The sequence below is a fragment of the Priestia sp. FSL W8-0524 genome, from assembly GCF_038005965.1.
GTDB lineage: Bacteria > Bacillota > Bacilli > Bacillales > Bacillaceae_H > Priestia > Priestia zanthoxyli.
In genome coordinates, this window is record NZ_JBBOUG010000001.1 from 519,042 (window position 1) to 749,727 (window position 230,686).

The window sequence follows — 230,686 nt, forward strand, 5'->3', positions numbered from 1 at the left end:
TCGCAGTTTCAGATAATCTTCTTGATTCTATTAATCAAGAAATATCGCTGCTGCCTGAGAAAAAGCGATGGAGAATCAAACACGAAGTATATCGCTGCAAGCTTACGATTATGCTTCATAAATTAAATTTAGTTGGAGAGTCGGAAGCAGGTTATCAAAGGTCGGAAGAACTTTTACAAGATTTGTTTCTCATCAAAGATAGCTTGCAAAAGCATCAGCCTCAAGATTATCAGCTGAAAAGCTTGTGTAAATTAATTCGCCAAGTTGAGCTGTTTGGATTTCATTTAGCAACGCTTGATATCCGTAATCACAGCGGAGAACACGAAGCGGCAATCAAAGAAATTTTCCATGCTGTTTCTTTAGCTGAAGATTATTCAGCGTTAACAGAAGAGAAAAAAGTTGAGCTGCTAGGGAAAGTTCTTCAAGACCCAAGACCTGTGCTATCGTTTGTAGAGAATTACTCTAAAGAAACGCAGCAAGTAATTGAAGTATTTAACATGATACATCGAGCACATAAAGAATTTGGAGAAAGATCCATTGAAGTCTACTTAATCAGTATGACGCAGTCTGCAAGTGATTTGTTAGAAGTCATGGTACTTGCCAAAGAAGCGGGTATTTACCGCCTTCATGCAGATGGCCGCATTGAAAGCAAGTTAAATATAGCTCCGCTGCTTGAAACGATCGATGATCTCACAGCAGGTCCTAAGATTATGGAACAGCTATTTCAATTAGATTTTTATCGAGAGCACTTAAGAAAACAGAAGGATTTGCAGGAAATCATGCTTGGCTACTCAGATGGAAGCAAAGATGGCGGAACGCTTACCGCTAATTGGAAGCTCTACAAAGCGCAGCAGGAAATTCACGATATGGCGAGGAAGTATCAAGTTCGTCTGAAGTTTTTCCATGGCCGAGGCGGCTCACTAGGCCGAGGAGGAGGCCCGTTAAACCGAAGCATTTTATCTCAGCCTGTTGAGACGCTAGGAGACGGTGTTAAAATTACAGAGCAAGGAGAAGTTCTTTCTTCTAGATACTCTTTATATGACATTGCTTACCGAAGCCTTGAACAAGCGGTCTCAGCTCTTCTTACAGCGGCAGCAAATGTTTCTCAAGAAGCTGAACAATGTGATATTCGTACACATGAATGGGAAGAAACAATGGACGAGATTTCAACTGCTTCGTTACGTAAGTATCAAGAGCTTGTTTTCAACGATCCAGACTTTTTAACCTACTTTAAACAAGCTACACCTCTTCCTGAGCTCGGGGCTTTAAATATTGGGTCACGTCCAATGAGTCGAAAAGGAAGTGATCGCTTTGAAGACTTGCGAGCAATTCCATGGGTATTTGCATGGACGCAAAGCAGACAGCTGCTTCCAGCCTGGTACGCTGCAGGTACGGGCTTACAGCATTTAGTAGAGAAATCCGGAGATATACAGCTTCTTCAGCAAATGTATAAAGAATGGCCATTTTTCCGCTCGACCGTCGATAACCTGCAAATGGCTTTAACAAAAGCAGATTTAATGGCAGCAAAAGAATACACAGAAATGGTACAAGATCCGGTTATTTCAGAGAGGATTTTTGCCGCCATTAAAAAAGAGTATAATGTTACGAAAGAAATGATTCTTCAAATCACGGGGCAAAAAGAATTAATGGATCATCTTCCTACGATTAAAGAATCTATTAAATTACGAAATCCGTATGTGGACCCTCTAACCTTCTTGCAAGTTAAGGTTATTTCCAAGCTGCGTGAAGATGAGGCTGAAACGTTAAATGAAGAACTTTTAAAAGAAGCATTATTAACGATTAACGGCATTGCAGCAGGATTGCGTAACACAGGCTGATGATACCAAAAGACACCTCAATAAAACAAAAGAGGTGTCTTTTGTTCATTCTTCTCACATAAAGAACTGCCTGTCAGTTCCTTCTCTTTTAAAGAGAACTTCCGTCTGTTAAATAGGCACTGAGAAAAATCAGTGATAAAATAGAGAAGAACTGGTAATATTCTACAAACAAGTGCTAGTGGTGGGGTAACTAGATTGAATATGGAGGACGAGGACAATGGTAAAAAATTCGCAAATCTTCATTGAAGCTGACTCCGAGAATTCTGTATTTATTGGACTGGAATTTTGTGAGTATACACAAAAAATGAATCCTACTTGTTTGTCCAAACAGCATATAAATGTGTTTATTCATCCGGAAGAACTCACTGTGGAATTTAAGAAAACAAAAAGTGATAGAACTATTGATGATTTCCATCTGATGCATATCGTTCCGGTTCATTGCTTTAATTATTTATTATGTTCGATTTCGCAAGGTATTGTTACAGATGTTCAGCTAAAAGCGGTCGGTCATCAAGGAGAAACGTTGTTTGAAGAAAATCTTACATTGAAGTTTCATGAAAAAGCGACGGATTATGAAGAAACGCTCTCATTTTTCAAACATTTAAATCAAGAAATACAAAAACAGACGAAAAAATATACAGCCAGTTATATGAGCTCATGATAAAGAAAGCTGCGGTTTTAAAAACCGCAGCTTTTATTCGTTTAACCGAAAAAATTATGTGAGAGATGCTTACAAAGCAAGAGATTTTTCAGTGGGAAATTGATAAAGTAAAAATAAGAGAAATCAGTGGACAGAAAAGCTTTTAGCGGCTGGCCGCTTTTTATTCAATATGCAAGGGTTAGGTAGTGAGATTAAAAAAATAGCGATGAATACGTATTGTTATTGTAGATGAAGTGCTAAGGTCGCTCTATCTGCAATTATGTAGAATCTTCGCGCGCTTATAGTCTGTTTTACGGAACGAAAAAGCTGCGGAATTAGAAGAACTCCTTCTATTTCTGCGGTTTTTTTTATAAACAAGAAATAAATTCACTTATCGTACGGAGGCGATGCAGATGATTAAAGATTTAGTATTGGCTAAGGAATGGCTGCCTGCAGCTTATTCACATGATTTAACAGATCAGCCCTTGCAAGTAACGATTTTAGAAGAGCGAGTTGCGCTGTTTCGCACAACTAATGCCATTAAAGCATTTAAAGATTTGTGCATCCATCGCGGTGCAGCGTTATCTCTTGGGAAAGTAGTAGATGATTGCATTGTGTGCCCTTATCACGGATGGAAATACGATGGTGCCGGGGCTTGTGTGAAAATTCCTCAACAGCCGCCGGGAAGAGCGATTCCTTCAAAAGCAAAAGCACAGGTATATGATTGCGTTGAAAAGCATGGGATTATATGGGTGAAGATGAACAGCGAGGCAAGTGATATTCCTCTTCCTCAGTATGACGAATACCTTAACTCCGGATTTAAAACGGTTTGCGCCAACCCTCATACTCTGCAGGCAGCAGCTCCTCGTGTCGTAGAAAACTTTCTAGATGTAAGCCATTTGGCTTTTGTTCACGAAGGAAGCCTTGGACACTCGGATTACGCCGAAATTCCTGATTATAAGGTACATTGGAAAGATAACCGATACATTTCTGACGAAATCGCTGTGTACGCAGATGCAGATGGTACGGGTAACTTTGCGACTATTTATTATACTTTTGAAATTCTTCGTCCTGCCGTTGCAAGGTTGAAAAAAGTGAACTATGAAACGGGTGAAATCTTTTCGATGCTGTTTGCGGTTTTACCTGAAGAGGAAAGAAAGTCGACTGTGTTTGCATTGGTTTCTAGAAACTATTCGTTTGATGCACCTGATCAATATTTCCGTGATTTTCAACAGCTTATTATTGAACAAGATACGAGCATTGTAGAAAGTCAAAAGCCCGAAGAGCTGCCGCTTGACTTACAAGCAGAGCTTCATTTGAATCCGGACCGACTGAGTATTGCCTATAGAAGATGGCTCGGTGATTTAGGAGTGACCTTTGGAAGTGACGTAGGAACAAGATTAAAAAAAGCTGCTCAATAAAAAAGAAGAAAGGAGTCTCCTTTCTTCTTTTTTATGTATGTTCACGGATAAGCTGATGATAGCTATTAAAAAGGGTAGGATATGTTAAGCGGCTTAAGATGACGCAGGAAAGCGTAGCAGAGGCTAGGATAGTAAAAACGATGAGCAGCTGGAATTTGACTGCTTGTATCGGATCTGCCCCTCCAATAATCTGGCCTGTCATCATGCCGGGAAGCTGAACGAGTCCAATTGTTTTTTGGCTTTCTACAGTAGGAATCATGCTAGCTTTGATTGCGGCATTTAAAATACTATGAATAGCTTGTTTAGGAGTTCCGCCAAGCGCCAGAATCAATTGAATTTCGTCTCGCCTTCTATTTACTTCAGCGTCTAACCGATTTAAAAATAAATTGGCCAAAATCATCGAATTTCCAATAATCATACCGCTGACAGGAATGACATATCGCGGAGTAGCAGGGATAATATGTAGGCCCAGCATAACGCTTTGGGTCAGGATTTCTACAATAAAAAGAGTGACAAATACACGAAAGAAAGCTTTAAATCCCTGCTTTTTTTTCTTTACAACATTTTGGGAAGCGACCGTCAGCATCACGAATAAAATGAGAATCATAAAAGCTGGGTGATTCGCGTCAAAAATAAAAGATAAAACATATCCGATCACTAACAGCTGAACGGCTGCTCGAATACTGGCAATGATTATATCTTTCTCGAGTCCTATACGAAAAGATTTTGATAAAAAAAGAGCAATAAAAACAAAAACGATGGTAAAAATCAGTGAAAGTGAACTCATAGAAAGGCTCCTTCAATAAATTGTTTTGTTTCAGCTTTTACAGGAGCATGAAAAAAGGTCTCCGTCTTCGCTTTTTCTACAATCACTCCGTTCATTAAAAGCCAGACTTCCTCTCCTAAACGTTTGGCTTGTTCTAAATTATGGGTAACCCAAATAATCGTTTTATTCTGCTCTTTATGTAAATGAGAAATCAGCTGTTCAATTTCATGAGCAGAAGTGGCATCCAAAGCGGAAGTGATTTCGTCTAACAGTAAAAGATCCGATCCGTTCGACAGCGTGCGCGCTAATGATAACCTTTGTCTTTGACCACCGGATAAATCTCTTGCATCCTGCTCTAACAAGTCAGGGGAAAGACCGGTTAAGGCACAGAGTTCTTCAGGCATAATATCCTGTTTGCCGTGCAGCTTTTGAACAAGCATCATATTATCTCGCACTGTTCCATCAATAACAGGAGCTGATTGAAAAGCGATGCCCACTTTTTTTCGCAAATCAGAAATATTCCATTTGCTAATGTCTTTTCCATATACTTCAATACTTCCTTCATCAGGTGCAGAAAGTAAATTGCACATGGAAAGAAGGGTGCTTTTTCCGGATCCTGATGGTCCTACCATCATGACGAGCGAGCCTTGCATCACTGTACCCGATATGCCTTTTAAAACACTATGTTCTTTATCTTTAAATGTTTTATGAACGTCTGTAAATGTAATGGCAGGTATTGAATTGAACGTGTTCATAGTAACTCCTTTTTCATTCGTTTTGTTTATTGTAGCATAAGCGAAAGTATAAAAAGTTATTGGGCGATATAAAAAAAAGCTGTGAAAAACCACAGCTTTTAAACAGTTGTATTCACTTTTTGGCTGACTTTTAAGGCATAATCTAAATCTTCAAGAAGGTCGTCGATTGCTTCTGTTCCAACCGACAGACGAATGAGTTCTGGCGTCACACCCGAAGCTTTTTGTTCGTCTTCAGATAGCTGTTGATGAGTGGTGCTTGCCGGGTGAATAATGAGTGATTTAGAGTCGCCAATATTGGCTAAATGAGAAAATAACTGAACCGAATCAATTAACTTAGCCGCAGCGTTTTTTCCTCCCCTGACACCAAAGGTTAAAATGGCTCCTTGTCCTTTAGGCAAATATTTTTGTGCCAAAGAATAGGAAGGGTGGGAAGGAAGCCCCGCATAATTTACCCATTCTACTAATTCATGCTGCTCTAAAAATTTCGCTACCTTTAATGCGTTTTCGCTGTGACGCTCTAATCGCAGATGGAGTGTTTCTACTCCTTGAAGAAGTAAAAAGGAATTAAAAGGTGATAAAGCAGCTCCAATATCTCGTAAAAGCTGAACGCGCGCTTTTGTAATATAAGCAGCTTCACCGGCAGCTTCTGTGTATACGAGGCCATGATAACTTGGATCTGGAGTTGTTAAGTCTGGAAATTTTCCGCTCGCTTCCCAATTGAATTTTCCACTGTCTACGATAACACCGCCAATTGCTGTTCCATGCCCTCCAAGAAACTTAGTAGCAGAATGAACGACAATATCTGCTCCAAAATCGATGGGGCGAAGAAGGTAAGGGCTTGGAACAGTATTATCAATAATAAGAGGAATTCCATGTTCATGGGCAATGTCTGCAACTGCCTCGATGTCTAGCACATTTCCCTGTGGATTTCCAACAGATTCAGCATAAATTGCCTTTGTTTTGGAAGTGATTGCACTTCTAAAATTTTCTGGATTATCGGCGTTTACAAATTTGACGGTAATGCCCAGTTTAGGAAGCGTAGACGAAAAGAGGTTATACGTTCCCCCATATAAACTGCTTGCTGATACAATTTCATCTCCTGCGGAAGCGATATTCAAAATGGAAAAGGTAGTAGCTGACTGACCTGAAGCTACTCCTAGAGCACCAACTCCGCCTTCTAACTCAGCAATTCGCTGTTCAAAAACGTCCGTAGTAGGGTTTACAATTCGAGTGTAGATATAGCCTTGTTCACTTAAATTAAATAAAGACGCAGCATGCTCCGTATCTTTAAATCCAAATGAGCTTGTTTGATAAATAGGTACGGCACGCGAAAAAGTAGCTGGGTCAAGCTGTTGACCAGAATGGATCGCTTGTGTTTCAGGACGAAATGGTTTCTTAGCAGACATTGAAACTCCTCCTTGGATATAAAACTTATAAAAAACATAGGAATAATAAACTTTAATCATAATATACGAATTCTATTGAATGATGTCAAATGATAATTAGAATATTTAGAAAATATAAAAAGATTAATAATGTAATTTAGCATTAAGACATATCTTTAATTGTTAAAAATACCATAAAAAATATTAAATGTAAGAAAAATGTAAATTAATTTGTATAATTATGTTAGAATATTAGGTGTTTGAGAGTTTCTTAAAGAGCCAATTTTGCTAGAAGACTTTAAAAAATAGTAAAAGGTGGGTCTTAAGAGCTACTAACGAAACAAAATAAAAGGAGTTTGATTATGAGCACAGAAGTCAATGTATCTTCGGAAGTTCAAGAGAAAGGAAAGCCTTCTATTTTTGGTTTTATTACGAGTCCGGTTGTACAGTTTGAGAAAATGAAAAGCACTCCGGTCATCTGGGGACCTCTTTTACTTGTTATTGTTTTAACACTTGCAACAACGCTTCTAGCTGTTTATACCCCTCAAGCGCAAGAGACATTACAGCAGCAAAAAGAAGCTGGGATTGAAGTGAATCCTATATTCAGTATGATTGGCGGAACGGTTGGAGGAGTGATTGCAATAGTTGCTACACTGGCATTCACGAGTTTAATTTTGTTTTTAATTGCAAAGTTAGGGACTGGAAAAACAACATATCGCCAAATGTTTAGCATGAATTTGTTTGTTACGTTCATCACAGCAATTGGTCAGTTAATTAATACGGGAGTCGCTGCATTAGCGCATACTTCAGCGAATGTGACGTCGTTAAATGGGCTAGTTGGTGCTAAAGGTGCTATTGGAGGCGTATTTACTTCAATCGAAATTTTCTCTATATGGGGACTTATTTTGACAGCAGTCGGGCTGCAAAAAGTAGCCAATTTATCAAAAGCTGCTTCAATTATTACCGTAATTGTTTTATTTATCTTAGGAGCGGCTATTTCAGGAGTTGGAGGAGCTGCTTCAGAAGCGCTTAAAGGAGCAGGGTTGTAAATGAAAAAAGGAATAATTATTACAGCCGTAACAGTTGTTATTGTTGCGGTTATTGGGATTAATGTATATCGTGCACAAAGTGTAGGTGGTAAAGCAGTTGATGTTCAAGTAACAACTGTAAAAGAAAAAAAGTTAAGAAATACAGTGATGGTTCCGGGTACGTTAAAGCTTGCTGATGAGCAATACGTTTACTTTGACGCTGAAAAAGGCGAGGTTGAACGATTTCATGTAACGGAAGGATCGCGCGTACAGCAGGGAACTTCTCTTGTAACGTACGAAAGCGATACGCTTGATTTAGAGCAAGAACAAAACAAGCTAGAAAAAAAATCGAGTCAGCTGCAAATTGATTCAGTAAGCAAACAAATCTCAAATTTAAATAAAAAACAAAAAGAATTAGAAAAAGAAATGAGTAAGCAAGAAGCGAAAGATCAAATTGAAACAGAGCGGACGCAGCTCAACCTCGACTTAGAAACGGCTAAAATTGACTTAGAACGAAACAAACTAGAAGCCAAATCAATTGCTAAAAAAGAGCGTAATTTAGACGTAACGAGTGATATTAGCGGGACTGTGCTAGAAGTAGATAAAGAAGCGGTTAATAACACGAGTGAAGTTCAAAAGCCGCTTATACATATTGGTAATACCGATGAATACTTAGCTACTGGCGTGCTTTCTGAGTACGACGCTTTAAAAATTAAAACCGGTCAAGCTGTTAAAATTACATCAGATGTACTGCCTGATAAAGAATGGTCAGGGAGCGTAAAACAAATTGACTATCTACCTCAGCAGCAGGCATCAGCGGAGGCAGGCAATGATGCAGCGAATCAATATCCAGTTGAAGTAAAAGTAGATGACCAAGATATCACGATGATTAAGCCAGGATTTAAGCTGCTGCTTGAAATTGAAACAAGCAGTAAGAAAGCTTCATCACTGCCAATAAAAGCAGTTGTAAATGAAGACGGAGAAAAATTTGTATACGTCGTGAAAGATAAAAAGGCGGTTCGTCAGGAAGTAAAGGTAGGAGAAACAACCAACAAATTTATTGAAATTAAAAGCGGCGTTTCTTCTAAAGATAAAGTTATTGCCAATCCTTCAAAGGACTTAACTGACGGTGCGGAAGTGACTGTTCAATGATTGAGCTTGTAAATATTCATAAAAGCTATCATCTTGGCAAAGAGGAAGTACCGATTTTAAAAGATATTAATTTGAAGATTTATGACGGTGAGTTTGTTGCGATTATGGGTCCTTCAGGCTCCGGAAAATCAACGCTCATGAACATTATCGGATGCTTAGACCGCGCTTCTTCAGGCTCCTATTTATTAAATGAACAAGAAATCTCTACTTACAGCGATGAGCAGCTGGCAAAAGTAAGAAATATTCATATCGGCTTTGTTTTTCAGCAGTTTCAGCTGCTGCCGCGTTTAACAGCGGTAGAAAACGTAGAGCTTCCAATGGTATATGCCGGCGTATCGCGTAAGGAAAGACGAGCCAGAGCAGAAGCTGCGCTTGCAAAAGTAGGGCTGAGTGAGCGAATGAAACACTTGCCGAGCGAGTTATCAGGAGGGCAAAAGCAGCGTGTTGCTATTGCTCGCTCTATTGTTAACAATCCGACGCTTATTTTAGCCGATGAACCTACAGGAGCCTTAGATACAAAAACGAGTGCTGATATTATGGAGCAATTTTCTAAGCTAAATGCAGATGGGACAACAGTTGTAGTTATTACTCATGAACCTGAAGTGGCAGAGTACACATCGCGTACAGTTATCGTTCGTGACGGTAAGGTGCTAAGTCATAGCGACAAGGAGAACGATAGCTTATGAGTTTAATAGAAAATATTCGTATGGCTTTTTCCTCGGTTCTTGCTCATAAAATGCGCTCTATTTTGACAATGCTTGGTATTATCATTGGCGTAGGGGCGGTTATTATCGTTGTTGCTATCGGCCAAGGCGGAGAACAGATGATTAAGTCAGAAATAACAGGAGCAAGCAATACAGTTGATGTCTACTACGAGCCTCCTGAAGACGAGATGCAAGCTGATGACCTTTCCATGACGGGGGAGCCGATCTTTACAGAGGATGATATTAAAGCTCTTTCGACTATTCCTGGAGCGAAGAATGTGGTAGCTTCTAGCTCAATGGGAATGGGAATAAGATATAGAGACAAAGAATCCGATACAACTGTTAACGCAATTAATGAAGGGTATATTGAGGTTAATCAGCTTGAAGTTTCAAAAGGAAGAATGTTGGACAGCGCTGATTTTTTGTCAGGTAATCGAGTAGGTGTTATTACGAGCGATATGAAAAAAGAGCTGTTTGATAAAAAAGAAGCTCTTGGACAAGTAGTATGGGTTCAAGGACAGCCTATCAAAATTATTGGTGTGACAAAAAAACCAAAAGGCTTTTTAGCATATGAAATACCGACTATTTACATTCCAGATAATACGTACAAATCAAGCTTCGGTAAGCTCGACTATACAAACCTTAGCGTTCAAGCACAAAGTTCTGATCAATTAAAAAAAGTAGGTAATGACGCAACGGATTTGTTAAATAATTTGCATGATGCTGAAGATGCTTACAAAGTGCAGAACTTAGAAGAAATAGCAGATAGCATTGGAAATGTAACGCGCATTATGACAACGATTATTGGATCGATTGCAGGCATTTCCCTGCTTGTTGGCGGGATTGGCGTTATGAACATTATGCTGGTTTCTGTAACGGAACGTACAAGAGAAATTGGTATTCGTAAAGCACTGGGAGCATCTAAAAGACAAATTCTAACTCAGTTTTTGATTGAATCCATTACGCTCACGCTTATTGGTGGTTTGCTTGGCATTGGCCTCGGCGCAGGCGGGGCAGCTCTTGTTTCGTTATTTGCCGGCTGGCCGTCATTAATTTCGTGGCAAGTAGTACTTGGAGGAGTGTTGTTTTCCATGACGATTGGCATTGTATTCGGCATGCTTCCTGCAAACAAAGCGGCGAAGCTAGATCCAATCGAAGCATTAAGATATGAATAAAGACATGCGTTCGCATGTCTTTATTTCAATTTAACAAGAACCAAGAAGATTTCTCGTTTTTCTTATTTATTACTTACTAGGGTTGATACGGGCTACGTTAATAATATCATGTATTTTCTCTACCAAATCGAGCATGAGAAATCCGTTTCCTTCAGAGCTTTTTCGATATCCAAGAGGAAGCGTCCTTCTTACAAGTTGAGCATAGATTTCGGCTTCGATTAGAGAGCGGCCAAATTCCTTCTCACATAAGTTAATTAATAAAGCTAAAGCTCCTGCCACGTGAGGAGTTGCCATTGAAGTTCCTGAAAGAGTCGCATATTTACCTTCTAAAAAAGTAGAGATGATGTTAACTCCCGGTGCCACTAAATCCACTTCTTCATTGACGTTGGTAAAAGGAGCCAAGCTTAAGCTGTTGTCCACTGCTCCTACTTGAATGACTTCGTTGTAACTTCCTGGATATGAATATTCAAAAGTTTCTTCGCGATCATCACCTTCATTTCCAGCCGCAACAACGACAGAAACATCTTTATTCACAGCATTTTGAACAGCTTCGTGCAGTTCTGGAACGTCTTGTGGTCCCCCGAGTGACATGGAAATAACTCGTGCTCGCTCATTGTTAGGACCTCGCCATTCGACGGCGTAGTTAATAGCGTCAATAATCCATTCGTAATTTCCCGATCCTTCACCGGTAAGTACTTTTAAGCTTAGGATTTTTGCTTTGGGTGCCACCCCTACTACCCCTTCATTATTGAGCGCAGCAGCAATGGTACCAGACACGTGAGTGCCGTGCCCATTATTATCTTCAAATACAGAAGAATCTCCGTCATAATCCGAAGTGAAGTTTCTTCCTCCGATAATACAATCTTTTAAGTCAGGATGATTTGTGTCAACACCAGTGTCGATAACTGCAATTACAATGCCTTCTCCTTGATTGCTTTGTTCCCAAATAGCAGGTGCTTGAATTAAGCTTACTCCTTTAGGCGTTTCGTTTGTTGAGTCGATAATCGACTCAATTGTATAAGGAATTAATTTGACTTGTAACGGTTGTTGAGTCATAGTCATCCTCCTTAAAATGAATTCCATAAAAAATGGAAGTTACTTAATTATAAATTCCCAACTATTGCTATAAATTAAACGCTTTTAATGCGAATCCTTTCTTTTTGAATAAAAAGACTCACAAAAGATGTGAGAAGAGGAAAAAAGACCCTGAAGACAAGCCCGATAGAGATTTTTAATGTTATCTGTGTATTCACTTTTAATGTTTATCTCACACTATAGAAGAAAGAAACTCCAAGAAAAATCACATAGGACTGGTGACTTTTGATATAATTACGAACGGTATGACATTCTCAAAATACATGATATTTATAAATATATATTAATTTGCAAATTACGAAGGGGCTGAGGATAGTGTCAACTTTAACGTCTCAATCCGTCATTAAATGCGGAAAGTATGAGCTGAATTATGCGGATCGTACGCTTATTATGGGGATTTTAAACGTAAACCCGGATTCATTTTCAGACGGCGGAAAATACTACGATGTAGATAAAGCAGTTGCTCATGCTGAGGAAATGGTAAAGCAAGGAGCAGATATCATTGATATCGGAGGAGAATCAACTCGTCCTGGTTATACAAGAATTAGCGATGAAGAAGAGATTAAACGGATTGTGCCCGTTATTTCTGAAGTGGCTAAGCGCGTAGAGGTGCCGATTTCCGTAGATACATACAAATCGGAAGTGGCCAAACATGCGCTAGAAGCAGGAGCACATATTATTAATGATATATGGGGTGCAAAAGCCGATCCTAAAATGGCTCAAGTTGCAGCTGATTATAATGTGCCCATTATTTTAATGCACAACCGTCATGAGCCCAACTATACAAATCTGATTACAGATATGATAAGTGATTTAAAAGAAAGCATCTCCATTGCAAAAGCTGCCGGAGTTCGCGACGATCAAATTATTTTAGATCCAGGCGTTGGCTTTGGAAAAACGGCTGCCGATAATGTAGAAGCAATTCAGCATTTAGATCAGCTGACGAATATGGGTTATCCGGTGCTGCTTGCTACTTCTCGTAAAGGATTTATTGGACAAATAGTGGATGCTCCTCCTACGGAAAGAATGGAAGGAACCGCAGCTACTGTATATGCTGGGATTGCACAAGGCGTTCAAATAGTTCGTGTTCATGATGTATTAGAAATCAAGCGCTTTGTAAAGATGGCAGATGTACTGGTAGGAAAACATGTCTTTCAGTTTTAATGATCATCAAGATAACTGCATTAAAGTCATTTTAAAACCTTAAAATGTCATGTCTATTAGGCAAAGATTCCTGAGCAGTAAAGCTCGGGAATTTTTTATGTATGTAAAGTGGTGGAGGAAAATAATGCACGATTGGATGGTTGATTTTACATAATTTAGCTTTATGATAGAAAGAGAAGATATAGCGCTTTCATATTCTAATTAAATTGTGCTGCTTAAAATGAAATAAATAACATCTTGGTATTTAGTCTTATTCAATCACCGAAATATGGAGGAGAGAAGAATGAAATTAGCATTGCTTCTTGTCATTATTATCGGCGTTGCTGCCCTTGCAGGTACGATCAGTGCTGCAAAGAAAGTAGATGAAGATTACGGGAAATCGAAAAAGAAAAGTATAGTGAATTTATCTATTATTTACGGAGTTGTATTCATAGGATCAATCGTAGGAGTAGCATGGTATATTGCAGTGAGACCATAAATAAAGAGGTTGAGATATAACTAAATGAACCGAATCTAAAGACGAACAAATGAGATACATGAGTTGGACTGCTTATTACACCGCAGTTGATTTCCGTGCAAGGCTTCGCTTTCCGCGGGCGGACGCTGAGCCTCCTCGTCGCTTGCCCTCCAATCAACTACTAGAAAAAACGAAACAGATAAAACGATGTTCACCACAACAAAAAACGAACCATTAATCAAATATGTTGATTAATGGTTCGTTTTGCAATTGAGTTAAAATACTTTTGTCCTAGCCTCTTTATTTTGATTCCAAGGTTAATTCTCCGCTTGAAACAGCTATATCGATAGGGTATTTTCCATTTCCGTATTTTCCTTTTAATACATTCTCTGTTATCGTTGCATTGTTTAACTTAAAATTGTTGTTAATGTCACCGCTGCTTACTTTTCCATTCACTTTAAAACCAACGCTTTTCGGAAGAACCAGCACGGCATCTCCGGATCCTACATCTACAGAAACGGCCTCTTCTAGCTTTTTAAAATCCATATAGAGATCACCAGATCCAATGCGCGCCTGAAGTTTTCCTTGATAGTTTGTTCCTTTAATTTCCCCAGAGCCTACAGCAAATTTAGCCGTTTGGCTTTCAACATTACTCAGCTGTAAATCTCCAGAATTAACATCCGTACGAAGAGAGGTGCTCATCAAGTTTGAAATGCTTGCATTTCCAGAACCTACTTTAATCGAAACATCTTTCAGCTGAAGCGCTTGTTCAGGGTGTGTAGCAATTTGAAGGTCCCCCGAACCTACGTTAAGCGCAAGGTTATGGTGATAATCTTTAGGAATGTAGATTGTTACTTTTGTGTTTGAAAAAATAGAAAGCCATTGAAAGGGACTTTTTTGATACGCGACAACTAGGGTGTCTCCATTTTGCTTTACATCTACTTGTCCTTTACCTTCTACTTTTGTTTTAATATCTTGACGATCTTGCGGAACGACCGTTGTACTAATGCTTGGAGAGTCGATTTGAATACGCTGAATATCACTTGATAATGCCGCTTCAGACTTGGACGTCTTGAATGAACTTAACGACCAGGAGGAAGGCGCAAACGCAGTAGAAAAGAGGACTGCCGTACCACCTATCACTAAAATAAAAGCCAATATTTTTTTCACGTTATAACCCGCTTTCTACCTATAATTAAATTTGTTTTCTTCTACCATAAAGTGTAAAATGAAAACCGGTTAATTTCAACGAACAGCAGGATTATTTTTTTCTACGTCTCAAGTCGTAAAAATGAAATGTTTTTTGTGAGGAGTTAAATGAAAAGCGAAGTAGAGATTTAAACATACTCATCAAAGAATTAATTTCTTTATTTCAAAAACAGGAAAATAATTGAGTTAAAAGAATGATTAAATTCACTTTTTTTGTGTGATTTTCCGATGAGTAGTTCAAAAGAAGTGATAAATAAATAGAATTTTCATACCAATTTTATTATTCCGAAAAACTTTTAAAGTGTTGATTATTGAAAAAATAAAGGGTAGAATTTGTTCATATCAATTGAATACAGCTAAGATTACGATCTTGTATATTATCAGTAATATGGTCTGATAGTCTCTACCTAGTAACCGTAAAAAACTAGACTACAAGAAAGTTTGGATATAAGCAGCAAAAAGAAGGGCGTATTATCATAGATACAGCCTTCTTTCAAAGCTCTTACTTTTCATACTTTCTGTTATTGTCAGAATTTATGAAAAGTAAGAGCTTTTTTTGTTTTTCAAATACACACCTGGGAGTGGCTTGCATGTACTTTTTATTAAATTTATTAGGCGTTTTTGTAGTAATGGGCGTCGTCTTCTTATGTTCTCCTAAAAAGAAAGAAATAAAGTGGCGTCCGATTGCTTCACTATTAGTCGTTGAAGTTCTCATTACTTGGTTTATGTTAGGAACTTCAATCGGAACATGGATCATTAATAAGATTGCTTCGTTCTTTACTTGGCTGATTTCCTGTGCCAACGATGGAATTGCCTTTGCGTTTCCATCCGTAATGGGAAATCAAACGGTTGACTTTTTCTTCAGTGCATTACTGCCTATCATCTTTGTCGTGACTTTCTTTGATATTTTATCTTACTTTGGTATTTTAACGTGGATTATTGATAAAGTAGGCTGGGTCATTTCGAAAGTTTCTCGCTTGCCTAAATTAGAAAGCTTTTTCGCTATCCAAATGATGTTCTTAGGAAATACGGAAGCATTAGCCGTTATTCGTAATCAGCTTTCTGTGTTAAAGGACAACCGTTTGCTTACGTTTGGAATTATGAGTATGAGCAGTATTAGCGGATCTATTATCGGTGCTTATTTAACGATGGTTCCCGCTACGTACGTGTTTACCGCAATTCCACTAAACTGTTTAAACGCGCTTATTTTAGTGAGCTTATTGAATCCAGTTCATGTTACAAAAGAAGAAGATATGATTTACGTACCGCCAAAGTCAGAGAAAAAAGACTTTTTCTCTACCATTTCAAACAGTATGTTAGTCGGAATGAACATGGTAATTGTTATTTTAGCGATGGTTATTGGATATGTAGCTCTTACATCTGCGCTTAACGGTATTTTAGGCGTTATTGTAGACGGCTTGACTGTACAAAAGATTTTCTCTTACATCTTTAGTCCATTTGCATTCTTACTAGGGCTAACGGGACATGATGCCATGTACGTAGCTCAGCTGATGGGTATCAAGCTAGCAACAAATGAATTCGTGGCGATGATGGATTTGAAGAAAAATCTAGATACACTTCCACCGCATACGATTGCAGTTGCTACAACATTCTTAACATCTTTTGCTAACTTCAGTACGGTGGGTATGATTTATGGTACGTATAATTCTACGTTATCAGAAGGTAAATCAACGATTATTGGAAAAAACGTATGGAAACTGCTTGTGAGCGGTATCGCTGTTTCTTTATTAAGTGCTATGATTGTTGGATTGTTTGTTTGGTAAAAAGTGAAAAAGCTGTGCTTTCGTCTTCGAAAGCACAGCTTTTTTCTTGTTGTATCATCTATTCATTTGAAGAAAAACGCTTATGAATATCAACAGTAAAAGGAAATCACACTATTCAAGAAAAATTCATTTTACTTTTGCAGAAAAACATTTTAAATCTAGTGAGCATTATGTTAAGATTACAAAAGGCTGTTTCATTTAAATTGAGAACACCGCATAAATATGTAAGTAAATATGCATAGAAAACAAAGGTTTATTAATTTTTTTCTAGGTAATATCTCGTAATAAATAGGTTGAAAGGAAATGTCGTTAATATGATAGAAGGACAACAGCAAACAAATGAATTAAAAAAGACGATGAAAAGCAGACATTTGTTTATGATTTCGCTCGGCGGGGTTATCGGTACAGGTTTCTTTTTAGGAACAGGATACACGATTAGCCAAGCAGGGGCGATTGGAGCTATCCTTTCGTTTATCGTAGGTGGCTTCATTATGTACTTAACAATGCTTTGCTTAGGGGAACTTGCAGTAGCAATGCCAGTTTCTGGTTCGTTTCAGACATATACAACAAAATTTATTGGCCCTGGCGTTGGTTTTGCTTTTGGATGGTTATATTGGTTGGGCTGGGCTGTAACGGTTGCATTAGAATTTTTGTCAGCAGGTCAGCTTATGCAAAGATGGTTTCCTGATTCTCCTGTATGGATCTGGTGTGCTATATTTGCGCTTTTATTATTTTCATTAAATGCACTGTCAGCTAAAGCGTTTGGTGAAGCGGAGTTTTGGTTCGCCAGCATTAAAGTGTTAGCTATTATTTTATTTATCGTACTTGGTGGAGCTGCTATGTTTGGTTTTCTTCCATTAAGCAATGGAGACAGCGCGCCGCTTTTCTCTAACTATACGGCTCACGGCGTGTTCCCTCACGGAATTAGTGCCGTGCTGATTACGATGATTACAGTTAACTTCTCATTTCAAGGTACGGAGCTTATCGGTGTAGCTGCTGGGGAAAGTGAAAACCCAGACAAGACTGTACCAAGAGCCATTAAACAAACGGTATGGAGAACGCTTGTATTTTTTGTACTAGCTGTAGCTGTCTTAGCGGGGATGATTCCGCTTGAAAAAGCAGGCGTAGTTGAAAGTCCATTTGTTGTTGTATTTGACCAAATTGGTATCCCATACGCAGCGGACATTATGAACTTTGTTATCCTAACGGCACTGTTATCTGTAGCTAACTCAGGTCTTTATGCAGCAACGCGTATGCTGTATTCATTGTCAAAAGATAACATGGCAAGTTCAGCTTTCATGAAAGTAAATAAACGCGGTGTGCCGATGAACGCCTTGCTTTTAACATTAGGCATTGCACTTTTATCTTTGCTTTCAGGATTCTTTGCTCAAGAAACAGTATTTGTATGGCTTATTTCTGCAGCGGGTTTAGGTGCACAAATTGGCTGGATTACAATCGCTGCATCACTGCTTGCATTTAGAAAAAGATATATAAATCAAGGAGGGCAAATCGAGGATTTAAAATTCAAAGTCCCTCTTTACCCGGTATTACCTTTAATCGCATTAGTATTAAATACGATTGTACTTGGAAGCATGGCATTTGATGCAGAGCAGCGAATGGCACTGTATGTCGGTATTCCACTAGCGCTGCTGTTTTATGCTTATTATCATGCACGTGTAAAAAAGAAAGTTGATTTATCTATCAGTCGTCAAGAAGTGCAGCTTAAAGACGACAAAAAGGTAATTTTATAAAAATCAAAAAGACGCAAAAGCCCAGGTTTTTGCGTCTTTTTTTATATTTTATTTGTAAACTTAAATTAAAATTAAGTTGACAAATAAAAAGAGATTATTGCAAACTTAAAGCAGCGAACAGAGAAAGGAGGGTGAACATGAAAACGAGAACAATGGCGTATGTTTCTTTATTTGCTGCTTTAACGGCGATTGGTGCATTTATAAAAATTCCTATTCCCTACATACCGTTTACTCTTCAAATTGTTCCTGTCTATTTAGCCGGGGCGCTGTTAGGACCGCGTTTAGGTTTGTATAGTCAGCTATGCTACATAGGTATTGGGTTAATCGGTGTTCCGGTTTTTGCAGAAGGAGGAGGTTTAGGGTATATCTTCAAACCAACGTTTGGCTATTTAATTGGCTATGCTGCAGGGTCATTTATGAACGGCTACCTTATTCAAAAATATGACTTAAAGAAACCTTTTTCTATCTTTTTAGCCAACTTATCTACATTGGTTATTGTGTACGTATTCGGGTGCGTTTGGCTTTACGGAGCAATGAAATGGATAATTGAAAAGCCACTTTCACTGAGTGATACACTTCTTTTTGGAGCTGTTTTGCCAATGCCTGGAGATCTTTTATTGTGCATTTTATGTTCAGTGCTGATTCACCGAATGAAGCCTCAATTTAGCCGTTTATCATCAAAGCGGGCTAAAGCGGGGTAATGAAGACATAGAAAAAAGAGGAGGAAAGAAAGTGGGCAAAGCGTATTTTATTACGGGAACTGGAACAGATATTGGTAAAACGCTGGTGACAAGCATTTTGTATAAAGTACTTAGCCGTCTAGGAATAAAAACGACAATTTGCAAACCGTTTCAAACCGGCTACCAAGATGAAATCGGAGGTTATCCAGATATTCACTGGTTTGAAACAAGGCTCGGAGTAGCAAATACAGGTATTTATCAGTTAAAGCCAGAGACGTCTCCTCACTTGGCTATTAAACTGAGCAATAGGCAAGTAGAGCCTTCAATCGTCTTAAAGCGCATTAATGAATTAAAAAAGGCATTTGACGTAGTACTCGTGGAAGGAGCGGGAGGACTTGCCGTACCTTTAATTGAAGAGGAAACAACGTTTTATATGACAAAAGATTTGATCCTAGATGCACAAATGCCGGTTATTGCTGTTGGAACAACGGAATTAGGAGCTATTCACGATGCGCTTTCTACCTTTTCATATGCAAGTGAGCATCATCTTAAAATCAACGGACTCATTTTTAATCGTTTTAATCACAGCAGTATCATTCATAAAGACAATGTTCGAACGATTGAAAAGCTGCTTCAAGTCTCTTCTTTAATGACTGTACCTGTATTTACTCATATCGATGAAGAGTTAGAAGCATATATTGAGAAATTGGTGAGGCAAAAAAGTGTGATTCAACATATTCAGGAGGTGTTTGACTGTGTCGTATCAAAAAGCTGAGCTGGAAAAATGGGATAAAGAATATGTATGGCATCCCTTTACACAAATGAAAGCTTACCGTGAATCGAATCCCCTTATCATTGAAAGAGGAGAGGGAAGCTATTTGTATGACGTAGCGGGAAACAAATATTTAGATGGATACGCTTCTCTATGGGTGAACGTGCATGGACATAATGATCCGGAATTAAATACAGCTTTACATATACAAGTGGAGAAATTAGCGCATTCTACACTGCTTGGATCGGCAAACGTTCCATCCATTTTGTTAGCTAAAAAGCTAGCGGAAATTACTCCTGGCAGCTTATCGAAAGTATTCTATTCTGATACAGGCTCTGCCGCTGTTGAAATTGCGTTGAAAATTGCCTATCAATATTGGCAAAATCTCGACTCTGCAAAGTACAAAAACAAAAGTAAATTTATCTCATTGAATGAGGCATATCACGGAGATACAATCGGGGCAGTCAGTGTAGGAGGCATGGATTTATTTCATCGCATCTTTAAGCCTTTACTGTTTGAACGCATTCCCACACCTTCTCCTTACATCTACCGTATGGACGGGTTCGAAACCGAAGAGCAAGCTTCAGCTTACTGTATTCACCAGCTGGAGAAGCTCTTGCAGAACAACGGAGAAGAAGTAGCCGGCTTGATTATTGAACCGCTTGTGCAAGGAGCAGCGGGTATTATTACTCATCCTCCCGGTTTTTTAAAACAAGTAGAGCGTCTGTGCAAAGCGTACGGGGTATTGCTCATTTGTGATGAAGTAGCTGTCGGATTCGGGCGAACAGGAACGATGTTTGCATGTGAACAAGAAGACGTAGTACCAGACATTATGTGTGTAGGAAAAGGGATCACAGGAGGATATATGCCGCTTGCTGCTACGTTAACAAGCGAACAGATATTTAATGCTTTTTTAGCTCATCCAGATGAAAATAAAACGTTCTTTCATGGACATACGTATACGGGAAATCAATTGGCCTGTACAGTAGCGCTTAGAAATATTGAACTGATAGAAGAAAGAGAGTTAATCCGTAGTGTAAAAGAAAGGTCGAAAGTTTTTAAACGTTATCTATTAAAGCTTTATGAACTGCCTAACGTGGGAGACATTAGACAAAGAGGATTAATGGCAGGAATCGAGGTTGTCAAAGACCGCCAAACAAAGTCTATTTTTGAAGATAAAAAAGTGATGGGAGATATTATTTTAGCGGCTCGCCAAAAAGGTTTAATTATCAGAGAGCTAGGTCCTGTAATTACGATGATGCCTATTCTTTCAATGACGGACGAAGAATTAAAAACAATGGTTGAAATTGTATATGAATCAATTAAAGAAGTAATCGCACGCTATACAGTGAGTTAAATAAAAAGAGACTATGACAGAAATATTTTATTTAATTGAAAAAAGATCCGAACGATTCATTGTTCGGATCTTTTTTCAATTAATAAATGTTTTTAATACTTGATAGTCGCAGTGATCGCACATGCTGATTTTCATCTTTTAATAGAAGAGTTTGTTCGAGCAAGTTTAAGTTTTGAATATAACCTTTGACCGTTTGAACAAAACCGTTGTTTTGATAGTTAATAGTTAGTAATTTATTCGTTTTTAATGCTTTTAAAATCATACCTGTTTTCTCCCTTCTTATATCGCAGTTGACGAAAAACTACAAAATAATGAAGAAGCATTGGAGGCTTGTATTATTTATAAAAATTACTCTATTTTTTATAAATGCTCTCCTGCTACTAATAGTAGAGAATGATGGTGAAAAACAGATGAAAGATAAAGAATAAGGTTTGATTTATTGTAATGAACTGACTTTTCCTTTACAAATACCTATTTCAAATTTCTTTTTAGTGATAAAATACTGTTAGTGAAATAACTACTTCTTTTCATTAAAGGGTAAGAACGGGTTATATTGATAGAGTTTTAGTTCTCTATTTCTAGTAATGAAATAAGAGATAGAGAAATAGACTAATAAAAATCAATCAAGGAGTTTTTGTATGGATCAGAGTTTTATTTTAAATCTTTTAGAAATTTTACTCATTAACATTGTACTAAGTGGCGATAACGCAGTCGTGATTGCTTTAGCTTGTCGGAATCTTCCGGACGAGCATCGAAACAAAGCGGTTGTTTTCGGTACATTAGGAGCGGTTGTATTACGTGTAGGGCTAACGTTTGTCGCTGTATATTTATTAACAATCCCATTTTTAAATTTCATCGGAGGCCTGCTGCTTCTATGGATTGCGATTAGTCTTTTAAAAGGGGAAGATGACGGAGATATTAAAGCGAATTCAACTCTAGCAGGTGCTATTAAAACAATTATTATAGCGGATCTTGTTATGAGTTTAGATAACGTAGTAGCGGTTGCGGGTGCGGCCAACGGCAGTATTCTACTCATTATCCTTGGTCTTGTTATCAGCATTCCGTTAATCATTTGGGGAAGTCAGCTTTTAATGAAAATCATGGAAAAATTCCCGATTATCATCATTGCCGGAGCAGCGCTTCTTGGCTATACTGCTGGTGAAATGATCTTTAAAGACAAAGCGGTAGGACATGTATTAGAAGGGTTAAATCCGCATTTGCATACAATTGTTCCTATTTTGTTAGCTATTTTAGTTGTTGTTGTTGGGAAACTTAGCGGACGTTCTAAAAAAGAAACGCATTAATCCTAAAAAAGAGGCTGGGACAAAAGTATTTAAGATGAAATGAAAAACGAACCACTAATCAATTTTGATTGGTGGTTCGTTTTTTTGTTGTGGTGAACGTAGGCTTCATTTGTTTAGATCCTTCTAGCAGTTGATTGGAGGACAAGGCGAAGACTCCTGCGGGAAAAGCGGAACAGATGAGACCCCGCAGGAGCGTACGCGACGAGGAGGCTCATCGGCCGCCCGCGGAAAGCGAAGTCTTGTACGGAAATCAACTGCGGTGTCATAAGCGGTTCAGCTCATGTATCCCATTTATTCGTCTTTAGATTGGATTCATTTGGCTATGTCTCAACTTCTTTTTTATTATTTAGCTAATGGAGGTGCGGAATTAACGTCTTGTATCGTCTCTACAGGAGGATGAAATTCATTTTCCATTTTCGATACAACTACAGTTGCTACACCATTTCCAATTAAGTTTGTAATGGCACGAGCTTCCGACATGAAGCGGTCTACCCCGATTAACAGCGCGATTCCTTCAACTGGAATCATTGGGAATGCAGCAAGCGTAGCTGCTAGTGTAATAAATCCAGAGCCAGTGACTCCGGCCGCTCCTTTAGACGTTAGCATTAAAATACCAAGTAGCGTAATCTCTTGCATTAACGACAGGTCGACTCCATACGCTTGAGCGATAAAGATAGCAGCCATGGATAAGTAGATTGCTGTTCCATCTAGGTTAAATGAGTAACCAGTTGGAATGACAAGTCCTACTACAGATTTTGAACATCCGTACTTCTCCATTTTGTCCATCATTTTTGGCAGTGCAGATTCCGAAGAAGACGTACCTAATACAAGTAGAATTTCTTCTTTAATAAAAGCAATGAATTTAAAAATATTAAATCCATAAATCTTAGCAATGGTTCCAAGTACAAATACAATAAATAAGAACATAGTAATGTAAACAGATCCCATTAAGAAACCGAGTTTTTGAAGAGAGCCTATTCCAAAGTTACCGATCGTATAAGCCATCGCTCCGAACGCCGCAATAGGTGAAAGTTTCATAATCATATTAACAATGCCAAAGAAAATATCTGTACAGCGTTCAAAGAATGTAATGACAGGAGCCGCTTTTTCGCCGAGTGTAGCTGTAGCCATTCCAAATAGTACGGCAAAGAATAAGATTGGCAATAATTCACCATTTGCCATTGCGCCAAATACGCTGTCTGGAATAATTCCCATGATAAACTCCATAAAGCCATGCTCCGCTTCAGCTGCTTGCTGCGTATATTGAGTAACATCAGCTCCGCTTGCGCCATTGATATTAAAGCCAGCCCCAGGCTTGATAAAGTTTACAACGATAATTCCAATTGCTAAGGCAAAAGTAGTGACAATCTCAAAGTATAAAAGAGCTTTACCTCCAATTCGTCCCACTTTCTTTAAATCTCCCATGCTTCCGATACCGATGACCACTGTTAAGAAAATAATTGGGGCAATCACCATCTTAATTAATTTAATGAAGATATCAGCCAATACTTTTAATTTAGCTCCAAATTCAGGAAACATAAAGCCAATTGCAATACCAAGAAGGATACCAATGACAACTTGAACAGTTAGGTTTTTAAAACTTAATTTCATATGTAATGCTCCTTTCGAGAATTTTTTTGTTAACGCTTACATTATTCTTATCCTTATATTAACTGATAATTTTAACTATTTATATTTCTGGTGATAATGTTCTTTTTGGTCATTTTGGTCAAAAAAAGTGATGAACATATAGTCATCACTTTTTGCTTTCGATATTTTTTATTTGCTGAATGATATCAAGCGTTTGTTTTGTTGCATTGGCTTCAAACGATTGATAAAGAGAGTTAAACTGCTTTTTCCATTCGGCTTTCTGTGTATCATTTAAGTAATAAACGCGCATGCCAGATTTATTTTTTATTTGCTGCAGCTGTTCATCGTTCATCATTTTTGATTGAGTCCAAATCCAGTTCGTTGTTTCTACCATGGCATCACTTAATAGTTGTTTTACATCTTCAGGGAGGCTGTCCCAATATTTTTGATCCATTAAAACAGCATAGCCCAAGTATCCATGGTTGCTGATGGTCATATATTTTTGCAGCTCGTACAAACGTTTTGAATAAATATTAGAAATCGTATTTTCCTGTCCATCAAATTCCTGTCGTTCAAGGGATTGATATACTTTATTAAACGAGACAGCCTGAGGCTTAGCGCCAAGAAGTTCGAATTGTTTTTTGATTACTTCACTTGGCATAATGCGAAATGTTTGACCTTGAAAATCTGCTGGATGGAGCAAAGGTTTTGTATTGCTGGTCATTTGTTTAAAGCCGTTGCTCCATAAAGCAAGCCCTTTAATGTTTTTCTCTTGCAGCGTACTCAACAAATCCTGTCCGATTTTCCCGGTAAACACTTGTTTTGCCTCGCTGTAATCATCGAAAATGAAGGGGAGATCAAAAAGTTGCCACGTAGGGGAAAGGTCGGTTAGCTTTGAAATAGAAGGCGCAATCATTTGTACATCGTTTCGGCGCAGAGCGGCAAGTTCTTCGTCGTCTGAATACAACACACCGTTTGAATATACTTCAATTTTAACTTTACCATCCGATTTTTGATTAACGATTTCAGCGAATTTTTGAGCGGCTAAGCCTTTTGGAGTGTTCTCAGCTACAACGTGGCTAAAATTAATCACAATTTGCTTATTTAATCCTTTTTGCTCATCGTCATGATACACATTATCCTGATTTATAACCGTATACTGCAAAAAAACATAGATCATCAAGAAAACGCTAACAATGATACTTGCCCCTATAAACATCTTCAAAATGTCCAACCCCGCGATTCAATAATTTTTCTCTACAAATATTCTAACACGCAATTTCTCAACGTGGTAAAATTAAAATAAACTTCAATCAGCAGTAGGTGTTCCGCTATGATGCGCTTATCGATGCAAACGAAAATGACGGGGTTAATCTTTTTTATCGTGGTCTTTTCGTTGTTTTTAGCAAGTATTGTCGTGATTAATAATTTTGTGCAGTCAAAAGAAAATGATTTAGAGCAAAGGGCTTTGATCACTTCGAGAACAGTTGCTGAAATGCCTGAAATTCGAGAAAAAATTGAAAAAGATAGCAAGAACATTAATCAAATTGTAGAGCCGATTCGCATTATTCACGGTGCTTATTATGTAGTGGTGATGAATATGAATCACGAACGTTTGTCTCATCCTTTGCAAAGCATGATTGGGAAAATTTCTAAAGGAGAGGACGAGGGCCAGGCGTTTGCAGAACATACTTATACTGATAAAGCAAAAGGAGAAGGCGGGATGGTCATTCGTTCTTTTGTTCCCGTTGTAAACGATCAGCATGAACAAGTAGGAGTCGTTGTCTCAGGCTACCTTCTTCCGAAATTTACAGAGGTTATTTTAAGTTTGAAAAAAGAAATTTTTCTCATCTCAGGTCTCGCTCTTTTTTTTGGAGGATGGGGAGCGTGGGCGCTTGCATCTCGTATTAAAAAAGAGATGTTTGAGCTTGAGCCTCATGAAATTGCTCGTTTGTTTGTAGAACGAACGGAGACTTTTAATGCCATGCATGAAGGAGTCATTGCCATTGATAAAGAGGAGAACATCACTATTTTTAATCATAAAGCGAAAATTATGATGGATGTACCTGATGAGGTAATTGGGAAAAAGATCTATGATGTGATTCCAGATACAAGACTGCCAGAAATTCTGCAGCTTAATCAGCCTGTTTATAATCGAGAGCTTCAAGTTCGCAATTTAAATATTTTAAGCAATCGTGTGCCGATTAAGGTTAATAATCACACAGTCGGTGCGGTCGCTATTTTTCAAGACAGAACAGAAGTTAAAAAATTAGCTGAAGAGTTAACAGGGGTTAAATCATTTGTAAGCGCTCTTAGAGTTCAAAACCATGAATACATGAATAAACTTCATACCATTGCAGGGCTTATCCAACTTGGAAATAAAGACAAGGCTCTTCAGTACGTTTTTCAAGTGTCTGAACAGCAAGAAGAGCTCACCCAATTTCTTCATAAACATATTAAAGATGAAAGTATATCGGGATTGCTGTTAAGCAAAGTCAGCCGTGCCAAAGAACTTGGAATTGAGTTAGCTATCGATCGCCACAGCGAGCTTCACTCATTTCCTCCTTACTTAGATCATCATGATTTTGTAATTATTATTGGTAACTTAATTGAGAATGCTTTTGATTCGTATCAGCATATGGAGCGTCGTGAACGGAAGATCTATATAAGTATGGAACAAAGTGACGGCATTCTTTCTATATTAGTTGAAGATAACGGATGCGGCATGAATAAGAATCAAATAGAGAGAATCTTTGATGAAGGTTTTTCAACTAAAGCAAAGGAAAATAGAGGAATTGGTTTGCATTTAGTAAAACAAATTGTTGAAAAAGGAAACGGTCAGATCGAAGTAGAGTCAGAATTAGATGTTGGAACCACTTTTATCATTACATTCTTTTTATAGGGGGAGTGGGAAATGAATAAAAAAGAATGGACAGTGCTTCTCATAGAAGATGATCCTATGGTACAAGAAGTGAACCGCCAATTTATTGAACAAGTTGAAGGGTTCATCGTTATCGGGGCAGCTTCGAATGGTTTAGAGGGTATACAGCTCATTAAACAGCATCAGCCTGATTTAACAATCATTGATATGTATATGCCTAGTCAAGATGGCTTAACCACCTTACAGCAAATTCGAGCAAATGGCTATAAAACAGACGTGATAGCAGTTACGGCTGCAAGTGATATTGAAACGGTACGGAAAGTTCTTCAATACGGCGCGGTGGATTATATTATGAAGCCGTTCAAGTTTGAGCGAATGAAGCAAGCGCTTGAACAGTATCGTTCTTTTCAAGTTAAAATAAGTAAAAAAGAACATATTACTCAGTCTGAATTAGATTCTATGCTGTTTCAACAATTCGAAGAAAAACCCGATTTGCTTCCAAAAGGGCTAAATGCGGTTACGTTAAGGAGGATACAACAATATCTTGCCGAACAAAATCATCCGATTTCTGCTGAAGAAGTGGCGGACGGCGTAGGAATTGCGCGTGTTACAGCAAGAAGGTATTTAGAGTTTTTAGAACAGGAAAACGAGCTGAAATTATCAGTTGAATACGGCAGAGTGGGGAGACCTATTAATCGCTATATGTTAAAAATAAATTAAATCATACAGAACAGCTTTTATTTGGAAAAGCTGTTTTTTTGCGTTAGAAAGTATATCTTTTTCTCTCCTAGAACAAATTAAGGTATACAGTTTTCGCTATCCAAAGAATATTTCGTGCGGTCATTAATTCATAAAATGTCCCTGAAAAAGGATTAATGGCGGAAAAATTGGGGAATATGCACTTTGACATTTAATTTTAGCACAGGAAGGTTTTGAAACATGGACATATTTTTAGCCGTCTTACCAGCCATATTTTGGGGAAGCATTGTGCTTTTCAATGTGAAATTAGGCGGAGGACCTTATAGTCAAACGCTTGGAACCACATTGGGAGCTTTGATTTTCTCCATCGGTATTTATATTTTTGTACACCCTACGCTTACACCTTTAATCTTTGGTGTTGGAGTTGTATCCGGGTTATTTTGGGCAGTTGGACAAAGTAATCAGCTGAAAAGTATTGATTTAATTGGAGTTTCTAAAACGATGCCTATTTCAACGGGGCTTCAGTTAGTTTCCACTTCATTATTTGGAGTAATTGTGTTTCACGAGTGGTCTACAAAAACTTCAATCATTCTTGGTGTGCTCGCTCTTATCTTTATTATTGTAGGGATTGTTTTAGCATCACTTCAAAGCAAAGAAGAGAAAGAGGCTGAAGAAGGAAAAGGAAACTTCAAAAAAGGAATTGTTATTTTATTAATTTCAACCGTTGGTTATTTAGTTTATGTTGTAGTAGCCCGTCTATTTAATGTAGACGGATGGTCGGCTTTATTACCTCAAGCAATTGGTATGGTTATTGGAGGAGTATTGCTGACGTTTAAGCATAAGCCATTTAATAAATATGCAATTCGCAACATTATCCCAGGTCTTATTTGGGCCGCTGGTAATATGTTTTTATTCATCTCACAACCTAAAGTAGGCGTAGCGACAAGCTTTTCGCTTTCCCAAATGGGAATCGTCATTTCAACATTAGGCGGGATCATTATTTTAGGTGAGAAGAAAACGAAGCGTCAGCTGATTGGGATTATTATTGGAATTATACTGATCATCATAGCAGGAGTCATGTTAGGGCTCGCCAAAAGCTAACTAGGAGGGTATTAACAATGTATAAAGATTTAGAAGGAAAAGTAGTGGTCATAACAGGTTCATCTACAGGTTTGGGAAAATCAATGGCGATTCGTTTTGCGACAGAAAAAGCTAAAGTAGTTGTGAATTATCGTTCTAAGGAAGACGAAGCTAACAGCGTTTTAGAAGAAATTAAAAAAGTTGGCGGAGAGGCTATTGCCGTTAAAGGTGACGTAACAGTTGAGTCTGATGTAATCAATTTAGTTCAATCTGCAATTAAAGAATTTGGAAAGTTAGACGTTATGATTAATAACGCAGGACTAGAAAATCCGGTTTCATCTCATGAAATGTCTTTAAGCGATTGGAATAAAGTAATTGATACGAACTTAACGGGAGCTTTCTTAGGTAGCCGTGAAGCGATTAAATATTTTGTTGAAAATGATATTAAGGGAACAGTTATTAACATGTCGAGTGTTCACGAGAAAATTCCTTGGCCATTATTTGTTCATTATGCAGCAAGTAAAGGCGGTATGAAGCTTATGACTGAAACACTGGCATTAGAATACGCTCCAAAAGGTATTCGTGTAAATAACATTGGACCGGGAGCGATTAATACACCGATTAACGCTGAGAAATTTGCTGATCCTGAGCAGCGTGCAGATGTAGAAAGCATGATTCCAATGGGATACATCGGAGAGCCGGAAGAAATTGCAGCAGTTGCTGCATGGCTAGCTTCTTCAGAGGCGAGTTATGTAACAGGAATTACGCTCTTTGCTGACGGCGGTATGACACAGTACCCATCATTCCAAGCAGGACGCGGATAAGAAAAAACGCACTCTATGATAGAGTGCGTTTTTTAGTTTTCCTGAGCTTTTTTTTGGTTCTTAGGAGCTGACTGGTGTTGAATGCGCAAGAAAAGCAAGATTAAAACGATAACGCCAGTGATGCTGTACATCCCAAGAATAAGGGGCTGCTGTGTATCTGTTCCGGAAGTAATGCCGTGATACAGTGCTAGCAAATAGCCTGGAAAAGCAAGAAAATGAATGGCTTTCCAGGCTTTTCTCCCAAGCTGTTTTATAAAGTCGGATGTAATAATTAGTACCAATAAAATGTAGAGTGAAATAGTACCAAGACCTGTGCTAATCGGTTTGTAATCGGAAGTGAACGGAATTAAAATGTCAGAAAGTGAAAAATGAACAGATTGATCAAATGATAAAACAAGTCCGTGAATCATGCCAAACAATAACCCAAACCACCCTGATGATTGATGGACCAGCAAAAGCTGTTTTTTTCGTTTTGGTTTAAAAAACGAAAAGCTGTGAGAAATGCCAGCGGCAACCGATACAAACATTAGTAAATAAGAAGTTAAGCCGGCTGCCCGAATGGTGTTCCATACGGGAAAATGAGCACTAAATTGCGCGAGGAGAGTAGCCATAATGGTATACCTGACCTTTCACATGTTTTTCGATTAGTACGTTGCCTTCTTTTGTAACCGCAATTACTTCTAAAGAAGGGTGATGCATTTTAGCTAACCTTAATCCAGCGTCCCAGCCGAGAATAAGTATGCACTTTGCATAGACTTCAGAAATGGTTAAGTCTTCTGAAACGACCGTTACTTGCAGAAGCTCTGATGAACTAGGCTTGCTGATTCTGCCGTCAATAATATGATGGTGAGTGTGTCCGTTCACTTTCCACGAACGCTTGCCTACACTGCTTGTGGCAATACCGCTGTTGCTTTTTACTTTAATGGTCGTGAGATTTTTTGATGCATCAAATGGATGAGAGAGAGAAATGGACCAGTGCTTGCTAGCGGGCCCCCACGTTACAATATCTCCGCCTCCATCGATTGCTCCAAGTGAAGTTCCTTTTTTCTTTAATTGATTCGCCATTTGCTGAATGCTCCAACCTTTTGCGATTCCTCCTAAATCCAGACCGATATTAGAAGCAAGCTGAATACTTCTCATTCCTTTATGAATCATAATAGGGTTAACAGCATCAAAAGCTGCTACTTCTTGAGGTAGCTGATTGTTAGGCAGTTGTTCAAAGCTTTGGTCATATCCTAGAGTTTGAATAGAATGATACAGAAATGGGTTGAAAATTCCGTTTGTCTCATTGTAATAGTAATAGGCTGCTTTTACAGCTTCATACAGCATTTTTGACGGTAGAAATAATCTTCCGTTCAGCGAATTAAGCTGTGAAAGCTCGCTTGTTGGAAGAAAGCGGCTTAGGGTTTCTTCTACAAGATAACACCAGCTCTCTACTTTTTGGCTGACAGGTGTTTCAAGCTGATATACATTAAATGTGGTATTCATCGCTTTAAATGAGTAGTTCATTTCATCACATCCTTAAGAAGGTCTTGTTTGCATAGAAGAATCATTATTGTTGCCCCAATTATCCTGACCACTTGTGGAATCATCATTTGACCACTGATCTTGCTGATTACTCGAATCATCGTCTGACCACTGATCATCTTCACTGCTTGAATTATCGTCTGACCATTGATCACTTTGTTTGCTAGAACTGTCATTTGACCATTGATCTTGCCCGTTAGTTCCATTGTCCGTATTGGATTCAGATCCTGAATCTGGAAATAGATCCGTCTCATCTTCCGTTTGAGTTTGCGATGAATTATTGGTGGATGTATCGTTATTTAGTGCTGTAGATGTTGAATTTGTTTGATCATATTTTTGAGAAAGCCCTACAAATGTTGTAAATGCAGCAACGCTCGATAAACCAACCATCCATTTTGTCCATTTATTAGCTGCCATTGATATGCTCCTTTTATCTTTCCTATTTTGCAACTGAACACTGAAGAAAAACTGAAGTGGAAGGTAACATACATCGTTCAATTGTTATAGTTCAATATAGACAGAAAAAATGAAAAAATAGTGAAATAGGCTGGTGGAATTTAAATTGACGAATTTTTTTATGAGAGGAATAGAAAGAAGCCTTATTCCATGCAGAATAAGGCTTCTAACTAATTAATAAATGGTAGAAAGTTCACATGTGTTAACAATGGTATGTAAAAACTGCTGAAATGTTTTTAACGATCGTTCGATTAAAGCTGTGTCTATATCTCGCACAATAAAAATTAAGTAAGATTCTCGATTGTGTGATGGCCATTGCTTCAAATGCTGCGGAGGATGAATAATATGTTGAACGCCATTTAACACAACGGGTCCTTCTTCTCCAACGTCCAGCATGCCTTTTACCCTCATTACCTTTTCACCGTTCGCGTGAAGTAACATGCTCAGCCATAGCCCGAATGCTGTCCAGTCCAGAGGCTGTGAAAACGAAAACGAAATAGAAGATACATTTGAATTGGGATGTGTAACAGGTGAAGGTAAAGAATGAATAACTTTTAAGCGATCTACATTAGATGCTTCTTGGATAATAAAAGGATCTACCTTTCCATGTACAGCAGGTATGATTACACACGATGGATTTAGAGACTGAATATGTGTCAATATAGCATCGTGCTCTTCGGGTGAACAAATGTCTGTTTTGGTTAAAATAATTTTATCAGCAACGGTAATTTGTTTAATTATTTCTGGATTGTTCTGAAGCTGCAGCATACCATTTTTTGCATCTACTGTAGTGATCACACAATCAACTATGTACCGATGCTGTAAAAGAGGGTTGGTTAAAATCGTAAATAAAATAGGAGAAGGATCTGCCATTCCCGTGGTTTCGATCACGACACGCTCAAAATGAGATTCTCCGCTTTCGTCTGCATATAACAGCTCTTTCAGCTCTTCTTCTAGGTCTGCTCGCGAATTGCAGCATATGCAGCCTCCTTTAAGTAAAATCGTTCGTTCCTCAGCCTGACGCAAGAGGTGATGGTCGAGACCAATTTTTCCGTATTCGTTAACAATAACTGCTGTATTGTTATTAATAGAGGGTTCTTTTAAAATATGCTGTAACAAGGTTGTTTTACCGGATCCTAAGCATCCTGTTACAATTGTTATCGCTTTTTTTCCATGAGCTTTCATTGAGCGGAACTCCTTTCTGCTATTTTATCCAATAAACTTCCATCTAGTGGATCAATAGGGTATCCGATCATTGCTTCTACATGATGCCAAATTGTTCCGAGGTCATGAACAATTTCAGCATTGCCTTTTGCATCTCGTAAAATAAACTTGCTGCCGTTCCATTCCTCTAACGTCAGGCGATAATGGCTCAGAAGTTGATTACAAAGGTTGGCGCGGTGAAGGCGGCTACGCTGTCTAATCCGCTGTTGATTTCCAACTGTTATTTCTGTATCTGTGGAATCTGTGCAATCGGTCCAATGGACTTGCATAATAAATTCGCCGCATAAGATGCACATGTTTATTCCTCCCTGTAAAGTAGGGGATCCGTTCAATATGAACGGATCCGGCTTTTTATAATTGTTTAGCTTCAACCGCTTTTTTGCGAGGGTTTCGTTTTGCGAAATCATCTGCAATTTCATCGAATGTCACCCATCTAACACCTTCATGAGAACTGATATGTTGAATTAAACGTTCATGCATTTTTAGTACCTGAGGACGTCCGCTCACATCAGGGTGAATAGTCATCGTGAAGACTCCATAGTCCATATTCTCATATACCCAATCAAACTGATCTCTCCACATTTCCTCTAAATCGCGCGGATTTACAAAGCCATGGCTGTTAGGTGACTTTTTAATAAACATCATTGGAGGAAGATCGTCTAAATACCAGTTAGCAGGAATCTCTATTAAATCCGTTTCTTCTCCTCTTATGAGCGGTTTCATCCATTCATTTGCTTTTTTTGCATAATCAATTTTTGTCCAGCTGTCACCAATCCTTACATAATAAGGAGAAAAGTCATTATGCATTAAGCTGTGGTCGTACTTAATGCCATGTTTGTGCAGCAGTTCATTTGTTACATTAGAAAATTCCCACCAAGGTGCTACATAGCCTGTCGGTTTTTTACCCGAAAGTTCTTCAATTAATTTAATCGATTTTAATAAGACTTCTTCCTCTTGTTGAGGAGTCATTGCAATAGGATTTTCATGAGAATAGCCATGTGCTCCTACTTCATGTCCTCGTTTGACAACTTCTTTCATTTGTTCGGGAAACGTTTCGATAGAGTGACCCGGAATGAACCAAGTGGTTTTTAGCTGATACTTATCAAATAAATCCAATAATCGAGGTGCTCCCACTTCTCCTGCAAATAACCCCCGAGATATATCATCTGGAGAATCTTCGCCTCCGTATGATCCCAACCAACCAGCGACAGCATCTACATCTACTCCATAAGCTACTAAAATTTCTTTTTTGCCCACAGTGAACCACTCCTTCTTCTTTATGATTTCTTATTAAGAGTTGTTGCAAAAAGTGTGCCAAGTATAAAAAAGGAACAATCAGCGTTTTAATAAGAAGCTATGGTAGAAAAACAGGAGGAAATATGCGTAAAAGCATAAAAAATATGTTTTTTTGCATAGATTTCAGAAGATTCTTAATGATATGATATTATTTTTAAGAGTAATTGAAAAATCTGATGGTTGGGGTGAGTGTAATTTGTCGAATTCAAATCTTCATATGGTACAGCATACATCTATACGAGCAATAGAAGAGTTAATTGAGGAATTTCCCTTTTCTATTGTTATTTATCAAAAGGATTTACAAATTAGAATTGCAAATAAAAGTGCAGAGTCACTTCCAAATGTTTTCTATCAGAGTGAAGAGATAAAGCAACAAGTCCGAAGGTGCTTCAATCAAGAGAACAACGCCGAAGAGCATATTCAAGTAATAGAAGGTCACAAATATATACAATTTTTCTATATGAGCGAACTAGAGTTAGTTTCGGTCTTAATAATGGATGACTACATAACTGAATATGAAAAGTACAAATCGGAAAGTATGGACTTAAAAGCTATTTTTGAAACTTCTTATGACGTAATGTACGTGTCAGATGGCGAGGGAAATACGATTAGAGCAAGTTCAGCTTGTTTGGAACTATGGGGAAAAAAAGAGAACGAATTAATAGGAAGAAACGTTATTGATCTGGAGAAAGAAGGAATCTATACACCGTCTATTACACGATTAGTATTAGAACAAAAGAAAAAAGTTTCTGCTATTCAGACTACTAAAGAAGGCAGAAGACTTATGGTTGTAGGAACGCCTATAAAGAATGAACAAGGAGAAGTTATCCGGGTTATTAATGCCTCAAGAGATATCACTGAAGTGAGTCAAATGCAGTCAGAAATCAGTGAGATGAAGCGGTTAATTGCAGGTTACAAACAAGAACTTATGGAACTGAAAAAAGATAAAACAGAAAAGGTAAAACTGATTTCTTACAGCAAAAAAATGGAGAAGACTCTAGAATTAGCTAGACGAGTTGCCAATGTAGATTCTACTGTGCTTATTCTAGGTGAATCAGGGGTTGGAAAAGAAATGGTCGCCAACCTCATTCATGAAACGAGTGATCGAAAAAACAGTCCATTTATAAAAGTCAACTGTGGAGCTATTCCTGAGAACTTGTTAGAATCAGAGCTTTTTGGCTACGAAGGAGGAGCTTTTACAGGAGCAAAAAAGGAAGGGAAAATGGGACTTTTTGAGTTAGCTAACAAAGGAACGTTATTTTTAGATGAAATTGCGGAGATGCCTCTAGCCCTTCAAGTGAAATTACTAAGAGTTCTTCAAGAACGAGAAGTGATGAGGGTGGGAGGAGTGAAGCCAGTTGCAGTTAATGTGCGAATCATTGCAGCCACCAATCGAAACTTGCATGAAGACGTTCAAAAAGGGAATTTTCGTGAAGATTTATACTACCGACTAAACGTTATACCACTGTCGATTTTACCGCTTCGCGAGCGCAGAGAAGATATTTTGCCTTTAGCTTCTTATTTTATTGAACAGTTTAATCAAAAATATTTAACGAAAAAGACGCTGTCAGCTGAAACGGCCGAAGCGTTTGAACTATATAACTGGCCAGGAAATGTAAGGGAGCTTCAAAATATTGTGGAAAGACTCATTGTGATGTCAGATGGAGATGAAATTCAGCATTTGCATTTGCCAGAAGAAATTACAAACTTATCATCTAATAGAGATAAGGTACAGGTGCTAGACATCCTTCCTCTGAAAGAATGCATGGAAATGGCTGAAAAACAGCTCTTGCGTCTAGCTAAACAAAAATATTCCTCTACAGTAAAAATTGCCGATGCACTGCAAGTAAATCAATCAACCATTAGTCGAAAGCTTCAAAAGTTAAACGAATAGTAAGGGTTCAAAAGAAGTCTATCTTTTCCTTTTAAGGAGGTAGACTTCTTTTTTATTATGCAACGCCGCATATATTGCAGAATTTTATATGTTCCTCTGCATACAAAACAAGTTCTTAACGAATATAAAACAGCTACGCCGCTCTTTTTCTAAATTGGCATGCATCTTGCAATTAGGAAAATAAGCTAGCTAATTGATAAAGGAGAGGATAGGATATGGTTGCTATTAAAAAAGAAGTTGAAAAAGGTAAACAAGCTCCTGCTGGTTTTATGAAGGCAGTTGTTTATCAAGGTCATAAACAGGTTGGGCTTCAATACAAAGAAATTCCAAAGGCAGAAGCGGGAGAAGTAGTCATTAAAACAACGTCTACTACTATTTGCGGAACAGATATTCATATTTTACACGACGAACATAAAGTAGAAAAAAATCGAACGTTAGGACATGAGCATGTAGGAGTTGTTCATGAGGTAGGGGAAGGAGTAACAGGAATAAAAGTAGGAGAACGCGTTATGTGCGGATCTTGTACACCTTGTGGTTCGTGTTATTATTGTCAAAAAAATTTATCTTCTCAGTGCATAGGGCCAGAAGGGGATTTTAAAACTCCAGGAGGATGGCGCTTAGGAAATACGATAGATGGAACGCATGCAGAGTATTTTAAGATGCCTTTTCCACAGTACAACTTAACTAAAATTCCGGATGAATTATCCGATGAAGATGTACTGCTGTTAACGGATATCGCTTCAACTGGAATTGCTGCAGCTGAAAACGCACAAATTCAAATAGGAGATATAGTGGCAGTCTTTGCGTGTGGCCCTGTAGGGCTTTGTTCTATTGCAGGGGCCAGATTAAAAGGAGCTAGCCTCATTATTGGAATAGATGGGAATTACCAGCGCCTAGGCTTGGCTAAAAAGATGGGAGCAGACGTGACGTTAAACTTTAACGAAGTGAACGTAGTGGAAGAAATAATGAAGCTATCAGGAAATAAAGGAATAGAAGTTGCTATTGAAGCTCTAGGAAAAGAAGAAACGTTTCAACAGTGTTTAAAAGTAATTAGACGCGGAGGCTGTATTTCAAGCGTAGGCGTATATTCGGGGCATGTTGAGATTCCAATTGAACATTTTGCAAGCGGAATGGGAGATCACCGAATTGTAACGACTTTGTGTCCCGGCGGAAGAGAACGTATGCAGCAGCTTATGAGCCTAGTTATTCAAGAGCGTATGGATTTAAAGCCGATGATTACACATCGATTTACTATTGATGAAGCAATTGAAGCTTATAGATTATTTGAACATGCGGAAGACCAAATTATTAAACCGATTATTACGTTTTGAATGTAGGAGGAGTAATAAAATGAAACATCAAACATTTATCGCAGCTGCTGTTCAAATGAATTGTGAGCTTGGAAATCCAGGCAGTAATTTGGAAAAAGCATATCATTTAATTGAACAAGCAGTTTTAAAAGGTGCTTCATTTATTGTATTGCCAGAACTATTTAATACAGGATATCGAGTAGAGGAAAAAGACTGGCAATATGCTGAGTATATTCCGGGTTATACGAGTGAATGGCTTGTTCAGACTGCACAGAAGTTCAATGTGACAATAGCCGGGTGCATTTTAGAAAAAAAGAATGATCGTATATACGATACATGTCTAGTAGTAGACAGAGACGGAATTCAAGGAACATATAGAAAAATTTACTTATGGGATCAAGAAAAGCAAAGGTTTCAAAAAGGGGACAGATACGAGGTCACTCAATTAGGTGAAGTAACATTGGGCATGCAAATATGCTATGAAGTAGGATTTCCAGAAGGTGCGCGCGTGCTCACGTTAAAAGGAGCAAACGTGTTGATTTATTCTTCTGCATTTGGCTCCTTAAGAAGGTATGCGTGGGATATAGCGACTAAAGCAAGGGCTTTAGAGAACGGCTGCTTTGTTATTGCATCAAACCGTACGGGCACAGAAAAGAATGAAACAGTGTTTGGAGGAGGAAGTCGAATTATAAACCCTCAAGGAAAAGTATTAACAGAAGCTACAAAAGAAGATGAAGTCATTGTGGCAGAAATTGATTTAGTACAAGTAGAAGAACAGAGGAAAGCAATTCCCTATCTTTTAGATTTACAGAATGACATGTATAAAGAACCGTCAAAGTAATGTCTGTAGAAAACTAACTATTTTGTTAATAGGAGGAGTGCTAGTTGAAAAACTCATTGATTTCGAAAGATATTGTACCAACATTAGCAAAACAGCGTGTCATTTCAGGGTTTGGTTTCTTTAATATTTGGGTGGGGATGGCTGTTATTATTGCAACGTTTCAAATTGGTGCAAATGGAATTGACTCTATGTCTTTATGGAAGTTAGCAGGAGCAATCTTACTTGCTAATATTATCATTGCCATTATTGGAAGCTTAAGTGGGGATATTGGAGTAGAGCACGGTCTTTCATTTGCTGCTTATTTACGCGCTCCTTTTGGAATTAAAGGTGTTCATATTCCGGCAGTTAGTAAAGGGATTATCGCGTCAATCTGGTTTGGCATTCAAACCTATTTAGGAGCTACAGCAATCAATTACATTTTTCATAGTTTAACAGGATTTGATTCTTGGTTCTTTTGGTATGTAGCATTTGCTGTTGTACAAATTATTAACACAGCAATGGGAATCAAAGCAATTGATCGTTTTGCAGTTGTTGCTGCACCTTCTATTATTTTAATTTCAGTGTGGATTTTCTTTAAAGTGGCAGGAATGGCAGACGATAAAGGAATTGATGTGTACAGCTATGTTGGGACAAAAGATACCACCACTTGGTTTTTAGTGATTGCTGCTAATATGGGATTTTGGTCAGCACTCGCGGTAGATATTCCCAATATTACAAGGTATGTAAAAGCACCTAAAAATGAACGAAGCTGGCTGAAGCGAAATAAAAATAATTATATTCCGCATCTTACAGCTCTTCCTATCGTACAAACTTTTATGGGTGTAATTGGAGCCGTTAGTTTTCTCGGGACGGGTCTTTGGAATCCGATTGAAGTTATTCAACAAACTTCTACAGGATGGGTAATGGCTGTTGTGCTTATTATGGTGGTGTTAGCTCAGTGGTCTACTAACTCTGCTGCTAATCTTATCCCAGCTTCTTTAACATTTGTTAATGCAGGTTCTCGCTTTAAGGTGTCATACACAGTGGGCATTATTCTAGCTGGAGTGGTAGGAACACTGTTTCAGCCTTGGGCAATTTTAGATCAATTATTTATCTTTTTAGGGTATTACGGGGCTGTTTTATCTGCGCTTGCAGGAATTATGTTATGTGATTATTACATTATCAGAAGGCGCCGTTTGAATGTAGAAGAACTATATGCAGAGGAAGGTCAATATAAATTTGATGGTGGCGTAAACTGGGCAGGTATGATTTCATGGATCATAGCTGGAGGAGCGGCCATCTACTTTTTAGATTATATGTATATTGTTGGTTTTCCACTAGGAATAGCTTGTTACTTTGTATTAATGAAAGCATGGTATTTAAAACGTCACCCTCAAAAAGAAATTGATAGTCGTTTCTCTGACGACTATTTAGGTACAACAGTAGGAAGAGATTGGCATATTGAAGTGCTGGAAGAAGCGATCCAGCCTTCTTTAAATGAAGTTGGAGTAAAGAAAGGGGATTTAGCATGAAGCTGCAAGGGAAAACAGCAATCATTACGGGAAGCGCAAGAGGAATTGGAAAAGGTATTGCCCTTGCTTATGCCAAAGAAGGAGCAAACTTAGTGTTAAACGTCTATGGCGTAGATCAACAAGAAATCGAAGAGCTCAGTAGGGACGTAAGTTCTTATGGCGGACAAGTTGTCATTATTGAAGGAGATATTACAAAGAAAGAGATCGTTGAAGAAATGGTTCAAACAGCCCTTTCACGTTTTCAGACCATTGATGTTTTAGTAAATAATGCAGGGATTTTAACTCAAAGTCTATTGAAAGATATGGAAGAGGCTCAGTGGGACCAAATGATAAATATTGATTTAAAATCAGTATTTCTAACCACAAGAGCAGCTGTTCCGTATATGATAGCGCAAAAATCAGGAAGAATTATTAATATCGCGTCTCAAATTGGTCAAAAAGGCGGCGTAGAATTAAGCCACTATGCTGCTGCAAAAGCAGGAGTGATTGCTTTTACAAAATCCATTGCGCTCGAACTTGGAAAATATAATATTACAGCTAATTGTATAGCGCCTGGACCAATACAAACACAGCTCGTAGACGATATTAATGAAGAGTGGAAATTGCAAAAGCAAAAGGAATTAGCTGTTCCTCGATTTGGCACAGTGGAAGAAGTGGCGCCAACAGCTGTTTTGTTAGCGAGTTCTCCAGATGGAAATATCTATACAGGGCAAACGTTGGGACCAAATAGTGGAGATGTTATGCTGTAATAAAAAAATGGTGCTGTCGCTACAGCACCATTTTTTAAATTAGCGATAAATCTTACTAATCGATACGTAATAAACCGTTAACTGTACAAGAGAAAGAAGCAAAAGAACGGCAATGGGATAGAAGCTAAAAGAATTAGGTAACAGCGGATAAAAAGCGATTAAGATAGCGCCTATAGGAATAGAAAATAGAAGAAAAACAAAGGCTTTTTTACAAGCTTCTGCTGTTATCATCTTTTCACGTTCATCTTCCTCTGCAAATTCAAAAGGAAATAATAAAGGCGAAACGTTCTTCGTCTTTTTACGCGCTCGGTAGTAAAAAAAGGACACGATTAAAAGCACAATTAAAGAAGCGAAAGAGCCTATAGACATGGTAATTTCCCACGGGGGTTCAGGGTGGTTCATAACTTCACTAAATTGAATATTTAGGCTTAAAAAATCATATAAAAACCAACCTACGCATAGCAGAGACACTACATTCAACAAATAAGATTTAATAACATTACTCAACATTTTTCTCCTCCTTTTGAAGTGTAAAAACATCTTCCATTTTTAATTGAAAGACATCACAAATTGTTAAACCAAGTAGTAGGGAAGGAACGTAATTTCCCTTTTCAATAGCTGCAATGGTTTGGCGAGTGGCTCCAACTTTTTCAGCTAAATCTCCTTGCGTATATCCATGTTTAGCTCTAAGCTCTTTTACGTGATTAATAAGAGTCAATATGATCACCCGCTGCCTTTTTAATAAATTTGTTAAGTTGATTTAACATTATGTAAAGTTAATTTAACATCAATTGGATGATTTTTCAATATATAATGGATAAAAAATACAAAAAAGATCCTAGAAGAATTCTTCAGGATCTTTTTTGTTAATAAATTTCTTTAATGCCAGACAAACGAATGGAAAAAATGTTTTGTTTTTCATCTCGTAGGGAGAGGGTTTGGTCGGTTAGGTTTAAATTTTGGATTTTTCCTTTGAAGGTTTGAAGCAGGCCATTTTCGTAATAATTCACGGTTACATGTTTGTTTTTCTTTAACGCTTTTAAAATCATTTATTCATCTCCTTTCATGTGTGCATCTGTTATGAAAAGAAAGCTGTGGCTTAAGCATAAGAATTTGGAGAATGCTCAAGGCAGAATTATTATTATACAGCAAGATGAGAATAGTTTGTAGATAAATTGTGAAAAAATGCACAAGTTTGCAGTGCGGGTGTTGCAACAGAATACAGTATATGAGGAGAGGAGGGGTTTTATGATAAAAAAGGTGATTTTAGTTTATTTATTTGTGGGTATTAGGTAAACTAGTAGATGAATTTAAAGAATCTATCTATAGTTGTGAAGGCTAGGATTTCATTTAATTTTCATTTTCTATGAGTATAATGATAAAGGTTTTCTATATGTTCTTTGTGAATCTACTCATAAACTAATCGAGAAAGGAAAATCAAAATGAAGCGAATCGTTTCTAAGCCGCTGCACTATTTCATATTAGCCGCTGTTTTAATGTGGATAAAGTCGTATGTGGCTTATAAAACTGAATTTAACTTAGGCGTAAGCGGCGTAATGCAGCAAATGCTGCTGTTTATAAACCCTGTAAGTTCAGTGCTGATTTTTTTAGGAATCGGCTTATTTTTTAAAGGAAAGAAAGCAGGAGCTTGGATTCTTGCAGGCAGTTTCATCATGACGCTGCTGTTGTACAGCAACATTCTCTATTATCGTTTTTTTAACGATTTTGTAACTCTTCCCACACTGTTGCAGACAAGTAATGCAGGAAGTATGGGCGGAAGCATTATGGATTTATTAAAAGCACATGATGTTTTTTATTTTGTTGATTTTATTATTTATCTTTTCTTCTTTTTTAGTAAAAAAATTGACTGGCATAATGAAAAAGTATCGGTTAAGAATGCTGTAACCATTCTTTCTTTAGGATTCATGGTTTTTTCTGTCAACTTAACATTAGCAGAAATTGATCGCCCGCAGCTTCTATCTCGAACTTTTGACCGCAATTATCTAGTAAAGTATTTAGGCGCCTATAATTATACGATGTATGACGGTGTTCAGACTGCTCAAAACTCTAAACAGCGAGCTTTTGCAAGCAGCAATGACTTAACGAACGTCGTTAATTTTAAAAACAGTCACTATGCGGAGCCTAATTCCGTTTACTTCGGAAAAGCTAAAGGGAAAAATATTATTAAAATTCATTTGGAATCATTTCAGTCTTTTTTAATTGATTACAAATTAAATGGCCAGGAAGTGACACCGTTCTTAAATTCGTTGGCCCATGGAAATGACTTTACGTATTTTGATAACTTCTTTCATCAAACAGGACAAGGAAAAACATCAGATGCTGAGCTGATGATGGACAACTCTCTATACGGCCTTCCTCAAGGTTCTGCCTTTGTACTAAAAGGAAGCAATACGTATCAGGCAGCACCAGCTATTTTAGATCAAAAAGCTGGCTATACGAGCGCTGTACTGCACGGAGACTATAAGACGTTTTGGAACCGTAACGAAATTTACAAGCAGTTCGGTGTGGATAAGTTTTTTGATGCAAGTTATTACAATATGACGGGTGAAAATAAAATTAATTATGGCTTAAAAGACAAACCGTTCTTTAAAGAATCTGTTCCAATGCTGCAGTCTTTACCACAGCCGTTTTATGCGCATTTAATTACGTTAACAAACCATTTTCCATTTTTACTTGGAAACAATGAGGCAAGCATACAGCCAGCTAACACGGGCGATGCGACAGTTGACCGCTATTTCCAAACGGCTCGTTATTTAGACGAATCATTGCAATCTTTCTTCCAAGAACTGAAAGCTTCTGGGCTTTATGATAATTCTGTGATTATGATTTATGGAGATCACTACGGTATTTCTGAAAATCATAATGCGGCAATGGAAAAAGTAATGGGAAAAGAAATTACACCTTATGAAAATGCTCAGCTGCAGCGTGTACCTCTATTCATTCACGTTCCTGGAGTAAAAGGCGGAGTTAATCATACGTACGGTGGAGAAATTGATGTTGTGCCAACTCTTCTTCATTTAGTAGGGATTGACAGCAAAGAGTTTATCCAATTTGGTACAGATTTATTTTCTAAAGGTCATGATGATGTAGTAGCGTTCCGCAATGGCAACTACGTATCTCCGAAATATACACTAGTGGATGGAACGTATTATGATTCTAAGACAGGCCAAGCGCTTAAAGAAAATAATCAAATGAAAGCTTATAAACAGAAGGTAGCGAAAGAACTGGAGTTATCTGATCAAGTGCTTTATGGAGACTTACTTCGTTTCCACAAGTTGAAGGATTTCCAAACAGTCGACCCTTCGAAATATATGTACGGGAAAGAAGAAACATCAGCTAAATAAAGCTAAAATCAAAAGAACATGATGACTTCTGCAAAGCAGAATGAGCATCATGTTCTTTTTTACTGTAAACTATTCATCAATAAATTTCTTTAATTCCCGATAAGCGAATAGAGAAAGTATTTTGCTGTTCATCTTTTAATGAAAGCGTTTGGTCTGTTAAATCTAGGCGCTGTACTTTTCCTTTAAACGTTTGAAGCAAACCGTTTTTATAATAGTTAATTGTAACGGCCCCGTTTTTTCTTAATGCTTTTAAAATCATTTTCAAAACTCCTTCCATATTTAAAATGTGTATGATTAACGAGCTGTAACATTCATTTTCATTTGCATATTTTTATTATACACAAAAATAGAAAGCGTTTTCACCAAAAGTTTGAACACTTTGTGAAAACTTTAACAGAGAATGTGACAAATACATACAGAAACTGATTTATTTGTCGTATTCATCATAAAACACATTTATGAAAGGAGTGTTAAGAACGTGTTAAAACTTTATGGATGGAAAAATATTATAAGATGTCGTTTGAAATGTCGTAGTGAATCCATTCACCGTTCGTTACATTTCCTCCCATTTTTCTGTAAAGCGTTTGAGCTCTTGTATTATCATAAGCCGTTTCCCAAGACATGGCTGCATACTGATGTTCTTTTGTATACTGGTGACTAATCGAAAATAACTTTTCCCCAATTTTTTGACCTCTTGCTTTTTCAGTAACGTACAAGTCATTTAAAATCGCTACAGGCTTTACACGCGTGGTGCTAAATGTAAAATAAAGCGTTGAAAAACCTACTGCCTCGTCATTTTGAGTCGCGATAAACTGAACGCCAGTATCGGGACGTTGAAACAAGTGATCAATTAAATTTCTCAGCTGTTTTTTGGCAGGCTGAGGGCGCTTGTAAAAATCAACAATGTATTCGTTCATTAATGAAATAAGTGCTTCCATGTCAGCAGCATTAGCTTGACGAATTGTAATAGTAGTCATTAAATCTTCTCCTTTTTAATCAGATGATCTACACTTATAGTAAAAGAAATGTATCCCCTCTAAAAGAGCCAGATTTAAAAAATAAGATAGGGACAGATGAAAGGAGCTAGCGTGAAGTTCACACCATTATTAAACCGAAGGAATGATATGCCTTTATATCACCAGCTATATGAATATATAAAAAAAGAAATTGTATCCGGCAGGGTGAAAGTAAATGACAAACTGCCTTCTATCCGGTCTCTTGCTGATTACTTAAACGTAAGTCGAAATACTGTAGATATGGCCTATCAGCAGCTTTTAGCTGAAGGATATGTAGAAAGCAAGCCCAAAAGTGGACTGTACGTAACGAATACACAGTTTGATTTACTGCAAACAGATAGAAAGCCGACTGTATTTTTACAACCTCACTCAGACACAAAGTCGTGTACCTATGATTTTCGTTATGGAAAAGTTGATAGCCGTTTGTTTCCCTTGAATGAGTGGAAAAAACGATACAATGAAAGTCTTCAAACTTATAAAGAAGCGCTGTTCACGTACCAAGAAACTCAAGGAGAAGAATCACTGCGAGAAGAAATTGCGACGTACCTTTATCAGTCAAGAGGAGTGGTTTGTTCGAAACATCAAATTATTATCGGAACAGGTACTCAGCAATCACTCAGTTTGCTAGCGCAGATGTTAAAGCCAAGCATCAGAGATATTGCCTTTGAAAATCCTTGCTATGACGGGGCTAGCTTTGTATTTAAGCAGCATGGATTCTCCTTAAAACCTGTGTCACTTAATAACAGAGGCATAAACATCCAAGAGCTTTATGATAGCCAAGCACGCGCTGTTTATGTCACACCATCTCATCAGTTTCCATACGGAATGATCATGCCTGTTTCAAGAAGAATAGAGCTTCTTACATGGGCGAATGACTGCAATGGCTTTGTTATTGAAGATGATTATGACGGAGAATTTCGTTATAAAGGAAGTCCCATTCCTTCATTGCAAAGCTTGGATACTAAAGGGCGCGTCATTTATACAGGGACATTTTCAAAATCTTTTATGCCTTCTTTAAGAATCAGCTACCTTGTATTACCGGAAGTGCTTCTAAAGGAATATCATGAACGTTTTTCTTTATACGAGCAAGCTGTTCCAGCCCTTCATCAGTGGACGCTCGGACTGATGATGAAAAACGGAGAGTGGAGTAAGCATTTAAGAAGAGTGAGAACTGCTTATCAACTCAAACACGGTACTCTTTTAGCAGCTTTACAGAAGGAGTTTAACAAAAACATCACGGTGTCAGGAGAATATGCAGGTTTGCATATCCTTGTCCGCGTGCACAACGATATGAATGAACAGCAGTTAATTAACGCAGCTCAAAAGCAAGATGTCTCTGTCTACGGCACTTCTCGTTATTGGCTTACGGAATCACCTCAACAAAAGACTCATCTATTATTAGGTTTTGGAAGTTTGGAGAGAGAAGAAATAGAAGAAGGAATAAGGAGGTTGAAAAATGCTTGGTTATAAGCCTCTCCTCATTTCTTCGATTTCTTGACAAAAGCTGCCTAGTCCTTTAGACTTTTTTGCATATATTTTAAATTATCTGAAAGGAGGATAGGGTAATCGAAGCTAACTGCTAGTGGACAACCCTAGATCAAACAATGAATCCTATCCAACAAATTTTACATACATTTCCTGTGATTGTACTAGATGGTGCAATGGCAACTGAACTGGAGAGATATGGCTGTGATTTGAACGACAGCTTATGGTCTGCAAAAGTGCTTATGGAGCAGCCGGAATTGATTAAGAGAGTGCATCAAGATTACTTTGCAGCAGGAGCTGACTGTGCAATTACTGCAAGCTATCAAAGCACGTTTGAAGGTTTTGCAAAACGTGGTTTAAGTGAAGCAGAGGCGCGCGAGTTAATTCAAGCATCTGTAAAAATTGCGGCTGAAGCAAGAGATGAATTTTGGCAGCAAGAAGAGAATTGTCTTAATCGCCCAAAACCAATTGTCGCCGCTTCGGTAGGTCCTTACGGAGCATTTTTAGCAAACGGATCGGAATATACTGGACAGTATGACGTAACAGAAGAAGAGTTAATGGAATTTCATCGTCCTCGTATGAAAGCATTAATTGAAGCAGGAGCAGATGTGTTAGCTTGTGAAACCATTCCTAATCTAATGGAAGCAAGAGCCATTGCGAGGCTACTAGAAGAATTTGAAGGAGCGTACGCATGGATTACGTTCAGCGCAAAAGATGACCTGCACATTAGCAGCGGAACATTAATCTCGGAGTGTGCACGCTATCTGGATTCCTATAAGCAAGTAGCAGCTATTGGAGTTAACTGTACGCCGCCTCAATATATTTCTTCACTTATTAAAGAAATTAAATCTCAAACGGATAAGCCAGTCATTGTGTATCCAAATTCAGGAGAGCATTATGATGCTGAATCTAAAACATGGAACGGGACATCTGCAGGCGAAACGTATGGCTGCAGCGCTCACAGCTGGTATGAAGCAGGTGCTCAGTTAATCGGAGGGTGCTGTCGCACAACTCCAGATGATATCAAAGGCATTACAAAATGGGCTAGAAAATAACGGATTGAAAAAAAGAGAATGTGAGAAAAGCTGTTTCGCTAACCTTAAACACGAACGATCTATCAAAAATAGATAGTTCGTGTTTTTTTATGGTCATGGTGAACGTAGGTTTCGTGTGCGCAGTTCCTTCTAGCTGTTGGCTGGAGGGCAAGGCGAAGACTCTCGCGGAAAGCGGAGCCTTGCACGGAAATCCACAGAGGTGTCATAAGCAGTCCAGCTCATTTATTCCCTTTTTCCATCTTTAGATTGAATTCATTTTGTTATGTCTCAATTTCTTTTTTCTTGTAAAATAAAAGAATACAAGTTGAAAAATCTTTATTTGAACGAAAGAAGGGATGATGAAAGTGAAAGATATTAAAAATATTTATTGTGTGGGCCGAAACTACGCACTGCATGCAAAAGAATTACATAATGATATTCCAACATCACCTTTTTTATTTTCCAAACCTACTCACGCTCTTGTTGAAGCAGCTGGACAATCAATCACTCTTCCTCGCGACCAAGGAGAGGTGCACTTTGAAACCGAACTGATTCTTCATATTGGACAACTTTACAAAGAAGGCATAACAGTGGATGAACTTGTTGACGAGATGACGATTGGATTAGATTTGACGCTTCGGGATGTGCAGAGCGAATTAAAACAAAAAAAGCACCCTTGGCTGCTTGCAAAAGGATTCAAACATTCAGCGGTCGTGGGAAACTTTATTCCGTTTGAAGGAGTAGAAGCATCTAAGCAGAAAGACTTTTCGTTAGTGAAAAACAATGAACGCGTTCAGCTGGGAAATATCAAAGATTTGATTTTTGACTTACAAACGATTATTGATTTTACAGGAAAACATTTTGGTCTTGATAAAGGAGATCTTATTTTTACAGGTACACCTGAAGGAGTAGGTCCGCTTTCACATCAGGATCATCTTTCACTTAAATGGGGGCAGCAAGAGCTTGGTTCTTGCATCGTTTCCCTTCGTTAACAAAAAGAGCTTGAAACAAAGGTAGTTTAGTTGAAGGAAGATCCGAACGGTGAATCGAGATTCTTGATAGAGAATCCAACTCGTTCGGATTTTTTATTGTGATGGTGAATGTAGGATTCACGTATTTCGTTGTTTCTAGAGGTTGATTGGAGGGCGAGACGAAGACTCCTGCGGGAAAAGCGGAACAGGTGAGACCCCGCAGGAGCGGAAGCGACGAGGAGGCTCACCGGCCGCCCGCGGAAAGCGAAGTCTTGCACGGAAATCAACACAGGTGTAACAGGCGGTTCACCTTATTTATCTCATTTGTTCGTATTTAGATTGGCTTGACTTCGTTATGTCTCCATCTCTTTTTTTATGAAGTCTTAGTTTTTTAGCCTTCAGAATGAATTTAATATCCAATGGGAAAGCTGTTTCTATCTCCTTTAGAAAACGAGGTCCTCAGCATGGTGCTCTTAATCTTTACAACGGTGATTTCTATTTTGAGTGTACTAGTCATGCCAAAACGTATCAGCTGGATAGAAATGTACACAACTTCTTTGTTTGTTATGTTTTTAGGATCAGTAGCAGATATATATCTTGATGTTAAATATGATCTTTATGGCTTTTTTAAAACAGGAGTAGATTTTGAATATCTTTTAGTCTTTATTTTTATTTATCCTGCGACGAATAGTGTATTTTTAAATTTTTATCCTGGGAGCAAGAGTTTGGCTAAAAAAGCTTTATACATTACAGTGTGGGTAATTCTTACAACACTGTTTGAATACATTTCTGCCCAAACAGAAGTGTTTTATTATAACGAATGGAAGACGCTATACTCGTTTTTTTGCTATCCTTTTCTTTATATAGCAATGGCTTTAAATTTAAAAATGATACGCAGGCTCCAGGTTATCGATAAGCAAAAATAGAAATAAAAAAAAGTAATGATAAATCATAAAAAAATGATATTTTATTAATGGCTACATATGTAATATAGTAAAAATAGAAAATAAACGAGGCAGCATATAAGCAGGGTTAAAAAACATCAAAACGGGAATCTTGACATTAACTTCATGTTTTTAACCATGTATTGTGAATGAATATACTTAATGCTAAATAATATGTTGTAGAAGGAATTTAGTAAAGGAGGCAAGAAGATGTTTAAGCGTAGTGAAAAAATCCAAATTCATGGCGTAACGTTTCATGGAGTCATGAGTGCGAAGCAAAAAGCGGCCCTGCACGAAATTGCTAATGTAACAGACGAAAAAGACTGGGATGGGCTAAAAGGTGTGTACTGCTTAGGCAGTGTAAAGGTGCAAGGAAAAGATGTGTTAGGTGTGTACTATGGCCAATTTAACGATAACCTTCCAAAAGAGAAGCGCAAACTTCAGTTTGAAATTGACTATATTAAATATACAGTAACGGAATGTCCCATTGTCTTTATCGATACAACAAAAAACAAAAAGCCTCATCAATTTGCTTTTATCATTCTGCATGAATTAGGCCATCATGTGGATCGTATGACAAATGGAACGCTTTTAAAAGAAGGAAATAGAACGCAAGAAATGTTTGCTAATACGTATGCCTTAGAAAAATATTCAAAAATAGAAAAGTTCCAAACAAAGAAGTTAAAAAAGATTCCATTTTTAGAGGAATCTCTTACTCAGTGGAATAAAACTCCTCATCCTGGAGCGTATTCTCTTAGAGTTCAAATTGAATAATTCACGAGAATAGTTCCTCTCTCTCCGTTTTTTATTTTCCTACCTTTTTCCTCTTCCTGTCTTTTATCCTCCCAATGAACAAAAAGGATTTAATTACCCATAAAGTTTTAAAAGTTTTTATAGTACGAATTATTTACACTATACCCTCCTGTAAATTATGATTATTTTAAGAAAAAACAGAAAATTTTAAAGTTTTAAGGTACAACTTAATAGTGAACAAGCGATGTTGTAATCGTATAGACGAACTGGCATACATATGCGAGTCATACATACAAACGAATCGCTTCCACTGTTATGAAAGCGGATTCAAAAATAGGAGGGGTAATAATGTTAGCTATTCTTGGGTTTTTGATGGTTTGTACATTTATGTTTCTGATTATGACAAAACGATTAACGCCGCTTATTGCTTTAATGGTTATTCCAGTATTGTTTGCAATCATAGGGGGATTCACAAGCGGTATTGGAGAAATGGCTTTAAATGGTGTAAAAGAATTAGCACCTACAGGCGTTATGTTAATGTTTGCTATTTTATATTTTGGGATTATGATTGATGCTGGTTTGTTTGATCCAGTTGTAGGAAGAATTTTGAAAATCGTAAAAGGTGATCCACTAAAAATCACAATTGGTACAGCTATTTTAGTTCTTATTATCTCATTAGACGGAGACGGAACAACAACATATATGATTACGCTTTCAGCGATGCTTCCGCTTTATAAAAAGCTAAACATGAAGCCAATGATTTTAGCCTGTATCGCCATTATGGGTAGTGGAGTTATGAACTTAACACCTTGGGGTGGACCTACTGCTCGTGTGATGAGTGCATTGAAGTTAGATGCTTCACAGGTGTTTACACCACTGATTCCAGCCATGATTGGCGGAGCTGTTTGGTTGTTATTCACGGCTTACTATTTCGGGAAAAAAGAGCGCCAGCGCTTAGGTGTTATTGATATTCAAGACGTTACAAATGCTCAAGTAGCTTTTGCAGAAGCAGCAGCCGCTGAAGGAATCGAGTACAAGCGTCCGAAGCTTTTATGGGTAAACTTTGCTTTAACAGCTCTATTATTAGTAGGACTTATCACAGCAGTTATGCCGCTTCAAATTCTATTTATGATTGGATTTGCAATCGCTATCATGATTAACTATCCAAATTTAGAAGTTCAAAAAGAGCGTATTACTGCACATGCTGGTAATGTACTTGCTGTTGTGTCTCTTGTATTCGCAGCAGGCGTATTCACGGGTATTTTATCAGGTACCAAAATGGTAGATGCAATGGGTAATAGCTTAGTAGGATTAATTCCAGATGCGTTAGGGCCTTACATGTCTGTGATTACTGCCATCACAAGTATGCCATTTACATTCTTTATGTCAAATGATGCTTACTACTATGGGATTTTACCAATTATTGCTCAAGCAGCTTCAGCATACGGTATTGATGCTGCAGAAATTGGCCGTGCTTCATTGATTGGTCAACCTGTTCACTTACTAAGTCCTTTAGTTGCTTCTACGTATCTATTGGTCGGTATGGCAAAAGTCGAGCTTGGTGAATTTCAGCGCTTTACTTTAAAGTGGACGATTGGAACAGCTATGGTGATGCTTTTAGTAGCTATTATTACAGGAGTTATTACGCTGTAAAGATCAGGAAACTAAAAACTTATCAATTCCGCTTTTGGGATTGATAAGTTTTTTTGTCTAAAAAGCTTTTGGAATAAGGAGCGGATATACAAAAAATTTTGATAAAATAAAAGAAGAATAGAACTATAAGGTAAAGGCTAAAGGTGCGATGAAATGAAAAAATGGTTTCAAGTATCACTGCAAACAAAAATCGTAGGTTTATCCGCAGCATTAATCATAACTGTTATTGTTCTTTTAGCGAGTATTTTCTCTTACATGCAGTTTGTAGAATCTAAAAGGCAAGCCGAGCAGCTGGCTCTTCAAGCAGCCAAATCAATATCATTTATGCCGGAAGTCAAAGCTGCTTTTCAAAAAAAACAGCCGAGTCGATATATTCAGCCGCTTGCCGAGCAAGTGAGGGAACAAATCGGAGCAGCAAGTATTGTGGTTCAAAACCGTGAGCAAATCATCTATTCTCATTCTAATCAAAAATGGATAGGAAAGAAAAACAAAGAGGCGGTTAACGATAGAGCACTATTATTCGGCGGATATTATACGCTGGACGGAGAGGGAACCACAGGTCTTGCTATTATGGGGAAAGCGCCTATTGTCATCAGTCACGGAAAGTATACGGAAGTCGTGGGAGTGGTGACGGTTGAGTTTTTAAAATCTCATGTTCATGCTCAGCTCATTACGCGTATTCAGCAAATTATCCTATTTTCACTAGCTGTTTTATTGCTTGGTATGATCGGGGGTATTTTTTTAGCTAAAAGTATTAAAAAAGATACTCTTGGTCTTGAACCCCATGAAATCGCTTCTTTGTACCGTGAACGAAATGCAATTTTACTTTCGATAAAAGAAGGAATTATTGCTATTGATCATCAAGGCTTTATTACGATGATGAATACATCAGCTAAAAATATGCTGGGGTTACAGACGGAATATTTACATCATCATATCGTTGAAGTATTTCCTTATACGAATATGATTGAAGTGCTAGATACGGGAATAGCCCGAAGCGACCAAGAAATTTTTTTGAATGAAAAAACGTTTATCTTAAACTTAACACCCATTATTGAACATCAGCGAATTGTAGGAGTGGTCGCTAGTTTTCGTGATAAGACAGAATTAAAAAGCTTAATCAATACGATTTCAGAAGTACGAAAGTATTCAGAGGATTTACGAGCTCAAACGCATGAGTTTACGAATAAGCTGTATGTTTTGTCGGGTTTGCTGCAGTTAGGGCAGTACAAAGATGCATTGGAGTTTATTCAAAAAGAATCAGCCGTACACCAAACGCAAAATCGTATTCTATTTGATCAGATATTAGATTCCAAAGTTCAAGCAATATTGCTTGGGAAGATTGGAAAAGCATCTGAAAAGAAAATTCATTTTTCGGTTGATTCGGAGAGTACACTCGATACGCTCCCAGAACATATTGAAATTTCTCATCTCATTATCATTATTGGGAACTTAATTGATAATGCATTTGAAGCCGTGAGTCAGCGGTCTAAAAAAGAAGTGTCGTTTTTTATTACCGATATTGGTCATGATTTAATTATTGAAGTGATGGATAACGGACCCGGTATATCAGAAGAAGTACTAAATCAAATTTTCACAAAAGGGTTTTCAACGAAAGGTACAGACAGAGGGTACGGACTGGCAAATATAAAGAAAATGGTAGATGAACTTGGAGGATCTATTGAAGTGTATAATCAGCCAGAAGGAGGAGCCATTTTTTCAGTTTACCTTCCAAAAAACTGAATCATGAGAAGTAAGGGGAGAGTCGAAATGTTACGAGTCGCAATTGCAGAAGACGATTTTCGAATTGCTCAAGTTCAAGAGCGATTTTTATTAGAAGTAGATGGTGTAGAAGTCGTAGGCAAAGCGTTGAATGCAAAAGAGACGCTTGAAATGCTAAAGGAGAAGAAAGTTGATTTACTTCTTTTAGACATCTATATGCCAGATGAAATGGGAACAGATTTACTCCCAAAAATCAGAGCCCAGTTTCCACAAGTTGACGTTATCGTGGTAACGGCTGCAACAGAAAAAAACATTGTAGAAATCTGTTTGAGAAACGGCGTCGTTAATTATTTGATTAAGCCGGTTATGATGGAATCCTTCATTAATGCTATTAAACAGTATCAAGAGAAAAAGGAACTGTTTAGTACGCATGAAGAAGTTGATCAATCATTTATTGATGCGTACTTTGGACATGTCAGAACAAAGCCAAAAGCGGATAAATCTCTTCCTTCAGGTATTGATGGTATCACATTACAAAAGTCAAAAGACATTTTAAAAAGCATCAAAGGAATTACGATCGAAGAGATGGGGCAACACATGGGAGTATCTAGAACGACAGCTAGACGATATTTAGAGTATCTAGTATCAACCGGTGAATGTCACGTTGAATATGATTATGGGATTATTGGAAGACCGGAGCGCAAGTACTATTTAGCGTAGCATTAGCCTTGAAGGATGGTATATATGATCAAAAAGCTCATGATAGTGTTTATAAGTGCATTGCTTGTTAGCTGTTCTACTCCCTCTAAAAAAGACCGCATTAGTATGGAAAAAATTGAAATTGTGGCAGCCGGTGCAAAAGGCGGAGGAGCAGATGCAACAGTAAGAGCCATTCAACAAGTGCTAACGGAAAAGAAGATTGTGAAGGTACCCGTTTCTGTTAGTAATAAAATAGGTGGGCAAGGTGAAGAAGGATGGAAATATATTAAACAGAGAAAAGAAGGAAATATTGTTTCCGGGAATTCCAGTTTGCTGATTACAAATAATTTGCTAGGGCAAAGTCAATTAACCTATAAAGACTTTACTCCGCTCGCTATTTTAACATCTGAATGGGAGGTCATCGTAGTTCCTGTTAACTCTCCTATATACAATTTAAAACAGCTCATACGCACGTTAAATCAAAGTGAATCCAGTATGAAAGTGGGAATATCACCTCGATTAGGAAACGACGATCATTTATCGTTCATGCAGCTAAATAAAAAAGCAGGCGTAGACTCTTCCAAGCTTGAGTTTTTCGTTTATAACAGCAGTCATAAAGTAATTGATGCGCTCGTTCATCATCAGCTAGATGTAGCACCCATGTCATTATCAGAAGTAAAAAAGCAGTATGAACAAGGGCAGGTAAGGATACTCGCCGTTTCTTCTCCTAAAAGGCTAGAAGAGCTAAAAGAGATACCGACGTGGAAAGAAGCGGGAATTGACGTAACGTTTAGCCATTGGAGAGGTCTAATGGGACCGCCTAATATGACCAAAGAACAGGTAGCATATTGGAATAAGGCCGTGTATGAAATGGTTCATACAAAAGAATGGGAACAGCTTCTTAAAGATAATGATTTAACCTCTTTTTATAAAAATAGCAGCGGTGCTAAAGTCTTTCTTGAGCAGCAAAGCAAGCTGTATTCTGACTTAATGGGCGGAGCAAATGATGAATAAATACAATAGAAAAAGGTTGGGACAAAAGGATTTTAGATGGAGTGAAAAACGAACCATTGATTAAAGTTTTTAATTCTTGGTTCGTTTTTTTGTTGTGGTAAGTGTAGTTTCATCTGTTTCGTTCCTTCTAGCAGTTGATTGGAGAGCAAGACGAAGACTCCTGCGGGAAAAGCGGAACAGGCGAGACCCCACAGGAGCGTGAGCGACGAGGAGGCTCACCGGCCGCCCGCGGAAAGCGAAGTCTTGCACGGAAATCAACTGCGGTGTCTTAAGCAGTTCCGCTCATATATCCCATTTGTTCGTCTTTAGAATTAGATTCATTTCGGTATGTCTCAACCTTTTTCTGTCAGTGTACATCTTTTAAATCCAAGTTTTGAATGAACTCAATAAAAGCTTTTACAATGTTAATTTTTAAGGAGTCCTCATGATAAAACATCCATGTGCTGCGCGTTAAAGGTACTTGATCTTTAGTTTTTAACGTGTATCTGTAAATCTCTGCAGCATCGTCAAGCAGCATACTCGGCAAAATCGCATAGCCCAGTCCGTTTACAACCATCTTTTTACATGTTTCTGCTTTATCTACTTCAATGCTGACAAGGGGAGGCTGAGAGTAATTTTCAGCCCACCAGTTATCAACGGATGTTTTTAAAAAACGATCTTGATGATAATCAATTCGAGGTAGATTGGGAAGATTGTTTATGTCGACAGGCTGTGCAGACGCAATGCAAATTGTTTCTTTAAAAAGCAGCTCTTTTTGATCTTGCCAGTTATAATCACCTTTTACAAACGCAATATGAACATCGTGCTTATAAAGCAGATGAGCCATGTCGCTGCTCCATCCGGTTGTGACTTTGAATTCAACATCAGGAAATCGCTCTTTAAATAAACGCAATAGCCCAGGGAGCTTGTAGTCAGTGAAAAAGTTAGACACGCCTAGACGTAAAGTTCCGGTTAATTGATCATCCATGTTTAACACATTTTCTTTTATTTTTTGAACCGTAAGCAGCATTTCTTCTGCGCATTTCACTAAATATTCTCCCTGCGGTGTAAACTGAACTCCGCGGCGCCCTCTATTTACAATCTGAACATGAAATTCCTTCTCCATCTGCTGCAGTCTATGCGTAAGCGCAGGCTGAGATATAAATAGCTCCTTGGCTGCTTTTGTAATGTTTTTCTCACGGTACAATACTTGTAGAATAAGCCAATCTCGATCGTCCATACTACCCCTCCAGGAATAAAAAAAATGAATGGTTTATAATAAAATTTCGATATTTTAATTATTTCTAAAATTATACTATAGTTAAGAAGAGAAATGTTCGGTGTAAGAAAGAAAAGCCTTGTAGAAGGAAGGAAGTAGGTATGAACGCAAGAGTTGTTTTTTTACAATCTATATTTTTTATTCTATTAACAAGCGTGGGAGGATTTCTTTTATCGTTAACAGGCTTATCCATTGGCTGGATGCTTGGGACTCTCATTTTAGCTGCTATTCTAGCTTTTCGAAAGCCGCGTTTTTTATCTCAAACAAGCAAAAAAGGCATTCCAAAATATTGGCTGTACGCTGGACAGTGCATTTTAGGGATTGAATTAGGTCAAAAGATTAACTTATCTGTGGTGACTACGTTTCAATCTCACTGGTCCACCATTACGATTATGCTTTTGCTGTCCGTTGTTTTTTCTCTTTTATCCGGTTATTTGCTATGGAAGTTCAGTTCCACAGACTTATTAACAAGCTTTTTCGGTACGACTCCGGGTGGAATGAGCGCCATGCCAGGCATGGCTGAAGAAGTAGGAGCCAATACGGCAGTTGTAAGCATCATTCAAACGATGCGCGTGTTTTTAGTTGTGCTTGCTGTTCCTTTATTTGTAGTCTATTGGGGAAGTAATACAGGACGGCATGCAGTGTCCGTTACCCCGAGTGTTTTTGAGTGGGGATCACTGTTGTGGACAGGCGTTTTAATTGTTACAGCAGTAGTCGGCTATTATATAGGGAAAAAACTAAAATTTCCTGCTCCTTGGTTAGTAGGAGGAATGCTTACTGTTGCAATTGTTCAAACAGCTGCCTCATCGTACGTGGGGTATAATCTTCAAGCATACTGGCCTCATTCTGTGATGATTTTATCGCAAATTTTTATTGCTTCAAGCATTGGTTCTCGCTTTCATAAGGAAATGTTCATTGGAGTAAAAAAAATTATGGTTGTGGCGCTTATTAATACAATTGGTTTAATCGCCGCCATGTTTGTATGTGCACTATTCGTTTCCAAAATAACTGGAATTGAGCTTATCACGTCTATTTTAGCGTTTGCTCCTGGAGGCATTGCAGAAATGGCGACTACATCCATTGTACTGCAGGCTGATTCGACGTTAGTAGTAGCGGTCCAAGTGCTTCGTATTTTAACAATTTGGCTGCTTCTGCCTCCGCTGTTTCGCATGTTTCATCAGTGGGGAGAAAGAAAAAGAATACATTCACACGTTTCATAATAAATATGTGAATGCACTAGGTAGAGTAAGAGAGAGTTTTAAAGAGGGAAATGGGGGGAGAATAGATGAGTAATAAAGAAATGGTGGTCAGTCAGTTCGGGGGGAATGCCGGAAAGTATGTCAAAAGTAAAGGTCATGCAAAAGGCAAAGATTTAGCGGTTTTAGCGGAAATTGCTGAAGAAAATAGAGGAGGAAAGCTGCTTGATGTAGCGACAGGAGGAGGACACGTGGCAAATAAGCTAGCACCTGTCTTTCAAGAAGTAACGGCTTTTGACTTAACTCCTCAAATGTTGCAAAGTGCTGAAGGCTTCATTAAAGAAAATGGTCATGAAAATGTATCGTTTGTTCAAGGAGATGCTGAGGATATGCCATTTCAAGATGACAAGTTTGATACGGTAACGTGCAGAATTGCACCGCACCATTTTCCTAATATTAAACAGTTCATCAAAGAGGTATACCGAGTGTTAAAGCCAGGAGGACAGTTCTTGCTCATTGATAATGTAGCACCGGAAGTGAATGCGTATGACGAGTTTTATAATCGAGTTGAAAAGACAAGAGATCCAAGCCATTATCGTGCTTATAAAAAAACAGAGTGGCTTTCTATGCTTGAAATGCAAGGATTCCGTACAGAAGTGCTGACAACTTTTCCAAAGCGCTTTTTATTTGATGACTGGTGTGCGATGATGAATGTTCCCCAAGAGACAAAGCGTGAGCTTACTCAATATATGCTGAATGTACCAAGCGGATTTAAACAGTTTTTCGAAATCAAAACGAATCAACAGGGAATTGAATCGTTTCAAGGAGAAGCAATCTTTGTAGCGTGCTACAAACATAAATAAAAAGAAGCCAACTCCGGTGAGTTGGCTTCTTTTTTTACTTATGCTCGTTGGTTTGAACGATTTCCAAAATATTGCGTAATACGGTCTAAAATAATTGCTAAAATAACGATTGAAATTCCAGCTTCAAAGCCCGTGCCGACTTCAAGTCGAGAAACTGCACGATATACTTCTGCACCAAGTCCCGGAGCACCTACAAGAGAGGCAATAACGACCATTGAAAGAGATAGCATGATGCTTTGGTTAATTCCTGCCATAATTGTTTTTGTAGCTAATGGAAGCTGTACTTTAAATAATTTTTGTTTTGTTGTTGAACCGTAGGCATTTGCTGCTTCTACTAAGTCAGCGGGTACTTCACGAATACCTAGGTTCGTTAAGCGAATCGTTGGAGGCATTGCAAAGATAACAGATGAGATAACACCTGGCACCACACCAATTCCAAAGAAGAAAAGTGCTGGAATCAAATACACAAATGCCGGCATCGTTTGCATAAAGTCTAAGATTGGCGTAATAATCCGAGCTGTCTTTTCGCTTTGAGATGCCCAAATGCCTAGCGGGATTCCTACTATAATTGAAATTAATACGCTTGTTAAAACAAGGGCTAGTGTGTCCATTGTTTCTTGCCAGTAGCCAAGATTAAGAATAAATAATAGACCAATCATCGATAAAATAGTAAATGACCATTTTTTACTTGAAAACCAAGCAATGATTCCGACAATTAAGATTAAAATTAATGCTGGTGGAAAGGTTAGCACTAGTACAATAAAACTTACAATACCATCGACAATAGCTGAAATAACATCAAAAAACCCTTTGATATTATCATTTAAAAACGTGACAAAATGGTCAATCCAATTGCCAACGGGAATTTTAGGAATACTATTCATTTACGTTCACCTCATTACTATCAGTACCGGCAAGTGCTTCAATCACTCGCTCTTTTTTAATGATGCCGCGCAGACGATGGTTTTCATCTACAACCGGTAGCGGGAAACGGCTGATAACCATTTTGTCGTACAAGTTTTCTAGTAGCGTATCTGTCGTAACAGTCGGAATATCCGTATCTAATACGTCTGCTGTCAGTTTATCTTGTTTAATGGCGCGGCTGATATCATCTGCCGTTACAACTCCTAGAAGAGTTTTTTTCTTGTCTACGACGTAGATGCTTGAATAACCAGCTTCTTGCATAATTTTAAGAGCCACGCGCGGACCACGGTCTACGGTAATGGATTCGGCACGATTCATCACGCTTTCAGCTGTGTATACTTTAGCTACATTAACGTCTTCGACAAAGCGCTCTACATAATCATTGGCAGGGTTTGTCATAATTTCTTCAGGTGTTCCTACTTGAACAACACTGCCGTCTTTCATTAAAACGATGCGATCTCCGATTCGAAGAGCTTCATCAAGATCATGGGTAATAAAAATGATTGTTCGCTCCATTTTTTCTTGAAGCTCCAGCAAAAAATCTTGCATGTCTTTACGAATAAGCGGATCTAGTGCACTGAATGCCTCATCCATTAATAAAATGTCAGGGTCATTGGCAAGTGCTCGAGCTAGTCCGACGCGCTGCTGCATACCGCCGCTCAGTTCACCGGGATATTGATTTTCGTATCCTTTTAAACCTACTAATTCAAGCGCTTCTTTTGCTTTCTTTTCGCGTTCGGCTTTTGGTGTACCTTGAACTTCTAATCCGTATTCTGTGTTATCAAGAACCGTACGGTGAGGGAATAAAGCAAAGTTTTGGAAAACCATGCTCATTTTTTTTCGGCGCATGTCGCGAAGTTCCTCTTTGTTCATTTTTACTACATCGTCACCGTCTAAAATAAGAGATCCAGATGTTGGTTCAACAAGGCGGTTAAACATGCGAACTAAAGTGGATTTACCGCTTCCAGACAGGCCCATAATGACGAAGATTTCACCGGATTTGATTTCGAAGTTTGCTTGATTAACTCCAATTGTCATTCCTGTTTCTTCTAGAATTTCTTTTTTTGTTTTTCCTTTTTGAAGTAAATCAATCGCTTTTGACGGATTCTTACCAAACACTTTGGTTATATTTTGTACTTTTAATTTTACGTGTTCCATATGTCCACCTCAATTGTTGTTTTCTTTTACGTTCATTACTTTTTCGTCCAACTATCGATTAACTTTTTATGTTTTTTTACCCATTTCTGTGCTGCTTCTTCAGGGTTTGAAGATTTTTCAACTTGTGACAGAAGAGGACTGATTAATTTATCGTTCATCTGTGCATTATTCATCCATTTTATGACTTGAGGATTTGTCTTTTTAAATTCCTTGCTTGTCATTGTGTAAATGTTGTCAGGGTCTCCAAACGAGTTTTTAGGATCTTCTAAATATTTGATGTCAAAGTCTGCAAAAGCCCAGTGAGGATTCCACATAGTAACAACAATTGGTTTTTTTGCCTCATAGGCTTTGCGCAGTTCACTGAGCATAGCTGCCTCAGACGATTTTACAAGCGTATAGCTTTTAAGGTTATAATCTTTTAACGCTTGTTCGGCTAATCCGTTAATGCTGGAGCCTGGGTCAATTCCAATAACTTTGTTATCGACATCAGAAGCAACCTTAGCAAGGTCTTCTGTTGTGTTCACGTCTTTCATATAGGCGGGAACCGCAAATCCTAAGCGCGCATTTTTAAGCCAAGGGTCTTCAATGTTTACTTGATCTTTATACTTTTTGTAAAAAGGCGCATCTGTTGTAGGAAGCCATGGTGCAAACGAAATATCAATGTCGTTATTAGCTGTTCCTACCCAAACACCGGCTTTCTCTAAGAAAACAGTTCTAACCTTATAACCTCGATCTTCTAAAATCTGTTTCCATACGTACGTGTAGGCAATGTTTTCAGTATAGTTATTCATGCCCATGGTAATGGTTTTTTTATCTTTAAAGGCGCCATTACCGTTGCCGCAAGCTGAAGTAATAACTAGAAGAAAACAAATCATGCTGATTAAAAATAGTTTCTTCATGCAATGTAACTCCTTTATAAAGTTTTAAATCAATATGACTGATATGTAGAACGGATGCTAAACACAACGAAGTGTATACCCGGTTTTTTTAGGTGGTAAACATAAAAAATATAAAATGTGAAATAGAGTGGGTGATTTTTCGGCGTTATAAAGTTATTTTTAGCTAAAAATGTACATCGTAGTTAAGAGAAAATATGGGAAATAAATGGATAAAATAAGTGACTGTAGAATCAGTCTTACATGTTATCACTCTTTTTTTTACTCCGTCAACTTCAAGTCAAGAGTAATTCGGCAATTGAGCCGTATAAACCGATACGAAAAAATATCTTTTTAATAAAGTTATTTTTTAGGAAGAATAGGTGATTAAAGAGCTTTGCATCAGCTTTTACCTTGAATTGTAAAAGGAAGAAAGATAACAGTGAGACATATAAGAAACGTGAGAGGAAATTGATAAAATAAAAAAATATTTTTGAAGCCAGCATACGGATAAATTTTTGATTGAATTTAAAGATTCAGAAAATTTTATCTTGCATAATTTCAACTTCTTATAGTAAAATGAATGAAAGTCATTCATTTTATAGGTGGAGGGAAAAAGTTGGTTACAAGCACAAGTGAAAAATACGATAAGATTTTACAGGCAGCGATTGAAGTCATATCTGAAAAAGGACTTGATAAAACATCAATTTCAGACATTGTAAAGCGTGCAGGCGTAGCACAAGGGACTTTTTATCTTTATTTCAGATCTAAAAATGCTCTTATTCCGGCTATTGCAGAAAACTTACTTTCTTTGTCACTTGAAAAAATCAAAGAACGAGCTAAAACAGCAACGGATTTTTTAAGTACATTAGAGGTAATGATTGACGAAACGTATAAAACAACAGATGAATATAGGGATGTTCTTGTTTTATGCTATTCAGGGCTCGCTTTTGACTATTCATTAGAAACATGGGAAGCTATTTATTTACCTTATTACAACTGGTTTGAAGAGGTATTAAATCAGGCTGTTAGAAAGGAAGAAGTCATCAAGCAGCTTAACGTTAAATGGACAGCTAAGACGATGATTAATTTGATTGAAAATGCTGCTGAACTTTTTTATATCGGGCGAGAGCAAGATGTCACACTTGAGCAATCAAAGGAAGAACTTTTTCAATTCTTAAAGCGTTCTCTTGTGCCATCCGTGTAATATTAGCACTGCTGATATTACATCTACTAAAATGACTGACATTCATTCAAAATATACAATTAATTATCAGAATTATAAGTTTTTTTAAGGTTTAAAATGACTGACAATCAGTCGTTATTCGATAAGGAGGTATTTTATGGATCGTACAGCCGTTAAAACTTTAACCTTGAATATGTACATAAACGGAGAGTGGAGAAAAGCAGAGAAGCAGCGCTCTACTGTTAATCCAGCGACAGGTGAAGTGATTGGATATGCTGCAGAAGGCAGCGCAGAAGATATGAAAGCAGCAATTGAAGCAGCACGAGAAGCCTTTGACAACGGAATTTGGTCTGAGACTTCTGCATCTGACAGAGCAGCCATCTTATTCAAGATTGCCGATAAGCTTGAGGAAGCGAAAGAAGAACTAGCAGCATTAGAAACAATGGATAACGGAAAGCCCTATCGTGAAGCTGAGGCTGATGTGGAAGATGCAGCTGCTTGTTTTAGGTATTACGCTGGGTTAATTACAAAGCCAGACGGTCAAACGTACAGCGTTCCTGCACCTATGCAAGCAATGGTTATAAAAGAACCAATCGGCGTGTGCGGATTGATTGTACCTTGGAATTATCCGCTATTAATGAGCGTGTGGAAAATTGCACCTGCTTTAGCTGCAGGAAATACGATTGTATTTAAACCTTCTGAAGTGACACCAGTTACTCCTACAAAACTTTTTGAGATCTTAGAAAGCGTAGGATTGCCAAAAGGAGTGGCAAACCTTGTTATGGGAGCCGGAGATACTGTGGGAAATACGCTTATTCAAGATAAGCGTGTTGATAAGATTTCTTTTACAGGCGGAACGGTAACTGGAAAACACATTATGCGTCAAGCAGCAGAAAATGTAACGAAGGTATCTTTAGAACTTGGAGGAAAGTCACCGAACATTATATTTGCTGACGCTGATTTTGAAACAGCTGTAGATTATGCCTTGTTTGGAATTTTTGCAGGGAGCGGCCAAATTTGCGCTGCAGGTTCTCGTATTTTAGTAGAAGAAAGCATTGCTGAGCGATTTATCGAACGTTTTGCAGAACGTGCTCAAAAAATTAAAGTAGGAAATGGAATGGACCAAGAGATTGAAATGGGTCCTCTTGTAAGTGAAGAACATATGAAAAAAGTATTAAAGTACATCGAAATTGGAAAGCAAGAAGGCGCCCGCCTTGTATGTGGAGGCAATCGAATCACCAGCAGTGGATTGGAAAAAGGATTCTTTGTAGAACCTACGGTTTTTAGTAGCGTTACGTCAAATATGAAAATTGTGCAAGATGAAATCTTTGGGCCCGTGGTTGTTATTCAAACGTTTAAAGATGAAAAAGAAGCTATTAAGCTTGCAAATGATACGGAATATGGTTTGGCAGGCAGCGTGTTTACAACTGACGGTGCAAAAGCTCTTCGGGTGATTAAAAAGCTGCGTGCGGGCATCACTTGGGTAAACACGTATCATTTTACGTTTAACGAAGCACCTTGGGGCGGATATAAGCAGAGCGGAATTGGCCGAGGACTGGGCACGTTTGGATTGGAAGAATTTCAAGAAGTAAAACAAATTAATATTAATTTACAAGTAGAGCCAATCGGCTGGTTTAAAAATTAAAAAGTAGAGAAGGAGCGATATTAAAATGAATACAGTGACGAAAAATCAAGAGGTAAACAAAGCATATGGTGAAGTAAACGAATATATCAACAAAGTGCTGGGACTTATTGAAAAAAGCGAAGTGTCAGCTGAAGAAGCACAGTGGATTACGAAAGAAACAGTAGACGGATTTCGCGAGCATGTCAACCCAGGCTTTTTAGAATATCGTAAAACAGTAACGGTGGATACGCAGTTTGCAGCTGTTGAATGGTCAGATGAAGGTTCTTGTTTTACGGATGTAAACGGTAAAAAATACATTGATTGTTTGGGCGGGTTTGGAATTTATAACGTGGGACACCGTCATCCTAAAGTAGTCAAAGCTGTTCAAGATCAGCTTCAGCGTCAAGCCCTTCATAGCCAAGACTTATTAGATCCACTTCGTGCGATGCTTGCTAAAATTTTAGCAGATATTACACCGGGGGATTTGAAGTATTCCTTTTTCACAAACAGCGGAACAGAAAGTGTAGAAGCCGCTTTAAAACTAGCGAAAATGTATAGTGATCGAACAACGTTTATTTCCACAACACGTTCTTTTCATGGAAAAAGTCTAGGTTCTTTATCAGGTACGGCAAAAGGAATGTTCCGTAAACCATTTCTGCCGTTAATTCCAGGTTTCCGTCATGTACCGTTTGGTGATATTGACATGATGCGCAAAACATTTGAAACGTGCGCGCTTGTAGGGGAAGATGTGGCAGCTGTTTTATTAGAACCAATTCAAGGAGAAGGGGGCATTATTCTTCCTCCTGAAAATTATTTAAAAGAAGTGCGTGCACTATGTGATGAGTACGACGCTATCTTAATTTTTGATGAAGTTCAAACAGGCATGGGACGTACCGGTGAAATGTTTGCATCAGAATTATACGATGTTGTACCCGATATTTTATGTCTTGCTAAAGCGTTTGGAGGAGGAGTTATGCCTGCTGGCGCGGTTGTAGCAAAAGAAAAAGTGTTTTCAAGCTTCTTTGATAATCCGTTTATGCACACAACAACGTTTGGAGGCAACCCGCTTGCCTGCGCAGCGGCTATTGCAACTATTAACGTGTTGATTGAAGAACAGCTGCCAAACCGTGCAAAAGAGCTAGGAGAATATTTCCTTGCTGGTTTAAAGAAAGCTGCTGAAAACCATGGAGATAAAGTACTTGAAATCAGAGGGCAAGGCTTAATGATTGGAATTGAGTTCCACCAAGATGAAATTGGCTACGCGCTTTCTAAGGGAATGTTTGATGAAGGAATTCTAGTAGCTGGGACGCTTGTAAACTCTAAAACAATTCGTATTGAGCCACCGTTGACTATTGCAGCTGAAGAAGTAGATCAAGTCATTTCTACATTTGAAAAAGTATTAAATGGGCTGAACCACCAATAAATGTAACAAGGAGCAATGAATATGAGTCGTCAAACGTTTCTTATTCCTGTATTGCTTTCAATGATTTTAGTAGTGGAAATGCCTAGCGACTAACTGAAATCATTGAAACGGAGGAGTAAATTATGAAATATCCATTGTCCCCAGATGTCAAACCAGAGTTTTGTACAACGGGCTCATTTATGAGGCTGCCAGCGGAAAGAGAAAATGCAAAAGTAGGGCTAGTAGGAATGCCGTTTGATACGGCAGCATCTTTCAGAGTAGGTGCACGCTTTGCACCTCAAGCCATTCGTCAAGCTTCCATGACGCTGTTTCCTTATCACCCGGTACACGACGTATACCCATTTGATGATACAAATGCCATTGATATTGGTGATGTGCCGGTTATTCCGCACAATATTCACAGAAGCTATGAATTAATGGAAGAAGCGGTAGGAGCTCTTATGGATAGAGGAATCGTTCCAATTGGAATCGGAGGAGATCATTCTGTTACTTTAGCAAGCCTTCGTGCTGCTGCTAAAAGATATGGCCCAGTGGCTATGATTCATTTTGATTCTCATACAGATACGTGGGATACGTATTATGATGAAAAATATTGGCACGGATCTCCTTTTATACGCGCATATGAAGAAGGGCTAGTAGATCCGAAGAAAGTTTTTCAAATTGGTATTCGCGGAACATTAAATCATCCGGGAGATGTTCAAGAAAGCAAAGATCTCGGTTACCATGTAGTAACGGCAAGAGAGCTTGAACATCAAGGGTTTTCATTGATTTTGGAGCAAATGAAGACAGCGATTGGAGATACCCCGTGCTTTTTAACATTTGATATTGATTTTATTGACCCTTCGTGTGCACCGGGAACGGGAACGCTTGAAGTAGGCGGATTCAGCAGCAGAGAAACGCTGCAAATGATCCGTTCTCTGACGGGATTTAACTATGTTGGATTCGACTTGGTAGAAGTGCTGCCCGCTTATGATCCAACGCAGATAACCTCTTTGCTTGCAGCTACAATCATTCATGATTTTGCTAGTTTAGTTGCAGTGAAAACGAAAAGAGAGTCATTGGATACGATGATTAAATAACAGTTTGTAAGCAGAAATCCCTCTTATTCAGAGGGTATTTCTGCGTGGATATAGCAGGAGATTAGGAATATATAGCTATTTAAAATAAAGCGCTTTCATAATATGATAAAAGAAAAAGATAGTTTGTTAGCAACCCTTACCAACTTAAAGAAATAAATCATATATTTGCTTATAGTAAATGTAACAACTCTTTATATAAAAATGAATGAAAGTCATTCATTTTTATATAAAGAAATTAAATCATATGCATTTATGGGTTAAATTGTCAGAATGTTCTTAATAAAGTGAAGGGGGAAGATAAATGAAACATGAAACAGTAACATTAAAAAGGTCGTTGAAATTATGGCAGATTGTATTAATGGGGATCGGATATATGACTCCGATGGTAGTGTTTGATACGTTTGGGATTGCGTCTGATATGACGAATGGACACGTTCCCACATCTTATATCATAGCCCTTGTCGGGATGCTTCTCACGGCAGTAAGCTACAAAAAGATGATTCAAGTGTTTCCAAATGCAGGCTCAGCCTATACATATACGCAAAAGACAATCAATCCACATTTAGGGTTCTTAGTTGGCTGGTCTGCACTAATGGATTATCTCTTTTTACCGATGGTTAACGCACTTATTTTTCAAATTTATTTATCATCTATTTTTCCTTCGGTACCATCGTGGATTTGGGTTGTCAGTTTCGTCATTATCGTTACGCTGCTAAATTTACGAAGCGTTAATTTCACCGCCAATTTCAATACGTTTCTTGTTGTATTTCAAATGACGATTTTAGTATTGTTTGTTGCTGTTTCAGTCAAAGCGTTGCTAGGCGGAATGGGGGAAGGAACCCTTTTTTCTATGAAGCCTTTTTTTAATCAGAACATGACGTCATCAGGGCTAATAGCGGGAGCGACACTTATGTGTTTTTCCTATTTAGGGTTTGATGCAGTGGCCATGTTATCAGAAGAAACGCCCAATCCTAAAAAAACGATTCCGCGAGCTATTTTTTTAGTTGCGTTAATTGGAGGAGTCATGTTTACCGTGACATCTTATTTTATCCAAGCGGTTTTTCCAACGTTAGAAGGATTCAAGCATCCAGACGCTGCAGCTCCTGAAATTGCTATGTATGTGAGCGGCACGCTGTTTCAAATTGTCTTTTTAGCTGGAGGAATTGCAGGAACATTATCATCAGGCATGTCATCGCATGCAAGCGTTTCACGTTTATTATACGTAATGGGACGGGATCGAATTTTACCTCAGTCATTTTTTGGTTATGTTCATCCTAAGCTGCGCACTCCCTCGCGAAATATTGTATTGGTCGGAGTTGTATCAGCAACTGCCATTTTCTTCAGTCTGGCAACGGCTACTTCATTTATTAATTTTGGAGCACTCATTGCGTTTTCTTTTGTTAATATTTCGGTTATCGCGCACTATGCTGTTCATCAAAAGCAGCACCGGTCGGCTAAGGGATTTTTGTCATACATTGTTATGCCACTATTAGGAGCAGCAGCGATTGGCGTTTTATGGCTTAACTTGGAGCGCAATTCATTTTTACTTGGGATTGGCTGGGCGATTGCTGGTTTAGTTTATTTGGTGTATGCAACGAAAGGTTTTAGAAGGCAGCTGTCTTCCATTGAGTTTAAGGAAACAGAAGAAATGTCACCTTTGATGAAAGTCGGAGAAAAGTAAGGATAGAAACTACCTGTTTAAGCCTATCTTATTAAGGAAGCCACATTTATGGATTACGTATTTTGAACGTGTTACTATGTAAGAACGATAAGATAGAAAAAGGTAGGTAAATTATGATTAAAGCAGTTGTGTTTGATTTTGATGGATTAATTATTGATACAGAATCAGTGTGGTACGAGGTGTACCGCGAAATGTTAGAAGACAGGGGAGTAGATCTACCGATTGCAACGTTTGCTTCTTATGTGGGAACGGATGCTACGGCACTTTACGATTATTTGCTTCAGCAGTTTAACAATGAGTTCACGAAAGAGGAACTGGCTCAAGAATCGTTAAGACGTCATCAAGAAAAAATGAAATCATTAGTAGCCCGAGAAGGTGTAGCAGAGTACTTGGCAGAAGCAAAAGAACTTGGATTAAAAATTGGTTTAGCAAGCAGCTCATATCGCGACTGGGTAACAGCATTTTTAAAAGAGCTAGATTTGCTGCACTATTTTGAAGTCATTCAAACGCGCGATGATGTAGAAAAAGTGAAGCCAGATCCGGCTCTTTACCGAAATGCAATTGAAAAGCTAGGCGTAGAGCCTTCTGAAGCTTTAGCATTTGAAGATTCTTCTAATGGAGCAAAAGCTGCCATGGCAGCAGGCTTGCGCTGTGTGATTGTACCAAATCCGTTAACTAAACATCTGTCATTCGAAAGATATCACTTACATATCGAATCGATGAAAGAGAAAAGTTTAAAAGAAGTGATTCAGTATCTTTGTATTGAAGACTAAAGCGAAAAGCGGCGCATTTTCCAAAAGAAAATGTGCCGCTTTTTTTATTGTTTTACTGCTTCTTCAGTCAAATCAAAAGGATTATCTACAGGGTTATAGACGCCGTCGTAATGTTTTTTAGTTATTAGAATAATAAGTCAATAACCTTTAAAGAAATCCTAATTCAGTATTAGTAATAGCTTCATTTATGTTTCGTTATAAGGGAAGAAGTTTCATTGACACTCTGGAAGAATATGTTTTAAGATTGCTTCCAAACAGTCTTAATTCTTAGTTAATTTATGTATTTAATTAGTTTTGGAGGTTTCTATGGGGAAACATATTTATTTAAATGCGTTTGATATGAATTGTGTTGTACATCAGACACCTGGTTTATGGACGTACCCAAGTGATCAGGCGTCCGAATATAAAACGTTAGATTACTGGGTAGAGTTAGCTAAGCTATTGGAAAAAGGAAAGTTTGACGGTTTGTTTTTAGCTGATGTATTAGGCATTTATGACGTTTATAGGCAAAGTAACGAAGGAGCTCTTAAACAAGCTGCTCAGCTTCCGGTGAATGAACCAACTGCACTTATTTCCGCTATGGCGTATGCTACAAAGCATTTAGGGTTTGGGGTAACGGTATCTACTACTTATGAGAAGCCTTATGCGTTTGCGCGAAAATTTTCGACATTGGATCATTTAACAAATGGCCGTATTGCATGGAATATTGTGACTTCATACCTTGAAAGTGGATCAATCAATCTAGGATTAGAAGAACACTTTACGCATGAAACCCGCTATGATATTGCCGATGAATTTTTAGAAGTCTGCTATAAGTTGTGGGAAGGAAGTTGGGAGGAAGGAGCTGTTGTAAAAGATAAAGAAAAAGGAATTTTTACACTTCCAGACCGGGTTCATCCGATTAATCATAAAGGGAAGTGGTTTAGTGTTCCAGGCGTACATTTATCAGAACCTTCACCGCAGCGGACTCCAGTTTTATTCCAAGCAGGAGCTTCTGCACCAGGAAGAGAATTTGCTGCCAAACACGCTGAATGTATCTTTACAAGTTTTCCTACTAAAAAAGTAGCCGCAGATTACGTGAAAAAAATGCGCGCTCAAATTGCTGCAGAAGGCAGAGACCCACAGAGCGTATTAATTTTCAATTTATTTACACCAATTGTTGGACGAACTGAAAAAGAGGCGGAGGAAAAGCTTGCCCAGTTTGAGAGCTATGTCAATTTCGAAGGAGCAGCCACGCTGTTTAGCGGCTGGACGGGAATTGATGTTTCTGCCTATGAGCCAGAACAGCTCATTGAATTTATTGCAACGAATTCGGTTCGTTCTGCTTTAGAGAAATTTACAATAAGTGATCCCGATAGAAAGTGGACGATAGAAGAAGTAGTGAAATTTGTCAGTATCGGAGGGATGGGCCCAGTTACTGTGGGTAGTCCAGAACAAGTAGCTGATTTTATGGAAGAATGGATAAACGATACGGGCATGGATGGGTTTAATATGGCTTATGTGACCACACCGGGAACGTTTGCTGATTTTATTGATTTAGTGATTCCTGTTTTGCAGGAAAGAGATTTATTCAAAATGGATTACAGTGAAGGAACTTATAGAGAAAAGCTATTTAAAAAATCACATTTCTTGCCTGATGAACACTATGGCGCTCGATATCGAAAGACGAGCCAAAAGGAGAGTTTAACATGACCGCGACCACTGTAAAGGAAGAAATTTATCTTGATCAAGCAAAAAAGCTGTCCGTTTCTTTTGCAAAGGATGCAGCGCAAAGAGATAAAGAAGGCGGAACACCCAAGCAGCAAAAAGATGCTATTCGCCAAAGCGGGCTGTTAAATTTATTAATTCCTCAAAAATATGGCGGAGAAGGCGGGAAATGGTCAACAGCTTTGGCTATTGTTCGAGAGTTGGCCAAAGGCGATGCAGCATTAGGCCACTTATACGGCTATCACTCCTTGTTTGTCTCAGATATTCGAATCAAAGGTACAGAAGAACAGCAGGCTTATTTTTATCCTTTATCTGTTCAGCAGCAAGCTTTTTGGGGAAATGCCTCTAATCCTTTAGTAGAAAGTCTAAAAGGCGATAAGCAATCAGAAGGTTATCTATTAAATGGAACAAAAGCTTTCGGTTCTGGTTCACCTGATTCTCAGTACTTATGGCTATCGTTTAATGATAGAGAAACGGGGCAATATTTAAACGGAGTCGTGCCTACTGCGAGAACAGGCATTACCGTCAAGGATGACTGGAATGCGATGGGACAAAGACAGACGGGAAGTGGAAATGTAGATTTTAAAAATGTACGAATAGAAGAATATGAAGTGGTTCAAGATTTTGTTGAAAATCCTACTCCTTTTTCAACTATTGGAGCCTCGCTGTCGCAAATTATTTTAACGAATGTCTTTATAGGAAGCGCTTTTGGAGCAATTGAAGAAGCACAAAACTACACGGCTTCTAAAACACGGCCTTGGTTAACATCAGGGGTAGAAAAAGCTTCGGATGATCCAGGTATACTGCGAAAATACGGTGAACTTTGGATTCAAGCGAAAGCAGCCAGTGCACTTGCAGATGAAGCAGCTCTCATATTGGATGAAGCGTGGGAAAAAGGCAGAAAATTAACGGAAGAAGAACGTGGAAATCTAGCAGTTCACGTAGCGGCTGCCAATGTTTTCGCTGGTAATGCTGCACTGGATATCACAAGTAAGATATTCGAAGTTATGGGAGCGCGTTCGGTTCATGCTGAATACGGATACGACCGATTCTGGCGTAATGTAAGAACTCATACTCTTCATAATCCAGCTGAATACAAGCTTCGAACGGTTGGGAACTGGGTGTTGAATCAGCAGTACCCTACACCTAATCCGTATGCTTGATTTAAAAATAGTAAAAAATGAAGCTATCAGACAACTGAGGCTCCTTATTGCAGTTTATTTGTAATAACGGAGTTTTTTTTGTAGCTTTCAAAAGGGGCGAATAGAAGTGGAGTTATTTTGGTTTATTCCAACGTACGGAGATGGACGTTATTTAGGAAGCCATGAAGGAGCCAGGGCTGCAAGCTATTCTTATTGCAAACAAGTTGCACAAGCTGCGGATGAGCTAGGATATAGCGGGGTTTTGCTTCCGACGGGAAAGTCATGCGAGGATGCGTGGATTGCTGCATCTACTTTAGTGCCAGTCACTGAAAATCTGAAGTTTTTAGTGGCGGTACGCCCCGGTTTAATGTCCCCTACACAAGCCGCAAGAATGGCGGCAACATTTGACCGCTTTTCTAAAGGAAGGCTTCTTATTAATGTCGTAGCAGGAGGAGATCCTGTGGAGCTAGAAGGAGACGGGGTGTTTTTGAACCATCACGACCGCTATGAGCTGACAGATGAATTTTTAACGATATGGAGAAGGGTATTAAATGAATCCGATGTTCACTTCGACGGAGACTACTTGAGTGTTAAAGGTGGAGACGTGCTTTATCCGCCGATCCAAAAACCGTATCCTCCGCTTTATTTTGGAGGTTCTTCTCCTGTAGCGATGGACGTTGCCTCAAGGCATATAGACGTCTATTTAACTTGGGGAGAGCCACCTGCGCAAGTAAAAGAAAAAATTGAACGAATGAAAGAAAAAGCTAGGCAGACAGGAAGAGAAATTCGATTTGGCATCAGGCTTCATGTCATTGTTCGTGAAACTGAAGAACAAGCCTGGAAAGCGGCAGATGAACTGATTCAACATGTAGATGAAGAAGCCGTTAAATCAGCCCAAAAAGTATTTTCTCGAATGGATTCAGAAGGTCAAAAACGTATGAGCGCCTTGCATCAAGGCGACCGTTCAAATTTAGAGGTAAGCCCTAATCTATGGGCTGGTGTAGGGTTAGTTCGAGGAGGCGCAGGGACTGCTTTAGTAGGGGATGCTGATACGGTGGCACAGCGAATCAAAGAATATGCTGAGTTAGGTATCGAAACATTTATTTTATCTGGATATCCTCATTTAGAAGAAGCATATCGAACAGCAGAGCTTTTGTTTCCAAGACTTCCAGTTCAGCGTAAGCAAAATGAGAACGAGCGCACATTTATCAGTCCATTTGGTGAAGTGAAAGTGAATGATAAAGCACCCGCTAAAAGGTGAGAAAGGAGGGGGATCATGAACAACACACAAACGGTTGCAGCGTCTCAAGAGAAAATCTTTGAATTGGCTAATCAGTTGGCTAAAGAGTTTTTCAAAACAGCCGCAAAAAGAGATAGAGAAGGTGGAACGCCTCTATATGAGCGTAATCTACTTAGAAAAAGCGGTCTTTTAGCACTCCCCATTCCTAAAGAATACGGAGGTTATGGAGCCGGCTGGCCGATTGTTTTTAAAGTCGTGAATATCATTGCGAAAGCAGATAGTTCACTTGCACACTTGTTGGGGTATCATTATTTGACGGTTTGTTCGACGTTTCTGTTCGGAAGTACTCAGCAGTACAAAACTTTTTACGAAGAAACAGCAGCTCAGCAGCTTTTTTGGGGCAATGCCTTTAATCCTAGAGATTCAGGGTTGAAAGCAGTTCGAGAAAACGGACGATTAATGCTCAGCGGAAGCAAAAGTTTTTGTTCGGGGGCAACGGATTCCGATCGTTTGTTAGTATCGGCTCAAGAAGAAAACGGTGAGGTATTGCTATGTGTACTTCCTACTCATAGAGCAGGAATCGTTACTGAAGATAATTGGGACGGATTTGGGCAGCGTCAAACGGACAGCGGAAGTGTAAAGTTTGAAGGTGTTATCGTTTATGAAGAAGAAATATTGCATAAAGCAGATGGAGAGCAAAAGGTTTTTCCTACGGTACGAACACATTTAGCTCAGCTTATGCTCACTCACTTATTGTACGGTATTGCTCAAGGCGCTTTGGAAGAATCAAAAGCTTATCTGAAGGCTCATACAAAACCGTGGCTAAGTTCAGGTGTTGAAGCAGCGGAGCAAGATCCTTATATTATTCAGGAATACGGTGAAATGAGTTTAAACCTTCATGCTTGTTCAGCACTTATAGAAAAAGCTGTTACAGAATTTGATCGTGCATGGGCAAAAGAAGATGCGCTAACGGAACAGCAGCGTGGCGATTGTGGAGTCGCCATTGCGATGGCTAAAACGTTTACTGCCAAAACAGCCTTACATATTACTTCCACTATATTTGATGGGATGGGTGCTAGGGCCACGTCTGATCAGTACAAATTTGATCGCTACTGGCGCAACGCACGAACAATTAGCTTACACGATCCTGTTGCTTACAAGCTTCGTGACATAGGTAAATGGTATCTTAGCAGTGAACTGCCGCCGATTACCCCATATTCATAGAAGTCTACTAAAAAAAGAGGTTGGGACAAAAGTATTTTAATTGTAGGAAGATCCGAACGATGAATCGTTCGGATTTTTTATGGTTAAGGTGAACGTAGGTTTCATATGTTGAGTTGCTTCTAGCTGTTGATTGGATGGGTTTCATTATGTAGCAATTTCTTTTTTAATAGAATGGGTATAACTTTTTTAATTAAAAAATAACGAATCAGCTTGTTTAAATAGATAAAACTGATATAATGATAACGATTATCAGTTTCAAGAGTCAATTATCTACATAAAGATACAAGCAGGAGGAATGACATTTGAATAAGAAAAAAATAGGACTGCTGGCTTTTATTACAATGCTGGCAATCGGAATGCTTATCGGCTGCAGCAGTACGAACAAGGAAAATTCAGCCGATGAAAAAAATGAAAAAACAAGAGTGGTTAAACATGAGCTTGGAGAGACAAAAGTAAAAGAAAATCCAAAGCGAGTAGTTGTATTAGAGTTAGGTTTTATTGATGCATTGTTAGATGCTGGTATTAAACCTGTAGGAGTAGCTGATGATGATAAAGCAGAACAGCTTATTGATAAAGATGTACTAAAAGAAATCAAAGGATACAAATCAGTTGGCACGCGAGCACAGCCTAGCTTGGAGTCGATTAAACTGTTGAAGCCAGATTTGATTATCGCTGATTCAGAACGTCATAAAAATGTATATAAAGAATTATCGAAAATTGCGCCAACAATTGAATTAAAAAATTTAAATGCTAATTACGATGATTTACTAAATACGGAGTTAAAAGTAGGAGAAGCGGTTGGCAAGAAGGCAAAAGTTGAAAAAGTTGTAGAAGAGCATAAGCAAAAAATGAAAGATTTAAAAGCAAAAGCGCCAAAAAATCCGGGCAATGTACTTGTTATCGCTGATGCAAATGGTAATATTAATGCTAGAACTTCAAATTTCTTTACAACGGGTGTTCTTGAGCAATTAGGCTTCAAAAATGCATTAACAGATCCTACAAAAGAGTACAGTGTAAAAATGACAATGGAACAGCTCGTAAAAGCAGATCCAGACAAACTCATTGTTATGCGAAATGAAAAAGGTCATACGCCTTTAGCAAAACAGCCATTATGGAAAGAGCTAAAAGCGGTTAAAAATAATCAAGTGTATGAAGTTGATGTATTTAAATGGTCTCTTCGCCGAAGTGTACAAGGTGCAAATGGTATTGCAGATGAAGCAGAAAAGTTATTATTTGAAGGCAAATAATAACGAAGAAAAGAACAATCCAGCGGGGTTGTTTTTTTCTTTTTATTGAACTTTCAAATGGAAGGAGGCGCAGTCTACTATGAAAGCTGTTCACGGTTTATCCAAAAGAAACAAATCTCCACTTCGCATAACAGCTATTTTTCTTGCTGTTATCATTCTTTTACTGATTTCTATGTTTTTATCTATTTCCATCGGTTCTATACATATTTCTTTTGGGACGATTAAGCAAGCTTTACTAGATTTTGACGGATCAAAAGAACAATCGATTATTCAAACTGTCCGCCTGCCTCGCTTATTGGTCACGGCATTTGTTGGTGCTAATTTGGCTGTCGCCGGAGCGTTGATGCAAGCATTAACTAGAAACCCATTAGCTTCTCCTGGTATTTTTGGTATTAATGCCGGGGCATCAGCGGCAATGGTATTTTTAACGGTTTTAGTGCCAGGTGTAAGCATGATTGGCGGGGTGTTTGGAGCATTTTTAGGAGGCGCCTTTGCTGCTGTTATTGTCTACGTCATGAGTTCGTTGATTAAAGGAGGAGACAGCGATGTAAAGCTTGCTTTAACGGGTGTCGCTATACAAGGTATGCTTATGTCTCTTACACAAACGCTGCTAATTTTTAATGAAAGCAAAACAGAAGGCGTTATGTTCTGGCTCACCGGCTCAGTTATTGGGCGGGACTGGGGACATGTTCACGTGTTGCTTCCTTTTAGCATTGTAGGTCTGCTTGTTGCGTTTGGTCTGGGAAGAGCGTCTTCTTTGCTATCTTTAGGAGATGATGTAGCTAGAGGACTCGGGCAGCGAGTCTTTGCCATTAGAGCGTTCACTGCAGTTGTTGTGATTGTATTAGCTGGTGTTTCAGTGGCGATTGCGGGTCCTATTGGATTTGTAGGGCTTGTTGTTCCTCATATGGTGCGCTATTTAATAGGTGTAGATTACCGAGTTGTTTTGCCAATGAGCGCGCTGCTTGGAGCATCTTTACTGCTATTAGCAGACGTATTGTCGCGATTTATTACATACCCGTATGAGACCCCTGTAGGTGCAGTAACAGCATTGCTTGGAACACCGTACTTTATTTACTTAGCGAGACGCAAAAAAACAGAAAGGAAGGCATGAGTATATATGCAGACTGTCAATAAAACAAAAAAGCAGCCATCTCGATTCAAGTCTGTCAGCCTGTTTATCATTCTTTCTGTCTTAATTATAGCGCTGAGCGTGATAAGCCTGAGCTTAGGAGACATTAACATACCTCCTTTAGATATTATTACGTCTTTTATTGGCATTGGCGATCCTGACTTGACGTCTATTTTGGTAGAATTTCGCCTGCCTCGTATTTTGCTGGCTATTTTAACCGGGATCGGCCTAGCTGTGTCCGGAGTCGTCGTACAGTCTATTATGAGAAATCCGCTCGCTAGTCCCGATACATTAGGTCTTTCAAGCGGATCAGGGTTAGCTGCTGTTGCAGTCACTATTTTACTGCCTTTAGCAAGTCCGTCTGTTTTATCAGTCGCTGCGTTTGCAGGAGGCTCCTTTGTCTTCGTAATAGTCTATTTGCTTGCTTATAAAAAAGGAGTAGAACCTATTCGATTTGCGTTAATAGGTGTAGCGGTCAGCGCTTTTTGTTCATCCGGTATTCACTTGTTAATTTCAAAAGCAAATCCAAACGTAAACGCAGCACTCATTTGGCTGAGCGGCAGCTTATGGGGAAGAACATGGGATCAATTGATTGGTTTACTTCCGTGGGTCGTTATACTAGTACCGCTGATTTGGCTGTTAGCTGCTCGGTTAGATTTAATTCATTTAGGCGATGAAGTGGCTAGGGGGCTAGGGGCTAGAGTAGAGCTAATTCGTCTAGTATTACTAGCAAGCGCAGTGGCAATGACGGCTGCCGTTGTATCGGTTGTTGGTACCATTGGCTTTGTCGGGCTTATTATTCCTCATGTGGCCAAACGGTTAGTGGGACCGAGACATAAACAACTGATTCCTACAGCCGCTTTACTTGGAGCTTTGTTTGTACTAGCGGCAGATTTGATTGGGCGAGGAATTGCTCCTCCGATTGAAATTCCGGCCGGATTAATCATTGGCATTATCGGCGCTCCGTATTTTCTTTATTTACTGTGGAGAGAATCTAAAAAATAAGCTCGCGCTTTAGCGCGAGCTTATTTTTATTCCAAGTGAATTTTGGGAAATGGAATATGCGGAGGCTCTTCTAGCCATCCTTGTTCAATACTTATTCTTGATACTTCTTTGGCATATTCCAAAATTTCAGTCGTGAAGTTTGTATAGTTTAAAGCGAGATCTAAACGGGGGCTTGTTGACATCGCAAGCCCGTAGCCACGTACATTTTCAGTAATCATCGCAGCTAGGTGAAACATCATGAGTTTTTCTGAAAATGGGGGAACAGAAGACTTTTCTACTCCGTAATCCCACTTCATTGTGACCGGTATGTTTTCTACCATTAGCGGTTGTGACAGGGATTCAATATGCTGCTGCACAAGCTCTCTACCCTTTAATAAAAAAGCCTGAATGTCCTGAGAAGGAGCTGTTTGAGCAAACCCTAAAATTAAATCCTTTGCAATTAAGTTCGTCTGTATGCTTGACACGATATGAGAAATTTCAATGACGGTTAACGGCCGCTTTTCATCAAAATAGCTTCCTAAGAAGAGTTCTTTATCGTTCATATCAGACGCATCTGCAATAGGAATGGGAGGCAGTTCTATAAAAATTTGTTTTTCTAACAACAAATCTGTAATCGTTTGGTTAAGCTTTTCTGCTTTTAACAGCAAGCTGCGAAAAAAAGATCGTACATCATTTCTTGCGGCAACATCGACGCCCGTAGTTGCTGACAGCAGAAGGACATTTGAAATATGCTTTAAATAAAGCAAATAAAAAGAATCCGAAAATAATTTTGGAGCTTCAGCGTCAAGGTCTTCTTCTCCGAAACCAAGCGGGATTGGCATATTTTCTTTTAAAAAGATAGCAGTGAGCGCATCACTGTTTTTTGTTGTGATATGCAGTGTACCTTGAATCGCTTTTTGAATCTCTAAATCGTCTACATGACAAAGAAATTGTTTGAGCATACAAGAAATCGCTTTATCGTTCATATATTGCTTCCAAATAACAGCCATCTCAGCGGCTGATAGTGGAGAAAATGATTGATTATTCATAATAAACTCCTCATGCTAAGTAATTAACAAGTTTCTAAAAGGTTACCAACTAGTATAAGTCAAAGGAAGTAAGATAAACACTATAGAAAGTAAAAAAGGTATCAACATTTTACTATAAGAGTAAACGTCATGCATAATTTAAAGGTTCTTTTAGCAAAAGAAGGGCGCAGCCGCTTCTTTCTTGCAAAGCAGAAATAAAACCGAAATAATAAATGAAGAAAGTTAGGCAAGAAAGGAGTTTCATTATATGCCAGAAGGTCCAGAAATTAGACGAGCAGCCGACGAAGTGGAAAAAGCGATTATCGGTCTTCCTGTTCGCGAGATATGGTTTGCTTTTCCATCTTTGCAACATTATGAAGAAGTATTAACAGGAGCTCGTATTGAGAGAGTAGATACAAAAGGAAAAGCTATGCTTATTCGTTTTGACAACGGCTATACCATTTACTCACATAATCAGCTTTATGGAAAATGGTATGTTCGTTCATCTTACAATTATCCATCTACAAACAGACAGCTGCGCCTTGCAATTCATAATGAAAAAAAATCAGCGCTGCTTTATAGCGCTTCTGATATTGAAGTATTGCGTGATGAAGAAGTTCCTGCTCATCCTTTTGTATCAAGGGTTGGTCCTGATATCTTAAGTGAAGAAGTAACGGCAGGTGAGCTTTTAGACCGTTTTTATTCTAAACCATTTTATCGTAGAAAGTGGGCATCGCTGCTGCTAGACCAAAGCTTTATAGCTGGGATTGGCAATTACTTGCGCAGTGAAATCCTATTTGTAGCGGGAATTAACCCTGCAGCTCGTCCCATAGACTGCACGGAAGAACAGCTTAAAAAGGCAGCTGAAGCAACCATTTCTCTTGTAAAACAGTCCTATAAAACAGGTGGCATTACAAATGATGTAAAGCTTGCTGAATCGTTAAAAAAGAAAGGGCAAAAGCGCTCTGCATACCGCCACTGGGTTTTTAACCGTGAAGGAGAAGCTTGTCGAATTGACGGCACGCCTATTCTAAAAGTCCAAGCTGCTTCTAGAAGGCTTTATTACTGTCCTACTTGTCAGAAATAGCAGGATATATTTATTCTGCTATTTTTTTGATGTGAAAATGAATGACTGTTCATTTTTGTGATATAGTTAAAAAGTAAAGTCATAATCTTAAGGGGAGGGATAAGATGGAATGTAAAGCAGGAGATACATTTACGTGGCAAAGAACGTTTCAAGAGGAAGAAATCATGCAGTTTGCGGAGATGACTGGAGACCGGGGCAAACATCATATAGAACGTGACGAAAAAGGGCGGCTAATGGTACATGGGCTTATGACTGCTAGTATTGGGACAAAGATAGGGGGAGACTTAAACTACATTGCAAGAGAAATGGTGAGTGAATTTCTTCGTCCAGTTTTTGCAGGAGATACAGTTACCTGTGAATGTATATTAACTGAAGTAGAAAAAGCAGATGGTTTTCAAAAAGTGAAAATCAAATCAGTGTATCGAAATCAACAAGGTAAAGAAGTACTGATAGGGACAAGTAATGGAATTATAAGAGATTGAAATGAAGGCGCTAACAAAAAATAAGTTATGAAGGTTGTTAAAAAAGTCACGGATTCGTGACTTTTTTATTGTTCAATTTCCTTCTTTTGTTGGTTACCATTTAAATGTAAATATGGTAATTTAGTAAAGTTGAGTTTCACAAATGGTAAAAATGTGTATTTACTAAGTACATAGATTCTTATTTTTGGAAAAATATTTAAAAAGGAGTTTCTTAGATGAAAAAAATAATGAATACCGGCTTAGCACTATCATTCGCTCTATTGCTTTCGGCATGTGGGATGCCGTCTTCAGAGGAATTAACGGGTGACGTGAAAGAAGCACAAGAAAAGGTGAAAAATGTTCAAGTGAAAGTCAATGGGAAAGAAGAAGGATCGTCTGATTACAAAGTCAACGGAGTACAAGAGTTTGATTTTAAAAGTAAAGCAGGTTACATTCACACAAAAATGAACGGCGAAGAATTGAAGATGTATCATGACGGTGATGAAACGTTAGCTGTGGCTGGAGAAGAAAGCACAAAAGTACAGGGAGAAGAAAAAAAGTACGTTAAGACTTTAATTAATAACGCTAGGGAGCTTCAACAAAATCCAATACGCTACTACCAAAAATATGATAAAAATCTTCCAAATGAATTTGACGTCACCGAAAAAGGCAAAGAGTATGTATTAACATTTAACGGAGACAAAGACAAAAAGCAAAAAATTGTAGCAGGTGATGCTAAAGCTTATTATAAAATAACAAATCAAGGCAGCGATACTGCTGTAGACCTTGACCAAATTAAAGGAAAAGATTTTTCGCTTATTGTGACAATTGATAAAGAAACGAAGCAAATAAAGAAAGTAGTAAAAAATCAGTCGTATTCAGTTAAAGTAGACGGAAAAACAGAAAACTCAAAGTCTAAGCAAACGTATACGTATACATATAACCAATTAGACAATGTAACAAAACCAAAAGTGGAAGCAAAAGCCGCTGCTGCTTCTAATGGTAGCAGCACCGAAACGCCAAGTAAAGAAAAGCAGGCTGCCTATGCCAAGGAAGCGGGACAATACGTGGATGCTTTAATTCAAGCCACTGTTTATCAAAATACAGATCAATTTGTTGCTAAACATCCGAATCAGCAAGATAAGAAACAGGTAAAAGAAAAAGGGGAGTTCCAAAAGAGTTCGTTTGTAGAGTTTTTTGAAACGAATTTTAAAGGGGCTTTATCATCATTGAGCTCAAATATAACCGATGAGCAGTTAAACGAAGTAAGCAGCGCTTTTCTAAAAGCTCTTTCATCTACAAAATATACCATTAAAGATGCAGCGTATAGTGCTGAAGATGATGCGTACGTCGTACAAGTCGAAATTCAAGGATTTAACGATGCAAGTGTATTAGCGGAAGTCATGACACCACTTGCAGAAAAATATCAGGCGGGTGAGCTGAGTAACGAGCAGTTAGTAAACGAACTTATTGACGGAGTAGCAAAACGCTATCGTGAGCCAGTTGAATTACTTCCGGCAAAAACAGTCCCTGTACACGTCGTAAGAAATGGTGAAAAAGATTACGAAGTTTTAATGCAAGATGAGTATCTGTTAACATTTGCTCAACAATCATAAATAGACATAAAAAAGGATTTCAGCTATATGCCTGAAATCTTTTTTTATGTTGTTTTAAAATATAATTTCAAAAAATAAAATAAATTATTGAAATTATATTTTAAACGAATTATAATAACCATAACTTCACTACATGATGAAAAAGGGGCCGAAAAGATGAATGAACAGCTTACGTTATTAACAACAGAGTCTCAAAACGAGCAGACCATGAAGATAGATACGGCTAGTACAAAAGAAATTTTAAACGTAATGAATAAAGAAGATCAAAAAGTGGCGCTGGCTGTGCAAGAGGTACTTCCAGACGTAGAGGTAGCAGTTGAGTTTGTAAGCGAATCGTTTCAAAAGGAAGGGCGGCTTATTTATGTCGGAGCAGGAACAAGCGGACGGCTGGGAGTATTGGATGCTGTTGAATGCCCGCCTACTTTCAGTACCAATCCCAATCAGGTACAGGGACTGATGGCTGGAGGAGAAAAAGCATTTGTGAAAGCAGTTGAAGGTGCAGAAGATAAAGAAGAATTGGGAGCAGCAGATTTACAAAAAATACATTTAAATGAACGAGACACAGTCATTGGAATTGCTGCAAGCGGACGTACGCCTTATGTGATTGGTGCATTGAAATATGCAAAATCTGTAAAAGCTAAAACAGTGGCGCTGTCTTGCAATGGTAATTCACTTATTGGAAAAGAAGCAGATCATAGCATCGAGGTAGTAGTAGGTCCAGAAGTGCTAACAGGTTCCACAAGGTTAAAAGCAGCAAGCGCTCATAAAATGATTCTCAACATGATTTCTACCGCGGCCATGATTAAAGTAGGAAAAGCATATGAAAATTTAATGATAGATGTTCATGTGAGTAATGAAAAGCTTAAGGAACGAGCGATAGGTATTATTTGTAAAATTACAGGTGTTTCTTACGAGCGAGCAAGTCAAACGCTTGAAGAAGCAAATAATGAGGTAAAAACAGCAGTGGTTATGATCAAAACAAATGAAAATTACGACACCGCAAAGATGTTACTGAATAATGCGGGGGGGTATGTGAGAAAAGCGATTGAACATTACGTATAAAGGAGAGAAACGATGTCAACAGGCGGATTAACAATGATTAAAAACACGGTGGCTAAGCTTCCAGATTCGGAGCGGAAAATTGCTGAATATATTTTAAACAACCCGCATACTGTGGTAAACAGTACGGCTGGGGAACTAGGAAGACTAGCGAATGCGAGCAGTGCTGCTGTTATTCGTTTGTGTAAATCTATCGGGGTTAGCGGCTTTCAAGAATTAAAGGTTAGAGTAGCCGGTGATTTAGCTAAAGATACAGAACAAGGATACCGTGACATTGAAACAAATGAAACAATTCAATCTATTGTCAAAAAAACGGCAAGCAACAGCATTCAAAGTCTAAGTGATACGGCTGAGCTTGTGAATTATAAAGAAGTAGAGCGGGCTGTTTTGGCGCTGATTGGAGCAAAAAACATTCATTTTTTCGGAATTGGTGCTTCACATATTATTGCTATAGATGCGCAGCAAAAATTTCTTCGAATTAATAAAAATGCGACGGCTTTTGCGGATAGCCATTTAGCAGCTACACTCATCGCAAATGCAAGTAAAGACGATGTAGTTGTGGGTATTTCTTTTTCAGGAGAGACTCCTGAAGTAAGCAACGTCTTATCTTTAGCTAAAAATCGCGGAGTAAAGACGATTAGCTTAACTAAGTACGGACAGTCTACCGTTTCGTCTTTAGCAGATATTTGTTTGTATACGTCTTATTCTCAAGAAGCGCCGTTTCGAAGCGCAGCAACATCGTCTCGTTTAGCCCAGCTTTATGTGATTGATGTTTTATTTTTAAGTATTGCAGCGCAGCAGTACGACCAGACGATTGAGTATATTGACAAAACAAGAGATGCCATTCAGTTTTTGAAAGATAAGAAATAAAAAAAGAAAACGATTACAAAAAAGGGGATTTTGTGGTCTGTTTCCTCAGTGGCGTATCCATCTAAGAGGAAAATACAAAGGGGGATTAACATGTCTTTAGATAATCATCAATTAGCAAAGGCTGTTTTGGAGATGCTTGGGGGAGCATCTAATATTGAAGCGTATACGCATTGTATGACGCGGCTGCGTGTGACTATAAAAGATGATTCAATTGTTAAAAAGGCAGATATACGAAAACTTGAAGGCGTGCTCGGATTAGTGGAAGAAGAAACGCTGCAAATCATTATTGGGCCGGGCAAAGTGAACAAAGTAACAGAAGAATTTGGAAAGTTAATTGATGAATCCGGCGGTATTAACTTAGAAGATCGTGCAGCACAGCGGAAATCGGAGCTGAAAGAAAAAAATGCAACTCCGTTTAAGCTGTTGCTTCGCCGAATTGCAAGTATTTTTATTCCGTTGATACCTGCTCTTGTAGCATCTGGACTTATTACCGGAGTGACAAAAGCAGCTGTGCAGGCGAAGTGGCTTCCGGCAGATTCACAGATTGCTATTCTTTTAACCGTTATCGGAAGCGGTTTATTTGCCTATCTGGGTATTTTAGTAGGTATTAATGCAGCAAAAGAATTTGGTGGTTCGCCAGCTCTAGGAGGCTTAGCGGGCATTTTAGTCATTAATCCTGCCGTAGCTGATATTAAACTTTTTGGTGAAGCACTTTTGCCGGGGCGTGGGGGCTTAATAGGAGTGCTGCTTGCAGCAATCTTTATGGCCGTGTTAGAAAAACGAGTACGTAAATTTGTCCCACAGTCACTGGATATTATTATTACACCAACCGTTACGGTGTTAATTACAGGAATTATTACGTATGTGGTATTCATGCCAATCGGCGGCTTCATTTCAGATGGAATCACAAAAGGTCTTTTAGGAGTTTTAGAGGTTGGAGGAGTTGTAGCAGGCTTTGTTTTAGGGGCAACGTTTTTGCCGCTCGTTATTACAGGACTGCATCAAGGTCTTACTCCGGTCCATTTAGAGCTTATTAATTCGATTGGAGATGATCCGCTTCTTCCTATACTAGCAATGGGCGGAGCCGGTCAGGTTGGTGCAGCTTTTGCTATTTATATCAAAACAAAGAAAAAACGCTTAAAGCGAGCAATTGGAGGCGCACTTCCTTCAGGGCTGCTGGGAATCGGAGAGCCGCTTATTTTTGGAGTCACACTTCCTTTAGGGCGTCCATTTTTAACCGCTTGTCTTGGAGCTGGAATCGGCGGAGCGTTTCAGGCGCACTTCCATATTGCAACTGTAGCAGTGGGAGTATCGGGTTTGCCGCTTACGTTTTTAGTTCATGCGCATCAAATTCTTCTTTATTTACTTGGATTAGTTATTGCTTACGCAGCAGGCTTTATTTGTACCTATTTCTTTGGATTTAACGATGAAATGGCGAGGGAGTTTGAATGATTGGCATTTCATTTTATTTGAACGATAGAGATGCCAAACAAAGATTAGTAGAAGCGAGTGAATGCGGCGTTACACGCGCATTCACTTCACTTCACATTCCAGAGGAAAAAGGAGATTTGGCTGAACGGGCAAAAGAATTGCTTCATGTGGCTAGAGATTGTGGAATAAGCGTGTATGCAGATGTATCTAAGCATACACCGGTTCATTTAGGTATCGAAAGCCTTATGACTCTATCTTCACTTGGCGTATCAGGTATTAGACTAGACGATGGCTTTAGCGTAGAAGAAACGATTTTACTTGCGGATGAGTTTTATATTGCCCTTAATGCAAGTACAGTGTCAAAACTAGAAATAGAAGCGCTATTATCTGCAGGCCTTCATCATCATCAGCTGCTTGCTTGGCATAATTTTTATCCGCGGCCTGAAACAGGGCTTGAAGAAACGTTTTTTCAACAGCAAACAGATTTATTTAATGAACTTCGTATTCCAGTTTGTGCTTATATTCCTGGAGAAGGCGAAAAGAGAGGACCTATTTATCAAGGACTTCCTACTAGAGAAAAAGACCGTAATAAATGTCCTTTTACCTCTGCAGTAGATTTATACGGATGCGGAGTAACGGAGGTTTATATTGGAGATCCATACGCCAGTTCAAATTTATTAAAACGTTTAGTTCAATATCAAGAAAACCGCATTATTCCGCTACGCATTCGTTCACCTCATATACAGGGAACGTACAGCGTGCGTCCGGATGTATCAAGAGACGTTCTGCGTTTGGTTGATACACGATCTGTAAAACCAGTGCTGCCATTTCATACAGTAGAACGCAGAATCGGAGCAATTACAATGGACAATGATGGCTACGGACGTTACAGAGGAGAGGTTCAAATAGCTAAAAGGAATTTGTCTGCAAATGCTAATGTGAATGTGATTGGGTATGTAATAGAAGAAGATCATGAGCTGCTTTCATTAGTGAGACCGGGACAAAAACTTAAGCTTATCAATGTCTAAAAGGAAAAATGGATTCATCATCGAATCCATTTTTTTATTTAAGCGGAAGAAAAAAGAATTGTCAAACTAAAATGAAAGCGTTATACTGAGTTTAGTAAAACGTTAAACTAAAAATGGAGATGGTCATCTGGTTACAATTAAAGATATTGCAAAAGCAGCAGATGTTTCAATTACGACTGCCTCCCTCATTTTAAACAACAAACCGGGAGCAAGCAGAATTTCTGAAGCTACTAAACTGCGTGTAATTGCAGCTTCAAAAAAATTAGGCTATATCCCCAATATGTCTGCGCGTAACTTGCGGGGACAAGACAAATCAGCGCAGCTAACAATTGCTCTTATTTGGCCAATTGATACGCGCGTATCGTTAGTGGGACGCATTCTTACAGGTATTCAAAACTACATAGCTTCATTAAAAAGCGGCCCTACTATTAAATTATTAGTCGAAACGTTTCAAAATGAAGAAGGTATTTCCTCTGTAAAAGGTCTTCAAACATCTTCATATTTTAACGGAGCGATTATTGCGAATACAACGGCAGCTGATGAGGCTTATATTCACCGATCTAAACCTGGTGTTCCGATTGTTTTATTTAATCGTGTATCATCTATATACTCTGTTATACAATCCAAAAATTATGAAGCGGGCCAAGCGGTAGCAGATCATTTTATTCGTAATAATCATCAACATATCAGTATTTTAGTTCCAGACGTGTCTTCACAGGCTTTAGAAGCAGGAGTAAAAGGCGTAACAGATAGAATTGAACAGACTGATGTTACGTATTGTCACCATTACTGTTCATATACAGAACAAGGTGGGTATGACAGCATCAAACAACTTATTGAACAAGGAAAAGTTCCAACCGCTGTGATTTGTTTGAGTGATCATGTTGCATTAGGAGCTCTTTCTGCTCTTAATGACTACGGCATCTCTGTGCCAGCTGATTGTGAAGTGATGGGATTTGATAACCAAGAGTTCTCTAAATTTACTAACCCAAAACTTTCGACTGTCAATTTGCCGGTAGAAAAAATGGCCTATTGTGCAGGAGAGCTTTTAGTTAAAACAATTTCTGATCCATATGGGGATGTGGACCAACAGATATTTGATTTGGAAATTATTCATCGTAATACAACGAGAATCAAATAAAAAGCAATGCCATTCATGAGGTCTCTTTAAAAAGAGACCGATTTACAAAAATATAAGAGCAAGCTTTTTATTTTTTATTAGTAAAACGTTGTACTAAAACGTTTTACTAAATATAGAGTAATTCACTACTAACAAAGGGGAGAAGGAAATGAAACATTTATACGGAGTTACAACAGCAATGGTTACACCGTTTACTAAAACGGGTGAAGTAGATTTAGAGAAAGTAGTAAATTTAACAGAGTTTTTAATTTCAAAAGGAGTGCACTGCTTGTATCCGCTTGGTACAACGGGCGAGATGCTTCGTCTATCTGTCAAAGAAAGAAAGCAAGTTGCAGAAACAGTAGTGAAACAAGCGGCTAATCGTGTAACCGTATTCATACATGTAGGAGCTATGAATGAAGAAGATACAATTGAGCTTGCAAAACATGCCTATGAAATTGGCGCCGACGGTATCGGAGTAGTTACGCCTATGTTCTTTGGAGCAAACGATAACGAACTAGAAACGTATTTTATCACACGTGTTGATTAACCAAAATCATCCAGAAACTCCTTCGTATAGTTTTTGATAGAATTCAAGTGTTTCATAGATGGCTATTCGCCATTCTAAAGGCAGGGTAGCGCAAAGAAACAGACGTGTGAACCCTGCAAATGATAAGGGTTTTCGTGTGTTTTTCTTGCTACCTTGTATATGTAAAAACTTTAGTAAAACGTAGGCGATGAGTGCGGTGAACAACTGATTGAACACGGCGTTTGGTGTTGTACCGAATAAAATCGGTACATTTAAGTTTTGTTTGATCCAGCGAAAGAACGATTCAATGGCCCAGCGTGCTTTATACATGTCGGCAATTTCTTCTGCCGTGACGTTCATCAAGCTTGTCACAACGCGTATCTCCTTACCGTCATGATCGGTAAATTGCACGACACGCTGGCGTGTCTTTGTCTGTTTTTGTGGGGTACCAAGGATACACGTAAAATCGCCGGTCACATTCGAATCCTTTTTACGTGTACCTTTCAGCGCTTTTTTGCGATTTAACTGGATATTCTCTTTTAAGCGAATGACAAAATGTTGTTTTTCTTTCTCTGTCACGTAGCGATCGACTTTTTCAATGGAAAAATAGGCACGGTCGCCTATGAAGATAAAGCGTTTATCCTCAAGGCATGTACCAACGGGTCCGTCATGTTTTAATCCGGTTGTTTCGACAACTTGAAGAGGCATCGCAGTTTCGTTGGTGAAGCTAACATGCAGTTTAATGCCCGCGCGTTCGCCGTGATAAACTGCCCATGGTAGGCGTGTCTTCCCGACTGTTACCGTTGTCGAATCCACTGCCATCGGTATTTTTTTCATCTTGAGGGTGCGACGAGTAGCTCGGTTGAGCTTCCCGACAATGACTTCAAAAATACGTTTCATAATGGCGTAATTAAGAGCCTTCATGTGCTTGGAAAGCGAAGAATGGTCAATGGAAACGAGTCCAACACTTGGCCCAACATCGGCTGCGTGACGTAAGCTTTTCCATTCGTTTGTCGCTGCACCAATTAAATAAGAAATAAGCGTTGACACGGTACATTTTCGGGCTGTGTCAACAAAACCAAACTCGGCTAGAATCGCTTGAAGTTCAGCTTCAGAAAGAAAGTTTTGAATGAGATGTGGAGACGTGGTATTCTTATTCATGAGAGATTCCTCTTTTCGTAAATGTTGGTGTGGTAACTTACATTTTACATGAGAATCTCTCTTTTTTATTTGGTTTTATTGGAATAAATTAGATAATCAACAGGCGTGGTATTTTATAAAAGTAGCAAACAGTGTCCCGAATGATTTTCCCGTATATTTATATAATATTCCTCAGTGTTCAAGCAATGATTTAACGGCAGAGGTAGCTCAAAAAGTGGCAGATTCATGCAAGAATGTAATTGGTATTAAATATAGCTACCCTGACTATTTACGCGTAAATGATTATTTAAATATTAACGATGGAAACTTTTCTGTTCTTCCCGGAACCGATCGTTTATTTTTAGCAGCTCTGGCTATGGGATGTGAAGGAGTTGTCTCCGGTGTATCGGGCGTTTATCCCGAGCCTTTTGTAGAGACTTATAATGCCTTTAAAGCGAATGATTTAGAAAAAGCGAGAAAGATGCAAAAAGTTGCTATTCAATATTGTGAAGCTCTTTTAAACGGAAGCAACATGTCTTATTTTAAAGAAGCATTAAAATTGAGAGGCATTGATGTTGGTGGCATGAGATCTCCTCAAATAGATTTAACAGAAGAAGAAGTCAAAGAATTAGATGATAAACTAAATAGTATTCGTCCAAAGAGCAGTGTTTAATAATTGGTTCATGTTCTGAATAAACTCATGCATTTCTAGTGAACAGGGCTGTTTAATAATAAGCAAACAGCTCATTCACTATAACGATTAAGGTTATGGAGGGATATTCTATGGCGGTTACATCTAAATTAAATGAAAGCGTTAACAAAGATTTAGGTCCTGTAAAGCAAGATGTAAAAAAGACGAATATACGCTGGTGGCTTATTATTGTATTGCTAATTGGAGCAGTTGTTAACTATTTAGACCGCTCTAATTTAAGCATCGCTAATACCACGATTGCCAAAGAGTTTGGGCTGTCTTCTACACAAATGGGTCTTTTGCTTTCAGCTTTTCTCTGGCCATATGCCTTAGCAAATCTACCAGCAGGCTGGCTGGTTGACAAATACGGGCCGAAAAAAATGTTTGCATGGGCATCAGGCCTATGGTCTGTGGCAACGGTAGCAAGTGCATTTACTAACACGTATTCTGCTCTTTATGCCATGAGAATGCTTCTTGGTGTATCGGAGTCTCCTTTTTTTACTTCAGGAATTAAAGTGACGGAAAGATGGTTTAAAAAAGAAGAGCGCGGCCTTCCTACTTCGATTATTAATACAGGGTCTCAAATTGCTAATGCGATTGCTCCGCCACTTCTAACGGTACTGCTTTTAACAATGAGTTGGAGAGGAATGTTTGTTGTTATAGGAGCAGCAGGCTTTATTGTGATGTTTGTTTGGCTAAAGATATACCGAGATCCGGATTATGTTGCCAATAAAGTGAAAGCTGTCCCTAAAGAAGAAATAAAAATCAGTCATACCTCACAAGCAAAATGGTCACAGCTGTTTAAATATAAAAGCACATGGTTTATGATTATCGGGAATTTCGGAATTATGTTTACGATATGGGTTTATTTAACTTGGCTTCCTAGCTACTTAGAAACAGAGCGCGGTTTTAGCCTAAAACAAACGGGCTGGATTGCTGCTATTCCGTTTCTAGCAGGAATCATAGGAGTGTTGCTTGGTGGTGTAATTTCAGATAGATTTATTCGAAAAGGAATTAATGCAGTAACGGCAAGAAAAATACCAATTGTAGGCGGGGCAATCTTAGCCGCAGCATCGGTAGCACCCGTTCCTTTTATTGATAATGCAGCCTTAAGTATTGTCTTATTGTCGATTGGCTACTTCGCGTCACAGCTGCCATCAGGCGTCATTTGGACTCTAGCGGCGGATATTGCACCAAAGGAACAAGTTGCTTCACTCGGCGCTATTCAGAACTTCGGTGGATTTCTAGGAGCGGCAATGGCTCCTATCGTAACAGGGTTTATATTAGATGCAACGGGAACTTTTACGGCGGTTTTCCTGTTAGGAGCAGGACTGCTTTTAATTGGTGCTATTAGTTATGGCGTATTTTTAAAGAAGCCAATAGCTAACTAGTAATGTCACAAAAACAAAGAGCACACACTGCATGAAAAAGGTGTGTGCTTTTTCTTTTACTACTAAAAAGGAAACTATTTTCATTACCATATCATGAACCTTTCTATTGAATAAAACGCTTTACTATGATAAAACTATTACAGGTAAACATATGATAATAGATTAATTTCATAGAGATACAACACCACTAGGGGTGCTTTCGAAGCTGAGAGAGACGATAAGTCTTAACCCTTATAACCTGAACTAGGTAATACTAGCGTAGGAAAGAGGTATTGTAATGGATGTTTTGTATGGGATTTCCTTACGAACTCGTTATAATAATTTTGTGTACATAAACAAAAACACTTCTTTCCTGCGAAAGAAGTGTTTTTTTATGCGTAAAGGAAGGTGTCATACATGAAAGAAACAATTGATTTGCTTGTCAAACAGGTAGAGGAGCGCAAAGGAGAGTTAATCCAGTTATTAACAACGCTTGTTTCGTATAAAACGCCAGCGCCTCCTGCACGAAATTCTCATGAAGCGCAGCTGTACGTAGCGGATTTTCTTAAAAACTGCGGTTTTTCCATTGATATGTGGGACTTATATTCTAACGACCCTATCGTAGTGGGAACGTTAAAAGGACAAAAATCGGCTGACTATCAAAGCTTGATTATTAACGGCCATATGGATGTTGCTGAGGTACAAGAAAATGAAAATTGGGAAACCAATCCGTTTGAAGCTGTTGTGAAAGACAATATGATAATTGGACGCGGAGTTGCTGATATGAAAGGCGGTTTGGCGGGAGCATTATTTGCAGTTCAGCTTTTAACAGAAACAGGAATCGAGCTGCCAGGAGACTTGATTTTTGAATCCGTTGTAGGAGAAGAAGTAGGAGAGGCAGGTACGCTGCAATGCTGTCAGAAAGGGTATACAGCTGATTTTGCGCTTGTAGTCGATACAAGTGATTTACATATTCAAGGTCAAGGCGGAGTGATCACGGGATGGATTACGATAAAAAGCAGTAAAACCTATCATGACGGTACACGCCGAAGTATGATTCATGCTGGAGGAGGGCTGTTAGCCGCAAGCGCTATTGAAAAGATGGCAAAAGTGATCGGAGGGCTACAAGAATTGGAGCGTCACTGGGCTGTTACAAAGAGCTATCCAGGATTTTTGCCAGGGACAAATACGATTAATCCAGCAGTAATCGAAGGCGGAAGACATGCTGCTTTTATTGCGGATGAATGCAGGCTGTGGATCACCGTTCACTATTATCCTAATGAATCGTACGACCAAGTATCAAAAGAAGTGGAAGAATATATTATAGCTATTGCAAAAGCAGATCCATGGTTAAAAGATAATCTGCCAACCTTTGAATGGGGAGGCACATCAATGATTGAAGACAGAGGAGAAATCTTTCCGTCATTAGAAATTGATGAAAATCATGCAGGAGTGCAGCTGCTTGCAAATACTCATGAACAAATGGAAGGGAAAAAGCCTCCAATTGATGTGTCAACTAGCGTAACAGACGGGGGATGGCTAGCTGATGCGGGAATTCCCGCCGCTATTTACGGTCCGGGAAATTTAGCAAATGCACATGCTGTGAACGAACAATTAGATATTAATCAGCTTGTTCAATATACAAAAGTGATAGTGCAGTTCATTTATACGTGGCTGCATACGCATAAGGAGTGATCATCATGAAATTTAGTGAACGATTATACGAAAAGCTGCAGCCTATTTGGCGTCAAAATCATAATCATCCCTTCGTACAGGGGATGGGAGATGGAACGCTTGAAAAGGAGAAGTTTCGCTTCTACATGATTCAAGATTACCTTTACCTAATTGATTATGCCAAATTATTTGCGATTGGAGCCATGAAAGCTACCGATCTTCAAACGATGGGGAAATTTGCAGCCCTTTTAGATTCTACATTAAACGAAGAAATGAGTCTGCACCGTGAGTATGCCAAGAAATTTGAAATCAGCGAAAAAGAATTAGAAAAAGCGCAGCCATCTCCTACAACGCTTGCATACACGCACTATATGCTGCACGTTGGTCAAAGTGGAACATTAGCTGAATTAGTAGCCGCTCTTTTGCCTTGTATGTGGAGCTACTGGGAAATAGGAAAAGAACTTAGTGAAAAGCCTGGAGCTAACAATGAGTTTTACCGTGAGTGGATTGAAATGTACAGCTCAGAAGAATTTGGAGAACTGGCGACATGGTGTATCAATTTATTTGACTCACTTACTGAAGATAAATCAGAAGTGGAATTAGAAAAGCTTGAAGAAATTTTCTTGAATACGACGCGTTTTGAGTATATGTTCTGGGATATGGCTTATAACGAAGCGATGTGGCCAATTCATGAATAGGTCTGTGTTATCTTTTCAAAACGTCAGTTTTACGTACAAGAACGGTGATCAAGCGATTTTAAAATCATTAAACTTAGACGTGAAAGAAGGCGAGTTTGTCAGTATCGTTGGAGCGAGCGGCTCTGGGAAAAGTACGTTGTTTCGTCTCATTACAGGTCTTGAACAGCAGAGTGAAGGCGATATCGTGATTAACGGAAAGTCTTATGAAAAGCGACTAGGAAAAGTAGGCTATATGCCGCAGCAAGATTTGCTGCTTCCGTGGCGTACGATTCTAGACAATGCAGCACTGCCTCTTGAGCTTCACAATGTATCAAAAGCAAGTGCTCATAAGCAAGTGTCTCAGCTGCTTGAAGAGTTTGGCCTAAAAGGGTATGAAAACCGTTTTCCAAGTGATTTATCCGGAGGGATGAAGCAGCGCGTTTCTTTTCTTCGGACGGTATTAAGCGGTTCTAACGTGCTGCTTTTAGATGAGCCTTTTAGTGCACTTGATGCAATCACACGTTTATCGATGCAGGAATGGCTGCTTGACCAATGGCAAAAGCGTAAGCATAGCATCTTATTTATCACTCATGACGTCAATGAAGCGCTTTTTTTATCAGATCGCATTTTTATCTTTTCAGACAAGCCAGTAAGTTGTCTTGAAGAAATTCAAGTGCCGCTTAGCAGACCTCGAACGCAAAAAGATCTGAATCAACAGCGAGTGCTTGATGTGAAAGATTATTTAATTGAACAGCTAAGATCGAAGGTGAACACATGAAAAAATACGGGGCTTCAGTGATTTTAGTAGTCATTTTGCTGGCTGCTTGGGAAATTGGAGCACGCATTGTAAACTATCCGTTTATTTTACCAACGCCCAGCGGTATTTTAACGAAGCTTTGGGAGCTGCGAATGGATTTATTGTTTAAGCATTTACCAGCTACGTTATCTATTGTCGTAATTGGGCTTGTAATATCCGTTGTGCTAGGGGTTCTGCTGGCTGTGTGGATGAATTGGAGTCCGCTTATTGAGCGTGCTTTTTATCCGCTTATTATTGCGTCACAAATGATTCCGACCATTGCCATTGCTCCTGTATTTGTGCTGTGGTTTGGCTACTCCATTTGGAGCAAAGTGATTGTGACCGTATTAATTACGTTTTTTCCCATTACCGTTAGCACATTTGACGGGCTTCGTTCTACAAACAAAGAGTTAAAAGAACTCATGTTAACGATGGGAGCAACAAAAAAAGATATTTTCTTTAAGTTGAACATTCCTTCTGCACTGCCTCATTTTTATTCGGGACTCAAAGTAGCGGTTACCTTTAGTATAATAGGTGCTGCCATTGGGGAATGGTTGGGTGCGCAAGCAGGCTTAGGATATTTCAGTCGTCGCATGATGACACAGTTTGATGCAGCTGGTGTATTTGCACCAATTGTGATTTTATCCGCGCTCGGTATTTTATTTTTTATTATTGTAGTAGGTTTCGAAAAACGTTCATTAAAGTGGAGGAAAACAGAATGAAAAAATGGTTTGCGATTAGCTTAAGCCTGCTGCTTGTTTTGATGCTCGCTGCTTGCGGTCAGGACAAGGAAAATAAAGCTGGTGACAGTAAAAAATTAAAAGACGTTACAATTATGCTTGATTGGTATCCAAATGCAGTGCACAGCTTCATTTACGCTGCACAAGAAAAAGGATATTTCAAAAAAGAAGGGCTGAATGTAAAAGTACAATTTCCTGCTAATCCAACAGACTCGCTTAATTTAGCAGCTGCAGGGAAAGTCACGCTCGGCCTTTACTATCAGCCTGATGTAGCAATGGCACGAGCAAATGAAGATGTGCCGGTAAAGTCGGTAGGAGCGATTGTAAGATCTCCGCTAAACCGGGTTGTGGCATTGAAAGATAGCGGTATTAAGCGTCCTAAAGATTTAGAAGGAAAAGTAGTAGGATACAGCGGAACACCATTAAGTGAATCTGTTCTAAAGAAAATGGTGAAAAGTGATGGAGGAGATCCGAATAAAGTAAAACTAGTAGACGTAGGGTTTGAGTTAAATTCATCGCTGATTAGCAAAAAAGTAGATGCTGTAATAGGTGCGTATATTAACCACGAAGTACCATTGCTTCACAAAAAAGGATACAAAACGGTTGACATTGATCCGTCAGATTACGGCGTGCCATCTTATTACGAGCTAGTGGCCGTTACAGGGGATCAAACGTGGGCAAAAGATTCTGATACGATTAAAGCGTTTTGGCGTGCCGCGACAAAAGGGTATGAATACACGGAGAAACATCCAAAAGAATCACTTCAAATTTTGTTAGATAATCAAGATAAATCAAACTTCCCGCTTGAAAAAGATGTGGAAACAAAAAGTTTGAATATCTTACTTCCAAAAATGAAGTCTGAACAAGGATTCGGCAGTCAAACGAAAGAATCATGGCAATCAAATGTTAACTGGTTAAAAGAGTCAGGGTTAATTAAGAAAAAGCCAAATGTAGATGAGATGTTTGAGAATATTGGGGAATCTCAGTAAATAATTTAAGACGAATTTAAAAAAACCTCCTTATACTGAACGTAACTTTCTGAAAGAGAAAGTGAAAAGGTCAAGGAGGTTTTTTTATGGCTTTTACGATAGTAGAGAAGGAAACATGTATTGCTTGCGGAGCATGTGGAGGGAGTGCGCCAGATCTTTATGATTATGATTCAGAAGGTCTTGCTTATGCCGTATTAGATAACAACGAAGGAACAAAAGAAGTTCCTGAGCATCAGCAAGATGAGATGATGGAAGCGTACGAAGGGTGTCCAACAGACTCGATTAAAGTTGCAGAGCAGCCGTTTTATGGAGATGCAGCAAAATTCGAATAGGGCTTTTGAAAAAATAAATAATGATAAAGTACATTTAGTTATCTGATAAGTGAATATTTGGTTATATAGAAAGTTCCAAAACAAAAAAGGTCTTGCCTAGGCAAGACCTTTTTCTACTCTAAATTTGCATGCTTTCCGTACATCGTATGAGTATCAAGTTCTTTCTTCTCCATGAAGCGAAGAATCAGCGCATCGTAAAAAAGAAGAAGCGTTTGTTCAAACAGTGACGCCATAGGCTGTACGGTTTGATAACTGCTTTGTTCTTGATCCTTCGGAGCGCCGGGCAGCTTCACGATGAAGTCAGCCAGCTTGCCAAGCGTGGAATCGGGGGAAATCGTGACTACTCCAACTTTTCCTCCAAGTTCTTTTGCTTTTTGAGCAATAGGAATCAAGCTCTTCGTTTCGCCAGAACCTGATCCGATGATTAATAAATCATCCTGCGTGAAAGTGGACGTCACGGTTTCTCCAATGACATAAGCATCAATGCCCATATGCATCATACGCATAGCAAACGACTTGCCCATAAGACCTGAACGGCCTGCTCCTGTGACAAACACTTTTTTAGATGAGATGATGCCATTTACAAGCTGTTCAGCTTCATCGTCAGCGATTAGAGCTGTTGTTTGTAAAAGCTCATTCATAACCGTTTTTAAATGTTCGCTCGTCTGCATAGAAAGCTCCTTAATTTGTAATAAGCTCTTTCATTTGAGAAGCAACTGATTTTTTATCATCTTGGCTCGTGATGCCTCCGCCAACGATAACAAGATCAGGCTGTGCTTTTACTACTTCAGGTAAAGATTCTAATTTAATGCCGCCAGCAACGGCTGTTTTTGCATTTTTTACAACGCTTTTGATTGTTACTAAATCTTCAAAAGAGTTTTGACCAACTGCTTGAAGATCGTATCCTGTGTGTACGCAGATATAGTCAACGCCAAATTCGTCTAGCTCTTTTGCGCGTCCTTTAATATCTTTTACACCAATCATATCGACTAGAATTTTTTTACCTTGTTTTTTCGCTTCTTCAACTGCACCTTTAATTGACATATCTTCAGCCACACCTAAGATGGTAATGATGTCTGCTCCAGCTTGAGAAGCTTGCTGTACTTCATAACCAGCTGCATCCATGATTTTTAGGTCAGCTAATACTTTTAAATTAGGAAATGCTTCTTTAATTTCTTTAACGGCGCGAAGCCCTTCATTGATTACAACAGGTGTACCGATTTCCACGATATCAATATGTTCTTCAACTTCTTTTACTACCTCTTTTGCTTGAGAAATATTAACAAGATCTAATGCTAATTGTAATTCCATTCTACTCCACTCCTTACAGAAATCTATAGATACCTTTTGTGCCTTTTTACATAAAAAGCAGCTGGTGTAGTTATTGTACCCGCAGTTTGAGGTTCTTAAAAGTACGCACTTTTCCCACAAATAGTGTGGGGAATGATAGTATACAGAAGTATACTAATGGACATATCAGTCTTGTAACCGCTTAATTTTCATTAAAAATGCGGATGATATTGAGTAATATCATCCGCATAAAAAAATAAAAACTATGGAATAGAAGGATTCGTTTCCATCATTTAATTAACGTTTCTGCCTTTTGTTCTTGATTGACCAGCACTGTATCACGGTAATTTTTACCCCAATCGTACATGGCTGTCAAAATAGGCATTAAACTTTCTCCTTCTTTTGTAAGTGAGTATTCGACTTTAGGTGGTACGACAGGATAAACTTTACGGTTAACAATTAGATCTTCTTCCAGTTCCCGCAGCTGGTTAACCAGCATGCGCGGCGTAATATCAGGAATAAGCGATTTTAGTTCCCCGAACCGTTTTGTTCCTTCACGTCCTAAGTGCCATAGTATCAGCATCTTCCATTTTCCGCCGATAATAGCAAGCGTTAATTCTTTTTCACAGTTAAATTCCTTATTAAGCTGGCTCAATTGTTTCACCCCTATGACCAATAGTATAAAATTTCTTTTACAGTACTTCTTATTATACCGGTGCTGACAATCCTTTTACAAAAATCCGGCTTGTATCTTTCCATTAAAAAATTTAGCTTTTTTTACTATATAGTTATTCTTGACTAGTGAGATATAAAAGGTGGCCTTTAGTCATGTTTTTTATTTTTAATGAATTCAATTGTTTAAATATAAAAAAAGATGGGAAATCACTCAATAACGATGCTAAAGGAGGCAGTAAAAATGGAAAGAAACCGATCTGAATTACAAAACCCTGCTTTAAGCAACAGCGCAGGCATCAACAACGATGTAGGAATTAATAACAATCCACAGACAGCTAATAGCACTGCTGCTGTTAGCACCACGGGGAAAAGCTACAGCAGCAAGCTAGTAAAAGGTGTTGTTGTCGGGGCAGTTGTAGGTGGATGTATAACATTACTTGATAATAAAACTCGCTCATCTGTTAAAAGAAGAGCCGTTACATTAAAGGACTCTTCTGCAAACATGATTAATCAAGTAAAAGAGAACCCTCAAGAAACAAAAGAAAAAATGGTGCAGCAAATGAAAAATGCATCGAATCTTTTAAAAGATGCAATTAATGATGCCAAACATTTGTACGAGCGTGTAAATGAAGATTTCTTTAAGCAAGCAGAAGATGTGAAAAGCGTTACGCATGATGCAAAATCAACGGTAGAAGATGCTAAAAGTGATTTACAGCAAATTGGTGAAAAAGTGAAAGATGCAACTTCTGAAATAAGTAAGGAAAAGATGACGCCGGACGAAAAACCAGAATCTGAGCGTGAAAGAACATATCAGTCTATTCACTAAGAAGGAGATGTTAACTGTGAGTCAAATGAATGAAGGAACTACAAAAGACATGAATAAAATTGAAGAAACGGTAGATAATTTAGGGACGGAGAAAAAAGAAGCAATTTTGCAGAATTTTGATACGTTTACTGATTATTTAACTCAAAAAGTTCATGTCGGTAAAAAGCTCGGGTTAAATGAGGAACAATTAGCAGCTGCTACAAAAAAAGTGGCTAGCTATTTAGCCAAAAATGAGGAGCCTCGAAACCGAGAAGAAAAAGTCCTTCATGAGTTATGGAAAGTCAGCAGTGAAGAGGAAAAGGAAGTCCTTTCTCATCTCATTTTAAAACTAGTTGCGTAACATTAAAAAAGCATCCCGTCTATCAGGATGCTTTTTTAATGTATTAAGATGATTGATTTTGAGCCTCTTGAATCGTTTTATCCCAGTCAATACCGCAATCATCCGTTGCACAAGAAGATTGCTGTGCGCAGCTTGCACATTTTCCCTGAGTACTCTTGCGGAAGAATTTTGTCATATGATAAAGGGCATACCCAAAAATCAAAACCCCAATTAAAATGTTAATAATCAATGTTATTCACTCCTTTTAAGAAAAACCAAGTACTTTTCCAATAGTGTGTACAAGCAAAGCTACGAGATAAGCGACAACCAAAGGGTAGGCCACAGCAAATGCTGTCCATTTTAATGAGCCGGTTTCTCGTCGAATAACAGCGACGGTTGCTAGACACGGAACGTAAAGAAGAACAAACACCATAAACGTATAGGCTGTTAGCGGTGTAAAGAATGTCTTCATTGTGTCGCCAAGCTGTCCTTCTTGTACTTTATAAATGATGCTCATAGTTGAAACAACCACTTCTTTCGCTAGGAAGCCTGTAATCAGTGATGCTACAGCTTGCCATGTCGCAAAACCTAAAGGGATAAATAGAGGAGCGATAGCACCTCCAATAATAGCCATAAAGCTATTTTCCATATCTACTCCAAAACCGCCAGGGCCAGCGTAAGATGATAGCCAGATAAATACAGAGCCAGCTAAAATAACCGTACCTGCTTTTCGGACGAAATTTCGACCTTTTTCCCACGTGCTTCTCCAAAGAGTCTTGGCTTGAGGTACGCGGTAAGGAGGAAGTTCAACAATAAAAGTTGATTGTTCGTCTTTAAGAAGCGTTACTGATAAAATTTTCGTTACAACAAGTGCTAAAATAATGCCAAGCAAGTACATAGAAAACACCACAGCTGCTCCGTTTTGCACAAAAAACGCACCTACAAACAAAGCGTATACAGGAAGACGTGCTGAGCAGCTCATAAATGGATTGACTAAAATGGTCATAAGGCGCTCTTTTCGCTGTTCAATTGTACGCGCGGCCATAATCCCCGGTACGTTACATCCAAAGCTAATAATCATCGGAATAAATGCTTTTCCGTTCAAACCGAAAAATTCCATTATACGATCCATTACTACAGCAATTCTAGCCATGTATCCTGAATCTTCAAGCAGTGAAATGAAAAAGAACAGGACAAAAATTTGTGGTACAAATACTAGTACGCCGCCTACTCCTGCAATAATGCCATCCACAATTAAATCGTGAATAAATGGAGCAGCACCAGCTGCATTTAAAAGAGAATCAGCGCCTTCACTAAGCGTTCCGCCAAAGAAGCCGTCCAGTTTATCAGAAAGCGGAACGCCAATCCACGTAAACGTAATATTAAAAATCAAATACATTAAGCCAAGAAAAATAGGGAGACCAAGCCACTTATGCGTCACAATTCGATCGATTCGATCCGTGAAGGTTAAAGGTGTTTCGCTGCCCTTTATGATACACTCGCTCGAAATGCGTTCAATAAATGCTGTACGCACGTCGAAGAAATGCTCGCTAAGCGGCTTGTTTATTTTTTGTGCAGCTGCTTTTCGCAGCTCAAGCAGCTCTGAGTAACTCGCTTTTTCTTTTAATGTTGATTCGATTACGCTATTTTCCGCTAAGAATTGAATGGCAATCCATCTGCTGACGTCCGCTTTTGTTTGAATCATATGAATTGCTTGTTCAGCGGTTTCCCCATAATTTAATTGAAATGAAGGGGCTTTTAAATCTTGCTTCAAAGTAGAGAGCAGCTCATTAATTCCTTTTCCATTACGGGCAATAATCGCTGAAACCGGAATATGTAATGATTTGCTAAGCTTCTCCAAATTAAAAGTCAATCCGCGTTTTTCCGCTACATCAATCATATTTAAGCCGATTACTAATGGCTTTCCATATTCCAATGCTTGAATAGTGAGATGCATGCTTCTTTCAAACTGAGAAGCGTCTACAATATTCAGCATACTGTTAAATTCTCCGGTTAACAAAAAGTTAGTTACCACTGCTTCATCTGAAGAAAGAGGAGTAAAGTCATACACACCCGGCAAATCAACCAGCTGGCTGTTTTGCTTTTTAATAGATCCAACTTTCTTTTCAACGGTTACACCGCTCCAGTTTCCTACGTATTCATAGGAATCTGTTAATATATTGAATAAAGAAGTTTTTCCTGTGTTTGGATTTCCTAAAAGTGCAATTGTACTCATGCTGTCTCAACCTCAATTTTGGCCGCATCGCGTTTTCGGATGCTAATCATTTGACCTTGACATTCAATAATACAAGGTCCTCCTAAGATGGTTTTTTGCTTCATGCATAGTTCGCAGCCTTTTTTTACTCCAAAAGAAAGAAGGCGGCGTTCTAATGATCTATCTAAAAATTCAATGTTTTTAACTTTTACTTTGTCGCCAATACTCACGGTAGTTAAATTCATCATTCAGCACTCCTGTTAATGATAATCATTTTCAATTTGTATCTATCTCGATTATACATAAGGTTCTAAAATCAATCAATGCTTCTAGAGCGTTACAATTAAAAATATATATTTATAACTATATTTTTCAGGTGAAATTATGTACGATTTTAGCAGTAAATTGTCAGGAGGGATGTGAGTGGAGGTAATCATTCGCAAAATGAGAAAAGAAGATATTACGTCTGTTCAATACGTCGCAAAGATGAGTTGGTATGATACATATGAAGGAATTATTCCTAGAAGCGTTCAGAATCGGTTTCTTTCAGAAGCATACTCCAATAAAAGGCTGCTGTGGCGCTTGCGTAATTCGTTCATTTATGTAGCAACTATTGATGAGAAAATCGTAGGATACGCTAACTTTTTCCGACTACAAAACAGAGGGGAAATAGAACTAGGATCTATCTATATACTGCCTGCTTATCAAGGAAAAGGAATCGGTTCGCAATTGTTAGAAAAAGGAATGAAGCGCTCGAAGGAATTAAAAATCGTTTACATTAACGTAGAAAGGGAAAACGGAATAGGCCGTGCATTTTATCAATCAAAAGGTTTCCAGCTTGTGGATGAATTTGATGATGAATTTGACGGGCATTTATTAAGAACGATACGAATGAAACTCATGATTTAAGCCTGATATTTAGTGTGAACGTTATCTTAAAAAGCTGATTTTAAACTTTCTGCTAAAATCAGCTTTTAATTACAGAATAACGATTGACCTTATTCTTGTGAATATGGTAACATTAATCAGAACTTCATGACCGAAAATGTTTTTCGGTCAAACAGTCAGGCGGAAGTAAGGATTATTGGAGGCTAAAAAACATGAATATGATTAAAGGAGAATGGAAAAAAATCTTTTCCAAACCAATGACTATTGTTGTGATTTGCGGATTGTTATTTGTTCCATTACTTTATAATGTCATCTTTTTATCTGCTTACTGGGATCCATATGGAAAAACAGATCAAATTCCAGTTGCAGTGGTAAATGAAGATAAAGGTGCTACATTAGATGGAAAGAAATTGAATGTTGGTCGTGATTTTGTTGATGATTTAAAGAAAAACGATAAATTTGACTGGAAATTTACGAACAAAGAAAAAGCGTTAGAAGGCTTAAAAAATGAGGACTACTACTTAGTTTTGGAAATTCCAAAGAATTTCTCCAAAAATGCAACAACATTAATGGATGAGAATCCTAAAAAAATGAAATTTATCTACCATACAAATGCCGGAAAGAACTATTCAGGCGCTCAAATTAGCTCAAATGCAGTAGCTAAAATCAATGATCAGATTAAAGAAGCAGTCACAAAGCAGTATGCTGAAACGGTATTTGACAGCTTTAAGCAAGTAGCGGACGGTCTTCAAAAAGCAAGTGACGGTGCAGGAGAGCTAGAAGATGGCTCGAAAACGCTGCGAGATAACATGAAGAAACTAGCAGACAGCACGGTTACGTTTGAAGACGGTACAGCTAAATTAGCAAGCGGGTTAACGGATGCACGAAAAGGAGCAACAGATTTAAATGCTGGTGCAGCTAAGCTACTAAACGGTGCGGACACAATTAATGAAAACTTAGGCAGCCTAAACAGCGGTTTAGGGAAGCTAGAGAATGGAAGCGGGCAGCTGTACGCGGCTTCTAAAGAACTTGAAACAGGTGCAGGAAAGCTTAGCAATGGATTAGGACAACTACAAGACGGAACTGCAAAACTTCAAGGTGCGACACAGCAACTAAATGAAGGAACAAAGACACTTCAAGGGAAATTACCTCAGTTTACAAGCGGCTTAAATCAAGTAGATGCTGAAGTGAGCAATGTTACGCAGCAAATTAATCAAGCGGAACAGGAAATTACGCAGATTAAACAGCAGGTAGATTCAAAAAAAGCGGAGTTTGAACAGCAGCAGCAAGCTCTCATTGACAGCATTAACAGCAACGAATCCATTCCCGATGAGCAAAAACAAACGCTGATTGCAGGAATTAAAAAGCTGACGTCTCAGCAGTTTATGGATGAACAGCAGCAAAAAGCAGAGCAGCTAAAAGCAAAAGTAGATAAAGTGCAAGAGTTATCTGCGGCGCTGCAAAAGCTTTCTAAAGGCGGAGAAGATATCCAAAGCGCTATTAATAAAATTGCTGATGGACAAAGTCAGCTGTACAATGGCCAAACAAAATTATATAATGCTCAAACTCAATTATATAACGGGGCTGTTAAACTAGCAGACGGTGAAAAGCAGTTCAACAGCAAATTTGCAGAGCTAAACAGCGGTATAGCTGACGCTCATACAGGAGCTGGAAAGCTTGCTGACGGACAGCAGCAACTTGTGGATGGACTTAAAAAGTCTGAACAAGGAAGCGCAGCGCTAGCAAATGGTTTAACGCAGCTAGAAAACGGGGCAACCAAATTAGCAAATGGTTCTAAAGAGTTAACAAATGGTTCATCCAAACTATATGACGGTTCATCTAAATTATCAGATGGAACAAGCGAGCTTCATTCATCTTTAGCGGATGGTGCAAAAGATGCAAAAGATGTTAAAGCAGATGATAAAACATACAGCATGTTTTCAAATCCAACGGATTTAAAATCAGATAAACAAAATAACGTAGATAAGTACGGTGTCGGATTAGCTCCATACATCTTATGTATTGGCTTGTTTGCGGGAACATTAATGTTTTCAGCGGTGTACCCAATGAAAGAGCCATCAATTCGACCGACATCAGGTATTTCGTGGTTCTTAAGTAAGTTTAGTGTCATCACTATTGTAGGTATGCTGCAAGCAGCGATTGCTGTTACAGCTCTTCTTTGGGGCTTGCATTTAAACGTAACAAGCATTTGGCACTTCTATATCTTTACCATGATTACAGGTGTAACGTTCTTTACACTGATCTTGTTCTTAACAACAGGGTTAGGAAAAGTAGGGCAGTATTTAGCCTTTATTATTCTGCTGCTTCAAATTGGCGGCAGTGCAGGTACATTCCCTAAAGCACTTGTGCCGGAATTCTTCCAGGCAATCAATCCATACTTGCCTATGACCTATGCAATTCGCGGTTTCCGTGAAATTATTTCAATTGGTGATGATTTCGGCTATGTATGGCATCAGGCTGGCGTACTTGGAATCTTTGCAGCAATCTTCATCACTCTTTCATTGATAATGTTTTATATCAATGCCAGAAAAGAGAAGCATCACACAGAGGAAGAGGCAGCAGCCTAATTTAACTAATAGAAAAAGAGAGTTCCAGTTTAAAAAGGAACTCTCTTTTTCTTTATGTTAGTATAGGTTTACGTGTAAAAGAGGGGAATGTGAATGCATGCAGCTTACAAAATTTGCGGTGTATGAAAGTGATCGTGTGAAAAAGTGGCAGGAAGGGCTGAAAGAATGGGACGGTTCAATATCGGAACGGATGATAAATGACAAAGCGGAAGATGAATTTTGGCAGCAATATCTAGAAAAAATGTCTTTTGATTCAGAAAACGATCCTGTAGTGAAACAGCTTCAGCAAGAACTTCTTGCTTTTTTGAATCCAAGTGACTCTGTCATGGAAATTGGCCCTGGCTGGGGAAATTATACGTTTTCAATTGCGGATTATGTAAAAGAACTTACGTGTATGGATTGTTCGCCAAGCATCATCCGCTACTTACAAAAACAATCAAATGCCCGCTCTAATCTAAAGTTTATAGAAGGTAAATGGGAGTATGAGCGTCTAACAGATAACTATGACGTGGTAGTAGGAATAAACTGTTTTTATCGTATGCATAACATTGTCGATGGTCTCTTAAATATGAATGATTCGGCTAATCGTTTGGCGGTTATCGGCATGTCAGCGGGTCCAGAAAAGCCTCATTACGTAGAGTTACATAGAAAACTTGGGTACGAGATTAAATGGCGCCGTAAGGAATATATTGACTTACTAAATATTTTATATGAACTTGGTATTTACGCAGATTGTAAGCTGGTTCCTATAACCAAAACGGTAACGTATGAGACGTACGAAGATCTCATCAAGAAGAACTCGACAAAGCTGCTTTCGAAAGATGTTGACAAATTAGAAACTGAGAAGATTATTTTACAGCATGTAAAGAAAATAAATGGCACATATGAATATACGTATCAATATCATATGGCTTTTATTTATTGGAAACCGATAAAAAGAACCCGTTGATTTTTATTCAAGGGGTTCTTTTTAGTAGTGATAAAGCTGTAATTTAGAATAAATAATATTAAAATCGTCGCCGCTTAGAAGAACTTTCAATTCCAGCTTCTTCACGGTATTTAGCTACTGTTCTTCTTGAAATTTGAATTCCTTCGCTGGAAAGAAGAGACATGAGCTTTTGATCTGAAAGAGGTTTTAATTTATTTTCTTCGGCAATTAATGTTTTAATTTTCTCTTTTATAAAGGCAGTAGAATTGCTTTGTTCGCCATCGGTTCTCTCTAAAGAATTAGTGAAAAAGTATTTTAGTTCAAACAGTCCGCGCGGCGTTTGAATATACTTTCCGTTAGTTGCACGGCTTACCGTTGATTCGTGACAGTCTACTTTTTGAGCAATATCTTTTAAGGTAAGCGGCTTTAGCCCCGAAATACCCATTTCAAAAAAATCTTGCTGATGTTCCACAATGGCTTTAGACACGTTGTAAATCGTCGCATTACGCTGCTCAATACTATTAATTAGCCAAGTAGCTTCATGGATTTTTTCCTGTACGTATCGATCGGTTGTTACGCATGCAGAGCGATGAACCAGTTTTTGGTAGGTGCTGTTAATCTCGATGGGCGGAAGCAGCTCGCTATGAAGAATAACATGATAGCGGCCGTCTATTTTTTGTACCGTTACATCAGGCGAAATGTACTTCGTAAGCGGAACATAGAAATCTCCTGCTGGACGAGGATTCAATGTCCGCAAGCAGTCAACAATTTCTTGTACTTCGCGCATTGAAATAGAGTATTTTTTTGAAATGTTCCGATATTTTTTGTTAGCAATATCTTCAATATCGTGTTTCACCACATCATATAAAAGAGGAGGCTTTGACTTTTTGGCCTTAATTTGAATAAGCAGTGAATCGACAAAGTTTTGAGCGCCCACTCCGATTGGATCAAAGCTTTGTAAAACGTGAATCATATCGTTGACTTCGTCAATTGAAACGTTAAGCAGTTCGGCTGCCAATTTTGGTTCAATTGCTAAAAAGCCGTTTTTATTTAAGTTTCCAATTAGAAATTGAACGATGTGTTTTTGCTGTGAGTGTAAATGATTTAGCATAGACAGCTGCTCTAATAAATGGCTCTCTAATGTCACAGTTTGATCGGATATATAATTAAACGGATTATACTCGTCATCGGTGTGACCTTTTGAATATGAACGCTGTTCTCGAGTGTTAAATGAATTTTTTTGCTGAGAATCGCCAGCAGACAGTTTAATTACAGGATTTTCATTGACTTGCTCATGAAGATAATGAACTAAATCGGCCGTAGAATAATTTAAAATGTTGATAGACTGACGTAATTCAGGTGTCATGGCCAATTTTAATAGTTGTTTTTGAGATAAATCTAAACCTAATTGCATCATTGAATCACCTATCATTCTTGAGTTTTATTTCGACAATTCTGGCTGCATCGTTCGACATCATCATATATGAAAATGCGAAAGAATTCTATAGTGTTGTCAGATGTTCTTACACAAGGGCGACTCATAAGAAAGAGTAGGGAAATAGATAAAACAACCGAATAGCTCTTCCCAGCAGCTATTCGGTTATTTTAACAAAGCTGCTAGGAGAACTTAGCTGCAATTTGGGGTGTTTCCCATTCTTCTATCTCCCCATGCGCACATCATATTTAAAATTTCTCGTAAGGTTTCGCCTTCTTCACTGAGTGAGTACTCTACTTTAGGAGGAACTTCATTGTATACTTTTCTATTAACTACACCGTCTTTTTCTAATTCTTTTAGCTGTTGAGACAGCATTTTTTTAGTAATAGCAGGCATAGCTCGCTGAAGTTCGCTAAAACGTTTTTCGCCTTCTTTTAAGAGGCATAAAATAACGACTTTCCATTTCCCGCCGATTACTTCAAGTGTTGCTTCAACAGGTACATTATAGTGGGGTGCTTTCACCGCTAATCCTCCATTCATAAACAGATATGAAATATGGATATAATAATTTAATATCCATAGACCTAGGTTACCGGGAAGGTACCTGGTTACATGAAAGTGCCGTCTTTTGTAAACAACATGTATTTATTATACTGAAAAAGAACTTTTAATTGAAGGAAGAAATGTAAAAGGGGAGATCTTGATGAAAGCTTTACTGCTAGAAGGCAAAGGGAAAGTAAGTGAGATGAAAGTCGGAAATATCCAAAAGCCGCATCCAGCTAAAGGTGAAATTTTAGTTAAAATTAAAGCTACTGCCTTGAACCCTGTAGATTATAAAACAGGAAACGGCGGTAATCCCAGTTGGACATACCCTCACGTATTAGGACTTGATTCAGCTGGCGTTGTCGAGGAAGTGGGAGAAGAAGTCACAACTGTCAAAATCGGAGACCGCGTTGTATATCATAGCGATTTATCAAAAAAAGGCGGGTTTGCACAGTACGGAGTGACAACAGCTCATACGGTTTCCCTTATTCCACAAGGAGTTTCATTTGAAGACGCTGCAGCTATTCCATGTGCGGGGTATACAGCATATCAAGCATTGTTTCACAAAATGAACGCTTCAAAAGGACAAACGATTTTAATTCACGCAGGTGCTGGAGGGGTTGGAGGGTTTGCCATTCAGCTTGCTAAAAATGCAGGTCTTACAGTGCTTACAACCGCATCTTCTGCCAATCATGAGTTTGTAAAAAGTTTAGGTGCTGACTATGCAATCGACTACCGTAAAGAAGATTTTGTGAAAAAAGTGCTGGAGCTTACCGATGGACTCGGTGTAGATTTAGTCTTGGATACAGTCGGGCGTAACAATGCAGACGAGTCGGTAAAGGCTCTTGCTTTTAATGGTCAAATTGCATTTATCGCAGGACCTCCTAATGTAAATGATGCGATTTCGTTTGCGCATCCACTATCGTTTCATCAAGTTGCATTAGGAAGCGTACATCAGTCTAACAACGTAAAAGAACAGCAAAAACTTGCGGAGATGGGAAATAAAATGCTTTTGCTTTTACAAGAAAATAAGCTGAATGCTCTTGTGGAAAAAGTCATTTCACTAGACGAAGTGCCGGCAGCTTTAGATGAACTGGCGACTCGTCGAGTAAAAGGGAAAATTGTAGCTGTGATAGATAAATGATAGAGCGAAAAAGAGCTTGAGACAAAAGTATTTTAGTTGAAGTAAAAAACGAACTATTGATCAATAGTTCGTTTTCTCGTCTTTAGATTGGATTGGGTTAAGTTATGTTCCAGCCTCTTTTAAATCGTAAACTGCTGCGTATAGAGCTTGTGGTAAAAACCTTGTTTCTCTAATAGCTCGTGATGATTTCCTTTTTCAATAATCTGTCCGTCTTTTAAGACAAGAATTTGATTTGCATTTTCAATCGTTTTGAGGCGGTGGGCAATTACAAAGCTTGTTTTTCCTTTTAATAGATTACTCATTCCTTTTTGAATATCAATTTCTGTTTTTGTATCAATATTGGAAGTAGCTTCGTCTAAAATTAAAATATCACAGTCAGAGAGCATGGCTCGGGCAATCGATAAGAGCTGCTTTTGACCTTCACTTAAATTTCCTCCACCGGCTGAAATCACGGTATCGTATTGCTGCGGCAGGTGCTTGATAAAAGAATGAGCATTTGCCATTTTTGCTGCGCTTTTCACTTCTTCATCGCTGGCATCTAACCGGCCGAATCGAATGTTATCCGCAATCGTACCGGAAAATAAATAGGTATCCTGAAGAACAATGCCAATTCGGTTTCGTAAATCATGGATGTTATAGTCACTGATGGAACGGCCGTCAATTTTAATGTCTCCGTTTGCGATGTCATAAAATCGTGTGAGCAAGTTAATGATTGTTGTTTTACCAGAACCTGTAGGACCGACCAAAGCAACCATTTCACCTTTTTTTGCTGTAAGTGTAACATTTTTTAAAATCATTTTTTCGTCAGTATAGCCAAATGATACGTTCTCAAAAGCAACGTCTCCTGCAAATTTTGTAACAGAAAGAGCGTTTGGCTTGTTTGTGACGTCCGGCTGCTCATCCATAATCGCAAACACGCGCTCTGCGCCGGCAATAGCCGAAAGAATAGTGTTTACTAAGTTTGCCATTTGACTGATTGGGCGAGAGAACTGACGTGAGTAGTTAACAAATGAAGCGATCATCCCAACTGTAACGCTACCTTGAACAGCCATAAATGCTCCTGCTCCAATCACTAGTGCTAAGCCTAAGTTGTTAATAAAGTTTGTGACAGGACCTAAAAAGCCTGAAAATGTTTCTGCTTTTGTTGCTGAACTTCTCAGCTGTTCATTTCGTTCATTAAAAACAGTTAAAAAATCTTTTTCCTTACTAAAAAGCGAAACAACTTCTCCTCCAGAGATTGCTTCTTCTACAAAGCCGTTTAGCTCACCTAAGTCTTTTTGGCGTTTGACAAAATTTTCACTGCTTCGTTTTAATATTTGTCGAACGATTATAACCATTAATGGAATAACAATCAGTGTGATAATGGCAAGAATCCAGTTGAGCGAGAACATCGCAATGGTAATACCGACTAGAGATAAAATAGAGGACAGAGCCTGAATAACGCTTTGACTCAGAGCGTTATTCAGGTTATCAATATCATTCGTAACCCGGCTCATTAACTCTCCGTGAGCTCGCTTATCAAAAAAGCGAAGAGAGAGAGTTTGAAGCTTTGCAAATAAATCTTGGCGGAGCATTCCGATGGTCGTAAACGAAACGTTTACCATTAAATAGGTTTGCAGCCATGTTAACAAAGATGTCGTAATGTAAATTCCTGCAAGAGTGAGTGACATTCGTATCGTTCCGCTGATATCTTTGGGAATAATATGCTCGTCAATAATAACCCCAATTAAATAAGGGCCTAATAAATTAAGCAGGGAAGTCACAATAACTAAGATGATCGCAGCCACAAGCGGAGGCTTTCGTTTCCCCATATATGACCAGATTCTATATAGTGTTTTTTTCGCATTCTTTGGCTTCACTACAGGACCCTTCATCATGCCTCTAGGGCCGCGAATAGAGCTCATTTGATTTTTACCTTGATTATTCACTAGGCAACACCTCTTTTCCGCCTTGTGCTAGATAAATGTCGTAATAAAGAGAGTGGTGACGAAGCAATTCTTCATGAGTCCCTTGTTCAGCAATTTTGCCTTCATCCATGACGATAATATGATCAGCGTGAAGAAGAGACGAAATTTTAGACGCAATAATAATGACGGTCGCATCGGAAAACTCTTCTTTTAAATGTGTTAGTACCTGCGCTTCTGAGACAGCATCCAACGCGGAAGTTGCATCATCAATGACCAATATAGCAGGCTTTCTAACAAATGCACGCGCGATTGAAAGACGCTGCTTTTGCCCTCCTGATAAGTTGGTTGCTCCTCGCGTTAAAGGATACTCATATTTTTCTGGGAGTTTTTCAATAAACTCCGTTGCGCATGCGAAAGCTGCAGCATCTTCAATTTCTGAGGAAGAAGCATGATTGTTTCCCATTCGAATATTCATATCAATCGTTCCGGTAAACAGTGTAGCTTTTTGAGGAATAAACCCAATGGATGAGCGAAGCTCTTTTACGTCATAGTTTGTCAGATTTTTTCCATCTACAAAAATTCCGCCGCCATCAGGATCATATAAGCGCGAAATAAGTTTTGCAAGCGTCGATTTTCCGCTTCCAGTAGAGCCGATAATGCCAATAGTTTCCCCGTGTTTAGCAGTAAATGAAATATCTTTTAATACGTTTTCGCCATTTTTACTGTAGCTGTATGTAACGTTTTGAAACGATAGATCACCTTTAAGTCTGTTGATTGGAGCAGCAGAGTTTGCTGGAGGAATGTCTATTTTTGTTTTTAAAACAGAATCGATTCGTTCAGCTGAAGGGAATGCACGTGTAATTTGCATCAGCACCATGCTGCTTGACATAAGTCCGTTTAAAATAATCGTTAAGTAATTAATAAAAGCTAAAATCACACCTGCTTCAATTTTTCCTGCTTCAACTTGAAGTCCACCCAGCCATAGAGTAGCTACCATGCCGATATTTACTACAAATAAAATAACGGGCATTAAAAGCGAAATAAGCTGAACAGCACTCATATTAGCTTGCGTCAAGGAGCTGTTTGCTTCTTTAAACTGATTGATTTCATATGATTCTCTTACATACGCTTTTACTACGCGCATCCCTGATAAATTTTCTTGGACTTTTGTGTTTACACGATCAACGCTTCGCTGAACTTTTTTGAAAAGTTTTCCGGCTTTCGTGATCACAAACCAAATGCATAAAAATAAAATAGGGACGACCACGACGATAATAGGAAACAAAGAACGAGCGGTTAATAACACGATCACAATACTTCCTGCAAAAAGTAAAGGTCCTCTAACTAATACTTTTAGCGTCATATTCAATGCGTTTTGAACACTTGTTACATCATTTGTCATGACAGTGATTAAGTGACCAGTCCCTAGTTTATCTCTGTTGCTGTTTGAGAGGTTTTCAATCTTTTCAAAAAGCGATTTTCGAATATCGGTAGAAAAATTTACTGCTGCTTTTGTGCTAAGGATGGCGCAGACGATACCAGCAGCTAAGCCAATGATTGCTAACATAAGCATAAGGATACTTCGGGTGATAACATATGTTTGATTGTTGTTTGCAATGCCATAATCAATGATATGCTGCATAATAGTAGGCTGAAGAAGGTCAGCTAACACTTCAATGACCATCAATAGCGGGGCAAACAGCGCGAGCCATTTGTAAGGTTTTAAGTAAGGGTATAAAGATTTAATTGTATTCACACATTGTGGCACTCCTTTCTGTAAAAAATATGGTAACATAGAATAAGTTTAGAAGTTTGTTTCAAGCACCATTTATTATACGCCAATGCAAGCAGAAATCCACTTTTTGAGAGGGTCAGGTATGCAATGAATCAAACATTACGAGTACATCATCCACTTTTTGGATCTTTGTTATATGACTCGGCCTGGGTTGGAGAAAAACAGGTCACTTTCTTTGGACAACAACAACATGTGTTGCTGACAATTGATGGAGATAAAGAGAAGCCATTTCAAAAACGGCAAGAAGAGGCTTTTCAAGCATTTTGGCTTCAAAGCGAATTATTGTTAAAGAGGACGGAAAAAGCTCTTTTTGATTATTATCAACAGGTGCGAGATGAATACAGAACTCAAGTTGAAAAAGACGTGGTAGACTTATTAGTTCCGAATGTAAAAAAGCGAAAAGACATCGGTTTTTTAGTTGAGTGTATTCAAATCTTTGTTCCTGAAGCACCCCATGATACAAGAGAAGTTGGTTTGTTTTTTGAATGTACGTGGGAAGAAGAGCATATGTTAGCTGTAAAGTTTAGAAATGAACAAATTGCCGCTATTGGCTTACAAGAAGATTTATTCTAGTAAAAAGCCTTGAAGCAACCTGCTTCAAGGCTTTTTGGCATTAATGTTTGACAGGCTCTTCGATTCCCATACCTGTATTTGCTTTTACTAAAATCTCATCAAATTTCTTTTCGTCTGCTTTTTTAGACGAAAGAAGTGTTCCTATAAAAGCAGCTAAGAAGCCTAGAGGAATGGAGATAATACCAGGGTTTGTTAATGTGATGAGCGGCTCACCTACAAAGATAGCAGCTCCAGGCTCAGGTGCCCACACGTTTGGACTAATGGCAACTAAAAACAGTGAGCTGAATAGTCCAACCAGCATGCCAGTGACTGCTCCTGCTGTATTAAAACGTTTCCAAAAAATAGTAAGAAGAATAATTGGCAAGTTAGCGCTCGCTGCTACGGCAAATGCAAGTGCAACTAAAAATGCTACGTTCATGTTTTGAGCAAATAATGCAAGAATAATAGATAGAATGGATACCCCAATAGAAGCCCATCGTGCAGCCACTACCTGTTCTTTTTCAGTTGCAGCCCCTTTACGGAGAATATGACTATAAAAGTCGTGAGCGAATGCTGAAGCTGCTGAGAGCACCAGCCCAGCTACAACAGCTAAAATCGTAGCAAAAGCTACAGCTGAGACAAACGCAAAGAGAAAGTCTCCGCCAAGAACTTGAGCGAGCAGGGGAGCTGCCATGTTTCCTGCTGCATTTGCTTTGATAATATCATCGTACCCTACGAATGCAGCAGCACCGAACCCTAAAAAGATTGTCATAATGTAAAAAACACCAATGATCCACGTTGCATAAATAACAGACTTTCGTGCGGTGATGGCATCTTTTACTGTAAAGAAACGAATAAGGATATGAGGAAGGCCTGCTGTACCAAGAACAAGAGCTAAATTCAACGAAATCATGTCCAGCGGATTTTTGAATTTATTTCCTGGATTTAAAAATCCGTCGCCAAGAGGAGTTGCGGTTTTCATCTCAGAAAACATTTTAGCAAAGCTAAAATCAAATTTTGAAAATACAATAATGGAAATAATGAACGTACCAATCATGAGAAGCAAGGCTTTGACAATCTGCACCCAGCTGGTCGCCGTCATCCCGCCAAATACAACGTAAACCGTCATCAACATGCCGACAATCAAGACAGAATACACGTAATCTAGACCAAGTAATAAATGAATTAATGCTCCTGCTCCAACAAGCTGCGCAATCATATAAAAAATGGAAATGGTGATCGTGTTTAATGCGGCAACTCCCCGCACTTTCTTTTCGTTAAAACGAGCTGCTATCATATCTGCCATCGTGTACTTTCCTAAGTTGCGAAGTGGTTCAGCTACAATGTATAACACGACGAGATAGGCAACTAAAAAGCCGATGCTGTAAAAAAAACCGTCAAATCCAGAAAGCGCTACCATTCCAGCTATGCCTAAAAATGACGCAGCAGACATATAATCTCCGGCAATCGCCATGCCGTTTTGCCAGCCGGTTAAACTTCCATCTGCTGTATAAAAGTCACTGGTCGTTTTTGTTCGCTTGGATGCCGCATACGTAATGATTAGCGTAAGACCTACAATAGCTAAAAAAAGTGAGAAAGCTAGTACGTTCATTCATTTAACCCCCTATTCAATTTGCAGCTTCTTTTTTTATCGTGTCAACAAGTTCATCAAATTTCGAGGCTCTTTTTGTGTATAAAATGCATAGGGCCCAAGTCATCACAAACTGTGCAAAAGCAAATACCCACGCCCAAGTCATAGAAGCAAAAGCTGGTTTGTTTAAGACGGTTGTGTAAGCCGTTAAAATAGGCAAGGTAAAATAAAAAGCAAGAAAAAACAGAGAGAGCGGTAAAATAAAATTGCGTTTTTGTTTCAAAAGCTTTTGAAATGAAGCAGACTGTACAATTTCTGTGTAATCAGGAGAGGAAGAAGCATTGTTTACCTTCTTTAAAGAATTTTCATTCATCGCCAAGCGGAATTCCCCCTTTGATAATAAATAGATGAAGCAAAAAGCTCCATATCACTTGAATTATATTATTTTCGGAATAAAAAGTAAATTCTGTCTTTTTGTGAGAATGGTAACTTTGGAAGTTTTTTAATATACTAAAGCTTCAAACTAAATGCATACTGCCATAATAAAAAACGAACAACATTCAATATAAAGGAGAAATCGTTCACAATAGAAATATTGAAATTAACCCTTAGTTTCTCTTACATATAAGGCTTTTCTTTATTATTTAAACGTTATTTTTTTTGTTGGATCTTTTGAAAAATAAAAGAAGATGATGATAAAATCATAAGCACACAATAATGTTAGATAGGAAACAGGTGAAGAAAGTACGCTATTATTTAGAGATGGTTATAAATAGACAAGATATTATGAAAGATTTCTATATGAATGATATTTTTTCTTTATAGTAAACAAACAATGTGACTACTTATATAAAAGAGAAAAGGTGAAATAATGGCATTTGGAATCAAACGCCCGGAACTAAACGCATGGAAAGCAGCTGTTAAGCGAGGAGAGATCGCATTTTTAACTCATTACTGGCTCGATGAGCGTTTTCCACACGCAACTACCGTAACAAAAGTAGGTTGCAGTGACTTAAATAAGCTGATTAAGTGGGGAGAAAAGTATGGTATTCCCGCTAAGTATATTGATAATCGATCCGGCTATCCGCATTTCGATTTACTAGGCGAGCGTCAGAAAGAAATTATGAAAAAGGAAAATCAGCTGGAGCAGCTGAAGCGATTTGAAGAAGTTAACGAATGAAAAGCAAAGTTAATTTTAAAAAACTGTAAAAAAATTCTATTGTTACGGCTTTTTTTATGTTTAAATAGAAAAAACAGTGGAATAGATTAAGAAGAACAATTACGTTATGTATTCTCTTATATAGGGAAAATAACTTAGTTTAGTTTCCTTATTTGATACGATAAAGAGCTTTGTTTTATAATAAAATTGTTGTTCGGATAAAAGGAGGAAGAAGGGCATGTCCGAGGTTGGAACTTTAAAAAAAGGATTAGATATCTTCTCTTTGCTTTTAAACCGTCCGAATATGACTATTCCGGAAATGATGGAAGCGCTCGGTTTTAATAAGAGTACGATGTATCGTCTTGTGAGCACGCTTGAACAAAACGGATTTATTGTAAGAAACCCGTCTAACCGCTATACGGTTTCACCACAACTGGTGCTGGCACTCGTACAAAATACGATGCATACGAACTATGAAATGAATTGGCTCTCTGTTCCTGCTATGCAGAAGCTGAGTGAAGAGACCAATGAGACCATTTACGCGGGAATTCTCCATCATAAACAGATGGTTACAACTCAGGTGGTGAACGGGCAATATAGCACTCGTACGCATTCCGAAGTAGGAAATAAAAAGCCGCTTCATGCAAATGCTATTGGAAAGTGTATTCTTGCTTATCAAGAGGACAGCGTGCAAAAATCTATTCTTCACGCACTTTCGCTTGAAGCTTATACAGATCGAACGATCACCGAGCTGGACGAGCTGGAAGCTGACTTAGCTTTAAGTAAGGAAAGAGGATATGCTGTCGATGATGAAGAACGGGAGCCTGGCGTTCGCTGTATTGCAGCCCCTATTTTCAGAAAAGGAAAAATAATGGCAGCTATTGCTTTATCAGGTCCATCCGTTCGTATTTCAGAAGAGAAAGACGAAGAACATGCTGCACTTGTTAAACAGTGCGCAGAACAAATTTCACAAGCAATTACTCTTTACGAATAATTCAACAGTAAAAAAGGGGATGAACAGCAACATGGAAAACTTACAGTCAACAACGACCTTAGCAAACGGCGTTAAAATGCCGTGGTTAGGTTTAGGTGTTTATAAAGTAGAAGATGGTCAAGAAGTTGTAGATTCAGTTAAATATGCAATCAAAGCTGGATACAAAAGCATTGATACGGCTAAAATTTATGAAAATGAAGAAGGCGTGGGACAAGCGATCAAAGAATCAGGTGTTTCTCGCGAAGAACTATTTGTTACATCAAAAGTGTGGAATGCAGATCAAGGATATGACACAACTCTTCAAGCGTTTGAAACAAGCTTAAACAAGCTAGGTCTTGAATATTTAGATTTATACTTAATTCACTGGCCGGTTGAAGGTAAGTATAAAGATACGTGGAAAGCACTTGAAAAGCTTTATAAAGACGGGAAGATTCGTGCAATCGGCGTATCGAATTTCCAAGTGCATCATCTAGAAGACTTAATTGCAGATGCAGAAGTTAAGCCGATGGTAAACCAAATCGAATTTCATCCACTTTTAACACAAACAGAAGTGCGTGAATACTGCAAAAAACAAGGAATCCAAGTGGAAGCATGGTCACCGCTTGCACAAGGTGAGCTGCTTGATAACGAAGTGTTAACTCAAATTGCTGAAAAGCACGGAAAATCAACTGCTCAAGTTATCTTACGTTGGGACTTGCAAAACGAAGTAGTAACGATTCCTAAGTCAACAAAAGAACATCGTATTATCCAAAATGCAGACGTATTTGATTTTGAATTAAATGCAGAAGAAGTTGAAAAAATTAACGCATTAAATCAAAATCATCGCGTAGGTCCAGATCCAGATAACTTTGACTTTTAATGTTAAATTAAGACTAAAACGTCTTGTAAGATAAATAATAAACAAAGCGCTATTGTCATTCATGCAGTAGCGCTTTGTTTATTAATTAGGAAATGTGATGGTTGAACGAGGAGGAAAAGTAATGAAAATGTCAGGAAACACTATTTTAATTACGGGCGGAGCGTCTGGAATTGGATTGGCGCTTGCAGAACGTTTTTTAAAGGAAGGAAATGAAGTTATTATTTGTGGAAGAAGGGAATCCAAGCTGCAAGAAGCAAAAGAAAGATTCCCTTCGTTACATACAAAAGTGTGCGACGTATCAATAGAAGAAAGCAGAGTAGAGCTGGTAAAATGGGCGACTGAAAGGTTCCCAAAATTAAATGTTATTGTGAATAATGCAGGCATTCAGCAGCGCGTAAATCTTTTACACATGCACGAAGAGTGGCAGTATTACGAAAAAGAACTAATGAGTAATGTAAGTGCTCCTATTCATTTAACTTCGCTATTGATTCCTCATTTCGTTCAACAAGAACGTGCTGCGGTTATTAACGTAACGTCGGGGCTGTCTTTAACACCTGGAGCATGGGTGCCAATTTACAGCGCAACAAAAGCGGCGTTAAGGTCGTTTACGATTAGTTTAAGACATCAAGTAGAAGAAACAAATACCGAAGTGATAGAAATTCTTCCTCCAGCCGTGAACACGGATTTAGGAGGACCGGGACTTCATACATTTGGAGCACCGCTTGATGACTTTGCTGATTCAATATTTGAAGAACTGAAAAAAGGCAAAATCGAAATTGGCTATGGAGACAGCGCTAAAAGGCTTCATGCTTCTAAAGAAGAAATTGAGAAAGCTACAGCACAGGCTTGGAGGGGATTTTTAAAGAACAACCCTGAATTTTAAAGTCAGAAAACACAAAGGTTTCTAAACCCTTCAATGGTAGCGGGTCATAAAAAGCGTGTGTCCATAAAATAAATGGACACACGCTTTTTATCATTAACGATCCACGGTTTGTCTAATTCGTTTTTCCATTTTCTCAAGCATGCGGAGGTACTCATCCTGTTCTTCTGGAGTTAGAGCAAAAAGCATGTCTTGCCAAAATAAATTTCGCTGCTCAATTACATAGTTCACTAATGTTTCGCCAGCCTCCGTTAAGGATATCCATACAATTCGGCGGTCTTTTTGGTCACGTACGCGCTTAATGAGTGCATCATCTTCTAATTGATTTAATAAAATGGTAGTAGCCCCGGAGGTTAGCTTTAGATTTGAAGAAATTTCGGCTACCATACGTTTAGAGCTGATTCCAATGAATTTTAGAATTAAAAATTTTGTAATGGTCAAATTATAGGGCTGCTCACTGATTTTATCTTCCAAGAGCTTTCGCTTGAGTTCAAATAATGAGGTTTTAACTTGGTCAAGTTTTTCTAGTTTATCTATTAACTGCTGATCCATCATAATCACCTTTTCTTTATCATTATAGGTGTTAAACAATTGCTGCTAGTTACCTATTGTGGTTTATGTATATAGGGAGTTTGTTCCAAAAAAAGGAGCTGTTTTTGTGTATAACCCTATGCTTATATATCTAACTTTAAAGTAAAGTAAAGTACTTGTAAAGAAACCAAAACTTTTAAGTTGTATTTCAGTTAAAGATGTAGTAAAGTATTCAGTCGGGAAAACTTTATGAAACATAAATGTTTAGTTTTAAAAATAAATTAAAATCAAAGTTATTTACAACTAAATATCTTTGTGATAAAGTTATCTAGCGTAATACTTAACTGAATGAAATATTAAGGAGGTAAAATAAATGTCAAGAGGGCGTTTAATTTTAATGAACTTTATCGGAATTATTGTAGTATTAGCTTTAATTATTGGTGGGGGATACTATTATATTCAAAAATCTAATTATGTATCCACAGACAATGCAAAAGTGTCGGGCGATCTTTATACAGTAGTAGCGCCAGCGGCAGGTAAAGTAGCAAGCTGGAATATTGAAGAAGGTAAAGATGTTTCAAAAGACGATGAGGTAGCTAAAATCCAATCAGAAGATGGAGAAAAAACAGTTACAGTACCAGAGGATGGTAAAATCATCAAAACACAGGTAAAAGAAAATCAAATGGTTCAAGCTGGTCAACAAATTGCTAGCGAAGTAGATATGAATAACTTATTCATCATTGCAAACATTAAAGAAGACAAATTAAAAGATATTGAAGCTGGCGATGACGTTGATGTAACAGTTGACGGAGATACTAAAACAACAATCGATGGAAAAGTAGAAGAAATCGGTTATGCAACAAACTCAATTTTCTCATTAATGCCAAGCTCTAATTCAGACGGCAACTATACGAAAGTATCACAAACAGTTCCTGTTAAAATCTCTATTTCTAACTACTCTGAAAACGTACTACCAGGTATGAACGCAGAAGTTAAAATCTCTAAAAACTAAGAACGTACATGATTAAGAAGAGAAGAGAAGAAAGAAAGGAGGAAGGAACTGATGTCAGCAAACACGATACAACCAGAGGAAAGCTCAGTTAAAAAGCATATCCCGCTACTAGTCGTACTTATGCTTGGATTGTTCTTAGCAATTTTAAACCAAACGCTGCTAAATGTTGCGATTCCGCATCTGATTACAGAGTTTGGCGTTACGGCTAATACCGCACAGTGGTTGCTTACAGGATATATGCTTGTAAATGGTGCACTTATTCCATTATCAGCCTATTTAATTGAACGTTTTGGCGTTCGTCGCTTATTCTTATTTGCGATGGCCTGCTTTACAATTGGAGCGCTTGTCTGCGGAATCGCGCCGACTTTCTCAATTATGCTAATTGGACGTCTGGTTCAAGCAGTCGGGGGCGGAGTGCTAGCACCTCTAGTTATGACCATTATCGTATTTATTTTCCCTCCTCATATGCGCGGAAAAGGAATGGGTATCTTTGGTTTAGCCATGATGTTCGCTCCGGCAATTGGACCGACGCTTTCAGGATGGGTTATTCAAAACTATGACTGGCACATTTTATTTACGGGAATGGTGCCACTAGGTGCACTCGTACTTATTATTGCAGCTTTTAAATTAAAAGATATTAAACCGCCTCAAAATGTAAAAGTAGATCTAATTTCTGTGTTTACATCTCTTGCAGGTATGGCTTTACTTCTATACGGCTTCAGTGAAGCTGGAAACGATGGCTGGACGGATTCAGTTGTATTATCAACGATGATCGGCGGTATTGTCTTATTAATCATCTTTGTTGTACAGCAGCTTCGACTTAAAAGTCCATTACTTGATGTGAGAGTATTTAAATACAATATTTTCTCATTATCTAATATCATCAGTATTGCCATTACAATCAGCATGTATGCTGGTATGTTCTTATTACCGATTTATTTGCAAAACATCCGTGGCTATTCAGCGTTTGACTCAGGCTTATTAATCTTGCCTGGTGCACTTGTTATGCTAGTCATGTCACCGATTTCTGGTACGCTGTTTGATAAATTAGGACCGCGTCCACTAGGGATTGTCGGGATGTTGATTACGGTTGTGACAACATTTGAATTTACAAAATTAACGCTTGAAACACCGTTTAGTCATATTGTTATTATTTATATGATCCGTGCATTCGGTATGTCATTATTAATGATGCCAATTATGACAGCTGGTTTAAATCAGCTGCCGGCAAAATTAAGCAGCCACGGTACATCTATGTCGAACACGCTTCGTCAGGTGAGTGGTTCAATCGGTATCAGTTTAATGACTACAATCTTTACAAATCGCACAACATATCATGTGAATGAAATGAGCAGTTCAATGACTACATCTGATCCATTCTTTATGAATAACTTCCAGGTATTCGTGCAAAAGATTGCTCAAACGCTTCACCTTTCTCAAACAGAAGCGCAAAAACAAGCTTTAACAACATTAGCTGGAAAAGTTCAAGCGCAAGCAACTGTACAAGGAATTAACGACGCGTTTTACTGGACAGTTATCATTGCCATTATTGGATTGATTTTAAGTTTCTTCCTACGTGATGTTCGTAAAGATCCAGTGGTAGAAGTAGAAGAGACAGAAAAAGAAACAACAGACGATATTCGTATGTTACCGGCACCAAAAGATATGAACTCATAAGCAACGGAGGGATAAAGGATGAAAATTTGTATCGTATATGATAGTGAAGGCGGACATACAGAGGCATTAGCCAAAGCGATTGCTTCTGGCGCTGAGCTGTCTGGAGAAGCAACTGTATATGTAAAGCATGTCGAAGAAGCAGATGTACGTGAACTGCCTGAAATGGATGCTATTATTTGGGGCTGCCCAGGGCATTTTGGAACAATCAGTTCAGGGTTAAAAACGTGGATTGATAAATTAGGTTATTTATGGGCAGAAGGTAAATTAATTGATAAAGTAGGTGCGGTGTTCTGTACAACAGCTACAACGCACGGTGGCTTAGAAGCAACGCTTTTAAATTTAATTACACCGATGCTTCATCAAGGAATGGTTATCGCTGGCTTACCAGGTAACATTCCAGAAAATGCGCTGTACGGTACTTATTACGGTGTGGGAATTACTTGTCCAATCGAAGGTGACGAATTATTAACAGAGAACGACCAAGCGCTAGGTAAAGCGTTAGGAGAACGTGTTGTTCAAGTGACTAAACGAATGACACAAGGACAGTAGGTGACGGTATGTTAGGTATTTTACTGATCGTTGTAGCTGTGATTCTGGTTGTCCTAATTATTACAATGAATGCTAAAGCATCATCTTCTAAGCGCCAGCGTACAGTTCCACCTAAAAAAGAAGCGGCTGCTTCAAATGCTCCTAAAGAGCCAAAAGTAGAAGAGAAAAAAGTGGCAGAAAAAAAACCTGCAGCACCAAAAGAAACACTAAAAGAAGAGCCAAAAGAACCGCAGGCGAAGACGGAAACAAGAACATCTAGACATAAGAAAGAAAAAGATGTCATGAACGATGATATGTATCGTCAAGTGCTGCAAAAGTTTAGAGAAGGCGAAAAAGACGACACGGTTTTTACAAAAGAAGAACGTGACGTTATGAATGATGACGCTTTTCGTAAGGCTTTAAGATCGTTTAAGAAAAACGATAATGAATGAGTTTCTTCTATTATAATAGTACGGAATAAAACAGATAGAAAATAGGTTATAAGCATTCCGCGAAACCAGCCGCTCTCCCCAGGTTAGGTTTCGCTTGGAGTGCAGCAGGGGGCTGACATGTTAGAATCGACTCCCTGATTATAAGAAAGGGGACGTCAAAACATGGAACAGCTCACATTTATTGAAGAGGTCCAGAGAATTTCGATATCCCTTAACAAAAAGGTAATGACAGAGATAAAAGAAAGGTTACTTTCACAAGGGATTACGCCTTTTCAATATCATATCTTATTAATTATCGGTAAATGCAGTCATATTGGAGTAACCAAGCTGGCAGAGGAGATGCGTGTAAAGCCTAGTGCGATCACTCCTGTTATTACTCGTTTAATAGACTTAGAGTTAGTTTCACGCTATCACTCTAAAGAGGATCGCCGTAAGGTAAACATTGAGTTAACTGCTAAAGGTGAACAAGTGATTGAAGAAGCAAATGAAATTGTGCAAAAGATGATTGCTCATTTCTTTTCTTGCTATGAGCCGAAAGATCAAGAGCAATTTTTGAAATTATTTAAGAAACTAGACGCTAATATCTAATGAAAGAAACATCACTTCTTAATGGAGTGATTTTTTTTTGATAAAAAGATTGTCAACTTCACTTTTCCATGATATTATTTGTGTAAACGGTTACATATATGGAGGGAGGGAAATAAAGTGGTAACAATTCGTGATGTAGCAAAAGAAGCAGGCGTGTCCGTTGCGACCGTTTCGCGTGTTTTAAACAGTACAGGGTATGTAAAAGAAGACACGCGTGTGCGAGTAATGAATACAATTCAAAAATTAAACTACAGCCCTAACGAAGTAGCCCGTTCGCTTTATACACGTGAATCACGTTTGATTGGTCTATTGCTTCCAGACATCACAAACCCTTTTTTCCCTCAGCTCGCACGAGGAATAGAAGATGAAGTACATAGCCATGGATTTCGTTTAATTCTTGGCAATAGTGATGAGCAGTTAGAGAAAGAATTGACATATCTCCAAACGTTTACGCAAAATCATGTAGTAGGAATGATTACGGCAACAACAAGTTTAGCTCAGAAACTATATGAAGGTCTTACATTTCCCGTCGTGTTTTTAGATAGAAGTTCTGATCAGTATCCATCCGTTTATGCTGATGGTTTTGAAGGCGGGAAAATCGCTGCAGAAGAAATAATCAAAAGAGGAAGTAAAAGAATTACTCTTATCAAAGGTCCAGTAAATGTAAAGCCTGCTCAGGAACGTTTTCAAGGCTCTCTTTCTGTCTTGAGTCAGTCTGATGCAGACTTTTACGTATTAAATACAAATTCTCTAGCATTTGACGATGCGCAGAAATGGGCAAAGGAAATCTTTCAAAAGTACCCTGAAACAGACGGGATTATCGCAAGTAATGACATTGTAGCCACAGCTGTTTTACATGAGGCGTTTCGATTAGAGAAAAGCGTGCCTGATGATCTTCAAGTGATTGGTTTTGATGATATTCCGCAAAGCCGCTTTTCGTTTCCAGCCCTGTCTACAATTCGTCAGCCTGCTTATGAAATGGGCAAGCAAGCAGCAGGTCTGTTAATGAAATGCATTAAGAAAGAACCTTTAATTCAAAAGCAAGTACAACTACCCGTTACGTTTATTGAACGAAATACGACACGAAAGGTTGAGGAACATGGCTAAAGTAACTGTGATTGGAAGTTCATCAATGGATTTAGTAGTAACATCAAATATTCGTCCTGGAGCTGGAGAAACAGTGTTAGGAGAATCATTTAAAACCGTTCCGGGAGGAAAAGGAGCGAACCAAGCTGTTGCAGCAGCCCGGCTTGGAGCGGATGTGAGTATGATTGGATGTGTGGGCGAAGATCATTACGGAAAAGCAATCCTGGAGAATTTCAAATCAAACGGTGTATCTGTGGAAAATGTGAAACCGGTTACAGATTCAGATAGCGGAACAGCTCACATTATACTCGCTGAAGGAGACAACAGCATTGTAGTTGTTAAAGGAGCAAACGATTATATTACTCCAGACTACGTAGAAAAAGCCAAAGAAAAAATTAAAGAAGCTGATATCGTACTTATTCAGCAAGAAATTCCAGAAGAAACGGTTGAATATGTTGCTCAGCTTTGTCAGGAACTTAAAGTACCGCTTTTATTAAATCCAGCGCCTGCAAGACCATTAAAAGCAGAAGTGATTGAACAAGTTTCTTACATCACTCCAAATGAACATGAAGCAGCGCTTTTATTTGAAGGAAAAGAAAAAGAAGAAGTATTAAAACAGTATCCAAATAAATTGTTTATTACAGAAGGAAAACAAGGTGTACGCTATTTTAACGGCGAGAAAGAAGTATTGGTTCCTTCTTATCAAGTAGAAACGATTGATACAACAGGAGCAGGAGATACGTTTAACGCAGCGCTTGCTGTGGCACTTGCCGAAGGAATGGGTTTTGAAAAAGGAATTCAGTTTGCTAATCGCGCAGCTTCGCTATCCGTCACTAAATTTGGTGCGCAAGGCGGCATGCCGACTCGAAAAGAAGTGGAGGAGAGTCTGTAAATGAAACGTCACGGAATGATTAACAGTCATATTACGAAAATACTAACAGATCTAGGTCATACAGACACTATTGTCATTGCAGATGCAGGGTTACCTGTTCCGCGTGACGTGCCTAAAATTGATTTATCTTTAAAGCTAGGAGTGCCTAGCTTTGAAGATGTAGTAGTAGCTGTGTTAGAAGATATGGCTACAGAAAAAATAGTGATTGCTTCTGAAATGAAAGAAAGAAACCAAAAGGCTTACGAGTTGATGGAAAAGCAAAACATCTTAGTAGAAGAAGTATCGCATGAACAATTGAAAATGTTGACAAGTAAAGCGAAAGTTGTGATTCGTACAGGAGAAGCAACTCCTTATGCAAACTGTATTTTACAAGCGGGAGTTATTTTTTAAAAGAGGTGAACAGCATGCATATTGCAATGAGAGGGATTCATAAAGCCTTTGGAGCAAACCGTGTACTAAGAGGCGTGGATTTTGAATTACATGAAGGTGAAGTTCACGCACTAATGGGGGAAAATGGAGCGGGGAAATCTACGCTGATGAATATTTTAACCGGCCTTCATAAAAAAGATGAAGGGCAGATTCTGATTGATGGCAAGGAGACGTATTTTCAAAATCCAAAAGAAGCAGAACAAAACGGAATTACCTTTATTCATCAAGAGCTGAACGTTTGGCCTGAAATGACGGTGCTTGAGAACTTATTTATCGGCAAAGAATTAAAAACGCCTTTAGGTTTTTTAAAAACAAAAGAAATGAAAGCGTTAGCAAAGAAGCAGTTTGAAAAATTAGCTGTCACCATTCCTCTTGATCAAGAAGCAGGACTTTGTTCTGTCGGACAGCAGCAAATGATTGAGATAGCCAAAGCGCTGATGACGAATGCAAAAGTGATTATCATGGATGAGCCGACCGCAGCGCTTACTGAAAGAGAAATTCAAAAGTTATTTGACGTAATTAATGCGCTGCGAAAACAAGGTGTATCGATTGTCTATATTTCACATCGTATGGAAGAGATTTTCGCTATTTGTGATTCCATTACGGTCATGCGTGACGGACAGACGGTAGACAAAAAGCCGATTCCAGAAACCAGCTTCGATGATGTTGTTCGCAAAATGGTAGGAAGAGAGCTAACGGATCGATTTCCTGCTAGGACATCTCCTAAGGGAGACGTTGTTTTTGAAGCAAAAGGCTTGGAGAGAAAAGGTGTGTTTCAAGACGTTCATTTTTCAGTGCGATCAGGAGAAATTGTCGGCGTTGCGGGGCTAATGGGAGCTGGAAGAACCGAGATTATGCGCGCTATCTTCGGGCTTGATCCGTTAGAAAAAGGCGAAATTATCTTAAATGGCAAACGGGTCAGTATCACAAAGCCAGACCAAGCCATTAAATTAGGTCTCGGGTTCATTACAGAAGATCGTAAAACAGAAGGGCTCGTTCTGGATTTTTCTATTCGAGAAAATATTGCACTTCCAAGTCTATTCAGCTTTTCGCCAAAAGGCTTTATTGAACAAAAAAGCGAGCAGCAATTTGTAGATTTGCTTATTAAACGTTTAACGATCAAAACCGAGTCGTCTGAGACGAGTGCGGCTAATTTATCGGGAGGAAATCAGCAAAAAGTAGTTATTGCCAAGTGGATTGGCATTGGACCAAAAGTGCTAATTTTAGATGAACCAACTCGAGGAGTTGACGTCGGGGCGAAGCGTGAAATTTATCAGCTTATGAATGAACTGACAGACAGAGGCGTGGCTATTATCATGGTGTCTTCAGAGCTTCCGGAAGTACTCGGCATGAGTGATCGCATTTTGGTTGTGCATGAAGGAAAGATAACAGGTGAACTGACAAGTGAAGAAGCAACTCAAGAAAAAATTATGACATTTGCAACAGGAGGTCAGTAAAATGAAAGCAAACACAGCGATAAAAGAAAATCGCGTTGATAACGTGATGCAAAAGCTAGGTCCGTTACTAGGTTTATTTATTCTTATTGTCATTGTATCGATTTTAAATCCAAGCTTTTTAGAACCTTTAAATATTTTAAACTTGCTGCGTCAAGTGGCTATTAATGCTTTAATTGCATTCGGTATGACATTTGTTATTTTAACAGGGGGAATTGATTTATCCGTGGGCTCTATACTTGCTCTATCAAGTGCGTTAATGGCAGGTATGATTGTGTCAGGTGTAGATCCTATTTTAGCTATTTTAATAGGATGTGTGTTAGGAGCTGTAATGGGTATGGTTAACGGCTTACTTATTACAAAAGGAAAAATGGCGCCGTTTATTGCGACGCTAGCGACGATGACAATTTTTAGAGGGTTAACGCTTGTTTATACAGATGGAAATCCGATTACGGGCTTAGGTGAAAACTATTACTTCCAGTTATTTGGCCGAGGCTATTTCCTAGGTATTCCTGTTCCAGCAATTACGATGGTACTAGCGTTTGCTGTCCTATGGGTGATTTTGCATAAAACACCGTTTGGCCGTAGAACATATGCAATCGGTGGAAATGAAAAAGCAGCATTTATTTCAGGAATCAAAGTTCCGAAAGTTAAGGTTATGATTTACTCACTAGCAGGATTATTGGCAGCGCTATCAGGAGCGATTTTGACTTCTCGCTTGAATTCTGCTCAGCCAACGGCAGGTACGTCTTACGAGTTAGATGCTATCGCCGCAGTAGTACTGGGTGGCACAAGCCTTTCCGGAGGACGTGGACGCATTGTTGGAACGTTAATTGGTGCGCTGATTATCGGAACATTAAACAACGGTTTGAACTTACTCGGCGTTTCGTCGTTTTACCAAATGGTCGTAAAAGGAATTGTTATTTTAATTGCGGTATTAATTGATCGCAAAAAGTCAGCTTAGGAGGGAAAAACATGAAGAAAATTTGGCTCGTGCTATTATCATTTTCATTATTACTGTTAGGGGCTTGTTCACTTCAGCCTCCTGAGTGGGCGAAACCATCTGAAAGTAAAAATTTAAAAGATATTAAAATTGGTTTATCCGTGTCTACATTAAACAATCCGTTCTTTGTTTCCCTAAAAGAAGGAGTACAAAAAGAAGCAAAAAAACTGGGCATGGAAGTAGTTGTAGTAGATGCTCAAAATGATTCAGCAAAACAAATTAACGATGTAGAAGATTTAATGCAGCAAGGTGTTAACATTCTGCTTATTAACCCAACGGATTCAGCCGCTATTTCAACAGCTGTACAATCGGCTAATAATGTAGGGATTCCAGTTATTACGCTAGATCGTTCAGCAGAAAAAGGAAAAGTGGAAACACTGGTAGCTTCAGATAATGTAAAAGGTGGTCAAATGGCTGCTGATTACATTGTAAAAAAAGTAGGTGAAAAAGCTCAGGTAGCAGAACTTGAAGGCGTGCCCGGAGCTTCAGCAACTCGTGAACGAGGAAAAGGGTTCCACAACGTTGCAGATCAAAAGCTAGATATTACGGCTAAACAGTCAGCTGATTTTGACCGTACAAAAGGCTTAAACGTTATGGAGAACGTTCTTCAAGGAAACCCTGGTATCAAAGCCGTATTTGCTCACAATGATGAAATGGCATTAGGAGCTATTCAAGCGATTAACAGCTCAGGAAAAGATGTATTAGTAGTAGGGTTTGATGGAAACGACGATGCAATTAAAGCAGTAAAAGAAGGAAAACTAGGAGCAACTGTAGCCCAGCAGCCTGTTTTAATTGGTAAACTTGCCGTAAAGTCTGCTAAAAATGTTCTTCAAGGCAAAAAAGTAGATAAGCAAATTCCAGTGCCTTTAAAACTAGTAACCTCTGAAAAATAATGGCTTTATACGTGTGAAGAAAAAAGACGCTCATTTGATTTATGGGCGTCTTTATATATATATAAAGTGTAAAAAAGAAGTGAAAAAGTCACAACTTTATAAATAGTGTAGGAATTATGTAGGTGGAATTTATGTAATAAAAAGTAAAAAACACAGAAAAAAGGCGGTAAAACACATAATTTTCTGTGAAAAATTTGTAATATAGCTGTAATAATAAGCGTTTATTTTGATTTTTAAAGAGTAATTTTGCCCCCTTTGTGACAAAAATATATCTTTTTTAATAAACAGTAAACCTCTCTATCAAGGGATTTTGGTGGTAAATTCCCAGAAAGAGATTCTTGGTTATACAGATTATGGGAAACTTTTAACTGTATTGTAACATAAACAGCTAGTTTTTTATGGTATAACTATGTCTATGAGGAAAGGGGACTATTACTTTATGAAAATTTTTAAGCGTATGACTCTTGCAGCAGTCACAGGAATTTTCTTCATGACCGGCATTACAGAGACTCACGCCCAATCGAATGAAGAAGCGCTCCAGACTACTGAAAATAAAATTAAAGAAACAGAAAAGGCTGTTCAACAAAAAGAGAAAGAGAAACAGTCTATCAATTCAGATGTTCAAAACATACAGTCACAATTAAATTCATTACATACAGTAATCTCTAGCAATAAAAAAGAGTTAGCATCGACTGAAAAGCAGATTTCAGAAGCGAACAAAATGATTGAGAAAAAGAAAAAAGAGATCGTTTTGCTTCAGGAAAAAGTGTTAAGTCGTAAAGATATTATTGAAAATCGATTAGTTGCTTTACAGCAGGACGATAAAACAAGCGTTGTTATTGATACATTAATGAATGCTGATAACTTTGGAGATTTTGTTGCACGTATGGGTGCGGTCACAACTTTATTGTCAGCAGATAATGATATTTTAAAGCAGCATCAAAATGACTTAGATCAAATTGAAAAAGATAAAAAAGAAATTGATAAGCAAGAAAAAGTATTAGAAGCAGCAAAAAGTAGCCTAGCGGCTAAACAAGCTGAATTAGATAAAAACGTTGCGAAACAAACAGCAACGTTAACAACTATGCAAGAAAAATACAGTACGGTCGTAAATGAAATTGATGCAGCTTCTTCAGAAAAAGCAAATCTTCAGTCTGAACTAACAGGCATTCAAGATAAGATTGCAAAAGAAAAAGAAGCAGCTCAAAAGCAAGCTGAGCAAGTGGCAAAACAGCAGGCGGCTGAAAAGGCTGAGGCTGATGCAGAAGCAAAGCGTCAAGCTGAATTAGCAACAGCTAAAAAAGAAGTAAAAACAGAGCCGAAACAAGAAGTAAAAACAGCTGCGGCTACAGAGAAGAAAGCAGCCGTTTCTTCAGAAGAAAAAGAAACGAAAAAAGAAGAAAGCACACAAAAGCATTCTGGAAAAGAAATGTATGTAGAAGCAACAGCTTATACAGCTAATTGTGCAGGCTGCAGCGGCGTAACAGCCACTGGACAAAATGTAAGTTCAGGCACTCATAAAATTATTGCGGTAGATCCATCCGTTATTCCATTAGGTTCAAAAGTATATGTAGAAGGATACGGAGTGGCAACAGCAGGTGATACGGGCGGTGCGATTAAAGGATATCGAATTGACGTATTAGTACCTTCTGAGTCAGCTGCAAAAGCATTTGGACGTCGTACAGTGAAAGTAACGGTGCTAAACTAAAGAGAAGATCCGAACGATTTATCGTTCGGATTTTTTCATTTTGTTGGTTTTCAGATGAGATGGATGCAGCTATGTCTCACCCTCTTCTTTGCATGTTTGGTGAGCAAGTTGCTAGCTAATCTATGCTCTTTTCGTTACCATACAATAAAGTAAATGGAAGAAAAGGAGTGGGTAAAATGAAGGTAGTTGATCCAGCGGTACAAAGTGCAAAAGATAATTATCATTTGCTAACAGGTGTCGTCATTCCCCGGCCAATTGCGTTTATTACAAGTCAAAATGATGACGGTGTAGTAAATGCCGCGCCGTTTAGTTTTTTTAATGTAGTTGCGGCAGAGCCTCCGCTGATTGCCGTTTCGGTTTCGAGAAGTGAAGGTCAAATGACGAAAGATACGGCCAAAAATATTAGTGCATCTAAAGAATTTGTAGTTCATCTTGTAGACGAAAACTTAGTGGAACAGGTGAATCAAGCGGCATCTTCTTACCCTTCTTCCGTGAGTGAAGTCGAGGAAACAGGGTTAACACTAGCACCGAGCAAAAAAGTGCAGGTTCCCGGAATTCAAGAAGCCAGCATTCGAATGGAATGTAAGCTTCACCAAATTGTTCCATTAGGAACGGATGAGGCATACAGCTCAGATTTGTTTATCGGTGAAGTTGTGATGTTTCATATTAGTGAAAAAGTGATAGAAAACGATCGCGTTTCTGCAGAACGTGTGAAGCCAGTCAGCCGGCTTGCGGGTTCTAACTATAGTAAATTGGGGCAATTATTTTCCTTAGAACGTCCCAAATAAGCAAGAAAGTGTTACTTATGTAGCAAAAAAATAGTATACATTGGATTTTTTTAAATAAGCGATTGTGTTCTGTTTCAACAATAACAGTACATTCGCTTTTTTTTATGAACGAAAAAGTTAATAGAAACCATAATAACAAAATCAATTTACAAAAAGGCAAAAATGTAAGGTTTTTGCCTTTTATATTTACCATTGAGGAAAAGGGTATTCATTCATATAATTTAGATTAAGTAAATTGTATACGCTTTCAATATACAGAATTATTTTTCAATAATTCTATCTAGAAAGAGACGTGAGCGTTTACAAAAAAACTTGCCACACTAGGAGACGAGATCATAGGAGGGGTATTCATTGAAACGTTGGTTTAGTTTAATCAGTTTTGCACTCATTTTAACCCTAGTACTTGCAGGATGCGGAGGAAAGTCCGCTAATGAAACAAGTGGTAGCGGTGGAAAAGAAGTTGTTGCATGGGCTTGGAATATTAACGTACCGGTATTAAAGAAAGCAGCAGCAGAATATCAAAAAGAGAACCCAGGATTTAAATTAAAAGTAGTGGATATGGGACGTGAAGATGTTTATTCAAAATTAACAACAGGATTGCAAGCTGGCGGAAAAGGCCTTCCTGATATTGTATTAGTAGAAGACGATCGTTTCCAAGGATACTTGGATGCATTTCCAAAAGCATTTTTAAACCTATCTAAAAAAGGATTTGATAAGCAAGAAGATAAATTTCCAGAGTTTAAGAGAGCTCTTTTATCAAAGGATGGAGACATGTACGGCTTCCCGTTTGATGCAGGTCCGACAGGCGTTTTCTACCGCACAGATTACTTTGAAAAAGCAGGTGTAGATCCAAACAGCATCAAAACATGGGATGATTACATTGCGGCTGGTAAAAAAATTAAAGAAAAAGTTGGCGTTGATTTACTAGGTTTAGATTTTAATAATGACGATGGCTTATTCCGAATGGCACTAACGCAGCAAGGTACGTTCTATTTTAATAACAAAGGTAAGCTCAATTTAACTTCTAAAGAAGCGAAAAAAGCGATGGAGTTAAATAAGAAGTTAAAAGAAGCAGGCATTGTTAAAAATACAGTGGGATGGGATGCTTCAATCAGTGCTTTAGCAGAAGGTAAAGTAGCAAGTTCACCATCGGGTGCTTGGCTATCTGGTTCTATTACGCAACAGGCTCCAGATTTAAAAGGAAAATGGGGAGTGTTTTTATTACCTTCGTTTGAAGAAGGAGGCAACCGTGCTTCTAACTTAGGCGGAAGCAACTATGTGATTTCAGCAAATAGCCAAAAAGCAGATGAAGCGTACAAATTTATGGAATATTTCTCAACAACAGATAAAGTTCAAGAAGAAGCGATGAAGGGCGGATTATTCCCATCATTAAATACCGTATATTCTTCAAAATTATTCACTGCACAAGATGAGTACTTTAACAATCAGACGATTTGGAAAACATTCGCAGATGAAATGAAAGATATTAAGCCGGTTAATTTTACAGGCAATTACTCAGTTGCAAACAGTGAAGCAGTCAAAGCTGTGTCAGAGGTAACAAATGGTAAGGGCGTTACAGACTCGCTTGAAGCAGCTCAAAAACGCTTAGAAAACCGAATTCAAAAATAATCAAGAAGCATAGAAGGTGATTTCTAGAAAATTGCCTTCTATCTCTTCTTCTTGCGGTACTAGGAGGTCATCATGAAGACAAATAAATCATTGCCTTATTTATTTATTGCTCCAGCACTTTTGCTGTTCGCGCTGTTTACCATCTATCCTATTTTTTCATCGTTTATTCTAAGCTTTCAGAGTATGGAAGGCGGAAAGTATGTATTTACCGGTTTATCAAACTATACACGTTTGCTCGGAGATGATATTTTCTGGAAAGCGCTTGGAAATACGGGGATTATTTTAATCGTTCAAGTACCCGTCATGATTTTATTAGCGCTTGTACTAGCTAACGCGTTAAACAGTCAGCTTTTAAGACTAAAAGGTTTTTTCCGAGTTTCATTTTTCTTGCCCGCAGTAACGTCGCTAGTTGCCTATTCTATTTTGTTTTCAATCATTCTTCAAGATGAAGGAATTATGAATACTATTTTAGGGTTTTTCGGTATCGATGCCATTCAGTGGCTGGGAGATCCTTTCTGGGCTAAAGTCTCAATCATCGTGGCGATGACTTGGAGATGGACAGGTTATAATATGGTTATTTTTCTAGCAGCTCTTCAAAGTTTATCTCATGAAGTTTACGAAGCAGCTGATTTAGACGGGGCAAATCGTATTCAAAAGTTTTTCCACGTAACGGTTCCACAATTAAAACCCGTTATCTTGTTTGCTACTATTTTATCAACAATTGGCACGCTTCAATTGTTTGACGAACCTTTTAACTTAACAAAAGGCGGCCCTGCTGATTCCACGATGACGCTAGGCTTATATATTTATCAAAATGGCTTTAAATATTTTGATTTTGGATATGCTTCAGCCATTGCGTACGTTGTTGTATTATTAGTCGGTATTTTAACGTTCTTCCAATTTAAATTTACGGGTGATAAATCATGAGTGTATTAGAGAGAGTAGAAGCAACCGCAGTAGCTACCGTACCTAAGGTTAAAAAGAAAAGTAACATCATGCGTAAAATAGGATTATACAGCATGCTTGGGCTGTTCACGATTATCTCTATTTTTCCGTTTTACTGGATGATTATCGGCGCTACGAATGAATCGGGAAAAATGTTTACAAACCCTCCAACGCTGAAGCCTGGCGATCAATTTATGACAAATCTACAAAATTTAAATGCTTCAATTGATTTAGGGCGGGTCTTTTTTAACTCAGTATTTGTTTCAGTCGTGTATGTGATTGTAGCTTTAATGGTTTGTTCTACAGCTGCATATGCGCTATCTAAATTTGAATTTAAAGGCCGAAACGCAATTTTTACGACGCTTTTATTGTCCATGATGATTCCATATCAAGCAACGCTCATTCCGCTTTTTCAGCTGATGTCGAATTTTAATTTGCTGGATACGTATTTTGCTCTTATTGTTCCGCAGCTGTGCTTTCCGTTCGCTATCTTTTTATTACGTCAGAACTTTTTAGCTTTTCCAACGGAACTGATTGAAGCAGCACGTTTGGACGGTGCTGGAGAGATGAGAATCTTTTTAACCATTGTGCTTCCTTCTATGAAGCCTGCGATGGCTGCAGCAGCTATTTTCTTATTTATGACACAGTGGAATAACTTTATGTGGCCTTTAGTTGCGACTACATCAAACGAAATGGCTACATTGCCAGTTGCTCTTTCAAGCTTAATTGGATTATCGATTATTGATTACGGTCAAGTAATGATGGGGGTAACGATTGCAACCATTCCAATCATTGTCTTCTTCCTAGCACTTCAGCGTCATTTTATTTCAGGAATGCTTGGAAGTGCAGTAAAATAAAAAGCAGCAGATGTTGAGAAAAAAGTATGTTAGTTAAAGGAGGATCCGAAAGAATCTGATTGTTGATCGAGAATCAAATTCGTTCGGATTTTTTCCTTTCTAGGATGAACGTAGATTTAATTGTAGTTAATTGCTTCTAGGTGTTGATTGGAGGGCAAGACGAAGACTCCTGCGGGAAAAGCGGAACAGGTGAGACCCTGCAGGAGCGTAAGCGACGAGGAGGCTCACCGGCCGCCCGCGGAAAGCGAAGTCTTGCACGGAAATCAACAGCTGTGTAACAAGTAATTCATACTAGTTCAATTTGTTCGTCTTTAGATTGGGTTGATTTAGCCATAGTTCAATCACTTTCTTAATGAACAGGGGGAGAGAAGATGGGAGAGATACCTGTAGGAGTACAGCTTTATACGCTGCGTGAAGAAACGAAAAAAGACTTTAAAGGAACTCTTCAAAAAGTAGCTGCTTTAGGATATCAAGGGGTAGAGTTTGCAGGGTACGAAGGATATACAGCGCAAGAAGTAAGAGCATGGTTAACGGATTTACAGCTGAAGGCAGCTTCTAGTCACGTGCCGCTTGAACAATTAGAAGCAAATTTAGAGCAAGTAATTCACTTTGAGCAGCAAGTTGGAAATTCACATATTGTTTGTCCTTATTTAATGCCTGAACGACAAACTGAAAAAGGATATTTCGAACTTATTGATTCTTTAAATTACATTGATGCTTATTGTAAAAAAGAAGGCATGTCGTTTAGCTATCACCATCATGATTTTGAGCTAAAAAAATTGTCAACTGGAAAGTCAGCTCTCCAAACGATTCTAGAAGAAACTGGGGTAAATGTAGAGCTGGACATTTATTGGCTCACTAAAGCAGGCGAAGATCCAGTTGAGTGGATGAAGCACTATCGAAATCGTACGCCTTTTATCCATTTAAAAGATATGACAACAGACGGCGAGCAATTCTTTGCTCCTCTTGGTACCGGAGGGGTAAATGTAAAGGCTGTCATGAAAGAAGGCAATAAAGCAGGCGTAAAATGGTGGATCGTTGAACAAGATCAGTGCATAGAAAATCCTCTTAGCAGTATTAAAAAAAGCTTAGCATATATCAAATAAAAAAAACGAACAGACGCTGTCTGTTCGTTTTTTATTGATAAGCTGGAGTCCATTCAATTTCTCCGCACTTATTCGTATAATCAATATTTACTTCAAAGTTATGTTTTTCATAAAAATGAATTAATCTTTCGAGATGATCCCAGTCGCGCTCAGCGATATCTCCTTTAATGACATGAACATTTTGATCAACCGCTACTTCTTTTAAATAATTCATACATACAGAGCCATATCCCTTATTAGCGGGACCTTTAATATCACCAATAAAAATCGTGTGATTATCTTCATATACGCCATCGATGGCAAAATCCCAAGCCCCTCTATAGGCTTTTGTGCATTCATTTAGCATAATTTTACATGCGTTTCCGTCATTTTGTGCCGATACAATAACTAACTGATTATCTTCAGGCTGATCGACACCGATAACTTCGTACTTTTTAGCAATTTCTTTTAAATTATCCTGCATGCGAAATAGCTGAAACTCTAAATCATCAAGTGTTTCTTTTAGTTCTTCTGCATTCTGGTTTTTTTCTGTAAGCTGAGTAAACATTTTATACTCCTTTCCGTCTGTTTTCGGTCTAAGTGCGCCTATGACAAAGAGGACACGGTGTATAAAGCGAAACTTTATTTAGCAAAGTATCTGCCTTAGTAAAAATATAAAAAGGAAAGAACCTGATTTGATTGATCGTTCATCAAAACGGCTGCTTTCCTTAACATTCACTTTTAAATTTTTTACAACGTGTATAAGGGTAACAAAGACTCATTAATTTTGTCAATAAGGTTGCAGGTCTATTTGTAAAGAAGATAACAGGACATTTTACTTATCTGAAAAGAAAAATAATGAGTGAAAAAAGAATCATTTTAAAGTAAAATCATTGGAGGAAAAGTATGGTTAAAAAGGAATTGCTTTTCATTTGGAAAAAACATACTTAAAATAAAAGTAAGAAAATATTTCATTTACTTACAAAATATTATAGAAAAATGGATGGAGTAATATGGGGTAAGTGTTAACTATATCGAACAAAGGGTGTATAAGATGGATAAATATCAAATTGCATTATTAGCTAATGTGCGTAAGCAGCTGCAAGAGTGGACTGATCAAAATAAAGAAATACCTCATGAAGAGGTGTACCGCTTTTTGCATTCAATTTCTGGAACGTCTGCGACTATTGGACTGCATTATTTAGGAGATCGTTCCCGCGCGTTAATGGAAGCTGTTGAAAAAAAACAGAAAAAAATCTGGGATTACGCGGAGTTGAATACTTTTTTATTAGATATTATTAAAATTTGTTATCAAGATGAAATTCAATCCGCAGAAGATATAAATAAACCGATAGAAATCAGTGAACAAACAGCTAGCATTTTACTTGTTGATGACGATCTTTCAATGCTGATGTATTTAAAAGAACAGTTTGAAAAGCAGGGATGGTACGTATTAGCAACTGCATCTAAAGAAAAAGCCATTACGGCTTTTTACGAATTAAAGCCGGATTGTTTTGTTGTTGATGTACATATGAAAGACTGTACAGGCTTTGACATTCTTTCATTTTTACGTGATAAAACAAAGCAACTGTTCGTCCCGATTGTCATGATGAGCGTTGATAATCAAAGAGAGACGCGTTTGAAGGCTTTTAAATTAGGGGCCGATGACTTCCTTGTTAAACCTTTCGATTTGGAAGAAAGTCTACTTCGAATTGGTCACCATATTGCACGAAAGCAAATGTTTAACTCCTATTTAATGTTTGATGAATTAACAGGAGCCTATAACCGAACGTATTTAAAAGAAATCTACAGTCAGCAGCTATCCAGCTACGACCGCTTAAAAGATCCTTTTTGTTTAGCGATTTTAGATTTAGATTTCTTTAAAAGAATAAATGATCAGTATGGACATCTTATGGGAGACCGCGTGCTGCAAGCATTTGTAGAGTATATGAAGCATGAAATTCGTCCAACAGATCACATTTTTAGATATGGAGGCGAAGAATTTATTCTTTTACTGCCAAAAACCAATATAAAAGAGGCAGAAACAGTATTAAATAGACTGTTGGATTCCTTTGTGAAAAAAGTGTTCACACATCAAAGCAATTCGTTTTATTGCAGCTTTTCCGGCGGAGTTGTAGAAGTTCATAACAATGAATGGCCGTTAGAAAAAGCGCTTCATCAAGCTGATGAAGCATTATATATAGCGAAGGAATCAGGACGTCAAAAAATTGTAGCTTCTTCTCAAAGCAAGCTGGTTAAAAAGCGAACGCTTCGTATGGCTATCATTGATGATGATTCTATCATTCGAACGATGCTGAAAGAGCTTTTGAGTAAGATTGATGTAGGAGATCGTTATGAAGTGAAAATAGAAGTGTTTAAAGACGGCATCGAATTTTTTGAGTCCCAATGGATTCACTCTAGCGATCACTACTTTGTTATTTTAGATGGAATGATGCCTAAGATGGATGGCTTAGAAGTGCTGCAAAAATTAAGGCAGCAGAAACGTCACGATCAGTACACGGTTATTATGCTTACATCACGAAACAGCGAACAAGATATTCAAAGAGCGTTAGAACTTGGGGCAGACGATTACATGACAAAGCCATTTAAGTTAATGGAGCTTGAAGCGCGCGTACGTCATTTAATGAAGAAGGTGAAATAAATGGCGATGTCCATTCAAGTGGTATATATCTTATTTAGCGGATTGCTATTGCTGTTGGTTTGTTTTCTAAGTTATTTACTTATTCAAAAAGCGCGTTTAAACGCTTTCCGGGCAAAAGTAGAATCCTATAAAGATAGTATAAAAGAATCTCTTTTTATTTATTTATACAGAAAAGATGAAGAACATCGGATAGAGCCTAAAAATAAAATAGAGCTGGCGGGTGTAGAGGAACTATTGAGCGGTTTTTCTGCAGCTGTGCAAGGTGATGACATTCGAAATAACATCACGCTCTATGCGGAGAAGGTTTTTACACCCAAATATAAAAAAGAGCTGTATCATTCTAGGTGGAGTGTCAGAATGAATGCCCTTTATGCTATTGAAGATTTTGGTCTTACTACGCTAACAGACCAATTAGTAGAAATGTATGAGAAAAAAAATAGTACAGCGGCTGAAAAAAATCAAATTTTAAAGATTTTAGTTAAGCTAAACCGTCCTGAGTTTGTTATATACATGACGAATGCCTCTAAACCGCTGTCTGAATTTATGTACCGCTCTTTGTTTGGAACTATGAACAGTGAGCAGTTTCAGCAATTTATTAATAAATTTGAAGACCTGCAAGAAGAAATTCAGCTGCCACTTATCGATATGGTCGGTATCAATCATAAGTTAGAGTATATCGATTTCTTAAAAATGCACATGAAAAGTTCATCAGAAGAACTGCGAATTCGTTCGTTGAAATCACTTAACGCTTTATCTTTTCCATTAAAAGTAGAGGAGCTCACGAAACATCTTCAATCAGATATGTGGCAAGAGAGAATGATGGCTACCAAACTAGTAGGCAAAACGAGAGATGAGAAGGGATTGTCACTTCTCGAGCAGTCGCTGAAAGATTCTCATTTTCTTGTGCGTTCGAATGCTGCTCAGTCAATGATGAAAATCCCAACGGGTACAGAATACTTAGTTCATGTATATGAAACGACTGATGACAAGTTTTCGAAAGATATGGCAGCAGAATGGCTTGAAAAGGGAGGAATTACGGTTGTGGAATAGTGTTTGGCATCTTTTTTTGTCCGTTTGCGGATGGGCTGTATTTGCTTATATGATTTTTGTGCTTTGTTTTTATTTTATGATGTTTATCATCTCTGCTTTTCAACTGCGAAAGCAATATCAATTAAATGATGAAGAACCTTATGAAGATTTGCTTGCGGTTAGCTATACAACGCCGTTATCTATATTAGTTCCCGCTTATAACGAATCTGTCGGGATTATTGGAAGCGTGCGTTCGCTGCTTGGAATTGAATATCCGGAATATGAAGTAATTGTAGTAAATGATGGATCTTCAGATGATACGTTAGAAAAGCTCATCGAAGAGTTTTCTCTTGTGAAAATGAATCGAGTTGTGAGAAAGCAAGTGGAGACGAAAGAAGTAAAAGCTGTATATCGTTCTAAATTATACGATTATTTATATGTAGTCGATAAACAAAATGGAGGAAAGTCAGATGCATTAAATGCAGGAATTAATTTATCCAACTATCCTTATTTTTGTTCGATCGATGGTGATTCAGTGTTGGAAAGAGACGCTTTTTTAAAAGTTATGAAGCCAATTATTGATTCAGACGGAGAAGTAATTGCTTCAGGAGGAAGTATTCGAATTGCAAACGGATGTAAAATCGAAAACGGTGCGGTCGTATCGATTGGACTTGATACGCAGCCGCTTGTTGTGATGCAGATTATTGAATATTTACGTGCCTTTCTTATGGGGCGCATTGGTCTCAGTCGCCATAATTTATTACTTATTGTGTCAGGAGCATTTGGCGTATTTTCTAAACGCTGGGTGATTGAAGCTGGGGGTTATTCTCATACAGTCGGCGAAGACATGGAGCTTGTTGTTCGCCTCCACCGACTGATTAAACAGAAAAAAGCCAACAATCAAATTGTTTATATTCCAGATCCCGTATGCTGGACAGAGGCACCTGATGAAATCAAATATTTGCGAAGACAGCGAAACCGCTGGCACCGCGGTTTATTTGATAGTCTTTGGAAGCATAAAGAGATGCTGTTTAATCCGAAATACGGAAGTATCGGAATGATTTCTATGCCTTATTTTGTGTTTATTGAACTAATCGGGCCGGTCATGGAAATGTTAGGCTATTTGTTTATTGTTATTTCTCTAGTTGTAGGCGGGATTTATGTAGAATTTGCGTATTTGCTTTTTCTCTTAATGGTTGTATATGGTTCTCTTTATTCGATGGCGGCCGTTTTGCTAGAAGAGTGGAGCCTTCGCAAATATCCAAAAGTATCTGATATCGCTAAGCTGTTTGTCTTCTCCCTGACTGAATCCTTTTGGTATCGCCCTCTAACTGTTATATGGCGCTGTCATGGATTGTTGGACGTTATTCGCAATAAAAAAGGCTGGGGAGACATGCAGCGAAAAGGAGTTTCACAATGAAAAAATGGTTATTAATCAGCGGCATTATTTTGGTTATGGCAGTAACGGCTTCGCCATTTCTTATTTGGCAGCTAAAGAAACCAACTGATTTGAATATGCTTGTCATTGATAAAACAGTGCCAGATCAAACGTTTCGAGAGCATCAGGGCTTAATGTGGATGCTGAATCAAGCGAAAGTACGCAAAGACGGGAAGCCTTATGAAATCTCAAAAGATTATGCAGGGTTTTATCCGAATGGAGATAAAACATACAGCCTTAAATCTCTGCCAAAAACAAACTCTGCAGATATGATTTATATCACGGACACGTATGGCGTATACAAAGAAGATTTAGGCGTAAAAGCTAAAAGAGGAGATCGTTCTCAGCTGGTGTATGGCGGCATGACTTCTGAAGACGTGAGCTACGTTAAGAAAGCACTGAATGGACGTACAAAAACGCTGATTGGAGAGTTTAATACATTTGGAAGTCCTACTTCTCTAGACGTTCGCAAAGAACTGTATGAATTGTACAATGTTACGTGGTCCGGCTGGATTGGTCGCTATTTTGATGAATTCGGCAGTGAAGAAGTTCCTGCTTGGGTGAAAAGTGCTTACAAAAAGCAGTACAACAAAGAGTGGAACCTTACGGGCAAAGGCTTACTGTTTGTTAATGAATCCAATAAGCTCGTTATTATAACGGAAAAAGAATTAAAAGAAAATCCAGTATGGTTTCAATATACAAAACAAGGAAAAAAAACATTGAATTTACAGGATGAATCTGCTTATCAATATTGGTTTGACGTAATTACACCCCAGCAAAAAAGTGATGTGCAGGCTCAGTTTGTCTTTCACTTGGATTCTGAAGGAAAAAACAAGCTAAAGGAAAATGGTATTCCTTTGTCCATACCAGCAGTCGTTCATCATAATAAAGAGCGATATGATACTTATTACTTTGCAGGAGATTTTGCAGATCAAGGAGAAGTACCTTCCATTTATCAAACCTCTTTTTACCCGGTGTGGAAGAAATGGACAGAGAAAATCGGAAAAGAAGATGAGTCTTCTTTTTACTGGACTGTTTATCTGCCTCTTATGAATAAGATTATAGATCAACAGCAAAATGCATCGCAGCCTGCTTCTGTTACTTTTAATGAAAATATGGAAATCTATGAAGATGCTGACCGTAAAGTAGCAGGGAAAGTAGGAAAAGATTATTTGCAAGTTTATCAAAACGGCAAGTGGAAAGATTTGCTGATTAAAGGAGTAAATATGGGCATTAGTAAGCCAGGCCATTTCCCTGGTGAGACCGCTATTTCGAAAGAAGAATATTTGCGCTGGTTTAAAGAAATTGGCAAGATGAATGCAAACTCAATCCGCGTATACACCATTCACCCTCCCGGCTTTTATGAAGCGCTTGCTGAGTATAACCAAAAAGCCAAAGAACCCATTTATCTTTTTCATGGAGTATGGGTGAATGAAGAAGTTTTCTATGATTCACAAGATGCTTTTGCAAAGGAAAATACAAAAGAATTTGAAGCTGAAATGAAAAGGATTGTAAACGTTATTCATGGAAATGCAACACTGCCAAAACGGACGGGACATGCAAGCGGAACGTATACAGCAGACGTGTCTCCTTATGTTTTAGGCTGGATTATAGGAGTTGAATGGGATCCCACGGTAGCCCTTTCGACAAATGAAAAACATAAAGGAATGAAAGATTTTAAAGGGAAGTACATCTATACGGAAAAAGGCAATCCCTTTGAAATTTGGCTTGCGCAGCTTATGGAAAAAACAATTTCCTATGAGCAGGATAAATATGATTGGCAGCGGCCTATGAGCTTTACGAACTGGGTGACGACGGATTTATTGACTCATCCATATGAGCCTTCTGAAGACGAAGATAAAGTGTCTGTTAATCCTAATTTAATTCACACAACTAAAAAATTTGAGCCGGGATTATTTGCTTCTTATCATATTTATCCTTACTATCCTGATTTCTTAAACTATGAACCTCGTTATCTCGCTTATCGCGATCATCGAGGAGAGAAAAATAACTACGCAGGTTATTTGCAAAATATGAAAGAAGTTCATCATATGCCCGTGCTTGTTGCTGAATTTGGCATTCCGGCTTCGCGAGGACTCACCCATAGAAACGTATACGGATGGGATCAGGGCTTTCATACGGAACAAGAACAAGGAAAGATTCTGTCACGCTTGTACGAAGATATTGTTGAAGAAAAAATGGCTGGCGGTATGGTCTTTACATGGCAAGATGAATGGTTTAAGCGAACGTGGAATACGATGGAGTACGACAATCCGAATCGCAGGCCATTTTGGACGAATTTGCAAACGGGAGAACAGCATTTTGGCCTGTTGAGTTTTGATCCAGGAACAAAGCTGAAAGTCAAAGTAGACGGCAAATCAGATGATTGGAAAAAGCTGAACAGCAAGTCGGTATATAAGCCGTCTAAGAAGTTAAAAGCATTGAACATTACAAGTGATGAAGGTTATCTATATCTACACGTGAGTGCAAAAGAGCTGGAAGATCAAAAGCTTTATTTCTTGTTTAACACAATTAACAATCAGGGACAGTCAAAGATTCCTCAAATTCCTTCTTTAAAAACAAAAGGAATTGATTTTGTAGCAGAATTAAACGGGAAAGAAGACAGTCACTTGTGGATAGACAGCTATTACGATACGTATTATTTTTCGTATGCCCATCAGCTTCAAATGATTCCATCTGTAAAAGGAACCGATACAAAAGATAACGGCATGTTTAATCCAATCAGGCTCGCCCTTAACAAAGAATTAGCGATTGGAGAGGGGAAAAACAAGAGAACCATTCCTTTTGACGCCTATGAAACTGGGAAGCTCCAAGAAGGAAACAGCGATCCTAACTCTTCTTCATTTGATTCGCTGGCAGATTTTAAAGTGAATGAATCAAATGGAATTGCTGAACTTCGCATTCCTTGGGCGCTTTTAAATGTAAAAGACCCGAGTCAAAAAGAAATAATGGGAGATATTTGGTCCAAAAAAGGATTAGAATCCAGCGAGAAAATGAAAGGAATTCAAGTGGGAGTCGTAGCTGTTAATAAGAAGAGCAATGACGTGGAAGATACGTTTCCGACTCAGAAAAAAGGAGAACTTTTATTAAAAGATTTTTACTTATACAAGTGGAAAAATTGGGAGTATCCAACTTTTCACGAACGAATAAAGCCGTCCTACTTCATATTGCAAAAAACGTATGGACGACTACAAGCGGAGGAATAACAATGGCAAAAATTTTATTAGCGGAAGATGAAGAAGTGCTTCGTATGTTAGTGGTAGATACGCTTGAAGATGAAGGACATGAAGTGACGGAAGCAGAAAACGGCGAAGAAGCGTTGGAATTTATTAAAGAACGTGATTTTGACTTAATTATTTTGGATTATATGATGCCCGTGTTCACCGGGCTTGAAGTCATTCAGCAGCTGAAAGAAATGAAAGATAAGCGCCATACAAAAGTATTGATGCTTTCAGCTAAGAATCAAGCTGCTGATCAAAGCCGGGTGTTAGAAGCAGGGGCTGCGTATTTTATGTCTAAACCGTTTAGTCCCCTATTGCTAGCCGAACGTGTTGAGGAAATTTTAGATGAACAATAAACTAAAACGAAAAAGTATCTCAACCCAGTTCATCTTCTTAGCAAGTATCCTTTTACTTGCTTTTGCGGCGGGTTCAACTGTACTTGTTGTACGGCAAAAAGAAATTACAGCTGATTATGCCCAGTACAGGGCACAAGTACGGGAAAAGGCACAGCTGCTATCTACAATTGATAAATCAATGAACAGAGCTTTTTTGCAGGCTCGTGGGTTTATTGCATTTGATTCAGAGGATATGTATAACGAGGCTGCAAGTCAGCAAAAAAGTATCGAAGAAAATCTTGATCGACTTTCAGGTCTAGCGGCAGATAGACGTGAACGTACGTTTGTAAATGAAGCGACGGTGATGCTAAACACGTATTTTAATCAAACGCTTCCTTATTTTAAAGATATTTACGACAAAAAAGGCATTGAAGGAGTCCGCTCTAGTCCTGAGCGGAAGGCTGCTTCTAAATCAATAGAACAAATGCAAAAAGAACTTGATGACTACCAAAATGAATTAACTAAAGACTTAAATACACAGTACGATGACACGTCGAGTGACATGCAGAAAAGTCAAACGTTCTTTATTTTATTTTTAGCGTTTACAGTGGTCATTTTATTATTGCTTACACGGGTATTGCTAAATAAGTTTGTAAAGCCGCTGAGTCAGCTAGCATATACGGCAAGCGAAATTGCTGCGGGAAAAGAAATGCCTATGACATTTGATGAACATAGAAGAGATGAAATCGGTATGCTATCTCAGGCCTTTTACAAAATGGTATCGACTTTGCAAAATAACGAACAGGAGTTAACGGCTCAAAATGAAGAGCTGATTGCACAGCAAGATGAGTTGCACAGTCAGCAAGATGAACTTCAGCACGCATTGGAATTGACAAAGGAACGAGAAGGCGAGTTAGAATTGCGCAATTTATTTGTGCATGGACTAACAAATTCTCTTCACAAGCAAGAAGTTCTCACGAGTGCTGTCACAAACATGAGCCGGGTGATGAAAGCTGATCACGGTTTTATTATGCTAACCGATGAAAAGACACATGCTTCATTTGGTCTATCTTCATCAAGTGTTAAACAGATGATGGAAAATCTTCATAATAATTACATTGATCATGTGCAAAAGACGAAAAAATGTATGGTAGTAAAAAGAGAGTGTATAGAACATGAGCGCCTATATCATCGGCAAACGTTTTATTTGTATGATGTTATCGTACCGGTGCTGTCTTCACAGGGAGATATGCTAGCCTATATGTTTTACAGCCGTTACGCGGATGAATACACAGAACATGAATTACAGACATTTGAAATATTGGCCAAACAAATTACGATTGCTCTTGAAAAAATTTATATTTACGAAGAGTCTGAGCATGACAGACTGCTATCTCAAGATATTTTAAATTCGATTCAAGAAGGAATGCAGCTTGTAGATACAAGCGGTACGATTCTACAAGTGAATACGAAGACTAGCGAATTGTTTCAATATGAGCATCAAAGCGGGCTTCTTCAGCTTTCTCGCGATCAATGGCTAGATGCTCTCTCTCAAAAAGTCGAAAATATAGAGGAGCTAAGACAATACGTTAAAGCCATTTGTAAGGGAGAGCAAGTAGAAAAATCTTTTGTTTATTATCTGCACACGGAAGGTAAGCGAAAAGTTATAAAAGTTTATAGCGAATACGTATATCGAAACCGTCAGATGTTTGGCGTATTGTTCGTTCATCGTGATATTACGAAAGAATTTGAAGTTGATCAGATGAAGTCGGAATTTGTAAGCACTGTGAGTCACGAGCTGCGCACACCTTTAGCAAGTGTATTAGGGTTCACTGAGCTTATGCTAAACAAAACATTAAAAGAAGAAAGACAGAAGAAGTATTTAACTACTATTTATCAGGAAGCACAGCGGTTAACTTCTTTAATCAACGATTTTTTGGATGTCCAAAGAATGGAAGCGGGGAAACAAACCTACGATAAAAAGTATCAAGACATTCTGCCGCTTATTAAGCAGGTGATTGAGGTCCAGAACATACAAACAAGTAAGCATGAATTTGATATGATTTCCGATCAAGAGCATTTTACAGTAATGGGAGATAAAGATAAGCTTCTGCAATTGTTTAATAATGTAATTAGCAATGCAGTAAAATATTCGCCCGATGGAGGGAACGTTACAGTTAAAGTGTATCAAAAGGAACACGCTGTTTATATTGATATTCAAGATGAAGGAATTGGTATACCAAGTGAAGCGCTAGGACATTTGTTTACCAAATTCTACAGAGTAGATAACTCCGATATGCGCAAAATTGGCGGAACGGGTCTAGGGTTAGCAATTGTAAAAGAAATTGTAAAAGCTCATGGTGGAGACATTACTGTACAATCAGAATGGAAAAAAGGAACAACATTCACGATTGTTCTCCCGCTTCTACATGAAGTTCAGTACGATGAAGAAATGATGATAAGTGCGAATGATAACCGTAAAAGCGTAGTGATTGTAGAAGATGATAAAAGTTTAGCGACGCTTTTACAGGTAGAATTAAAAGAAAGCGGCTTTCACGTTCGGTATTTTAATAGCGGAGAAGATGCATTAAACTCTATTCATCAGCAAAAGCCTGAAGTGGTTGTTCTAGATATCATGCTAGGAGAAAATAAGTTAGACGGCTGGGATGTTTTAAGGCATCTCAAAGAAAATACAGAGACAGAAAAAATTCCTATCTTAATCTCATCTGCTTTAGACGAAAGAAGCAAAGGATTAGAGCTTGGAGTGTGTGAGTTTCTGATTAAACCCTATCAGCCTAGTAAATTATCTAAAACGATTCTCCAGCTGCTTTTGAAAAAACAAGAGCATGAAGGAGAAATTATGATTCCATCAGATAAAGAAGAGTAGAAATTTGGTGAGGCTTCGTTATATGTACGGAGTCTCATTAAACGAAAAGAAAATTAGTAAAGTAATAAAAAAACATTGAAAACGCTATCAAAATGTGGTTTTATAGAAAGTAGGCATAACATGATGACCTTAGAATTACCTTTTTCCACCTCCTTACATGCGTAAGGAGGCTTTTTTGTATAAATATAGTAAGATAAGATAACAAAACCTCATGCAGAATCGTTTATTGACTTTCAGCTCGTTAACAAACTGCTCAAGAAAGTTTGATAGTGAAAGGAGTGAAGCTCTAGAAACGATTTCACAAAGGGAGGATAGTCTCTCCAAGAAGTGAAGGTAGTTCAATTTTTATAATCATAGTATAATAAAAAATACGGTTATAAAAGCTGTGTTTTTTATACATCTTTTATATAGAAGGTAAGATTGAATTTTATATTTTCTTAAAGGAGGTCTTTCCTTGGATATTGCGTATATAATTGCTGAAGAAAGAATTAGACAAGCAATAAAAGACGGTGACTTTGATAAGCTGCCTGGGGAAGGAAAACCATTAAAGTTAGAAGATTTATCACATATACCTGAAGAACTGCGCCAAGCGTATAGGATGTTAAAAAATGCAAATATGATAAGTGATGAACAAGAGCTAAAACGAGATATGGCTACAATAGAAGAATTGATTTCTATATGCACGGATGCTAATGAAGAACAAAGGCTAACAGAGATGCTTACGGAAAAGCGTTTGCGCTTTGAGCAGCTCGTTGACAAGAAAAAGATGACAAGTTCTGCAGCTTACAGGACGTATCAGAATAAAATTTACTCCAAATTTTTTTATTAATGAGTGTAATAGACGAGACGATCGGAGGGTGAGAACTTGCGGCTGTTAATTTTATTGATTAGTATCATATTATTTATTTCGCTTTGTTTTTATATTTTTGCCCCACAAATAAAACGAGGCGCCCAATCGAAAAATGTGCCGGTTTTATTTATTCATGGCTATTTAGGCAGTCAAAAAAGCTTAGGGAAAATGATTAAACGATTTGAACAAAACGGATGGGGAACTAAAGTAGCTTACTGCGTCGTTCAAAAAGATGGAGCTATTCAGTGGAAGCACATTATGAAAGCAAAAGAGGGAAAACTCCCGCTTATTCATATCGTCTTTAAAAAGCCAGATGCCAGTATTGCACAGCAGCAAAAATGGATTGAAGCTATTATGCAAGATGTACGTGATACATATAAAGCATCTTCTGTTGATTTAGTTGGACATAGTATGGGAGGAGTAACAGCAGCAGCAGTTAGTTTGGCTAACCCTCAATATATTCAAAAGTTAGTTACGTTAGGATCGCCGATTCAAGGATTAGATTATCAGGAATTAATGGAGATGTATCCTCATGCACGCAATCATATTGAATCTATGGGGGCTCGTGATTTAGCTTTTCACTCTATAGCGTTAAACAAGCTATACGAAAGTCGTCAAGATTTCTCAAAAGAGATCGACGTTTTTTCAGGAGCAGGAGATGTGGGAGATAAGACAGATGGAGTGGTAACAGTAGAAAGTGCATACGGACTGCAAGAGTTTACCGAACACATTCATCTCCAAACGTTTCATGAAGCACATTCGGATTTACATGAAAGCTCAGAGGTTGATAAAGCTGTTTATCAATTTTTAAAACGAGATTAAAGGGGGATTACGATGCTTTACTTAATTAGACACGGCCAAACAGATTGGAATAAAAACAAACTTATTCAAGGGCATGCTGATATTCCGCTCAACGAAACAGGAAAGCAACAAGCCAAACGCGTAGCGGAACGTTTTAAAGATATCCATATTGATGTAGTCTACACAAGCGATTTGCTTCGTGCGCAGGAGACGGCTAGGAAAATTGCCGCAGTCGCTAAAGTAGAGAAAGTCGAGGTTTGTGAGCAGCTGCGTGAGCGTTCTTTTGGAGAACTAGAATCAAAGAACGTAGAAGTGCTTCATGAGCTTGTGCCAAACTATGCAACAAATTGGGGAGAAGAACCTTTATATAATATTGAAACACTCGAAGCCGCTCAAGAACGGATGGTTCGGCGTTTAACGGAAATTATGAAGGAGTCTATTGGAAAGAAAGTAGCAGTTGTTAGTCACGGGGCGGCAATTAATACATTCATTCATCATGTAACAAGCGGAGAACAAGGAACAGGGACTACTATTTTACAAAATACATCGATTACAACTTTTGCTTATGAAAGTGGAAAATGGCGTCTTGAAACAATCAATGATGCCAAACATCTTGAATAAATATACTTAAAGAGGCTGTGACAGTAGTATTTTAGTTGAGGGAGGATCCGAACGATTAATCGTTCGGATTTTTTTATGGTTATGGTGAACGCAGGTTTCATATATGTAAGTACTTCTGACTGTTGATTGGAAGGAAAGGCGAAGACTCCTATGGGAAAAGCGGAAGGGATGAGACCCCGCATATTAATTTTATATATAAATATTTATACAATTGATTTTAATAAAAATGCATAGTAAAATAAGTTTTATTACTATTCTATTAAAGCGTTTAGTATAACTGGATTTCCTAATATTGTTTAATAAGTAACTATATTTCGGAATAAGATTAATTGATTTGTATAATTTCAAGGAGGATGTAGTATGTCTAAAGATTGGAGTCACTTATTTGAAAGAATGCCTGAATTGCTAGCACCGACAATGGCTAAAGATCATCCGAATTTGCCCGTTGTGAAAGAAGAAGGATGCTATTATTATGGATTGGATGGTAAAGAATATCTCGATTTTACTTCCGGAATCGCTACGACAAATGTAGGACACAGACATCCGAAAGTAGTAAAAGCAATCAAAGACGGAGCAGATCAATTATTGCACGGTCCCTCAGGTGTCATTATGTACGAATCGATATTAAAGTTAGCCGATGAGTTAGGAAAAGTAACGCCGGGCAATTTAGACTGCTTTTTCTTTGGAAATAGCGGCACAGAAGCAATTGAAGGAGCCTTAAAATTAGCGAGACATGTCACAAAGCGTCCGTATGTTATTTCTTTTTTAGGGTGTTTTCATGGACGCTCGATGGGAGCTTTAAGTGTTACAACATCGAAAAGCAAATATAGACAATTTCAGCAGCCTTCGGGACTGACGTATCAACTTCCATATGCCAATCCAAAAGAGTGCTCTGCGGAGCTAGACAGCGATGTATACTTCACTGAAAAGCTTGAAAAAGATTTTGAAATACTCTTTAAGCACCAAGTCACGCCTGAAGAAGTGGCTGCCGTTATTTTGGAACCAGTATTAGGTGAAGGCGGCTATATTATCCCTCCGAAAAGCTGGATGAAGAAGTTAAGAGAGATTTGTGATCGTCACGGAATATTACTTATTTTTGATGAAGTGCAAACAGGGTTTGGCCGTACCGGTGAATGGTTTGCTGGCCAAACCTTTGATGTTGTACCAGATATTATGGCTATAGCAAAAGGAATTGCTTCTGGAATTCCGCTTAGCGCAACGGTCGCTTCTCAAGAATTAATGAAGCAGTGGCCTCTTGGCACACATAGTACAACATTTGGAGGGAATCCTATCGGATGTTCAGCAGCTCTTGCAACTCTTGAAGTGATGAAAGAAGAACAGCTGCTGGATAACACGAAAAAAATGGGCGCTTATGCATTAGAAAAGCTGCATCTTTTAAAGGAAAAACATTCAGTTATTGGAGATATCCGTGGTTTAGGACTTATGATTGGAATTGAAATTGTTAATCCGCATACGGGAGAAGGAGATGGAGACGCTTTATTCGAGATTTTGGACTTAGCTTTAGAAAAAGGCGTGTTATTTTATTTTTGCGGAAATGCAAGTGAAGTTATTCGCATGGTACCTCCGCTTACTGTGACAAAAGAACAGATAGATGACGGCATTCGTATGCTAGATGAGGCTATTACTTCTTTTGAGAAAAAGTCAGCTGTAAAAGCGTAATAAAAAAATATAAAAAATTTATATATTTGTAACCTAGTTGTCATAGTAATGGTAGCGATATCATAGTTTTAGAGGGAAAACAATTTTCTGAAAAGTAGTTGACATCTGTTTGTGCAGCATGTAACATAATATTTATCTTATCAACAATTATCAACAAAATTCGACAAACTTCTTATCAAGAGAGGCGGAGGGATAGGCCCTGTGAAACCTCGGCAACGGACTTTATAGAACCGTGCCAACTCCCACAAGCAGTGCTTGAAAGATGAGAAGAGACCAGGCTTACTAACAATTGTGATCCCAACCTCTTCTTACAGGCACTTAGACACTGTAAGTGGAGGTTTTAATTTTATGACAAGAATATGACATTTAGATAAAAAACAGCAGGTGAAATTACCTGCTGTTTTTATATGCTGTAAAATGATAAATAACCTACCAGAATTCCTAGTAAAAGCACCCCGGCCGTAATACCAATAATCCACCACATCATTTTTTTCATCGTTTATTCCTCATTATCAATTGACTGTAGCTGTAGATCCGCCAGAAGCGCCGGAAGCCGTACCATAAGCGGTTTGTCTTTTGATTCCAGCATTTTTAGCTGCAACTTTCCACTGCCAGTCAATTCGCCCGTAGGCTCGATTATTTTGTACCCAAGATTTTGAGCTCTTTTTTGAAATAGACACAAGGGGGTTTACGTTTTTTGTGACCACACCTCGTACACTTTTGACTGAAGTTACTGAGGAGCTTTTTGTGTAATAATCTACATACACCGTTAGTTTTGTTGTTGTAAATCCAGCCGCTTTATAAGAAGCCGTATAAGCTGCTGTTTTGAATAAAGGTGAAGCCGTTTTTGCTCCGTATGCTGCTGTACTTGCAGCTTCGACCGTGCCGCTGCTCTCTTCAATATCCATTTTGAACAGAGATGGATCCCTTAGTGATTGTACAACTTTTTGTTTTTGTTGACGCGACAGTTTTGAAAATTCATACAGTGAACTTTTATCACCTTGCCCTTTCAAGAACTGCGTGTAAGAAGCAACCGTTAAATGAGCAGGTTTTTCACTAGCCTGAACAGAGTTTGGTACGACTAATAGACATAATAATGCACCTATCAGGGAAAAAGCAAAAAACGTTCTTTTTGTAGCCATATTCATATAAATCCTTTCTAGTACTCTATCTTTATAAATAGATAAGAAGTAATTTATCGTTTTGAAGAAGGGCTGTGTGCTGACATATTAACTGTCATCACGACACGAGCTTGCTGTACAGATTTCATAAAGCATTCGTATAGAGAAGCGAATACTTTGTCCACATCTCCTTCTAAAGCTGTTGCAAAAGGCACGGTTTCGGCAAATACTCCCTGTTGTTTAACTGCGCCAATTCCGCTTTTGATGATGTCTACATAATGCGGCGTATCTAATGGATACAAAGAAAATTGAGTGGATACAGGGAACGAAGCACAAAGCTGTTGGTTTAAAGGTATGTTTTCTTTTGAGTTTATTTTTCTTTCTTCGAAATATTCTTCGTGACGCCCTGTTGAAAACGTGGCATTCAGCACAATATGCTTTTCTGATTTTCCAGCACTTTTATAAATGGCCTGTACAACTTCAAATACGTCTTTGGCAGTTCCTTCAATAAACGTACTAACACGGTCCGTTTTTCGCTGAACTTTAGACATATCTACTTCGTTTAGTGCGCTTAAAATGATATCGATGAAGTTATCGCTCATAACGGAAAGCGTAAAACGACAGCCAACATTTATTTTTTCCAAGTTAATCACCCCTAAAATATAGATTTGTAGTTTTTTAATCATACAAATCATAAAATAACTTTTCTGTTTTGTATAGAAACAGAAGATAGATTCTTTATTTTTAGTAAATATTACATAGAAGAAACGAGAATAAATTGCATAACATGAAAATTAAGGGTGTCAAGAAAAGTCACATAGTGAAAAAGAATAAAAAAACAATGTTAGAACTTCTGACAAAAAGCTGGTATATAGACTGAAAACACCATATTATAAATACAAGATCACATTATTCTCCTGCGATTTCGTATAACCTCTTGAAAAAGGGACTTGGGATTTTATCATAAATCCAACCTCCTAGCTGTATAATCAGCTAGGAATTTTTTTTACCCAAAGTCTCTATCGCCCATGAGGTTACCTGCACTTATTCAACTCAGAGCATGCACCATATATATTTAAGACCAGTGTAAGAAAGATTGCTTGAAGATGTTAGTGTTCGGTTTGAGCTAGAAATAGATAGATGTTACGAAAGAGGGGAAAGAAGGTATGACGCACACATTAATTAAAAATGCAGAGATTATTACGATGAATGAGAAGAATGATATTATTTACGGTGACCTTTATATTGTTGGAAATCGTATTGCAGCCATCGGGAAAAATCTGCATCCGGAAAAGGTAGATAAAGTCATTGACGCAGCAAATAAAACGATTGTGCCGGGCTTTATACATACTCATATTCATTTATGTCAAACTCTTTTTAGAGGGCAAGCAGATGATTTAGAGCTGCTAGACTGGCTAAAGAAGAAAATATGGCCGCTTGAAGCTTCGCATGATGAAGAATCTATCTATTATTCAGCACTGTTAGGGATCGGTGAACTCATTCAAAGCGGGACTACAACAATTGTCGATATGGAAACTGTTCATCATACGGACTCTGCTTTTCAAGCTATATCTAAGAGTGGAATCCGAGCTCTTGCAGGAAAAGTAATGATGGATAAAAAAGGCGACGATCTGCCAAAAGCTCTGCAGGAGACAACGGCTGACTCGATTAAAGAAAGCGTAGAGCTGCTTGAAAAATGGCATAATTCAAATAACGGTCGTATTCGATACGCATTCTCCCCAAGATTTGTGCTGTCGTGTACGGAAGATTTGCTGCGTGAAGTGAGCCATTTATCAGCTGCCTATAATGTTCATGTCCATACTCATGCTTCTGAGAATCAAGAAGAAATTCGCATTGTAGAAGCTGAAACGGGTATGAGAAATATCATGTACTTAGACCATTTAGGATTAGCCAATGAGCGCCTTATTTTAGCGCACTGTGTGTGGCTAAACGATCAAGAAAAGCAAATTATTAAGAATCAAGGAGTAAAAGTCAGTCATTGCCCAGGCTCAAACTTAAAACTTGCATCGGGAATCGCAGATGTGCCCAGTTTATTAGAGCAAGGTGTATTTTTAAGCCTTGGCGCTGATGGTGCTCCTTGTAATAATAATTTGGATATGTTCAACGAAATGAGGCTGGCCGCTACGATTCATAAACCCTCTTACGGACCAACAGCCATGAATGCAAAACACGTGCTCGAAATGGCTACAATCGGCGGAGCGAAAGCAGTTGGGCTTGAAAAAGAAATCGGAAGTTTAGAGGTTGGGAAAAAAGCGGATCTTGCCATTTTAAATTTAAATCAGCTTCATACTTTTCCATCTTACGGCGTAGACCCTATTTCCAGAGTTGTGTATTCAGCAACGCGAGGAGATGTAGAACTAACAATGGTTGACGGTGAAATTGTGATGGAGAATCGCCAGTTAAAAACCATTGACCAAGGAATTGTGCTGAAAGAGGCAAATCATTCGATAGATCGTCTTTTAAAAAGAATTCCACTTTTAATTTCGTAAGATGTAAAACGAAGAAGAGGCTGGGATAAAAGTATTTTAACAAAAGTAAAACTCGAATTATTAATCGGAGTTATTGATTAATAATTCGAGTTTTTTGTTGTCAAGGTGAACGTAGGTTTCATCTGTTTAGTTGCTTCTAGCTGTTGATTGAAGGACAAGGCGTAGATTCCTGCGATTATTCCATTTATTTGTCTTTAGAATGGATTTATTTAGTTATGTCTCAATCTCTTTTTTGTATAAATGAGTAAAAAGAGTAATCTTGCAACAGACTAAAAAGATAAGAGAAATAAATTTTCAAAATTCCAAACTAACGGAAGATAAAAATTTTTATAATGATAGCGTTTTCCACCTTTGCATATCTACAAATTAAGACTATAATAGGACAAAAGATTTTACTTTGAAACGTAAAATCCTCCTAAATCGTGTCCTTTTTAGGACATTTGAATAGGTAGGATTTTTTATTTTTTTTTAGAAGTAGGGAGGCGCGCGTGTTGGAGCGTAACGGAATATTAGAGCGCTTGTTTAAACTATCAGAGCGCAACACAACACCAAAACAAGAAATACTAGCAGGACTTACAACTTTTATGACGGTCAGTTATATGGTAATCGTCAATCCCATTATCATGTCTGACGCGGGTATCCCTCGAGAAGCGGCTCTTGCAGCTACCATTTATGCCATTGTATTTAGTACGTTGCTGATGGCTCTATGGGCAAACTTCCCGATTGTAACCGGTCCAGGGATGGGTTTAAATGCGTTTTTTACGTATTCAGTAGTATTAGGACAAGGATTGTCATGGCAAACGGCACTTGGAGCAGTTTTTATATCCGGGGTCTTATTTTTTGTTTTAACGGTAACAGGAATACGCGGAAAGATTATTGATGCCATTCCGAACGTATTAAAGTCTTCAATAGCAGTTGGAATTGGTCTTTTTGTTGCGTTTATCGGTTTGAAAAACGCTGGATTAGTTGTGGCAAACGAGTCTACTTTTGTAGGGCTTGGAAATGTCATGGATAAAGGCCCGTTACTTGCTATTTTTGGGCTGATATTAGCAGCTGTACTGATGGCTAAAAATGTAAAAGGTGCTCTTATTATAAGTATTTTTGCTACGACAATATTAGCAATGATTGTAGGAGTACAAGCAGTTCCTCATTCTCTGAAAGACGTCTTTTCAGCTACGCCGCCAAGCGTTGGAGAAACATTCTTTCAAATGGATTTAAAGGGTGCAGTTGCCTACGGCATTTTTTCAGTTGTATTTTCTTTCACCATCGTAGAATTATTTGATACGCTAGCGACATTGATTGGACTATCTAAAAAAGCAAACTTAGTAGATAAAAACGGTAAAATTCCAGGTTTAAATCGCGCGCTTGCAGCAGATTCAATTGGTACAATGGCGAGTGCTATTTTTGGAAGCACTGCGCTAAATACGTATATTGAAAATGCAACAGGTATTGCAGAAGGAGGGCGTACCGGCTTAAAGGCATTAACGGTTGCCATCTTATTTATATTTACCTTGTTTTTTGCACCGCTTATTCAATTTATCCCAAGCGTTGCTACTGCTCCAGCACTCATTATTATTGGTTCGCTTATGCTAAGTGACATTCGAAACGTTAACTTCGACGATTTCACTGAAGTTGTTCCCGCTTTCTTAACAATTGTCATGATGCCGTTAACCTACAGCATTGCAGAAGGGTTAGCATTCGGCTTCATTTCATACACAGCGATTAAACTGTTTACAGGACGCCATCGCGAAATTCATTGGATGATGTATGTAATCACCATTGCCTTTTTTATCAATTTTTATATGAGTTCCCATTAGGAATGAAAAAAGACGTAGCATTAAGCTACGTCTTTTTTTGTAAAGGCTTGTTGAGGGAACAAACCTTTATTTCATTAAGGTTGATAAATATCCCAAGCTGTTTTTAATGAATCAACGATATAGTTAGCTACTTCTTCGATATCCAAATTATCAGTTTCAACTTTTGAATGGTGGTTTGAGTAGATAGCTTGACGGTCGTAAAATAGCTTTTCAATATCTTCTAAGCTTCTTCCTTGTAAAACAGGACGGCTATCAATGATCAAACTAATGCGTTCTTTCCAAGAATCCCAAGACAAATCTAAAAAGAATACGATGCAGTTAGATAAACAAATCTCTTGAATTTCTTCTTGTAAAAAAGCGCCTCCCCCTAAAGAAATGATTTTTAAGCGCTGCTGTGAAAGTCGACTTATTACTTCTTTTTCTTTTTGTCTGAAGAAAGTTTCACCGTGCTCTTTAAAAATCTGAGAAGTAGGCATATTAAATTCTTTTTCGATTTCTTGATCTATATCAACAAAATCTCTATACAATTTTTTGGCAACCATTTCTCCAATAGTTGTTTTTCCTACCCCCATAAAGCCGATAAACACAATACTTTTCTCTCTAAGAGATATGTCGTTATATGCCATTTTTAAGCCTCTTTCTGATTTTTAAATACAAATCGGATGTTATAGTAAATACTGAAATTATAATATAAATCCTTTAGTTTGTAAAAGCTACTATTCTTCTCTGAAATAAAGCAGAAATTATTTTTTAGGATGCATAGAAAGATACACCCGAGTATCTTTTTTGTGCTCATATTTTGGATTAGCGCTTCGCGTATATTCTTTTGACTGATGTTCTATATGGTAGTTCTGTTCAAATTGTTTGATTGCTTCATTAATTTCTTCTTGTGTTCCCATTAATCTTACTTGCAGCATTGTAATGTCTCCTTCCATACACTTTGCTTTTTGACTATATCATGAAATGAAAAAGAAGTAATTTTATTTTTGTTGACGAACTTGTATATACAGGTTAGAATAAAAACACAAAACTTGTATATACAGGTTTGTGGTGAGATTTATATGGGGGATAGGAGATATAGGAGTGAAATGAAAGCGGAAACAAGGGGGAAAAGACATGAATCGAGAATCTGTTGAACGCATTGTAGAAGCCGTTGGCGGAAAAGAAAATATCTCTGCTGCAACGCACTGTGTAACGCGCCTTCGACTTGTTTTAAAAGATGAAGGTAAAGTCAATCAACGTATGCTAGATGAGCACGAATTAGTAAAAGGATCTTTTTCTACAAACGGCCAGTTTCAAGTTGTCATTGGTCAAGGCACGGTGGATAAAGTATATAAAGAAATGGTGGCGCTTACAGGTATAGGCGAGCTATCAAAAGAAGAAGTGAAAAACGAAGCGGCTAAAAACTTAAATCCGCTGCAGCGCGCAATAAAAACATTAGCTGACATTTTTATTCCTATTTTACCGGCCATCGTAACCGCGGGTTTATTGATGGGAATCAATAATGTACTAACAGGAGCCGGAATTTTTTACGATGATAAATCAATCGTAGATGTTCATACACAGTGGAAAGACTTCGCAAGCATGATTAATTTAATTGCGAATACGGCTTTTGCCTTTTTGCCAGCTCTTATTGGGTGGTCAGCTGTTACGCGTTTTGGAGGAAGTCCTTTATTTGGAATTGTCCTTGGGCTCATGCTTGTACATCCTGACTTGCTAAATGCTTGGTCTTACGGAGAAGCATTAAAAAAAGGAAGTATCGATACGTGGAATTTATTTGGCCTGCATGTTGAGAAAGTAGGCTATCAAGGACAGGTTTTACCCGTATTAGTCGCTTCATTCGTCTTGGCAAAAATCGAATTATTCTTACGAAAACGCATACCGGATGGATTTCAACTTTTGATTGTAGCACCTGTAGCTCTTTTAGTAACAGGGTTTCTCGCTTTTATTGTAATTGGTCCAATTACATTTGCAATAGGAAATGTTATTACAGATGCAGTTGTATGGCTGTTTAAAACGGCTCCATTTATTGGAGGGCTTGTATATGGAGGTTTATACGCTCCTCTTGTTATTACGGGCATGCACCATACATTTTTAGCCGTAGATTTACAGCTGATTGGAAGCGTGGGAAGTACGTTTTTATGGCCAATGGTAGCATTATCGAATATTGCACAGGGCTCTGCGGCTTTTGCGATAATGGTTCTTTCAAAAGATGATGAGAAATTAAAAGGATTATCTTTAACGTCAGGGGTTTCAGCGTGGCTTGGCATTACGGAACCTGCAATGTTTGGTGTGAATTTGCGTTTTAGATTTGCTTTTATTTCTGCAGTGATTGGTTCAGCTATTGCCGGTGTTGTCATATCTGTAGCCGGAGTGAAAGCAGCGTCGGTAGGAATTGGGGGTATACCAGCTCCGTTATCAATTGTTCCACAGAGCTGGCCGCCTTTTATTATTGGAATGGTCATCGTAATCGTTGTGCCGTTTCTTTTAACGTTAACGCTCGGAAAGCTTCAGAAAAAATCAACCGTTACATCAACGGTCGCGGGTACAGACTCATTTCAACATAATTCTAAGAATTAAATGGTGGTGTTAAAGATGCAAGAACCTTGGTGGAAAAAATCGGTTGTTTATCAAATTTATCCAAAAAGTTTTTATGATACGACTGGAAACGGCGTGGGTGATATAGCTGGCATTATTGAAAAGCTAGATTATTTGAAAAAGCTCGGGGTAGATGTTCTGTGGCTAACGCCAATTTATAAATCACCGCAGCGGGATAATGGATATGATATAAGTGATTATTTTGTTATTCAAGAAGAATACGGAACAATGGAGGATTTTGATCTTTTAGTAACAGAAGCGCATAAGCGGGGTCTTAAAGTCATCATGGATATTGTCGTTAATCATACATCAACTGAACATGAATGGTTTCAAGAAGCTAAAAAATCGAAAGATAACCCGTACCGAGATTTTTATATTTGGAAAGATCAAAAAGAAGATGGAAGTGCTCCGACGAATTGGGTTTCAAAATTTGGGGGATCCGCGTGGGAGCATGATAACCTCACAGAACAATCGTATCTGCATTTGTTTGATGTTACGCAAGCGGATTTGAACTGGGAAAACGAGCGTGTGCGCCGCAGCGTGTATGATATGATGACGTTTTGGTTTGAAAAAGGAGTAGATGGATTTCGTCTGGACGTTATTAATTTAATTTCAAAAGATCAGCGTTTTTTAGATGATGACGGTTCCGTTGCACCAGGAGATGGCCGGAAATTCTACACCGACGGTCCTCGCGTGCACGAATATATGCGGGAAATGAATCAAGAAGTTTTTTCAAAATATGATAGTATGACCGTTGGAGAAATGTCGTCCACAACCGTTGACCACTGTATTCAGTACTCTCATCCGGACCGACGCGAGCTTAGTATGACGTTTAATTTTCATCATTTGAAAGTCGATTACCCGAATGGAGAAAAGTGGGCCCTAGCAGATTTTGATTTTATTAAATTAAAAGAGATTCTATCAACTTGGCAAACGGAAATGAATAAAGGTGGGGGATGGAATGCATTATTTTGGTGCAACCATGATCAGCCTCGCGTTGTTTCACGCTATGGAGACGACGAACTCTATCATAATAAATCTGCTAAAATGCTCGCTACAACGATTCATTTGATGCAGGGAACGCCTTATATCTATCAAGGCGAAGAAATAGGTATGACAAACCCGAAGTTTTCCTCTATTGATGAATATAGAGATGTGGAGTCATTAAATGTGTATGAAATAAAACGTGCACAAGGAATGGACGAAAATGAAATTTTGGAAATTTTAAAACATAAATCAAGAGATAATTCCCGTACACCGGTGCAATGGAACGATAAGCCGAATGCAGGTTTTACAAAAGGAAAGCCATGGATTCATCCGGCCGATAACTACCGTAAAATTAATGTAGAAAAAGCGTTAGAGGATAAAGATTCAATCTTTTATTTTTATCAAAAGCTTATTGCACTGCGCAAGCAGTACGAGATTATCACCTATGGAAACTATGAATTGATTCTTGGAGAAGACGAGCAGATTTTCGCTTATATCCGAAATGGAGCAGATGAAAAGCTGCTCGTGATAAACAATTTCTACGGCAGCGAAACAGCCTTTGAACTGCCAGAAAATCTAACTTTTGAAGGATATCATAGTGAAATATTGCTGTCTAACTACGAAGATTCACCAAAGGAATTCAAGCGAGTCTTACTTCGGCCGTATGAATCAATCGTGTATCATTTAAAAAAATAGAGAAAAAGCGAAAAGAACGATGGGTGACAATCTATCGTTCTTTTTATACAATTGGGTATATATAGAAAGTAAAATAGGTGATGGCAATTGAAAGAAAATAAATTTATCAGCATTTACGAACAGTTAGTCGATAAAATTAAACGCGGTGACTGGCGTCCTAATACAAAACTTCCTTCTGAAAATGAGCTTGTTGAACAGTATCAAACGTCTCGTGAAACGATACGGAAAGCGTTAAATTTACTCTCGCAAAATGGGTACATTCAAAAAATGAAAGGAAAAGGTTCTTTTGTATTAGACGTATCACGCTTTGATTTTCCAGTATCAGGACTTGTTAGCTTCAAAGAAGTCGCGGAAAAGCTAGGACATACGTCGACTACTATTGTAAAAGAGTTTGAATTAATCAAGGCTGATCAAGATTTGTGCACACAGCTTGGCGCAACGAAAAAAGATCTCATATGGAAAGTAGTTCGAGCACGTGAAATCGATGGAGAAAAAATTATTTTAGATAAAGATTTTTTTCATAAAAAATATGTTCCTCACCTCACAAAAGACATATGCAAAGGCTCTATTTATGAATACTTAGAAAAAGATCTTGGGCTGAAAATCAGCTTTGCTAAAAAAGAAATTTCCGTTGACGAGCTGACGGACGAAGATAAATGTTACTTAGATTTGAAAGACTATGAACATATTGTGGTAGTAAGAAACTATGTGTATCTAGAAGATGCAAGCCTTTTTCAGTATACGGAATCACGTCATCGTCTTGATAAGTTTCGTTTTGTGGATTTTGCTCGCAGAGGTATATAATGGTTCACTGCCCATGAGTTTTTCCTTTTTGTAGATGTTTACAAAAAACTGCTTTGGTATAAAAAACAAAGCAGTTTTCTTATGAGGAAAACTGAAAAAACGTGATCCTTTTGACGATAAAATTCTAAAAAGGTTGAATTTTTATTTAGAGTTTGTTTTAGTAGAACATAAGATTATTTTATATTTGTATAATGTTATTCATACGGTATACAGATTTATTGATCTTTTTTTTATTAGATATATAAGAAAATGTTATTTGAAAATGATAACTTCATTAGTAATTCTAATAAAACTGTCTAACTACAGCATTAAAGGGAGCTGCTCAAACAATACTAAGTAAAAAGGAGGAGACGGAATGAGTAACGATTATCGACTTTATCCTCTTGGTGATAGCGGCATTGTCGTTTCATTTGGAGACGAAATTAATTTCGGTATACATAAACGTATTCAGCAATTTACTGAGGTGCTAGAGCAATCATTATGTAAGGGAATGATTGAATATGTACCGGCTTTTACGACGGTTACAATCTATTATGATCCTTGGATAATGAGTGAAAAAGGAAGAAGAAATCCTTACACAGCAATATCTACATATATTGAAGAACTACTTTTCCACCAGGAAGAAAAATCTGAAGCGGTCGCTAGACAAATTGACATTCCGGTGTGTTACGGAGGAAAGTACGGCCCGGACTTAGAGAGAGTAGCTGCTTTTCATTCATTAACGCCTGATGAAGTTATCTCCATTCATACAAACGGAGAATATTTGGTGTATATGATAGGCTTTGCTCCTGGTTTTCCTTATTTAGGAGGGATGAGTGAAAAAATTGCGACTCCAAGGAAAGAATCACCGAGAAACAGCATCCCAAAAGGGTCAGTTGGCATCGCAGGAATGCAAACCGGCGTGTACCCAATTGAAACACCTGGAGGATGGCAGTTGATCGGGCGTACTCCTCTTACACTATTTAACCCAGAAAAAGACTCGCCAAGCTTACTTCAAGCAGGTGATCGTATCCGATTTGTTTCCATTTCTGAAACGGAATATGAAGCACAAAAGGAGGTGGATGAAGATGAGTATTAAAGTGATGCGTCCTGGTTTATTAACAACGATTCAAGATATCGGCAGACATGGATATCAAAAGGACGGCATGATTGTCAGCGGGGCAATGGACAAAGTTGCTTTAAGGATTGCCAACTTATTAGTAGGAAATCAAGAAAATCAGCCGGTTATTGAAATTACGTTAATGGGACCAAAAATTGAATTTCAGCAAGATGCTTTAATTGCCCTGACAGGAGGGGATTTATCGCCAACTGTTAATGATGAAGCCGTAAAGATGTGGCGGCCTTTATATGTGAAAAAAGGGAGCGTGCTGCAGTTTGGTGTTCCGACTTTAGGTTGCCGTTCTTATTTATCGGTTTCCGGTGCCTTTAACGTTCCTGCAGTTATGGGAAGTACATCTACTTCGCTTCGCGCTCGGATAGGAGGGCTGCACGGTAAAGCATTACAGTCAGGAGACGAAGTATTAAGCCATCCTCCTACAGAAATAGGGGAAGCAATTATAAAGAAACTGGTGAAAAAGCAAACGGACCGCTCTTTTCAGCAGGCTTTTTGGACCATTCATCCTAAACTTCTTCCTTCATACGAGACGCCTATTATCCGCACAATGAAAGGTGCGGAATTTGATTGGTTTACGAAAGAAAGTCAACAACATTTCTTTAATCAAGAATTTGACGTTACGCCGCAATCTGACCGAATGGGCTATAGGCTAAAAGGGAAGAAACTAGTCCTTCAGCAGGAAAAGGAGCTGCTTTCTAGCGCTGTGACGTTTGGTACAATTCAAGTACCAAAAGAAGGACAGCCCATTGTTTTATTAGCAGATCATCAAACGACAGGAGGATACCCTAGAATCGGGCAGGTAGCAACTGCCGATTTTTCGGCGCTGGCACAAGTTTCTCCAGGGCAAAAGGTTTCTTTTCAATTCGTTTCACTGGATGAAGCGCAGTATTTATATATGGAGCAGGAAAAGAAAATCAATCATATTAAAAGAGCACTTCGAATGAAAATATAAGGGGGAAGAAAATGGCTACCGTTGATTTGAACTGTGACTTAGGGGAGAGCTTTGGGAACTATAGATTAGGAAATGATAAAGAAATTTTACGCTATGTAACGTCAGCAAACATTGCTTGTGGCTTTCATGCCGGAGATCCTTCGGTTATGAGAGAAACAGTAAAGCTGGCTTTGAGTGAAAATGTGGCGATCGGCGCGCACCCCGGATTGCAAGATTTAGCTGGATTTGGACGTAGATATATGAAAATTACGCCTCGAGAAGCTTATGATTTGATGGTGTATCAAATGGGGGCTCTTTCAGCTTTTATACGTGCAGAAGGAGGGGCCCTTCATCATGTGAAACCTCATGGCGCTTTATATAATATGGCTGCAGGGGATCGAGACATAGCTAAAGCTATTGCTGAAGCTGTTTATAATGTTAGTGAGGAAGCTATTCTATATGGTCTTGCTGGAAGTGAATCGATTAAAGCTGGAAACGAAATCGGCTTGCGTACGTCTCAGGAAGTATTTGCAGATCGAACCTATCAACAGAACGGCATGCTGACGCCGAGAAACGTTGAAAACGCCGTGATTCAAGATGAGAAAGCAGCTATTTCTCAAGTAATTAAAATGGTCAAAGAAAAGAAAGTATTCACTGTGCAAAATGAAGAGATTCCGATTCAGGCAGATACCGTCTGTATTCATGGAGACGGTGCACATGCTGTTGAATTTGCCAAAGCTATTTGTGACAAGCTAAAAGAAGAACAAATCATTATTCAACCACAATGAGGTGACATCATGAAAAAAGAACGCAACTGGAGCGTGCTCCTCGGAGCAGCATTTTTAATGGCTACTTCAGCAGTGGGTCCAGGTTTTTTAACTCAAACAACTGTCTTTACACAAGCTCTCGCCGCAAGTTTTGGTTTTGTCATTTTACTGTCGATTTTATTAGACATTGGCGTTCAGCTAAACGTATGGCGTATTATTGCCGTCTCAGAAAAAAGAGCACAGGATATTGCTAACAGTGTTTTCCCAGGTCTCGGTTTATTTATTGCTATTTTAATTGTAATCGGAGGCTTAGCATTTAATATTGGAAATGTAGGAGGAGCGGGTCTTGGCTTCAATGCGCTATTTGGTATTTCTCCTAAAGTTGGTGCAGTTATTACAGCCATTATTTCTATTGCCATCTTTTTAGTCAAAGAAGCCGGAAAATTAATGGATCGTTTTGCTCAATTAATGGGCGGAATATTAATTATTTTAATGGTGTATGTTGCGGTTTCTTCCGCTCCGCCAGTAGGAGAAGCGGTATCTAAAACATTTTGGCCGGATCACATTGACGTAATGGCGATTGTTACTCTTGTAGGAGGAACGGTAGGAGGATATATTACATTTGCAGGAGGTCACCGTTTATTAGATGCAGGAATCAAAGGAAAAGCCGCGATTCCGGAAGTAACAAGAGGAGCAGTATCCGGCATTACGATCGCTTCGATCATTCGAATTTTTCTATTTTTGGCAACATTAGGTGTATTGAGTCAAGGGTTAAAACTGAATCCCGATAATCCACCTGCCTCTGTTTTTCAGTTAGCCGCAGGGGATATTGGCTATAAATTATTTGGTGTCGTCATGGCAGCAGCGGCTATCACTTCAGTTATTGGTTCGGCATATACATCGGTTTCCTTTATTAAATCCTTCAGCAAAAGGATTGAGAAATATGAAAACTGGATTATCATTGCATTTATTACGATTTCAACCCTGGTTTTCTTAACGATTGGTCAGCCGGTCACGCTGCTCATTTTAGCTGGAGCATTAAATGGGTTAATCTTACCTATTACACTCGGTACAATGCTTATAGCGGCTTATAAAAAGAAGATAGTAGGGGATTACAAGCATCCGACTTGGCTTACCGTTTTTGGCGGTTTTGTGGTCGTTATTATGGCTGTGCTAGGAGTCTATACGCTTGTGACTCAAATGGCAAAACTGTGGTAAGAAATTCTATAACCAATTAAAAAAGGGCCAGAAGGCCCTTTTTTAATTGGTTATAGGCAATACATATAAAATGATTGCTAAAAAGTGAAGTACGGTTCCGCCAAGAACAAACATATGCCAAATCATATGGTGAAAACGAAATCCTCGCCATACGTAAAAAACGGCTCCGATTGTATACAACACGCCTCCAACTACAAGAAGGACAATTCCTTGATGGGCAATGTTTTGAGTTAACGAATCCCACGCAAACACAATCATCCATCCCATAAATACGTAAAGAATGGTGGAAATAAAAAGGAATTTCTTCACAAAAAAAGCTTTGAATACAATTCCTGCAAGAGCGATGCCCCATACAATTCCAAAAAGTGTCCAGCCGGTGGTTCCTTTTACTGCGATAAATAAAAATGGAGTGTACGTACCGGCAATAAACAAATAAATAGAAGAATGGTCAAATATCTCAAAAAGATCTTTTACCTTACCTTCCGGAAAGCTATGGACAAGCGTAGAGGAGACATAGAGAAGCAGCATGGTTACTCCGTAAATAGTAAAACTGATAACATGCCAAGGCGTTCCTTCTAACGAAGAAAGTACGATTAAAAGCGTTAATCCCACAATGCTGAGTACGGCTCCAACGCCGTGTGTAATCGCATTTGCAATTTCTTCTCCTCTTGTAAATGTGTGTGTAGTAGCCATTTACAAAATCCTTTCTTTACACAAATTTATCTTCTATTTTCTCAGAGGATCAGTTTTGAACATACCTGCTGAGAAAAAATCCGTAACGGTCAAAAACATGAGTGAAAAGTTCATTGGTTATTTCTTTATTATAGACCATTCTTTTGATTTTATCTATTTTGACTGGAGGTCCGAAAAGAGTAAAGATATATATGTGAATGTTCACTAGCTGTAAAAAGCATGTATAGAAGAAAAAAATGCTTTTTGAAAAAATGGCAGAAAAGTTGTCATGAAGGCATGATTTTGAAATACATATAAAATAAAACTTTTAACAGTCAAGGTTACGATTACTGCTTAGCTCATTTGCAATAGATAAGTAACAAGATTGTAAGAAGGCAGGGGGATGGAAGCAGTGAAAAAAGAAGTTATTTTTGATGAAACAGGCACATACAAATATTCTCTATTATGCAAATGGAGTGAAGTAAACGAACGTAAACTTACGTTTATCTTGTCCTTTCCAGAAAATACGTATGAATACAGCGATGATACAGCTGTATCCAAATGCATAGAACTGGCGCAAAAGTGGGGATTTGGAGTCTTAGAAATCGTTTATTTATTCAGCTATCAAACCGATCATGTTTCGTTTTTACGCATGCTTTCAAAAGAAGAAGCTGTTGGAACAAGAACAGGTGAATATATTCAAAAAGCTGTGGAAGATGCTGAACTGGTTGTGGTAGCTTGGGGTGATCATGGAAGCATTTATAACCGGCAAGAGGAAGTAGAACGCTTTTTGAAACACAAGCCGGTATACTGTTTTGGAAAAACGAAGCAGCAATTTCCTCGCCATATTTTATCCGTCGTGCACCGTACAGAATTACAGAAATACGAAGTGCCGGCTAATCGTGAAGAGTCAGAAGAAGTTTCTTCGTTTATTGAAGACATAGATCAAAGTTTTGGTGGAGAGGATTATTCTCCAATTAAACAACTAACAGAAGAAGAACCGCTTATGTTTATTGAAGACATTGCCAGTATGTATCGATAAAGAGAAAAAGCGAGGTTTATATTCCTCGCTTTTTCGTTAGTATAAAACACCAAGTTTTGTCATATGGTTGTATCAAGAAGCGTGTGTGAAGGGGGAACTTTATGAAGTTGAATGAAGTACTGCACCGCATCACAACTATTTACAATGAGTTAGAAGAAGAGTGCTTTCAATATATAGGGACTGTGATCAATGAAAATGCAGAGCTGGATATTTCTCGTCTAGAAGAATTAAGTACGCTGTTAAACTTCGTATACGAATGCTCGCAGGATGTATTAGTAGGTTCTATTTTAACAAAATTGGATTATGGACAACCCATTTATCAATTTGCTATGTTAAAGCCTATTTCCCTTGAAGGAAATGAAGATAAGTTAGATATTTTATATGAAGAAAAGGTAAAAGTAGAAAGAGCGATTCTAGATGTGTATACAGCTCAGCGAAAGAAGTTATTGACTCAAGCAGCCGAAGACTTAAAAGAACTGCACTACGAGCTGCAGACCTACGTGTATGCTTGCAACATATAAGTGAATCTGTTGAAATAGCAAGGCATATATACAAATAAAAAGGAACATGTTAGGATAAGTAAAAAGAACTCCTAATCAAAGAGTTCTTTTTATTGTAAAATATATGATTTTGAACTAGTCAAGCATAAAGACGGTGGTAATGGCAGTTACCCTTTTCTTTGTGCTTTTTTTATCCGATTGTGTTGATGATGCTGCTTACTGCGTTAAAAAAGTTCATAAGTACCTCGTTTAGCATGTAATATGCCTCCTCTCTTACTCAATATGTACAATCAAATTATCCAATTGTGTTAATGATGCTGCTTACCGCGTTAAATAAGTTCATTAAAACGTCGTTGAACATGTTTGCAACCTCCTTTATGATAGATTCATATAGTAATACGAGAAAATATAAAGTTTAGATCACATTTTTTTAATATTTTTTTAGAAAAATAGTTAAAAAAAGAGTTTAATGGAGGTTGAAAAAGATGAATTCGTTTACAAACGACGAAAAGCAAGCGGTATACAAAGCGATTTACGGAAGAAGAGATGTACGCACATTTTTGTCTGATGAGATTCCGAATGAAACGGTTTATAACATTCTACAGGCTGCTCACAGCGGACCTTCCGTCGGGTTTATGCAGCCTTGGAATTTTATATTAGTATCTGATACAGAAGTGAAAAATAAACTTGCCTGGGCAGCAGATAAAGAGAGAAGAGCACTGGCTATTCATTATGAAGGTGAAAAGAAAGAAGATTTTTTAGAGCTAAAGATTCAAGGATTAAAAGAAGCGCCGTTAACTATTTGCGTAACGTGTGATCCAACAAGAGGGGGCTCTCATGTTCTCGGAAGAAACTCAATTCCAGAAACTGATATGATGTCAACTGCGTGTGCGATTCAAAATATGTGGCTTGCTTCATATGCAGAAGGACTGGCAATGGGATGGGTAAGTTTTTATAAAAAAAATGATGTACGTGACATTTTACATATTCCTCCTCATATTGATCCTGTAGCGCTCATGTCAATTGGCTATACAGATAAATACCCTGAGAAACCAATCTTAGAACAAGCTAACTGGGAAAAAAGAAGGGATTTAGACAAGCTAATTTATCATAATGTATGGGAAAATGAAAAAGAATAGCGGAGAGAAAATAAAGACATACTAAAAAGCGCTGAAATATAGTAAAATTTGAATATTAAATGATACACTATATATAGCGAAAGCGGATATGAGCGTCTAGCGTATCCGTTTTATTTATATGTATACAAATGACTTGGGAAAAAGAGAGATAGGAGAATTGAAGGTTTCATGAATATTGCAAGAAGTTGGCTTCACAACAAACTTACTGTTCGCATCATTACGCTTATTATTATTACAGTTTTACTTGTCAGCATTAGAAGTATGCTTCAGCTGCTGTTATTTACGTTTATTTTTACCTTTTTAATTGGTCGTCTTCAACAAACGTTAAGAAGAAAGCTTCCGCTTAATTCAACGCTTATACTCATCGTCATCTATATCGCACTGATTGGTGCTCTCGGTATTGTAGGATATGTATATATCCCGGTTATTATGACGCAAGTTACTGAGCTTGTACAGAAGCTGATGTATTTTTACAAGCACCCCCCTGATAATACATTCGTCACCTATATTATCGATAATCTAAAGAGATTCAAATCACCAGAAAATATTCAGCAGAATATTGATTTAGTATACAGCTATTTATCTAATATTGGAAAAGTAAGTGCACAAGTTTTCTTAGCACTCTTGTTAAGCCTATTCTTTTTACTTGAAAAGTCGCGGATTCACCGATTATTTGTCCAACTGGAACAATCTAGGCTGGGCTGGTTTTTCAAAGAAGCTGGCTATTTGGGGAGAAAATTTGTTAATTCCTTCGGCAAGGTAATAGAAGTTCAGTTTATTATCGCTTTTGTGAACAGCATTTTATCCGTTATTGCCCTATGGGTGTTAGGGTTTCCTAATTTGCTTGCGCTTGGCGTTATGGTCTTTCTACTAGGGCTAGTGCCGGTTCTTGGGGTATTTGTTTCACTCATTCCGCTTTGTACAATCGCTTACAGTTTAGGAGGCGGTGTAAAAGTACTATCTGTGTTAATTATGGTGGTAGTACTTCACGCACTTGAAAGCTATGTATTAAATCCAAAGCTTATGTCATCTAAAACAAACTTGCCAACATTCATTACGTTTATCATTTTAGTATTTGGTGAACATTTCTTGGGCGTATGGGGGCTGATTCTTGGTATTCCTATTTTTATTTTCTTTTTAGATCTCGTAGGAGTAGATTCATCACAGCAGCTGTCAAAAAAAGAAGAGACTGGGACAAAATGATTTTAGACGAGGTGAAAAACGAACCATTAATCAAGATGTTTGATTAGTGGTTCGTTTCTTTTTTTAACGAGCGTATCGTTTTTTGAATGACTGGATGATCTCGATGCTTAAGTTTATAAGCAAGAAAGATCTGATTTTTTACCGCTAAATGTTCAAGTTCGATTTTCACCTTTTTTTCTTGGAGCGCTTCTTGAATCAAATAGCGGGGAAGCAGGCTGATTCCCATGTGATGCTGAATGGCTTTTAACACCGTTTGAAGATTTGGAATCACATGATGAGGCTGAATTTCAGGCCGTTTTTTAAAATGCTGTCGCCAAAAACGCCTGATAATAGGAAGTTCAAGGCCATAGCTAATCCACCGCTGATTGTATAAAAAATCCTCTATGTCTTCATTGGGTGTCATTTCAAAAGAAGGAGGGACGGTTAAGACAAACTCTTCTTCTTCAATGACCGTATATTCGACTCCTGGTATTTGCAATCTTTGGGTTGTAATCGCAATATCAATTTCGTCGCTTTGTATCTTTTCAAGTAAAACAGAAGCAATACCAAACTGGCTGTAGCAGCGGATACCTGCATCTTTTATTCTTTCTAAAGCTTGTTCGGTAAAATACTCTACGGGAGAACCAATTTTTACGACCGGCAGCGCGTCGGGAGATGAAGCGGTCATTTTTAATTCAATTGAAGCAGCTTCTAGACTTTCAATTAACGGGACAATACGCGTGTACAGTTCTTTACCTTTTTCTGTTGGAATCATCTTTCTTGGTGCACGGATAAATAAACCTTCGCCTATTTCAGCTTCTAAAGCAGCTAAGTGCTGACTCATGGCCGGCTGCGTTAAGATCCTCGCTCTGGCTGCTTCAGAAACGGATCGATATTTGTAAATGCTAATAAAGCTGCGATACCATTCAAAATCAATCATTTATGCTATCCTTTCTTATAAATTTATTTATGGATATCTATTTATTTTCTAATTTGTATTATAGACAAGCTCTCTTTAAAATAAAAATAGTAAGCAAATCATTTTTAGATAAAATAATAAAAGTAACGCTAAGCAAATGATTTAAAAAGGAGAGTTAGACTGTGAAAGCATTATTATTGCAAGATAAAAATAAATGGACAGAAATGAAAGTAGAAGAAATAGAAAAACCTCTTCCAAATAAAGGAGAAGTAGTAGTTGAAGTTCACGCAGTGGGACTTAATCCAGTGGATTATAAAACGGCTACTAATGGAAATCCTCATTGGACATATCCTCACATTCTAGGTTTGGATGTAGCTGGGACAATTGATGAAGTTGGAGAAGGAGTAGTTGACTGGAAAAAAGGAGACCGCGTTGTCTATCACGGGGACTTTATGAAAAAAGGCGGATATGCTGAATATGCGGTCACAACTGCTCATTCAATTTCGCGCATTCCTGATGCTGTTACATTTGAAGAAGCTGCTGCTTTGCCTACTGCAGGTTACACGGCGTATGAAGCACTATTTCGTAAATTTCCAATGAACCATATTCAAACCATCTTAATTCACGGAGGAGCTGGAGGCGTAGGGGGCTTTGGCGTGCAGCTTGCTAAAAACGCTGGAAAAACCGTTTTCTCAACAGCTTCAGCACATAATCATGAGTATGTGAAGTCGTTAGGCGCTGATTATGTAATTGATTATCGCGAGGAAAATGTCGTGGGAAAAGTATTGGAGCTGACAAATGGCCGCGGCGTAGATGCTGTGCTTGACACGGTGAGCGCAAAGAACGCAACGGATTCTTTAGATATGATTGCCTATAGAGGACATTTAGCACATATTGCTGGTGCACCTGACTATACAAAAGTAAAGCCTTTTACAAAAGTGATTTCTTATCATGAAGTAGCTTTAAATGCTGCACACCACATTGATGACATGATGGCGCAAGCGGATTTAGCAAAAATGGGCGATGAGCTTTTAGCATTAGTAGCAGAGAAGAAAGTAGCTCCGATGATTGAGCGCATCATCTCGTTAAAAGAAGTGCCAAGTGCATTAGAAGAGCTTTCAAAACGCCATGTGAAAGGGAAAATCATTGCTAAAATTAAATAATAGCAGGACAGAAAAGACTCTTTTATTACAACTAATAAAAGAGTTTTTTTCTGCTATTTTCTTTTTTTGCGTTACTTCACTTATGAACTGCATATGATAGAAGATAATCAAATATAGCAAACCGGTGCATATAAGCTTTTTTTACTAGTAAAATTACTTTGAAATCGTGAAATTTTGAATAGTTTGAGTTATGATGAAAGAACGTGAAATTTGTATGATTGAAAGGAGAAAAAAGGTGCAAGGGTTTATTGATTTTGTACAAAATTTAGGCATAGTGGGCATCTTTATTGCTACAGCAATCGAAGCTGCGGCAATTCCTTTTCCGTGTACGTTATCGATTTTGCTCATTGGCTCGGTGCTGCAGCTTTCAATATGGAAAATCCTTATGGTTTCAGCTGTCAATACCGTTATTTATATCGCATTCAACTATATTCCGTTCGTGATGGGATACAGGTTTGAATCTATTACCAAACGCTGGTTTGGTGAAAAAAATATAAAGCGTGCCCAAAAATGGTTTCATAAATACGGAAAATGGAGTATTACGATTTCTCGTCCCATCAGTATCGCAAACTATATAACCTATTTGGCAGGCCTTAGTAAAATTAAATCTAAGGACTTTGTTTTATACAGCACATTAGGTATTTTTCCATGGTTTGTTTTTTTGCTCTATGTAGGAGGACTTGGAGATATTGAAAAAATCCAAAAATATTTGCATGATGTAGACCGTTTAATATTTGTTATTCTTATAATCGGAGTGATAGTTGGTGCAGGCTGGTGGATGAAAAAGAGAAAAAGTACATAAAAAAGACCGGACCAAATAAGTGATTCCTTAAAATAAGAGCGCTTTTATAGTAAGGTTTTTATAACTCAAAAGAGCCGCCTCTAAGTCGAAACCCTGACTTAGAGGCAGCTCTTTTATTCAACTATAAACAGCCCGCCAGCTTCTATAAGACGTAATATCCTCCGCATCTTCTGTCGCATGAGCTTCACAAAGAAAACCCGCTACTTCACTGCCGTCTTCGAGAGTGATTTTGCCTAGTCCAAGAGGAGAAGGGATAGAATCGGCAAAAGAGCCGAGTAGTGATAAGGGCATTTCCCAAAGTTCAACTTCAATTTTTTCTCCTTGTTGATGCGTTCGCAGCAGCCCCGGTTTTGCTGGAGAAGTAGGCAGTTTAAAAAGCTGGTAATAAGGAGCGGTTTGGTCTTTTCGTACGAATGAAGCTCCGTGTTCACGCATTTGAAATTCAAGTGGAAACCCGCGCATATGCAAACCGCAAACAGCTACTAAGGTTGTATCTTTTCTTGAATCAACCGTTCGTTCACCATTTAAAAACACTTCGCTAAGCCCGCAAATGAATTGTTCGCCGTCAAATGTAGAGAAAAATGAAATGCCAAACGGTAAATCAAGATCTGCATCTTGAGATGGAAGAGAGACAGCGCATAAGTCGAGCAAGTTACAATGGTTTGTAAAACGCCCCATGTCACTGTTTGTTTCAATTGGATTTTCTCTTACTTGTTCCCGCGTCCACGTTCCGCCTGCTGTCGGCATAACAAGAACAGCATTTTTAAGCTGATGATATGCTTTATGTTTAAAGGATTGAAGCTTATGTGAAGCTTGAAATAAAGCAGCAGCATCATATTCTGATTTAGCTCCTGAACGAAGGACTTGCTCGGTTACAGGAAATGCTGTTTCTTCATGAGAAGTAATAAATTCTCCTAAGTCAGCCCAGCGCTCCGCTACGTATGGGCCGTCATACAATAAAGCAGCTGCTTCGCTTAAATACGAGCCGTCAATGTATTCAATGGGAATAGATAAACCTTCAATCTTTTTCACTGCTTGCTTCCAAGCTTCCTCGTACTGCTCAGCAAACGGTCCGTAAAATGAGAGCGGTTCTTTTACCATACAAATTTTTTCAGGGAGAGCCGAAGAAGCCCGAACAACAGAGCGTGACCATGGATCTTGATCGTCTACCCCTCTAATAATAGAATCTACAAGCAGTACGTCACTCCATTCATGAGCAAAAGCAGTGACGCAGTCTAAGCTTTTACACGCCGGAACTACACCTGCAGATGGCCACGCTCCGAGAGAAGGTTTATAGCCAATTAAACGGTTTAAACCGGCTGGAACGCGCCCTGAACCTGCTGTATCGGTACCTAAAGAAAAAGCAGCGTGCCCGCGAGCTACGGATACAGCTGACCCTGAGCTCGATCCGCCGCTAATGAGCTCGGACTTTAACGCATTGTGCGTTTCGCCGTAAGGGCTTCGTGTACCGACCAGCCCTGTAGCAAATTGGTCCAAGTTGGTCTTTCCAAGAGGAATAGCACCTGCATCAATAAGACGTTGAACAACCGTAGCATGTGCAGAAGGGATATACGTATATTCTTTACATCCGGCTGTCGTTGGTACATGTGCTATATCAATATTATCTTTAACGGCGAATGGAATTCCCCACAGAGGTAACGTTTCAGGGCTTAACGTGGCTAACCGATCCACATAAGGTTTTAACTCACAGAGTGTAGGAGGGGTAATCCAAATATTCATGTCTTTATCAGCTTCTACACGCGTAAGAATTTGATGTACTACATCTTCCGGAGTTAATTCTTTTTTGATATACATATCACGTAACCATTGAACCGAAAATGTTTTAGGCAAACTCACTGTTTTCATTGTATCCACCGTCCTTAATGAGTAATTGGAGCAAAGGCTTTTATACCGGCAATCAGCTGTCCAGCTTGTACTTCATCGCCGGGTTTTACATGAATAGAACTGATATATCCATCCATAGGTGCTAGCTGTGGAAACTCCATTTTCATACTTTCTTCGATAATTAACGTATCGCCTTTTTCAACTTTTTGTCCTTCTTCAACAAGAACTTTCCATACGCTTCCCGGCATTGTACAGCGCGCGGCTTCCGTACCTTCGGGCATTTCTTGTTCCGTAATTTCAGCCGTTTCATGTTCAGAGACGTACTCAGCTAAGCCGAGTGCTTTCCAATCTTCTCGCTCTGTTTGAAAAGCAGCCTGCTGGGTGTGACGAAAAGCAGCCGTGCTTTCTTCAATAGATGAAAGAAAATCTAAATATTCTCCAAGTTTAAACGTTGTCTCCGTAATATCTGCTTCAAATCTCCCGCGAAGAAAATCTTCGCGCAGTTTTAAAAGCTCATCTGCTTCTACTGGATAAAATTGAATTTGATCAAAGAAACGAAGAAGCCACGGTTTTCCTGCTTCAAAACTTTCCGTTTGACGAAGTCGGTTCCACATTTGAATCGTGCGTCCCACAAATTGATAGCCCCCAGGACCTTCCATTCCGTATACGCACATATACGCACCGCCAATACCAACTGCATTTTCAGGTGTCCATGTACGAGCGGGATTATATTTCGTTGTCACTAAACGGTGACGAGGGTCTAGAGGCGTAGCTACAGGCGCACCTAAATATACATCTCCAAGCCCCATTACAAGATAATTAGCGTCAAATACAATTCGTTTTACATCTTCAAGGTGATCCAGACCGTTTACTCGGCGAATAAACTCTAGGTTGCTTGGACACCAGGGTGCATCTGGACGAACGTTTTGCTGATAGCGTTCAATAGCTAATTGAGTCGCAGGATCATCCCATGAAAGTGGGAGTTTTACAATCCGAGACGGAACTTCCATTTCTTCAAGAGGAGGAAGCTCGCGATCAATAGCTGAAATGTGCTGACACAGTTCAAGAATAGACATCTTTGTTGCATCAATATGAATTTGAAGAGAACGGATACCAGGCGTTAAATCTAGAACTGGTAAATCCTTACGCTTTTGAATAGCTTCCATTAAAGCATGCACTTGGAAGCGAAGCAGCAGGTCAAGCTCCATTTCTCCGTACTCCACAAGTATATTCGCATCGCCTGAGCAGCGGACGGAAAATGGGAAGCGTCTATTTTCCGTTTCGTTAATCAGCAGCGGATAATCGCTTTTTAGCGGCTGTGCTACTGGATTTGTAAGCACAGGAAGTGATGCAGATGTTCCGATACGCTGTAAAAAGTCTTCCTGCGTACATTTGAGTTTTTCAGCTTGTTCAAGATCAATTAATTTAAACGAAATTTTATCTCCGGGGTGAAGCTGTCCTATTTTCCAAAACTCTGCTGAAGCAGTCGTAACAGGGCAAACAAAGCCGCCGAGGCTCGGGCCGTCTGGGCCAAGTAAAATAGGCATATCTCCGGTTAAGTCTAAGGTGCCGATGGCATAGGCGTTGTCATGAATATTTGATGGATGCAAACCGGCTTGTCCTCCATCTTCACGCGTCCAAAAAGGAGCGGGACCTATTAACCTAACGCCTGTTCTAGAGCTGTTAAAATGAACTTCCCATTTTGTATCTGTTAGCTGCTGCAAGTACTCTGGCTGCAAAAACTCTTCTGTACAATGAGGGCCGGGAATCACTCCAATTGTCCATTCTTTAGACATGGTTGGCTGGTAGGAAAGAGCAAGTTCATTTTCAACGTGAGCGTAGTCAGAAACACGCAGTACATCTCCCGTGCGAAGTGCTCTTCCGCCGTGTCCTCCGAAGCTTCCTAGTGTAAAAGTAGAAGAACTGCCTAATATTTTAGGCATATCAAGTCCGCCGCCAATCAGTAAATACGTGCGCATTCCTTCGGTTGCTTCACCAAATGAAAGAATTTGTTCCGGCTTTGCTTGAATGGTTTTATACATGGGAATTTCAGCGCCGTCTAATGTAGCATGCATGTTAGCACCGGTAATACAAAAAGATACATCGTCTCTAAATTTATAAGAGCCGCCTCGGAGAGTCATTTCAATTCCCGGGGCATCCGGTGAATTTCCGAGAAGTTTGTTTCCTATGCGAAAAGCAAAAGGATCCATTGGGCCGCACGGAGGAACTCCTACATTCCAGTGCCCGGTGCGTCCCGGGTAATCTTGAACAGTAGACTGAACGCCGCCGTCTAAAACTTCAATTGCTTGTTCGCTCGGAGTATATGAGTTAAGCATTTGAGTATACACATCGCCTGTTTTACACGCTTTTTCTTCTAACAGTCCCTGCAAGTATTGAAGATTAGTAGTAACGCCGTATAATCTTGTCTCTTTTAAAGCAGCGATCAATTTTAGAAGAGCTTCTTCTCGTGTTTTTCCATGAACGATAATTTTAGCTAGCATAGGATCATAAAGTGATGTTACAGTAATGCCGTCTCGCACCCATGTTTCAACTCGAGCACTTTTAGAGAAAATGGCTTGGTCGATTTGCCCGCCGCTTGGACGAAAATCATTTAAGCAATCTTCGGCATAAATACGCGCTTGGATACTGTGACCTGAAGGAACAGGAAGCAAAGAAGGAAGGTTTACCAGCTCATCGCATGCTTCTTTAAGCATCCATTCTACTAAATCGATGTTTAACACTTCTTCTGTAACGCCGTGTTCTACTTGAAGACGAGTATTTACTTCTAAAAAATAAAACTTCTCCGCTTCGGCGTCATATAAAAATTCTACTGTTCCTGCACTTCGGTATCCCACTTCTTTAGCTAGTCGAGTAGCTGCTTGCAGCATATTTTCCCGTATATATGAAGGGAAGTTTGGAGCTGGACTTTCTTCAATTACTTTTTGATTTCTTCGCTGAATAGAGCAGTCGCGTTCCCCTAAAGCTACTACTTCTCCAAAAGAATTCCCGAAGATTTGAACTTCCACATGGCGAGCTTTTTGAATGTATTTCTCTAAAAAAACACCGCTGTTTTTAAAGTTTGTTTGTGCTAAATGGCAAACTGAGTCAAAAGCGGCTTGAAGCGCTTTTTCATCCTGGCAAACACGCATTCCAATTCCGCCGCCCCCAGCTGTACTTTTTAACATAACGGGATAGCCAATCTCTTCAGCAGCACGTACAGCTTCTGATACATCTGTAATAAGAGGTGTACCAGGAAGCAAAGGCACGTCCGCTTTTTGCGCAATTTCCCGAGCTGAATGTTTCAATCCGAATATTTCCATTTGCTGAGGTGTAGGACCAATAAATACAATTCCTTCAGCTCGACAGCGACGAGCAAATTCCGCGTTTTCGCTTAAAAAACCGTAGCCTGGATGAATAGCTTCCGCTCCTGTTTTCTTTGCGATATCTAGAATAAGGTCTTCGTTTAAATAACTTTCTTTGACCGGGCCGCTGCCAATTAAAATGGCTTCATCTGCTTCATCAACGTGCAGGCTGTCTTGATCAGCTTCTGTATAAACAGCCACAGATTTCACTCCGAAATGTCGTAATGTTCGCTCAATTCTAACGGCAATTGCTCCTCGGTTCGCAATTAATACTTTTGTAAACATAGATGAACACTCCTTTTTATAATGAATCCCAAATAACTAAGCGAATAGGGGTAGGGTTATAATCGTTGCACGGATTATTAAGCTGAGGGCAGTTGCTGATCAATACAAGTGTAGGATTGATCGCTTCCATTTCTACATAGTATCCAGGTGCAGACACTCCGTCATTAAACGTTAATCCGCCGCTTGGCGTCACGGGTACATTCATAAAAAAGTTTACGTTCGGTGCTAAATCTCTTTTAGTGTAGCGGCTATCATATTTTGATAGCTGCAGCATAAATGTATCTCGGCAGTTATGCATAGGAAGCGTGTCATGTGCATAACGTACGGTGTTGCTTTGTGCGGAACAAGCTCCGCCTAGGGTATCGTGGCGTCCGCACGTGTCAGCTACAATTTTGACTAGTTCTTTGCCAGATTGAGAAAGCAGCACCGTGCCGGTGGATAAATAAATATTTCCTTGATTAGCAATCGTCGATACTGCACTGTAATGATCTTCTGGATTTTCTGCATCAAAGAATAAAGTATCCGCTGCTTGATTTCCTTTTACATCTATTATTCTAAGCGTTTGTCCTGGTTTAAGTTCGTGCATCCAGCCGTCCCCAGCCAGTACCGTTTCATCATAAATTGCGTTCTCTATTTTTCTGCTACTTTCCACTCGGTTAAATACAGCCATTATAGAAGCCTCCTTCATTTTTAAATCGTTGATAATGTTTTATTTCCAAGCAATAGGTCATAAGACCATGTGTTTTCAAACGCTCGTTTATTTTCAGGCCTAAAATTTAAACAGTAGTCGTCTGAGCTTACAGGAGCCGCTTCATCAACGGTTATTTCAATCGGAACAGAAGGATACGTTTTACTTGGGTCTAAAGGGTTAGGGGTATTAGACAGTACAAAAAGCAAATCCATTTCTGTTCTAAGCGTAATAAAATCTCCTTTTTTACAATGAGAAGAAACAAAATTCATATTGCCTTCTTCGTCGCAGTATACTTTTGAAAATAAGTTAAGATTAGGGACTAAATCCCGTGTTGTTAAACCGTTGCGCAGAAGCTCCATTGAGAAGTTTTCTTCTCCATTTCTTCTCCATTCGTTTCGAGATTCTTGATAAGTAGATACACCGTATTTTTGCTGAGTTAAGCTGCGCGTAGTGTAGCCTGAAATGGTATCATGCCAGCCGGTGGTGTCAGCAGTGATGCTTGCAAATGCTCTGCCGTTGTCACTCATTAGAACGTGTCCTTTTGTTAAATGAGCAGTATGCTGAGCTTTTAAGGTATCAGGCATGTTGTATCGTTCCGTTAAATCATAAGCGTTGTACAATAGTAGGGATGCGTTTGCACCGGATTCTTGTGCGGTAAACGTCACTGATTTTCCTCTCCCAATTCGTCCTGACCATTTTCCGCCCGCTGGGATGGTTTGCTTCCAGATATAACTCATAAAATAACCTCCTTAGAATAAAAAAAGGATAAAAGCTTGGGAGAGTAGTCTCCCAGGCTTTTATCCTTCCGTGTTATACAGCATAGCGCCATATCGCTCTCTCTCGGACCAGTCTTTAACGTATGTTAAACGGAACCCTAGACAGCTTTTTTGTTCTTAACATCTGTAAGAACCTTTATCCATTTGTGGCTTTCGATTAATCGTAGTATAGTATGTTTGAAAATAAGTTGACAAGCAGTTTGTTAGAATACCTGACACAAAAACTGATTTTTCAGTTTATTTTTCAGGGACCGTCACTTTTGAATGATCTCTCTTTACAAAAGGAGCCGATAGTCGAGATTTTACAAATAAATAGAGAAACCCAACCGTAAGCCAGGCGACACCAATCAAAAGAGTGTCTTTGTTTAACAGTGTGAGCAGCCATCCGATAAATGCCGCTCCTATTAAAGGGAAGATTAAATAAAGTATTGTTTCAGTAAACGACCGTTTCTTTAACTTAATATAAAAGTGGGCAATGACTGATAGATTAACAAATGTAAAAGCGGTTAAGGCACCGAAACTGACAAAAGTAACGGCTGTGTTTAAATCAATAAACATTCCCAAAAACGAAAAAGCGGTAACAAGCAAGATATTCACCACGGGCGTTTTAAACGTTGGATGAATATATGAAAATACCTTCTGAGGCAGCACGGATTCACGGCCTAAAGCATATAAAAAGCGAGTCACGCTTGTGACTGAAGAAACTCCTTGAGTAAAGGTTGCGATAATTAAGACCGTAATAAATAGACTGCTTAAAAGATTTCCGCCCACTAATTTTACAAGGGTGTAGGCAGCATTATCAGGATTAGTAAATGTGAATCCCGGATAGGCAATCTGTGTAAAATACGAAATAGCGATGTACATAACAGCTGCAATACAAACAATAAGAAAAATGGCTTTTGGAATGGTCCTTTCCGGTTGAATCGTTTCTTCCGCCATTGTTGTAACGGCATCAAATCCTAAAAAGCAAAAGCAAATGAGCGCAGCTCCAGAAAAGATAGTCGTAAACGGTACATCTGAAGCCAAAAAAGGATGAAGTGAAAAAAGAGTAGAAGAACTAGCTTGACCTGTTGCAATATCTTTGATGATAAATAAACAAAACAAACTTATAAATAGAATCTGAACTACAACAGAGATGCCGCTTATACGAGCGACAGATTTAATACCAACAATATTGACTAAAGCTAAGATAATGTTCATGACAATGACCCATACGTATACAGGAATAGAAGGAAATTCTGTATGCATAAAAATACCAAATGTTAAAATAGCGATAATAGGGGAGAAAATATAGTCTAAAAGAAGTGCCCAGCCTACTAAAAAGCCAAGGCGAGGATGTATAGCTTTTTTCGTATACGTATAAGCAGATCCTGCTATTGGATATGCTTTTACCATTCGGCTATAGCTATATGCGGTAAAAAAGATAGCTAAAAAAGCAATTAAATAAGCAAGGACCATTTGCCCTCCAGCCGCATCGTAGGCTACTCCGTAAACTGTAAAGAAAATCATCGGAGTCATCCAGGCAAGACCCAAAAATACAATTTGATATACCTTTAGCGATTTACTTAACGCTGGTTGGTTGTTCATATAAATCCCTTCTTTCCTCTATTTTATACTAGTAAAAAAGAAAAGCCTGGGAGAATGATGTCATTCTCCCAGGCTTTTATCCTTCCGTGTATACGGACTGTTCCGTACGCTCTCTCTCGGACCAGCCTTTAACATGTGTTAAACGGAACCCTAGATCGCTTTTTGTCTTCAACAGAGTGAAGACCTTTATAGATAATGTAAGTAGTTCGAAGTATAAGCAGGATTATAAGAAGATGCAACTACTGTGTTAGATAGTTTAACAAACTTTTTAAAAAAGTAAACTTTTGTAAAAGGCGAACTATATATAATTTTATTAAAAAGATTATTCGTTTATATTTGACTTATAGAGAGACCTATAGTATATTTGTAGACAAGAAAAAGCTAAATACGGTTCACTCATATATGTTTGAGAATATGGCTCAGACGTTTCTACCTTATCACCGTAAATGATAGGACTATGAGTAAAAAGTGAATCTAGGTTCCCATTTTTACGTTAGTAGAAAGTTTGGTCCAAGCGATTCACATATTCATTTTTGAAAAGAAGTGGATATGACACCGAAGGGATAAAAGCCCAGGCGGGTAGGTTTTTGCTCATTGTATTTGAGAGACCTGCCTTTGTTTGGGCTTTTTCTTATGTGTCTATTTACAGTGTGAGCGAGTGGTGGAAATTTTTTGCTTGTATCTGCATTGCTTTCTGGGGAGAATAGCGATGCAAAGCATGAAATCACTCACTGAAGCTTTATCTGTAAGCCCTCATTTAACCATGGGAAGTACATTCTATCTATTTTCTAGCATTTTTTCTTTGATGAGCAGCGTGGGGACGCTGCTCCTTTTTTTGTTCTTGCTTTTTTCTCTGTAAATAAAGGCCTTTAGAGAGAAGGTGATTCGCGAAATTTGGCGAATTAATGCTTTAAACAATAAATGATAAATAAGATAAAGCGGTCTATGAAAAATGAAGAAGTTGAAAAATTGAGGAGGGAATTATATTGCTTCACTTAATTAATGTTCGCTTGCCAATTATGCACGATCACGCTCTTTTTGAAGTGAAAATTTCAAATGGAATGTATACTTCTATCGTTTTACAAAACGGTTATCTTGAAGGTGACGAGTTTTTTCCGCTACACGCGGCCGTGTTAGGAAAAGAAACGTCACTTGATGCACAGGGGCGTGTACTATTACCAGGATTTGTAGATATGCATATGCATTTAGACAAAGCTCATTCGCTTCCTCAGGTACCCAATCTATCTGGAACTCTTCAAGAAGCCATTAAAAATTACAGCAGCAGCCTGCCGGCATTTCCAGAAGAAGAAATTAAGCAGCGAATGTTAAAAACTGCTTTGCAGGCATTAGCTAACGGTACGACTACGATTCGAACGCATATTGATTTTGACTGCAGCATGGAAGAAGATAGCTTATTTCGAAGTTTACAAGCGGCTGTCGAAGTGAGAGATGAATTAGGCCCGTATATGGATGTGCAGGTTGTTCCGCTATTCTCTAACTTAGACATTGATGATATGCATAAGATGACTAAAATTGAACGAGCATTCGACCTTGAAATTGATGCGATTGGAGGCTGTCCTCATTTAGCTGGAAATCCAGAAAAAGAGATTGATGCTCTGTTTTCGCTGGCTCAAGCCTATAATAAACCTCTTGACTTACATGTGGATGAAAGCGATGATCCATCTGTTGATACGATAATTAATATTGCTCATAGAACAATTGAATTGAATATGGAAGGAAAAGTGGTAGTGGGGCATCTTTGTTCGCTTGCAGGAATGACTGATGCAAAAGTGAAAGAAATCTTAAACCTTTTGAAACAGGCGAAAATTGGAGTTGTCACATTACCTGCTTCTAATTTATATTTACAGGGAAGAGAAGATAAAGGAATTGTAAGACGAGGCGTAACGCGTATTCGCGACATACAAAAAGCAGCGATTCCGATTGCTACTGCATCTGATAACGTGAACGACCCCTTTCATCCGTTTGGAAAAGCAGACTTGCTGCAAGTAGGGTTACTAACTGCCTATGCTGCACATATGGGAAGTCCAGATGATCAGCGGCAGTTGCTCCGAATGATTACAAGTATACCAGCCCGGCTGATTGGAAAAGAAAAGTATGGAGTGGAAGAAGGAAACGAAGCAAACTTTGTTCTGTTAAATGTCCAGTCTGTACAGGAAATATGGACTGAACTTCCTGAAACTCGCTTTGTTTTCAACAAGCACCGCTGGCTTAGCGTAAAAGAGACGCATCAGCGGCTCGCGGATACGAACTTGACTAATCTTTGGCAGGAAAATCAAATTTTAATTGGTTAAAAATAGCTGCCTTTTAAAGGCAGCTATTTTTATAAACTCTTTTTGTAGCTTTGGCGCCCTAAAGTAGAGCCGGAGTGTACTTTTGCCACTCGAATGCCTTTTTTTAAGCGTGTTGTGCTAAGTTTTAACATTAGAAAAGCAATTCTTCCTGAAAAGATAACGATTAGAGCAATGCCTATTAGATAAGCTATAGCAGGATATGCCATTTTAAATGAAAGCAAACCAGAAGCTAGACCAGCTATGAAACCAATAAATCCGCTTCCTGCAAGTTCGTCTGCAAATACTTTAAATGAAGGAGGGAGGTTTAGTAAAGCAAATGGAATAAGCGCTATAAACAAATACACATAGGCTAAAATTGCTAAGAGAATTGAAACTCCAAAAGTAAGGCGGTTCTGAGGATTGTTAGGATTGTGTTTAGCTCCAATAGTACCTAACCAAATCCCGATACTGCTAATTCCAACGGTTAAAATTCCTTTTAGCAAAATACCACCAATTATTTGTAAAGCAGACCAATGAATGAACAAGCCTAGAACAATTTCAATGGTTGATAGCAGGATGAAAGGAAGCAGCCAGCTAATCCACAGCTTACCTAGTGCGAGTTGCCAACTTGAAATCGGCAGACTTTTTATAAGTGAAGCTGTTTCTGCTTCACGCGCGATGGAAGAGGCAGACATTGATCCGTTAAAGAGAGCGTAAAAGAAGAGGAAAAAAACTTGTACGCCGAGCCATACGTTATCTTTATAAGAAATTAAATTCTCTAAAGTAGCTCCACTTTTTAAAAAACCAACGGTAGGAAAGATAAGAAAGAATACAAAAGGCATAAAAACGAGCCATTCTCGCAAATCTCTTTTTATGTTTTTCCAGTCTGTCAAACCAATAACCATAATCGGATGATGAACTTTATACTTTTTGCTTGATGAAATTTTAGCTCTCTTTTTTCCTTTTCCTTCACTTAAACGAACCCATCCAGTTCTAAAACCTTTCTCCACTAGAGAAGAAGATAAGAGAATACTTAAAAAAGCTAACACCATAATACTTAACGCCGGTACAAAAGCATGAACAGATCCTTTAGCACTTGAAGTTATCGCTATGCTTGCCCAGTGAAAAGGCGTCCATGTAGGAAATAAGGGAAGGCCTGCTATTGCTTTTTCAAAAGGTGCTCCATTAGAACTGAAATTAGGAAGTTGAAATAATACATACACAATGACACCTGATAAAGCACTCATGGCTGTCATAAGTTCGTTTGCTCTCTGTGCAGGAATGAGTTGAACCAATATAAGGTTAAGTAAATAACAAAGAGAAAGTCCAATTACCACTGTACTTAATAAAACTGCAAATGAAATAATGTAAAATAAAAAGTTAGTATGAACTCGAATACCGTATACGATAAACGGTATATAAAATAGAAAAAACATTATCAACGGTGTAGAAAGAAAACTCTTAATATATTTTACCCAAAAAAGCTGTTTTGTCGGAATGGGCAGTGTAAATAAAAAAGATAGGTCCAAAGAAGAATACAAGTTTTTAAATACCTGTGGGATCCCCATTAAGACCAGCATCCCTATTAATAATAAACAGCTATAAGAAAATAAGCTGCTCATCAACTCAAAAGAGAGAGAGGGTGCGATTCTCCATACGCCTTTTGATAAAAAATACACAATGAGAGCAATAAATAAAGTAGAAAATCCAACCGTGGCGTATGCCTGTTTTTTAGAAGATCTAAAATGATTAAGAAGTAGTTTTCCTTCTGTTTGAAGCAAGAGTTTCATCATTGAATTTCACCGGCTTTTGCAAGTTCTTCTATGATGTTTTGCTGCTCTTCATTCCCTGTTAAATTGAGGAAGATGTCTTCGAGGGTGGACTGATCAGTGTTCGCTTGCTCTCTAAGCTCTTTCATGGAACCTAAAGCAATAACTTCTCCATTTAAAATAATGCCAATTCGATCACAAAGCTGTTCAGCAATTTCTAAAATATGAGTAGTGATAAAGACTGTTACGCCGCTATCGCAAAGGCTACGCAATAGATTCTTCAGCGTTCTTGCGCTTTTGGGGTCAAGTCCTACAGTTGGCTCGTCCAAAAAAATAATTTCAGGGTTATGTAAAAGCGCCCCACATAAGGCTATTTTTTGTTTCATACCGTGTGAATATCCCTCAATAAGTTCATTTGCTCGTTCTTCTAGCTGAAAAAGGCTTAGCCATTTATTGGAGCGTGTCTCGAATTCATCAGCAGATAATTTAAAAATAGAGGCAATAAACTGTAAGTATTCCATACCAGTGAGTTTTAAGTAAAGTGTAGGTTGATCAGGAACGTATGCAATTTTTCGTTTTGCTTCAATGGGCGCATCCCATACATTAATCCCACATACATCAATAGAGCCTGAAGAAGGTTCTAAGAGGCCTGTCATCATTTTAATAGTAGTTGTTTTTCCTGCACCGTTAGGACCTAAAAATCCGAATAGTTCGCCACTTTCTACAGTTAAGTTAAGATCTTTGACGGCTTTGTGCGACCCATAGCTTTTAGATACATTTGATAGTGAAATAGAGTGCATCTTCATCCTCCTCGTTTGTTTTTCTACTATCATATACGAATGAAAAAGGATAAAGTTTCATAAAATGTAATAAAAAACAAAAAAGAGCATAAAAAGAAGCTGTCACTAAAGTGACAGCTTCTTAATCAATTACTTTTGAACGTTAGCAGCTTGTGGTCCACGAGCTCCATCTTCGATTTCAAATGTAACTTCTTGACCTTCTTCAAGTGATTTGAAACCTTCGCCTTGGATAGCTGAGAAGTGTACGAATACGTCGTCTTGTCCTTCTACTTCGATGAATCCAAAACCTTTTTCTGCATTAAACCATTTTACTTTACCTTGTACCATTGTAGTACCTCCTGTGTGGAAAATCCACGAATATATTACTATCTCTGCTCAATTTCAATAAGAATCACTTTAAAGAAAGTCTTTCTATTTGTTAACACCGAACAAGAAATAATATACCTAGTATAACACTTTTTTATAAAAAAGAAACCTTTTTTCATAAAAAAGTACTCTGAGATAAAAATAAGTTGAAAATATGGAAATACTTTGAAATAGTAAATAAGCTATTGTTTTGTGGATTTTTTAGCGATCCCTAAAATCTTTTATCTCGTAAAAAAATGAATAGTGAGGTTGACAAATTGAATAACGTGTAACTATAATGGTTACAACGAGCTGAAAAGAAATAGCAGTGTTATAAAAGCTCAAATTTTTTTGTGTAATGTGTAACTATTGTGGTTACAACAAAAATAAAAGGAGAGAATAAAAATGAAAATTGGCGTTATTGGAGCAACAGGAAAAGCAGGTCAATTAATTATGGAAGAAGCAAAACAGAGAGGACATGAAGTAACAGCCATTGTTCGAAATGCTTCTAAACTAAAAAATCAAACAAACGTAATTGAAAAAGATATTTTTGTCATTACTTCAAAAGACATTGAACAGTTCGATGCTGTGGTAGACGCATTTAATGCACCTCCCGGAAGTGAACAGATGCACGTTGAGTCTATACAATCACTTATTAAAGCATTTCAAGGTGTTCAAACGCGACTCGCAGTAGTGGGCGGAGCAGGAAGTTTATTTGTAGATGAAGAAAAAACAATGCCTTTAATGAGCACAGAAGGTTTTCCAGCAGCTTATTATCCAACGGCTTCAAATATGGGCAAAGGTTTAAAAGAACTAGAAAAATCAACTATAGATTGGACTTATTTAAGCCCAGCCGCTTTTTTTGACCCAGAAGGTGCTCGCACTGGAGCCTATCAATTAGGAAAAGATCACGTGATCACAAATAGTCAAAATGAAAGCTATATTAGCTATGCTGATTATGCGATTGCTTTAATAGATGAGTTAGAGAATAAAAACTATGTAAACGAACGTTTTGCTGTAGTGGGTGAGAAAGCATAAGCTTACGTTTGAGTCATATAAAAAAACAGCTTACATTTGTTGTGAGCTGTTTTTTTATATAGAACAAAATAGATATAAAGCAACGGAAAATGGTATAGATTTTTTATTATTTCTTCGTTTTTCTTTTTAAAAACGATACAATACAACATAGATGATAAAAAGGAGATGAAAAGATGATTCGTTTTGGCGTAATAGGAACAAACTGGATAACAGATCGACTGTTAGAATCAGCTCAGTATGTAGACGACTTTCAGCTTGCAGCTGTTTATTCTCGAACCATTGAAAAAGCAGAAGAATTTGCAGGTAAATATGATATTCCTCATATATTTACTGATTTAGAGGAAATGGCAGCGAGTGCTGAAATTGATGCAGTGTATATTGCTACTCCAAATGCTTATCATGCAGAACAAGCTATCTTATTTTTGAAAAATAACAAGCATGTACTGTGTGAAAAACCGCTCGCAGCCAATGCAGCAGAAGTAACTCGGATGATTCAAACAGCCAAGAATCACAATGTGTTACTAATGGAAGCGATGAAATCAACCCTTCTTCCTAACTTCAAAGTGATTCAAGAGAACTTACATAAAGTTGGTCCAATTCGAAAATACGTGGCATCTTACTGTCAGTATTCTTCTCGTTATGATAAATATAAAGAAGGTATCGTGCTTAATGCCTTTAAGCCAGAGCTTGCCAACGGTTCACTGATGGATTTAGGTGTATATTGTCTTTATCCTCTGATTACGTTGTTTGGAGGGCCTCATAAAATAAAGGCAACGGCGTTTATGCTAGAATCTGGAGTAGATGGAGAAGGATCAGTTGCTTTAGAGTACGAAGATCGTGACGCGGTCATCATGTATTCTAAAATTACAAATTCGCATTTACCAAGTGAAATTCAAGGAGAAAAAGGCAGTATGATTATTGACAAAATACATACCGCTGAAAAGGTAGAAATTCGATACAATGACGGACGGGTAGAAGAGTTAACGGTCGATCAGCCTTATCCTGCTATGTACTATGAAATAAATGAATTCGTAGAGCTGTTAAAGCAAGGAAAGATGGAATCGGACACAAATTCTTATGAAAATTCATATCTAACAATGCACGTGATGGATAAAGTGCGAGAGCAAATCGGTCTTGTATATCCGAATGATAAGAAATAAATAAAAGAGGCTGGACAAAAGTAGTTTAGTTGAAGGAAGATCCGAACGAGTTTGATTCTTGATGGAGAATTAAACTCGTTCGGATTTTTTAATGGGTAGGGTAAAAGCAGGTTTTAAGTAACAAGTAGTGACCCTTATTAGATGATTTATACCATTTGTTCGTCTCTAAATTGGATTTAGATCGTTATGTCTCATTCTCTTTTATTGTAGTTATAAAGAACATAATTGAGATTCGAAATCTTGTTGCAGCACACTGTAAAAGCAAATATGTTGAAACAAGGGAAGTTTTTTAGTATCTTCTATGTTCATTCATCCCTGCATACATAGGATTGATCAAGGGAAAGAATAAAAAGAGTGAGAAATATTCGATAATCAATCCTAGATTAAAATGATTATAAAAAAGTATTGACTATAATAATAGCTCGTGTATAATAAAGAATGTAATCAATAGTTATTACTAGTTTATAATGATACTAATAATCGTTATCAAATAGTAAATAGTGCTGATTGCATTAAAAATAATACATACAAGCATAGGCTTGTTAAATACATTGTACAAGGAGAGGTTTTGACATGGCAGAACGTATGGTAGGAAAACAAGCACCACGCTTCGAAATGGAAGCTGTACTTGCAAATAAGGAATTTGGAAAAGTAAGTTTAGAAGAAAATATGAAAAACGGTAAATGGACAGTATTGTTCTTCTATCCAATGGACTTTACATTCGTATGTCCAACAGAAATTACAGCCCTATCAGATCACTACGAAGAGTTTGAGGATCTAGATGCTGAAGTGGTAGGTGTTTCTACAGATACAATTCATACTCACTTAGCTTGGATTAACACAGATCGTAAAGATAATGGGCTTGGAGATTTAAATTATCCATTAGCTGCAGATCCAACTCATGCAGTAGCACGTGATTACGGCGTATTAATTGAAGAAGAAGGCGTAGCGCTTCGCGGATTATTCATTATTAATCCAGAAGGTGAATTACAATATGCAGTTGTAAACCATAACAACATCGGCCGCAGCGTAGAAGAAACATTACGTGTACTTCAAGCACTTCAAACTGGCGGACTTTGCCCAGCTAACTGGAAACCAGGTCAAAAAACACTTTAATAAATAACGGTAGAGTAGAGGAGAACTTCCTCTACTGCTGCCATTAAAATAGAAAAGATAGTTTTCTAACTGTAAAATGCAGAATATTCAGTTTAATTAATGTAGAGGAGGATTTTAACATGAAATTACGTGAACAAATGCCTGAATTAACTGGAGCAACATCTTGGATTAACGACGAAGTGACAAAGGAAGATTTAGTAGGTGATAAAGCAACGCTTATCCACTTTTGGTCAGTAAGCTGCCATTTATGTAAAGAAGCAATGCCTGAAGTTAATGATCTTCGTGATGAGTATGATGATCAATTGAATGTTGTAGCGGTTCATATGCCTCGTTCGGAAGATGACTTAGATATGGGTGTTATTGAGGCAATGGCAATGGGACACGATATTACTCAGCCAATTTATGTAGACAGTGAGCATAAGTTAACAGACGCTTTTGAAAATAAATATGTACCAGCATATTATGTATTTGATAAAGAAGGTCAGCTTCGTCATTTCCAAGCGGGTGGAAATGGAATGCCAATGCTTCGCAAACGTATCAACCGCGTTTTAGGAGAAGAATAATCTATACATGAAGAAGAAATAAAAAGGGCCGGGATAAAAATATTTTAGCCGAAGTGAAAAACGAAACACTGATCAACATGTTTGATTAGTGTTTCGTTTTTTTGTTATGCAGAACGTAGATTTCATCTGTTTCGTTCCTTCTAGCAGTTGATTGGAGGGCAAGCGACGAGGAGGCTCAGCGGCCGCCCGCGGAAAGCGAAGTCTTGCACGGAAATCAACTGCGGTGTAATAAGCAGTCCAGCTCATGTATCCTATTTGTTCGTCTTTAGATTGGATCCATTTCGTTATGTCTCAATCTCTTTTTTTATTTTTACTGAGTCGTTTTGATTATTAATGAGCATTTCATCATATTGACATAAAAAACCTAATATAGTTAAATTTATATAAGAACAAACGTTCGTTTTTGGTGTTGTTATTTTACTCTTTTCTCCCTTTTTAATAAGTATAAGAAAAAAAGGAGGAGATTTGCACAATGACTCAGCTCTATTCGCAGCAAGAAAAGCGGCATGACAAAGAATGTACCTTTCATACATTTCTTACAAACCACAGCGCAACTCTTCAGACTCATATAATGAATACATTTTTGACACCAGAACGCTATGAGCGATTACAAAAAGCGGTTGTTAAAAATGATACAAAAGAACAAAGACTTCTAAACAAAGAATTTCATCAGTTTTATAGTGAAGTTAGATTGCTTCATTATATTAACAAGCTTTGCAAACATTATTCCAGAGATGTTATGCGTGTAAAAGAAAAAGAGCGTTCTTATATTCCTCTTCGCCTGCAGCAGCCGGCTGCGCTAGATGGAAATCGAACAGTTGAAGATATGCTAGGAGTACAGGACGGGGCTGTATGGGAGCATGAATTTTTAGGAAATCAACTTGAAAATCTTATTCTTCATCATGCATTTCGCCAATTAACGGCCAAGCAGCAGTGTATGCTGCACTTGATTATTGTCGAACGCTGGACTCATAAAGAAATCGCTGCTTATTTTTCTATTTCTCAGCAAGCGGTTTCTAATCATTATCAACGTGCGCTAAGCAAGTTGAAAAAAATTATGAAGGTGAGTGATAGATATGTTTGATCCTCAGTGGCTTCAACTTGTTGGAAACGTAGGATTTCCCGCTGTCCTTTCTTTTTATTTATTACTGCGTGTAGAAAATAATATAAAGCGACTTGAAGAAAAAGTGGAAGAATTAACAACTGACTTAAGAAAGAAGTGAAGAAATGGAAACTCTATACGAACTTGTAAATAAAGTGAAAGCTGGAGATGAAGAGGCATCAAGGCGTTTATTGAAAAAACTGGAACCAAAACTAAATAAAGCTGTCCAAAGTTTTTCGCTGCATGAGAGAGAAGACGTAAAGCAAGATTTAAAGGTTAAAATTCTTTCCGCTGTTAAGACCTTCGATTTTTCTCAAACGCCAGGTCTTTGGGAATTTTTACATCAAAAATAAAAAAGAGCGCTCGTTTTATCGACGCTCTTTTTTATTTTTGTCGCAGTTCGACTACTTACATTTCAGTGGAACACTCAAAAAACAGAAAATGGATAAATATTTTAAAAAAGGTAAAAGATGATGTGTACACATAGAGTTTAGTAGTATACTAACAAGTAGAATTTCTTGTAGAAAAGGAAGATAAACACTCTTTATATAGTGAGGATGGTCGGCAACAAATAGAGTGTAGAACAGTTTTATTTAATGAAGGAAAAAAATGATAGTACTGTTCGATAAATCAAACAGTACTAGTTATAAAAAAGCAGCTGTAAACAATATGTAAGCTAAGAAGCCTATTGTTTTTGTTTTAGCTTTTGGAAAGAGGTGAAGAATAAAGTGAGTCAACTTCTCTTTAATATCACGTTAATTATTTCTTTCTTGTTTGCTGCGAGTATAGTTCGAGAGCAAATCATTTATAGAGTAGAAGGAATAAAACGGTATAAAATGTATCGCTTAATTTATTACGGATGTTCTTATGGACTATTAGGCAGCATTTTAATGATATATACAATTAAAATAGATTCTACTATTATTCTTGACCTTCGCTTTTTAGCGGTGACAATTGTTTGTCTTTATGCAGGAATGATACCGGCTATCATTGCAGCTTGTATTATAGGAGTAATGCGTTTGCTTTTATTTGGAATTACGGAAAGCGGAATAATAGGCGCTGCTACAATTATCGTAATGGCTTTACTGTCTGGGTGGACGGTTCGCTTACCTTATCGTCCATTTATTCGTTTTCAATTAATGAATTCTATTAGCTTGCTTTGCGTATTTTTCTCATTGTCCTTTCTTTTTAAAGATATGAAGCACGCCGCTGCGACTATCGTCTATTTACTCCCTGCTTCTTTTATAGGGGGGTGTTTAGTGTATCTAGCAGGTAGATATATATATGTATCTCGCGTAACGACAAGTCAGCATAAAAAACTGTCTAAAATGTTTTCGGTTATGGTTCAAAATGCAAAGACAGGTACCATGATTGAAACGCCAAAGCGCGAGGTAGCCGTTATTAATCAAACTTTTTGTGACATGTTTGATATACCCGGGCCTCCTAATCAATACGTTGGACTGGAAAGTAATCAGCTGTTTTTATCTCACGCTCCTATGTTGAAAGATCCTGCTAGGTTTTTAAAAACGGTAGAAAGCACCGTTTATTCAAAAGAGTCAATAGTAGATGAAGAAATTACGTTTATTAACGGTAAAATTTATGCGCGTGACTACATTCCAATCTATGAAGGTCATGTGTATATTGGCCACTATTGGGAATATCGAGATATTACGGAGAAAAAGAAGGCTGAGTGTGATCTTCTCAAAGCTAATAAAAAGCTTGAAATGCTGTCCATGAAAGATGGCTTAACGGGTCTGAACAACCGCCGATCTCTTGATAAACAGCTGGAAATCGAGTGGGAATACGCACGGAAAGAAAAAGAGCCGCTTTCTTTTCTTTTATTTGATATTGATTATTTTAAAGCGTATAACGATACCTATGGCCATATTCAAGGAGACGAATGCTTAAAAGAAGTAGCGAATATCGCTAAAAGCGTTGTCTTTGACGAATCGGTTTTTGTCGCAAGATACGGAGGAGAAGAGTTTGGTATATTGCTTCCTCGAGCTAATCAATATGAAGCGATAAAAATGGCAGAAGCTATTAGACAGCAAGTGGAGGACCGTGGAATTGTCCATCAAGCTTCTGAAGTGTTTAAGTGCGTCACTATCAGCGTTGGAATAATGACAGTCGTTCCATCCGAAAACATACAGCCCATTTCAATTGTTCATCAAGCAGATCTGGCTTTATATGAAGCAAAGCGTACGGGTCGAAATCGAATTTCAGTATATTCTCACCACAAAGAAGCTGACTCAAACGTTTGAGTCAGCTTTTAAAAGAGATATAAGCCTCTTATTTAGGAGGGGCTTTTTCTTTTTCGTCTTCTTCCATAATTCCTTTTGTAGCGTTTTTAAACTCTTTTAACGTTTTTCCAGCAGCTTTTCCTAATTCCGGCAGTTTCTTTGGACCAAAAAGCAATAGAGCGACAAATACAATTAAGGCAATTTCTCCAAACCCAAGGTTCATTGTCATCGTCTCCTATTTTTTGAAAGTGTTTACAAGTTTAGTATAGCACGAAAAGAGGGGAAGTAGTACACCCTTATCCAGTGATTTTAAGGCCAATTACACCTGCTACAATACAAAAAATAAATAGAATTCGACGCATATCTTTTGCTTCGCGAAAGAAAAGCATGCCGAGAAGTACACTTCCGGCAGCGCCTACTCCCGTCCATATACCGTAAGCTGTTCCAAGAGGTATTTCCTTTAACGCTAAGGAGAGAAGATAAAAACTTCCTGCACCGAAAAGGATAAATCCAATTGAAGGAAGCAATCGCTTAAATCCATCCGAAAGTTTTAAGAAAATCACAAATCCCACTTCGCAGAAACCGGCAGCTATTAATGCAATCCAGGCCATGTTAGGATTCCTCTCTTTCTGTTTCTTCAGTAGAAATTAACTTTAAACCGATAATTCCAAAAATCATTAATCCTAAAAATAAAATCTTTCCAATATTTACGCCTTCGTCTAAAACGGTCATACCGAGTATCGCTGTACCAGCAGCTCCTATACCAGTAAACACTGCATAAGCTGTTCCCACAGCAATTTTTTTTAAGGCATTTGAAAAGAAATAAAAGCTGATGACAATTGTGACGATCGTAATGATTGTTGGAGTTAATTCAGTAAATCCGTGTGAATATTTTAAGCCGATTGCCCATACAATCTCGAGCAAACCAGCGATAATAAGGTAAATCCAAGCCATTTTAATTCCTCCTTACATAATAATAAGCCCTTTTTACAGGGCCTATTTAGCGCGTATGCCTTCCCAAAATATTGTCCAAGCATCGTGGATTTTTTGATCATAATACTCTGGTTCATAGTAAAAGCGCTGAATGAACAGTCCGTCGGTTAAACAATAAAAGCTATTGATATACAAATCAATCGGACGTTCAATTATTTCGCCTTCAGCCATTCCCTGTGTAAAAATAGCATGCAGAATTTGATCAGACAATCGTTCGCTTCTTAAGAAAATAGCTTTTACTTCCGACTGCAAATGCTCAGGTGGAAACAAAATAAGACGACGGTACATCTGGCCAAAAGAATCTTTTTCAATCATCGTGCAGAAATCTACAACAAAGCAGTGAAGCTGTTCTTTAGCAGACTTTGTTTTATGCTGTTCGTATATAACAGATAACTTTGTTAAAAATAAATTCATTAAATCATGCACGGTTAGTAAAAATAAGTCGTCTTTGTTCTTAAAATGAGCGTACAGGGAAGGTTTTTTTATGCCTACTTTTGATGAGATATCAGCAAGCGATGTTTCTGTATAGCCTTTTTCTCCAAAGAGCTCCATTGCGGCAGCTCTAATTTTTTCTACAGTTGATAATTCACTCAAAAAAAGCTCCTCCTCAATCTAACTAACGGTCGTTAGGTAAAAGATATCAAATATAAAAAAAAGAAGCAAGGGAATCGCTTCTTTTTAATGTATTTTTACTAAATGACGCTGAGTTAAAAATAAAGAAAAGATAAAAATAAGCTCAAACGTATTTGTTACGGCTGTGCTTGGTATAGGAATTGACACGGCACTTCCTATAATCATCACGGCTACTCCAATCATCATGCTGCTCCACCTGGTCTTGCGAAATAAAGAAATTCCAACAAAAAGCAAAATAATCGCCACAATAAGAACCATAAGAGGGGGACCGGATGATCCCACTAATGTATAGCGAACAATGCCATATTCACGTACAACTTCCATACGCTGAGTAATCGTCTCGATTATTTCATAGCTAATTAAGGCAAACGTAGTCAGCAAAAAAAGAATGCCGGCAACAGGTTTTTTAGCCCATGTAATCGTCGAGTATTTCGCTACGCCATACGCAAAGAGCACCAAAGTAGGGGTAAATAAAGCGTGAAACCAAAAGCGAAGCATGCTGAGTGAACGTAAAGTATCGCCTTCACCGATAAATGAACCAATCCCAATCATTACATTATCGTAAATTAGTCCAGCTATTACTAAAGGAAGAAATAGCATGTAAAACGGCGAAGTGTTTTTTCGTACTACATATATGCTAAAGAAAAACAGGACAATGTAGCAAAAAGAAAATAGAAAATAAAGGATTGTATCAACCATTTTTTTCCTCCTTTTGATGATACTTCTTCTTTTTATGATAACATCATATGCCAAAAAAGTGAGGAATCATGCATTTTTCTAGGCAATCTTAACGGACAAAAGATGCCTTTATCGGTAGAAAGATTCAGAAAATATTGAAATAAAAATAGGAAAAGAGGCCATAGTCAAGAGATTTAGATTTACTGAATTGATTATTAAATAAAGGAAATCTATAAAATAACAACAAAAGAACTAGGTACATATGGAGTCTAAATGCTTATAAAATTAGAAAAAAATATTTAATGTCCTTTCTATTTAAGTAAGTTAAATGTAAGCAGAAAATGATAAATAAATGTATTTTTCTTACTTTTATATCTATCTATCATCCTCACAAGTACGGTTGTTAGACAAATTCAATTGGTATATCCATAAAAAGGAATTAATGGGATAAACTATTTTTTATTCCACCTTTATATTACAAAACGTTTTCTAAAGTTAAGAAATTTTTAATTACGTAATATTTCCGTGTGTTAATTGTAAGAGTGATGTATAAAATATTCCTGTTATTATGGTAAAAAAAGGTATCGATGGGATTTTTCTAGGTAATTAAACTTTAGACCTATTCTGTAAATTTTAAATAAAACGATGAGTTTTTAATTCTGTAAATAGACAATCGGAATTGTAAGAATATATAACATTTGAGCTATTGACCACTAATGAGCGCAGATGATAGTTTTAGAGCTGTTGAAATTGGTACTCGAGTCCATTTTTCAAAGCAGGTGTTTTAGCAGCATGCTAGCGCTGTTAATTGATTAGCTCCCATACATATATAAAGGGAGTGAAACTATGAAATCGTATATCTATCATTATGAATCAAAAGCATTCATAACGTATCCAACAGGAGAAGTTTGGAAGGAGAAGAATGAAACATGATCTTAATTATCCTATGCTGCCTATTTTTAGTAGGGTATGGCGTTTGGGAGTATCGCAGACATTTACGCAAGCTGCATTCAATTCCTGTACGAGTGAATGTTAATGGTATTCGCGGAAAATCCACCGTTACACGATTGATTACAGGTATTGTAAAAGAAGCAGGTTACAAAACAGTAGGGAAAACGACAGGAACACAAGCGCGTATGATCTACTGGCATACAAGTGAAGAAGAACCAATTATTCGTCGTAAAGAAGGTCCGAACATTGGAGAACAGCGACGAGTGGTAAATGAAGTTGCCGATATTGGCGCGGAAGCTCTTATTTGTGAATGTATGGCGGTACAGCCTGATTATCAAATCACATTCCAAAATCAGCTGATTCAAGCCAAGGTAGGCGTTATTGTAAACGTACTAGAAGATCACATGGACGTAATGGGTCCAACTCTAGATGAAGTTGCTCAAGCGTTCACTGCTACTATTCCTTATGATGGCCACCTTGTTACAATTGAAGGTCCATATTTGGAATACTATAAAAAAATAGCCGCAGAGCGCAACACAAAGGTTATTGTAGCTGACAATGATAAAGTATCTGAAGCGTATTTACGTGAATTTGATTATATGGTTTTCCCTGATAATGCTTCCATCGGTTTAGCAGTAGCAGAAGCACTTGGCATCGATGCTGAAACAGCGATGAGAGGAATGTTAAATGCCCAGCCTGACCCAGGAGCTATGAGAATTACAACATTTGGCGATGAAAAAAATCCAGCATTTTTAGTGAATGGATTTGCTGCCAACGACGCTTCTTCCACGCTTCGTATTTGGGAACGTGTAGATTCAATGAACTATAGTGAAAAGCTTCCTATTGTCATTATGAACTGCCGTCCGGACCGTGTAGATCGCACGGAGCAATTTGCTGAAGATGTAATGCCATACATTGAAGCGGATGTAATGATTGCAATTGGTCAGACGACCTCACCAATCGCTGCTGCGCACCAAAGAGGCGAATTACCAACAAAAGAATTCTGGGATATGGAAGGCGCTTCTACAGAAGAAATTTTAGAGCGCATGAAGCCTTATTTAAAAGATCGTATCGTATACGGTGTCGGAAATATCCACGGTTCAGCCGAGCCGCTTGTTGAAGCTATTATTGAAATGAAAAAGATGAGAAAAGCAGTTTAATCTAGGAGGCCATTTCATGTTCGGATCAGATTTATATATTGCCCTTGTGTTAGGGGTTACACTAAGCTTAATTTTTACAGAAAAAACGGGCGTATTGCCAGCCGGTCTTATCGTACCGGGGTATTTAGCTCTTGTATTTGATCAGCCAATTACCATTTTAATGATTTTCTTAATTAGTATTTTAACGTATGTTATCGTCGTGTACGGAATCTCAAAAGTAGTTATTTTATATGGACGTCGCAAATTTACAGCGATGTTAATTACGGGTATTGTGATTAAAGTTGCATTTGATTATTTCTTCCCGATCTTGCCGTTTGAAGTGTTTGAATTACGCGGAATTGGTATCATTGTACCGGGCTTAATTGCAAATACAATGCAAAAGCAAGGTCTTCCTTTAACAGTTGGAACAACGGTTTTATTAAGTGGTGTAACATTTGGAATTATGCAAGTTTATTATTTATTTTAATACACAAACAAACCGCAGCTGGTAAAGGAAGGTGAAAGCGTTGAAAGAGAAAAAATTAAACTTTCAAGAAAAAGTATTGATGTTTATAAAGAAAACAAAGCCTACAACGGGCAAGCAAGCTCTTATCTTAACGCCAATTTTAATCGTAATTTTAGCTCTTTCAGGATGGATGGAGCGTTCGGACGCTCTTGAAAACCCTGAGACTGCTAATCCAGAGGCCAATAATGATTTAACGATGACTATGGTCGGAGACATTATGATGGGTCGCCATGTAAGAGAAGTAACTGAACGCTACGGAGAAGATTTTGTATTCCGCAACGTGGAGCCGTTCTTTAAAAATTCGGATTACGTAAGCGGGAACTACGAAACGCCGATTTTAACAAACGACGTAGATTCATATAAAGCAATGGAAAAAGGTATTCATTTATATAGTAAGCCTGCTGATCTAGCGACCGTTAAAAATGCAGGTTTCGACGTATTAAACTTAGCGAACAACCATTCAATGGACTACAGTGCAAAAGGGTTAGAAGATACGATCTCTACTTTTGAAGCAAACAAATTAGATTTTGTTGGTGCTGGCCGTAACTCTGAAGAAGCAAAGCATATTTCATATAAAGATGCTGACGGCATCCGCATTGCAACCGTAGGGTTTACGGATGTACATTCAGACGGAATGTCCGCTGGAAAAAACAACCCAGGTATTTTAAAAGCAGATCCGGATCTTATTTTCAGCACGATCCAGCAAGCGAAAGCAAATGCTGATTTAGTTGTAGTAAATGCCCACTGGGGTGAAGAATACGATGCACAGCCAAGTCCTCGTCAAGAAGGACTAGCAAAAGCGATGGTAGACGCTGGTGCGGACATTATCATCGGTCACCATCCGCACGTTCTACAGTCATATGACGTATATAAAGGTTCGGTTATTTTCTATAGCCTAGGAAACTTTATCTTTGACCAAGGGTGGTCAAGTACGAAAAATACAGCGATGGTTCAGTATCATTTAAACAAGCAGGGCCAAGCTAAAATTGATGTTATTCCAATGGTTATTAAAGCAGGTACACCAACTCCAACAGATAACCCTTGGCGCATGAAGCGTATTTATAACGATTTAAACAAGTTTTCTTCAAACCCTGAACTGTTAGAAAAAGAACGAAACAAGTTTGAATTAAACTTAGATCATTCTCGCATTATAAAACATGCAGAGGAGCGCAAAAAGAAAGAAGCACAAGCTAACTAATAGCCCGTCATACACAGAGGAGGTAAAAGATGATAAATAAACGTAATACGATTATTGTTTCCATTGTCATCTTTTCACTCATAGTAGGTGTATGTGTTTATCAATTTATGTTTCCAAAACAAGAATATGCAGTAAGTACTTCAGATCCTCGCGCCACAAAAGTAGGTATGGAAATTCTTAAACAAGGCGGTACAGCAGTTGATGCAGCTATTGCCATTTCCTACACGCTTGGTGTTGTGGAACCGTACGGATCAGGACTTGGGGGAGGCGGCGGAATGCTGATTGATCCAGCAGATGCCTCTCCAACATTTATTGACTACCGAGAAATTGCACCTAAGAATGATAAAGAAGATGAGATTGGCGTACCAGGGTTCGTCGCTGGTATGGATTATATTCAGCACCACTACGGATCTCTGTCGATGAGCAAACTAATCGACCCGGCCATTAACTATGCCGAGAAGGGGTACAAAGTGGACAAAGATTTGCACGATAGGCTGGTTTCATACAAAGGTAATGTGAATGAAGATGAAATTCCTAGCTTTTACCCAGATAAAGACGCCATTAACACAGGTGAAATTGTCAAACAGCATGAATTAGCGAACACGCTGCAAAAGATTAAGGAAGAAGGGCCAAATGCTTTTTATAGAGGGAAAATTGCAGACGATATTACAGAAGAAACGAAAGTAAGTCACAAAGACTTGCGAAAGTATGCGCCTGTTGAGCGCAAACCTCTATCAACTAATTATAAAGGTCATCAAATTATTTCAGCACCTCCTCCTTTTGCTGGTGCTACGCTCATTCAAATGTTAAAAATGACGGATCAAGAAGATATTTGGAAGCTGAAGGAATCGCATCCTAGTCTTTATTATCATTTTCTTGGTCAAATTTCAAAAGTAGCTTATCAAGACCGCTTGAAGAAAATTGCCGATCCGGCTTTTATAAAAGAAACGCCAAATGATTGGATCGACGATCACTACGTGCATTTACTTCGTAATAAATTAAATAATACTGAAACAGATCACACCAAAGTAAGCGACGTCGAAGAACATGAAAGTACCACTCATTTTGTTGTGATGGACGGTGACGGAACCGTTGTATCGACAACGAATACGCTGAGTAATTTCTTCGGCAGCGGTGAATATGTAGATGGATTCTTTTTGAATAATACGCTCAATACGTTTGGACAAGGAATTAACAAGCGTGAACCTGGTAAGCGTCCAAGAACATTTACAGCCCCTACCATTATTCGTGAAGGTGATGAATGGGTAATGTCGATTGGCACACCGGGAGGAAATCGTATTCCGCAAGTGTTAACGCAAGTAATTGGGGATTATTTTGAGGACAAAGATTCCATTAAAAAGGCAGTAGAAAACAAGCGTGTGATTTTTGATTCTCATAAGTTTTATTCAGAAGCTAAGCTTAAACAGTCAACTAAAGATGGTTTAAAAACGTACGGCTATGACTTGAAAAACAATGATAACGCGATGTTTTACGGAGGCGTTCAAGCTCTTGTGAAAGACTTAAAGAAAAATCAAATTCAAGGTGACGCTGATCCGCGCCGCCACGGTTTATGGGGAAAAAGTACAGACTAATTTAATTGGAGGAATAGAAAATGATCGCAAAACGTATCGTAGGGATTGTAGGACCAATTGCTATTGTAGCAGGAGTAGTAGCAGGACTTGGAGCTTTAAAACATCCGGCTACTCTTTCAACGGATGAACAGCAAAAAATCGAAAATAACGTAAAAATGATTGAACAAACAAAATCTGCTGCTACAGATGCAGTAAATGATGCTGCAGCAGCTTCTGGGAAATAAAACATATATAGTAATAAAAAGGCATCGTCCGGGGCGATGTCTTTTTTGTGTGCAATTTAATTTATGGATAAAAATGAAAGCGATTCACAAAATATACATATGAGTAAAAATGGAGGGGAATGTGTGAATAAAAAATTACTGTTATTTAATATTGTTGCTGTTTTGTTGTTAATCGGGGTTATAGCCGCTTTTTTTATGACTCAATCGAGTACAGATCTTAGTCCTAAAAAGCTGCTTAAAAAAAATAATGATCATTCTTATGGTGTGAGTTCATCGAATTCTCTGGCAGCAAATGTAGGGATGGACGTATTAAAAGAAGGCGGGAATGCAGTAGATGCGGCCATTGCTATTTCGTATGCCCTCAATGTAGTCGAACCTTTTGGATCCGGAATTGGCGGAGGTGGAGGTATGCTGATTGCCAAAAAAGATCAGCCTGCTACCTTTATCGATTACCGGGAAACCGCTCCAACTTCTATGAGCGGTAAAAACGGTGTGCCGGGATTTGTGGCTGGCATGGAATATATTCAGCAGGAGTATGGCACAAAATCAATGAGTGATTTAATTCAGCCGGCCGTTGAATACGCTGAAAAAGGGTTTGAAGTAGACTCTCTTTTATCTTCGCGATTGTATTATTCTAGAGGAAGGATGGATGTGGATGATCTATCTGCTTTTTATCCGAAGGGAGAAGCAATCGAAGAAGGAGAAACGCTGTCCCAGCCAGTGTTGGCTAAAACGTTAATTAAGATTCAGCGAGAAGGTGCATCTGCATTTTATAAAGGAGATTTGGCACAAGATCTTGCTGATGCAACGCCTATTTCTAAAAAAGACCTATCTTCCTATCAAGTGACAGAAACCAAGCCTGTCGTTTCTGCTTACAATGGAACGGAAGTGATTTCAGCGCCTCCGCCTTTTTCCGGGATTACACTGATTCAAATGTTAAAAATGGCAGAGAAAGAAAATCTTGAAACAATGCCTGACAAAGACTATTACGAAACGATGAACAGAATTAAAAAAGCAGCTTACTCCGACCGGTTAAAACAAATCGGCGATCCTGACTTTCATAATCAAAACTCAAGTGAGTTAGTTAGTGATGATTATATAACAAACCTGGTCAATCACCCGACAAGTTCTTCAGGTGAAGGGGATGAAGAACACGAAAGTACAACACATTTTGTAGTCATTGATTCAGAAGGAACCGTCGTATCAACAACCAATACGTTAAGTAACTTCTTTGGTACAGGCGAACAAGTTGACGGTTTTTTTCTTAATAACAATGCTGATACGTTTGGAAGCAAAGAACCGAATAATCGTGAGCCAGGAAAAAGAGCAAGAACCTTTACAGCTCCAACTATTATAAGAGAAAAAGGCGAGTGGGCGATGGGAATAGGTTCTCCTGGCGGAACACGGATTCCTCAAATTTTAACTCAGGTACTTTCTAAAAATCTTGAAGGAAATGAACCGCTTCAAGAAGCTGTAAATGAACCGCGATTTATTTTTGACGATTCGACTATTTATATAGAGCCTGATTTAGATACAAAAAATATCCCTTCTGCGTTTCGGATAGAAACAAAGGAAAGCGACGTCTTTTATGGAGGTATCCAAGCGTTAACCATTAATTTTCAAGATAAACAAATGGAAGGGGCGGGAGACCCTAGAAGAAATGGAGTTTGGAAAACAGGAGATTAACGAAGTAAAGATCCCTTCTCATATGCTTAGGCATAGTGAGAAGGCGTTTGAAAATATCGAATGGAATGAAATTCTTTGTCACTGGAATGAAAATGTACGTAAATGGGGGAACGATCTAAAGCAGGGTGAGCGTTGAAAAACGTGGCATCACCGTAGCGCAATGCTTTTAGTAAGTAAGGCATTTCTTGTTTAAAAATAGCATACCGTATGGCTTGAACAGACTTTTCCGTGTGTTCATTTCCAATAAATACGTATACATACAGCGTATCAACACCGTCTTTGTGGAGCCATTCGGCAAAAAGCTCATTTCGCTGCTCATTTAATTGATCAACAGCAAACTTTTCGTCGATCCAAAGAAATAAATCGTCTGTTTGTTCAGAATGGGTGAGCGTATAGCGGCGCCCAATAAAAGGAAAGGTGGGCGTGCTTCCTTGCCGGTATGTGACGCTAAATTGCTGAGGATTAAAAGCAGACAAAGGGCATCTTCCTTTCACGCTTTTAAGTAGTTTATGCATAAAAAAGAGAAATTTCACACATTCGTCAAGAATTTTAAACTGCTTTTTTTACATGCATACTTATGAAAAAGTTGTTACACTGAAGAAAAGAAATAGTGGGTGATAGAAGATGGAGCCGCTGTATATTGTTTTAACGATTTTTTTAGCAGCCATGCTATCGTATGATATTGCTAAATTTGTTCGAGGAGACCGGCCAGATTGGAAAGAGGGTCTCGTGACGGGCCTTGTGTTCGTGGGCTTTTTAGCAGCCATGCAAATGGCTTTTCACATTGTATAGCGCAGAAAGAGGCTGGGACAAACGTAGTTTAGTTGAAGGAAGATCTGAACGGTGAATTGTTCGGATCTTTTATGGTTAAGGTGAACGTAGATTTCATGTGTGTAGTTATGTCTCAATCTCTTTTTTGAGGATATGTCCGATAAGTTTAGTTCGGCAATACTAAAAAGCCCTGATATCGAATAAGCTGTTGTATACTGCATTTTTGATAAAGGGGCTTTTTACTTGTATCGAAAAAAAACACTGCTTTTGAAGCGAAGTTTAGGAGTAGCTGTGTTTCTTGCTTTGATTGCGCTGGGAATTTGGATGTTTCAATTTACATTCTTTTCTCCGAGTCATCAAGCCAAATCTGCTGTAAAAGAATTTTATACGCTAGAACAGGAAGGGAACTTTTCGGAATCATGGAACCTTTTTCATTCGTCCATGAAAAAGAAGTGGACAAAAGGTGCATACATACAAGATCGAGCACACGTATTTCTCAATCATTTCGGAGTAGACACTTTTACGTATTCCATTGAAGATGTTGAAAAAAGAAAGAGCTGGAAGATGGAAAATGATCGTAAAGCGTTTCCTGTTGTTTACGAAATGACCGTTATCCAAACGTATAAAGGGAAATATGGAAACTTTGATTTGGTGCAGAAAGTGTATGCTGTTCGTGAAAAAGGAGAATGGAAAGTCGTGTGGGATTATAAACAGTAGGAGAGCCTGCTGTTTTTTTATCTTCATAAGAAATGAGCATACTTCAGCTGGTAATATGCCTCTTTTTTAACAGAAAAAACGTTATGTTTTTTTACGAGTGGGTAAAATGAAAGAAGGAGGCGAACACAGATGAAATTTAAAACGATTTTATTTGATGCATATGGAACACTGTTTGATGTACATACCGTTATTGAAACGTGTGATAAGCTGTATCCGGAACGAGGAGAAAGTATTAGCCATTTATGGCGTTTGAAGCAAATTGAATATGCAATGCAATATCAGCTGATGGGACGATACGTTGACTTTTATACATTAACAAATCAATCCCTGAAATATGCAGCAGAAGCAAATGATATTGATTTAACGGAACATGAAGAAAAAATGCTGATGAGTGCTTACATGAAGCTGAATGTCTACGATGAGGTCAAAGAGGTGCTCGCCTATTTAAAAGAAAAAGGATATCGTCTGGCTATTTTTACGAATGGTCCTAAGCATATGATTGATCCGCTTGTTTCTTATCACAATATGAATCATTTATTTGAAGACGTTATTTCCATAGACGAAATCAAACAGTACAAGCCTACAATGGCAAGCTATCATTATGCAAAAAATAAAATGAATGCAAAAAGAGAAGAAGTATTGTTTCTGTCATCGAATACATGGGATATTGCCGGTGCTAAAAACTACGGGTTCGCAACGGCTTGGGTTAACCGAAAAGGAAATGTAGCTGAGCATAAAGAGTTGCAGCCAAACGTAATGATTAAAAGCTTAAATCAGCTTATTAAATAAAAAAAGAACGAGCATTAAGCTCGTCCTTTTTTATTTATTGCTAAATGTATCTTTTGTTTCGCCTACTGCTTTTTGAGCATTTCCTTTTGCTTTCTCAGCTTTTCCTTCACGCTGAAGATCGCGGTTATTCGTTGCATTTCCGACTTGATCTTTTACTTCACCTTTAGCTTTTGATACATTTCCTTTAACTTTATCTCCTAAACCTTTACTCATTTTAATCTTCCTTTCTATTAGTGATTAAGTAGTGTTACTTGTCTATTCCACCGTTAGAAAGAAATTAAACATATTTTCTGATTTTGGCCTAAACAGAAGCTAAGCCTGCGATATTTAGAAGTACTGTTTAGTCACTATCATCATTCGGAGGTTTTAAGTTCCCACTCATCATAAATCTGAGATTCATAAGGCCATGATAATAAGCTTAAAGATTCCACTGCTTTTAGAACAAGAGGAGAAGCATTATCGATGTTAAGATCTTGCGGTGCAATCCACAATGCTTCCAAAGAATCTTGTCCTTTAAACTGGACGGGGTTGGAAAGAAGCTCACCGCCGGCAATGTCTACGTAATAAAAAACAGCAATGTGATGTACATGAGTAAATTCTTTCCACTTACAGGGATACTGAAAATCCGTTGTACCTGCTTGAGAAATAATAGTAATTTCAAAGCCAGTTTCTTCACTAAATTCTCTTTTCATCGCATCTGTTAATGTTTCACCGTGTTCTAGCTGTCCGCCTGGCAAATCAAAGCGATGAATATACGGCCCTCTATTTTTTCGAATAACAAGCAGCTTGTCATCTCGCATACAAATTCCATATACGCCAAAGGCGCGATCATAGTTTGGTTCCATCTTTTTTCACTACTTTCTATAACAGAATGGCTTGGTAAAGCATCATTTGATTTCTTTATCCTACCATACATTTTGTTATAGAACCTTTTTTAATGAGGTGCTTTTACAGTAAGCGTACGGGAAACAGCACTTTCGTTATGCAAACGGTCAACAGAGGTTACAACATATGTGTATGTTTGATTTTTGAGTGCGCTTTGATCTACAAATAATTGTGTTTCTCCTGTTTTCCGAACGGTTGTCAGTAAGTTTTCTGCGTTGTTGATGTCACCTCGTTTATTGCCTTGGAAGCGATAAATGGCATAATAGGCGGAATCATTCTGCTGATGATCTCGAATTTCAAACGCCGCTTCTTTTGTATGAGGGCCTGCGTTTTTTAATTTTGGTGCTTTTGGAGCCGTATCATCAAGCCAAGGCATTGCCGGAATAAGAGCAGGATGTTTATAAATATCGTTTTGCAGCTTATCTTTTATTCCTAGCGGGTTTCGGTTCAAATCTTTCAGGCTAAAATGCATGCTCCCGTGTACTTCTGGAAATTGATGATTCAGAGCAATTTGCCTTGGATACTCATCGGGATCAGACCATGCTTCCACCGCGTTGTTATTAATTTTATAAGCAGCTTGTCCAATATAAAGGTGAACTGGCTTTCCGCGAACTTCATCTCTCCACCAGTTGAGCAGCGTATCGTAAGCAGCGGGTTCAAATCCAATATTCCAATAAATTTGCGGAGTGATGTAATCAATATATCCATTTTGAATCCACGTACGCGTATCAGCATACAAATCATCGTAGTTTGTTTGTCCAGCAGTCGTCTCAGAGCCAGTTGGATCATTAGCGATGTTTCTCCACACGCCGAACGGACTGATGCCAAACTTCACGTATGATTTTGTTCTTTTAATAGCCGTATTTAAATCTCGAACAAGCTGATTAACATTGTCTCGGCGCCAGTCTTCAATATTCGAAAACGTTTGAGCACCGTAGGTTTGATACGTTTTTTGATCAGGGAACGTTTGACCTGCAATTTTGTAAGGATAAAAATAGTCATCCATATGAACAGCATCAATATCATAGTTTCTTACGACTTCGAGCACTTCTTCAATAATAAAGTTTTTTACTTCGGGAATACCTGGGTTGTAGTAGAGTTGTTTTCCATAGGAGACGACCCAATCAGGATGTTGTTTGGCAGGATGATTATCGGCAAGTTTGTTTAAATCAGTATGATTCATGGTAATGCGGTAAGGGTTAAACCATGCGTGGAATTCTAAGTTGCGCTTATGTGCTTCCTCCACCATAAAAGCTAGAGGATCGTAGCCGGGATCTTTACCTTGTGTACCCGTTAAATATTCTGACCACGGGCCATATTTCGACGGATAAAAGGAATCAGCGGTAGGTTTAATTTGAACGACCACAGCATTCATTCCCATCTTTTGTACTTCATCTAGCAAATAGGTAAACTCTTTTTTTTGCTGCTCAACCGGAAGACCAGGCTGAGAAGGCCAGTCAATATTGTATACGCTTGCAATCCAAGCCGCTCGAAGCTCCCGTTTTTGATACGTAGTAGGTACGTCTGCTTTAGCAGGTAATGTGCTCGAACAAAACAGCAGCAAAAACAAGATGCCTCCAATCCATTTTTTTATATGCATGTTCGTTCCTCCTTCTTTTTTGGTTGAGATAAAATTTCTTTCATAATATAGCATGCGGTCGTTATATTCACAATAGGTTTTAATAAAATATTCTGAAAAATAAAATAAAGTTTTAAAAATATCAGAAAAATATTGAAATTAAACTTCAGAAAAAATATAATAATGGTAATTTAAAGAATATTTTAGAAATACGTTACTTAACGATGGAGGAATTCATGCGCCAATTTTCCGTACTTACTTTAATCGATGCACAAATGAATCATTACAGTCCTGCTGAAGGAAGAGTAGCTGATTACGTGTTAGAAAATCCTACGACCACGTTGAACTTAACGACCAAACAGCTAGCTAAGCAGTGTCAGTGCAGCGAAGCTACGATTATCCGCTTTTGTCAGCGTGTAGGGATTAATAGTTTTAAAGAATTAAAGATTGAATTAGCAAAAGATGCCCATAAGGTGAATAACGAGCAGCTGCCGAATCTTCCGGTTAATTTTGAAGACGAGACCGAAGCTGTGCTTGAAAAAGTCATGAGCAAAAGTATGAGCGCACTTATGAACACGAGTCGTTTAGTGAGCTCTTCTGCAATTGATGCAGCTGCGGAAGCTATTCATAGAGCGAAACGAGTGTTTTTATACGGAGCAGGGGGATCATCTGTAGTTGCGCTCGATGCGCAGTATAAACTGCTTCGAATTGATATTTCAGCGCTGTTTTCATTAGATAGTCATGTTCAAATGGTGATGGCTACGAATATGACAAAAGATGACGTGCTGTTTGTAGTATCGACTTCCGGTCAAACAAAAGAAGTGGTGGAGCTGATGCAAATAGCCAAAGATAAAGGGGCAGCGGTTATTTTGCTAACGCAGCACGGATCATCTCCAGCTTCTAGATTAGCTGATATTCTGCTGACTATTTCAGTAGAAGAGCAGCATATTCGAATTGGAACGATGAGCGCTCGTATTGCTCAGCTAGCCATTGTAGATGCGATGTTTATACGGTTATGTATTCAAAAAGGCAATCAAGTGTTTGAACGCATAATCGATACACATAATGTAATTCAAAAAATCAAGAGGTAGGGGGAAACGAGAAAATGAAGGTATTGTTTGTATGTTCTGGAGGAATGTCAAGTGCGATTGTGGTGAAAGCATTAAAAACAGAAGCACAAAAGCACGGAACGGATATGGAAGTGCTGGCAATTGGGACAAATGAAGTGGCAGAGGAAATTCAAAAGGGCTGGGACGTTGTAATGGTTGCACCGCAGATTCGTCACCGGTTTAACGCAGTGAAAGCGGAAGCGGATAAAGCTTCTGTTCCATGCGGGCCCATTCCGCCGCAGGCTTATACGCCGCTTGGAGGTCCGACGCTTTATAAAACGGTTCAACAGCTCGTTAGCTAAGGAAAGCAGGTTTCTTCCTGCTTTTTAAATAAATAAGGGGTTTATTACACAAGGGGAGAATATAGAGGGGGAAAGGGTATATGAGCAAATTTGTGTCGTTTTTAGAGAACAATTTATCGGGACCCATGGCCAGGTTATCAGAACAGCGGCATCTTCAAGCCATTCGTGATGGTGTTATTTCCGCTTTGCCGTTTATCATTATCGGAAGTTTTTTCTTAATTTTAGCATTTCCGCCTGTGCCGCAAGATAGCACAATTGCGAAATGGGCAGCTGATAACAGCGCCAACATTTTAATACCGTATCGCGTAACGATGTTTATTATGTCTTTATATATAGCCTTTGGGATAGGGTATAACTTGTCCAAAAGCTATAATCTCGATCCGCTGTCAGGAGCACAAATTGCAGTTGCTGCACTACTTCTTACGGTGACTCCAAAGCTGATTGAAGAAGAAGGGTTTATGCTTCCAATGACCAACCTTGGAGGACATGGTTTATTTGTGACGATGATTGTATCGATTTTATCAGTCGAGATTCTCAGGTTTTGTAAAGCAAAAAATGTCACCATTAAAATGCCGGAGCAAGTGCCACCTTCAGTATCGAGGTCTTTTGAAGCGCTAATTCCAGTTGCGATTGTTGTTGTACTTATGACCATTATTACAATTGTTTTAGGTATCGATCTTCATCATTTAGTTGATAAACTAGTTGCTCCGCTTGTAGAGGCAGGAGATAGTTTAGCAGGAGTATTAATACCGGTATTCTTAATTACGTTTTTCTGGTCATTTGGTATTCACGGCGTCTCAGTTGTTGGGACAGTGGCACGGCCTGTATGGGAAGTATATTTAGCGAAAAATGCTGAAGCGGTAGCAGACGGAGCTTCAACGCTCCCGTATATTGCACCCGAAACGTTCTTTCAATGGTTTGTTTGGATCGGAGGATCTGGAGCAACGCTAGGCCTTGCTTTAGCAATGCTGTTTTTCTCAAAATCTAAATATTCAAAAGCGCTTTCTAGGACATCTTTTATTCCAGCGGTTTTTAATATTAACGAACCAATTATTTTCGGTTTGCCAATTGTCTTAAATCCTATTTTAATTATTCCTTTTATTATCATCCCGATTATTACAACGATCATTTCATACGCAGCAACGGCGACAGGCCTTATTACTCCAACATACGTAATGGTTCCTTGGACGCTCCCGGCGCCGATTGGGGCATATCTATCGACCGGAGGAGACTGGCGGGCGGTTGTACTGGTCGTTGTCAATATTGCTATTTCTGTTGTGATTTATCTTCCGTTCTTTAAAATGTACGACCGAAAGATGGTTGAAATGGAAAGAAGCGATGAAGCAACGGTTACACCATCCGATAGCTCAGTTCAAATGTAAAGAAAGAGAAGCCAACTTGTTTGGCTTCTATCTCTTTAATAGGAGTGAAGATCAATGTTTGTTCGATTTCGATATAAAACCGTGTTTTTATTTCTGTTGACCATGGTTCTTTGTAACGTTATTTTTACACCTTTGCTGCAGTATGCTGGTTTGTCAGCGCAGCATAGTTTATTTGCCATTACAAGTCTGTCAGCAGCTTTGCTTACAACATTTATTTCTATTCGGCTTTCAACAGCAGCTTTATCTAAAACCGCTGTTTGTATACGCTTTGTTTTGCTCGGGGCAGGGTGCACAGCCGTTACATATTTAGCCGTTTTTTAACAAGGAGGGACAAGGAATGAAAGTAGTGACAATAGGGGGAGGATCAAGCTATACACCTGAATTGGTCGAAGGGTTTATTAAAAGGTACAATGAGCTTCCAATTCAAGAGCTGTGGCTTGTAGATGTTGAAGAAGGAAAAGAGAAGCTTGAAATTGTAGGAGCACTTGCTAGAAGAATGGTCAAAAAAGCAGGTGTTGATATGGAAATTCATTTAACGCTTGATCGAAAAAAAGCGTTAATAAATGCTGATTTTGTAACGACACAGCTTAGAGTAGGCCAGCTTGATGCGCGTATTCAAGATGAACGCATCCCTCTTAAGTACGGAATGATTGGTCAAGAGACAAACGGGGCGGGAGGATTATTTAAGGGCTTGCGAACAATCCCCGTTTTGTTGAAAATTGCCGAGGAAATACACGAAATTTGTCCAAACGCCTGGCTTATTAATTTTACAAACCCTGCCGGTATGGTAACGGAGGCGCTGCTTCGCTACGGAAAGCATTCTAAAGTAGTAGGAGTCTGTAACCTGCCTGTACATATGACAAACTCAATCGCCAGCTTGCTTCAAATCGAAAAAGAAGATGTGCACATTGAATTTGCAGGGTTAAATCACTTGGTATATGGGCTGCATGTGTATGCAAAAGGAAAGGAAGTAACGCAAGAAGTCATTCAACTTTTAAGTGATCCAAAGTCTCAAGTAACAATGAGAAACATAGCTCCTATTCCGTGGCAACCGGATTTTTTGGAAGCTCTTGGCGTGATTTTATGTCCTTATCACCGCTACTACTATAAAACAAAAGAAATAGTAGCAGAAGAGCTTGTGGCCTTTCAGTCAGGTACTACGCGCGCTGAAGTGGTCAAAGTACTGGAAGGAGAGCTTTTTGAACTCTACAAAAATCCAAATCTAGAAACTAAGCCTCCGCAGCTGGAAAAACGAGGAGGCGCTTACTACAGCGATGCCGCATGTAATTTAATTTCATCCATTTATAACGATAAAGGTGATATCCAAACATTAAATGTAAGAAACAATGGCGCTATTTCCTCACTTCCAAACGAATCTGCGGTTGAAGTGAATTGCGTGGTAACAAAGCAAGGACCAGTCCCACTCGCTGTCGGTGAACTTCCGGTAGAAGTGAATGGACTCGTGCAGCAAATTAAATCGTTTGAACGAGTAGGAGCAGAAGCTGCGGTTACAGGATCTTACGAAAAAGCGCTGGTTGCCCTGACCATTAATCCGCTTGTTCCAAGTGACGAACTGGCTAAGGCGGTCTTAGACGAACTGCTTCAAGCTCATCGCAAGTATTTACCCGCTTTTTTTAAGGAAGTGAATGCGTAGTATGTATGCCGTTGGACTTATGTCAGGAACGTCACTGGACGGAATTGATGCAGCTCTTGTGGAGATTGAAGGAAGCGGCTATGGAAGTAAAGTTAAGCTTCTTCAGTTCATTACCATGCCGTTTTCACCGCCGTTAAAAAAAGAAATTGAACAGGCGCTTTCTCTCGAACATTCAAATGTACAGCTGATCTGCAGCTTGAATTTTAAACTTGGCTACGCGTTTGCAGATGCAGTGAAAAGAGTGTGCCAAGAAGCCGGGTTTTCTCTTGAACAAGTAGATGTCATCGGATCGCATGGTCAAACCATTTACCATCAGCCGTATGCTTCAGGAAATACAGCGATGTCTACACTCCAAATTGGAGAGCCCGCTGTTATTGCCTATGAAACTAAAACGAAGGTAGTGGCAAACTTCAGAGTGATGGACATGGCAGCGGGCGGGCAAGGTGCTCCGTTAGTTCCTCACACCGAACGAATTTTGTACAGCCACGCTGATCGTACAAGGCTGCTTCAAAACATTGGAGGTATTGGGAATGTAACGTTGATTCCGCCAAAACACTCTCCTATACCCGTAGTAGCTTTTGATACGGGGCCGGGAAATATGATGATAGATGAAGCGTGTCAGCAGCTTTTTCATGTTTCATTTGATGAAAATGGGTGTTTAGCAGCTGGAGGAACTATTATTTCAGAGCTTTTAGAAGACTGTATGAACCATGATTACATGAACCTTTCTCCTCCTAAATCGACGGGAAGAGAGCTGTTCGGTACACAGTACACAAGGAGACTGCTAGAGAAATATAGCAACCATAAAAAAGAAGATTTGCTAGCTACGATTACCATGTTCACGGCATCATCCATTGTACATCACTATGAAACATTTATTTTTCCTGCCTATTCTATTGACGAAGTGATTATTGGAGGAGGCGGAAGTTATAACAATACGCTGATGAATATGATTAAAGCCAAGCTAGGGAAGCGCTGCAGCGTGTATACACAAGAAGAAATAGGGATGTCTTCAGAAGCAAAAGAAGCCGTAGCTTTTGCGGTGCTCGCAAATGAAACACTTGCAGGTTATCCAAGCAATGTACCAAGTGCAACCGGTGCTTTGTCTCCTGTAATATTAGGAAACATTACGCCTGCACCACTATAAAAAAGGGGATGGAAGAAATGACAGAAGCAGCAAATATGGAAAATGAAATTTTTGAACTTATTGCATACGGAGGAAATGCTAGGTCACTGGCATATGAAGCGTTAGAAGCAGCTGAAGATTATGATTTTAATAAAGCTGACGAACTTTTAAAGCAGTCTCAAGAAGAGCTCAGCCATGCTCATAAAACGCAAACTGCGCTTATTCAACGTGAATTGAACGGAAAAACAATTGAAAAGTCGCTGCTTTTAATTCACGCACAAGATCATTTAATGACGGCTATTTCAGAGCAAAAATTAATTGAACATATGATTAAGCTTATTAAAAAATTTAAAAAAGAAGGCGAAAATCAATGAAAAAGCTAGGTATTGCGATTTATCCGGAACATTCGACTGTGGAAAAAGATAAAGCGTATATAGCACTTGCGCATCAATACGGATTTACCCGCATTTTTACGTGCTTGCTTTCTGTTGAAGGCGATCAGAAAAAAGTAATGGCAAATTTTAAAGAAATCATTGAGTTTGCCAATGAGCTAGAGATGGAAGTAGTAGTGGATATCGCTCCTCGCGTATTTGGAGCGCTTGGCATTTCTTATGATGATCTATCTTTTTTTCAAGAATTAGGGGCTTATGCTATTCGTCTTGATCTAGGCTATACGGGAAATGAAGAGTCCATTATGACCTTTAATCCATACGGCTTAAAAATTGAAATTAATATGAGTAATGCAACAAAGTATGTTGATAATATTTTAAGTTACCAGCCGAATCGAAAACAGCTATTGGGGTCGCACAACTTCTATCCTCATCGATATGCGGGATTGTCGTATGATCACTTTATGAAGTGTTCAGCGTTGTTTAAAGAACATAACCTTGAAACAGCAGCGTTTATTAATTCACCAAGCGCTACTTTTGGACCGTGGCCTGTTACTGAAGGGCTTTGTACGCTTGAAATGCATCGCACGCTTCCAATCGACGTGCAGGCTAAGCATCTTTTTAAAACGGGATTAATTGATTGTGCAATCATTGCGAATGCTTATGCATCGGAAGAAGAAATGAAGTCGCTGCGTGATGTTGTTCAGCAAGAGCGCTTTACCTTTAATGTGAACCTGTATGATACGATTACCGAGCTTGAGAAAAAAATTGTGCTAGAAGAGTTTCATTTTTACCGCGGAGACGTATCGGATTATTTAATTCGCTCTACGCAAAGTCGAGTAAAATATAAAAAAGAAGAATTCAAGCCTACGCATACTCCTTCCATTCGAAGAGGCGATATTTTAATAGAAAATGAACTCTACGGTCAGTACAAAGGAGAGCTGCAAATTGCGCTGTTAGACATGGAGAACTCAGGTAAAACAAACGTAGTAGGCCGCATTGCGGAAGAGGAAATTTTCTTATTAAATGAACTGCAGCCATGGGATAAATTTGCTTTTTGTGAGCGGTGATGAAATGGACTATATTATTGGTATTGACGGCGGGGGAACAAAAACAGAAGCCGTTGCGTACAGCTTAGACGGCCAACAGCTCGGTGCTTCAAAAAGCGGTTACGGCAATTTACTCATTAATTACAACACGGCTATTACTCATATTGATGAATGTATTATGGCGTGCAAAACTGAGCTTGCTGGTCATACATGCAAAGGCATTTCACTAGGACTTGCTGGAAGTAAAGCATTATCCAAAGAAGAAATAAAACGATATTTTTATAATCGTTATCAAGTAGAAGTAGGTTTATATGATGACGCCATGATTGCACATGAAGCACTACTGCATGGAAAAGAAGGGATTTTAACCATTGCAGGAACTGGAGCTGTCAGCATTGGTAAAAAAGATGGAGTGTATGAATACGGTGGAGGGTGGGGACACCTTCTTGGAGATGAAGGAAGCGGATATTGGATTGGTCTTCAAGCACTGATATTGCTGACGAAAGAGCATGATCAAAACCGTCCGTACAGCAGCCTTAGTCAGACAATCTTGCAACATGTAAAAGCAGACACCATACACGATATAAAAAAGTTTGTCTATTCATCTCCTAAATCAGAAGTTGCTTCACTCACTCCGCTTGTTGTAAATCAAGCGAGAAATTGTAAACAAGAAGCAAGTGACATTCTTCAACGGGCTGGAAAGAACCTTGCAAACATGACTCTTCATTTGTATAAGAAACAGCGGTTTGAAGGGAGCTGCTTGCTGGCATGCAAAGGCAGCATTTTAACGGAAGTTCCAGAAGTGTTTAATGTTTATAAAAAAACATGTGAAAAAGAAATAAACTATATCCAGTGGGCAACACAGCGAGTATCATCTGCTAAAGGAGCTTATCAGCTGTTCATGAAAGAGTATCAATAGAGAAAAAATGATCGTGGAAAAGGCAGGGGATCACAGTGAACTTAAATCATATCTTAACAGAAAAACGCAATCCGCAAACGTTAAACATTGATGAATTATCAAGCCTGGAAATTGTAAAAAAAATTAATGAAGAAGATCACCAAGTGCCTCAGGCAATCAATAAGGTGCTGCCTGTTATTGCTCTGTTAGTAGATGAAATTGTCAGTGCTTTTAAACAAGGAGGACGTCTGATTTATATCGGAGCAGGTACAAGCGGGCGGCTAGGCGTGTTAGATGCATCTGAATGTGTACCAACATTCGGTACACCTGCCGAACAAGTAATTGGGATCATAGCCGGGGGAGACAAGGCGCTCCGGCATGCGTTAGAAGGAGCAGAAGATAATAAGAAACAAGCGATAGAAGATTTGAAAGCGATTAATTTATCAAATAAAGATATTCTTGTAGGGATAGCTGCAAGTGGAAGAACTCCTTATACACTCTCAGCGCTTGCGTATGCAAACAGCCTGGGGGCAGTAACGGGCTGCGTTGTAAATTCTCCTCAATCAGCTATGGAACAAGAAGCAAAATATGCAATAGTAGCAGAATCAGGGCCGGAAGTTGTAACAGGTTCTACAAGAATGAAAGCCGGAACTGCTCAAAAGCTTGTTCTTAATATGCTGACGACCGCTTCTATGATTCAAATCGGTAAAGTCTACAGCAATCTAATGGTAGACGTACAGCCGACTAATGATAAACTCGTACAGCGTGCTAAAAATATTATTGCAGAACTAACAGGCGTCTCATCAGAAGAGGCAGCGGAAAGTTTACAAACATACAAAACGCCAAAAGCCGCTATCCTTGCGCTTCTTACTTCTATAGAAGGTGATGAAGTGCACCGGCTGCTTGATAAACATGACGGACATTTAAAAAAAGCGATTGGAGAAGCAAAGGAACAGCAGATTAAAGATTAAGCCGCCAGCAAATTAAATTATTTACGTAAAGATAAAAAACTCATGTTACGCTAGTAGCATGAGTTTTTTATGATGTTGGAAGTGGAGGAGCAATGAATGAAAATTGGGTTAGCGCAAGTGAGATTTCCAAAGTCAGCCGCAGAGGGTATAGCAACGGTAGAAAATTGTATGAAACAAGCAGCAGAAGAAGGATGTAACCTTGTATGTTTTCCAGAATCAATTGTGCCGGGACTTAGAGGAGTTGGTTTTGAAGTTGAGACATACAATCACGAAATTCAACAAAATGCGCTTTATAAAGTTAAGTTTCTTGCCAAACAGTTAAAGCTCAACGTAATTTTACCACTGGAATGGCGTGACGAACTTGGAATGCATTTAACTGCTTTTGTAATTGATGAAAATGGAAAAGAATTAGGGTATCAAACTAAAAATCAAATCGATCCAGCAGAAGATCAATTTGGTTATAAGCCTGGAAATGGCCGCCAGTTGTTTGAAATAAACGGCGTGAAATTCGGTATTGTTATTTGCCACGAGGGATGGCGCTATCCTGAAACTGTTCGATGGGCTGCTGTAAGAGGAGCAAGCATTGTGTTTCATCCACAGTTTACTGGTGAAGTACCAGATCCGAAGTTTTATGATTATGCAATGATTGCAAGAAGTACGGAGAATGGTATTTATTTTGCAAGCGTGAATTATGCCTTAGAGAACCAAAAAAGTACAACTTCTCTTCTTTCTCCAAAGGGTGAATGTTTGATAAAAGCGGAAGCTGAAAAGCAGGAATTACTAACGTATACGATAGAGCCCGGCAAAGCAAACCGGCTGTTAGCTCAGCGCTTGTTATCCAATTTACTATTGTAAAAAAGTTTATTTTTCTAGTTAAATTAGCATGTGCGCTCTGATAATCCTTTGGTTATTTCTCCTTATGACGATGTAAACATGAATATGGTATTATCGAAAGTTAAAGGGGTATTAAAAGGTGTGTGGAAACAATGGATCGAAAAAAAGCCGCATCAGTAGCTGGAGCATTGGTCATTGCCGTAGGAATTTGGCTGTTTCAAAGCGGGAAATTTAAAAGTGAAGCCCAGGCAGATAAGTTTACGAGTACGTTTTTGGTCGATCATGAACAAACAGACAATGGATTTGAATTATTTACTTCGGATACCAATCAATATAGCATGTGGTTTCCGCTTCAGTATGTTATTCATAAATCTTCTTATAAAAGCAGTGAAGATGAAAGTGAAGTATGGACAGCATCAACGAAGGAAAATGATTCATACAATGCTGGGAAAATAACGGCTTTATTTTCTAAGAAAAAAAGTAAAGCAGCTCAAAAAAAAATGGATGCGTTTCAGCCTGATTACATGTTAAAAGGTAAAAATGCAACGATTTATGTGAAAAAACAAACAAGAGATGGAAAGCATAGCATTTATCATGCTTATGTGAATGATGATTATTCAAGCAGGTATATTTACTATACGTTTGAACTCAGAAGCAGCGAACAGACAAACAGTACAAAACAGCAGTATTGGGTAGAAAAAATTCTTCTAAATACACAGTTTCAAAAAAACTCAGCTGAATAGTCAGCTGAGTTTTTTCGTAAGGATTCATAATGCTTTTGCTTTTTTATGTAAACGGGTACAATATGAGTAAGGAGGCCTTCGTATGATTGAAAAACAAGCAGTTGGTGAAAAAGCAGCACAATTTGTTGAAGATGGAATGATTGTAGGGCTAGGAACAGGTTCAACAGCTTATTATACAATTGTCAAACTAGGTGAACGAGTAAAAAATGGATTAAACATCAAAGCGGTTCCTACTTCTCAAAAAACAGAAGAACTGGCAAGGAAACTAGGTATTCCTATTGTTACCTTAGCAGATGTTGAATATATTGATATAGCAATTGACGGAGCGGATGAAGTGGATAGCGAGCTTTCTTTAATTAAAGGAGGAGGAGGCGCGCTGCTTCGAGAAAAAATGATTGCGTACGCAGCGAAGCGGTTTATCGTGATTGCGGATTCTAAGAAAATAGTGAAGACGCTAGGAGCTTTTCCTCTTCCTGTTGAAGTTATACGTTTTGGCTGGGAAATGACGGCGAAGCATATTCGCAGTGCAGGTTGTGTACCGCAGCTTAGGCTTTTAGATGATCATACGCCGTTTATCACTGATAACGGAAATTATATTCTAGACTGCCATTTTTCAGAAATTGAAAATCCTGCTGTGCTGGAAAAACAGCTTACAATGATTCCAGGCGTAGTAGAAAGCGGTTTGTTTGTAGGAATGACGGAGGAAGTCATTACCGTACAAAAACAAGAGGTTCATATCATAAAAAAATAGAAGCTTTGGCGTCGGGCCTAGGCTTCTATTTTTTAATTGGAAAGAACGTTCCAATTTTTCTCTAATTGATATATGTATTGAGACGCGTTCAGTACATTTGGATGAACGAAAGTATCAATTGTTTTTTGCGGACAAGCAGATCCGTATAATGAAAAAATGACAAGCTTGCTATGCTCGATTGGTGATACAACGTGAGATAAACAGCGATAAGAAGGATTTATCAAGCTTTTTACCATCTCATGAATATCTTCTTTGTCGTAAAAATCGACTTCAATTTCCGTCTTTACTAAATAACGGCTTTCAATGGCGCTGCTTCTATAATAATTGTAGCGTGCTCCGATGAAGTAGGACGGATCTGATGTTGAAACGTCCAAATTCGTATATGTTTGATCCTGCTTGCTTTTATAAAAAATAGAATCATGAGTATGCTTCATGAATTCTTGATAAGTTGTTCCATCTTCCCACAGAGCTAGAATACAAGCATCTGTTTCATCTTCCACGTTCCAACCCCCTAATTGGCCAATGAAACCATTCACGTGTGCAAGAGCAGCCCAATGCTGTTGCGTATATGAAAAAGATGCTTTTTTATCAGTCGGTATGCTGCATTTCACAATTTTTGTCAACATTCTCCCATCCCCTCAATTAATTACTTCGATAAATGCAGGAAAAATCCTTCTAAAAAGAGGAAAATGATAGACATATCCCCCCTTTAAAAGCCATACATTTCAAATAGGACAATGTTAGGGAAAGAAGGGGAAATGAATGAAAGTTTTTCGTGCAAAAGCCTGTCAGTCTCCTACGCGAAAAGGCTGGTCAATTATGTTTCAGCATCCGTTTAAAAAAGATGAAAGAGGAAGATCGCACCCGTTTGTTAAACGGTTTATGTATACAGAGCAACACGATGAAATTGACATGTTGGTTGAAGAGATGAATGAACTGCTGAGAGTGCAGGATTTTTGGACAAGTACTGCAAAAGGAAGAGCAAAAGCAAGGTATGATGAACGAGTAGTGAATGCTTTTTATAACGATATTGAAAAAAAGACAAGCGAACAAATTGACAGCGAGTATGAGTACGTTCATGTAATAGGAGAACAAGGAAGCGGCAAAACATCTTTAATCCGCCAGCTTCTTGGTATAAAAAAGGAGTGCGGCTTTCTAGGAATAGGCAGTAAAGGCGCTTATTCTGCTACGTATAAGGTGAAGGATTCCCAACACTATGAAGCTGCCGTCTCTTTTTTTACGCGAAGTGAAGTGCAAAGGAAAGTGGAGAATATCCTACTAAGAAGCGCTGAAGTGTATGCTGAAGGAGGCACGGATTATGACTTGGTCTTTGAGTTATTACACGGAGATTCCTCTTTTAATCTGCGCGCTCTTTTGGGAGATATTCCATACAAAGCCCGTTATTTTAATGATGATGTTCCTTTAAGAATGAGCGACGAAAATAGTTCATTCAAACAATTTGTAGATGCAATTAAACGAGAAAGTGAAACAGTAAAAGACGCTGTTGATCAAGAAGGAAGAGATTTTGCAGAGGTATGGCATAAGCGGCTTGAATGTAGGAAGATCACTGAGCAAATGCTTCTGGCAATTGAATCTCGGTTGAGAGAATACAAGGAAGGAACGTGGGAAATAGGAGAAGACGACTGGCCAATATCCTGCCGTCTCACAGCAAAAGAGCTGTCTTTCTTTGATCCGCTAACAAATGAAGAAGAAGAAAATAACGGACGCCTTATTTATCCATTGTTTCGTAGAATTGAAGTTTCCGGCCCTTTTTCTTTTAAAAAAGGGGTAGCGATTTGCGAGCATCTATCTGTTGAATATACGGGCACCATCCACGATTCTTTTAAACAAGCAGCTTCTATTTTATACGTACATCATGGGCTTAAAGAATTAGATATTCAATTTCTTCAGCAGCTCATCGTACATGGGCACGGTGCTAAGGTAAACGTTTGTGTTACACACGGAGATTTACTTACCTCTCCAAGCTGCCGTACGGGTTATGCTAAAAAACATGCCATGGCTAAAATGATAGATGGTGCGCTTAAAAGCGTTTCATCTCTTATGAGAAAGCAACTTTACTACTATTTAACAGTAGGGAATACGTCTATTTTAGAATGTGTACACGAAGAATCCGAAGAGAGTCACTTTCTATATAAAGACTTAAAGACAGCTTTAGTATCAGAAACGAGAAAAAAGCAGCAAGAGCTGCATCCTATTTATTTAAACTTGACTGTCTCGCAGGCTTTTTATGAAGCAATGGAGTCGCTGAACATTCCTTATATGGACAGAGAAACGTGTTTAAACATTTCCTTAGGAGAGAATGAAGGACCGGTACCAGCTATTGCGTCCGCCGTTATTTCATCTGTGTATGAGCATTTTTTAAGTCAGCCGTCTGGATGGTCAAGTACCTATCATTCGGTCACCGACCGACAGCAGGTTATTCAAGAGTTGGCAGGTGAGTTCGCAACCGTCGTTTATTCCTATTTCAACGAACAGCTGCTTGAAAATACCCGTAATGACTGGCTAGCTCTTTATAAAGAAAAAGAAGACGATCAGCCGTATAAATATAGCAGGGTCATAGAAAGTGTGATTCCTGCCAAAAACGATATCTATCAGCAGCAAATTCTTATGAGAACGGTTTATCAATTGATTAAGTATGTGGTAGAAAAGAAAGACGGCGTAATGGTTCATTAAGGAGTCCGTGTAAAAAGAGGTTTATAAATAAAAAAAACAGAGCCTGATTTCAGGCTCTATTAGCGTTTAGAAATAGCAGTTAACGTATTAGGTCCGGCAACGCCGTCCACTGCTAGCTTATTGTCTTTTTGAAACTTACGTACAGCAGCTTCAGTATTGGCGCCGAAAATACCGTCCGTGCCTTTTGTATCATAGCCAAGCGCCGTTAATTTCTTTTGAAGAGCTTGAACATTGCTGCCTTTGCTGCCTTTTTTAAGCGTTTGTTTTGTGTTAATTGTTGTATCCGCTGGTGGATTTGTTGGCTTTGGATTTGTCGGATTTGTTGGTGTCGGGTTGGTTCCAGGGTTTCCTAAAGCTTTATACGTTGATGGACCAACAATACCGTCAGCCGTTAAGCCGTGGTCTTTTTGGAACTTACGCACAGCTGAATCTGTATTGGCACCGAACACACCGTCCGTACCTTTTGTGTTATAGCCAAGTGAAGTTAGCTTCTGCTGAAGTTCTTTAACTGCATTTCCTTTACTGCCTTTCTTTAAAACAGTTCCTGTAGAAGGAGCTGGAGTAGAACCTGAGTTTCCAGAAACGTTGTACCCGTTTGCTGCTGCAATGTCATTAAATGATTTAGAAGAAGTTGTAATCACAACCGGTGTACCGACGGTCACTTTACTAAATAACCATGCCACTTCTTCATCGTACATACGAACGCATCCGCTGCTTACATATTTGCCAATGGAAGCAGGATTATTATTTCCATGAATAGCATACGTCGTGCCGTATGTACCTCTCGCATTTAGACCCAGCCAGCGGTTGCCAAGAGGATTTCTAGGGTCTCCACCAGGAATGTTCCCTGAGTAATAAGGGCGATTGACAATTTTATTCACTACTTTGAAATGCCCTTCTGGTGTAAGAGACTGCGTGCGTCCTGTTGCGACTGAAAACGTTCGGACAAGTGAACCATTTTGGTAATAAGCGAGTTTATTTGTTGCTTTGTTAATGATAATTAAATGAGATGGTGTTGAAGCAGCTTCTGTTTTTGGAACGCCTACAAACAAGCAGGCTAGAGCTAGAATAGCCGCTATGAGTACGATTGTTGTTCTTGATATTCTATTTGCCATGTGCTGCGCCTCCTTAGGCTGCATTAATGAAAAACGTATGGTGCTTTGAGCAGTGCTATAAATTCTTCACTAATAAAATAAAAGACGAATAGCTGCATTTTCTATACCTGTATGTATGCGCTTAATAAGGAAATAATTAAGTAGAAAGACTTTACTAGCGGGAATTTATAATAATAAGAATAACTAAGTTTTTCTTGATGATTTGTACAACTTTAAGAATATAAGTTTACTAATCTAGCGGATTCACATTTACATAAGCAGCACATCCTTTCCAGTTCTTCATTTTCGTGTAAAGAAATGAAAGCGTTATATAGATTGTTTTGTAATCATATTGTAACATAGTTGTATTTTTTATACCATAAAAAGACATAAAATAGTATAAAAATACTTTATATGGGTTTTATGTACAAAAAATTCAAAAGTTCAGGAGAACGAAGCTATTATTAGATATACGAAACTGGAAAAGAAGTATGCGTAGTTTTGTGGAAATAGATAAATATTCTTATTCGAATATAGGGAGGAACAGAGTAAAAAAACTACTTGCAAAGAGACAAGTAGTTTTTAAACCGTTATTTTTGAGCATACATTACAACAAAATTAAAAAATTTATAGATGCAATCCACCGTGCTAAACCCGCTTGCTGTTAGCCAATTTAACTGGTCATGTAAAGTTGCCATTTTATCTAACTTCGTACGTTCATGAGCAGCCTTAATTTGCTCATGCGTTAATCCGCTTGCGGCAATTCTTTCACTCCAGTCTTTTTTATATAACTCTTCAATAATAGAAGAATGGCCTAATACTTGATCGGCATTAATAAATATTCCTCCTGTATGCAGTAAATGATAAATTTGACCATACAGCTTTTGCTTTTGTTCGTCTTCTAAATGATGAATAGCAAGTGAAGAAATCACAATGTCGAATGAGTGTTCAAATTCGTAGCTTGTTATATCTGATACAATAAATTCCATATTCTGTTCGTTTTTAAAGCGCTCCTTGGCTTTTTCAAGCATTTGATCTGACACGTCAATCAACGTGAAATGAGCATCTGGGTATCTTTCTTTGACAAAAGAAGAAAACAATCCCGTACCTGCTCCGATATCAAGTACGCGAAGCGGCTTATTTGAAAAGTGAAGAAGAGAAACGGGAATGGAATAAAAATCAAAAAAACAAGGAATAAGTTTGCGGCGCTGCTCATCATACTGAGAAGCATGAGCATTAAATTTTTCTTTCACGTTATTTTTCATTTTTACAGCTCCTTTATTTGGTAATATTGAGATACATATATCGTATAGAAGTTTGGTAGAAAAGAAAATAAACAAAAATAAGCAGTATTGATTCCAGTTTGTTATGAATAGAAAGAGATGGAGAGAAGAAAATGGAGATCAAATGGTTAAAAACATTCATCATAGCGGCTTCTTATGAAAATTTCAGGCAAGCGTCTGAAGATTTATTTTTAACACAGCCTGCTGTATCAAAGCATATTCAGCGACTGCAGCAAGAGTTAGGTGCTGAGCTTTTTGAAAAAAAAGGTAAATACATCACGCTGACTGAGGCAGGACGCTTTTTTTTGCCTCATGCTCAAAAAATGGTGAGGGCATATGAAGAAGGAGTAGGAAATTTTAAGTTATGGAAGCAAGGATATAACCGAAAACTGACTATATCCGCTGCTCCTCAAATAGCAGCATCTGTTTTACCAAGCCTCATCAAACAATTTGTAGAGAGATATCCCCATATTGAAGTAACGGTTAATATCACAAATTCGTTTCAAGTGGGAAAAGACATCAGCGACAGAAGGTCAGATGTTGGATTAACAAGGATGCTTCCGGGTCAGGCAGACGTTTTTTATGAGTTAATTCATAAAGAAAAAGCAGTCTTAGTTGCCCCGTTTTCTGCAGAGGCACGTACGGAACAGGAGCTGTTATCTTCCTACCGGCTGCTTACGAATAATCATCCTGTTTATTGGGAAGATTTACTCCTTCAAATCAAGGCTTGTTATCCTCACATTCAGCTGCTTCCTGTGACGCAAGTAGAAATTACAAAGCGCTTTATTGAAGAAGGTTTAGGCGTATCTTATTTGCCATTTTCTATGGTGAAAAAGGAAGTTGAAAATCAAACGTTAAGCGTCATTTCACAGCAAAAAATTATCCGGCCTTCTTCACATACGTATATCGTAACAAAAGGTGAAACGGAAGAAACAAAGCAGTTTAAGCACTTTGTAGCTGAGACCTTAACAGAAACGAGTTGAAATGATACCATAAAAAGGAAGGGGGGATGGCAATGTATATATTAATAATACTTGTAGCAGCAGCGGTCTTAGCAGACGTTATCTTGAGAAAAGTCCTTGATATCCCTCGCAGCAAATTTTGGGGAAAATATGAGTATGAAAGTCTAGCTTTAGGCCGATGGGATAAATATGTGACGATAGCTTTTGTTCTTTGTCTGTTATTTGATATGATCTTTATGTTTGTAGAGCCTTATATCGTATCTTTCCTATTTTTAGTCGTGAATATTTTGTTAAAAAGTATAGATGAATGGAAATACAAACAAGAAACGAAAGAGTACGTAACAAGCTTTGTACAGATGGGATTCTTCTTTACAGCTTTTGTTCTATTAGTCAGCGGAATTGTATAGAAAAAAGAGCTTTACCTATGGCAAAGCTCTTTTTATATTATTTAAAAATATGATCAATGTCTTTAATTTCAGAAGAAGTGAGCTGAACATCTAATGTTTTTAAGTTATCAAGTACTTGATCAGCGCGTTTTGCTCCTGGAATTAATACATCAATTGAATCGCGCGTTAAGTACCAAGCCAGAACAAGGTGAGCTACTTCTACGCCTTTCGAGCTAGAGATTTGACGAAGACGCTCTACTTTTTCTAGATTTTGCTGAAATGCTTCGCCGATAAAATGAGGCATATCTTCGCGCAGGTCATTAAACTTTGTATTTTTATCATATTTCCCAGCAAGTAAACCAGCAGCTAGCGGAAAGTATGGAATAAATGAAATGCGGTTTGCAGCCGTATAAGGTAAAATATCGTTTTCTGCTTCTCGCTGAATTAAGTTATATTGGCCTTGTACCACGTCTACATAACCATCTTTATTTGCTTCTTTTAACTGATCTAACGAGAAGTTTGATACGCCAATAGAACGGATCTTACCTTCATCTTTTAATTCTTTTAACGCACCAACCGCTTCGTCTTTAGGTGTGTTTTTATCTGGAAAGTGAATATAATATAAATCGATATAATCTGTTTGAAGGCGTTTTAAGCTATCTTCAACCGACTGTTTTAAAAATGCAGGAGAATTGTCTAGCAGTACTTCATCTCCAACAATTTTATGTGCTCCTTTTGTAGCGATCACCGCTTCTTCACGATTCCCGCGTTCTTTTAGCACTTCGCCAATTAATTCTTCAGAACGTTTAGGACCATAAATGAACGCTGTATCAAGTAGGTTTATGCCATTATCTAGCGCCTTATGAACAAGGTCTTTGCCGACTTCTTCGTTTAGGTTAGGATATAAGTTATGTCCTCCTACAGCGTTTGTTCCAAGTCCAATAGGATTAACATATAATTCGGATTTTCCAATCTGCACTTTTTCTGCCATGTCTAACGTCCATCTCCTTTTTTATATCTTCTTTTTTACTATAGCAAAATATACCACGAATCAAAAATAGTACGCTCATATGAAAAGCAGCTTTAAAAAAGTATGTGAACGTGAGTTACACGTAAATAAGGAGTATATTCTACGTGGCTCTATTTCAATAGCAGAAATAAAAAAAGAACCTCTTTTAAATAAGAGACTCTCTTTTAGTCATGGTAATATGATAACTTTTTGACAGCTGAAATGTTTCAGCGAGCTGCCTGCGTCCTTGCGCTCCTTGTTCGCGCACATAATCTAATTCGTTAGGTGTAAGAAGCTTCATGCTAATCAGTTTAATAGATTCGTAAGGTAAAGAGAGGCTAGCTGAAACAGAAGGAGACTGAACTCCTAGCAATACACCAATATCTCCATTTTTATTTACAAAATGAGGCGGTACGTCCAAATCCGTAAATTCAATTGAAAGAACATCATGTTTCATGAATAGTTCTAGCATATTAGGGTGAGCGGCAGCATTTTGACTCATTTGATAAAGAAGGTCAAATGCCCAGTGATCCTGAATATCCGATAAAGGTCCGCGAAGAGATTCATCATCGCATTCGATATAGAATTCTAATCCCTTTCCTTGTCTTTGGCTCTTTTCTTCAGGTAGTTGAAACGGATCGGACAAGCCGTCGCTTGCTAAAATAACCGTCTCTGTTTTTTGAACACGAATAAAAGTTTGACGTCCAGACGGCCAAGCAGGCCCGCCAAAAAACATGGGATTTAACAAATGAGTTAATACGTCTCCGTCTACATGTCCAATTGTGTTCCAGTAGTCTTTTCTTTTTGAGATTGATTCCTCAAGAACACGCTCTACTTCTTTTTCCTGCTTCTTTTGCTTCCACTTTAAAAATAATGACAAGTATCCCACACCTCTTTACGACTTCATAGTACCCAATATATACCTCATTTAGGGAACTCGTAAACCATTATTTAGTGTATAAAAGTAAATTATTCCTTTAAATTATAAAATTCCCAAAGTTTTCTCGGGGGATTATAGAATTTTGTCTTTAATAAATCAGGTGAAAAATCAAATAAGCCACATAAACGGCCTGTGCGAAAAATAAAAATCCCCAAAAGCGTGCTGAAAGATGGGTAAGCTGCTTTAAACTTGTAGCGTCACCCGCATCGTTTGGGTATTTGATGCTTAACACAAAAATAATAAAGGCGGAAAATAGAGATTCTACAAGTAACAGTGCACCAACAAACATCATGCTGTAGCGCATAAGCTGTGGATCTTGCAGATAATAGATGCCTCCGAGGATCAAACCGATAGAAAATAGCCATACAATTCCGTATCCGTTACGTACCCAAAGCAGTAAATTAATAACAACAACACTTCCTAACCCGTAAAAAAGCCAGTCGTAGTGGTTGTGAACGAGCAGGTAGAAAAACAAATAAGCCATTGCTGAGCTGAACGGGTAGCCGGCTAAGGCAATAATGACGCGCGGCAGCCATCCACGGGATCCCGCGTAGGTGGCAGTCACAGCTACACCTTCATTATTGGTGTAAAGCTCAATGCGATTGACGCCTTTTCCGACAATAAGCCCCATTAACGCGTGGCCATCTTCATGAAACATCGTATTTAAATTTGAAAAATAACGTCCAATATGCCGAAGCAGTGTATTAATGCTAGGAGCAAATGAACCTATAAATGGAATGCCTCTTGTTAGCACAAAAGCTAATAAAATAAATAAGAAAAGCGTAGTAGATTGTTCCATCGCGATAGTCCTTTTCGTAAAATGATATGTTTCTACTTTACTCGCAAACGTGCTAAAAGGGAAATGAAACGGCTAGTTTCTCTAGGAAAAGAGAAGTTGGGAGACTTACATAATATTAGTGTAAACAGACCTGACACATTCATTGACCAACTTATTCCAAATTTTATATTCTAAACAGATATAAGAAATGAGGAGATGGTTGAATGAAAGATACGTGGAACGCATTTGTAGACAGTGATCTTTACGTACCTCCAACGGGAGCGGGAATGTTAAATAACTTGAGTTTTGCGTTAAAAGACGTATTTGGTGTACAAGGACATATATCAAGTGCAGGAAATCCGGATTGGCTCGCCACGCATCAGCCTGCAAGCGAACATGCAGACGTAGTAGCTGCTCTTTTGAAAGAAGGAGCTGCGCTAAAGGGAGTTACGCATACTGATGAGCTTATGTACGGATTAAATGGAGAAAACGCGCATTACGGAACACCGGTAAACCCAAAAAGCGCAGATCGAATTCCGGGAGGATCTTCGAGCGGCTCAGCGGTTGCTGTGGCAGCGGGAATAGCTGATTTTGCAATTGGAACAGATACGGGAGGATCGGTTAGAATTCCGTCAAGCTACTGCGGTATTTTCGGGTATCGCCCTTCTCACGGACGCATTTCTACAAACGGCCTGATTCCACTGGCTCCAAGCTTTGATACAGTCGGTGTAATGGCTAGAGACGGACACACTCTGCAAAAAGTAGGAGCGGTTTTATTGAACTCAACGTCGCGTGCTAGCGGTTTTACAAGACTTTATGTAGCAACAGACGTTATGGAACTTGTGGATGAACAAAGCATGCAAGCTCTTGCACCACCTATTAAGCACGTAATGAAGTCTTTTTCTACTACAGAAGAAATAGTAATTGCCCCTCAGGGTTTTTCTACATATATGGAAACTTTTCGTTTGCTGCAAGGAAAAGAAATTTGGCAAACGCACGG

At 38.4% G+C, this 230,686-nt stretch carries 226 protein-coding genes, 1 pseudogene and 6 riboswitches (2 of these 233 only partly in view); of the genes and pseudogenes, 159 read left to right on the forward strand and 68 right to left on the reverse strand.

The window, feature by feature from the left end; genetic code table 11:
- The 3 genes from ppc to NST66_RS02635 form a co-directional block, all read left to right on the forward strand.
- Positions 1 to 1,838: the 3' portion of a phosphoenolpyruvate carboxylase gene (gene ppc / locus NST66_RS02625; protein ID WP_033578106.1), read on the forward strand. It extends 931 nt beyond the left edge of the window; 1,838 of the gene's 2,769 nt are visible here — the last part of the coding sequence; its start codon lies off the left edge, out of view; the stop codon is at positions 1,836 to 1,838.
- A gap of 217 nt (positions 1,839 to 2,055) precedes the next feature.
- Complete coding sequence (locus tag NST66_RS02630) at positions 2,056 to 2,499, forward strand: hypothetical protein (protein ID WP_014461480.1); 444 nt, start codon at positions 2,056 to 2,058, stop codon at positions 2,497 to 2,499.
- A gap of 392 nt (positions 2,500 to 2,891) precedes the next feature.
- On the forward strand, positions 2,892 to 3,899 hold the full coding sequence (locus NST66_RS02635; protein WP_033578107.1) for an aromatic ring-hydroxylating dioxygenase subunit alpha: 1,008 nt from the start codon (positions 2,892 to 2,894) through the stop codon (positions 3,897 to 3,899).
- Positions 3,900 to 3,930: 31 nt separating this feature from the next.
- Here the strand turns inward: NST66_RS02635 and NST66_RS02640 are convergent, their stop codons facing one another.
- The 3 genes from NST66_RS02640 to NST66_RS02650 form a co-directional block, all read right to left on the reverse strand.
- Entirely contained in the window at positions 3,931 to 4,686 is a 756-nt protein-coding gene (locus tag NST66_RS02640; protein WP_033578108.1) for an ABC transporter permease, read from the reverse strand.
- Complete coding sequence (locus tag NST66_RS02645; protein WP_033578109.1) at positions 4,683 to 5,420, reverse strand: ABC transporter ATP-binding protein; 738 nt, start codon at positions 5,418 to 5,420, stop codon at positions 4,683 to 4,685. Before NST66_RS02645 ends, NST66_RS02640 begins: the two co-directional genes overlap by 4 nt.
- Before the next feature lie 98 nt (positions 5,421 to 5,518).
- The gene (locus tag NST66_RS02650) at positions 5,519 to 6,826 is read right to left on the reverse strand and encodes a homocysteine synthase (RefSeq protein ID WP_340843047.1); all 1,308 of its coding nucleotides are present in this window, start codon (positions 6,824 to 6,826) and stop codon (positions 5,519 to 5,521) included.
- 341 nt (positions 6,827 to 7,167) lie between these two features.
- Here NST66_RS02650 and NST66_RS02655 point away from each other — a divergent pair, with 341 nt between their 5' ends.
- From NST66_RS02655 to NST66_RS02670, 4 genes are read left to right on the forward strand one after another with little or no spacing between them, the layout of a single operon-like run.
- Positions 7,168 to 7,854: a Yip1 family protein gene (locus tag NST66_RS02655; protein ID WP_028412096.1), complete on the forward strand. Its 687-nt coding sequence runs from the start codon at positions 7,168 to 7,170 to the stop codon at positions 7,852 to 7,854.
- Entirely contained in the window at positions 7,855 to 8,985 is a 1,131-nt protein-coding gene (locus NST66_RS02660) for an efflux RND transporter periplasmic adaptor subunit (RefSeq protein WP_033578110.1), read from the forward strand. It begins immediately after the preceding gene.
- Positions 8,982 to 9,671 (forward strand): ABC transporter ATP-binding protein, encoded by a 690-nt coding sequence (locus NST66_RS02665; protein ID WP_033578111.1) that lies wholly within the window; start codon positions 8,982 to 8,984, stop codon positions 9,669 to 9,671. The genes NST66_RS02660 and NST66_RS02665 overlap by 4 nt, the downstream gene beginning before the upstream one ends.
- A complete protein-coding gene (locus NST66_RS02670; protein ID WP_033578112.1) occupies positions 9,668 to 10,864 on the forward strand; it encodes an ABC transporter permease in 1,197 nt (398 codons plus the stop codon). Before NST66_RS02665 ends, NST66_RS02670 begins: the two co-directional genes overlap by 4 nt.
- Positions 10,865 to 10,933: 69 nt before the next feature.
- Here the strand turns inward: NST66_RS02670 and NST66_RS02675 are convergent, their stop codons facing one another.
- The gene (locus tag NST66_RS02675) at positions 10,934 to 11,920 is read right to left on the reverse strand and encodes a S8 family peptidase (RefSeq protein ID WP_080754379.1); all 987 of its coding nucleotides are present in this window, start codon (positions 11,918 to 11,920) and stop codon (positions 10,934 to 10,936) included.
- 354 nt (positions 11,921 to 12,274) lie between these two features.
- On the opposite strand from NST66_RS02675, the gene folP reads away from it, so the two are divergent.
- Positions 12,275 to 13,123, forward strand: a complete 849-nt coding sequence (gene folP, locus NST66_RS02680; RefSeq protein WP_080974224.1) for a dihydropteroate synthase — start codon at positions 12,275 to 12,277, stop codon at positions 13,121 to 13,123.
- A 283-nt stretch (positions 13,124 to 13,406) separates the two neighbouring features.
- The gene (locus tag NST66_RS02685) at positions 13,407 to 13,601 is read left to right on the forward strand and encodes a hypothetical protein (RefSeq protein ID WP_013055532.1); all 195 of its coding nucleotides are present in this window, start codon (positions 13,407 to 13,409) and stop codon (positions 13,599 to 13,601) included.
- A gap of 279 nt (positions 13,602 to 13,880) precedes the next feature.
- Here the strand turns inward: NST66_RS02685 and liaG are convergent, their stop codons facing one another.
- Positions 13,881 to 14,750, reverse strand: coding sequence for a LiaG family protein (liaG, locus tag NST66_RS02690; RefSeq protein WP_049162967.1), 870 nt, complete (start codon positions 14,748 to 14,750; stop codon positions 13,881 to 13,883).
- A 389-nt stretch (positions 14,751 to 15,139) separates the two neighbouring features.
- A riboswitch (purine riboswitch) is annotated at positions 15,140 to 15,241 on the forward strand.
- A gap of 138 nt (positions 15,242 to 15,379) precedes the next feature.
- Between liaG and NST66_RS02695 the strand changes: the two genes are divergently transcribed.
- The 5 genes from NST66_RS02695 to bioA all read left to right on the forward strand — a co-directional run bounded on the left by NST66_RS02695 (position 15,380) and on the right by bioA (position 21,133).
- Complete coding sequence (locus NST66_RS02695) at positions 15,380 to 16,573, forward strand: NupC/NupG family nucleoside CNT transporter (protein ID WP_028412102.1); 1,194 nt, start codon at positions 15,380 to 15,382, stop codon at positions 16,571 to 16,573.
- Between the two features lie 314 nt (positions 16,574 to 16,887).
- Positions 16,888 to 18,324, forward strand: a complete 1,437-nt coding sequence (locus tag NST66_RS02700; protein WP_013055535.1) for an amino acid permease — start codon at positions 16,888 to 16,890, stop codon at positions 18,322 to 18,324.
- Between the two features lie 137 nt (positions 18,325 to 18,461).
- On the forward strand, positions 18,462 to 19,025 hold the full coding sequence (locus tag NST66_RS02705) for a biotin transporter BioY (protein ID WP_033578115.1): 564 nt from the start codon (positions 18,462 to 18,464) through the stop codon (positions 19,023 to 19,025).
- A 31-nt stretch (positions 19,026 to 19,056) separates the two neighbouring features.
- Positions 19,057 to 19,779, forward strand: coding sequence for a dethiobiotin synthase (bioD, locus tag NST66_RS02710; RefSeq protein WP_033578116.1), 723 nt, complete (start codon positions 19,057 to 19,059; stop codon positions 19,777 to 19,779).
- Positions 19,760 to 21,133: an adenosylmethionine--8-amino-7-oxononanoate transaminase gene (gene bioA, locus NST66_RS02715; RefSeq protein WP_028412105.1), complete on the forward strand. Its 1,374-nt coding sequence runs from the start codon at positions 19,760 to 19,762 to the stop codon at positions 21,131 to 21,133. The genes bioD and bioA overlap by 20 nt, the downstream gene beginning before the upstream one ends.
- Positions 21,134 to 21,212: 79 nt before the next feature.
- Here the strand turns inward: bioA and NST66_RS02720 are convergent, their stop codons facing one another.
- Positions 21,213 to 21,395 (reverse strand): YolD-like family protein, encoded by a 183-nt coding sequence (locus tag NST66_RS02720; RefSeq protein WP_013081858.1) that lies wholly within the window; start codon positions 21,393 to 21,395, stop codon positions 21,213 to 21,215.
- A gap of 376 nt (positions 21,396 to 21,771) precedes the next feature.
- On the opposite strand from NST66_RS02720, the gene NST66_RS02725 reads away from it, so the two are divergent.
- Both NST66_RS02725 and NST66_RS02730 read left to right on the forward strand, forming a co-directional pair.
- On the forward strand, positions 21,772 to 22,437 hold the full coding sequence (locus NST66_RS02725; RefSeq protein WP_028412106.1) for a TerC family protein: 666 nt from the start codon (positions 21,772 to 21,774) through the stop codon (positions 22,435 to 22,437).
- A gap of 130 nt (positions 22,438 to 22,567) precedes the next feature.
- Positions 22,568 to 22,705: a hypothetical protein gene (locus NST66_RS02730; RefSeq protein WP_165802478.1), complete on the forward strand. Its 138-nt coding sequence runs from the start codon at positions 22,568 to 22,570 to the stop codon at positions 22,703 to 22,705.
- A 74-nt stretch (positions 22,706 to 22,779) separates the two neighbouring features.
- On the opposite strand, the gene NST66_RS02735 is transcribed toward NST66_RS02730, so the two are convergent.
- Together NST66_RS02735 and NST66_RS02740 are read right to left on the reverse strand one after the other, a co-directional pair.
- Complete coding sequence (locus tag NST66_RS02735; protein ID WP_013055541.1) at positions 22,780 to 24,048, reverse strand: dicarboxylate/amino acid:cation symporter; 1,269 nt, start codon at positions 24,046 to 24,048, stop codon at positions 22,780 to 22,782.
- 145 nt (positions 24,049 to 24,193) lie between these two features.
- Positions 24,194 to 25,252 (reverse strand): DctP family TRAP transporter solute-binding subunit, encoded by a 1,059-nt coding sequence (locus NST66_RS02740; protein WP_033578117.1) that lies wholly within the window; start codon positions 25,250 to 25,252, stop codon positions 24,194 to 24,196.
- Between the two features lie 108 nt (positions 25,253 to 25,360).
- Here NST66_RS02740 and NST66_RS02745 point away from each other — a divergent pair, with 108 nt between their 5' ends.
- The 4 genes from NST66_RS02745 (at position 25,361) to gdh (ending at position 29,511) form a co-directional block, all read left to right on the forward strand.
- A complete protein-coding gene (locus tag NST66_RS02745) occupies positions 25,361 to 26,929 on the forward strand; it encodes an ATP-binding protein (RefSeq protein WP_034269535.1) in 1,569 nt (522 codons plus the stop codon).
- A gap of 12 nt (positions 26,930 to 26,941) precedes the next feature.
- Complete coding sequence (locus NST66_RS02750; protein ID WP_340843048.1) at positions 26,942 to 27,628, forward strand: response regulator; 687 nt, start codon at positions 26,942 to 26,944, stop codon at positions 27,626 to 27,628.
- 219 nt (positions 27,629 to 27,847) lie between these two features.
- A complete protein-coding gene (locus tag NST66_RS02755; protein WP_028412111.1) occupies positions 27,848 to 28,708 on the forward strand; it encodes a RhaT/GlcU family sugar-proton symporter in 861 nt (286 codons plus the stop codon).
- A gap of 17 nt (positions 28,709 to 28,725) precedes the next feature.
- Entirely contained in the window at positions 28,726 to 29,511 is a 786-nt protein-coding gene (gdh, locus tag NST66_RS02760; protein WP_033578120.1) for a glucose 1-dehydrogenase, read from the forward strand.
- Between the two features lie 32 nt (positions 29,512 to 29,543).
- Here the strand turns inward: gdh and NST66_RS02765 are convergent, their stop codons facing one another.
- The 6 genes from NST66_RS02765 to NST66_RS02790 form a co-directional block, all read right to left on the reverse strand.
- A complete protein-coding gene (locus tag NST66_RS02765; RefSeq protein WP_033578121.1) occupies positions 29,544 to 30,122 on the reverse strand; it encodes a ferric reductase-like transmembrane domain-containing protein in 579 nt (192 codons plus the stop codon).
- The gene (locus tag NST66_RS02770) at positions 30,097 to 31,020 is read right to left on the reverse strand and encodes an FAD:protein FMN transferase (RefSeq protein ID WP_328157079.1); all 924 of its coding nucleotides are present in this window, start codon (positions 31,018 to 31,020) and stop codon (positions 30,097 to 30,099) included. Before NST66_RS02770 ends, NST66_RS02765 begins: the two co-directional genes overlap by 26 nt.
- Positions 31,021 to 31,032: 12 nt before the next feature.
- Positions 31,033 to 31,455 carry a hypothetical protein gene (locus NST66_RS02775; protein ID WP_182028266.1) on the reverse strand — a complete coding sequence of 141 codons (423 nt, stop codon included), beginning with the start codon at positions 31,453 to 31,455 and terminating at the stop codon, positions 31,033 to 31,035.
- 213 nt (positions 31,456 to 31,668) lie between these two features.
- Positions 31,669 to 32,679, reverse strand: coding sequence for a CobW family GTP-binding protein (locus NST66_RS02780; RefSeq protein WP_049162975.1), 1,011 nt, complete (start codon positions 32,677 to 32,679; stop codon positions 31,669 to 31,671).
- The gene (locus tag NST66_RS02785) at positions 32,676 to 33,014 is read right to left on the reverse strand and encodes a hypothetical protein (protein ID WP_328157081.1); all 339 of its coding nucleotides are present in this window, start codon (positions 33,012 to 33,014) and stop codon (positions 32,676 to 32,678) included. The genes NST66_RS02780 and NST66_RS02785 overlap by 4 nt, the downstream gene beginning before the upstream one ends.
- A 55-nt stretch (positions 33,015 to 33,069) precedes the next feature.
- Positions 33,070 to 33,975: a polysaccharide deacetylase family protein gene (locus NST66_RS02790; RefSeq protein ID WP_033578126.1), complete on the reverse strand. Its 906-nt coding sequence runs from the start codon at positions 33,973 to 33,975 to the stop codon at positions 33,070 to 33,072.
- 235 nt (positions 33,976 to 34,210) lie between these two features.
- Between NST66_RS02790 and NST66_RS02795 the strand changes: the two genes are divergently transcribed.
- The 5 genes from NST66_RS02795 (at position 34,211) to NST66_RS02815 (ending at position 40,319) form a co-directional block, all read left to right on the forward strand.
- On the forward strand, positions 34,211 to 35,908 hold the full coding sequence (locus tag NST66_RS02795) for a sigma-54 interaction domain-containing protein (RefSeq protein ID WP_224979852.1): 1,698 nt from the start codon (positions 34,211 to 34,213) through the stop codon (positions 35,906 to 35,908).
- A 215-nt stretch (positions 35,909 to 36,123) separates the two neighbouring features.
- Positions 36,124 to 37,239 (forward strand): zinc-binding dehydrogenase, encoded by a 1,116-nt coding sequence (locus tag NST66_RS02800; RefSeq protein ID WP_198017449.1) that lies wholly within the window; start codon positions 36,124 to 36,126, stop codon positions 37,237 to 37,239.
- Positions 37,240 to 37,258: 19 nt separating this feature from the next.
- Positions 37,259 to 38,059, forward strand: coding sequence for a carbon-nitrogen hydrolase family protein (locus tag NST66_RS02805; protein ID WP_049162981.1), 801 nt, complete (start codon positions 37,259 to 37,261; stop codon positions 38,057 to 38,059).
- A 44-nt stretch (positions 38,060 to 38,103) separates the two neighbouring features.
- Entirely contained in the window at positions 38,104 to 39,570 is a 1,467-nt protein-coding gene (locus NST66_RS02810) for an NCS1 family transporter (RefSeq protein WP_340843049.1), read from the forward strand.
- Positions 39,567 to 40,319: an SDR family NAD(P)-dependent oxidoreductase gene (locus NST66_RS02815; RefSeq protein ID WP_033578129.1), complete on the forward strand. Its 753-nt coding sequence runs from the start codon at positions 39,567 to 39,569 to the stop codon at positions 40,317 to 40,319. The genes NST66_RS02810 and NST66_RS02815 overlap by 4 nt, the downstream gene beginning before the upstream one ends.
- A 39-nt stretch (positions 40,320 to 40,358) precedes the next feature.
- Here NST66_RS02815 and NST66_RS02820 read toward each other — a convergent pair whose 3' ends face one another.
- From NST66_RS02820 to NST66_RS02830, 3 genes are all read right to left on the reverse strand, one after another.
- Positions 40,359 to 40,829 (reverse strand): hypothetical protein, encoded by a 471-nt coding sequence (locus NST66_RS02820; RefSeq protein WP_033578130.1) that lies wholly within the window; start codon positions 40,827 to 40,829, stop codon positions 40,359 to 40,361.
- On the reverse strand, positions 40,819 to 41,037 hold the full coding sequence (locus tag NST66_RS02825; RefSeq protein WP_013081870.1) for a helix-turn-helix transcriptional regulator: 219 nt from the start codon (positions 41,035 to 41,037) through the stop codon (positions 40,819 to 40,821). The genes NST66_RS02820 and NST66_RS02825 overlap by 11 nt, the downstream gene beginning before the upstream one ends.
- Positions 41,038 to 41,185: 148 nt before the next feature.
- Positions 41,186 to 41,368: a YolD-like family protein gene (locus NST66_RS02830; protein ID WP_013081871.1), complete on the reverse strand. Its 183-nt coding sequence runs from the start codon at positions 41,366 to 41,368 to the stop codon at positions 41,186 to 41,188.
- A gap of 393 nt (positions 41,369 to 41,761) precedes the next feature.
- Here NST66_RS02830 and NST66_RS02835 point away from each other — a divergent pair, with 393 nt between their 5' ends.
- Positions 41,762 to 43,684, forward strand: a complete 1,923-nt coding sequence (locus NST66_RS02835; RefSeq protein ID WP_328157085.1) for an LTA synthase family protein — start codon at positions 41,762 to 41,764, stop codon at positions 43,682 to 43,684.
- Positions 43,685 to 43,760: 76 nt separating this feature from the next.
- Here the strand turns inward: NST66_RS02835 and NST66_RS02840 are convergent, their stop codons facing one another.
- Together NST66_RS02840 and NST66_RS02845 are read right to left on the reverse strand one after the other, a co-directional pair.
- A complete protein-coding gene (locus NST66_RS02840; RefSeq protein ID WP_074893948.1) occupies positions 43,761 to 43,961 on the reverse strand; it encodes a YolD-like family protein in 201 nt (66 codons plus the stop codon).
- Positions 43,962 to 44,190: 229 nt separating this feature from the next.
- The gene (locus tag NST66_RS02845; protein ID WP_028412118.1) at positions 44,191 to 44,661 is read right to left on the reverse strand and encodes a GNAT family N-acetyltransferase; all 471 of its coding nucleotides are present in this window, start codon (positions 44,659 to 44,661) and stop codon (positions 44,191 to 44,193) included.
- A gap of 111 nt (positions 44,662 to 44,772) precedes the next feature.
- Between NST66_RS02845 and pdxR the strand changes: the two genes are divergently transcribed.
- The 11 genes from pdxR to NST66_RS02900 all read left to right on the forward strand — a co-directional run bounded on the left by pdxR (position 44,773) and on the right by NST66_RS02900 (position 55,247).
- Positions 44,773 to 46,170: a MocR-like pyridoxine biosynthesis transcription factor PdxR gene (gene pdxR, locus NST66_RS02850; protein WP_328173871.1), complete on the forward strand. Its 1,398-nt coding sequence runs from the start codon at positions 44,773 to 44,775 to the stop codon at positions 46,168 to 46,170.
- A gap of 134 nt (positions 46,171 to 46,304) precedes the next feature.
- Positions 46,305 to 47,240, forward strand: a complete 936-nt coding sequence (mmuM, locus tag NST66_RS02855) for a homocysteine S-methyltransferase (RefSeq protein ID WP_033578133.1) — start codon at positions 46,305 to 46,307, stop codon at positions 47,238 to 47,240.
- 338 nt (positions 47,241 to 47,578) lie between these two features.
- Positions 47,579 to 48,211 carry a fumarylacetoacetate hydrolase family protein gene (locus tag NST66_RS02860; protein WP_033578134.1) on the forward strand — a complete coding sequence of 211 codons (633 nt, stop codon included), beginning with the start codon at positions 47,579 to 47,581 and terminating at the stop codon, positions 48,209 to 48,211.
- Between the two features lie 142 nt (positions 48,212 to 48,353).
- The gene (locus NST66_RS02865; protein WP_257041451.1) at positions 48,354 to 48,488 is read left to right on the forward strand and encodes a hypothetical protein; all 135 of its coding nucleotides are present in this window, start codon (positions 48,354 to 48,356) and stop codon (positions 48,486 to 48,488) included.
- A 166-nt stretch (positions 48,489 to 48,654) separates the two neighbouring features.
- Complete coding sequence (locus NST66_RS02870) at positions 48,655 to 49,116, forward strand: CBO0543 family protein (RefSeq protein ID WP_243495454.1); 462 nt, start codon at positions 48,655 to 48,657, stop codon at positions 49,114 to 49,116.
- Positions 49,117 to 49,344: 228 nt separating this feature from the next.
- Entirely contained in the window at positions 49,345 to 49,908 is a 564-nt protein-coding gene (locus NST66_RS02875; protein ID WP_028412123.1) for an ImmA/IrrE family metallo-endopeptidase, read from the forward strand.
- Positions 49,909 to 50,235: 327 nt separating this feature from the next.
- A complete protein-coding gene (locus tag NST66_RS02880; protein WP_028412124.1) occupies positions 50,236 to 51,540 on the forward strand; it encodes a CitMHS family transporter in 1,305 nt (434 codons plus the stop codon).
- A gap of 153 nt (positions 51,541 to 51,693) precedes the next feature.
- Entirely contained in the window at positions 51,694 to 53,283 is a 1,590-nt protein-coding gene (locus NST66_RS02885) for a sensor histidine kinase (protein WP_340843050.1), read from the forward strand.
- Positions 53,284 to 53,310: 27 nt separating this feature from the next.
- Positions 53,311 to 53,982 carry a response regulator gene (locus NST66_RS02890; RefSeq protein WP_028412126.1) on the forward strand — a complete coding sequence of 224 codons (672 nt, stop codon included), beginning with the start codon at positions 53,311 to 53,313 and terminating at the stop codon, positions 53,980 to 53,982.
- A gap of 24 nt (positions 53,983 to 54,006) precedes the next feature.
- Positions 54,007 to 54,975, forward strand: a complete 969-nt coding sequence (locus NST66_RS02895) for a tripartite tricarboxylate transporter substrate binding protein (protein WP_028412127.1) — start codon at positions 54,007 to 54,009, stop codon at positions 54,973 to 54,975.
- A gap of 134 nt (positions 54,976 to 55,109) precedes the next feature.
- On the forward strand, positions 55,110 to 55,247 hold the full coding sequence (locus NST66_RS02900) for a hypothetical protein (RefSeq protein WP_165573233.1): 138 nt from the start codon (positions 55,110 to 55,112) through the stop codon (positions 55,245 to 55,247).
- A 74-nt stretch (positions 55,248 to 55,321) separates the two neighbouring features.
- Here NST66_RS02900 and NST66_RS02905 read toward each other — a convergent pair whose 3' ends face one another.
- Entirely contained in the window at positions 55,322 to 56,194 is an 873-nt protein-coding gene (locus tag NST66_RS02905) for a LysR family transcriptional regulator (protein WP_028412128.1), read from the reverse strand.
- Between the two features lie 140 nt (positions 56,195 to 56,334).
- Here NST66_RS02905 and NST66_RS02910 point away from each other — a divergent pair, with 140 nt between their 5' ends.
- Both NST66_RS02910 and NST66_RS02915 read left to right on the forward strand, forming a co-directional pair.
- Complete coding sequence (locus NST66_RS02910) at positions 56,335 to 57,453, forward strand: AbrB family transcriptional regulator (RefSeq protein ID WP_028412129.1); 1,119 nt, start codon at positions 56,335 to 56,337, stop codon at positions 57,451 to 57,453.
- A 65-nt stretch (positions 57,454 to 57,518) separates the two neighbouring features.
- Positions 57,519 to 58,292 (forward strand): class I SAM-dependent methyltransferase, encoded by a 774-nt coding sequence (locus NST66_RS02915; protein WP_049162996.1) that lies wholly within the window; start codon positions 57,519 to 57,521, stop codon positions 58,290 to 58,292.
- 38 nt (positions 58,293 to 58,330) lie between these two features.
- Here the strand turns inward: NST66_RS02915 and NST66_RS02920 are convergent, their stop codons facing one another.
- Genes NST66_RS02920 through NST66_RS02930 form a run of 3 tightly spaced genes read right to left on the reverse strand, consistent with a single transcriptional unit; the run spans position 58,331 to position 61,273 of the window.
- On the reverse strand, positions 58,331 to 59,176 hold the full coding sequence (locus tag NST66_RS02920) for an ABC transporter permease (RefSeq protein ID WP_013081885.1): 846 nt from the start codon (positions 59,174 to 59,176) through the stop codon (positions 58,331 to 58,333).
- Entirely contained in the window at positions 59,169 to 60,374 is a 1,206-nt protein-coding gene (locus NST66_RS02925; protein WP_013081886.1) for a quaternary amine ABC transporter ATP-binding protein, read from the reverse strand. The genes NST66_RS02920 and NST66_RS02925 overlap by 8 nt, the downstream gene beginning before the upstream one ends.
- Before the next feature lie 35 nt (positions 60,375 to 60,409).
- Complete coding sequence (locus tag NST66_RS02930) at positions 60,410 to 61,273, reverse strand: glycine betaine ABC transporter substrate-binding protein (protein WP_340843051.1); 864 nt, start codon at positions 61,271 to 61,273, stop codon at positions 60,410 to 60,412.
- Positions 61,274 to 61,868: 595 nt separating this feature from the next.
- Between NST66_RS02930 and NST66_RS02935 the strand changes: the two genes are divergently transcribed.
- The 13 genes from NST66_RS02935 (at position 61,869) to NST66_RS02995 (ending at position 77,712) form a co-directional block, all read left to right on the forward strand.
- Positions 61,869 to 62,456, forward strand: a complete 588-nt coding sequence (locus NST66_RS02935; RefSeq protein ID WP_340843052.1) for a TetR family transcriptional regulator — start codon at positions 61,869 to 61,871, stop codon at positions 62,454 to 62,456.
- 136 nt (positions 62,457 to 62,592) lie between these two features.
- On the forward strand, positions 62,593 to 64,080 hold the full coding sequence (locus NST66_RS02940) for an aldehyde dehydrogenase family protein (protein ID WP_047751593.1): 1,488 nt from the start codon (positions 62,593 to 62,595) through the stop codon (positions 64,078 to 64,080).
- A gap of 25 nt (positions 64,081 to 64,105) precedes the next feature.
- Positions 64,106 to 65,482 (forward strand): putrescine aminotransferase, encoded by a 1,377-nt coding sequence (locus NST66_RS02945; protein ID WP_243495460.1) that lies wholly within the window; start codon positions 64,106 to 64,108, stop codon positions 65,480 to 65,482.
- 122 nt (positions 65,483 to 65,604) lie between these two features.
- Positions 65,605 to 66,561 (forward strand): agmatinase, encoded by a 957-nt coding sequence (gene speB / locus NST66_RS02950; protein WP_340843053.1) that lies wholly within the window; start codon positions 65,605 to 65,607, stop codon positions 66,559 to 66,561.
- 301 nt (positions 66,562 to 66,862) lie between these two features.
- Complete coding sequence (locus NST66_RS02955; protein ID WP_033578140.1) at positions 66,863 to 68,242, forward strand: APC family permease; 1,380 nt, start codon at positions 66,863 to 66,865, stop codon at positions 68,240 to 68,242.
- Between the two features lie 113 nt (positions 68,243 to 68,355).
- On the forward strand, positions 68,356 to 69,015 hold the full coding sequence (locus tag NST66_RS02960) for an HAD family hydrolase (RefSeq protein WP_014461428.1): 660 nt from the start codon (positions 68,356 to 68,358) through the stop codon (positions 69,013 to 69,015).
- 306 nt (positions 69,016 to 69,321) lie between these two features.
- Positions 69,322 to 70,707, forward strand: a complete 1,386-nt coding sequence (locus NST66_RS02965) for an LLM class flavin-dependent oxidoreductase (RefSeq protein ID WP_034269593.1) — start codon at positions 69,322 to 69,324, stop codon at positions 70,705 to 70,707.
- A complete protein-coding gene (locus NST66_RS02970; RefSeq protein WP_176344604.1) occupies positions 70,704 to 71,885 on the forward strand; it encodes an acyl-CoA dehydrogenase family protein in 1,182 nt (393 codons plus the stop codon). Before NST66_RS02965 ends, NST66_RS02970 begins: the two co-directional genes overlap by 4 nt.
- 106 nt (positions 71,886 to 71,991) lie before the next feature.
- On the forward strand, positions 71,992 to 73,125 hold the full coding sequence (ssuD, locus tag NST66_RS02975; RefSeq protein WP_340843054.1) for an FMNH2-dependent alkanesulfonate monooxygenase: 1,134 nt from the start codon (positions 71,992 to 71,994) through the stop codon (positions 73,123 to 73,125).
- Positions 73,126 to 73,140: 15 nt separating this feature from the next.
- Positions 73,141 to 74,328 carry an acyl-CoA dehydrogenase family protein gene (locus tag NST66_RS02980; RefSeq protein ID WP_049163011.1) on the forward strand — a complete coding sequence of 396 codons (1,188 nt, stop codon included), beginning with the start codon at positions 73,141 to 73,143 and terminating at the stop codon, positions 74,326 to 74,328.
- A gap of 302 nt (positions 74,329 to 74,630) precedes the next feature.
- Complete coding sequence (locus NST66_RS02985; RefSeq protein ID WP_028412138.1) at positions 74,631 to 75,575, forward strand: ABC transporter substrate-binding protein; 945 nt, start codon at positions 74,631 to 74,633, stop codon at positions 75,573 to 75,575.
- 79 nt (positions 75,576 to 75,654) lie between these two features.
- Positions 75,655 to 76,689, forward strand: a complete 1,035-nt coding sequence (locus NST66_RS02990) for a FecCD family ABC transporter permease (protein ID WP_049163013.1) — start codon at positions 75,655 to 75,657, stop codon at positions 76,687 to 76,689.
- A 6-nt stretch (positions 76,690 to 76,695) separates the two neighbouring features.
- Positions 76,696 to 77,712: a FecCD family ABC transporter permease gene (locus NST66_RS02995; protein ID WP_049163015.1), complete on the forward strand. Its 1,017-nt coding sequence runs from the start codon at positions 76,696 to 76,698 to the stop codon at positions 77,710 to 77,712.
- A 26-nt stretch (positions 77,713 to 77,738) separates the two neighbouring features.
- On the opposite strand, the gene NST66_RS03000 is transcribed toward NST66_RS02995, so the two are convergent.
- Positions 77,739 to 78,740: a DUF3231 family protein gene (locus NST66_RS03000; protein ID WP_033578148.1), complete on the reverse strand. Its 1,002-nt coding sequence runs from the start codon at positions 78,738 to 78,740 to the stop codon at positions 77,739 to 77,741.
- Between the two features lie 247 nt (positions 78,741 to 78,987).
- On the opposite strand from NST66_RS03000, the gene nei reads away from it, so the two are divergent.
- The 10 genes and pseudogenes from nei to NST66_RS03045 all read left to right on the forward strand — a co-directional run bounded on the left by nei (position 78,988) and on the right by NST66_RS03045 (position 87,941).
- Positions 78,988 to 79,806 (forward strand): endonuclease VIII, encoded by an 819-nt coding sequence (nei, locus tag NST66_RS03005; protein ID WP_028412142.1) that lies wholly within the window; start codon positions 78,988 to 78,990, stop codon positions 79,804 to 79,806.
- A gap of 104 nt (positions 79,807 to 79,910) precedes the next feature.
- Positions 79,911 to 80,288, forward strand: coding sequence for an FAS1-like dehydratase domain-containing protein (locus tag NST66_RS03010; RefSeq protein ID WP_013055587.1), 378 nt, complete (start codon positions 79,911 to 79,913; stop codon positions 80,286 to 80,288).
- Between the two features lie 215 nt (positions 80,289 to 80,503).
- The gene (locus NST66_RS03015; protein ID WP_049163018.1) at positions 80,504 to 81,883 is read left to right on the forward strand and encodes a DUF6612 family protein; all 1,380 of its coding nucleotides are present in this window, start codon (positions 80,504 to 80,506) and stop codon (positions 81,881 to 81,883) included.
- Positions 81,884 to 82,039: 156 nt separating this feature from the next.
- On the forward strand, positions 82,040 to 82,945 hold the full coding sequence (murQ, locus tag NST66_RS03020; RefSeq protein ID WP_028412145.1) for an N-acetylmuramic acid 6-phosphate etherase: 906 nt from the start codon (positions 82,040 to 82,042) through the stop codon (positions 82,943 to 82,945).
- 12 nt (positions 82,946 to 82,957) lie between these two features.
- Positions 82,958 to 83,812, forward strand: coding sequence for a MurR/RpiR family transcriptional regulator (locus NST66_RS03025; protein WP_033578150.1), 855 nt, complete (start codon positions 82,958 to 82,960; stop codon positions 83,810 to 83,812).
- 90 nt (positions 83,813 to 83,902) lie between these two features.
- The gene (locus NST66_RS03030) at positions 83,903 to 85,264 is read left to right on the forward strand and encodes a PTS transporter subunit EIIC (protein WP_033578151.1); all 1,362 of its coding nucleotides are present in this window, start codon (positions 83,903 to 83,905) and stop codon (positions 85,262 to 85,264) included.
- The gene (locus NST66_RS03035) at positions 85,261 to 86,271 is read left to right on the forward strand and encodes a MupG family TIM beta-alpha barrel fold protein (protein ID WP_049163020.1); all 1,011 of its coding nucleotides are present in this window, start codon (positions 85,261 to 85,263) and stop codon (positions 86,269 to 86,271) included. Before NST66_RS03030 ends, NST66_RS03035 begins: the two co-directional genes overlap by 4 nt.
- Positions 86,272 to 86,416: 145 nt before the next feature.
- A pseudogene (locus NST66_RS29260) lies at positions 86,417 to 86,539 on the forward strand (LacI family DNA-binding transcriptional regulator); the annotation flags it as partial.
- Between the two features lie 12 nt (positions 86,540 to 86,551).
- A complete protein-coding gene (locus NST66_RS03040) occupies positions 86,552 to 87,412 on the forward strand; it encodes a LacI family DNA-binding transcriptional regulator (protein ID WP_028412149.1) in 861 nt (286 codons plus the stop codon).
- Between the two features lie 148 nt (positions 87,413 to 87,560).
- Positions 87,561 to 87,941, forward strand: coding sequence for a dihydrodipicolinate synthase family protein (locus tag NST66_RS03045; protein ID WP_340843055.1), 381 nt, complete (start codon positions 87,561 to 87,563; stop codon positions 87,939 to 87,941).
- Positions 87,942 to 87,947: 6 nt separating this feature from the next.
- On the opposite strand, the gene NST66_RS03050 is transcribed toward NST66_RS03045, so the two are convergent.
- The gene (locus NST66_RS03050) at positions 87,948 to 89,081 is read right to left on the reverse strand and encodes an IS4 family transposase (RefSeq protein WP_263046296.1); all 1,134 of its coding nucleotides are present in this window, start codon (positions 89,079 to 89,081) and stop codon (positions 87,948 to 87,950) included.
- 67 nt (positions 89,082 to 89,148) lie between these two features.
- On the opposite strand from NST66_RS03050, the gene NST66_RS03055 reads away from it, so the two are divergent.
- The 8 genes from NST66_RS03055 (at position 89,149) to NST66_RS03090 (ending at position 96,329) form a co-directional block, all read left to right on the forward strand.
- Positions 89,149 to 89,733, forward strand: a complete 585-nt coding sequence (locus tag NST66_RS03055) for a dihydrodipicolinate synthase family protein (RefSeq protein ID WP_340843752.1) — start codon at positions 89,149 to 89,151, stop codon at positions 89,731 to 89,733.
- A 110-nt stretch (positions 89,734 to 89,843) separates the two neighbouring features.
- A complete protein-coding gene (locus NST66_RS03060) occupies positions 89,844 to 91,142 on the forward strand; it encodes an MFS transporter (RefSeq protein ID WP_028412151.1) in 1,299 nt (432 codons plus the stop codon).
- 179 nt (positions 91,143 to 91,321) lie between these two features.
- Positions 91,322 to 91,424: riboswitch (TPP riboswitch) on the forward strand.
- Between the two features lie 114 nt (positions 91,425 to 91,538).
- Positions 91,539 to 92,816 (forward strand): acetylornithine deacetylase, encoded by a 1,278-nt coding sequence (locus NST66_RS03065; protein WP_034269620.1) that lies wholly within the window; start codon positions 91,539 to 91,541, stop codon positions 92,814 to 92,816.
- Between the two features lie 5 nt (positions 92,817 to 92,821).
- A complete protein-coding gene (tenA, locus tag NST66_RS03070) occupies positions 92,822 to 93,493 on the forward strand; it encodes a thiaminase II (RefSeq protein ID WP_028412153.1) in 672 nt (223 codons plus the stop codon).
- Entirely contained in the window at positions 93,486 to 94,250 is a 765-nt protein-coding gene (locus NST66_RS03075) for an ABC transporter ATP-binding protein (protein ID WP_028412154.1), read from the forward strand. The genes tenA and NST66_RS03075 overlap by 8 nt, the downstream gene beginning before the upstream one ends.
- Positions 94,247 to 94,990: an ABC transporter permease gene (locus tag NST66_RS03080; RefSeq protein WP_028412155.1), complete on the forward strand. Its 744-nt coding sequence runs from the start codon at positions 94,247 to 94,249 to the stop codon at positions 94,988 to 94,990. Before NST66_RS03075 ends, NST66_RS03080 begins: the two co-directional genes overlap by 4 nt.
- A complete protein-coding gene (locus NST66_RS03085) occupies positions 94,987 to 95,997 on the forward strand; it encodes an ABC transporter substrate-binding protein (RefSeq protein WP_033578153.1) in 1,011 nt (336 codons plus the stop codon). The genes NST66_RS03080 and NST66_RS03085 overlap by 4 nt, the downstream gene beginning before the upstream one ends.
- An 86-nt stretch (positions 95,998 to 96,083) precedes the next feature.
- Entirely contained in the window at positions 96,084 to 96,329 is a 246-nt protein-coding gene (locus tag NST66_RS03090; RefSeq protein WP_028412157.1) for a ferredoxin, read from the forward strand.
- 113 nt (positions 96,330 to 96,442) lie between these two features.
- On the opposite strand, the gene hxlB is transcribed toward NST66_RS03090, so the two are convergent.
- From hxlB to NST66_RS03105, 3 genes are all read right to left on the reverse strand, one after another.
- Positions 96,443 to 97,000 carry a 6-phospho-3-hexuloisomerase gene (gene hxlB / locus NST66_RS03095; protein ID WP_013055598.1) on the reverse strand — a complete coding sequence of 186 codons (558 nt, stop codon included), beginning with the start codon at positions 96,998 to 97,000 and terminating at the stop codon, positions 96,443 to 96,445.
- A gap of 10 nt (positions 97,001 to 97,010) precedes the next feature.
- A complete protein-coding gene (gene hxlA / locus NST66_RS03100) occupies positions 97,011 to 97,640 on the reverse strand; it encodes a 3-hexulose-6-phosphate synthase (protein ID WP_013055599.1) in 630 nt (209 codons plus the stop codon).
- Positions 97,641 to 97,908: 268 nt separating this feature from the next.
- The gene (locus tag NST66_RS03105) at positions 97,909 to 98,274 is read right to left on the reverse strand and encodes a winged helix-turn-helix transcriptional regulator (RefSeq protein WP_028412158.1); all 366 of its coding nucleotides are present in this window, start codon (positions 98,272 to 98,274) and stop codon (positions 97,909 to 97,911) included.
- 261 nt (positions 98,275 to 98,535) lie between these two features.
- Here NST66_RS03105 and NST66_RS03110 point away from each other — a divergent pair, with 261 nt between their 5' ends.
- Together NST66_RS03110 and NST66_RS03115 are read left to right on the forward strand one after the other, a co-directional pair.
- Positions 98,536 to 99,120, forward strand: a complete 585-nt coding sequence (locus NST66_RS03110; protein ID WP_033578155.1) for a hypothetical protein — start codon at positions 98,536 to 98,538, stop codon at positions 99,118 to 99,120.
- A gap of 16 nt (positions 99,121 to 99,136) precedes the next feature.
- Positions 99,137 to 99,460 carry a DUF3243 domain-containing protein gene (locus NST66_RS03115; protein WP_013081917.1) on the forward strand — a complete coding sequence of 108 codons (324 nt, stop codon included), beginning with the start codon at positions 99,137 to 99,139 and terminating at the stop codon, positions 99,458 to 99,460.
- 43 nt (positions 99,461 to 99,503) lie between these two features.
- Here the strand turns inward: NST66_RS03115 and NST66_RS03120 are convergent, their stop codons facing one another.
- Genes NST66_RS03120 through NST66_RS03130 form a run of 3 tightly spaced genes read right to left on the reverse strand, consistent with a single transcriptional unit; the run spans position 99,504 to position 101,902 of the window.
- The gene (locus tag NST66_RS03120; RefSeq protein WP_013081918.1) at positions 99,504 to 99,689 is read right to left on the reverse strand and encodes a FeoB-associated Cys-rich membrane protein; all 186 of its coding nucleotides are present in this window, start codon (positions 99,687 to 99,689) and stop codon (positions 99,504 to 99,506) included.
- A gap of 15 nt (positions 99,690 to 99,704) precedes the next feature.
- A complete protein-coding gene (gene feoB, locus NST66_RS03125; protein ID WP_033578156.1) occupies positions 99,705 to 101,675 on the reverse strand; it encodes a ferrous iron transport protein B in 1,971 nt (656 codons plus the stop codon).
- Positions 101,672 to 101,902, reverse strand: a complete 231-nt coding sequence (locus NST66_RS03130) for a FeoA family protein (protein WP_013055605.1) — start codon at positions 101,900 to 101,902, stop codon at positions 101,672 to 101,674. Before NST66_RS03130 ends, feoB begins: the two co-directional genes overlap by 4 nt.
- 175 nt (positions 101,903 to 102,077) lie before the next feature.
- On the opposite strand from NST66_RS03130, the gene NST66_RS03135 reads away from it, so the two are divergent.
- The 3 genes from NST66_RS03135 to NST66_RS03145 all read left to right on the forward strand — a co-directional run bounded on the left by NST66_RS03135 (position 102,078) and on the right by NST66_RS03145 (position 106,079).
- Positions 102,078 to 102,563, forward strand: coding sequence for a GNAT family N-acetyltransferase (locus tag NST66_RS03135; RefSeq protein WP_080754381.1), 486 nt, complete (start codon positions 102,078 to 102,080; stop codon positions 102,561 to 102,563).
- A 191-nt stretch (positions 102,564 to 102,754) separates the two neighbouring features.
- On the forward strand, positions 102,755 to 105,130 hold the full coding sequence (locus NST66_RS03140) for a YhgE/Pip domain-containing protein (protein WP_033578157.1): 2,376 nt from the start codon (positions 102,755 to 102,757) through the stop codon (positions 105,128 to 105,130).
- A gap of 97 nt (positions 105,131 to 105,227) precedes the next feature.
- The gene (locus tag NST66_RS03145; RefSeq protein ID WP_033578158.1) at positions 105,228 to 106,079 is read left to right on the forward strand and encodes a class I SAM-dependent methyltransferase; all 852 of its coding nucleotides are present in this window, start codon (positions 105,228 to 105,230) and stop codon (positions 106,077 to 106,079) included.
- Between the two features lie 58 nt (positions 106,080 to 106,137).
- On the opposite strand, the gene rpoN is transcribed toward NST66_RS03145, so the two are convergent.
- Positions 106,138 to 107,472, reverse strand: a complete 1,335-nt coding sequence (gene rpoN / locus NST66_RS03150; protein WP_028412164.1) for an RNA polymerase factor sigma-54 — start codon at positions 107,470 to 107,472, stop codon at positions 106,138 to 106,140.
- A 213-nt stretch (positions 107,473 to 107,685) separates the two neighbouring features.
- A complete protein-coding gene (locus NST66_RS03155) occupies positions 107,686 to 108,033 on the reverse strand; it encodes a winged helix-turn-helix transcriptional regulator (protein WP_014461394.1) in 348 nt (115 codons plus the stop codon).
- Positions 108,034 to 108,196: 163 nt separating this feature from the next.
- Here NST66_RS03155 and NST66_RS03160 point away from each other — a divergent pair, with 163 nt between their 5' ends.
- Complete coding sequence (locus NST66_RS03160; RefSeq protein ID WP_033578159.1) at positions 108,197 to 109,180, forward strand: zinc-binding dehydrogenase; 984 nt, start codon at positions 108,197 to 108,199, stop codon at positions 109,178 to 109,180.
- A gap of 119 nt (positions 109,181 to 109,299) precedes the next feature.
- Here the strand turns inward: NST66_RS03160 and NST66_RS03165 are convergent, their stop codons facing one another.
- A complete protein-coding gene (locus NST66_RS03165) occupies positions 109,300 to 111,084 on the reverse strand; it encodes an ABC transporter ATP-binding protein (RefSeq protein WP_049166332.1) in 1,785 nt (594 codons plus the stop codon).
- A gap of 16 nt (positions 111,085 to 111,100) precedes the next feature.
- Positions 111,101 to 112,843: an ABC transporter ATP-binding protein gene (locus NST66_RS03170; protein ID WP_049163030.1), complete on the reverse strand. Its 1,743-nt coding sequence runs from the start codon at positions 112,841 to 112,843 to the stop codon at positions 111,101 to 111,103.
- Positions 112,844 to 112,969: 126 nt separating this feature from the next.
- Between NST66_RS03170 and NST66_RS03175 the strand changes: the two genes are divergently transcribed.
- Positions 112,970 to 113,455, forward strand: a complete 486-nt coding sequence (locus NST66_RS03175; protein ID WP_028412168.1) for a DUF6985 domain-containing protein — start codon at positions 112,970 to 112,972, stop codon at positions 113,453 to 113,455.
- A 40-nt stretch (positions 113,456 to 113,495) separates the two neighbouring features.
- Here NST66_RS03175 and NST66_RS03180 read toward each other — a convergent pair whose 3' ends face one another.
- Both NST66_RS03180 and NST66_RS03185 read right to left on the reverse strand, forming a co-directional pair.
- Positions 113,496 to 115,046, reverse strand: a complete 1,551-nt coding sequence (locus NST66_RS03180; RefSeq protein WP_049163033.1) for a solute symporter family protein — start codon at positions 115,044 to 115,046, stop codon at positions 113,496 to 113,498.
- 16 nt (positions 115,047 to 115,062) lie between these two features.
- Positions 115,063 to 115,398, reverse strand: a complete 336-nt coding sequence (locus NST66_RS03185; protein WP_033579473.1) for a DUF485 domain-containing protein — start codon at positions 115,396 to 115,398, stop codon at positions 115,063 to 115,065.
- 498 nt (positions 115,399 to 115,896) lie between these two features.
- Between NST66_RS03185 and NST66_RS03190 the strand changes: the two genes are divergently transcribed.
- The 4 genes from NST66_RS03190 to NST66_RS03205 all read left to right on the forward strand — a co-directional run bounded on the left by NST66_RS03190 (position 115,897) and on the right by NST66_RS03205 (position 118,920).
- Positions 115,897 to 116,205, forward strand: a complete 309-nt coding sequence (locus NST66_RS03190; protein ID WP_034269656.1) for a hypothetical protein — start codon at positions 115,897 to 115,899, stop codon at positions 116,203 to 116,205.
- A 217-nt stretch (positions 116,206 to 116,422) separates the two neighbouring features.
- Positions 116,423 to 117,178: an IclR family transcriptional regulator gene (locus NST66_RS03195; protein ID WP_049163035.1), complete on the forward strand. Its 756-nt coding sequence runs from the start codon at positions 116,423 to 116,425 to the stop codon at positions 117,176 to 117,178.
- Positions 117,179 to 117,209: 31 nt separating this feature from the next.
- Entirely contained in the window at positions 117,210 to 118,037 is an 828-nt protein-coding gene (locus tag NST66_RS03200) for an aldo/keto reductase (protein ID WP_028412173.1), read from the forward strand.
- Between the two features lie 121 nt (positions 118,038 to 118,158).
- Positions 118,159 to 118,920 carry an SDR family oxidoreductase gene (locus NST66_RS03205; RefSeq protein WP_049163037.1) on the forward strand — a complete coding sequence of 254 codons (762 nt, stop codon included), beginning with the start codon at positions 118,159 to 118,161 and terminating at the stop codon, positions 118,918 to 118,920.
- Positions 118,921 to 119,013: 93 nt separating this feature from the next.
- Here NST66_RS03205 and NST66_RS03210 read toward each other — a convergent pair whose 3' ends face one another.
- A complete protein-coding gene (locus NST66_RS03210; protein WP_025749716.1) occupies positions 119,014 to 119,469 on the reverse strand; it encodes a MarR family winged helix-turn-helix transcriptional regulator in 456 nt (151 codons plus the stop codon).
- Between the two features lie 352 nt (positions 119,470 to 119,821).
- Between NST66_RS03210 and NST66_RS03215 the strand changes: the two genes are divergently transcribed.
- The 18 genes from NST66_RS03215 (at position 119,822) to NST66_RS03300 (ending at position 136,495) form a co-directional block, all read left to right on the forward strand.
- A complete protein-coding gene (locus tag NST66_RS03215) occupies positions 119,822 to 120,460 on the forward strand; it encodes an HlyD family efflux transporter periplasmic adaptor subunit (RefSeq protein WP_028412179.1) in 639 nt (212 codons plus the stop codon).
- Positions 120,461 to 120,511: 51 nt separating this feature from the next.
- Entirely contained in the window at positions 120,512 to 122,137 is a 1,626-nt protein-coding gene (locus NST66_RS03220; protein ID WP_028412180.1) for a DHA2 family efflux MFS transporter permease subunit, read from the forward strand.
- An 18-nt stretch (positions 122,138 to 122,155) separates the two neighbouring features.
- Positions 122,156 to 122,686, forward strand: a complete 531-nt coding sequence (locus NST66_RS03225; protein ID WP_014461382.1) for an NAD(P)H-dependent oxidoreductase — start codon at positions 122,156 to 122,158, stop codon at positions 122,684 to 122,686.
- A gap of 8 nt (positions 122,687 to 122,694) precedes the next feature.
- Positions 122,695 to 123,117, forward strand: a complete 423-nt coding sequence (locus NST66_RS03230; RefSeq protein WP_034269671.1) for a hypothetical protein — start codon at positions 122,695 to 122,697, stop codon at positions 123,115 to 123,117.
- Positions 123,118 to 123,279: 162 nt separating this feature from the next.
- Complete coding sequence (locus NST66_RS03235; protein WP_028412182.1) at positions 123,280 to 123,705, forward strand: MarR family winged helix-turn-helix transcriptional regulator; 426 nt, start codon at positions 123,280 to 123,282, stop codon at positions 123,703 to 123,705.
- A gap of 117 nt (positions 123,706 to 123,822) precedes the next feature.
- Positions 123,823 to 124,812, forward strand: a complete 990-nt coding sequence (locus tag NST66_RS03240) for a LacI family DNA-binding transcriptional regulator (RefSeq protein WP_049163042.1) — start codon at positions 123,823 to 123,825, stop codon at positions 124,810 to 124,812.
- A complete protein-coding gene (gene rbsK / locus NST66_RS03245) occupies positions 124,805 to 125,683 on the forward strand; it encodes a ribokinase (protein WP_028412184.1) in 879 nt (292 codons plus the stop codon). The genes NST66_RS03240 and rbsK overlap by 8 nt, the downstream gene beginning before the upstream one ends.
- Complete coding sequence (gene rbsD, locus NST66_RS03250; RefSeq protein ID WP_034269677.1) at positions 125,684 to 126,073, forward strand: D-ribose pyranase; 390 nt, start codon at positions 125,684 to 125,686, stop codon at positions 126,071 to 126,073.
- Positions 126,074 to 126,087: 14 nt separating this feature from the next.
- Positions 126,088 to 127,569, forward strand: coding sequence for a sugar ABC transporter ATP-binding protein (locus NST66_RS03255; protein ID WP_028412185.1), 1,482 nt, complete (start codon positions 126,088 to 126,090; stop codon positions 127,567 to 127,569).
- A gap of 1 nt (position 127,570) precedes the next feature.
- Positions 127,571 to 128,530 (forward strand): ribose ABC transporter permease RbsC, encoded by a 960-nt coding sequence (gene rbsC, locus NST66_RS03260; protein ID WP_033578167.1) that lies wholly within the window; start codon positions 127,571 to 127,573, stop codon positions 128,528 to 128,530.
- Positions 128,531 to 128,541: 11 nt separating this feature from the next.
- Positions 128,542 to 129,462 carry a ribose ABC transporter substrate-binding protein RbsB gene (gene rbsB / locus NST66_RS03265; RefSeq protein ID WP_014461376.1) on the forward strand — a complete coding sequence of 307 codons (921 nt, stop codon included), beginning with the start codon at positions 128,542 to 128,544 and terminating at the stop codon, positions 129,460 to 129,462.
- A 439-nt stretch (positions 129,463 to 129,901) separates the two neighbouring features.
- Positions 129,902 to 131,170 (forward strand): 3D domain-containing protein, encoded by a 1,269-nt coding sequence (locus tag NST66_RS03270; protein WP_033578168.1) that lies wholly within the window; start codon positions 129,902 to 129,904, stop codon positions 131,168 to 131,170.
- A 176-nt stretch (positions 131,171 to 131,346) separates the two neighbouring features.
- On the forward strand, positions 131,347 to 131,958 hold the full coding sequence (locus tag NST66_RS03275; RefSeq protein WP_016763208.1) for a flavin reductase family protein: 612 nt from the start codon (positions 131,347 to 131,349) through the stop codon (positions 131,956 to 131,958).
- Between the two features lie 351 nt (positions 131,959 to 132,309).
- The gene (locus NST66_RS03280; RefSeq protein ID WP_340843056.1) at positions 132,310 to 133,587 is read left to right on the forward strand and encodes an ABC transporter substrate-binding protein; all 1,278 of its coding nucleotides are present in this window, start codon (positions 132,310 to 132,312) and stop codon (positions 133,585 to 133,587) included.
- Between the two features lie 72 nt (positions 133,588 to 133,659).
- Positions 133,660 to 134,514 (forward strand): carbohydrate ABC transporter permease, encoded by an 855-nt coding sequence (locus NST66_RS03285; RefSeq protein WP_014461372.1) that lies wholly within the window; start codon positions 133,660 to 133,662, stop codon positions 134,512 to 134,514.
- 68 nt (positions 134,515 to 134,582) lie between these two features.
- Complete coding sequence (locus NST66_RS03290; protein ID WP_013055640.1) at positions 134,583 to 135,389, forward strand: carbohydrate ABC transporter permease; 807 nt, start codon at positions 134,583 to 134,585, stop codon at positions 135,387 to 135,389.
- A 143-nt stretch (positions 135,390 to 135,532) separates the two neighbouring features.
- Positions 135,533 to 135,667 carry a hypothetical protein gene (locus NST66_RS03295; protein WP_255219835.1) on the forward strand — a complete coding sequence of 45 codons (135 nt, stop codon included), beginning with the start codon at positions 135,533 to 135,535 and terminating at the stop codon, positions 135,665 to 135,667.
- A gap of 93 nt (positions 135,668 to 135,760) precedes the next feature.
- Entirely contained in the window at positions 135,761 to 136,495 is a 735-nt protein-coding gene (locus NST66_RS03300) for a sugar phosphate isomerase/epimerase family protein (protein ID WP_028412190.1), read from the forward strand.
- A gap of 31 nt (positions 136,496 to 136,526) precedes the next feature.
- Here the strand turns inward: NST66_RS03300 and NST66_RS03305 are convergent, their stop codons facing one another.
- Positions 136,527 to 137,042 (reverse strand): N-acetyltransferase, encoded by a 516-nt coding sequence (locus NST66_RS03305; protein ID WP_013055642.1) that lies wholly within the window; start codon positions 137,040 to 137,042, stop codon positions 136,527 to 136,529.
- A gap of 486 nt (positions 137,043 to 137,528) precedes the next feature.
- Here NST66_RS03305 and NST66_RS03310 point away from each other — a divergent pair, with 486 nt between their 5' ends.
- The 10 genes from NST66_RS03310 (at position 137,529) to NST66_RS03355 (ending at position 152,019) form a co-directional block, all read left to right on the forward strand.
- Positions 137,529 to 139,136: a GGDEF domain-containing response regulator gene (locus NST66_RS03310; protein WP_154991686.1), complete on the forward strand. Its 1,608-nt coding sequence runs from the start codon at positions 137,529 to 137,531 to the stop codon at positions 139,134 to 139,136.
- The gene (locus NST66_RS03315) at positions 139,137 to 140,186 is read left to right on the forward strand and encodes a HEAT repeat domain-containing protein (protein WP_328132588.1); all 1,050 of its coding nucleotides are present in this window, start codon (positions 139,137 to 139,139) and stop codon (positions 140,184 to 140,186) included. It begins immediately after the preceding gene.
- Positions 140,176 to 141,585 (forward strand): glycosyltransferase family 2 protein, encoded by a 1,410-nt coding sequence (locus NST66_RS03320; RefSeq protein ID WP_033578173.1) that lies wholly within the window; start codon positions 140,176 to 140,178, stop codon positions 141,583 to 141,585. Before NST66_RS03315 ends, NST66_RS03320 begins: the two co-directional genes overlap by 11 nt.
- A complete protein-coding gene (locus NST66_RS03325; protein ID WP_340843057.1) occupies positions 141,582 to 144,830 on the forward strand; it encodes a hypothetical protein in 3,249 nt (1,082 codons plus the stop codon). Before NST66_RS03320 ends, NST66_RS03325 begins: the two co-directional genes overlap by 4 nt.
- 2 nt (positions 144,831 to 144,832) lie before the next feature.
- A complete protein-coding gene (locus tag NST66_RS03330; protein WP_028412195.1) occupies positions 144,833 to 145,201 on the forward strand; it encodes a response regulator transcription factor in 369 nt (122 codons plus the stop codon).
- A complete protein-coding gene (locus NST66_RS03335) occupies positions 145,191 to 148,067 on the forward strand; it encodes an ATP-binding protein (RefSeq protein WP_034269715.1) in 2,877 nt (958 codons plus the stop codon). The genes NST66_RS03330 and NST66_RS03335 overlap by 11 nt, the downstream gene beginning before the upstream one ends.
- Before the next feature lie 454 nt (positions 148,068 to 148,521).
- Positions 148,522 to 148,896 carry a DnaJ family domain-containing protein gene (locus tag NST66_RS03340; RefSeq protein ID WP_014461362.1) on the forward strand — a complete coding sequence of 125 codons (375 nt, stop codon included), beginning with the start codon at positions 148,522 to 148,524 and terminating at the stop codon, positions 148,894 to 148,896.
- A 36-nt stretch (positions 148,897 to 148,932) separates the two neighbouring features.
- Positions 148,933 to 149,739, forward strand: coding sequence for an alpha/beta fold hydrolase (locus NST66_RS03345; protein WP_033578176.1), 807 nt, complete (start codon positions 148,933 to 148,935; stop codon positions 149,737 to 149,739).
- A gap of 12 nt (positions 149,740 to 149,751) precedes the next feature.
- Positions 149,752 to 150,339, forward strand: coding sequence for a histidine phosphatase family protein (locus NST66_RS03350; RefSeq protein WP_154991682.1), 588 nt, complete (start codon positions 149,752 to 149,754; stop codon positions 150,337 to 150,339).
- A gap of 360 nt (positions 150,340 to 150,699) precedes the next feature.
- Positions 150,700 to 152,019, forward strand: coding sequence for an aspartate aminotransferase family protein (locus NST66_RS03355; protein WP_034269726.1), 1,320 nt, complete (start codon positions 150,700 to 150,702; stop codon positions 152,017 to 152,019).
- A 169-nt stretch (positions 152,020 to 152,188) separates the two neighbouring features.
- Positions 152,189 to 152,288: riboswitch (SAM riboswitch) on the forward strand.
- Between the two features lie 243 nt (positions 152,289 to 152,531).
- Here the strand turns inward: NST66_RS03355 and NST66_RS03360 are convergent.
- On the reverse strand, positions 152,532 to 153,161 hold the full coding sequence (locus NST66_RS03360) for a hypothetical protein (RefSeq protein ID WP_034269729.1): 630 nt from the start codon (positions 153,159 to 153,161) through the stop codon (positions 152,532 to 152,534).
- Between the two features lie 53 nt (positions 153,162 to 153,214).
- Positions 153,215 to 153,784: a YkoF family thiamine/hydroxymethylpyrimidine-binding protein gene (locus NST66_RS03365; RefSeq protein WP_049163058.1), complete on the reverse strand. Its 570-nt coding sequence runs from the start codon at positions 153,782 to 153,784 to the stop codon at positions 153,215 to 153,217.
- A 522-nt stretch (positions 153,785 to 154,306) separates the two neighbouring features.
- Between NST66_RS03365 and NST66_RS03370 the strand changes: the two genes are divergently transcribed.
- Positions 154,307 to 155,650 (forward strand): 5'-deoxyadenosine deaminase, encoded by a 1,344-nt coding sequence (locus tag NST66_RS03370; protein ID WP_028412202.1) that lies wholly within the window; start codon positions 154,307 to 154,309, stop codon positions 155,648 to 155,650.
- Positions 155,651 to 156,141: 491 nt separating this feature from the next.
- Positions 156,142 to 157,467: an NCS2 family permease gene (locus tag NST66_RS03375; protein WP_016763224.1), complete on the forward strand. Its 1,326-nt coding sequence runs from the start codon at positions 156,142 to 156,144 to the stop codon at positions 157,465 to 157,467.
- A 74-nt stretch (positions 157,468 to 157,541) separates the two neighbouring features.
- Here NST66_RS03375 and NST66_RS03380 read toward each other — a convergent pair whose 3' ends face one another.
- Together NST66_RS03380 and NST66_RS03385 are read right to left on the reverse strand one after the other, a co-directional pair.
- The gene (locus NST66_RS03380) at positions 157,542 to 158,093 is read right to left on the reverse strand and encodes a shikimate kinase (protein ID WP_033578182.1); all 552 of its coding nucleotides are present in this window, start codon (positions 158,091 to 158,093) and stop codon (positions 157,542 to 157,544) included.
- 117 nt (positions 158,094 to 158,210) lie between these two features.
- On the reverse strand, positions 158,211 to 158,384 hold the full coding sequence (locus tag NST66_RS03385) for a YvzF family protein (RefSeq protein ID WP_080754382.1): 174 nt from the start codon (positions 158,382 to 158,384) through the stop codon (positions 158,211 to 158,213).
- 199 nt (positions 158,385 to 158,583) lie between these two features.
- Here NST66_RS03385 and treP point away from each other — a divergent pair, with 199 nt between their 5' ends.
- The 7 genes from treP (at position 158,584) to NST66_RS03420 (ending at position 166,582) form a co-directional block, all read left to right on the forward strand.
- The gene (gene treP / locus NST66_RS03390) at positions 158,584 to 160,047 is read left to right on the forward strand and encodes a PTS system trehalose-specific EIIBC component (protein ID WP_034269744.1); all 1,464 of its coding nucleotides are present in this window, start codon (positions 158,584 to 158,586) and stop codon (positions 160,045 to 160,047) included.
- Between the two features lie 15 nt (positions 160,048 to 160,062).
- Positions 160,063 to 161,748 carry an alpha,alpha-phosphotrehalase gene (gene treC / locus NST66_RS03395; protein WP_098626032.1) on the forward strand — a complete coding sequence of 562 codons (1,686 nt, stop codon included), beginning with the start codon at positions 160,063 to 160,065 and terminating at the stop codon, positions 161,746 to 161,748.
- A gap of 87 nt (positions 161,749 to 161,835) precedes the next feature.
- The gene (gene treR / locus NST66_RS03400; protein ID WP_028412210.1) at positions 161,836 to 162,552 is read left to right on the forward strand and encodes a trehalose operon repressor; all 717 of its coding nucleotides are present in this window, start codon (positions 161,836 to 161,838) and stop codon (positions 162,550 to 162,552) included.
- A 355-nt stretch (positions 162,553 to 162,907) separates the two neighbouring features.
- Positions 162,908 to 163,630 (forward strand): 5-oxoprolinase subunit PxpB, encoded by a 723-nt coding sequence (gene pxpB, locus NST66_RS03405; protein ID WP_033578185.1) that lies wholly within the window; start codon positions 162,908 to 162,910, stop codon positions 163,628 to 163,630.
- Entirely contained in the window at positions 163,620 to 164,618 is a 999-nt protein-coding gene (locus NST66_RS03410; protein WP_340843058.1) for a 5-oxoprolinase subunit C family protein, read from the forward strand. Before pxpB ends, NST66_RS03410 begins: the two co-directional genes overlap by 11 nt.
- Before the next feature lie 11 nt (positions 164,619 to 164,629).
- On the forward strand, positions 164,630 to 165,385 hold the full coding sequence (locus tag NST66_RS03415; RefSeq protein ID WP_034269755.1) for a LamB/YcsF family protein: 756 nt from the start codon (positions 164,630 to 164,632) through the stop codon (positions 165,383 to 165,385).
- Between the two features lie 9 nt (positions 165,386 to 165,394).
- Positions 165,395 to 166,582, forward strand: a complete 1,188-nt coding sequence (locus NST66_RS03420; protein WP_033578187.1) for an NRAMP family divalent metal transporter — start codon at positions 165,395 to 165,397, stop codon at positions 166,580 to 166,582.
- A 42-nt stretch (positions 166,583 to 166,624) separates the two neighbouring features.
- On the opposite strand, the gene trhA is transcribed toward NST66_RS03420, so the two are convergent.
- A complete protein-coding gene (trhA, locus tag NST66_RS03425) occupies positions 166,625 to 167,275 on the reverse strand; it encodes a PAQR family membrane homeostasis protein TrhA (protein WP_013055671.1) in 651 nt (216 codons plus the stop codon).
- A gap of 382 nt (positions 167,276 to 167,657) precedes the next feature.
- Between trhA and NST66_RS03430 the strand changes: the two genes are divergently transcribed.
- The 4 genes from NST66_RS03430 to NST66_RS03445 all read left to right on the forward strand — a co-directional run bounded on the left by NST66_RS03430 (position 167,658) and on the right by NST66_RS03445 (position 171,138).
- Complete coding sequence (locus NST66_RS03430; RefSeq protein ID WP_217916040.1) at positions 167,658 to 168,296, forward strand: DUF1643 domain-containing protein; 639 nt, start codon at positions 167,658 to 167,660, stop codon at positions 168,294 to 168,296.
- A 101-nt stretch (positions 168,297 to 168,397) separates the two neighbouring features.
- The gene (locus NST66_RS03435; protein WP_016763238.1) at positions 168,398 to 168,817 is read left to right on the forward strand and encodes a hypothetical protein; all 420 of its coding nucleotides are present in this window, start codon (positions 168,398 to 168,400) and stop codon (positions 168,815 to 168,817) included.
- Between the two features lie 464 nt (positions 168,818 to 169,281).
- Positions 169,282 to 169,935, forward strand: coding sequence for a 5,6-dimethylbenzimidazole synthase (gene bluB, locus NST66_RS03440; protein ID WP_013055676.1), 654 nt, complete (start codon positions 169,282 to 169,284; stop codon positions 169,933 to 169,935).
- Between the two features lie 168 nt (positions 169,936 to 170,103).
- Positions 170,104 to 171,138, forward strand: coding sequence for an AI-2E family transporter (locus NST66_RS03445; protein WP_340843059.1), 1,035 nt, complete (start codon positions 170,104 to 170,106; stop codon positions 171,136 to 171,138).
- Between the two features lie 43 nt (positions 171,139 to 171,181).
- Here the strand turns inward: NST66_RS03445 and NST66_RS03450 are convergent, their stop codons facing one another.
- Positions 171,182 to 172,057 (reverse strand): LysR family transcriptional regulator, encoded by an 876-nt coding sequence (locus NST66_RS03450; RefSeq protein WP_028412217.1) that lies wholly within the window; start codon positions 172,055 to 172,057, stop codon positions 171,182 to 171,184.
- 161 nt (positions 172,058 to 172,218) lie between these two features.
- Here NST66_RS03450 and NST66_RS03455 point away from each other — a divergent pair, with 161 nt between their 5' ends.
- Together NST66_RS03455 and NST66_RS03460 are read left to right on the forward strand one after the other, a co-directional pair.
- Complete coding sequence (locus NST66_RS03455; RefSeq protein WP_340843060.1) at positions 172,219 to 173,199, forward strand: zinc-binding dehydrogenase; 981 nt, start codon at positions 172,219 to 172,221, stop codon at positions 173,197 to 173,199.
- 235 nt (positions 173,200 to 173,434) lie between these two features.
- Positions 173,435 to 174,001: a DedA family protein gene (locus NST66_RS03460; RefSeq protein ID WP_223546326.1), complete on the forward strand. Its 567-nt coding sequence runs from the start codon at positions 173,435 to 173,437 to the stop codon at positions 173,999 to 174,001.
- Positions 174,002 to 174,118: 117 nt separating this feature from the next.
- Here the strand turns inward: NST66_RS03460 and atzF are convergent, their stop codons facing one another.
- The 5 genes from atzF to NST66_RS03485 form a co-directional block, all read right to left on the reverse strand.
- Positions 174,119 to 175,867 carry an allophanate hydrolase gene (gene atzF / locus NST66_RS03465; protein WP_340843061.1) on the reverse strand — a complete coding sequence of 583 codons (1,749 nt, stop codon included), beginning with the start codon at positions 175,865 to 175,867 and terminating at the stop codon, positions 174,119 to 174,121.
- 14 nt (positions 175,868 to 175,881) lie between these two features.
- Positions 175,882 to 179,493, reverse strand: coding sequence for an urea carboxylase (uca, locus tag NST66_RS03470; RefSeq protein WP_340843062.1), 3,612 nt, complete (start codon positions 179,491 to 179,493; stop codon positions 175,882 to 175,884).
- 16 nt (positions 179,494 to 179,509) lie between these two features.
- Positions 179,510 to 180,163 (reverse strand): urea amidolyase associated protein UAAP2, encoded by a 654-nt coding sequence (locus tag NST66_RS03475; RefSeq protein WP_047751562.1) that lies wholly within the window; start codon positions 180,161 to 180,163, stop codon positions 179,510 to 179,512.
- Positions 180,164 to 180,183: 20 nt separating this feature from the next.
- A complete protein-coding gene (locus tag NST66_RS03480; protein ID WP_325075928.1) occupies positions 180,184 to 180,921 on the reverse strand; it encodes an urea amidolyase associated protein UAAP1 in 738 nt (245 codons plus the stop codon).
- Positions 180,922 to 180,968: 47 nt separating this feature from the next.
- A riboswitch (guanidine-I (ykkC/yxkD leader) is annotated at positions 180,969 to 181,073 on the reverse strand.
- A gap of 124 nt (positions 181,074 to 181,197) precedes the next feature.
- Positions 181,198 to 182,547, reverse strand: a complete 1,350-nt coding sequence (locus NST66_RS03485) for an APC family permease (RefSeq protein ID WP_034269790.1) — start codon at positions 182,545 to 182,547, stop codon at positions 181,198 to 181,200.
- Positions 182,548 to 182,610: 63 nt separating this feature from the next.
- Positions 182,611 to 182,712, reverse strand: a riboswitch (guanidine-I (ykkC/yxkD leader).
- Positions 182,713 to 182,923: 211 nt separating this feature from the next.
- Positions 182,924 to 183,025, forward strand: a riboswitch (purine riboswitch).
- A 508-nt stretch (positions 183,026 to 183,533) separates the two neighbouring features.
- Here NST66_RS03485 and NST66_RS03490 point away from each other — a divergent pair.
- Complete coding sequence (locus NST66_RS03490) at positions 183,534 to 184,859, forward strand: amidohydrolase family protein (RefSeq protein ID WP_255287209.1); 1,326 nt, start codon at positions 183,534 to 183,536, stop codon at positions 184,857 to 184,859.
- Positions 184,860 to 184,888: 29 nt separating this feature from the next.
- Here the strand turns inward: NST66_RS03490 and NST66_RS03495 are convergent, their stop codons facing one another.
- From NST66_RS03495 to NST66_RS03505, 3 genes are all read right to left on the reverse strand, one after another.
- Complete coding sequence (locus NST66_RS03495) at positions 184,889 to 186,631, reverse strand: putative ABC transporter permease subunit (protein WP_340843063.1); 1,743 nt, start codon at positions 186,629 to 186,631, stop codon at positions 184,889 to 184,891.
- On the reverse strand, positions 186,628 to 187,407 hold the full coding sequence (locus NST66_RS03500; protein ID WP_323873847.1) for an ABC transporter ATP-binding protein: 780 nt from the start codon (positions 187,405 to 187,407) through the stop codon (positions 186,628 to 186,630). The genes NST66_RS03495 and NST66_RS03500 overlap by 4 nt, the downstream gene beginning before the upstream one ends.
- Before the next feature lie 129 nt (positions 187,408 to 187,536).
- Positions 187,537 to 187,734 carry a cold-shock protein gene (locus tag NST66_RS03505; RefSeq protein WP_013055689.1) on the reverse strand — a complete coding sequence of 66 codons (198 nt, stop codon included), beginning with the start codon at positions 187,732 to 187,734 and terminating at the stop codon, positions 187,537 to 187,539.
- A gap of 423 nt (positions 187,735 to 188,157) precedes the next feature.
- Here NST66_RS03505 and NST66_RS03510 point away from each other — a divergent pair, with 423 nt between their 5' ends.
- The 8 genes from NST66_RS03510 to NST66_RS03545 all read left to right on the forward strand — a co-directional run bounded on the left by NST66_RS03510 (position 188,158) and on the right by NST66_RS03545 (position 194,992).
- The gene (locus NST66_RS03510; protein ID WP_033578197.1) at positions 188,158 to 188,790 is read left to right on the forward strand and encodes an NAD(P)-dependent oxidoreductase; all 633 of its coding nucleotides are present in this window, start codon (positions 188,158 to 188,160) and stop codon (positions 188,788 to 188,790) included.
- Between the two features lie 173 nt (positions 188,791 to 188,963).
- A complete protein-coding gene (locus NST66_RS03515) occupies positions 188,964 to 189,950 on the forward strand; it encodes a Gfo/Idh/MocA family protein (RefSeq protein WP_155017022.1) in 987 nt (328 codons plus the stop codon).
- 573 nt (positions 189,951 to 190,523) lie between these two features.
- Positions 190,524 to 191,066 carry a peroxiredoxin gene (locus NST66_RS03520; protein ID WP_014461319.1) on the forward strand — a complete coding sequence of 181 codons (543 nt, stop codon included), beginning with the start codon at positions 190,524 to 190,526 and terminating at the stop codon, positions 191,064 to 191,066.
- Positions 191,067 to 191,185: 119 nt separating this feature from the next.
- Positions 191,186 to 191,629, forward strand: a complete 444-nt coding sequence (locus NST66_RS03525; protein ID WP_013055693.1) for a TlpA family protein disulfide reductase — start codon at positions 191,186 to 191,188, stop codon at positions 191,627 to 191,629.
- A 472-nt stretch (positions 191,630 to 192,101) separates the two neighbouring features.
- Entirely contained in the window at positions 192,102 to 192,713 is a 612-nt protein-coding gene (locus tag NST66_RS03530; RefSeq protein WP_340843064.1) for a sigma-70 family RNA polymerase sigma factor, read from the forward strand.
- A complete protein-coding gene (locus NST66_RS03535; RefSeq protein ID WP_013055696.1) occupies positions 192,706 to 192,852 on the forward strand; it encodes a YvrJ family protein in 147 nt (48 codons plus the stop codon). Before NST66_RS03530 ends, NST66_RS03535 begins: the two co-directional genes overlap by 8 nt.
- A 4-nt stretch (positions 192,853 to 192,856) precedes the next feature.
- Entirely contained in the window at positions 192,857 to 193,084 is a 228-nt protein-coding gene (locus NST66_RS03540; protein WP_340843065.1) for a helix-turn-helix domain-containing protein, read from the forward strand.
- 375 nt (positions 193,085 to 193,459) lie between these two features.
- Positions 193,460 to 194,992: a diguanylate cyclase domain-containing protein gene (locus tag NST66_RS03545; protein ID WP_323873846.1), complete on the forward strand. Its 1,533-nt coding sequence runs from the start codon at positions 193,460 to 193,462 to the stop codon at positions 194,990 to 194,992.
- A gap of 28 nt (positions 194,993 to 195,020) precedes the next feature.
- Here NST66_RS03545 and NST66_RS03550 read toward each other — a convergent pair whose 3' ends face one another.
- The 5 genes from NST66_RS03550 to NST66_RS03570 form a co-directional block, all read right to left on the reverse strand.
- Complete coding sequence (locus NST66_RS03550) at positions 195,021 to 195,194, reverse strand: twin-arginine translocase TatA/TatE family subunit (RefSeq protein ID WP_013055701.1); 174 nt, start codon at positions 195,192 to 195,194, stop codon at positions 195,021 to 195,023.
- A 73-nt stretch (positions 195,195 to 195,267) separates the two neighbouring features.
- The gene (locus tag NST66_RS03555) at positions 195,268 to 195,582 is read right to left on the reverse strand and encodes a DMT family transporter (protein ID WP_033578200.1); all 315 of its coding nucleotides are present in this window, start codon (positions 195,580 to 195,582) and stop codon (positions 195,268 to 195,270) included.
- A gap of 1 nt (position 195,583) precedes the next feature.
- Complete coding sequence (gene sugE, locus NST66_RS03560; protein WP_028412237.1) at positions 195,584 to 195,925, reverse strand: quaternary ammonium compound efflux SMR transporter SugE; 342 nt, start codon at positions 195,923 to 195,925, stop codon at positions 195,584 to 195,586.
- Positions 195,926 to 195,967: 42 nt separating this feature from the next.
- Positions 195,968 to 196,558, reverse strand: coding sequence for a TetR/AcrR family transcriptional regulator (locus tag NST66_RS03565; protein WP_014461312.1), 591 nt, complete (start codon positions 196,556 to 196,558; stop codon positions 195,968 to 195,970).
- An 84-nt stretch (positions 196,559 to 196,642) separates the two neighbouring features.
- On the reverse strand, positions 196,643 to 197,296 hold the full coding sequence (locus NST66_RS03570; protein ID WP_049163091.1) for a hypothetical protein: 654 nt from the start codon (positions 197,294 to 197,296) through the stop codon (positions 196,643 to 196,645).
- A 908-nt stretch (positions 197,297 to 198,204) separates the two neighbouring features.
- On the opposite strand from NST66_RS03570, the gene pgsB reads away from it, so the two are divergent.
- From pgsB to NST66_RS03600, 6 genes are all read left to right on the forward strand, one after another.
- Positions 198,205 to 199,386, forward strand: coding sequence for a poly-gamma-glutamate synthase PgsB (pgsB, locus tag NST66_RS03575; RefSeq protein ID WP_014461310.1), 1,182 nt, complete (start codon positions 198,205 to 198,207; stop codon positions 199,384 to 199,386).
- A gap of 16 nt (positions 199,387 to 199,402) precedes the next feature.
- Entirely contained in the window at positions 199,403 to 199,852 is a 450-nt protein-coding gene (pgsC, locus tag NST66_RS03580) for a poly-gamma-glutamate biosynthesis protein PgsC (protein ID WP_013055707.1), read from the forward strand.
- Between the two features lie 40 nt (positions 199,853 to 199,892).
- Complete coding sequence (locus NST66_RS03585) at positions 199,893 to 201,089, forward strand: CapA family protein (RefSeq protein WP_028412240.1); 1,197 nt, start codon at positions 199,893 to 199,895, stop codon at positions 201,087 to 201,089.
- A 29-nt stretch (positions 201,090 to 201,118) separates the two neighbouring features.
- Positions 201,119 to 202,681, forward strand: coding sequence for a gamma-glutamyltransferase family protein (locus NST66_RS03590; RefSeq protein WP_033578201.1), 1,563 nt, complete (start codon positions 201,119 to 201,121; stop codon positions 202,679 to 202,681).
- 20 nt (positions 202,682 to 202,701) lie between these two features.
- Entirely contained in the window at positions 202,702 to 202,905 is a 204-nt protein-coding gene (locus NST66_RS03595; protein ID WP_014461308.1) for a CapE family protein, read from the forward strand.
- Positions 202,906 to 203,028: 123 nt separating this feature from the next.
- A complete protein-coding gene (locus NST66_RS03600; RefSeq protein WP_033578202.1) occupies positions 203,029 to 204,591 on the forward strand; it encodes a gamma-glutamyltransferase family protein in 1,563 nt (520 codons plus the stop codon).
- Positions 204,592 to 204,617: 26 nt separating this feature from the next.
- Here the strand turns inward: NST66_RS03600 and NST66_RS03605 are convergent, their stop codons facing one another.
- Entirely contained in the window at positions 204,618 to 205,067 is a 450-nt protein-coding gene (locus tag NST66_RS03605; protein WP_028412243.1) for a staygreen family protein, read from the reverse strand.
- Positions 205,068 to 205,215: 148 nt separating this feature from the next.
- Here NST66_RS03605 and NST66_RS03610 point away from each other — a divergent pair, with 148 nt between their 5' ends.
- The 3 genes from NST66_RS03610 (at position 205,216) to NST66_RS03620 (ending at position 206,868) form a co-directional block, all read left to right on the forward strand.
- Positions 205,216 to 205,383 carry a hypothetical protein gene (locus NST66_RS03610; protein ID WP_014461305.1) on the forward strand — a complete coding sequence of 56 codons (168 nt, stop codon included), beginning with the start codon at positions 205,216 to 205,218 and terminating at the stop codon, positions 205,381 to 205,383.
- A gap of 222 nt (positions 205,384 to 205,605) precedes the next feature.
- Positions 205,606 to 206,079 (forward strand): hypothetical protein, encoded by a 474-nt coding sequence (locus NST66_RS03615; RefSeq protein ID WP_028412244.1) that lies wholly within the window; start codon positions 205,606 to 205,608, stop codon positions 206,077 to 206,079.
- Positions 206,080 to 206,208: 129 nt separating this feature from the next.
- The gene (locus tag NST66_RS03620) at positions 206,209 to 206,868 is read left to right on the forward strand and encodes a haloacid dehalogenase type II (protein WP_033578203.1); all 660 of its coding nucleotides are present in this window, start codon (positions 206,209 to 206,211) and stop codon (positions 206,866 to 206,868) included.
- A gap of 30 nt (positions 206,869 to 206,898) precedes the next feature.
- On the opposite strand, the gene NST66_RS03625 is transcribed toward NST66_RS03620, so the two are convergent.
- The 3 genes from NST66_RS03625 to NST66_RS03635 form a co-directional block, all read right to left on the reverse strand.
- Positions 206,899 to 207,081 carry a CsbD family protein gene (locus tag NST66_RS03625; protein WP_014461302.1) on the reverse strand — a complete coding sequence of 61 codons (183 nt, stop codon included), beginning with the start codon at positions 207,079 to 207,081 and terminating at the stop codon, positions 206,899 to 206,901.
- A 140-nt stretch (positions 207,082 to 207,221) separates the two neighbouring features.
- On the reverse strand, positions 207,222 to 207,713 hold the full coding sequence (locus NST66_RS03630) for an NUDIX hydrolase (protein ID WP_033578204.1): 492 nt from the start codon (positions 207,711 to 207,713) through the stop codon (positions 207,222 to 207,224).
- A gap of 89 nt (positions 207,714 to 207,802) precedes the next feature.
- Complete coding sequence (locus tag NST66_RS03635; protein ID WP_033578205.1) at positions 207,803 to 209,353, reverse strand: glycoside hydrolase family 10 protein; 1,551 nt, start codon at positions 209,351 to 209,353, stop codon at positions 207,803 to 207,805.
- A 215-nt stretch (positions 209,354 to 209,568) separates the two neighbouring features.
- Here NST66_RS03635 and NST66_RS03640 point away from each other — a divergent pair, with 215 nt between their 5' ends.
- From NST66_RS03640 to rpiA, 13 genes are all read left to right on the forward strand, one after another.
- Positions 209,569 to 210,423 carry a MurR/RpiR family transcriptional regulator gene (locus NST66_RS03640; RefSeq protein ID WP_033578206.1) on the forward strand — a complete coding sequence of 285 codons (855 nt, stop codon included), beginning with the start codon at positions 209,569 to 209,571 and terminating at the stop codon, positions 210,421 to 210,423.
- A gap of 14 nt (positions 210,424 to 210,437) precedes the next feature.
- Positions 210,438 to 210,743: a PTS sugar transporter subunit IIB gene (locus NST66_RS03645; RefSeq protein ID WP_028412249.1), complete on the forward strand. Its 306-nt coding sequence runs from the start codon at positions 210,438 to 210,440 to the stop codon at positions 210,741 to 210,743.
- 80 nt (positions 210,744 to 210,823) lie between these two features.
- A complete protein-coding gene (locus NST66_RS03650; protein WP_033578207.1) occupies positions 210,824 to 212,125 on the forward strand; it encodes a PTS sugar transporter subunit IIC in 1,302 nt (433 codons plus the stop codon).
- A 54-nt stretch (positions 212,126 to 212,179) separates the two neighbouring features.
- Positions 212,180 to 212,446: a hypothetical protein gene (locus NST66_RS03655; RefSeq protein ID WP_033578208.1), complete on the forward strand. Its 267-nt coding sequence runs from the start codon at positions 212,180 to 212,182 to the stop codon at positions 212,444 to 212,446.
- Between the two features lie 16 nt (positions 212,447 to 212,462).
- Positions 212,463 to 213,779: a 6-phospho-beta-glucosidase gene (locus NST66_RS03660; protein ID WP_033578209.1), complete on the forward strand. Its 1,317-nt coding sequence runs from the start codon at positions 212,463 to 212,465 to the stop codon at positions 213,777 to 213,779.
- A 1-nt stretch (position 213,780) separates the two neighbouring features.
- Positions 213,781 to 214,926, forward strand: a complete 1,146-nt coding sequence (gene anmK, locus NST66_RS03665) for an anhydro-N-acetylmuramic acid kinase AnmK (RefSeq protein WP_033578210.1) — start codon at positions 213,781 to 213,783, stop codon at positions 214,924 to 214,926.
- Between the two features lie 17 nt (positions 214,927 to 214,943).
- A complete protein-coding gene (locus NST66_RS03670; RefSeq protein WP_013055725.1) occupies positions 214,944 to 215,279 on the forward strand; it encodes a PTS lactose/cellobiose transporter subunit IIA in 336 nt (111 codons plus the stop codon).
- Positions 215,276 to 216,364 (forward strand): DUF871 domain-containing protein, encoded by a 1,089-nt coding sequence (locus NST66_RS03675; protein ID WP_028412254.1) that lies wholly within the window; start codon positions 215,276 to 215,278, stop codon positions 216,362 to 216,364. The genes NST66_RS03670 and NST66_RS03675 overlap by 4 nt, the downstream gene beginning before the upstream one ends.
- A gap of 4 nt (positions 216,365 to 216,368) precedes the next feature.
- Positions 216,369 to 217,262, forward strand: coding sequence for a BadF/BadG/BcrA/BcrD ATPase family protein (locus NST66_RS03680; RefSeq protein ID WP_340843066.1), 894 nt, complete (start codon positions 216,369 to 216,371; stop codon positions 217,260 to 217,262).
- Between the two features lie 35 nt (positions 217,263 to 217,297).
- On the forward strand, positions 217,298 to 218,212 hold the full coding sequence (murQ, locus tag NST66_RS03685) for an N-acetylmuramic acid 6-phosphate etherase (protein ID WP_098626060.1): 915 nt from the start codon (positions 217,298 to 217,300) through the stop codon (positions 218,210 to 218,212).
- A 96-nt stretch (positions 218,213 to 218,308) separates the two neighbouring features.
- Entirely contained in the window at positions 218,309 to 219,067 is a 759-nt protein-coding gene (locus NST66_RS03690; protein ID WP_098626062.1) for a carbon-nitrogen hydrolase family protein, read from the forward strand.
- Between the two features lie 131 nt (positions 219,068 to 219,198).
- Positions 219,199 to 219,789, forward strand: coding sequence for a hypothetical protein (locus tag NST66_RS03695; protein ID WP_047751546.1), 591 nt, complete (start codon positions 219,199 to 219,201; stop codon positions 219,787 to 219,789).
- An 82-nt stretch (positions 219,790 to 219,871) separates the two neighbouring features.
- Entirely contained in the window at positions 219,872 to 220,540 is a 669-nt protein-coding gene (rpiA, locus tag NST66_RS03700) for a ribose-5-phosphate isomerase RpiA (RefSeq protein ID WP_098113750.1), read from the forward strand.
- A 32-nt stretch (positions 220,541 to 220,572) separates the two neighbouring features.
- Here the strand turns inward: rpiA and NST66_RS03705 are convergent, their stop codons facing one another.
- Positions 220,573 to 221,166 (reverse strand): YdbC family protein, encoded by a 594-nt coding sequence (locus tag NST66_RS03705; RefSeq protein WP_013055735.1) that lies wholly within the window; start codon positions 221,164 to 221,166, stop codon positions 220,573 to 220,575.
- A gap of 136 nt (positions 221,167 to 221,302) precedes the next feature.
- Between NST66_RS03705 and NST66_RS03710 the strand changes: the two genes are divergently transcribed.
- On the forward strand, positions 221,303 to 223,234 hold the full coding sequence (locus tag NST66_RS03710) for a hypothetical protein (RefSeq protein WP_340843067.1): 1,932 nt from the start codon (positions 221,303 to 221,305) through the stop codon (positions 223,232 to 223,234).
- Between the two features lie 59 nt (positions 223,235 to 223,293).
- Here the strand turns inward: NST66_RS03710 and NST66_RS03715 are convergent, their stop codons facing one another.
- Positions 223,294 to 224,349 (reverse strand): L,D-transpeptidase family protein, encoded by a 1,056-nt coding sequence (locus NST66_RS03715; RefSeq protein ID WP_014461286.1) that lies wholly within the window; start codon positions 224,347 to 224,349, stop codon positions 223,294 to 223,296.
- A 569-nt stretch (positions 224,350 to 224,918) separates the two neighbouring features.
- Entirely contained in the window at positions 224,919 to 225,593 is a 675-nt protein-coding gene (locus NST66_RS03720) for a class I SAM-dependent methyltransferase (protein ID WP_034269860.1), read from the reverse strand.
- 131 nt (positions 225,594 to 225,724) lie between these two features.
- Between NST66_RS03720 and NST66_RS03725 the strand changes: the two genes are divergently transcribed.
- Both NST66_RS03725 and NST66_RS03730 read left to right on the forward strand, forming a co-directional pair.
- A complete protein-coding gene (locus NST66_RS03725) occupies positions 225,725 to 226,594 on the forward strand; it encodes a LysR family transcriptional regulator (RefSeq protein ID WP_340843068.1) in 870 nt (289 codons plus the stop codon).
- 32 nt (positions 226,595 to 226,626) lie between these two features.
- Positions 226,627 to 226,980: a DUF4181 domain-containing protein gene (locus tag NST66_RS03730; protein ID WP_034269866.1), complete on the forward strand. Its 354-nt coding sequence runs from the start codon at positions 226,627 to 226,629 to the stop codon at positions 226,978 to 226,980.
- 37 nt (positions 226,981 to 227,017) lie between these two features.
- Here NST66_RS03730 and NST66_RS03735 read toward each other — a convergent pair whose 3' ends face one another.
- From NST66_RS03735 to NST66_RS03745, 3 genes are all read right to left on the reverse strand, one after another.
- Complete coding sequence (locus NST66_RS03735; RefSeq protein ID WP_098626066.1) at positions 227,018 to 227,950, reverse strand: aldo/keto reductase; 933 nt, start codon at positions 227,948 to 227,950, stop codon at positions 227,018 to 227,020.
- A 184-nt stretch (positions 227,951 to 228,134) separates the two neighbouring features.
- Positions 228,135 to 228,848, reverse strand: coding sequence for a suppressor of fused domain protein (locus NST66_RS03740; protein ID WP_034269869.1), 714 nt, complete (start codon positions 228,846 to 228,848; stop codon positions 228,135 to 228,137).
- A 148-nt stretch (positions 228,849 to 228,996) separates the two neighbouring features.
- Positions 228,997 to 229,707, reverse strand: coding sequence for a M50 family metallopeptidase (locus tag NST66_RS03745; RefSeq protein WP_033578221.1), 711 nt, complete (start codon positions 229,705 to 229,707; stop codon positions 228,997 to 228,999).
- Positions 229,708 to 229,910: 203 nt separating this feature from the next.
- Here NST66_RS03745 and NST66_RS03750 point away from each other — a divergent pair, with 203 nt between their 5' ends.
- On the forward strand, positions 229,911 to 230,686 hold the 5' portion of the coding sequence (locus NST66_RS03750; protein ID WP_323873835.1) for an amidase. The gene runs 424 nt beyond the window's last position; only the first 776 of its 1,200 coding nucleotides appear in the window; it begins with the start codon at positions 229,911 to 229,913; the stop codon falls past the right edge of the window.

What these genes read in the sequence shown, in the direction of transcription:
- trhA (WP_013055671.1), bottom strand. Translation starts at nt 167,275, where the DNA reads ATGGCTACTACACACACATTTACAAGAGGAGAAGAAATTGCAAATGCG.
- NST66_RS03525 (WP_013055693.1), top strand. Translation starts at nt 191,186, where the DNA reads ATGAAATTACGTGAACAAATGCCTGAATTAACTGGAGCAACATCTTGG.
- NST66_RS03680 (WP_340843066.1), top strand. Translation starts at nt 216,369, where the DNA reads ATGGACTATATTATTGGTATTGACGGCGGGGGAACAAAAACAGAAGCC.
- NST66_RS02930 (WP_340843051.1), bottom strand. Translation starts at nt 61,273, where the DNA reads ATGAAGAAACTATTTTTAATCAGCATGATTTGTTTTCTTCTAGTTATT.
- NST66_RS03140 (WP_033578157.1), top strand. Translation starts at nt 102,755, where the DNA reads ATGAATATGATTAAAGGAGAATGGAAAAAAATCTTTTCCAAACCAATG.
- NST66_RS03090 (WP_028412157.1), top strand. Translation starts at nt 96,084, where the DNA reads ATGGCTTTTACGATAGTAGAGAAGGAAACATGTATTGCTTGCGGAGCA.
- rbsK (WP_028412184.1), top strand. Translation starts at nt 124,805, where the DNA reads ATGGCTAAAGTAACTGTGATTGGAAGTTCATCAATGGATTTAGTAGTA.
- speB (WP_340843053.1), top strand. Translation starts at nt 65,605, where the DNA reads ATGAAATATCCATTGTCCCCAGATGTCAAACCAGAGTTTTGTACAACG.
- NST66_RS03435 (WP_016763238.1), top strand. Translation starts at nt 168,398, where the DNA reads ATGAAGTTGAATGAAGTACTGCACCGCATCACAACTATTTACAATGAG.
- NST66_RS03595 (WP_014461308.1), top strand. Translation starts at nt 202,702, where the DNA reads ATGATCGCAAAACGTATCGTAGGGATTGTAGGACCAATTGCTATTGTA.
- NST66_RS03050 (WP_263046296.1), bottom strand. Translation starts at nt 89,081, where the DNA reads ATGAATAAGAATACCACGTCTCCACATCTCATTCAAAACTTTCTTTCT.
- NST66_RS02725 (WP_028412106.1), top strand. Translation starts at nt 21,772, where the DNA reads ATGGATCAGAGTTTTATTTTAAATCTTTTAGAAATTTTACTCATTAAC.
- NST66_RS02705 (WP_033578115.1), top strand. Translation starts at nt 18,462, where the DNA reads ATGAAAACGAGAACAATGGCGTATGTTTCTTTATTTGCTGCTTTAACG.
- NST66_RS02870 (WP_243495454.1), top strand. Translation starts at nt 48,655, where the DNA reads ATGGTGCTCTTAATCTTTACAACGGTGATTTCTATTTTGAGTGTACTA.
- NST66_RS03500 (WP_323873847.1), bottom strand. Translation starts at nt 187,407, where the DNA reads ATGCACTCTATTTCACTATCAAATGTATCTAAAAGCTATGGGTCGCAC.
- sugE (WP_028412237.1), bottom strand. Translation starts at nt 195,925, where the DNA reads ATGGCTTGGATTTACCTTATTATCGCTGGTTTGCTCGAGATTGTATGG.
- NST66_RS03720 (WP_034269860.1), bottom strand. Translation starts at nt 225,593, where the DNA reads ATGAAAAATAACGTGAAAGAAAAATTTAATGCTCATGCTTCTCAGTAT.
- NST66_RS03225 (WP_014461382.1), top strand. Translation starts at nt 122,156, where the DNA reads ATGAAAATTTGTATCGTATATGATAGTGAAGGCGGACATACAGAGGCA.
- NST66_RS03515 (WP_155017022.1), top strand. Translation starts at nt 188,964, where the DNA reads ATGATTCGTTTTGGCGTAATAGGAACAAACTGGATAACAGATCGACTG.
- rbsC (WP_033578167.1), top strand. Translation starts at nt 127,571, where the DNA reads ATGAAAGCAAACACAGCGATAAAAGAAAATCGCGTTGATAACGTGATG.
- NST66_RS03275 (WP_016763208.1), top strand. Translation starts at nt 131,347, where the DNA reads ATGAAGGTAGTTGATCCAGCGGTACAAAGTGCAAAAGATAATTATCAT.
- NST66_RS02755 (WP_028412111.1), top strand. Translation starts at nt 27,848, where the DNA reads ATGGACATATTTTTAGCCGTCTTACCAGCCATATTTTGGGGAAGCATT.
- NST66_RS02845 (WP_028412118.1), bottom strand. Translation starts at nt 44,661, where the DNA reads ATGACTACTATTACAATTCGTCAAGCTAATGCTGCTGACATGGAAGCA.
- NST66_RS02770 (WP_328157079.1), bottom strand. Translation starts at nt 31,020, where the DNA reads ATGAACTACTCATTTAAAGCGATGAATACCACATTTAATGTATATCAG.
- NST66_RS03310 (WP_154991686.1), top strand. Translation starts at nt 137,529, where the DNA reads ATGGATAAATATCAAATTGCATTATTAGCTAATGTGCGTAAGCAGCTG.
- NST66_RS03635 (WP_033578205.1), bottom strand. Translation starts at nt 209,353, where the DNA reads ATGCATATAAAAAAATGGATTGGAGGCATCTTGTTTTTGCTGCTGTTT.
- NST66_RS03235 (WP_028412182.1), top strand. Translation starts at nt 123,280, where the DNA reads ATGGAACAGCTCACATTTATTGAAGAGGTCCAGAGAATTTCGATATCC.
- NST66_RS03730 (WP_034269866.1), top strand. Translation starts at nt 226,627, where the DNA reads ATGTATATATTAATAATACTTGTAGCAGCAGCGGTCTTAGCAGACGTT.
- NST66_RS03010 (WP_013055587.1), top strand. Translation starts at nt 79,911, where the DNA reads ATGGAATGTAAAGCAGGAGATACATTTACGTGGCAAAGAACGTTTCAA.
- NST66_RS03015 (WP_049163018.1), top strand. Translation starts at nt 80,504, where the DNA reads ATGAAAAAAATAATGAATACCGGCTTAGCACTATCATTCGCTCTATTG.
- NST66_RS03640 (WP_033578206.1), top strand. Translation starts at nt 209,569, where the DNA reads ATGCGCCAATTTTCCGTACTTACTTTAATCGATGCACAAATGAATCAT.
- NST66_RS02960 (WP_014461428.1), top strand. Translation starts at nt 68,356, where the DNA reads ATGATTAAAGCAGTTGTGTTTGATTTTGATGGATTAATTATTGATACA.
- NST66_RS03710 (WP_340843067.1), top strand. Translation starts at nt 221,303, where the DNA reads ATGAAAGTTTTTCGTGCAAAAGCCTGTCAGTCTCCTACGCGAAAAGGC.
- NST66_RS03450 (WP_028412217.1), bottom strand. Translation starts at nt 172,057, where the DNA reads ATGATTGATTTTGAATGGTATCGCAGCTTTATTAGCATTTACAAATAT.
- NST66_RS03445 (WP_340843059.1), top strand. Translation starts at nt 170,104, where the DNA reads ATGAATATTGCAAGAAGTTGGCTTCACAACAAACTTACTGTTCGCATC.
- hxlA (WP_013055599.1), bottom strand. Translation starts at nt 97,640, where the DNA reads ATGGAATTACAATTAGCATTAGATCTTGTTAATATTTCTCAAGCAAAA.
- NST66_RS03330 (WP_028412195.1), top strand. Translation starts at nt 144,833, where the DNA reads ATGGCAAAAATTTTATTAGCGGAAGATGAAGAAGTGCTTCGTATGTTA.
- NST66_RS03335 (WP_034269715.1), top strand. Translation starts at nt 145,191, where the DNA reads ATGAACAATAAACTAAAACGAAAAAGTATCTCAACCCAGTTCATCTTC.
- rbsD (WP_034269677.1), top strand. Translation starts at nt 125,684, where the DNA reads ATGAAACGTCACGGAATGATTAACAGTCATATTACGAAAATACTAACA.
- NST66_RS03200 (WP_028412173.1), top strand. Translation starts at nt 117,210, where the DNA reads ATGGAAAACTTACAGTCAACAACGACCTTAGCAAACGGCGTTAAAATG.
- NST66_RS03725 (WP_340843068.1), top strand. Translation starts at nt 225,725, where the DNA reads ATGGAGATCAAATGGTTAAAAACATTCATCATAGCGGCTTCTTATGAA.
- NST66_RS02860 (WP_033578134.1), top strand. Translation starts at nt 47,579, where the DNA reads ATGAAAGTGAAAGATATTAAAAATATTTATTGTGTGGGCCGAAACTAC.
- NST66_RS03625 (WP_014461302.1), bottom strand. Translation starts at nt 207,081, where the DNA reads ATGAGTAAAGGTTTAGGAGATAAAGTTAAAGGAAATGTATCAAAAGCT.
- NST66_RS02830 (WP_013081871.1), bottom strand. Translation starts at nt 41,368, where the DNA reads ATGATTTTAAAAGCGTTAAAGAAAAACAAACATGTAACCGTGAATTAT.
- NST66_RS03650 (WP_033578207.1), top strand. Translation starts at nt 210,824, where the DNA reads ATGAGCAAATTTGTGTCGTTTTTAGAGAACAATTTATCGGGACCCATG.
- NST66_RS03535 (WP_013055696.1), top strand. Translation starts at nt 192,706, where the DNA reads ATGTTTGATCCTCAGTGGCTTCAACTTGTTGGAAACGTAGGATTTCCC.
- NST66_RS02695 (WP_028412102.1), top strand. Translation starts at nt 15,380, where the DNA reads ATGTACTTTTTATTAAATTTATTAGGCGTTTTTGTAGTAATGGGCGTC.
- rbsB (WP_014461376.1), top strand. Translation starts at nt 128,542, where the DNA reads ATGAAGAAAATTTGGCTCGTGCTATTATCATTTTCATTATTACTGTTA.
- NST66_RS03380 (WP_033578182.1), bottom strand. Translation starts at nt 158,093, where the DNA reads ATGGCATATAACGACATATCTCTTAGAGAGAAAAGTATTGTGTTTATC.
- NST66_RS03660 (WP_033578209.1), top strand. Translation starts at nt 212,463, where the DNA reads ATGAAAGTAGTGACAATAGGGGGAGGATCAAGCTATACACCTGAATTG.
- NST66_RS03195 (WP_049163035.1), top strand. Translation starts at nt 116,423, where the DNA reads ATGTCCGAGGTTGGAACTTTAAAAAAAGGATTAGATATCTTCTCTTTG.
- NST66_RS02990 (WP_049163013.1), top strand. Translation starts at nt 75,655, where the DNA reads ATGAAAGCTGTTCACGGTTTATCCAAAAGAAACAAATCTCCACTTCGC.
- NST66_RS03220 (WP_028412180.1), top strand. Translation starts at nt 120,512, where the DNA reads ATGTCAGCAAACACGATACAACCAGAGGAAAGCTCAGTTAAAAAGCAT.
- NST66_RS03000 (WP_033578148.1), bottom strand. Translation starts at nt 78,740, where the DNA reads ATGAATAATCAATCATTTTCTCCACTATCAGCCGCTGAGATGGCTGTT.
- NST66_RS03510 (WP_033578197.1), top strand. Translation starts at nt 188,158, where the DNA reads ATGAAAATTGGCGTTATTGGAGCAACAGGAAAAGCAGGTCAATTAATT.
- NST66_RS02915 (WP_049162996.1), top strand. Translation starts at nt 57,519, where the DNA reads ATGAGTAATAAAGAAATGGTGGTCAGTCAGTTCGGGGGGAATGCCGGA.
- NST66_RS03555 (WP_033578200.1), bottom strand. Translation starts at nt 195,582, where the DNA reads ATGGCCTGGATTGCATTAATAGCTGCCGGTTTCTGCGAAGTGGGATTT.
- NST66_RS03065 (WP_034269620.1), top strand. Translation starts at nt 91,539, where the DNA reads ATGAAAGAAACAATTGATTTGCTTGTCAAACAGGTAGAGGAGCGCAAA.
- NST66_RS02640 (WP_033578108.1), bottom strand. Translation starts at nt 4,686, where the DNA reads ATGAGTTCACTTTCACTGATTTTTACCATCGTTTTTGTTTTTATTGCT.
- mmuM (WP_033578133.1), top strand. Translation starts at nt 46,305, where the DNA reads ATGAATCCTATCCAACAAATTTTACATACATTTCCTGTGATTGTACTA.
- NST66_RS03690 (WP_098626062.1), top strand. Translation starts at nt 218,309, where the DNA reads ATGAAAATTGGGTTAGCGCAAGTGAGATTTCCAAAGTCAGCCGCAGAG.
- murQ (WP_028412145.1), top strand. Translation starts at nt 82,040, where the DNA reads ATGAATGAACAGCTTACGTTATTAACAACAGAGTCTCAAAACGAGCAG.
- NST66_RS02765 (WP_033578121.1), bottom strand. Translation starts at nt 30,122, where the DNA reads ATGGCTACTCTCCTCGCGCAATTTAGTGCTCATTTTCCCGTATGGAAC.
- hxlB (WP_013055598.1), bottom strand. Translation starts at nt 97,000, where the DNA reads ATGCAGACGAGCGAACATTTAAAAACGGTTATGAATGAGCTTTTACAA.
- NST66_RS02805 (WP_049162981.1), top strand. Translation starts at nt 37,259, where the DNA reads ATGAAACATCAAACATTTATCGCAGCTGCTGTTCAAATGAATTGTGAG.
- NST66_RS02885 (WP_340843050.1), top strand. Translation starts at nt 51,694, where the DNA reads ATGAAAAAATGGTTTCAAGTATCACTGCAAACAAAAATCGTAGGTTTA.
- NST66_RS03370 (WP_028412202.1), top strand. Translation starts at nt 154,307, where the DNA reads ATGACGCACACATTAATTAAAAATGCAGAGATTATTACGATGAATGAG.
- NST66_RS03080 (WP_028412155.1), top strand. Translation starts at nt 94,247, where the DNA reads ATGAAAAAATACGGGGCTTCAGTGATTTTAGTAGTCATTTTGCTGGCT.
- NST66_RS03040 (WP_028412149.1), top strand. Translation starts at nt 86,552, where the DNA reads ATGTCTGCGCGTAACTTGCGGGGACAAGACAAATCAGCGCAGCTAACA.
- NST66_RS02745 (WP_034269535.1), top strand. Translation starts at nt 25,361, where the DNA reads ATGATGCGCTTATCGATGCAAACGAAAATGACGGGGTTAATCTTTTTT.
- NST66_RS03205 (WP_049163037.1), top strand. Translation starts at nt 118,159, where the DNA reads ATGAAAATGTCAGGAAACACTATTTTAATTACGGGCGGAGCGTCTGGA.
- NST66_RS02685 (WP_013055532.1), top strand. Translation starts at nt 13,407, where the DNA reads ATGAAATTAGCATTGCTTCTTGTCATTATTATCGGCGTTGCTGCCCTT.
- NST66_RS03130 (WP_013055605.1), bottom strand. Translation starts at nt 101,902, where the DNA reads ATGATGAATTTAACTACCGTGAGTATTGGCGACAAAGTAAAAGTTAAA.
- NST66_RS02775 (WP_182028266.1), bottom strand. Translation starts at nt 31,455, where the DNA reads ATGGCAGCTAATAAATGGACAAAATGGATGGTTGGTTTATCGAGCGTT.
- NST66_RS03045 (WP_340843055.1), top strand. Translation starts at nt 87,561, where the DNA reads ATGAAACATTTATACGGAGTTACAACAGCAATGGTTACACCGTTTACT.
- rpoN (WP_028412164.1), bottom strand. Translation starts at nt 107,472, where the DNA reads ATGCAATTAGGTTTAGATTTATCTCAAAAACAACTATTAAAATTGGCC.
- NST66_RS03355 (WP_034269726.1), top strand. Translation starts at nt 150,700, where the DNA reads ATGTCTAAAGATTGGAGTCACTTATTTGAAAGAATGCCTGAATTGCTA.
- NST66_RS03620 (WP_033578203.1), top strand. Translation starts at nt 206,209, where the DNA reads ATGAAATTTAAAACGATTTTATTTGATGCATATGGAACACTGTTTGAT.
- NST66_RS03695 (WP_047751546.1), top strand. Translation starts at nt 219,199, where the DNA reads ATGGATCGAAAAAAAGCCGCATCAGTAGCTGGAGCATTGGTCATTGCC.
- NST66_RS02980 (WP_049163011.1), top strand. Translation starts at nt 73,141, where the DNA reads ATGAACAACACACAAACGGTTGCAGCGTCTCAAGAGAAAATCTTTGAA.
- NST66_RS03670 (WP_013055725.1), top strand. Translation starts at nt 214,944, where the DNA reads ATGACAGAAGCAGCAAATATGGAAAATGAAATTTTTGAACTTATTGCA.
- NST66_RS03415 (WP_034269755.1), top strand. Translation starts at nt 164,630, where the DNA reads ATGGCTACCGTTGATTTGAACTGTGACTTAGGGGAGAGCTTTGGGAAC.
- NST66_RS02735 (WP_013055541.1), bottom strand. Translation starts at nt 24,048, where the DNA reads ATGAAATTAAGTTTTAAAAACCTAACTGTTCAAGTTGTCATTGGTATC.
- NST66_RS03410 (WP_340843058.1), top strand. Translation starts at nt 163,620, where the DNA reads ATGAGTATTAAAGTGATGCGTCCTGGTTTATTAACAACGATTCAAGAT.
- NST66_RS03060 (WP_028412151.1), top strand. Translation starts at nt 89,844, where the DNA reads ATGGCGGTTACATCTAAATTAAATGAAAGCGTTAACAAAGATTTAGGT.
- NST66_RS02895 (WP_028412127.1), top strand. Translation starts at nt 54,007, where the DNA reads ATGATCAAAAAGCTCATGATAGTGTTTATAAGTGCATTGCTTGTTAGC.
- NST66_RS03215 (WP_028412179.1), top strand. Translation starts at nt 119,822, where the DNA reads ATGTCAAGAGGGCGTTTAATTTTAATGAACTTTATCGGAATTATTGTA.
- NST66_RS03085 (WP_033578153.1), top strand. Translation starts at nt 94,987, where the DNA reads ATGAAAAAATGGTTTGCGATTAGCTTAAGCCTGCTGCTTGTTTTGATG.
- pgsB (WP_014461310.1), top strand. Translation starts at nt 198,205, where the DNA reads ATGATCTTAATTATCCTATGCTGCCTATTTTTAGTAGGGTATGGCGTT.
- NST66_RS03550 (WP_013055701.1), bottom strand. Translation starts at nt 195,194, where the DNA reads ATGAACCTTGGGTTTGGAGAAATTGCCTTAATTGTATTTGTCGCTCTA.
- NST66_RS02815 (WP_033578129.1), top strand. Translation starts at nt 39,567, where the DNA reads ATGAAGCTGCAAGGGAAAACAGCAATCATTACGGGAAGCGCAAGAGGA.
- NST66_RS03735 (WP_098626066.1), bottom strand. Translation starts at nt 227,950, where the DNA reads ATGGCAGAAAAAGTGCAGATTGGAAAATCCGAATTATATGTTAATCCT.
- NST66_RS03185 (WP_033579473.1), bottom strand. Translation starts at nt 115,398, where the DNA reads ATGAATGAAAATTCTTTAAAGAAGGTAAACAATGCTTCTTCCTCTCCT.
- NST66_RS03540 (WP_340843065.1), top strand. Translation starts at nt 192,857, where the DNA reads ATGGAAACTCTATACGAACTTGTAAATAAAGTGAAAGCTGGAGATGAA.
- NST66_RS02720 (WP_013081858.1), bottom strand. Translation starts at nt 21,395, where the DNA reads ATGATTTTAAAAGCATTAAAAACGAATAAATTACTAACTATTAACTAT.
- NST66_RS02965 (WP_034269593.1), top strand. Translation starts at nt 69,322, where the DNA reads ATGGGGAAACATATTTATTTAAATGCGTTTGATATGAATTGTGTTGTA.
- NST66_RS03745 (WP_033578221.1), bottom strand. Translation starts at nt 229,707, where the DNA reads ATGGAACAATCTACTACGCTTTTCTTATTTATTTTATTAGCTTTTGTG.
- NST66_RS02800 (WP_198017449.1), top strand. Translation starts at nt 36,124, where the DNA reads ATGGTTGCTATTAAAAAAGAAGTTGAAAAAGGTAAACAAGCTCCTGCT.
- NST66_RS02995 (WP_049163015.1), top strand. Translation starts at nt 76,696, where the DNA reads ATGCAGACTGTCAATAAAACAAAAAAGCAGCCATCTCGATTCAAGTCT.
- NST66_RS02940 (WP_047751593.1), top strand. Translation starts at nt 62,593, where the DNA reads ATGGATCGTACAGCCGTTAAAACTTTAACCTTGAATATGTACATAAAC.
- NST66_RS03705 (WP_013055735.1), bottom strand. Translation starts at nt 221,166, where the DNA reads ATGTTGACAAAAATTGTGAAATGCAGCATACCGACTGATAAAAAAGCA.
- NST66_RS03420 (WP_033578187.1), top strand. Translation starts at nt 165,395, where the DNA reads ATGAAAAAAGAACGCAACTGGAGCGTGCTCCTCGGAGCAGCATTTTTA.
- NST66_RS02890 (WP_028412126.1), top strand. Translation starts at nt 53,311, where the DNA reads ATGTTACGAGTCGCAATTGCAGAAGACGATTTTCGAATTGCTCAAGTT.
- NST66_RS03610 (WP_014461305.1), top strand. Translation starts at nt 205,216, where the DNA reads ATGGAGCCGCTGTATATTGTTTTAACGATTTTTTTAGCAGCCATGCTA.
- NST66_RS02700 (WP_013055535.1), top strand. Translation starts at nt 16,888, where the DNA reads ATGATAGAAGGACAACAGCAAACAAATGAATTAAAAAAGACGATGAAA.
- NST66_RS02970 (WP_176344604.1), top strand. Translation starts at nt 70,704, where the DNA reads ATGACCGCGACCACTGTAAAGGAAGAAATTTATCTTGATCAAGCAAAA.
- rpiA (WP_098113750.1), top strand. Translation starts at nt 219,872, where the DNA reads ATGATTGAAAAACAAGCAGTTGGTGAAAAAGCAGCACAATTTGTTGAA.
- NST66_RS02780 (WP_049162975.1), bottom strand. Translation starts at nt 32,679, where the DNA reads ATGAAAGCTCATGGAAAAAAAGCGATAACAATTGTAACAGGATGCTTA.
- NST66_RS03190 (WP_034269656.1), top strand. Translation starts at nt 115,897, where the DNA reads ATGGCATTTGGAATCAAACGCCCGGAACTAAACGCATGGAAAGCAGCT.
- NST66_RS02925 (WP_013081886.1), bottom strand. Translation starts at nt 60,374, where the DNA reads ATGGAACACGTAAAATTAAAAGTACAAAATATAACCAAAGTGTTTGGT.
- NST66_RS03285 (WP_014461372.1), top strand. Translation starts at nt 133,660, where the DNA reads ATGAAGACAAATAAATCATTGCCTTATTTATTTATTGCTCCAGCACTT.
- anmK (WP_033578210.1), top strand. Translation starts at nt 213,781, where the DNA reads ATGTATGCCGTTGGACTTATGTCAGGAACGTCACTGGACGGAATTGAT.
- nei (WP_028412142.1), top strand. Translation starts at nt 78,988, where the DNA reads ATGCCAGAAGGTCCAGAAATTAGACGAGCAGCCGACGAAGTGGAAAAA.
- NST66_RS03175 (WP_028412168.1), top strand. Translation starts at nt 112,970, where the DNA reads ATGAATCAAACATTACGAGTACATCATCCACTTTTTGGATCTTTGTTA.
- NST66_RS02880 (WP_028412124.1), top strand. Translation starts at nt 50,236, where the DNA reads ATGTTAGCTATTCTTGGGTTTTTGATGGTTTGTACATTTATGTTTCTG.
- feoB (WP_033578156.1), bottom strand. Translation starts at nt 101,675, where the DNA reads ATGAGTACAATTGCACTTTTAGGAAATCCAAACACAGGAAAAACTTCT.
- atzF (WP_340843061.1), bottom strand. Translation starts at nt 175,867, where the DNA reads ATGAAAACAGTGAGTTTGCCTAAAACATTTTCGGTTCAATGGTTACGT.
- NST66_RS03325 (WP_340843057.1), top strand. Translation starts at nt 141,582, where the DNA reads ATGAAAAAATGGTTATTAATCAGCGGCATTATTTTGGTTATGGCAGTA.
- NST66_RS02945 (WP_243495460.1), top strand. Translation starts at nt 64,106, where the DNA reads ATGAATACAGTGACGAAAAATCAAGAGGTAAACAAAGCATATGGTGAA.
- NST66_RS03360 (WP_034269729.1), bottom strand. Translation starts at nt 153,161, where the DNA reads ATGGCTACAAAAAGAACGTTTTTTGCTTTTTCCCTGATAGGTGCATTA.
- NST66_RS03675 (WP_028412254.1), top strand. Translation starts at nt 215,276, where the DNA reads ATGAAAAAGCTAGGTATTGCGATTTATCCGGAACATTCGACTGTGGAA.
- NST66_RS03165 (WP_049166332.1), bottom strand. Translation starts at nt 111,084, where the DNA reads ATGAGCTCTATTCGCGGCCCTAGAGGCATGATGAAGGGTCCTGTAGTG.
- NST66_RS03290 (WP_013055640.1), top strand. Translation starts at nt 134,583, where the DNA reads ATGCGTAAAATAGGATTATACAGCATGCTTGGGCTGTTCACGATTATC.
- NST66_RS03430 (WP_217916040.1), top strand. Translation starts at nt 167,658, where the DNA reads ATGGAAGCAGTGAAAAAAGAAGTTATTTTTGATGAAACAGGCACATAC.
- NST66_RS02905 (WP_028412128.1), bottom strand. Translation starts at nt 56,194, where the DNA reads ATGGACGATCGAGATTGGCTTATTCTACAAGTATTGTACCGTGAGAAA.
- NST66_RS02635 (WP_033578107.1), top strand. Translation starts at nt 2,892, where the DNA reads ATGATTAAAGATTTAGTATTGGCTAAGGAATGGCTGCCTGCAGCTTAT.
- NST66_RS02840 (WP_074893948.1), bottom strand. Translation starts at nt 43,961, where the DNA reads ATGGAAGGAGTTTTGAAAATGATTTTAAAAGCATTAAGAAAAAACGGG.
- NST66_RS02835 (WP_328157085.1), top strand. Translation starts at nt 41,762, where the DNA reads ATGAAGCGAATCGTTTCTAAGCCGCTGCACTATTTCATATTAGCCGCT.
- NST66_RS03180 (WP_049163033.1), bottom strand. Translation starts at nt 115,046, where the DNA reads ATGAACGTACTAGCTTTCTCACTTTTTTTAGCTATTGTAGGTCTTACG.
- NST66_RS02820 (WP_033578130.1), bottom strand. Translation starts at nt 40,829, where the DNA reads ATGTTGAGTAATGTTATTAAATCTTATTTGTTGAATGTAGTGTCTCTG.
- NST66_RS03520 (WP_014461319.1), top strand. Translation starts at nt 190,524, where the DNA reads ATGGCAGAACGTATGGTAGGAAAACAAGCACCACGCTTCGAAATGGAA.
- tenA (WP_028412153.1), top strand. Translation starts at nt 92,822, where the DNA reads ATGAAATTTAGTGAACGATTATACGAAAAGCTGCAGCCTATTTGGCGT.
- NST66_RS03495 (WP_340843063.1), bottom strand. Translation starts at nt 186,631, where the DNA reads ATGATGAAACTCTTGCTTCAAACAGAAGGAAAACTACTTCTTAATCAT.
- NST66_RS03300 (WP_028412190.1), top strand. Translation starts at nt 135,761, where the DNA reads ATGGGAGAGATACCTGTAGGAGTACAGCTTTATACGCTGCGTGAAGAA.
- NST66_RS03590 (WP_033578201.1), top strand. Translation starts at nt 201,119, where the DNA reads ATGATAAATAAACGTAATACGATTATTGTTTCCATTGTCATCTTTTCA.
- NST66_RS02660 (WP_033578110.1), top strand. Translation starts at nt 7,855, where the DNA reads ATGAAAAAAGGAATAATTATTACAGCCGTAACAGTTGTTATTGTTGCG.
- NST66_RS03210 (WP_025749716.1), bottom strand. Translation starts at nt 119,469, where the DNA reads ATGGATCAGCAGTTAATAGATAAACTAGAAAAACTTGACCAAGTTAAA.
- pxpB (WP_033578185.1), top strand. Translation starts at nt 162,908, where the DNA reads ATGAGTAACGATTATCGACTTTATCCTCTTGGTGATAGCGGCATTGTC.
- NST66_RS03485 (WP_034269790.1), bottom strand. Translation starts at nt 182,547, where the DNA reads ATGAACAACCAACCAGCGTTAAGTAAATCGCTAAAGGTATATCAAATT.
- NST66_RS02875 (WP_028412123.1), top strand. Translation starts at nt 49,345, where the DNA reads ATGTTTAAGCGTAGTGAAAAAATCCAAATTCATGGCGTAACGTTTCAT.
- NST66_RS02920 (WP_013081885.1), bottom strand. Translation starts at nt 59,176, where the DNA reads ATGAATAGTATTCCTAAAATTCCCGTTGGCAATTGGATTGACCATTTT.
- NST66_RS02650 (WP_340843047.1), bottom strand. Translation starts at nt 6,826, where the DNA reads ATGTCTGCTAAGAAACCATTTCGTCCTGAAACACAAGCGATCCATTCT.
- NST66_RS03505 (WP_013055689.1), bottom strand. Translation starts at nt 187,734, where the DNA reads ATGGTACAAGGTAAAGTAAAATGGTTTAATGCAGAAAAAGGTTTTGGA.
- NST66_RS03630 (WP_033578204.1), bottom strand. Translation starts at nt 207,713, where the DNA reads ATGGAACCAAACTATGATCGCGCCTTTGGCGTATATGGAATTTGTATG.
- NST66_RS03160 (WP_033578159.1), top strand. Translation starts at nt 108,197, where the DNA reads ATGAAAGCTTTACTGCTAGAAGGCAAAGGGAAAGTAAGTGAGATGAAA.
- treC (WP_098626032.1), top strand. Translation starts at nt 160,063, where the DNA reads ATGCAAGAACCTTGGTGGAAAAAATCGGTTGTTTATCAAATTTATCCA.
- NST66_RS03255 (WP_028412185.1), top strand. Translation starts at nt 126,088, where the DNA reads ATGCATATTGCAATGAGAGGGATTCATAAAGCCTTTGGAGCAAACCGT.
- NST66_RS03155 (WP_014461394.1), bottom strand. Translation starts at nt 108,033, where the DNA reads ATGAATGGAGGATTAGCGGTGAAAGCACCCCACTATAATGTACCTGTT.
- NST66_RS03645 (WP_028412249.1), top strand. Translation starts at nt 210,438, where the DNA reads ATGAAGGTATTGTTTGTATGTTCTGGAGGAATGTCAAGTGCGATTGTG.
- NST66_RS03025 (WP_033578150.1), top strand. Translation starts at nt 82,958, where the DNA reads ATGTCAACAGGCGGATTAACAATGATTAAAAACACGGTGGCTAAGCTT.
- NST66_RS03110 (WP_033578155.1), top strand. Translation starts at nt 98,536, where the DNA reads ATGGAAAGAAACCGATCTGAATTACAAAACCCTGCTTTAAGCAACAGC.
- gdh (WP_033578120.1), top strand. Translation starts at nt 28,726, where the DNA reads ATGTATAAAGATTTAGAAGGAAAAGTAGTGGTCATAACAGGTTCATCT.
- NST66_RS03480 (WP_325075928.1), bottom strand. Translation starts at nt 180,921, where the DNA reads ATGAGTTATATCTGGAAGCAAACCATCCCAGCGGGCGGAAAATGGTCA.
- NST66_RS02665 (WP_033578111.1), top strand. Translation starts at nt 8,982, where the DNA reads ATGATTGAGCTTGTAAATATTCATAAAAGCTATCATCTTGGCAAAGAG.
- NST66_RS02675 (WP_080754379.1), bottom strand. Translation starts at nt 11,920, where the DNA reads ATGACTCAACAACCGTTACAAGTCAAATTAATTCCTTATACAATTGAG.
- bluB (WP_013055676.1), top strand. Translation starts at nt 169,282, where the DNA reads ATGAATTCGTTTACAAACGACGAAAAGCAAGCGGTATACAAAGCGATT.
- NST66_RS02750 (WP_340843048.1), top strand. Translation starts at nt 26,942, where the DNA reads ATGAATAAAAAAGAATGGACAGTGCTTCTCATAGAAGATGATCCTATG.
- NST66_RS03530 (WP_340843064.1), top strand. Translation starts at nt 192,102, where the DNA reads ATGACTCAGCTCTATTCGCAGCAAGAAAAGCGGCATGACAAAGAATGT.
- NST66_RS02670 (WP_033578112.1), top strand. Translation starts at nt 9,668, where the DNA reads ATGAGTTTAATAGAAAATATTCGTATGGCTTTTTCCTCGGTTCTTGCT.
- NST66_RS03305 (WP_013055642.1), bottom strand. Translation starts at nt 137,042, where the DNA reads ATGTTTACTCAGCTTACAGAAAAAAACCAGAATGCAGAAGAACTAAAA.
- NST66_RS03075 (WP_028412154.1), top strand. Translation starts at nt 93,486, where the DNA reads ATGAATAGGTCTGTGTTATCTTTTCAAAACGTCAGTTTTACGTACAAG.
- NST66_RS03570 (WP_049163091.1), bottom strand. Translation starts at nt 197,296, where the DNA reads ATGGTTGATACAATCCTTTATTTTCTATTTTCTTTTTGCTACATTGTC.
- uca (WP_340843062.1), bottom strand. Translation starts at nt 179,493, where the DNA reads ATGTTTACAAAAGTATTAATTGCGAACCGAGGAGCAATTGCCGTTAGA.
- pgsC (WP_013055707.1), top strand. Translation starts at nt 199,403, where the DNA reads ATGTTCGGATCAGATTTATATATTGCCCTTGTGTTAGGGGTTACACTA.
- NST66_RS02910 (WP_028412129.1), top strand. Translation starts at nt 56,335, where the DNA reads ATGAACGCAAGAGTTGTTTTTTTACAATCTATATTTTTTATTCTATTA.
- NST66_RS03655 (WP_033578208.1), top strand. Translation starts at nt 212,180, where the DNA reads ATGTTTGTTCGATTTCGATATAAAACCGTGTTTTTATTTCTGTTGACC.
- NST66_RS03270 (WP_033578168.1), top strand. Translation starts at nt 129,902, where the DNA reads ATGAAAATTTTTAAGCGTATGACTCTTGCAGCAGTCACAGGAATTTTC.
- NST66_RS03715 (WP_014461286.1), bottom strand. Translation starts at nt 224,349, where the DNA reads ATGGCAAATAGAATATCAAGAACAACAATCGTACTCATAGCGGCTATT.
- NST66_RS03145 (WP_033578158.1), top strand. Translation starts at nt 105,228, where the DNA reads ATGCAGCTTACAAAATTTGCGGTGTATGAAAGTGATCGTGTGAAAAAG.
- NST66_RS03230 (WP_034269671.1), top strand. Translation starts at nt 122,695, where the DNA reads ATGTTAGGTATTTTACTGATCGTTGTAGCTGTGATTCTGGTTGTCCTA.
- NST66_RS03350 (WP_154991682.1), top strand. Translation starts at nt 149,752, where the DNA reads ATGCTTTACTTAATTAGACACGGCCAAACAGATTGGAATAAAAACAAA.
- NST66_RS03315 (WP_328132588.1), top strand. Translation starts at nt 139,137, where the DNA reads ATGGCGATGTCCATTCAAGTGGTATATATCTTATTTAGCGGATTGCTA.
- NST66_RS02955 (WP_033578140.1), top strand. Translation starts at nt 66,863, where the DNA reads ATGAAACATGAAACAGTAACATTAAAAAGGTCGTTGAAATTATGGCAG.
- treP (WP_034269744.1), top strand. Translation starts at nt 158,584, where the DNA reads ATGAATCGAGAATCTGTTGAACGCATTGTAGAAGCCGTTGGCGGAAAA.
- NST66_RS02785 (WP_328157081.1), bottom strand. Translation starts at nt 33,014, where the DNA reads ATGTGCATCTTATGCGGCGAATTTATTATGCAAGTCCATTGGACCGAT.
- NST66_RS02645 (WP_033578109.1), bottom strand. Translation starts at nt 5,420, where the DNA reads ATGAACACGTTCAATTCAATACCTGCCATTACATTTACAGACGTTCAT.
- NST66_RS02655 (WP_028412096.1), top strand. Translation starts at nt 7,168, where the DNA reads ATGAGCACAGAAGTCAATGTATCTTCGGAAGTTCAAGAGAAAGGAAAG.
- NST66_RS03030 (WP_033578151.1), top strand. Translation starts at nt 83,903, where the DNA reads ATGTCTTTAGATAATCATCAATTAGCAAAGGCTGTTTTGGAGATGCTT.
- NST66_RS03035 (WP_049163020.1), top strand. Translation starts at nt 85,261, where the DNA reads ATGATTGGCATTTCATTTTATTTGAACGATAGAGATGCCAAACAAAGA.
- NST66_RS03475 (WP_047751562.1), bottom strand. Translation starts at nt 180,163, where the DNA reads ATGGCTGTATTTAACCGAGTGGAAAGTAGCAGAAAAATAGAGAACGCA.
- NST66_RS03385 (WP_080754382.1), bottom strand. Translation starts at nt 158,384, where the DNA reads ATGCTGCAAGTAAGATTAATGGGAACACAAGAAGAAATTAATGAAGCA.
- NST66_RS02630 (WP_014461480.1), top strand. Translation starts at nt 2,056, where the DNA reads ATGGTAAAAAATTCGCAAATCTTCATTGAAGCTGACTCCGAGAATTCT.